At 66.7% G+C, this 162,043-nt stretch carries 151 protein-coding genes and 4 tRNA genes; 65 read left to right on the top strand and 90 right to left on the bottom strand.

Annotated elements, in window-relative coordinates; translation table 11 throughout:
- Positions 1 to 274: 274 nt before the first annotated feature.
- Positions 275 to 1,054, bottom strand: a complete 780-nt coding sequence (locus FGS76_RS05370) for a DUF481 domain-containing protein (RefSeq protein ID WP_138771592.1) — start codon at positions 1,052 to 1,054, stop codon at positions 275 to 277.
- Between the two features lie 212 nt (positions 1,055 to 1,266).
- Between FGS76_RS05370 and metH the strand changes: the two genes are divergently transcribed.
- Positions 1,267 to 4,968 carry a methionine synthase gene (gene metH, locus FGS76_RS05365; RefSeq protein ID WP_138771591.1) on the top strand — a complete coding sequence of 1,234 codons (3,702 nt, stop codon included), beginning with the start codon at positions 1,267 to 1,269 and terminating at the stop codon, positions 4,966 to 4,968.
- A 291-nt stretch (positions 4,969 to 5,259) separates the two neighbouring features.
- Here the strand turns inward: metH and FGS76_RS05360 are convergent, their stop codons facing one another.
- From FGS76_RS05360 to FGS76_RS05270, 19 genes are all read right to left on the bottom strand, one after another.
- Positions 5,260 to 7,254 (bottom strand): PEP-utilizing enzyme, encoded by a 1,995-nt coding sequence (locus FGS76_RS05360; protein ID WP_138771590.1) that lies wholly within the window; start codon positions 7,252 to 7,254, stop codon positions 5,260 to 5,262.
- A gap of 12 nt (positions 7,255 to 7,266) precedes the next feature.
- Positions 7,267 to 8,028, bottom strand: a complete 762-nt coding sequence (locus tag FGS76_RS05355) for a lipoprotein intramolecular transacylase Lit (protein ID WP_240692427.1) — start codon at positions 8,026 to 8,028, stop codon at positions 7,267 to 7,269.
- 5 nt (positions 8,029 to 8,033) lie between these two features.
- A complete protein-coding gene (gspM, locus tag FGS76_RS05350) occupies positions 8,034 to 8,558 on the bottom strand; it encodes a type II secretion system protein GspM (protein WP_138771589.1) in 525 nt (174 codons plus the stop codon).
- The gene (gene gspL / locus FGS76_RS05345; protein ID WP_138771588.1) at positions 8,555 to 9,715 is read right to left on the bottom strand and encodes a type II secretion system protein GspL; all 1,161 of its coding nucleotides are present in this window, start codon (positions 9,713 to 9,715) and stop codon (positions 8,555 to 8,557) included. Before gspL ends, gspM begins: the two co-directional genes overlap by 4 nt.
- 12 nt (positions 9,716 to 9,727) lie before the next feature.
- Positions 9,728 to 10,816 (bottom strand): type II secretion system minor pseudopilin GspK, encoded by a 1,089-nt coding sequence (gene gspK, locus FGS76_RS05340; RefSeq protein WP_170214402.1) that lies wholly within the window; start codon positions 10,814 to 10,816, stop codon positions 9,728 to 9,730.
- Positions 10,804 to 11,439 carry a type II secretion system minor pseudopilin GspJ gene (gspJ, locus tag FGS76_RS05335; RefSeq protein ID WP_138771587.1) on the bottom strand — a complete coding sequence of 212 codons (636 nt, stop codon included), beginning with the start codon at positions 11,437 to 11,439 and terminating at the stop codon, positions 10,804 to 10,806. Before gspJ ends, gspK begins: the two co-directional genes overlap by 13 nt.
- Positions 11,439 to 11,912 (bottom strand): type II secretion system minor pseudopilin GspI, encoded by a 474-nt coding sequence (gene gspI, locus FGS76_RS05330; RefSeq protein ID WP_138771586.1) that lies wholly within the window; start codon positions 11,910 to 11,912, stop codon positions 11,439 to 11,441. Before gspI ends, gspJ begins: the two co-directional genes overlap by 1 nt.
- Positions 11,909 to 12,634 carry a prepilin-type N-terminal cleavage/methylation domain-containing protein gene (locus FGS76_RS05325; RefSeq protein ID WP_138771585.1) on the bottom strand — a complete coding sequence of 242 codons (726 nt, stop codon included), beginning with the start codon at positions 12,632 to 12,634 and terminating at the stop codon, positions 11,909 to 11,911. The genes gspI and FGS76_RS05325 overlap by 4 nt, the downstream gene beginning before the upstream one ends.
- Before the next feature lie 8 nt (positions 12,635 to 12,642).
- Positions 12,643 to 13,074 (bottom strand): type II secretion system major pseudopilin GspG, encoded by a 432-nt coding sequence (gspG, locus tag FGS76_RS05320; RefSeq protein ID WP_138771584.1) that lies wholly within the window; start codon positions 13,072 to 13,074, stop codon positions 12,643 to 12,645.
- Between the two features lie 50 nt (positions 13,075 to 13,124).
- Entirely contained in the window at positions 13,125 to 14,348 is a 1,224-nt protein-coding gene (gspF, locus tag FGS76_RS05315; RefSeq protein WP_138771583.1) for a type II secretion system inner membrane protein GspF, read from the bottom strand.
- Positions 14,348 to 15,859: a type II secretion system ATPase GspE gene (gene gspE, locus FGS76_RS05310; RefSeq protein ID WP_138771582.1), complete on the bottom strand. Its 1,512-nt coding sequence runs from the start codon at positions 15,857 to 15,859 to the stop codon at positions 14,348 to 14,350. Before gspE ends, gspF begins: the two co-directional genes overlap by 1 nt.
- Positions 15,860 to 15,875: 16 nt before the next feature.
- Positions 15,876 to 16,997: a response regulator gene (locus tag FGS76_RS05305; RefSeq protein WP_138771581.1), complete on the bottom strand. Its 1,122-nt coding sequence runs from the start codon at positions 16,995 to 16,997 to the stop codon at positions 15,876 to 15,878.
- Entirely contained in the window at positions 16,990 to 17,622 is a 633-nt protein-coding gene (locus FGS76_RS05300) for a chemotaxis protein CheB (protein ID WP_138771580.1), read from the bottom strand. Before FGS76_RS05300 ends, FGS76_RS05305 begins: the two co-directional genes overlap by 8 nt.
- Positions 17,623 to 17,654: 32 nt before the next feature.
- The gene (locus FGS76_RS05295; RefSeq protein ID WP_138771579.1) at positions 17,655 to 18,125 is read right to left on the bottom strand and encodes a response regulator; all 471 of its coding nucleotides are present in this window, start codon (positions 18,123 to 18,125) and stop codon (positions 17,655 to 17,657) included.
- 14 nt (positions 18,126 to 18,139) lie between these two features.
- A complete protein-coding gene (locus FGS76_RS05290; protein WP_240692426.1) occupies positions 18,140 to 19,003 on the bottom strand; it encodes a CheR family methyltransferase in 864 nt (287 codons plus the stop codon).
- A 14-nt stretch (positions 19,004 to 19,017) separates the two neighbouring features.
- Positions 19,018 to 22,689 carry a response regulator gene (locus FGS76_RS05285; protein ID WP_138771577.1) on the bottom strand — a complete coding sequence of 1,224 codons (3,672 nt, stop codon included), beginning with the start codon at positions 22,687 to 22,689 and terminating at the stop codon, positions 19,018 to 19,020.
- Between the two features lie 260 nt (positions 22,690 to 22,949).
- Entirely contained in the window at positions 22,950 to 23,738 is a 789-nt protein-coding gene (locus FGS76_RS05280) for an SDR family NAD(P)-dependent oxidoreductase (RefSeq protein WP_138771576.1), read from the bottom strand.
- 19 nt (positions 23,739 to 23,757) lie between these two features.
- On the bottom strand, positions 23,758 to 25,017 hold the full coding sequence (locus FGS76_RS05275; protein WP_240692425.1) for an acyl-CoA dehydrogenase family protein: 1,260 nt from the start codon (positions 25,015 to 25,017) through the stop codon (positions 23,758 to 23,760).
- Between the two features lie 4 nt (positions 25,018 to 25,021).
- The gene (locus tag FGS76_RS05270) at positions 25,022 to 26,779 is read right to left on the bottom strand and encodes a class I adenylate-forming enzyme family protein (protein ID WP_205717186.1); all 1,758 of its coding nucleotides are present in this window, start codon (positions 26,777 to 26,779) and stop codon (positions 25,022 to 25,024) included.
- 301 nt (positions 26,780 to 27,080) lie between these two features.
- Here FGS76_RS05270 and FGS76_RS05265 point away from each other — a divergent pair, with 301 nt between their 5' ends.
- Both FGS76_RS05265 and FGS76_RS05260 read left to right on the top strand, forming a co-directional pair.
- Positions 27,081 to 28,274: a TAXI family TRAP transporter solute-binding subunit gene (locus tag FGS76_RS05265; RefSeq protein WP_138771575.1), complete on the top strand. Its 1,194-nt coding sequence runs from the start codon at positions 27,081 to 27,083 to the stop codon at positions 28,272 to 28,274.
- A gap of 22 nt (positions 28,275 to 28,296) precedes the next feature.
- A complete protein-coding gene (locus FGS76_RS05260; protein ID WP_138771574.1) occupies positions 28,297 to 30,228 on the top strand; it encodes a TRAP transporter permease in 1,932 nt (643 codons plus the stop codon).
- 15 nt (positions 30,229 to 30,243) lie between these two features.
- Here the strand turns inward: FGS76_RS05260 and FGS76_RS05255 are convergent, their stop codons facing one another.
- The 7 genes from FGS76_RS05255 to uvrY form a co-directional block, all read right to left on the bottom strand.
- Positions 30,244 to 30,876: a TetR/AcrR family transcriptional regulator gene (locus tag FGS76_RS05255; RefSeq protein WP_138771573.1), complete on the bottom strand. Its 633-nt coding sequence runs from the start codon at positions 30,874 to 30,876 to the stop codon at positions 30,244 to 30,246.
- Positions 30,877 to 30,947: 71 nt separating this feature from the next.
- A tRNA-Leu gene (locus FGS76_RS05250) sits at positions 30,948 to 31,034 on the bottom strand.
- A 46-nt stretch (positions 31,035 to 31,080) separates the two neighbouring features.
- Positions 31,081 to 31,154, bottom strand: a tRNA-Cys gene (locus FGS76_RS05245).
- A gap of 70 nt (positions 31,155 to 31,224) precedes the next feature.
- A tRNA-Gly gene (locus FGS76_RS05240) sits at positions 31,225 to 31,300 on the bottom strand.
- Between the two features lie 103 nt (positions 31,301 to 31,403).
- On the bottom strand, positions 31,404 to 32,009 hold the full coding sequence (gene pgsA, locus FGS76_RS05235) for a CDP-diacylglycerol--glycerol-3-phosphate 3-phosphatidyltransferase (protein WP_138771572.1): 606 nt from the start codon (positions 32,007 to 32,009) through the stop codon (positions 31,404 to 31,406).
- Positions 32,010 to 32,131: 122 nt separating this feature from the next.
- On the bottom strand, positions 32,132 to 33,955 hold the full coding sequence (gene uvrC, locus FGS76_RS05230; protein WP_138771571.1) for an excinuclease ABC subunit UvrC: 1,824 nt from the start codon (positions 33,953 to 33,955) through the stop codon (positions 32,132 to 32,134).
- 103 nt (positions 33,956 to 34,058) lie between these two features.
- Entirely contained in the window at positions 34,059 to 34,712 is a 654-nt protein-coding gene (gene uvrY / locus FGS76_RS05225) for a UvrY/SirA/GacA family response regulator transcription factor (RefSeq protein ID WP_138771570.1), read from the bottom strand.
- Positions 34,713 to 34,928: 216 nt separating this feature from the next.
- On the opposite strand from uvrY, the gene FGS76_RS05220 reads away from it, so the two are divergent.
- The 3 genes from FGS76_RS05220 to FGS76_RS05210 are packed head-to-tail and all read left to right on the top strand — an operon-like array spanning position 34,929 to position 37,915.
- Entirely contained in the window at positions 34,929 to 36,608 is a 1,680-nt protein-coding gene (locus tag FGS76_RS05220; RefSeq protein ID WP_138771569.1) for a carbon starvation CstA family protein, read from the top strand.
- A gap of 11 nt (positions 36,609 to 36,619) precedes the next feature.
- Positions 36,620 to 36,889, top strand: a complete 270-nt coding sequence (locus tag FGS76_RS05215; protein WP_138771602.1) for a cory-CC-star protein — start codon at positions 36,620 to 36,622, stop codon at positions 36,887 to 36,889.
- Between the two features lie 3 nt (positions 36,890 to 36,892).
- Positions 36,893 to 37,915, top strand: a complete 1,023-nt coding sequence (locus FGS76_RS05210; protein WP_138771568.1) for an ArsA family ATPase — start codon at positions 36,893 to 36,895, stop codon at positions 37,913 to 37,915.
- Here the strand turns inward: FGS76_RS05210 and FGS76_RS05205 are convergent.
- Positions 37,912 to 38,340 carry a PaaI family thioesterase gene (locus tag FGS76_RS05205; protein ID WP_138771567.1) on the bottom strand — a complete coding sequence of 143 codons (429 nt, stop codon included), beginning with the start codon at positions 38,338 to 38,340 and terminating at the stop codon, positions 37,912 to 37,914. The two genes, FGS76_RS05210 and FGS76_RS05205, sit on opposite strands and share 4 nt — an antisense overlap.
- A 74-nt stretch (positions 38,341 to 38,414) precedes the next feature.
- Between FGS76_RS05205 and FGS76_RS05200 the strand changes: the two genes are divergently transcribed.
- The gene (locus FGS76_RS05200; protein WP_170214401.1) at positions 38,415 to 39,101 is read left to right on the top strand and encodes a GntR family transcriptional regulator; all 687 of its coding nucleotides are present in this window, start codon (positions 38,415 to 38,417) and stop codon (positions 39,099 to 39,101) included.
- 6 nt (positions 39,102 to 39,107) lie between these two features.
- On the opposite strand, the gene FGS76_RS05195 is transcribed toward FGS76_RS05200, so the two are convergent.
- The 17 genes from FGS76_RS05195 to FGS76_RS05115 form a co-directional block, all read right to left on the bottom strand.
- Positions 39,108 to 40,664, bottom strand: a complete 1,557-nt coding sequence (locus tag FGS76_RS05195; RefSeq protein ID WP_138771566.1) for a class I adenylate-forming enzyme family protein — start codon at positions 40,662 to 40,664, stop codon at positions 39,108 to 39,110.
- Between the two features lie 104 nt (positions 40,665 to 40,768).
- On the bottom strand, positions 40,769 to 41,920 hold the full coding sequence (locus tag FGS76_RS05190) for an acyl-CoA dehydrogenase family protein (RefSeq protein ID WP_138771565.1): 1,152 nt from the start codon (positions 41,918 to 41,920) through the stop codon (positions 40,769 to 40,771).
- Positions 41,910 to 42,719: an enoyl-CoA hydratase/isomerase family protein gene (locus FGS76_RS05185; RefSeq protein WP_138771564.1), complete on the bottom strand. Its 810-nt coding sequence runs from the start codon at positions 42,717 to 42,719 to the stop codon at positions 41,910 to 41,912. The genes FGS76_RS05190 and FGS76_RS05185 overlap by 11 nt, the downstream gene beginning before the upstream one ends.
- 3 nt (positions 42,720 to 42,722) lie before the next feature.
- The gene (locus FGS76_RS05180) at positions 42,723 to 43,505 is read right to left on the bottom strand and encodes an SDR family oxidoreductase (RefSeq protein WP_138771563.1); all 783 of its coding nucleotides are present in this window, start codon (positions 43,503 to 43,505) and stop codon (positions 42,723 to 42,725) included.
- A 5-nt stretch (positions 43,506 to 43,510) separates the two neighbouring features.
- The gene (locus FGS76_RS05175; RefSeq protein WP_138771562.1) at positions 43,511 to 44,500 is read right to left on the bottom strand and encodes a Bug family tripartite tricarboxylate transporter substrate binding protein; all 990 of its coding nucleotides are present in this window, start codon (positions 44,498 to 44,500) and stop codon (positions 43,511 to 43,513) included.
- A gap of 42 nt (positions 44,501 to 44,542) precedes the next feature.
- Positions 44,543 to 46,219 carry a long-chain-fatty-acid--CoA ligase gene (locus FGS76_RS05170; RefSeq protein WP_138771561.1) on the bottom strand — a complete coding sequence of 559 codons (1,677 nt, stop codon included), beginning with the start codon at positions 46,217 to 46,219 and terminating at the stop codon, positions 44,543 to 44,545.
- A gap of 17 nt (positions 46,220 to 46,236) precedes the next feature.
- Positions 46,237 to 47,403: an acyl-CoA dehydrogenase family protein gene (locus FGS76_RS05165; RefSeq protein WP_138771560.1), complete on the bottom strand. Its 1,167-nt coding sequence runs from the start codon at positions 47,401 to 47,403 to the stop codon at positions 46,237 to 46,239.
- 9 nt (positions 47,404 to 47,412) lie between these two features.
- The gene (locus FGS76_RS05160; RefSeq protein ID WP_138771559.1) at positions 47,413 to 48,234 is read right to left on the bottom strand and encodes an SDR family NAD(P)-dependent oxidoreductase; all 822 of its coding nucleotides are present in this window, start codon (positions 48,232 to 48,234) and stop codon (positions 47,413 to 47,415) included.
- Positions 48,221 to 48,685 carry a MaoC/PaaZ C-terminal domain-containing protein gene (locus FGS76_RS05155; RefSeq protein WP_138771558.1) on the bottom strand — a complete coding sequence of 155 codons (465 nt, stop codon included), beginning with the start codon at positions 48,683 to 48,685 and terminating at the stop codon, positions 48,221 to 48,223. Before FGS76_RS05155 ends, FGS76_RS05160 begins: the two co-directional genes overlap by 14 nt.
- A complete protein-coding gene (locus FGS76_RS05150) occupies positions 48,682 to 49,140 on the bottom strand; it encodes a MaoC family dehydratase N-terminal domain-containing protein (RefSeq protein ID WP_138771557.1) in 459 nt (152 codons plus the stop codon). Before FGS76_RS05150 ends, FGS76_RS05155 begins: the two co-directional genes overlap by 4 nt.
- Positions 49,141 to 49,149: 9 nt before the next feature.
- Positions 49,150 to 50,334 (bottom strand): lipid-transfer protein, encoded by a 1,185-nt coding sequence (locus FGS76_RS05145; protein ID WP_138771556.1) that lies wholly within the window; start codon positions 50,332 to 50,334, stop codon positions 49,150 to 49,152.
- A 66-nt stretch (positions 50,335 to 50,400) separates the two neighbouring features.
- Positions 50,401 to 51,486: an AraC family transcriptional regulator gene (locus FGS76_RS05140; protein ID WP_138771555.1), complete on the bottom strand. Its 1,086-nt coding sequence runs from the start codon at positions 51,484 to 51,486 to the stop codon at positions 50,401 to 50,403.
- Entirely contained in the window at positions 51,483 to 52,994 is a 1,512-nt protein-coding gene (locus FGS76_RS05135; protein ID WP_138771554.1) for a tripartite tricarboxylate transporter permease, read from the bottom strand. The genes FGS76_RS05140 and FGS76_RS05135 overlap by 4 nt, the downstream gene beginning before the upstream one ends.
- A gap of 5 nt (positions 52,995 to 52,999) precedes the next feature.
- A complete protein-coding gene (locus tag FGS76_RS05130) occupies positions 53,000 to 53,494 on the bottom strand; it encodes a tripartite tricarboxylate transporter TctB family protein (RefSeq protein WP_170214400.1) in 495 nt (164 codons plus the stop codon).
- Positions 53,495 to 53,694: 200 nt separating this feature from the next.
- Positions 53,695 to 54,876 (bottom strand): thiolase, encoded by a 1,182-nt coding sequence (locus FGS76_RS05125; protein ID WP_138771552.1) that lies wholly within the window; start codon positions 54,874 to 54,876, stop codon positions 53,695 to 53,697.
- Positions 54,869 to 55,288 carry a Zn-ribbon domain-containing OB-fold protein gene (locus FGS76_RS05120; RefSeq protein WP_138771551.1) on the bottom strand — a complete coding sequence of 140 codons (420 nt, stop codon included), beginning with the start codon at positions 55,286 to 55,288 and terminating at the stop codon, positions 54,869 to 54,871. The genes FGS76_RS05125 and FGS76_RS05120 overlap by 8 nt, the downstream gene beginning before the upstream one ends.
- Positions 55,289 to 55,313: 25 nt before the next feature.
- The gene (locus FGS76_RS05115; RefSeq protein WP_138771550.1) at positions 55,314 to 56,234 is read right to left on the bottom strand and encodes an SDR family NAD(P)-dependent oxidoreductase; all 921 of its coding nucleotides are present in this window, start codon (positions 56,232 to 56,234) and stop codon (positions 55,314 to 55,316) included.
- A 114-nt stretch (positions 56,235 to 56,348) separates the two neighbouring features.
- Between FGS76_RS05115 and FGS76_RS05110 the strand changes: the two genes are divergently transcribed.
- Genes FGS76_RS05110 through FGS76_RS05090 form a run of 5 tightly spaced genes read left to right on the top strand, consistent with a single transcriptional unit; the run spans position 56,349 to position 61,763 of the window.
- Positions 56,349 to 57,188 (top strand): HTD2 family dehydratase, encoded by an 840-nt coding sequence (locus FGS76_RS05110; RefSeq protein WP_138771549.1) that lies wholly within the window; start codon positions 56,349 to 56,351, stop codon positions 57,186 to 57,188.
- Entirely contained in the window at positions 57,188 to 58,540 is a 1,353-nt protein-coding gene (locus FGS76_RS05105; protein ID WP_138771548.1) for an MmgE/PrpD family protein, read from the top strand. Before FGS76_RS05110 ends, FGS76_RS05105 begins: the two co-directional genes overlap by 1 nt.
- 21 nt (positions 58,541 to 58,561) lie before the next feature.
- Positions 58,562 to 59,725, top strand: a complete 1,164-nt coding sequence (locus tag FGS76_RS05100; protein ID WP_205717184.1) for an acyl-CoA dehydrogenase family protein — start codon at positions 58,562 to 58,564, stop codon at positions 59,723 to 59,725.
- A 23-nt stretch (positions 59,726 to 59,748) separates the two neighbouring features.
- Positions 59,749 to 60,945: a CaiB/BaiF CoA transferase family protein gene (locus FGS76_RS05095; protein WP_138771547.1), complete on the top strand. Its 1,197-nt coding sequence runs from the start codon at positions 59,749 to 59,751 to the stop codon at positions 60,943 to 60,945.
- Positions 60,942 to 61,763, top strand: a complete 822-nt coding sequence (locus tag FGS76_RS05090) for an HpcH/HpaI aldolase/citrate lyase family protein (RefSeq protein ID WP_138771546.1) — start codon at positions 60,942 to 60,944, stop codon at positions 61,761 to 61,763. The genes FGS76_RS05095 and FGS76_RS05090 overlap by 4 nt, the downstream gene beginning before the upstream one ends.
- Here FGS76_RS05090 and FGS76_RS05085 read toward each other — a convergent pair whose 3' ends face one another.
- From FGS76_RS05085 to FGS76_RS05070, 4 genes are all read right to left on the bottom strand, one after another.
- Positions 61,764 to 62,048, bottom strand: coding sequence for a putative quinol monooxygenase (locus tag FGS76_RS05085; RefSeq protein WP_240692424.1), 285 nt, complete (start codon positions 62,046 to 62,048; stop codon positions 61,764 to 61,766).
- Positions 62,049 to 62,654: 606 nt separating this feature from the next.
- Positions 62,655 to 63,686, bottom strand: coding sequence for a 2,5-dihydroxypyridine 5,6-dioxygenase NicX family protein (locus tag FGS76_RS05080; protein ID WP_138771544.1), 1,032 nt, complete (start codon positions 63,684 to 63,686; stop codon positions 62,655 to 62,657).
- 235 nt (positions 63,687 to 63,921) lie between these two features.
- Complete coding sequence (locus FGS76_RS05075) at positions 63,922 to 64,608, bottom strand: TetR/AcrR family transcriptional regulator (protein WP_205717183.1); 687 nt, start codon at positions 64,606 to 64,608, stop codon at positions 63,922 to 63,924.
- Positions 64,609 to 64,673: 65 nt separating this feature from the next.
- Positions 64,674 to 64,763, bottom strand: a tRNA-Ser gene (locus tag FGS76_RS05070).
- Positions 64,764 to 64,902: 139 nt separating this feature from the next.
- On the opposite strand from FGS76_RS05070, the gene FGS76_RS05065 reads away from it, so the two are divergent.
- From FGS76_RS05065 to FGS76_RS05045, 5 genes are read left to right on the top strand one after another with little or no spacing between them, the layout of a single operon-like run.
- Positions 64,903 to 65,601: a Bax inhibitor-1/YccA family protein gene (locus tag FGS76_RS05065; RefSeq protein ID WP_205717182.1), complete on the top strand. Its 699-nt coding sequence runs from the start codon at positions 64,903 to 64,905 to the stop codon at positions 65,599 to 65,601.
- The gene (locus tag FGS76_RS05060; RefSeq protein ID WP_138771543.1) at positions 65,594 to 65,950 is read left to right on the top strand and encodes a DsrE/DsrF/TusD sulfur relay family protein; all 357 of its coding nucleotides are present in this window, start codon (positions 65,594 to 65,596) and stop codon (positions 65,948 to 65,950) included. The genes FGS76_RS05065 and FGS76_RS05060 overlap by 8 nt, the downstream gene beginning before the upstream one ends.
- The gene (locus FGS76_RS05055; RefSeq protein ID WP_138771542.1) at positions 65,943 to 66,257 is read left to right on the top strand and encodes a hypothetical protein; all 315 of its coding nucleotides are present in this window, start codon (positions 65,943 to 65,945) and stop codon (positions 66,255 to 66,257) included. Before FGS76_RS05060 ends, FGS76_RS05055 begins: the two co-directional genes overlap by 8 nt.
- A 24-nt stretch (positions 66,258 to 66,281) precedes the next feature.
- Positions 66,282 to 66,539 (top strand): hypothetical protein, encoded by a 258-nt coding sequence (locus tag FGS76_RS05050; protein WP_138771541.1) that lies wholly within the window; start codon positions 66,282 to 66,284, stop codon positions 66,537 to 66,539.
- 3 nt (positions 66,540 to 66,542) lie between these two features.
- Positions 66,543 to 67,529 (top strand): glycosyl transferase family protein, encoded by a 987-nt coding sequence (locus FGS76_RS05045; RefSeq protein WP_138771540.1) that lies wholly within the window; start codon positions 66,543 to 66,545, stop codon positions 67,527 to 67,529.
- Between the two features lie 190 nt (positions 67,530 to 67,719).
- Here FGS76_RS05045 and cysG read toward each other — a convergent pair whose 3' ends face one another.
- The 5 genes from cysG to FGS76_RS05020 form a co-directional block, all read right to left on the bottom strand.
- Entirely contained in the window at positions 67,720 to 69,111 is a 1,392-nt protein-coding gene (gene cysG, locus FGS76_RS05040) for a siroheme synthase CysG (RefSeq protein WP_138771539.1), read from the bottom strand.
- A 21-nt stretch (positions 69,112 to 69,132) separates the two neighbouring features.
- Entirely contained in the window at positions 69,133 to 70,425 is a 1,293-nt protein-coding gene (serS, locus tag FGS76_RS05035; RefSeq protein ID WP_138771538.1) for a serine--tRNA ligase, read from the bottom strand.
- Between the two features lie 347 nt (positions 70,426 to 70,772).
- Positions 70,773 to 72,104, bottom strand: a complete 1,332-nt coding sequence (locus FGS76_RS05030; RefSeq protein ID WP_138771537.1) for a replication-associated recombination protein A — start codon at positions 72,102 to 72,104, stop codon at positions 70,773 to 70,775.
- Entirely contained in the window at positions 72,101 to 72,712 is a 612-nt protein-coding gene (lolA, locus tag FGS76_RS05025) for an outer membrane lipoprotein periplasmic chaperone LolA (RefSeq protein WP_138771536.1), read from the bottom strand. The genes FGS76_RS05030 and lolA overlap by 4 nt, the downstream gene beginning before the upstream one ends.
- Positions 72,713 to 72,736: 24 nt before the next feature.
- Positions 72,737 to 74,980 carry a DNA translocase FtsK gene (locus FGS76_RS05020; RefSeq protein ID WP_138771597.1) on the bottom strand — a complete coding sequence of 748 codons (2,244 nt, stop codon included), beginning with the start codon at positions 74,978 to 74,980 and terminating at the stop codon, positions 72,737 to 72,739.
- 306 nt (positions 74,981 to 75,286) lie between these two features.
- Here FGS76_RS05020 and trxB point away from each other — a divergent pair, with 306 nt between their 5' ends.
- Together trxB and aat are read left to right on the top strand one after the other, a co-directional pair.
- Positions 75,287 to 76,234, top strand: coding sequence for a thioredoxin-disulfide reductase (trxB, locus tag FGS76_RS05015; RefSeq protein ID WP_138771535.1), 948 nt, complete (start codon positions 75,287 to 75,289; stop codon positions 76,232 to 76,234).
- Positions 76,231 to 76,932 (top strand): leucyl/phenylalanyl-tRNA--protein transferase, encoded by a 702-nt coding sequence (aat, locus tag FGS76_RS05010; protein ID WP_138771534.1) that lies wholly within the window; start codon positions 76,231 to 76,233, stop codon positions 76,930 to 76,932. Before trxB ends, aat begins: the two co-directional genes overlap by 4 nt.
- Before the next feature lie 70 nt (positions 76,933 to 77,002).
- Here aat and FGS76_RS05005 read toward each other — a convergent pair whose 3' ends face one another.
- A complete protein-coding gene (locus FGS76_RS05005) occupies positions 77,003 to 78,979 on the bottom strand; it encodes an acetoacetate--CoA ligase (protein ID WP_138771533.1) in 1,977 nt (658 codons plus the stop codon).
- Between the two features lie 195 nt (positions 78,980 to 79,174).
- Here FGS76_RS05005 and FGS76_RS05000 point away from each other — a divergent pair, with 195 nt between their 5' ends.
- Positions 79,175 to 79,909, top strand: a complete 735-nt coding sequence (locus tag FGS76_RS05000) for an arginyltransferase (protein ID WP_138771532.1) — start codon at positions 79,175 to 79,177, stop codon at positions 79,907 to 79,909.
- Positions 79,910 to 79,984: 75 nt separating this feature from the next.
- Positions 79,985 to 80,203 (top strand): translation initiation factor IF-1, encoded by a 219-nt coding sequence (infA, locus tag FGS76_RS04995; RefSeq protein ID WP_014994331.1) that lies wholly within the window; start codon positions 79,985 to 79,987, stop codon positions 80,201 to 80,203.
- Between the two features lie 323 nt (positions 80,204 to 80,526).
- On the opposite strand, the gene clpA is transcribed toward infA, so the two are convergent.
- Together clpA and clpS are read right to left on the bottom strand one after the other, a co-directional pair.
- Positions 80,527 to 82,791, bottom strand: coding sequence for an ATP-dependent Clp protease ATP-binding subunit ClpA (gene clpA, locus FGS76_RS04990; protein ID WP_138771531.1), 2,265 nt, complete (start codon positions 82,789 to 82,791; stop codon positions 80,527 to 80,529).
- Positions 82,792 to 82,835: 44 nt separating this feature from the next.
- A complete protein-coding gene (gene clpS / locus FGS76_RS04985) occupies positions 82,836 to 83,198 on the bottom strand; it encodes an ATP-dependent Clp protease adapter ClpS (RefSeq protein ID WP_138771596.1) in 363 nt (120 codons plus the stop codon).
- Positions 83,199 to 83,440: 242 nt separating this feature from the next.
- Here clpS and FGS76_RS04980 point away from each other — a divergent pair, with 242 nt between their 5' ends.
- The gene (locus FGS76_RS04980) at positions 83,441 to 83,731 is read left to right on the top strand and encodes a cold-shock protein (protein ID WP_138771530.1); all 291 of its coding nucleotides are present in this window, start codon (positions 83,441 to 83,443) and stop codon (positions 83,729 to 83,731) included.
- A 24-nt stretch (positions 83,732 to 83,755) separates the two neighbouring features.
- Here FGS76_RS04980 and icd read toward each other — a convergent pair whose 3' ends face one another.
- Entirely contained in the window at positions 83,756 to 85,018 is a 1,263-nt protein-coding gene (icd, locus tag FGS76_RS04975; protein WP_138771529.1) for an NADP-dependent isocitrate dehydrogenase, read from the bottom strand.
- 108 nt (positions 85,019 to 85,126) lie between these two features.
- Between icd and FGS76_RS04970 the strand changes: the two genes are divergently transcribed.
- The gene (locus FGS76_RS04970; protein WP_138771528.1) at positions 85,127 to 85,750 is read left to right on the top strand and encodes a pseudouridine synthase; all 624 of its coding nucleotides are present in this window, start codon (positions 85,127 to 85,129) and stop codon (positions 85,748 to 85,750) included.
- Here FGS76_RS04970 and FGS76_RS04965 read toward each other — a convergent pair.
- The 3 genes from FGS76_RS04965 to moaC are packed head-to-tail and all read right to left on the bottom strand — an operon-like array spanning position 85,656 to position 86,896.
- The gene (locus tag FGS76_RS04965) at positions 85,656 to 86,123 is read right to left on the bottom strand and encodes a molybdenum cofactor biosynthesis protein MoaE (RefSeq protein ID WP_138771527.1); all 468 of its coding nucleotides are present in this window, start codon (positions 86,121 to 86,123) and stop codon (positions 85,656 to 85,658) included. The genes FGS76_RS04970 and FGS76_RS04965 overlap by 95 nt on opposite strands.
- A gap of 1 nt (position 86,124) precedes the next feature.
- Positions 86,125 to 86,379 (bottom strand): molybdopterin converting factor subunit 1, encoded by a 255-nt coding sequence (moaD, locus tag FGS76_RS04960; RefSeq protein ID WP_138771526.1) that lies wholly within the window; start codon positions 86,377 to 86,379, stop codon positions 86,125 to 86,127.
- Between the two features lie 4 nt (positions 86,380 to 86,383).
- The gene (gene moaC, locus FGS76_RS04955; RefSeq protein WP_138771525.1) at positions 86,384 to 86,896 is read right to left on the bottom strand and encodes a cyclic pyranopterin monophosphate synthase MoaC; all 513 of its coding nucleotides are present in this window, start codon (positions 86,894 to 86,896) and stop codon (positions 86,384 to 86,386) included.
- 117 nt (positions 86,897 to 87,013) lie between these two features.
- Here moaC and FGS76_RS04950 point away from each other — a divergent pair, with 117 nt between their 5' ends.
- From FGS76_RS04950 to FGS76_RS04925, 6 genes are all read left to right on the top strand, one after another.
- Positions 87,014 to 87,481, top strand: a complete 468-nt coding sequence (locus tag FGS76_RS04950) for an NUDIX hydrolase (protein ID WP_138771524.1) — start codon at positions 87,014 to 87,016, stop codon at positions 87,479 to 87,481.
- 7 nt (positions 87,482 to 87,488) lie between these two features.
- Positions 87,489 to 88,601: a tRNA 2-thiouridine(34) synthase MnmA gene (gene mnmA, locus FGS76_RS04945; RefSeq protein WP_138771523.1), complete on the top strand. Its 1,113-nt coding sequence runs from the start codon at positions 87,489 to 87,491 to the stop codon at positions 88,599 to 88,601.
- On the top strand, positions 88,598 to 89,224 hold the full coding sequence (hflD, locus tag FGS76_RS04940; protein ID WP_138771522.1) for a high frequency lysogenization protein HflD: 627 nt from the start codon (positions 88,598 to 88,600) through the stop codon (positions 89,222 to 89,224). The genes mnmA and hflD overlap by 4 nt, the downstream gene beginning before the upstream one ends.
- A gap of 110 nt (positions 89,225 to 89,334) precedes the next feature.
- The gene (gene purB, locus FGS76_RS04935; RefSeq protein WP_138771521.1) at positions 89,335 to 90,705 is read left to right on the top strand and encodes an adenylosuccinate lyase; all 1,371 of its coding nucleotides are present in this window, start codon (positions 89,335 to 89,337) and stop codon (positions 90,703 to 90,705) included.
- Positions 90,706 to 90,736: 31 nt separating this feature from the next.
- Positions 90,737 to 91,885, top strand: a complete 1,149-nt coding sequence (locus FGS76_RS04930; RefSeq protein ID WP_138771520.1) for a JmjC domain-containing protein — start codon at positions 90,737 to 90,739, stop codon at positions 91,883 to 91,885.
- 10 nt (positions 91,886 to 91,895) lie between these two features.
- Positions 91,896 to 92,327, top strand: coding sequence for a GNAT family N-acetyltransferase (locus FGS76_RS04925; RefSeq protein WP_138771519.1), 432 nt, complete (start codon positions 91,896 to 91,898; stop codon positions 92,325 to 92,327).
- Positions 92,328 to 92,397: 70 nt separating this feature from the next.
- Here FGS76_RS04925 and FGS76_RS04920 read toward each other — a convergent pair whose 3' ends face one another.
- From FGS76_RS04920 to FGS76_RS04910, 3 genes are all read right to left on the bottom strand, one after another.
- On the bottom strand, positions 92,398 to 93,111 hold the full coding sequence (locus tag FGS76_RS04920) for a lipase secretion chaperone (RefSeq protein WP_138771518.1): 714 nt from the start codon (positions 93,109 to 93,111) through the stop codon (positions 92,398 to 92,400).
- Positions 93,108 to 94,160 (bottom strand): AraC family transcriptional regulator, encoded by a 1,053-nt coding sequence (locus tag FGS76_RS04915; protein WP_138771517.1) that lies wholly within the window; start codon positions 94,158 to 94,160, stop codon positions 93,108 to 93,110. The genes FGS76_RS04920 and FGS76_RS04915 overlap by 4 nt, the downstream gene beginning before the upstream one ends.
- A 96-nt stretch (positions 94,161 to 94,256) precedes the next feature.
- Positions 94,257 to 95,069 carry a poly(ethylene terephthalate) hydrolase family protein gene (locus FGS76_RS04910; protein ID WP_205717181.1) on the bottom strand — a complete coding sequence of 271 codons (813 nt, stop codon included), beginning with the start codon at positions 95,067 to 95,069 and terminating at the stop codon, positions 94,257 to 94,259.
- Positions 95,070 to 95,388: 319 nt separating this feature from the next.
- Between FGS76_RS04910 and FGS76_RS04905 the strand changes: the two genes are divergently transcribed.
- Positions 95,389 to 96,750 carry a TrpB-like pyridoxal phosphate-dependent enzyme gene (locus tag FGS76_RS04905; protein WP_138771516.1) on the top strand — a complete coding sequence of 454 codons (1,362 nt, stop codon included), beginning with the start codon at positions 95,389 to 95,391 and terminating at the stop codon, positions 96,748 to 96,750.
- Positions 96,751 to 96,794: 44 nt separating this feature from the next.
- Positions 96,795 to 96,959 (top strand): hypothetical protein, encoded by a 165-nt coding sequence (locus FGS76_RS19425; RefSeq protein ID WP_170214399.1) that lies wholly within the window; start codon positions 96,795 to 96,797, stop codon positions 96,957 to 96,959.
- On the opposite strand, the gene trmB is transcribed toward FGS76_RS19425, so the two are convergent.
- Complete coding sequence (trmB, locus tag FGS76_RS04900) at positions 96,953 to 97,618, bottom strand: tRNA (guanine(46)-N(7))-methyltransferase TrmB (protein ID WP_138771515.1); 666 nt, start codon at positions 97,616 to 97,618, stop codon at positions 96,953 to 96,955. The two genes, FGS76_RS19425 and trmB, sit on opposite strands and share 7 nt — an antisense overlap.
- A 122-nt stretch (positions 97,619 to 97,740) precedes the next feature.
- Here trmB and FGS76_RS04895 point away from each other — a divergent pair, with 122 nt between their 5' ends.
- The 15 genes from FGS76_RS04895 to FGS76_RS04825 all read left to right on the top strand — a co-directional run bounded on the left by FGS76_RS04895 (position 97,741) and on the right by FGS76_RS04825 (position 113,716).
- Positions 97,741 to 99,861 carry a hypothetical protein gene (locus FGS76_RS04895; RefSeq protein WP_138771514.1) on the top strand — a complete coding sequence of 707 codons (2,121 nt, stop codon included), beginning with the start codon at positions 97,741 to 97,743 and terminating at the stop codon, positions 99,859 to 99,861.
- On the top strand, positions 99,858 to 101,582 hold the full coding sequence (locus FGS76_RS04890; protein ID WP_138771513.1) for a toxin-antitoxin system YwqK family antitoxin: 1,725 nt from the start codon (positions 99,858 to 99,860) through the stop codon (positions 101,580 to 101,582). Before FGS76_RS04895 ends, FGS76_RS04890 begins: the two co-directional genes overlap by 4 nt.
- 104 nt (positions 101,583 to 101,686) lie before the next feature.
- Positions 101,687 to 102,451, top strand: coding sequence for a type II and III secretion system protein (locus FGS76_RS04885; RefSeq protein WP_138771512.1), 765 nt, complete (start codon positions 101,687 to 101,689; stop codon positions 102,449 to 102,451).
- 49 nt (positions 102,452 to 102,500) lie between these two features.
- On the top strand, positions 102,501 to 103,496 hold the full coding sequence (locus tag FGS76_RS04880; protein WP_138771511.1) for an aldo/keto reductase: 996 nt from the start codon (positions 102,501 to 102,503) through the stop codon (positions 103,494 to 103,496).
- Positions 103,497 to 103,732: 236 nt separating this feature from the next.
- Complete coding sequence (locus FGS76_RS04875) at positions 103,733 to 104,896, top strand: ABC transporter substrate-binding protein (RefSeq protein ID WP_138771510.1); 1,164 nt, start codon at positions 103,733 to 103,735, stop codon at positions 104,894 to 104,896.
- 3 nt (positions 104,897 to 104,899) lie between these two features.
- Positions 104,900 to 105,772: a branched-chain amino acid ABC transporter permease gene (locus FGS76_RS04870; RefSeq protein WP_138771509.1), complete on the top strand. Its 873-nt coding sequence runs from the start codon at positions 104,900 to 104,902 to the stop codon at positions 105,770 to 105,772.
- A gap of 2 nt (positions 105,773 to 105,774) precedes the next feature.
- Positions 105,775 to 106,761 carry a branched-chain amino acid ABC transporter permease gene (locus tag FGS76_RS04865; RefSeq protein WP_138771508.1) on the top strand — a complete coding sequence of 329 codons (987 nt, stop codon included), beginning with the start codon at positions 105,775 to 105,777 and terminating at the stop codon, positions 106,759 to 106,761.
- Positions 106,758 to 107,546 carry an ABC transporter ATP-binding protein gene (locus tag FGS76_RS04860; protein ID WP_138771507.1) on the top strand — a complete coding sequence of 263 codons (789 nt, stop codon included), beginning with the start codon at positions 106,758 to 106,760 and terminating at the stop codon, positions 107,544 to 107,546. The genes FGS76_RS04865 and FGS76_RS04860 overlap by 4 nt, the downstream gene beginning before the upstream one ends.
- A complete protein-coding gene (locus FGS76_RS04855; protein WP_138771506.1) occupies positions 107,543 to 108,271 on the top strand; it encodes an ABC transporter ATP-binding protein in 729 nt (242 codons plus the stop codon). Before FGS76_RS04860 ends, FGS76_RS04855 begins: the two co-directional genes overlap by 4 nt.
- Positions 108,272 to 108,378: 107 nt before the next feature.
- Positions 108,379 to 109,605, top strand: a complete 1,227-nt coding sequence (locus FGS76_RS04850) for an FAD-dependent monooxygenase (protein WP_138771505.1) — start codon at positions 108,379 to 108,381, stop codon at positions 109,603 to 109,605.
- A gap of 13 nt (positions 109,606 to 109,618) precedes the next feature.
- Positions 109,619 to 110,386 carry a maleate cis-trans isomerase family protein gene (locus tag FGS76_RS04845; RefSeq protein ID WP_276607925.1) on the top strand — a complete coding sequence of 256 codons (768 nt, stop codon included), beginning with the start codon at positions 109,619 to 109,621 and terminating at the stop codon, positions 110,384 to 110,386.
- Positions 110,387 to 110,395: 9 nt separating this feature from the next.
- Positions 110,396 to 111,202, top strand: a complete 807-nt coding sequence (locus tag FGS76_RS04840; protein ID WP_138771504.1) for an alpha/beta fold hydrolase — start codon at positions 110,396 to 110,398, stop codon at positions 111,200 to 111,202.
- 21 nt (positions 111,203 to 111,223) lie between these two features.
- On the top strand, positions 111,224 to 112,270 hold the full coding sequence (locus FGS76_RS04835) for a 2,5-dihydroxypyridine 5,6-dioxygenase NicX family protein (protein ID WP_138771503.1): 1,047 nt from the start codon (positions 111,224 to 111,226) through the stop codon (positions 112,268 to 112,270).
- Positions 112,267 to 112,887 (top strand): isochorismatase family protein, encoded by a 621-nt coding sequence (locus FGS76_RS04830; RefSeq protein WP_138771502.1) that lies wholly within the window; start codon positions 112,267 to 112,269, stop codon positions 112,885 to 112,887. The genes FGS76_RS04835 and FGS76_RS04830 overlap by 4 nt, the downstream gene beginning before the upstream one ends.
- Positions 112,888 to 112,984: 97 nt before the next feature.
- The gene (locus FGS76_RS04825; protein WP_138771501.1) at positions 112,985 to 113,716 is read left to right on the top strand and encodes a TetR/AcrR family transcriptional regulator; all 732 of its coding nucleotides are present in this window, start codon (positions 112,985 to 112,987) and stop codon (positions 113,714 to 113,716) included.
- Positions 113,717 to 114,047: 331 nt separating this feature from the next.
- Here the strand turns inward: FGS76_RS04825 and FGS76_RS04820 are convergent, their stop codons facing one another.
- The 5 genes from FGS76_RS04820 to FGS76_RS04800 form a co-directional block, all read right to left on the bottom strand.
- The gene (locus FGS76_RS04820; protein WP_138771500.1) at positions 114,048 to 114,461 is read right to left on the bottom strand and encodes a hypothetical protein; all 414 of its coding nucleotides are present in this window, start codon (positions 114,459 to 114,461) and stop codon (positions 114,048 to 114,050) included.
- Positions 114,458 to 114,709, bottom strand: a complete 252-nt coding sequence (locus FGS76_RS04815) for a DUF2789 domain-containing protein (protein ID WP_138771499.1) — start codon at positions 114,707 to 114,709, stop codon at positions 114,458 to 114,460. Before FGS76_RS04815 ends, FGS76_RS04820 begins: the two co-directional genes overlap by 4 nt.
- A gap of 176 nt (positions 114,710 to 114,885) precedes the next feature.
- On the bottom strand, positions 114,886 to 117,045 hold the full coding sequence (locus tag FGS76_RS04810) for a malate synthase G (RefSeq protein ID WP_138771498.1): 2,160 nt from the start codon (positions 117,043 to 117,045) through the stop codon (positions 114,886 to 114,888).
- A gap of 160 nt (positions 117,046 to 117,205) precedes the next feature.
- A complete protein-coding gene (ttcA, locus tag FGS76_RS04805; protein WP_138771497.1) occupies positions 117,206 to 118,063 on the bottom strand; it encodes a tRNA 2-thiocytidine(32) synthetase TtcA in 858 nt (285 codons plus the stop codon).
- A gap of 34 nt (positions 118,064 to 118,097) precedes the next feature.
- Positions 118,098 to 118,898, bottom strand: a complete 801-nt coding sequence (locus FGS76_RS04800) for an SDR family oxidoreductase (protein ID WP_138771496.1) — start codon at positions 118,896 to 118,898, stop codon at positions 118,098 to 118,100.
- A gap of 105 nt (positions 118,899 to 119,003) precedes the next feature.
- Between FGS76_RS04800 and FGS76_RS04795 the strand changes: the two genes are divergently transcribed.
- A complete protein-coding gene (locus tag FGS76_RS04795; protein WP_240692423.1) occupies positions 119,004 to 119,564 on the top strand; it encodes a YecA/YgfB family protein in 561 nt (186 codons plus the stop codon).
- A 113-nt stretch (positions 119,565 to 119,677) separates the two neighbouring features.
- On the opposite strand, the gene FGS76_RS04790 is transcribed toward FGS76_RS04795, so the two are convergent.
- The 8 genes from FGS76_RS04790 to FGS76_RS04755 form a co-directional block, all read right to left on the bottom strand.
- Entirely contained in the window at positions 119,678 to 120,343 is a 666-nt protein-coding gene (locus FGS76_RS04790) for a hypothetical protein (protein WP_138771495.1), read from the bottom strand.
- Between the two features lie 37 nt (positions 120,344 to 120,380).
- Positions 120,381 to 121,949 carry a GMC family oxidoreductase N-terminal domain-containing protein gene (locus FGS76_RS04785; protein ID WP_138771494.1) on the bottom strand — a complete coding sequence of 523 codons (1,569 nt, stop codon included), beginning with the start codon at positions 121,947 to 121,949 and terminating at the stop codon, positions 120,381 to 120,383.
- Between the two features lie 171 nt (positions 121,950 to 122,120).
- A complete protein-coding gene (gene modC, locus FGS76_RS04780; RefSeq protein ID WP_138771493.1) occupies positions 122,121 to 123,167 on the bottom strand; it encodes a molybdenum ABC transporter ATP-binding protein in 1,047 nt (348 codons plus the stop codon).
- A 12-nt stretch (positions 123,168 to 123,179) separates the two neighbouring features.
- Entirely contained in the window at positions 123,180 to 123,860 is a 681-nt protein-coding gene (modB, locus tag FGS76_RS04775; protein ID WP_138771492.1) for a molybdate ABC transporter permease subunit, read from the bottom strand.
- On the bottom strand, positions 123,857 to 124,582 hold the full coding sequence (gene modA, locus FGS76_RS04770) for a molybdate ABC transporter substrate-binding protein (RefSeq protein ID WP_138771491.1): 726 nt from the start codon (positions 124,580 to 124,582) through the stop codon (positions 123,857 to 123,859). Before modA ends, modB begins: the two co-directional genes overlap by 4 nt.
- Positions 124,583 to 124,589: 7 nt before the next feature.
- Positions 124,590 to 125,528, bottom strand: a complete 939-nt coding sequence (trhO, locus tag FGS76_RS04765; RefSeq protein ID WP_138771490.1) for an oxygen-dependent tRNA uridine(34) hydroxylase TrhO — start codon at positions 125,526 to 125,528, stop codon at positions 124,590 to 124,592.
- Entirely contained in the window at positions 125,525 to 125,857 is a 333-nt protein-coding gene (locus tag FGS76_RS04760) for a BolA family protein (RefSeq protein ID WP_138771489.1), read from the bottom strand. Before FGS76_RS04760 ends, trhO begins: the two co-directional genes overlap by 4 nt.
- Positions 125,858 to 125,917: 60 nt before the next feature.
- Complete coding sequence (locus FGS76_RS04755; protein WP_138771488.1) at positions 125,918 to 127,444, bottom strand: carboxylesterase/lipase family protein; 1,527 nt, start codon at positions 127,442 to 127,444, stop codon at positions 125,918 to 125,920.
- 125 nt (positions 127,445 to 127,569) lie between these two features.
- Here FGS76_RS04755 and FGS76_RS04750 point away from each other — a divergent pair, with 125 nt between their 5' ends.
- The 3 genes from FGS76_RS04750 (at position 127,570) to FGS76_RS04740 (ending at position 130,201) form a co-directional block, all read left to right on the top strand.
- Positions 127,570 to 127,890, top strand: coding sequence for a poly(hydroxyalkanoate) granule-associated protein (locus FGS76_RS04750; RefSeq protein ID WP_138771487.1), 321 nt, complete (start codon positions 127,570 to 127,572; stop codon positions 127,888 to 127,890).
- Positions 127,891 to 128,018: 128 nt separating this feature from the next.
- A complete protein-coding gene (locus FGS76_RS04745) occupies positions 128,019 to 129,062 on the top strand; it encodes an AraC family transcriptional regulator (RefSeq protein WP_138771486.1) in 1,044 nt (347 codons plus the stop codon).
- 158 nt (positions 129,063 to 129,220) lie between these two features.
- Positions 129,221 to 130,201 (top strand): malate dehydrogenase, encoded by a 981-nt coding sequence (locus FGS76_RS04740; protein WP_138771485.1) that lies wholly within the window; start codon positions 129,221 to 129,223, stop codon positions 130,199 to 130,201.
- Between the two features lie 135 nt (positions 130,202 to 130,336).
- On the opposite strand, the gene FGS76_RS04735 is transcribed toward FGS76_RS04740, so the two are convergent.
- From FGS76_RS04735 to FGS76_RS04700, 8 genes are all read right to left on the bottom strand, one after another.
- Entirely contained in the window at positions 130,337 to 130,882 is a 546-nt protein-coding gene (locus FGS76_RS04735; RefSeq protein ID WP_138771484.1) for a DUF805 domain-containing protein, read from the bottom strand.
- Between the two features lie 38 nt (positions 130,883 to 130,920).
- Positions 130,921 to 131,298, bottom strand: coding sequence for a CBS domain-containing protein (locus FGS76_RS04730; RefSeq protein ID WP_170214398.1), 378 nt, complete (start codon positions 131,296 to 131,298; stop codon positions 130,921 to 130,923).
- An 86-nt stretch (positions 131,299 to 131,384) separates the two neighbouring features.
- Complete coding sequence (gene mdoH / locus FGS76_RS04725; RefSeq protein ID WP_138771482.1) at positions 131,385 to 133,484, bottom strand: glucans biosynthesis glucosyltransferase MdoH; 2,100 nt, start codon at positions 133,482 to 133,484, stop codon at positions 131,385 to 131,387.
- The gene (locus FGS76_RS04720) at positions 133,481 to 133,735 is read right to left on the bottom strand and encodes a hypothetical protein (protein WP_138771481.1); all 255 of its coding nucleotides are present in this window, start codon (positions 133,733 to 133,735) and stop codon (positions 133,481 to 133,483) included. Before FGS76_RS04720 ends, mdoH begins: the two co-directional genes overlap by 4 nt.
- Positions 133,732 to 135,291: an OpgD/OpgG family glucan biosynthesis protein gene (locus tag FGS76_RS04715; RefSeq protein WP_138771480.1), complete on the bottom strand. Its 1,560-nt coding sequence runs from the start codon at positions 135,289 to 135,291 to the stop codon at positions 133,732 to 133,734. Before FGS76_RS04715 ends, FGS76_RS04720 begins: the two co-directional genes overlap by 4 nt.
- Before the next feature lie 263 nt (positions 135,292 to 135,554).
- Entirely contained in the window at positions 135,555 to 136,037 is a 483-nt protein-coding gene (rraA, locus tag FGS76_RS04710; RefSeq protein ID WP_138771479.1) for a ribonuclease E activity regulator RraA, read from the bottom strand.
- A gap of 39 nt (positions 136,038 to 136,076) precedes the next feature.
- Positions 136,077 to 136,772 carry an NAD(P)H-binding protein gene (locus FGS76_RS04705; protein WP_138771478.1) on the bottom strand — a complete coding sequence of 232 codons (696 nt, stop codon included), beginning with the start codon at positions 136,770 to 136,772 and terminating at the stop codon, positions 136,077 to 136,079.
- A 29-nt stretch (positions 136,773 to 136,801) separates the two neighbouring features.
- Positions 136,802 to 138,955 (bottom strand): response regulator, encoded by a 2,154-nt coding sequence (locus tag FGS76_RS04700; protein WP_138771477.1) that lies wholly within the window; start codon positions 138,953 to 138,955, stop codon positions 136,802 to 136,804.
- A 250-nt stretch (positions 138,956 to 139,205) separates the two neighbouring features.
- On the opposite strand from FGS76_RS04700, the gene FGS76_RS04695 reads away from it, so the two are divergent.
- From FGS76_RS04695 to FGS76_RS19535, 8 genes are all read left to right on the top strand, one after another.
- Entirely contained in the window at positions 139,206 to 139,580 is a 375-nt protein-coding gene (locus FGS76_RS04695) for a MerR family transcriptional regulator (protein ID WP_138771476.1), read from the top strand.
- Between the two features lie 75 nt (positions 139,581 to 139,655).
- Complete coding sequence (locus FGS76_RS04690; RefSeq protein ID WP_138771475.1) at positions 139,656 to 140,819, top strand: isovaleryl-CoA dehydrogenase; 1,164 nt, start codon at positions 139,656 to 139,658, stop codon at positions 140,817 to 140,819.
- Between the two features lie 81 nt (positions 140,820 to 140,900).
- Positions 140,901 to 141,062 (top strand): hypothetical protein, encoded by a 162-nt coding sequence (locus tag FGS76_RS19420; RefSeq protein WP_170214397.1) that lies wholly within the window; start codon positions 140,901 to 140,903, stop codon positions 141,060 to 141,062.
- 84 nt (positions 141,063 to 141,146) lie between these two features.
- Positions 141,147 to 142,757, top strand: coding sequence for a carboxyl transferase domain-containing protein (locus tag FGS76_RS04685; protein WP_138771474.1), 1,611 nt, complete (start codon positions 141,147 to 141,149; stop codon positions 142,755 to 142,757).
- A gap of 77 nt (positions 142,758 to 142,834) precedes the next feature.
- Positions 142,835 to 143,614, top strand: coding sequence for an enoyl-CoA hydratase-related protein (locus tag FGS76_RS04680; RefSeq protein WP_138771473.1), 780 nt, complete (start codon positions 142,835 to 142,837; stop codon positions 143,612 to 143,614).
- A gap of 61 nt (positions 143,615 to 143,675) precedes the next feature.
- Complete coding sequence (locus tag FGS76_RS04675) at positions 143,676 to 145,628, top strand: acetyl/propionyl/methylcrotonyl-CoA carboxylase subunit alpha (protein ID WP_138771472.1); 1,953 nt, start codon at positions 143,676 to 143,678, stop codon at positions 145,626 to 145,628.
- Positions 145,625 to 147,577: an acetoacetate--CoA ligase gene (locus tag FGS76_RS04670; RefSeq protein ID WP_138771471.1), complete on the top strand. Its 1,953-nt coding sequence runs from the start codon at positions 145,625 to 145,627 to the stop codon at positions 147,575 to 147,577. The genes FGS76_RS04675 and FGS76_RS04670 overlap by 4 nt, the downstream gene beginning before the upstream one ends.
- A gap of 682 nt (positions 147,578 to 148,259) precedes the next feature.
- The gene (locus FGS76_RS19535) at positions 148,260 to 149,516 is read left to right on the top strand and encodes a hypothetical protein (protein ID WP_205717180.1); all 1,257 of its coding nucleotides are present in this window, start codon (positions 148,260 to 148,262) and stop codon (positions 149,514 to 149,516) included.
- 13 nt (positions 149,517 to 149,529) lie between these two features.
- Here FGS76_RS19535 and FGS76_RS19530 read toward each other — a convergent pair whose 3' ends face one another.
- Positions 149,530 to 149,721 (bottom strand): hypothetical protein, encoded by a 192-nt coding sequence (locus FGS76_RS19530; RefSeq protein ID WP_205717179.1) that lies wholly within the window; start codon positions 149,719 to 149,721, stop codon positions 149,530 to 149,532.
- Here FGS76_RS19530 and FGS76_RS19860 point away from each other — a divergent pair.
- Positions 149,683 to 149,844 carry an AraC family transcriptional regulator gene (locus FGS76_RS19860; protein ID WP_377900342.1) on the top strand — a complete coding sequence of 54 codons (162 nt, stop codon included), beginning with the start codon at positions 149,683 to 149,685 and terminating at the stop codon, positions 149,842 to 149,844. The genes FGS76_RS19530 and FGS76_RS19860 overlap by 39 nt on opposite strands.
- On the opposite strand, the gene FGS76_RS04660 is transcribed toward FGS76_RS19860, so the two are convergent.
- Entirely contained in the window at positions 149,841 to 150,287 is a 447-nt protein-coding gene (locus FGS76_RS04660) for an acyl-CoA thioesterase (RefSeq protein ID WP_138771469.1), read from the bottom strand. The genes FGS76_RS19860 and FGS76_RS04660 overlap by 4 nt on opposite strands.
- 148 nt (positions 150,288 to 150,435) lie before the next feature.
- Here FGS76_RS04660 and FGS76_RS04655 point away from each other — a divergent pair, with 148 nt between their 5' ends.
- Positions 150,436 to 151,506 (top strand): DUF748 domain-containing protein, encoded by a 1,071-nt coding sequence (locus FGS76_RS04655; RefSeq protein ID WP_138771468.1) that lies wholly within the window; start codon positions 150,436 to 150,438, stop codon positions 151,504 to 151,506.
- A 19-nt stretch (positions 151,507 to 151,525) separates the two neighbouring features.
- Positions 151,526 to 152,035, top strand: a complete 510-nt coding sequence (locus tag FGS76_RS04650) for a hypothetical protein (RefSeq protein ID WP_138771467.1) — start codon at positions 151,526 to 151,528, stop codon at positions 152,033 to 152,035.
- Between the two features lie 243 nt (positions 152,036 to 152,278).
- On the opposite strand, the gene FGS76_RS04645 is transcribed toward FGS76_RS04650, so the two are convergent.
- The gene (locus FGS76_RS04645; RefSeq protein ID WP_138771466.1) at positions 152,279 to 153,841 is read right to left on the bottom strand and encodes an FAD-dependent oxidoreductase; all 1,563 of its coding nucleotides are present in this window, start codon (positions 153,839 to 153,841) and stop codon (positions 152,279 to 152,281) included.
- Positions 153,838 to 154,494 (bottom strand): gluconate 2-dehydrogenase subunit 3 family protein, encoded by a 657-nt coding sequence (locus FGS76_RS04640; RefSeq protein ID WP_138771465.1) that lies wholly within the window; start codon positions 154,492 to 154,494, stop codon positions 153,838 to 153,840. Before FGS76_RS04640 ends, FGS76_RS04645 begins: the two co-directional genes overlap by 4 nt.
- Positions 154,495 to 154,918: 424 nt before the next feature.
- Between FGS76_RS04640 and FGS76_RS04635 the strand changes: the two genes are divergently transcribed.
- The 4 genes from FGS76_RS04635 (at position 154,919) to FGS76_RS04620 (ending at position 161,991) form a co-directional block, all read left to right on the top strand.
- Positions 154,919 to 155,665: an SOS cell division inhibitor gene (locus tag FGS76_RS04635; RefSeq protein ID WP_138771464.1), complete on the top strand. Its 747-nt coding sequence runs from the start codon at positions 154,919 to 154,921 to the stop codon at positions 155,663 to 155,665.
- Positions 155,662 to 157,092, top strand: coding sequence for a Y-family DNA polymerase (locus FGS76_RS04630; RefSeq protein ID WP_138771463.1), 1,431 nt, complete (start codon positions 155,662 to 155,664; stop codon positions 157,090 to 157,092). The genes FGS76_RS04635 and FGS76_RS04630 overlap by 4 nt, the downstream gene beginning before the upstream one ends.
- A gap of 296 nt (positions 157,093 to 157,388) precedes the next feature.
- Positions 157,389 to 160,526 carry an error-prone DNA polymerase gene (locus FGS76_RS04625; RefSeq protein ID WP_138771462.1) on the top strand — a complete coding sequence of 1,046 codons (3,138 nt, stop codon included), beginning with the start codon at positions 157,389 to 157,391 and terminating at the stop codon, positions 160,524 to 160,526.
- A 298-nt stretch (positions 160,527 to 160,824) separates the two neighbouring features.
- Complete coding sequence (locus FGS76_RS04620) at positions 160,825 to 161,991, top strand: saccharopine dehydrogenase family protein (protein ID WP_138771461.1); 1,167 nt, start codon at positions 160,825 to 160,827, stop codon at positions 161,989 to 161,991.
- The last annotated feature ends 52 nt before the right edge of the window (positions 161,992 to 162,043 follow it).

The raw sequence follows: 162,043 nt of genomic DNA, 5'->3' as shown, positions 1-162,043 counted from the left end.
TTCAGTCGCGATCAACGGCGGTAGGACACTACCCGATCGCGACTGAAGTCGCTCCTACAAAAGACGCCCCGCCTGTATGTCCCTGGGGGCTACCTTTCGAACGTCCTGTTCTCAACTTGAGCCGCTTAGCGGTGATCCTCTACGCCACGTATTCATCCAACCCTGGATGGAGGCGGTAGGAGCGACTTCAGTCGCGATCAACGGCGGTGGGACACTACCCGATCGCGACTGAAGTCGCTCCTACAGTCGCTTCTACAGAAGACGTCCCGCGTGCTTAGAAGGTGTAGACCACGGAGGCGGTGGTTTCCTGGTCGGTTTTGTGGGTGCCGGCCGGGACTTCCGAGTCGCGGGTCACCAGGTGGCTGAGACGCAGGGCGAAATGGTCGTTGATGCGCGAGGTCAGCGAGGTCTCGGAACGCAGGGTGGTGTTGTCGTCGGCCACCTCGGTGCTCAGGTCCTGGCGGAACGAAGCGGTGGAGCTGATCTTCCATTTGTAGCTGCCCGCGAAACGGCCGATCAGGCTTTCTTCCTTATCGTCGCAGCTGGAGTAGCCGCTTTCCGGCTCCAGACACTCCAGGCGGTAACCGGGACCGGCTTCCAGATCCAGGGTGTGGGCCGGGGTGTCGATAAAACGGCGACCAAGACCGAGGGCGTAGCTGGCCTGGTATTGGTAGCCGGAGAAGGTGTCCTTGTCGTAGGTCAGGACGTTGAAGATGTAATTGTTGTCCGTCAGCTTGCGGTCCAGTTTGTAGGAGCCGTAGTAACGCTCGGCGGTACGCTCCTCCTCGCCGTCATCGTCCTCGCCCACGGTGTTGACGCTTTCCAGCTTGGCGGTCTGGCGCCAGTTCAGGCCCTCATGGGTGGCATTGGCCTTGCCAACGATAGACTCGGAGCTGCTGTTGCCGCTCTTGAGCAGGTAGGAGGCTTCCACCTCGATGTCCCAGGCGCGCTCTTCCGCGCTCTCCTGATCCGCGTTCTCCGCCTCCTGGGCGAGGGACAGCACCGGCACCATGGCCACGCCGCAGGCCGCCAGGGCCAACCAATTTTTGCGCATTACTCCTCCAATTCTCAGTACCCGCGAAATCGCCATAGGGTGATGGCACGCGGGGCAATTATGCGTAAAGGCGCCGGAGGCCTGTACCCGCGGCGCACTTTTTTACAATTCAACACCGAAGCGATGCAATCCCCCGCCGATGCCGTCACGCTTTGGGGAACCGGGCCCGCTGCGGGTATACTGCGCGCCTTACGAATCCTCAGGAGCCTTTCATGACCGCCCCTCGACGCCGCGACGCCCTTAATGCCCTGCTCCGTGATCGCATCGTGATCCTGGACGGCGGCATGGGCACCATGATCCAGCGACTCAAGCTCAGCGAGGAGCAATACCGGGGCAGCGAATACGCGGACTGGCACTGCGACCTGAAAGGCAACAACGATCTGCTCAGCGTCACCCAGCCGGAGATGATCGAGCAACTGCACCGGGATTATCTGAACGCCGGGGCCGACATCGTCGAGACCAACTCCTTCAACAGTACGTCCATCGCCATGGCGGACTACGATATGCAGGATCTGGTCCATGATATCAACCTGGCCGCCGCCCGGGTGGCCCGGCGCGCCGCCGACGCGGTGGCCACCGCCGAGCGGCCCCGCTTCGTGGCCGGGGTGCTGGGCCCCACCAACCGCACCGCCAGTATCAGCCCGGACGTGAACGACCCCGGTTTCCGCGCGGTGAGCTTCGACCAGCTGGTGGCGGCCTACCGGGAGGCCACCCATGCCCTGGTGGAAGGCGGCGTGGATCTGATCCTGATCGAAACCATCTTCGACACCCTGAACGCCAAGGCGGCGGTGTTCGCGGTGGACCAATACGCCTACGAAAACGATCTGGATCTGCCGGTGATGATCTCCGGCACCATCACCGACGCCTCCGGCCGTACCCTCACCGGCCAGACCACCGAGGCGTTCTACAACTCCCTGCGCCACGCCCGGCCGCTGTCCATCGGCCTCAACTGCGCGCTGGGGCCCATGGAACTGCGGCCCTATGTGGAGGAACTGTCGCGGATCAGCGAGTTCCCGGTGTCCGCCCACCCCAACGCCGGCCTGCCCAATGAGATGGGCGAGTACGATCTGGACGCGGCCACCATGGCCAAGGAGATTCGCGGCTGGGCGCAGAAAGGCTTTCTCAACATCATCGGCGGCTGCTGCGGCACCACCCCGGAGCACATCCAGGCCATGGCCGAAGCGGTGGCGGATTGCGCCCCCCGTGCCCTGCCGGACATCGAGGTGCAGTGCCGGCTGTCCGGCCTGGAGCCGTGCAACATCGCCCCGGAGTCGCTGTTCGTCAACGTGGGTGAGCGTACCAACGTCACCGGTTCCAAGCGCTTTCTGCGGCTGATCAAGGAAGAGGATTACGACACCGCCCTGGACGTGGCCCGGGACCAGGTGGAAAACGGCGCCCAGATCATCGACATCAACATGGACGAAGGCATGTTGGAGTCCAAGGAGTGCATGGTGCGCTTCCTGAATCTGGTGGCGTCCGAGCCGGAAATCTCCAAGGTGCCGATCATGATCGACTCCTCCAAGTGGGAGGTGATCGAGGCCGGCCTGAAGTGCATCCAGGGCAAGGGCGTGGTGAATTCCATCTCGCTCAAGGAAGGCGAAAAGCAGTTTCTCGACCAGGCCCGCCTGATCCGCCGTTACGGCGCCGCCACCGTGGTGATGGCCTTCGATGAGAACGGCCAGGCGGAAAGCCGCTCCGAGAAGGTGCGCATCTGTACCCGCGCCTACAAGCTGCTTACCGAGGAAGTGGGCTTCCCGCCGGAAGACATTATCTTCGACCCCAACATCTTCGCCATCGCCACCGGCATCGAGGAACACAACAACTACGCGGTGGACTTTATCGAGGCGGTGGCGGAGATCAAACGCACCCTGCCCCACGCGCTGATCTCCGGCGGCGTGTCCAACGTGAGCTTCTCGTTCCGGGGCAACAACCCGGTGCGCGAGGCGATCCACGCCGTGTTCCTGTACCACGCCATCAAGGCCGGCATGGACATGGGCATCGTCAATCCTTCGCAGCTGGCGATCTATGCGGACATCCCCGAGGAACTGCGTAACGCGGTGGAGGACGTGGTGCTCAACCGCCGCGAGGACGGCACCGAGCGGCTGCTGGATCTGGCCGAGCAGTACCGGGGCTCCGGCGACAAGGAGGTCAAGAAGGAAGACCAGGAATGGCGCTCCTGGCCGGTGGAGAAGCGGCTGGAGCACGCCCTGGTCAAGGGCATCACCGAACACGTGGAAGACGACACCGAGCTGGCCCGGCAAAACGCGGAGCGCCCGCTGCACGTGATCGAAGGCCCGCTGATGGACGGCATGAACGTGGTCGGCGACCTGTTCGGCGAGGGCAAGATGTTCCTGCCCCAGGTGGTGAAATCCGCCCGGGTGATGAAGAAGGCGGTGGCCTATCTGCTGCCGTTCATGGAGAAAGAAAAGGAAGAACTGGGCACCCAGGACGAATCCAATGGCCGCATCCTGATGGCCACGGTAAAAGGCGACGTGCACGACATCGGCAAGAACATCGTCGGCGTGGTGCTGCAGTGCAACGGCTACGAGGTCATCGACCTGGGCGTGATGGTGCCCTGCGACAAGATCCTGGACACCGCCAAAAAGGAAAACGTGGACATCATCGGCCTGTCCGGCCTGATCACCCCGTCCCTGGACGAGATGGTCCATGTGGCCAGTGAGATGGCCCGGCTGGGCATGGATTTGCCGCTGATGATCGGCGGCGCCACCACCAGCCGCATCCATACCGCCGTGAAGATCGATCCCCAGTACCAGCAGCCGGTGGTGCACGTGGCCGACGCCTCCCGGGCGGTGGGCGTGGTGTCTCGGCTGCTGTCGCAGACCCAGCGCGACGATTACGCCGCCGAGATCAAAAGCACCTACGAGGGGCTGCGCGAGCGCCGCAAGCAGCAGCAGGTGGACCGGACCCTGGTGTCCATCGACGACGCCCGCGCCAACCGCTTCCAGCCGGACTGGAGCGACTACACGCCGCCGGAGCCGCGGGTTCAGGGCCTTAAGGTGTTTGATGACTACCCGCTGGAAGACCTGGTGGAGCGCATCGACTGGACGCCGTTCTTCCGCTCCTGGGAACTGGCCGGCAAGTTCCCGCGCATCCTGGACGACGAAGTGGTCGGCGAGGAAGCCACCAAGCTGTACCACGACGCCCGCGCCATGCTGGAGAAAATCGTCGCCGAAAAATGGCTCACCGCCCGGGGCGTGATCGGCTTCTGGCCGGCGCAGTCGGACATGGACGATATTCTGCTGTATCGCCAGCCCGGCGACGCGGAGCCGTTCATGACCCTGCACCACCTGCGCCAGCAACTGGACCGCAAGAAAAACGACAAGCCCAACTACGCCCTCAGCGATTTCATCGCCCCGAAGGACAGCGGCAAGCAGGACTGGCTGGGCGGCTTCGCGGTGACCGCCGGCATCGGCATCGACGAGCACGTGCAACGCTTCGAAGCGGACCACGACGACTACAGCTCGATCATGCTCAAGGCCCTGGCCGACCGCCTGGCGGAAGCCTTCGCCGAGCGCATGCACGAGCGGGTGCGCAAGGAATACTGGGGCTACGACGCGGACGAAACCCTCAGCAACGACGAGATGATCTCGGAAAAATACCGGGGCATCCGCCCGGCCCCCGGCTACCCGGCCTGCCCGGACCACACCGAGAAAGCGCTGCTCTGGGAACTGCTGGAACCGGAGAAAAACGCCGGCATGACGCTCACCGAATCCTACGCCATGCTCCCGGCGGCGGCGGTCTCCGGCTGGTACTTCGCCCACCCGGAAGCCCGCTACTTCGGCACCGGCAAACTGGCCCGCGACCAGATGGACGACTACGCCAACCGCAAAGGCATGACCCGCAAGAACATCGAAAGGATGGTGCCGCATTTGCTGGGGTATATTGAGGATTGAGGTCGCGGCGGGTCGCGGCGGATCGCGGCTGAAGCCGCTCCTACAAGGCCCACCGGCGTGCTTTTGTAGGAGCGGCTTCAGCCGCGATCAGGCCCAGTTGAAAGTTCAAAGTTGAAAGTTGAAACGCGGGCTGGGCCGTGGGGGATTGGAAGGCCGTGCCCGCGCTTGCTACAAGCTTCAAGCTTCAACGGGGCCTGAGGTACCGGCACGGTCCTGCTTGTAGCTTGAAGCTTGTAACTTGCAGCCCGGCGCGGGCACGGCGCATCAGCCCGCAAAACGCTCAACCGCGTTTCAACTTTCAACTTTCAACTCCCCCACCCCCAACGTCCCAACCTCCCCGTCCAACACCCCCGTCTGCCCATCCACAACGCTATGAACGACGTCGCTGACGGCCCAGACCGCCGGGATCGCGCAGGCGGTGGCGAGGCTGGCGGCGGCGTTGGCGGGGTCGCGGCCGGCGATGACCAGGGCGCCGGCCTGGGCCAGCCAGGGCACCCAGCTCGGGTCCACCTGATCCACCACCACGATGTCACCGGGCTGCAGGCGGTTCAGACCCCAGGCGCTGCACAGCCGGCGCAGGGGGCCGGTGACCTGGCCGGGCACCAGGCCGGCGCCGCGCAGTACCGGGCTGGGCCGCCCGCCTCCGCCAAAGCCGAAGCCGATGCGGTCCATCTTCCAGTCAGGGGCACCGGCGTGGGCGTCTTCCAGATAGCGGACCTTGCGCTGGCCGAGCACTTCGCCGGCGGCGGAGGCCGGCGTGCGCCGCTCCATCCATAGCTGCCAAAGCTCGTCGAAATAGAGAAAGAAGACGTCATCCGGGTGCGCCAGCAGCCCTTCGCTGACCAGCACCGAGGCCAGGTCCCGCAGCAGGCGGCGCAGCCGTTCGCCCAGGTCGAAGCGCAGCCGCCGGGCCCGCCGCCAGGCCGGCAGCACCGCCGCCAGGGCCGGTTCCGGCGGCGGCGCCCGGTCGTCCAGGGTGCGGGCGGCGGGCCGCAGGCTCTGCCATTGAGCCGGTTTTTCCCGCAGCGGGGCGTGCACCGGGTCGGCGCCGGGACGCAGCTCGCTTTGCTCCAGGCGCTCTTTGTCGCCCGCCAGCACCGCCTCCAGCACCTCGTATTCCTGGCTGTCCAGCAGCGCCGTCAGCGGCAGCGGCGGGCGCCGCCCCACCAGGGCATCGGGCAGCATCAGATAGGCCAGTTCACCGTCCAACCGCGCCAACCGCTCACCCAGCCGGTCCAAGGCCATCAGGCCCCGCCACAGCCGTTCCCGGTCCGCCGGCGGCGGCCGCCAGCGGCGCAGGCGTCGCTGGATGGCCGCCAGCTCCAGACCCAGGCGCCAGCGGCGCGCCGGGCCCGGCGGCGGGGGCCGGGCGGTTTCCGGGCGCGGCGGCAGCCAGGCCGGCGGCACCTTGTCGGCGGCCCCGGGATGGCGGGCCAGCAGCCGGCGGAAGAATTCAGCGTTGCAGTAGAGATGGCTCTGCTGGCGCCGGTAGGGCTCCACCCGGGCCAGGTCGGTCCAGCCCCGGCGGGCCGCCAGCGGCGCCCAAAAGTGGGTTTTCAGCCAGCGCCCCGCCAGGGTGTACCACAGCGGCGTCACCGCCTGGTTGAACAGGGCCGGCGCGGCGCGCCGCACCCACACTTCCTCGGGCACCGGCAGCGAGCCCACCGGCAGGGTCTGCAGCAGCCACAGGGTGTCGCCGTCGAACACCCATTCGCCGGCCTGGGGCCGGTCGAACAGCTGTTTCAGTTGCTCACCCAGGGCCAGCAACCGCTGGCCGCCGACCACTTCATCCAGGGGCTCGCTCTGCGCCTCGCCCCGGTAGACCAGCCGGCCTTCGTCATCGAAGATCAGGCGCTGGCGCTCGGCGCCACCGTCCACCACCCCTTCCACCACCATGTGGGAAAGGTCCTGGCGCAACGGATGGCGGGTGAACAGCACCCCGGCGGCGCGCTGGCGCGGCAGCGCCTGCACCACCACCTGCGCGGGCGCGGACGGGCGCCGGAACACGGTGATCAGCGCCGCCGCCAGGGCTTCGTCGGAATCCAGGTTAAGCAGGCTTTCCCGCTGGGAGTGTTCGTTCATGGCGCCCTGGTGCAACACCCAGTAGCGCTCGCCACTGAACAGCTCCGGCAAGGCGGCCAGGTAGTCGATCAGGCCGTGGCGGTCCAGGTCGATCACGTCGCCACGGTCGATCCGCCAGCTGGGCGGCACCGGCAGCCCCCGGGCGGCCCAGCGCTGCACGTTCTCACCACCGTCCGGGTCGGCGGGCAGTACTTGCATGCTCATGGAATGGAATACTTATCGGTGTGGTTCTCGAAGCCGCCGGGCCAACCAGAGCCCGCCCCCATACAGCATTGGCGTGAGTACCAGGGTGCCCCCCACCAGCACCACGGCAATGCCGCCAAACAGCGCCGGCGCCTTCATCAGGGTGCTCATCAGCGAATCCTGCCAATAGAAGAACCATTCATGGTCGGCGGGAAACAACCAGATGTGAAACTGGTAGAACACCTTGGTGGGGCCGGACACCAGCAGCCAACCTAACATAGCCAGCAACGGGCTCACAGCGACCAGTGCCCGTCCCCGCCATCCCGGCCGGGGGGCGCCGGCGGACAGCCAGGCCAGCGGCAGCCACAGCACCAGCGCCAACCAGAACGCCACCCGCCCCCGGTCGATCAGGTGGGCCACATCGCGCAGATGCAGCACTTCCGCGTGGCGTAACAGGGGAATACGGCGGCCGTCCCGGTCCTGGTAGGCCAGCGCTTCCAGGCCCCGGCCACCGTCGTGCACCGCCACCCGGATATCATGGAACAACGCCTGATGCTGGTGGGCATCCAGGCGTTCGAAATCGCGGCGGTGGTAACGGTTGAGCGGCCCGTAGTGATCGATGTGGGCACCGATCTCCAGTTGCTGGTACCAGAACGGGTAGCCGTAGTCGGCCTGGGCGTACAGGCCCCAGGTGAGGCCCAGGGCCAGCACCAGGCTGGCCAGGCCATAGCCGAACCAGAGCGCCAGGGCCAGGGCCGGCTTCATTGAGCGGGTCGGCTCATGCAACGGGCTCACTCAATTCAACGGGTAAGCGTGGCCCGCAGGGAGGCGGTGCCGGATTTGTCGCCGGCGCTCATTTCCAGGGTGGCCAGGGTGAGCCCCTGCTCTTCCAGGGATTGCAGCCATAACAACAGGGCGCTGGCTTCCTGGTTTTCCAGTTGCACCCGCACCGAGTCGTTGCCGCTGGGGGTGAAACCGCGCAGGGTCAGCCCGTAGTTCTGCGCCGAGCGGCTCACTTCGCTGACCCAGTTGCTGCCCAGCTGGGTGGTGCCGGGCTTGCCACCGCCCCGGGCGGCGCGCACCGCGTCCGCGTTGGCCTCGATCCAGGCCAGGGTCTGCTGATTGGAGAGATAACGCTGGCGGGCGTCCTGGCGGGCGTTCCAGCTGGGCTGCCAGATCAGCCAGTAGACCACCGCCACCGCCAGCAGCACCGCCAGCAGTTGCAGAATGCGCTGCTCGCGGGGTTCCCGGTCCTGGAACCAGGTGACCGCCGGAGCCAGCCGTTTGTTCAGTTGCGAGCGACCTTCTCTGAGTCGTTGTTTCATCCCGCCTGCTCCACCTTGACCCGCGCGGTGACGCCGCTGGCGCCGTTGCGGTAGTTGGCGATGGTGGCGCGCACGCCCTTCTGCTGAAGGGCGGTTTGCAGTTTTTCCACCTGGTCGTATTCCTTGGCGCCCAGATCCAGCACCAGGCTGCCGTCGCGCTGGTCGAACTGGATGCGCTTGGGTTCCACCTCACTGCCGGACAGGGTGGTGGCCACCGCCGGCAGCACCGCGAACAGGGTACTGCCGCCGGCCTCACCGGCGCCCAGGCGCGCCAGCCGCGCCTCGAACTGGCGCCGCAGGCCGGAGGTGGCCCGGTCGCCGGGGAACAGGGACTGGTACAGTTGGGCGGCGTCGGCGAAGGCCTGGTCGGCGGCCTGCTGATAGCGCCACTGCTGGGCCCAGATGGCCGCCAGGGCGATCAGGAACACCGCCGCCGCCAGCCCCATCACCGGTTTCCAGGGGTCCCAGGGGGACGGCCCGGCACGGCGGGTCTGGCGCGGCGCGTAGGCGCCCTGCAGCACTTCCACGCCGCGCTCGGCGGCCAGGCCGGCGCGCAGCCGGTCGCACAGGGTCTGGTCGTCCTCGATGCGGGTGAACGGCCGCTCCTCGTCTTCGTGCAGGGCCATCAGGGCGTCGCGCTGCTCACCGTCGGCCACCAGGGCCTGGTCGCGCTCCAGAATCAGGGCGCCGCGCTCCGGCACGTTGATCAGTACCGGGGTTTCCGGCGCCAGCAGGTCCGCGTCCACCTTCAGCGCGGTGGGCCGCACGCCGGCCTCGTGGCACAGCGCCAGCAAGGCGTCCAGATCCACGCGGTTGATCACCACCACCGGGTAGTTCCCCTGTTCCGGCTTGCCGGTGGCGAACCACAGCTGCTCCGGAGCGTCCAGCAGCTGCTCCTCCAGCAAATACGGCAGCACCCGCTGCAGATGGCGGGCCTGTTTGCGGCTCAGGGCCACCTGGGTAAGCAGTGCCTCGGCGCTGGTGATCACCAGATTCGCGCCGGCGCCGTCCTGGTGGCGCAGCGCCTCGCCCAGCGTGGTCCGCTGCGGCGGCTCGCCGGCCACGGTCTGGTACAGCACGGCGGCGGTGTCGAGTCCTTCCGCCTGGTGCTGGCTGAATGCCCCCGGGGCCAGATAGATCAAAGCTGATTCGGCCAAAATAGGTGTCCTTTACGTCCCTGGAATACTGTCTATCACATTGTTGTTGTCATCGCCCGCATTGTAGAAGGGATTGCAGGCGGGTTCGAGCGGCGCCAACAGCGGTTTGATCTGCCGGCTGTAGACCCGGGTGCCGTTGGCGCCGCCACCGGAGGCCCGCCGCACCCGGCTGACCAGACGGCTGAGATCGCCGGCCACTTCCACATCCACCATCACCTGGAAATACTCGCTGGATACCCCCAGGCGCTCGCTGAGCTGCTGCTTCTGGGCTTCGTCCAGGTCGGCGAACGGCGCCTGCTGCATCAGGGTGGCCACGTCGGCGATCGGCTCTTCCCGGCGCATTTTCTCCACCAGCTTGGCACCCTCGCCGCCGGTGTACAGCCCCAGCACCGCGTCCAGCACCGGCACCGGCGCGGTGTTCACGTTCAGTTTGGTGTCCACCGGCAGCGCCGTGAACAGGCCCCACATGGCCGCGTCCGGGAACAGGTCGGCGACCCGGAAGTCGCGCAGGGCACGCAGTTCCGATTCGTGGGCGGCGGGCATATTGGGCGTGCGGCTGAGCCGGTATTCCGCGTCCTCGGCGCCTTCCACCGCGTCCACCAGGTTGTTGCTGTCGAGCCAGTCGGCCATCTGGTTGGCCAGCAGGCTGGCCCGGCTCGGGTCCGGCAGGGTCTGCTCCAGCAGCCGTTGCAGCATGTCGCGGGCCACATCGTCGCGCTCGAAGCCGGTGCCCTGGGCGTTGACCAGCCAGTTCAGATTGAAGCGGCCCTGCAGGTCCTGAACGCTGGCGCTGAGCACGGCGTCCTCGTAGGGCGTGGGCGGCAGCTCCACCGCCCATTGCTCGTCCAGGCAGTCGTCGATCTGCTCGCCCTCTTCCCGATCCGCTTCCAGGTCGTCGTTCAATCCCTGCAGTGCCACCACTTCGGCGGCCATGGCGATTTGATAGCGTTTGTCCCACTCCAGCAGGTTCTCGGTGCGGGTGCGGAAACGGTCCTGGCGGAACATCACTTCCGTGGTAATTGCCGCGATGATGGCGAACAGCATCAGCACGATAATCAGTGCCATGCCCCGCTGGCGGTGGCGCGCGCTCAGGTGGCCCATGGGTTCACCACGGTGCGGAAGAAGCGGTGCAGCCGCTCCCCGCTTTCCAGTTCGATTTCTACTTCCACGCTCTTCGGCAACCGCTGGGTCCACACCGGCGTGTTCATCATCGCCGGCTCCGGCCAGAATTCCAGCCAGTCCCAGCGGCCGTCCTGGGCCTGGTCCAGATAGCGCACCCGGAACCGCTCCACCTTGTCGAGCAGCACGTCCTGCTGGTATTCGGTGGCCACGTTGGTGTCCAGCACCGGCCAGTAGCGGCGGTACAGTTTGTCGCCCTCCAGGGCGTAGATGACCCGCTGCATTTCGCTGCGACGGCGCAGTTGGAAGGGGTTGGCCCAGCCCAGGCGGGTGAATTCCACATAGTCATCGCGGCCGAAGATGGCCGGCTGGGGGTCGCCGTAGGGGTCGCGCACCGGCCGCGCGATCATCTGCTCGAAATCCAGGGTCAGATAGGTGACCGCCCGTTGCATGTCCTCCAGCTCCGAGGCGCCTTCGCTGAGCATGTCCCGGTTGGCCAGCGCCCGGTTCAGGAACTCCACCGCCAGCACGTAGATCATGGCGAAGATGGCGATGGTCACCAGTACTTCCAGCAGGGTAAAGCCCCGCGCCTTGGAGCGCCTCATCATCCCTCCGTCAGATCCCGGCTGCCGCCGCCGTCACCGCCGCCGGAACCGGAACCGCCGCCGGGGAACGCTTGCCCGTCCTCGGCGGGTTTGCCGATCAGGCTGGCCAGCGTGTACATCATTTCCCGGTGGTCGTCGCCGACGATCTCGCCCACTTCGATATCCACCCGGCGGGTATCCGGGTAGGGCCCGGCGCTGACCGTGGTGCGCACCCACCATTCCCGTTCGCCGACGGTCACGGTGCTGTCGCTGGTGCCGGTGTTGGGCCACTCCTGATAGACCTGCAGCTCCACCAGCTTGTCCGCCGCCACCATGTAGGCGCGGCGGGTGTCGTCGATGGACCGGTAAGCGATGGCGCTGGCCCCCAGGGTCTGGCTCAGGGCGACCATGGCCATGGCCAGGATCGCCACCGCCAGCATCACTTCCACCAGGGTGAAGCCGCGCTGCGCGCCGGCCGGGTGTCGCCCGCTCATCGGTCGCCTCCCAGGAAATCCTCGTCGATCAGTGAATCGTCCGGTTTGTCCTTGGGCGCGGTGAGTTTCTCGTCCGGTTCCTGTTCCGGGTCCCGCACCCGGCCCAGGGCGGTAAGCGCCCGGTCCACTTCCAGATCAATGTCGTTGCGGGAACGGATGGTGAAGGTCACCGGCGTGGTCTCGCCACTGGGGAAGAAGAACACCTGCGGCAGGCTGTCCTCCTGGTCGTCCTGGTCATCCTTGCCCTCCCCGTCCCGGTCGGCCCGCTCCCGTTCCTCGGACAGCAGCCCCCGGTCGTCGCCGAACGGGCTGTCGGTGACCAGCCGTTCCGCCACCTGGTCCAGGCCGAGCTGTTCCTCGTCATCGGTAGGCAGTTCATCGAATTGCCAGGTCAGTTCCAGGGCTTCGGGTAGGCGCCGGGCCTGCAGGCCATTGCCCTGGGCCGGCACGAACCGGCGCTCGCCCACGTCATAGACCAGCGGCGTCCAGCCCTGGTCGGTCAGACGCAGGGCCATCAGCCGGCCGCCGAACAGGCTCTGTTCGTTGAGCAGGGTGAGAGTATCGGACAGCCGCGCCACCTCGCCGTCGAGCTGGCGTTCATCGTCCATCCATACCGGCACCACCAGCACCGCCAGGGAGAGCATGGCGATCAGCCCCACCACCACCAGGATTTCCAGCAGGGTGAAGCCCTGTTGGCGCCGTCCGCCGCGCCGCGTTTCCATGATGGCGATCAGTTGCCCTTGTCGCGCCAGCTGATGTCCGCGTCGGTGCCGTCGCCGCCTTCGGCGCCGTCCGCGCCCAGGGAGTAAAGGTCGAAGGGACCGTCCACGCCGGGGCTGATGTAGACGTATTCATTGCCCCAGGGATCTTCCGGCATGCTCGGCAGGTAGCCGCCTTCCGGCCATTTCTTGGCGGAGGCCGGCCGTTCCACCAGGGCCTTGATGCCCTCCTCGGTGGTCGGGTAGGTGCCGTTGTTGAACTTGTACATATCCAACTGCTGGACGATCCGCGACATATTGGTCTTGGCGATGTCCACCTTGGCCTGTTCCCCCTGGCCGATCACGTTGGGCACGATCATCGCCGCCAACAGCCCGATGATCGCCACCACCACCATGATTTCCAGCAGGGTGAAGCCACCCTGAGCCCGTTGCATCGTTTTCATGATTCACCTTTTGTTGTGTCTGGAGAGACGTCCTTGTGGGCGTGCTCCGCCTAGCCCGCCATGAAGTTGTTCATCTGCATGATCGGCAGCATTACCGCCAGTACGATCAGGATCACGAACCCCGCCATCATCAGCAGCATCATGGGCCCCAGCAGCCCGACCATGGTTTGGACCGTGCTGGTGAGTTCCCGTTCCTGATAATCCGCCGCACGAGAGAGCATGTTGTCCAGCTCGCCGCTGGCTTCGCCACTGGCGATCATCTGCACCAGCATGGGCGGAAAATAGCCGCTGTTTTCCAGTGCCCGGCTGAGGCTGCCGCCTTCGCGCACCCGGGCGGCGGCGTTGACCACCGCCTGGCGGATGGCCAGGTTACCGACCACCTGGGCGGCGATGAACAAGGCATCCACCAACGGCACCCCGGAGCGGCCAAGGATGCCCAGGGTGCTGGCCAGCCGGGCGCTGTCCGAGGCGCGCATCATGGTGCCGATCAGGGGCATGGCGGCCAATCGCCGGTGCACGCGCATGCGGAACGCGGGCTGGCGCATGGCCCGGGTGAAGGCCACCACCGCGCCGATCACCGCCAGCGCCAGCAACCAGCCCCAGGCGCGCACGAAGTCGCTGAGGGCGATCACCGCCACGGTGATGAACGGCAGGGCCTGGTCCCGGTTGGCGAACACCGCCACCATCTTGGGCACCACGAAGGCCATCAGGAAGCCGATCACCAGCGCCGAGAAGATCATGATGAACGCCGGGTAAATCATCGCCTGGCTCACCGAGCGGCCGGTGTCGTCACGGGTTTCCAGATAGTCGGCCAGCTGCTCCAGCACCTGCTCCAGGTGGCCGCTCTGTTCGCCGGCCGCCACCGTGGCCCGGTACATCTCCGGGAAGGCGCGCGGGTACTCGGCCAGCGCCCGGGCCAGGCTGTAGCCCTCCAGCACCTTGCCGCGCACCGCCAGAATGATCTTTTCCACCCGCACATGGCCGGACTGCCGGGCCACCGCCGACAGGGCCTGCTCCACCGGCAGGCCGGACTTGAGCAGGGTGGCCAGCTGGCGGGTAATCAGCGCCTGTTCGCCGCCCTTGAGCTTGCCTGTGGCGGACAGCCGCGCGGATAGCCCGCCGCCACTCTGCCGGTCGCGGGCTTCGGTGACTTCCAGCGGCACCCAGCCCTTGTCGCGCAGTTGCTGGCGAATCTGCCGGGCGCTGTCCGCCTCCAGGGTGCCCCGTTTGACTTTGCCCCGGTGATCCAGGGAGCGGTATTCGAACGCGGGCATCAGTCTTCCTTGGTGACGCGAAGAACTTCTTCGATGCTGGTGTCGCCGGCCAGCACCTTGCGCCAGCCGTCCTCGCGGATGCTCGGCGTCAGGGTGCGGGCGTGCCGGCCCAGGCGCAGTTCGCCGGCCCGTTCGTGGATCAGCTCGCGCATCACATCGTCGATCACCACCAGCTCATAGATACCGGTACGGCCCCGGTAGCCCTGCTGGTTGCAGTGTTCGCAGCCCACCGGGTGGTAGAGGGTGACCTGCTGGTCCGGCGCCAGGCCGAGCAGGGTGCGCTCGCTGTCGCTGGGGGAATAGGCTTGCTTGCAGTCGTCACAGAGCACCCGCACCAGCCGTTGGGCCAGGGAACCGAGCAGCGAACTGGACAGCAGGAACGGCTCGATGCCCATGTCCTGCAACCGGGTCACCGCGCCCACCGCGGTGTTGGTGTGCAGTGTGGACAGCACCAGGTGACCGGTGAGTGATGCCTGCACCGCGATTTCGGCGGTTTCCAGGTCGCGGATCTCGCCCACCATCACCACGTCCGGGTCCTGACGCAGGATCGCCCGCAGCCCGCGGGCGAAGGTCATGTCCACCTTGGTGTTGACCTGGGTCTGGCCGATGCCCTCGAGCTGGTACTCGATGGGGTCCTCGACGGTGAGGATATTGCGGGTGGCGTCGTTCAGTTCGGTGAGCGAGGCGTACAGGGTGGTGGTCTTACCGGAACCGGTGGGGCCGGTGACCAGAATGATGCCGTGGGGTTTGTGGATCAGCTCGCGCATCAGGTTGTCGCACACTTCGCCCATGCCCAGGTGAGACACCTGCAGGCGGCCGGCCTGCTTGTCGAGCAGACGCAGCACCACCCGCTCGCCGTTGCTGGACGGCATGGTGGACACCCGCACGTCCACGTCGCGGCCACCCAGGCGCAGGGAAATACGGCCATCCTGGGGAATCCGTTTTTCGGCGATGTCGAGCCGCGCCATTACCTTGATGCGCGATACCAGCAGCGGCGCCAGCTCCCGTTTCGGGGTCAGCACCTCGCGCAGCACGCCGTCCACGCGCATGCGCACCACCAGACGTTTTTCGAAGGTCTCGATGTGGATATCGGAGGCGTTCTCGCGGATCGCTTCCTGGAACAGGGCGTTGATCAGGCGGATGATCGGGGCATCGTCTTCCTGCTCCAGCAGGTCCGAGGTCTCCGGCAGCGAATCCGCCAGGCTGGCCAGGTCCAGGCCCTCCAGGTTGTCGGCGGCCTCGGCGGCGGCGCCGCGCTGTTGTTCATAGGTCAGCGCCATGGCGGCGGAGAAGGCGCCCTCGTCCATGCGCTGGATCGGCGGCAGCCTGCCCAGCCAGCGCTGTACCTCGGCCAGGGCCTGCAGGGACACATCCTGCCGGCAGCACAGCTCCTTGCGGCCGTCCTTTTCCCTCAGCAGCACCCCGAAGCGGCGCGCGAACCCATACGGCAACAGTTGCGGCCCGCCGTTGTCCTCCGCCAGTTCGGTATGCTCAACCACTGCTTCGCTCATAACCCCTCAATATCCTTCAATACCGTTCCATAAGTATTTCTATTATCTCGCCATTGGCGTCGGAGAGCTCCAGAAACTGGAAGCCGGCGTGGTATTCGCCCGGTTCGTCCAGGCCCTCGCTCCATACCACCCGGGCGTTGAAGCTCATGGTATTGACGCCACCGATCTGGTCCGGCAACACCATGCCCAGCTCCAGCTGCTCCCCCGGCGCCACGTCGCGGCGCAGCAATAATTTGAAGCCGCCAACGCTCAGGTTGATCAGCCTGCCCACATTACCACCGGTGCCGCGATCGAACACCACCAGTTCATGGAACATGCGCTTGCGCGGCTGGCCACGGCGCTCCCGGCGGCCGTCGCCGGCGCCCTCCTCGTCCCGGCGTCGCAACATGAATACCACGCCGGTGAAGGCGCCGCACTCACGTCGTACCGGGTTGGCATGGACGAGCAAGGGTAACGGCTGTTCATGACCATCCGGATACAGGTCCAGGCTGCCCTCCCAGTGCCGGCCTTCGGCGCACGGCGGCGGCAACGGTCCGCACCAGGCCGGGCTGTCCCCTTGCGCCAGCAGGGCGCTCACCGGCTGGCCCAGCAGCGCGTCCCGGTCGCTATTGAGCAGCGCCGCCGCCGAGGCATTGCTGAAGCTCACCAGGCCGTCCGCGTCGGTGCCGATCACCGCCTCGCCCAGGGCGTGCAGCAGGCGCTCGTTCTCGTCCTTGAGACGCTTCATCTGTACCACCGCCTGCTGCAATTTGCGACGTTGCCGGTCCAGTTGCAGGAATACATTGACCTTGGCGTCGAGGATCTGTTCATCCACGGGCTTGAACAAATAGTCCACCGCGCCGGCTTGATACCCCTGGAACACGAAGGTCCGTTCCTTGGAAATGGCGGTGACGAAAATGATCGGGATATGGCGGGTCTTGCGGTTCTGGCGCATCAGCCGCGCCACCTCGAAGCCATCCATCTCGGGCATCTGCACGTCCAGCAAAACCAGCGCGAAATCGTGCTTCAGGGCCAGGGCCAGGGCTTCGTTGCCGGATTGCGCCATGATCAGCTGGCGGCCCTCCCCCTCCAGCAACGCTTCCATGGCGATCAGGTTTTCCCGGTGGTCATCGACGACCAGGATATTCTGCTTAATCATTGCGCAAGCCAACCCCGCTGTTCACTTGTCTTGCCACCTGATCTTCTGACTGATTTTTTGTCAGACTTTCCACCAGCCAGGGCCCGATCCGCTCCAGATCCAGCACCTCAGCGGCGGCGCCCAGGGCGATGGCCGCCTCCGGCATGGCCGGCGCTTCGCTGCTTTGCGGTGACTGCACCAGGGTGCGGCCGCCGCGCCGGCGGATGTAATCCAGCCCGGCGGAGCCGTCCTCATTGGCGCCGGTCAGCACCACGCCCAGGGTCTGGTCGCCATATACATGGCCCGCGGAGAAGAACAGTTCATCAATCGACGGCCTGGAAAAATGCACCGGCCGATAAACGGTCAAGGCGACGGTATGGTCCCCGTTGACCAGCATGTGATAACCCGGTGGCGCCACGTAGATATGGCCGGCCCGGATCGTTTCCTTATCGTTCGGCGCCACCACCGGCGGGCGGCAGTAGCGCGACAGCAACCAGGCCAGCCGGTTGTCGGCGCTGGCGTTCTGATGCTGGACCAACATGATGGCGGCGGGCAGCCCCTCCGGCAAGCTGGAAAGAATACGCGAGTAGGCGTTCAGTCCGCCCCAGGAGGCGCCCATCACCACCATCTTGATCGGCCTGGCCATGGCCGTTCACCGCCGCCACGGGGACCGCGGATTCATTCCTGCCCTCCCCGGTTGCGTTTTTCCGCCTCGTAGGCGGCGCGGTGGGCCTGGGCTTCCTTGAGCTTGGCCTGCAGTTCCCGGCGCTGGCGGTCCAGCTGCAGGAAGAAGTTCACCTTGCTCTTGAGGATCAGCGGGTCCAGCGGCTTGAACAGATAATCCACCGCCCCCGCCTGGTAGCCCTTGAAGACGTACTTCTTTTCCTTGCTGATGGCGGTGACGAAGATAATCGGTATGGTCTGGGTGTCCTTGCGCTGGCGCATCAGTTCGGCCACCTCGAAACCGTCCATGCCCGGCATCTGCACATCCAGCAGCACCAGGGAAATGTCCTCCTTCAGCAGAATTTTCAGCGCGTCCTGGCCGGACTCGGCCTTCAACAGGGTTCGCCCTTGGTCTTCCAGAATGGCCTCCAGGGAGACCAGATTGGCGGGCTGGTCATCGACCAGCAACAGTTTCTGCTCGATCATGATTTTTCTCGAACTCAGGCGTTATGACGCAGTTGACGCTTGCGGAAAATCCGCATCGCTTTGTTGACCACCTCGAAGGCATCCTCGTCACCGCAGAAACGCAGGCTCTCCTTGGTACCGAGACACAGGAAACCGCCCAGGTCCAGGCTCTCGCCAAACAGGCGAAATACCCGCTGTTGCAGCGTGCGGTCGAAATAGATGAGAACGTTGCGGCAGAGTATCACATGCATTTCTCCGAACACCTGGTCGGTGGCCAGGTCGTGGTCGGCGAACACGATATTGCGCTTCAGGCACTGCTCCATGATCACGCTGTCGTAGCGGGCGGTGGCGTAGTCGCTGAGCGAGCGGCGGCCGCCGGCGCGCCGGTAGTTGTCCGCGTATTGTTTGAAGGCGTGGATCGGATAGATGCCCTTGCGGGCCGCCGCCAGCACGTTCTTGTCGATGTCGGTGGCATAGAGCATGGCCCGGTCGTACAGGCCCTCCTCTTCCAGCAGGATGGCCATGGAGTAGATTTCCTCGCCGGTGGCGCAGCCCGCGTGCCAGATCTTGATAAACGGAAAGGTCTTCAGCACCGGCACCACCTCTTCGCGGAACGCCTTGTAGAACTCCGGGTCCCGGTACATCTCGGTGACGTTGACGGTGAGGTCGTTGAGCAGGGTGACGAAGAACTGCCGGTCGCGCAGCACCCGGTCGGTCATCTGCATCACCGTGGCGAAGCCGGACATGGTCAGCCGGTGCATCACCCGGCGGCGGATCGAGGCCTGGCTGTAGGAACGGAAATCGTAGCCGTAGAGCTGGTAGATGGCCTCCAGCAGCAGGCGGATTTCAATGTCTTCCAGGTGCACCTGATCATCGCTGATCGACGGGTCCGTAGCCACGGCCGGGTCTCCGTTCATTTGTGCAGCCACACCCGCAACAGCGAGGTCAGCTTGCTCATGTCGATGGGTTTGGAGCAGTAGTCGTTGGCGCCGGCGTCCAGGCATTTGGCGCGGTCGTCCTTCATCGCCTTGGCGGTGAGCGCCAGGATCGGCAGCGCCGCGAATCGCGGCTGCTGGCGGATATGGCCCATGGCTTCATAGCCGTCCATTTCCGGCATCATGATGTCCATCAGCACGATGTCGTAGTCCGGGCTTTCGTTGAGTGCATCCAGGGCCTCCCGGCCGTTGTTGGCGATGCTGATCTCGAAACCCAGCTCCTCCAACTGGGCGGAAAGCGCATAGATGTTGCGCATATCGTCGTCCACCAGCAGCAGCTTCTTGCCCTCGAAGATGTCGTCGCGGTGCTCGATCATCTCCGGGTTGCCGCGCCGGTGGGACGGCAGCGTGGATTCCAGCCAGTGCAGGAACAGGGACGCCTCGTTGAGCAGCCGTTCATGGGAGCGCTCGGTCTTGAGGATGATGCGGTCGGCGTATTTGCGCAGCCGCGCTTCCTCGTCCCGGGTCAGGTCCTTGCCGGTGTAGATCACCACCGGCACCGCCTCGTACTGATCATTGGCGTGCAGTCGCTCCAGCAGCTCGAAACCGCTCATGTCCGGCAGCGTCAGGTCCAGGATCATGCAATCGAAGACGGTCTCGCCCAGGGCCGCCAGGGCCTCGGCGCCGCTGGTCACGGCGGTGATCCGCACCCCTTTCTGGTCGAACAACTCGCGGATGCTCTGGTGCTGGATCTCGCTGTCCTCCACCACCAGCAGCCGGCGCACATTGGTTTCAATGGCGGTTTCGATCTTGGCGAACGCCTTGAGTATCTGTTCCTGGTTCACCGGCTTGGCCAGGAAATCGATGGCGCCCAGTTCCAGCGCTTTGTTGCGTTCGTCCTTGCCGGACAGAAAGTGCACCGGAATGTCCTGGGTGCGCGGGTCCGCTTTGAGTTTCTCCATCACTTCCCAGCCGTCCATGCCGGGCAGGCCGATGTCGAGAATAATGGCGCTGGGCCGGTGGCGGCGGGCGTATTCCAGACCGCTTTCGCCGTCGTTGCAGATGCGGCTTTCCAGACCATAGTCGGCGGCCAGGTCCACCAGCACATTGGCGAATTCCCGGTCGTCCTCCACCACCAGCACGGTTTTCTCGCGGACCACATAGTCATCGTCGGTTGTCTGGAACGGCAGGTTGGGCGCGGTGTGGGCCTCGGCGTTGGCGCCCACGTCCATGTCCACGCCCAGGTCCGCCTCGCCATCGGCGCGCGCCTGCTCCGCCGACCCTTCCGGCAGATACAGGGTAAAGGTGGCGCCCTGCCCCGGGCCGTCGCTGTGCAGGCCGATTTCGCCGCCCAGCAGCCGCGCCAGTTCCCGGGAGATGGTCAGGCCCAGCCCGGTGCCGCCGTACTTGCGGCTGGTGGTGCCGTCGGCCTGCTGGAACGCCTCGAAGATCAGTTTCTGTTTGTCCTCGGGGATGCCCACGCCGGTGTCGGTGACCGAGAATTTCAGGGTGCTGGCCCGGTCCAGCCGCCCCGGTACCCGCTCGTCCGCCAGGGGACGGTGGATGCCCAGGGTCACCGAGCCGTCGTCGGTGAACTTGAGGGCGTTGGACAGCAGGTTCTTGATGATCTGTTCCAGCCGCTGGCGGTCGGTGTAGAAGTTGGCCGGCAGGTCGCCGCCCAGGGCCACCCGAAATTCCACGCCCCGGTTTTCCGCCACATGGGAGAAATGCCGGCGGAAGTGGTCGCCCAGTTCCGACGGGGCGATGGGGTCCACCACCACGTCCATCTTGCCCTCCTCGATCTTGGAGATATCGAGGATGTCGTTGATCAGCGACAGCAGGTCGGCGCCGGCGGAATGGATCACCTGGGCGTGCTCCACCTGCTTCTCGTCCAGATTGCCTTTTTTGTTCTGGCCCAGGGCGTTGGACAGAATCAGAATCGAGTTGAGCGGCGTGCGCAGCTCATGGGACATGGTGGACAGGAACTGGGATTTGTAGCGGGACGACAATTCCAGTTCCTTGAGCTTGTCTTCCAGTTCCCGGTGCAGCAGCTCCAGCTCCTGGTTCTTGTCGGCCATTTCGGTTTTCTGCTCACCGAGCAGTTTGGCCTGGGCCTCCAGTTCCTCGTTGGTGACGCGCAGTTCCTCCTGCTGGGCCTGCAGGGATTCCTCCGAGGCGCGCAGGGCCTGGGTCTGCGATTCCAGTTCCTCGTTGATGGCGCGCAATTCTTCCTGTTGCTGTTGCAGGCGGGACTCCGAGGCGGACAGCTCCATGGCCTGTTCTTCCAGGTCCTGGTTGACCCGGGCCATCTCCTCCTTCTGCTCCTGCAACGCGGTGGCCTGCTCGCGGGTGCGCTCCAGCATGGCCGCCAGCCGCACCCGGCTCTGGGCACTGTGCAGCGCCACCCCGATCACCGCGGCGCCCTGCTCCAGGAACGCCAGCGCCTGGTCGCCAAAGCGTTCGAAGGCGCCCACCTCCAGCACGCCCTTCAGTTCGCCGTCGTGCAATACCGGCAGCACCACCACATTACGCGGCACCGCCTGGCCGGTGCCGGAACCCACGATCATGTAGTCCTCCGGCACTTCCTCCAGCACGATGCTCTGCTTTTCCAGGGCGCACTGGCCGACCAGGGATTCGCCCAGGGCGAACTCGTTGGCCATGTGTTTGCGGCGTTGCATGGCATAGGCGCTGCTCAGCCTGACCCGGGCGCTGTCCTCGTCCCAGGTATAGAAAGCGCCCACCTGGGCCTCCAGGGCCGGCACCAGATAGCCAAGCAGGTTGCGGCCCAGCTGCTCCAGGGTCATCTCGCCGCGCATCAGCGCGTTCAGTTCCGCCAGCTGGTTCTTGATCCGCTCCTGGCGCTGCTGTTCCTCGGTGCGCGCCTTCAGGGCGTCGCGCATCTTGCGGATGGCGCGGATCAGATGGCCGGTTTCGTCGCGGCTGTCGCTGCGGATCTCGGTGTCCCAGTTGCCGCCGGCGATGCTGTCGGCGGCGCTCACCGCGTCCTCCAGGGGCCGGGTGATGGCGCGGGTCACGCGCAGCGCGATGAACCCCAGCAGGGTGAAAGCGATGGCGCCCAGCACCAGGCCGATCATCTGGGTGCTCTTGTTGTCCTCGCGGCTGGCATTGAGGGTGGCGCGGAAACTGCTGTAGCGGTCCGCCTCGAAGGTGTCGTGGGCCTGCTCGTAGTCGTCGCGCAGCGCGTTCATGGCCTGGATGCGGTCGAAGCCGTCCAGCATCGCCACCGGGTCCTCGATCAGGTCGTGGGCCAGTGCGTCGGCGCTGCTGAAATAGTCCAGGAAGGTGGCGCGCAGGTTGTCCACCTGGGCGCCCAGGGCCGGGTCCAGCCGCTCGATGTCGCCGAGCCGCTCCAGGAACAGGTCGGAGCGCTGGCGGGCCTTGGCCAGGGCCTCCCCGTCCACCCGGTTGATGGCGCCGTCGAAGGCGGCGCTGATGCTGCGGAACTCCACGTTGTTGGCGTTGACCAGCTCCAGCACCGGAAAATCGTGCTGCTCCACCCGCTGCAGGTGGTGGATATTGGTTTCCGCGATGTAATAGCTGTAAAGAAAATAAGCCAGGAAGAGGAACACCCCCAGCGCCGCCACGGACAGAATCTTCAGCCGCACGGACAGATTGTTCAACCCGCTCATCAAAGCATCCCCATGATCGCGCCCCCGGCGCTTTTATTATGGTTGTCGCCCGCCACCGGTGCCGGTTTCGGCATCGGACAAAAGTATCACGACAGGCGCAACTTTCGGATTATAAAGGGGAAGTGCCATTCGGGAAGGCGGTCACGACGAGACTGTGAAGCGGGTCACTGCGAATGTTTGGGGAGGGATCGCGGCTGAAGCCGCTCCTACCGAGACCGGATGCCCCCGTAGGAGCGGCTTTAGCCGCGATAAACGGTGAATCAATCCGCCTTGGGATTGAAACGCCGGTTGAGCTTGCGCATGCCGCCGATCCAGCGGTCGTAATTTTCGGTTTTGTTGCGCATGTATTGCAGTACCTGGGCATGGGGCAGCACCAGGAAGGTTTCCTCGGCGATCGCCTCCAGGCAGGCGCGGGCCACCGGTTCCGGCTCCATCATGCCGTCCACGCTGGCCACGTGGTCTTCCTTGCCCTTGGTCATGTTGGTGCGCACCGCCTGGGGACACAGCACCGACACCTTGATGCCGTCGTCGCCGTAGGTCAGCGCCAGCCATTCGGCCAGGCCCACGGCGGCGTGCTTGGTCACCGCATAGGGGGCGGAGCCCACCTGGGACAGCAGGCCCGCCGCCGAGGCGGTGTTGAGGAAGTAACCGCCGCCACGGGCGATCATGCGCGGCGCCAGATGGCGGGCGGCGAACACATGGGCCATCACGTTGATGTCCCAGATGCGCTGCCAGCCGTCGTTGTCCACCTCCGGGCCGCCGGGGATGGAGATGCCGGCGTTGGAGCAGAACAGATCGATGGGGCCGACCTGGTCCTCGGTGTCGTCGATCAACGCTTGCAGCTCTTCCTCCCGGGCCACGTTGACCGCGCGGCCCACGCCCCGCGCGCCGGCCGCCGTGACCTGGTCGGCGGTGGCGCTGGCGCCCTCCCCGTCCAGGTCCGCGCACACCACCGCGCGGGCGCCGGCTTCGGCGCAGGCCACCGCCAGCGCCCGGCCGATGCCGCCGGCGGCGCCGGTGATCACGACGATGCGATCCTTGATATCCATGAGCGACTCCCTGGCGTGATCAGCCGGCGGTTTGCCGGTAGCGATTCACTTCGTTGCGGGCCACCACGTTGTGGTGCACTTCGTCCGGGCCATCGGCGAGACGCAGGGTGCGTTGCTGCATGTACATCTCGGACAGCGGCGACCATTGGCTGACACCGGTGGCGCCGTGGATCTGGATCGCCTGGTCGATGATCTGGCAGACCTTCTCCGGCACCATGGCCTTGGCCATGGAAACCCAGATGCGCGCTTCCTTGTTGCCCAGCACGTCCATGGCGCGAGCGGCCTTCAGCACCATCATGCGCATCGCTTCGATCTCGATGCGGGCGCGGCCCACCAGTTCCATGTTCTTGCCCAGGTCGATGATACGCTTGCCGAACGCTTCCCGTTCCATGCCGCGCTCAAGCACCAGATCCAGCGCTTTTTCGGCGGCGCCGATGGAGCGCATGCAGTGGTGAATGCGGCCCGGGCCCAGGCGCACCTGGGAGATCTCGAAGCCGCGGCCTTCGCCCCACAGGATGTTGTCCTTCGGCACCCGCACATTGTCGAGCTTGATGTGCATGTGGCCGTGGGGGGCGTGGTCATGGCCGAACACCCGCATCGGGCCGAGCACCTGGACCCCGGGGGTATCCATGGGCACCAGAATCTGCGACTGCTGGCGGAACGGTTCCGCGTCCGGGCTGGTCTTGACCATGCAGATCATGATCTTGCAGCGCGGGTCGCCGGCGCCGCTGATGTAGTATTTCTCGCCGTTGATCACCCAGTCGTCGCCGTCCAGCACCGCGCTGGTTTCAATGTTGCGCGCGTCGGAGGAAGCCACCTTGGGTTCGGTCATGCCGAAGCAGGAACGGATCTCGCCATTGAGCAGCGGCTTGAGCCATTTTTCTTTCTGCTCCGGGGTGCCGACACGCTCCAGCACTTCCATGTTGCCGGTGTCCGGCGCCGAGCAGTTCAGGGTCTGGGAGGCCAGCGGATTCTTGCCCAGCTCGAAGGCGATGTAGGCGTAGTCCAGGTTGGAGAGGCCTTCGCCGGTTTCCGCGTTGGGCAGGAAGAAGTTCCACAGACCATTGGCCTTGGCTTTGTCCTTCGCTTCTTCCAGCAGCTCCAGCTGCCCGGGCGCGTAGCTGAAACGCTCCGCCCTGCCCTCGCCCAGACGGTGGAATTCCTCGGTGATCGGGTCCACGTTGTCGCGGATATGCTTGATCACCGCGTCGAGCAGCGGCCGCGCGTCCTCGGACATGGCCAGGTTGTTCATCGCGGTATCGTTGTCCAGTGCTTTCAACGTTCTACTCCTTTGCGTGCAATACGGCCGACCGGCCGTCCTCAAGACAGGCGGCGCGCAGGGCCCGCCGGTCGATTTTGTCGGTGGCGCCGCGCGGCAAAGGCCCCGTCAGCACCCAGATATGATCGGGAATCTTGAACCGGGCCAGCCGTTCGCCCAGAAACGCGGTCAGTTCCGCCACGTCCACGGTGGCGCCGGCATGGGGGTAAATGGCGGCGCCCACCGCCTCCCCCAGCCGCTCATCGGGCACCGGGAAGACGCCGGCCTCGGCCACCGCCGGATGGTGGTGCAGCGCGCCTTCCACCTCCAGGCAGGAGACGTTCTCGCCACCGCGCAGAATAATGCTCTTGCGACGGTCGACGATGTACACCAGGCCGTCTTCCTCCACCCGCACCAGGTCGCCGGTGAGCAGCCAGCCGTCGCGCAGGGTCTCGGCGGTGGCGTCCGGCTGGTTCAGGTAGCCGCGCATATTGGCCGCGCTGCGCACCGCCAGTTCGCCCACCTGTCCCGGCGGCAGCGGCTCGCCGTGCTCGTCCACCACGCGCATCTCCTGCAGCGGCGGATTGAGGCGGCCGGCGGCATCCGGGTGGGCCAGGTAGTCCGGGCCGGACAGCACGATGCCCAGGGCATTGGTTTCGGTCATCCCCCAGCCGGTGCCCACATTGGCGTCGGGAAAGGCCCGCGCCAGCTCGCCCACCTGGGCCGCCGGGCGCTTGGCGCCGCCGGCGCCGATATAGGCCAGGCTGGACAGGGAGGCGCCCTGGCGGCGGGCGGCGGCCAGCAGTTCCGCCGACTGGGTGGGCACGCCCACGAAGCGGGTTACCTGCTCGCGCTCGATCAGGCGCACCGCCTGGTCCGGGTCCCACTTGTACATCAGCGTCATGGTGGCGCCGGCCACCAGCCCCTGGAGAAAGCTGGCGTTGAGGGCGGTCACGTGAAACAGGGGCGTAACGATCAACGCCGACGGCCGCCGGGTCACCGGCGCCGCCGGCGGATTCATCAGCCCGGCCATGGCATGCACCATGGCCTGGGAATACACCGCCGAGATCATGCCGCGATGGGTCAGCTGCACGCCCTTGGGGTGGCCGGTGGAGCCGGAGGAATACAGCACCACCGCGTCGTCATCGGTATCGATGGCGATGTCCGGCCAGCCGGCGCCGTCACCGGACTGGCGCAGCGCGGTGTAATGCTGGTCACCGGGCTCCGCCACCGCGTCCCGCACCGCCACCACCGTGACCCCGAGCCGCCCGGCGAAGCCCCGTGCCAGCTCGCGGCGGGCGCGGTCGGCGAACAACAGCCGGGCACCGCAATCCTCCACCGCGAACGCCAGCTCCTGCTCGCCCCACCAGGCATTCATGGGCACCGCCACCGCGCCCACGGCGGCCACCGCCAGGATCAGAATCGGCAGCTCCGGGTAGTTGCGCATGGCCAGGGCCACCCGCTCGCCGGGGCGCACCCCCAGCTCCCTTTGCAGGGCATCGGCCAGGGCGCACACCTCGGCGCTGAAGGCCCGGTGGTCCCAGCGTTCCTGCTCGTAGACCAGCAGATCGTGGCCGTCGAAGGCGGCGGCGCTATCGCGGAGCAGATCACGTAAATGGAATGGTGTGTTACGAAATACCTTATAGCGCTGGCCACGCACGGTGGCCTCGCCCAAGGCGAAACGGGGTTCGGTGGCGAGCAGATGTTCCGCGGCCGCCTCGAAGCTCATTGGTGAGCCGGTGCCTGACGGCGCCGTGGCACGGTCATCCTGGCCTGGGCCCATATTGTTATTCTCCCGGTGGTTATCCGCCCGGCTAGGCGGTGTCGCTGGCGCTGGCGACGACTGACAGTTGTCAGGAAGTTAAGCTAAGCGGCCCGCGACAGGGTGTCAAGTTCGCCGCCGCCGCCCCCTTCGCCGGACCTTCCACCCTTAAAATAACAACCAAGTTGTTTGATTTAAGAAAACGATTTTAGTGGTTGCGAGGATTGAAACCCGGCTTTAGCCTGACAAATGTCAGTATCGAAAGACTGTTTCGTTTTTCTGGAAAAACATCCGACAGAATCACAAAAACAAGGAGCATTCGATGAACAAAATTACCTTGAAGCGGACCCTGGCCGGCGCCTTCGGCGGTGCCCTGCTGATGTCGGCCTCGGCCATGGCCGCCGAATCGTCGTTTGAGTGGCCCCGGCTGCTGGTGATCGGCACCCCGGGCACCTCCTCCGGGAGTTTTATCTCCACCAATGCCTGGGCACCGCTTTTGCAGAAGGACCGGGGAACGGTGGTGCGCATCGTCCCCGAGGACAGTGAAACCATGCGCTACCGGCGCCTCACCCAGCGCAAGGACATCGCCATCAGTTCGGTGACCGCCGCCGAGATGCGCTTCCAGGTGGAAGGGGTGGGCGGCTATATCAATACCGTGCCGGCGCCCCAGCGGATTGTCTGGCACCACAACGATTCGCCCTGGGGTTATGTGGTGGCCGGCGATTCCGACCTGCAATCCCTGGACGATCTGAAAGAGGGCAAGCACCGGGTGGCCCAGGGCATGTTCTCACCGCCGATGACGGTGGCGGTGCGCGAGGCCCTGCCCGCTTTCCTGGGCCTGTCCGAGGCGCAAACCGAACAGCACTTCCAGTTCGTGCCGGCCAGCAGCTACGCGGAAAACTGCCGCTCGGTGGTGGAAGGCAAGGCCGACGTGGCCTACTGCGCCACCATCAGCGCGGTGGTATCGGAAATGGAAGGCGCCCCCGGCGGTATTCGCTGGCTGCCCATGGAACAGAGCAACACCGAGGGCTGGCAGCGCTACCTGCAACACCGGCCGATGCTGGTGCCCACCACCATCGACCAGGGCGTGGACTCCGCCCGGGGCGTGCAGGGCGCCACCTCCAACTTCCTCTATACCGTGCCCGCCGACGCCGACCCGGCGCTGATCTACAACCTGTCGAAATGGATGCACCAGGCCTACGACCAGTACCAGGGCAAGCACCCGCTGGCGGCGCGCATGTCCCTGACCCAGTTCCGCTCCTACCTGGACCGCACTCCCCTGCCGGTGCACGAAGGCACGGTGAAATACCTGCGTGAAATCGGCGAATGGAGCGAACAGGACGAGCAAAACAACCAGCAGGCCATGGAAAAGATGGATCGCTGGATCGCCGCCCGCCGCGCCGCCGTGGAAGAAGCCCGCGAAGCCGGGGTCAAGGTGGACTTCCAGAACCCGGCGTTCCTGGAGATCCAGGACAAGCACACCGACGGGCTGGACGGCTTCCGCTCCAGGATCTGACACCGCAGCGGAGCCCTCCGTTATGAACACTTCCGTTTCCACCGTCGAGGAGGCGGCACCGCAGCCGGCGATCAGTCGCCTGGGCGAGCTGTTCTCCTGGCAGAGCATCCTGTTCGTGGTGCTCTGTAGCGCCGGCCTGATCACCGGCCTGGCCTATGTGTTCGGTTTCACCTGGGACGGCCAGAGGCTGCTGGAGGGCCAGTATTACTGGATCTTCATCGGCTTGTTCGTGGCCGCCGCCTTTATCGCCCTGCCCGCCTACAAGGGCCAACAGCATATTCCGGTCTATGACCTGGCGGCGGCGGCGGTGGCCATTGGCATCAGCTTCTACTACTCCCTGCACGCCTGGGACATGGTGCAGAGCGGCTGGGCCCATGTGCCCAGCGCGGTGGTGATCTGGTTGCTGATGATGGAGCTGGCGCGGCGCAGCGGCGGCCTGCCGTTCCTGCTGGTGGTGGCCCTGCTGGGCAGCTACCCGCTGGTGGCGGACCGCTTCCCGGGCCTGCTGATGGGCATTCCCTACGACTTCAACCGGATGATCGACGCCCATATCTTCCGCGCCGAGGGGATGATGGGGATCACCACCAAGATCGTGGCGGAGATCATTCTCGGCTTCCTGGTGTTCGCCGGGGTGCTGATCGCCACCGGCGCCGGCCAGTTCTTTATCGATCTGGCCAATGCCGGGTTCGGCCGCCACCGGGGCGGCCCCGCCAAGGTGGCGATCGTCGCCAGCGGCTTCTTCGGCAGCCTGTCCGGTTCGATCTTCTCCAACATCGCCGGCACCGGCTCGATCACCATTCCGGCCATGAAAAAGTCCGGTTACCCGCCCCACTACGCCGGCGCCATCGAAGCCTGTGCCTCCACCGGCGGCGTGGTGATGCCACCGGTGATGGGCGCCATCGCCTTCGTCATGGCGATCACCATCGGCGTGGGCTATGCCACCGTGCTGCTGGCGGCGGTGATCCCTTCATTGCTGTTCTATTTCGGCCTGCTGCTGCAGGTGGACGCCTACGCGGCCAAGACCGGCATCAAGGGGCTCAGGAAAGAAGAGCTGCCGTCCATGAAGGGCGTGTTGAAGCGCGGCTGGCCATTCCTGCTGGTGCTGTCCTTCCTGGTTTGGGGGCTGCTGTACATGCGCTGGGAATACTACGCGCCCTGGTACGCGGCGGCGCTGATCGTGGCGCTCTCCTATCTGCAGAAGGACACCCGCCTGACTCCGGTGAAGCTGTTCGAGGCGCTGCGCCAGATCGGCTTCCTGGTGACCCAGACCGCCGCCATTATCCTGCCGGTGGCGTTCGTGGTCAGCGCCCTGACCATCACCGGGGTGACCGGTTCGGTGACCTCCGGCCTGATCGCCCTGGGCGGTGACAACCTCTACCTGATTCTGTTCTTCGGCGTGCTGGCCTGCTTCATCATGGGCATGGCCGGGTTGGCCATCGTCGCCTATATCTTCCTGGCGGTGACCCTGGCCCCGGCGATCATCGAGGTGGGCGGTCTCAACACCGTGGCGGTGCACTTCTTTATCGTCTACTACGCCATGCTGTCGGTGATCACGCCACCGGTGGGCACCGCCGCCTTCCTGGCCGGCACCATCGCCGGCAGCAGCCCCATGCGCACCTGCTTCACCGCCATGCGGCTGGGCGTGGTGATCTACTTCGTGCCGCTGTTCTTCCTGTTCCAGCCGGCGCTGGTGCTGCAGGGGGATCTGACGCCGCTGGTGTACATCCTGCCGTCCATCGTCGCCGGCATCGTGCTGATCTCCGGTGGTCTGGAAGGCTGGCTGCTGGGGGCGGGCCGGGTGCGCCGCTGGTGGCGGCCGGGGCTGGTGGTGGCGGGCTTTATCTTCAGCTTCCCGTCGTTGCTGAGCACGGTGATCGGCGGCGTGCTGTCGCTGCTGCTGGCCGCCCTGGTGTGGTGGGACAACCGCCGGCAACCGATGGTGCAAACCGGCTGAGCGGGGCGCGGCGCTTCAGCCGCGCGCCAGTTCCTCGATCATGGCGGCCACCCCGGCCGCCACGGTCCTCAGCATCAGCTCATCGTCGATATCACGGCCCAGCCAGTCGCGCATCGGCGCGAAGGCGGAAATAAAGATAATCAGGTTGGCCATCACTTCCGGGCGGCGGTCCTGCTCCGGCAGCCCCGCCCGTTCCCGCAACCGCTCGGCCAGGGTGGCGATCACCGCCTCGTCCCGGGCGCGCATGGCGCGGCGGTCGTCGGCCTGCAGGTACGGCACCGAGCGGTACACCAGCAGCGTGCCCTGGCGTTTGTGGCTCCAGGTTTCCTTCAGATAGTCGGCGATGATGTCGGTGAGAGCCCGCTCGCCCTGCCGGTTCAGACGTTCCGCCAGGGACGGCACATCGTGTTCGAACCAGAGACGATTGAGCAAACGACGGAGGATGTCGTTCTTGTTGGCGATGTAGTCGTAGATGCTGGCCTGATTGACCCCGGAACGGGCACAGATATCGCGGATGGTGGTGGACGCGAAGCCCTTTTCCAGAAACAGCTCCAGCGCCGCGTCGCAGATTTGTTCCAGGCGCGCCTCGGTGAGCGCCGCGTCCTGGACCTTGCCGACCACCGCTTCGGTCAGTTTTTCTTCTTTCATGCCGCCCCGCCTGATCGCCGCCACGGGTCACTTTCCCCGGGAAGGGAACGTCTCGCTGGCGGCTTGGAAGATGGTGCGGGTAGCCGGAATCGAACCGGCACGGCCGTAAGGCCGAGAGATTTTAAGTCTCTTGTGTCTACCAGTTTCACCATACCCGCGTAACAGGAAAGGCTACCTGTGTAACGCGGCCCGGTGAAGCGGAAATGGAGGCGCGGGTCGGAATCGAACCGGCGTACACGGAGTTGCAGTCCGCTGCATAACCACTCTGCCACCGCGCCGTTAACCTGGGGAATAAAAAACCCCGGTATGAACCGAGGTTCTTTTGAATCCTGGAGCTGATTCTAAAACTGGAGCGGGAAACGAGATTCGAACTCGCGACCCCAACCTTGGCAAGGTTGTGCTCTACCAACTGAGCTATTCCCGCTTTGTCCACGCTTGAAGGTCTCCCCTCAACGCGAAGCCGCATTCTACCCGAGCGGCCTTCTCTGTCAAGCCTGTTTCTTCTGTGCTTTCAGTGCCTTGGCCAATTATTCGCCACGGCCGGCACCGCGAAACTGCGGCGCCGCGGCGCGCAGATAGCGGTACATGGACCACAGGGTCAGGGCGGTGGCCAGGTACAACGCGGCGTAGCCGATCCACAGACCCGGCGTCATCACGATATCGCCACTGGCGGTGTGCGCGGGCTTGAGTCCCAGCAGCACGGTGATCGACCCCATCTGCGCCACGGTCTTGATCTTGCCCACGGAACTCACCGCCACCCGGGAGCGCTGGCCCAGTTCCGCCATCCATTCGCGCAGGGCCGACACGGTGATTTCCCGGCACACGATCACCATGGCCGGCACCGACAACCACAGGGTGGCGTGCACCTGCACCAGCATTACCAGGGCCACCGCCACGATTAGCTTGTCCGCCACCGGGTCCAGAAAGGCGCCGAACGGGCTGGTCTGACCGAGCCGGCGGGCCAGATAACCGTCCAGCCAGTCGGTGAGACCGGCGGCCAGGAACAGGGCCGCCGCCATCACGTCGCTCCCCTTGGTGGGGACATAGAACACCAGCACCAGCACCGGGATCGCGGCCACGCGGATCAGGGTGAGGATGTTTGGCAGATTCAGAATGGGAGCGTGCTTGGACATGGGTACCGTCTTTGCCGTGGGGCGAAAAACGGGAGTATATCGGAAAGCGCCGTCGCTCTCATTGAAAACCCGGAAACCGGACCGCCTTGCCGCCGTGAAACCGCTCTACTCCCGACACCTTTTTACTCATGGAACCAGTTGTACAGGGTCTCGGCGGTCTGGGCGTTGATGCCCTCCACCCGGGCCAGTTCCTCCCGGGAGGCATTGCGCAATTGCTTGAGTCCGCCGAAGTGGTTGAGCAGCGCCTTGCGACGTTTGGGGCCGACGCCGGGAATCTCTTCCAGGCCGGAGCGGCGCGCCTTGCCGCGCCGGGCCCGGTGGCCGGTGATGGCGAACCGGTGCGCTTCGTCACGGACCTGTTGCAGCAGGTGCAGCGCCGGGCTGGCGCCGCCGGGCACCAGCTCGCGGCCGTCGGGCAGGTACAGCACTTCCAGGCCCGGCCGCCGGGTGGGGCCCTTGCCGATGCCCATCACCAGCACCCGGTTGTCCAGTTGCAGGCTCTGGATCACCTGGAAGCAGCGCTGCATCTGCCCCTTGCCGCCGTCGATCAGCAGCAGGTCGGGCAGCTTGCCCTCCTCCTTGACCACCCGCTGGTAGCGGCGGGTCACCGCCTCTTCCAGGGCCTGGTAGTCGTCGCCGCCCTGGTCCGGGGTGACATTGAAGCGCCGGTAGTCGCTCTTGCGGGCGCCCTGCTGATCGAACACCACGCAGGAGGCCACGGCCTTTTCACCCCGGGTGTGGCTGATGTCGAAGCATTCGATGCGGCGGATCGGCGCGTCCGCCTCCAGCAGGGTTTCCATGGCGTGGAAGCGCTGCTCCAGGTGCTCCCGGGCGGCCAGGTCGGCCTGCAGGGATTGTTCGGCGTTGGTGCGCGCCATGTTCAGCCAGGCGGCGCGCTGGCCGCGCACCCGGTGGGCCAGGCGGATACGCCGGCCCAGGCGGGTGGCCAGAGCCTCCTGCAGCGCTTCGCCGCCGGGCAGTTCATGGGGCACCACGATTTCCTGGGGAATCGATTGCTCGTCCCGTTCGCCCAGGTAGTACTGCGCCAGAAACGCCTCCAGAATCTCGGTGATGTCCTCCTCGCCCCGGGTATCCGGGTGGAAGCTGCGATGGCCGAGCACCCTCCCCTGGCGGACCATCAGCACCTCCACCACCGCCAGGCCATGGCGGGTCTCCACCGCCACCGCGTCCACGTTGCCGCCCCGGTCGGTTTCCACGTGCTGCTTCTGCTGCACCGACTGGATCGCCGCCAACTGGTCACGGAGCTCGGCGGCCCGTTCAAACTCCAGGTCGGCGGCGGCGCGCTCCATTTCGGCGGTGAGCTGGTCGGTGACCTGGCGGCTGCGGCCGGACAGAAAGTCCATCGCCATACTCACCTGCTCCTGGTAGGCCTCGCGGGTCACATAGTCCACGCAGGGCGCGGTGCAGCGGCGGATCTGGTATTGCAGGCAGGGGCGCGTGCGGTTGCGGAAAAAGCTGTCCCGGCAGTTGCGCACGCGAAACACCTTCTCCACCAGGGCCAGGGTCTCACGGACGCTGCCGGCGCTGGGGTAAGGGCCGAAATAGCGGCTGCCCGGGCGCCGCTTGCCCCGGTGGAAGGTGATGCGCGGGTAGTCGTCAAGGGTGGTGACCTTGATATAGGGGTAGGATTTGTCGTCGCGCAGCAGGATGTTGTACGGCGGCCGCAGTTCCTTGATCAGCGATTGCTCAAGCAGCAGCGCTTCCGCCTCGCTGCCGGTGACGGTGGTCTCCACCCCGGCGATCCGCGACACCAGCGCCCGGGTCTTGGCGCCGGTCAGGTTTTTCTGGAAATAGCTGCCCAGCCGGGCCTTCAGGTCGCGGGCCTTGCCCACGTACAGTACCTCGCCGGCGGCGCCCATCATGCGGTAAACACCGGGCTTGCGGGCGCAATGGGCGAGAAACTGCTTGGCGTCGAATTCGGGCAAGGACGGCTCCGGACGAAACGATGGGGCACCGGGGGATAATACCGGCCGCCGATTGTAACAGAGCCTTGGGCGGATGTTGCGGGGTGGCGGATGTCGCGGGGGGCTAGGCGGTGCCGAAGCCGTGGGCGTCGACCATGCCGTGGCGCACCGCCATCAGGGCCAGTTCCACGTCGCTGTCGATGCCAAGCTTGTCGAAAATCCGGTAGCGGTAGGTATTGACGGTCTTCGGCGACAGGCACAGCTGGTCGGCCACGTCCTGCACCTTATGGCAGTTCACGATCAACATCATGATCTGCAGTTCCCGCTCGGAGAGCAGGTCCAGCGGCGCCACATCCGGCGGCGAGAACGAGCGCAGCGCCATGGCCTGGGCGATGTCCGGGCTGATATAACGCTGCCCGGAAAACACCACCTTGATGGCCCGGGTCATCTCCTCCAGGTCGGTGCCCTTGCTGATGTAGCCGGCGGCGCCGGCCTGCAGCAGGCGGGACGGGAACGGCTCCGCCTCGCAGACGGTGACCGCGATCACCCGCAGGCCGTCGTCCTCGCGCAGCATGCGGCGGGTGGCCTCCAGGCCGCCCATGCCGGGCATCTTGATGTCCATCAACACCACGTCCGGGCTCAGGTCGCGCACCATGCTGATGGCGTCCTCGCCGGAACGGGCCTCGCCGACCACCCGGATTCCTTCCTGGTCGCCGAGCATGCGGCTGATACCGGTTCTCACCAAATCGTGGTCGTCGACCACCAATACCTTAATCATCGGGTTTTCCCCCACTTGACGTCCCTGATAGTGGAAATCCAAGCAATCCAAGAGACTAGCGCGAAGGCCGCGCGCTGCCTAGTGGCCCACGGGCGGGCCCGGGACCTAGACCATGGTCGCATTGACGGCCTCTCGCGGGCCAATCCGATTGACCCTCCCAAAACCGGCGATCATCCTTGGCCTCACACGGCCGAACCGACTACAAGGATAACGCCCATGAGTGCCATTCTGCTCCTGGTATTGGGCCTTGGTGGCATGGCGGCGGGTTATTTCGTCTATTCCCGCTTCATCGCCGACAAGGTCTATAAACTCGATCCCGATTTCAAAACCCCCGCCCACGAGTTCGAGGATGGCGTGGACTTCGTGCCCACCAACCGGTTCGTGTTATGGGGGCACCACTTCACCTCCGTGGCCGGCGCCGCGCCCATCGTCGGGCCGGCCATCGCGGTGATCTGGGGCTGGCTGCCGGCCTTTCTGTGGGTGGTGCTGGGCACCATCTTCTTCGCCGGCGTGCACGACGCCGGCGCGATCTGGGCCAGTATCCGCAACCGCGCCAAATCCGTGGGCGCGCTCACCGGTGAAGTGGTGGGCGGCCGCGCCCGCATCGTCTTCATGATCGTGATCTTCCTGGTGCTGCTGATGGTCAACGCGGTGTTCGGCGTGGTCATCGCCAAGCTGCTGATCAACACCCCCGGGGCGGTGGTGCCGGTGTGGGGCGCCATCGCCGTGGCCCTGGTGATCGGCCAGTTGATCTACCGCCGCGTCATCGGCCTGGGGCTGGTGTCGGTGATCGGCGTGGCCTGCCTGTACGGTCTGATCTTCCTGGGTCCGCAGGTGCCGATCTCGCTGCCGGAGACCACCGCCGGCCTGTCCGCCAACGCGGTCTGGATTCTGATTCTGTTCGGCTACGCGGCGGTGGCCTCGCTGCTGCCGGTATGGATGCTGCTGCAGCCCCGGGACTACATCAACGGCCTGCAACTGTTCGTTGGCCTGATTCTGCTCTATGCCGCGGTACTGATCGCCAACCCCACGGTGGTGGCGCCGATGATCAATACCGACCTGCCCATGGACACGCCGTCGATGATCCCGCTGCTGTTCGTGACCATCGCCTGCGGCGCCATTTCCGGCTTCCACGGCCTGGTGGCCTCCGGCACCACCTCCAAGCAGTTGGATAAGGAAACCGACGTGCGCTTCGTCGGCTACTTCGGCGCGGTGGGCGAAGGGGCCCTGGCGCTGGCCGCGATCATCGCCGCCACCGCCGGCTTCGCGTCCCTGGCGGACTGGCAGGCGGTGTACTCCGCCTTTGGCCAGGGCAGCCTGACCGCCTTCGTGGACGGCGGCGCCCGCATTCTGTCCGCCGGCACCGGCCTCAACAACGAGGTGGCCGCCACCCTGCTCACCGTGATGGCGGCGCTGTTCGCCGGCACCACCATGGACACCGGCCTGCGCCTGCAGCGCTACATCTTCCAGGAGTGGGGCGAGATCTATAACCAGGAATGGATGCGCAAGCCGTTCCCGGCCACCGCCCTGGCGGTGATCAGCTGCCTGGTGCTGGCGTTCGGCGCCGGCGGCGCGGACGGTTCCGGCGGCCTGCTGATCTGGCCGCTGTTCGGCACCACCAACCAGCTGCTGGCCGGCCTCACCCTGCTGGTGGTGACGGTGATGCTGGTGCGCCGTGGGCGCCCCACCCTGTTCACCCTGCTGCCGCTGATCTTCCTGCTGGTGATGACCCTGCTGGCGCTGCTGATCCAGCTGAAGGGCTTCTACATGAAGGAGAACTGGTTCCTGCTGGGGCTGGATCTGGTGGTGCTGGTGGCGGCGGTTCTGGTGACCCTGGAGTGCACCGCCGCCCTGCGCCGGCACAAGAAACTGCGCGAGGAGGAGGTCCGCTCTTGAGCGGGCCCCGCATCCTCGGCCGGCTGAAGCACTGGAGCCGGCAGGCCAGCCGTTTGGGGGCGGAGTACTACAACGCCCCCTACCGGGCCGCCATCGCCCGCGCCCGCCGCGACGAGGAAGACCTGTTCATGCTGCTGGTGTTCGCCGAGACCCTGGGCATTCCCAACCCGGCGGGCTGGTACACTCTGGAACTGCAGCCCCTGCTGCTGGACCGTTTCCACGACTGGCACCGGCGCATGGGCCTGCCCCATTCGCCGCTGGACCAGTTCCGCTGCTGTTGAGCCATGCCTGAAGCCAACCCCACCGAACTGAACATCACCGCCCTGCTGGACAGCCGCCGCCTGCTGATGGTCGGCGGCAAGGGCGGGGTCGGCAAGACCACCACCGCCTCCGCCCTGGCGCTGGCCGCCGCCGGCCGAGGCCGCCGGGTGCTGCTGGTGTCCACCGATCCGGCGCACAGCCTGGCCGACGCCTTCGGCCGCCCCATCGGCGACCGGGAAACCGCCCTGGCGGAAAACCTGTTTGGCCTGGAGATCGACCCGGACCGGGAGGTGGACGCCCACCTGGAGACGGTACGCGCGCGCATGGCGCGGTTCGCCGCCGCCGACCAGCGCCCGGAACTGGAGCGCCAGCTGCGGCTCAGCCGGCAGTCGCCGGGGGCCCAGGAAGCGGCTCTGCTGGAACGCCTGACCACCCTGATGGACGAGGACCAGCGCTACGATCTGATCGTGTTCGACACCGCCCCCACCGGCCACACCCTGCGGCTGCTCAGCCTGCCGGAAGTGATGGCCGCCTGGACCGAGGGCCTGCTGCGCCAGAACCGGCGCAGCGAACAGCTCGGCAAGGTGCTCGGCCACCTGAGCCCGGGCCGCGACGTGGAAAGCCTCACCGCCGAACCGGAAGAACGGGAACTGGAGGGCCTGGACGAGCGCGCCCGGGGTCTGGCGGCACCGTTGCTGGAACGGCAACGGCGCTTCCACCGGGCCCGCCGGCGGCTGCAGGACCCGGCGCACAGCGCCTTTCTGTTCGTGCTGACGCCGGAAAAACTGCCGATCCTGGAAACCGAGCGGGCGGTGCACAGCCTCACCGACGCGGGCATCCCGGTGGCCGGCGCCATCGTCAACCGGGTGCTGCCGGACGACGCCGAGGGCGCCTTTTTCCGCGCCCGCCGGGAGCGGGAACAGCGTCATCTGGCGGACATCGAAACCCGCCTGGGCGCCCTGCCCCGCCACCATCTGCCGCTGCTGGCCGACGATATCGAGGGTGTCGCCGCTCTGGAGGCGTTCGCCGCCCGCTTGCTTGGTTAGCCGGTGCCCCGATAGGCATCCTGTTCGCGCAGCAGAAAGGAGCCGCGCCCGGTGGCCAGCTTGCGCCCCTCCGCATCCAGCACATCGGCCACGCCCACCACCACCGAGCGACCGGCCTTGACGGTTTCGCCCCGGCAGATCAGCCGCCCCAGCCCGCTGGGCCGCAGGAAGCTCACATTGAGATCAATGGTCATCGGGCCGCAGTCCCGGCGCAGGGCGGAACGGGCGCAGGTGCCCAGCACCGTGTCGATCAGCACGCAGTAAATACCGCCGTGCACCATGCCGTAGGCCTGCAGCAGGGTCTCGGTGACCGGCAGCGCGATTTCCGCGCCACCGTCGCCCACCCGGTTCACTTCGATGCCCAGATAGGTTCGGAAAGGGTTACGCCGGTTCCAGGCGCGTTCGTCGTCGAGGGTCCAGCCCATGGGGTTCTCCACCGTTCATTACTTCACGGCCGGAGCGCGTATACTGTCGCCCAAGCCACGTTTTCGAGGTAGTTATGCCCGCGTCCAAAAGCAGCCCCTTCACCCCGGTCCGCCGCCGCTCCATGGAGGAAGAGGTGTACCTGCGGATGCGCGAGGCGATCCTGCAGGGGGACCTGCCCGGCGGCGAACGTCTGGTCCAGGAGGACATCGCCCAGCGTTTCGGCACCAGCCGCATCCCGGTGCGTGATGCCCTGCGCCGCCTGGAGGCGGATGGCCTGGTGGAGGCCGGAGCCCGGGGCGTGTACAGCGTCACCCGCTTCGGCCCGGACGACCTCAAGGAGGTCTACGCCCTGCGAGAACTGCTGGAGGGCCATCTGGTCGAGCACGCCTGCGAACACCTGACCGGCGAGGTGCTGGAGGAGCTTGAGCAGCTTCACCAGGACATGGAGCAGGCCCGCGCCGACCAGGACCCGGAGGCCTATGTGGCGCTTAACCAGCGCTTTCACCGGGCGCTCTACGACGCCGCCGACCAGCCGCGCACGGAGAAAATCATTCTGTCTCTCTGGCAGGGCATTCCGCCGCTGACGCCGCTGACCATCGAGCACCGCATGGACGAGTCCAGCCGCGAGCACCTGGCCATTATCGAAGCCCTGCGCGACCGGGACGCGCCCCGCGCCGCCACCGCCATGCGCGCCCATGTGGCCACCGCCGGCCGCGCCCTGCTGGAACACGTGGCCCGCGGCGACGTGAACCTGCGCTGAAGGCGCTCAGGACACGCGCCGGTCGCGGCCCCGCCAATGGGGCTCGCGCAGCACGTTCTTGAGCACCTTGCCGGCTCCGGACAGGGGCAGCGAGTCCCGGTATTCCACCGAACGCGGGCACTTGTAGCCGGCCAACTCCTCACGGCAAAAATCACACAGCGCCGCTTCGCTGACCTCACTGTCCGGCCGCAGCACCACCACCGCGTGGACGCTCTCCCCCCACTGGTCGTGGGGCACGCCGATCACCGCGCAGCTGGCCACCGCCGGATGGCGGGCCAGGCGGTTTTCCACCTCCGCGCAGAACACGTTCTCGCCGCCGCTGACGATCATGTCCTTGAGACGGTCGACGATGTAGAGGTAGCCCTCCTCGTCCATATAGCCGCCGTCGCCGGTGTGCAGCCAGCCGTCACGCAGCACCTCGGCGGTCTGCTCCGGCTGGTTCCAGTAACCTAGCATGACGTTGTCGCCCCGGGCGATCACCTCACCCACCGTGCCCGGCGGCAGCTCCTTGCCTTGCGGATCGACGACCCGCACCTCCAGCCCCCAGCCGGCGCGCCCGGCGGATCTCACCCGGCCATTGCGCAGCGCCTCGCCCCGGTGATTCCACCAGGGGTTCACGGTGATCACCGGCGACGCCTCGGTCATGCCGTAGGACTGCATGAAGCGGGCCCCGGGCAACGCCGCCATGGCCCGTTCCAGCAGTGCCTGGGAGATCGGCGAGGCGCCATAGGTGAGCGCTTCCAGGGCGCTCAGATCGTGGTCGGCGAAGGTCGGGTGGTCGATCAGCATCTGGATCATGCTGGGCACCAGAATCACATCGGTGACGCGCTCCGCCGCCATGTCGGCGAGCACCGTGTCCACCCGGAAGCCCGCTTCCACCACCGCGGTGCCGCCGACGATCAACTGGGTGACCAGCTTGGCCAGACCGGCGGTGTGAAACAGGGGCACCGCCATCAGGGTGACGAACGGCGACGGCACCTCGGTTTCCGCCAGCCGTCCCACCGCCGAACTCCACAGATTGGAATGGGACAGCATCACCCCCTTGGGAAAACCGGTGGTGCCGCCGGTGTAGAGAATCACCGCCAGCTGGTCGCCGCCGACCCGGCGGTCGGGCACCGCCTCGGCGGCGGCCAGCCAGGGTTCATAGGCGGTCAGCTCCGCCGGTGTCGGCGCCGCGCCCACATGAATCACCTGCTGCAGGCCGGGACACAGCCGGCGCAGTTCCGGAATCCGTTCCAGGAAGGCATCGTCCACCAACAACACCCGGGCGCCGCTGTCGGACAGGGAATAGGCCATCTCCTTCAGGCTCCAGCGGGTATTCACCGGGTTGGCCACCAAGCCGCCCCACCACAGCCCCGGAAAGTAATCCCAATGGACCGCGCCGTTGAGGGCCAGAATCGCCACCCGGTCGCCGGGCACCAGACCGGCGCCGGCGAGCGCGCCGGCCAGCCGCGCGCAGCGGTCCATCTGGGTGCGGTAATCCCGGCGGCGACCGTCTTCCACGGTCACCGCCCGTTGCGGAAACTGCTGCACCGCCCGGTGCAGACCCTGGGTCAGATACATGGCGTGCTCCTTAATCCAGCGTCAGACCGGCACCGATCAGGGCCGCCAGGGTACGAGCCATCATTGTCCTTCTCCTTATCATGGCGATGAGCGCAACGGGCCGGTCAGCCGGCCTCGCGCATCATGTTCCGGGCAATCACCAGCTGCTGGATCTGGCTGGTGCCCTCGTAGATCCGGAACAGCCGCACGTCCCGGTAGAAACGTTCGATGCCGTACTCGGCCATGTAGCCGGCGCCGCCGTGAATCTGCACCGCCCGGTCCGCCACCCGGCCGCACATTTCCGAGGCGTAGTACTTGCAGCAGGACGCCTCGGTGGCCACGTTCTCGCCCAGGTCCCGGCGCCGGGCCGCGTCCATTACCATGCTTTGGGCGGCGTACAGTTCGGTGCGGCAATCGGCGAGCAACGCCTGCACCAGTTGGAATTCCGCCACCGGCTGGCCGAACTGCTTGCGTTCCATGGCATAGCGCAGGGCATCGTCGAGCATGCGCTGGGCCACGCCCACGCAGATCGCGGCGATGTGGATACGGCCCTTCTCCAGCACCTTCATGGCGGTGGTGAAGCCGCGTCCGGGCACGCCGCCGATAATGTTGGCCGCCGGCACCCGGCAGCCGTCGAACACCACGTCGCAGGTGTGCGCGCCGCGCTGGCCCATCTTGCGGTCCGGCTTGCCCAGGGTGATGCCAGGGCTGCGCGCGTCGACGATAAAGGCGGACACGCCCTTGTGGCCGGGCTGGTCCGGTTCGCTGCGCGCCATCAGGGTGAACAGGCCGGCGTGGGGCGCGTTGGTGATGTAGCGTTTGGTGCCGTGAATCACATAGTCGTCGCCGTCACGGACCGCCCGGGTGGTCAGGGACGCCGCGTCGGAACCGGCCTCCGGTTCGGTGAGCGCGAACGAGGCGATCAGCTCACCGCTGGCCAGTCGCGGCAGCCACTCCTTTTTCTGCTGCTCGGTGCCGTCCATCAGGATGCCCTGGGAACCGATGCCCACGGTTGTGCCGAACAGGGAACGGAACGCCGGCGAGGTCTTGCCCATCTCGATCATCACCAGCGCTTCCTCTTCCATGGTCACGCCCAGGCCGCCGTACTCCTCCGGCACGGTGAGGCCGAACAGCCCGATCTCCTTCATCTGCCGGACCACGTCCTCGGGAATGCGGTCGTGCTCCGCCACCCATTCCTCCCTGGGCACCAGGGTGTCGCGCACAAAGCGGCGCACCGTATCCAGCAGCGCCGTCATGGTTTCCTGATCACGAATCATGTTGTTCTCCCGAGCGATCCCGCGGCCACTGAAAAGCGGCGGGCTTTTTATTGAGGAACCGGTCCACCGCGTCGCGGTGCGCCGAGGTGTCGAACAGCACCGCCTGACCCACCGCCTCACGGTGCAGCAGATCATCGCTGTCGCCGGCGGTCAGATGCCGGATTTCGTTCTTGATCATGGCCACCGCCGCCGGTGAGGCGCCTTCGAACGCCTTGGCGATCTCCAGTGCGCGCCCGGGCAGGCGGTCGCTGTCCAGGGCTTCACTGGCCAGCCCCAGGCGCAGGGCCTCGTCGGCGGACACTTCCCGGGCGCTGAGCACCAGTTCCCGGGCACGGCGCGGCCCGAGGGCGGCGCACAGCGCCGGCAGACCGCCCAGGTCCGGCATCAGCCCGACGCGCAGAAACGACATGCAGAAGCGGGCTCGGGGCCCCACCAGCAGAAAGTCGCCGCACAGGGCCAGGCTGAAACCGGCGCCATAGGCGGCGCCGTCCACCGCCGTGATGATCGGGCAATCCAGGGCCAGCAGCGGCTTGAGCCATTGGTGGCCCCGGGCCATGCGGCGGCGCCAGCCGTCCGCGTCCAGGCGCGCGCCGCCGATACCTTTCAGATCGCCTCCCGCGCAGAAGGCGCCGCCTTCCCCCTGGATCACCAGGGCGCGCAGGCTGTCGTCCTCGGACAGTCGCGGCAGCACCGCCAACAGTTCCTCCCGCAACACCTCGTCCAGGGCATTACGGCTGGCCGGGCGGGCCAGGGTCAGCACCGCCACGCCGCCGTCCCGCTGTAAACGCAACGCTTCCATGGGCTACTCCGGTTTCAGATCACGGCCGCCCTGTAGCGAGCTGCCGCCGTCCACGGTGAGCACCGCGCCGGTGACGAACCCGGCCCCGGGCGAACACAGGGTCATGGCCATGTTGGCCACATCGGCCAGCGCCCCCAGCCGGCGCAGCGGCACCGTGGCGCGCATCCGCTCCAGCGCCTGCTCGTTGGGCGCCAGCCGGCGGATGCCCTCGGTGTCACCGATCGGCCCGGGTACCAGGGAATTGACGCGGATACCCTGGTCGCCCCACTCCATCGCCAACACCTTGGTGATCATGTCCACGCCGGCCTTGGCGGCGCAGGCATGGACCTGATTGCGGGTCGGGTTGAACGCCTGGGGCGCGGAGATATTGAGCACCGCCGCGCCGGGTTTGCGCAGCCAGGCGTGGCCACAACGCAGCACGTTGAAGGTGCCCAGCAGGTCGATGTCCACCACCGTCTTGAAGGCGTTGCAGGACATATCCAGGGCGCTGGCCAGGAAGTTGCCCGCCGCCCCGGAGATCAGCACGTCGATCTCGCCGAACCAGTCCGTGGCCTGCCGGTAGGCGGCGTCCAGCGCCGCCGGATCGCGCACGTCGGCGGCGCAGCCCCGGGCCTCGCCGCCGCTCTCGCGGAGCCCGGCCACCGCCGCCGCCACCCGCTCCGGGTCGCGGCTGATCAGGAATACGCGGGCGCCGCGCTCGGCGAACGCCCGGGCGATGCCCAGGTTAATGCCGCTGCTGCCACCGGCCACGAACACCGAGCTGTTCTCGAAGGTCAATTCACTCATGCCAGTCACCGAATGCTGATGCCGGTCTCGTCGACCAGGTTTTGCCAGGTTTGCAGGTCATCCTCGATGACCTCGGCGAACGCCTCGCTGCGGTTGCCCACCGGGATCAGCCCCAGCCGGATCAGCAGTGAAGAGACTTCCTCGGATTGCACGATCTCGGAAATCGCCTCGGACAATTTGTCACGCACGTCGTCGGGAATGCCCGCCGGCGCCAGCACCCCGAACCAGCCGTAGGCGTCCATGCCCTCGAAGCCCAGTTCCTTGAAGGTGGGCACGTCCGGCTGGGTGGGCAGGCGCTCGGAACCGGTCACCGCCAGCACCTTGAAGGCGCCGGTATCGAGATGGGAACGGGAACTGGCGGCGTCGATGATCGCCAGGCGCACCTGCTCGCCGAGAATGGCGTTAAGCAACGGCGCCGAACCCGGGTACGGCACGTGCAGCAGATCCATGCCGGTCTGCAGGTTCAGGGACTGGCCCTGAATATGGGCGGAGGTGCCCATGCCGTAGTTGCCCAGCTCGTACTCCCCCGGGTGGTCGAGTACTTGCTGCACCAGCGCTTCGAAGCTGTCCGCCGGCACGCCCGGGGTGGCCACGAACAGGCTCTGGGAGCGCGCCACCAGCGACAGCGGTGTCAGGTCGGTGCGCACGTCGTAGCCCAGGTTGTCGAACAGCGCCGGGGCCTGCACCAGCAGGTTGATGCCGAACAGCAGCTTATAGGGGTTGCCCTGGTCCCGGGCCACGTAGGAGGCGCCGATATTGCCGCTGGCGCCGGGGCGGTTGTCCACCACCACCGCCTGATTCCAGCGCTCGGACAGCTTCTGGGACACGGCGCGGGCCAGGGTGTCGGTGGCCCCGCCGGGGGGATACGGCACCACGATCTCGATCTCGCGCTGGGGATACTGCTCGGCGCTGACCGTCTCGCCGAGGGCGGCGCCGCTCAGCAGCAGACCGCACAGCAAAGTGGGAATGGCGGTTTTCAGTGTTGTTATTGGCATGGTCGTCACCTTTTTGAATTGAATGGAACCTGGGTGGCGGAGTCACTGGGCGGCACGGGCCGCGTACTCCTCCTGTACATGCCGCCAGAGAATCTTGCCGGCGGCGGATTTGGGCAGTTCGTCCACAAAGCTGACCGCCCGGGGGGCCTTGTAAACGGCCATCTCCGAGCGCGCCCATTCGATCATGGCGGCCTCGTCCAGGCGCTCCCGGTAGGCCGGATCGATCACCAGCACCGCTTCCACCCGCTCGCCTTTTTCCCGGTCCGGCACGCCCACCACGCAGGCTTCGCGCACCGCCGGGTGGCGGTACATCAGGTTTTCCACCTCGGCGGGCCAGACCTTGTAGCCGGACACGCTGATCATTCGTTTGAGGCGGTCGGTGAGGAAGAAGTAGCCGTCCTCGTCCCGGTAGGCCAGATCGCCGGTGCGGAAGTAACGGCGGCCGTCGATCTCGATAAAGGCTTCCCGGTTGGCCTGGTCATTGTTCCAGTAGCCGTCCATCACCTGGCCGCCGCTGGTGACCAGTTCACCGCGCTCGTTGTCCGCCAGCGGTTCGCCGCTGTCCGGGTCGATGATCAGCGAGTGCACGTCGAAGGTGGGCACGCCGAGACACTGGCGCTTGTTGCGATGCACCGGGTTGGCGTGCAGGAAGGCGGCGGTCTCGGTGAGACCGTAGGACTCGTTGAAGACGATGCCGTGTTCGTCATTGAGCTTGCGCGACACCGCCTCGGGCATGGCGGCACCGCCGCCGAAAATCAGCGACAGGCTGGAGAGGTCGTGGTTTTCCACGTCCGGGTCGCCAAAGAAGCCCATCACCATGGACGGTGGCGCGCCCCATACCGTTACCCGCCAGCGCTCGATCAGACGGGCGGCGGTGTGGCGGTCCCAGCGGGGCAGGATCACCAGGGTGCCGCCCAGGAACAGCGGCAGGTTCATGGAATTCTGCAGGCCCAGCATATGGAACATGGGCGCCACCGACAGAAACACCGCCTCCGGATTAAAGGCACGCCACAGGCTGGACGCGTACAGGGCGGTGATCAGGGTACGGTGACTGTGCCGGCAGCCCTTGGGCTTGCCGGTGGTACCGGAGGTGTACGGCAGCACGCACAGCTGGTCCGGGCCGAACGGTTGAGCCGCCAGCCGGCCGCCCTCCGCCAGGGCATCGTTCCAGAACGTCACCGCCGGGTCCCGGGGCGGGCGCGGCGGGCCGGTGACCCAGGTGGGCGGGCTCAGGTCGCCGTGGTCGAGACCGTCCAGGCCATCGCTGTAATGGAACACCAGGGTGCGCGCCAGGCTGCCGTTGTCCACGCAGCCGCGCAGGGCCGGGTACAACTCCTCGGCACAGATCGCCACCCGGGCGCCGCTGTCGTCCACATAGTGCCGCAGTTCGTCGGTGGTGCTCATGGCGTTCACCGGCACCACCGCCGCGCCGATGGCGGTCACCGCATAGAAGGCGATCACGAACTGCGGGCAATTCTGACTCAGCAACAGCACCCGGTCGCCGCGCACCACGCCCCAGCGCTGGCGCAGATAGCCGGCCAGCCGCTCCACCCGGTCCTGGACCTGGGCATAGCTGAGCACCGCGTCGTAAAAAACCAGCGCCGGCTTGTCCGGAAAACGGCTGGCCATTTGCGCCAGGCTGTCCGCCAGCGTCAGCGACGGCACCGTCATGGGGTGGCCCAGGCCACGGGGATAAAAGCGGAGATGATTGTTATTCATGGTGTCTCCAAGGGCGCTCAGTTGAAGCGACGTTCCAGGTCCCGGGCGATCACTTCCTTCATGATTTCGTTGGCGCCGCCATAGACCTTGCCCACCCGGGCATCCGTGTACATGCGTGAGATCGGATACTCTTCCATGTAGCCGTAGCCGCCGTGCAGCTGCAGACATTCGTCCACCACCTGGCAATGCAGCTGGGTGGTCCACCACTTCGCCATGGCGGCGGTGGGCACATCCAGCGTGCCGTCGATAACGCCCTGGATGCAGCGGTCGATAAAGCAGTCGGCCACGGTGGCCTGGGTGTGCGCCTCGGCGAGTTTGAAGCGGGTGTTCTGCATCTCCAGAAGCCGCTGGCCGAACACCTGGCGCTGGTTGACGTACTCCAGGGTCTCGTCGATGGCCCGGCGCATGGCCGCCGCCGCGCCAATGGCGATCAGCAGGCGTTCCCGGGGCAGCTGCTCCATCAGCTGGGCGAAACCGCGCCCTTCCTCTCCGCCCAGCAACTGCCGGCGTGGCACCCGCACGTTGTCGAAAAACAATTCGGCGGTGTCCTGGCCGCGTTGGCCGATTTTCTTGAGCAGCCGGCCGCGCCGGAAACCTTCCACTTCCCGGGTGTCCACCAGGATCAGGGAGATGCCACGGCTGCCCTTGGCCTGCCGGTCGGTCTTGGCCACCACACAGATCAACTCGGCGTGGTAGCCGTTGGTGATGAAGGTCTTGGCGCCGTTGATCACATAGTCGTCGCCGTCCGCCACCGCCGTGGTGCGCACCGCCTGCAGGTCGGAGCCGGCGCCGGGCTCGCTCATGGCGATGGCCGCCACGGTGTCGCCGCTGGCCATGGACGGCAGCCAGTGCTGACGTTGCTCCTCGCTGCCGTAGTTGAGCAGGTAGTGGCCGACGATATTGCTGTGCACGTTGAGGCTGAAGCTGTTCAACTGGGCGCGGAACTGCTCCTGGCAGATCACCGCCTCGTGGCCGAAGCCGCCGCCGGCGCCGCCGTACTGTTCCGGAATACCGGCGCACAGCAGGCCCAGCCGGCCCAGTTCCCGCCATACCTCCCGGTCCGGGTAGCCCTGGGCCAGCCAGCGCGATTCACGGGGCACGAACTCGTTCTCGAAGATGCGGCGCACGGAACTCTGGAAAATGCGCAGGTCCTCGTTCATCCATGCGGGTGCTGGAGTGCTCATCCTCGCTCCTTACGGGCGGCCGCCGCCGCAAATGACGGTCTGGCCGCTGATGTAGTTGGATTCCGGGGTGCAGAACAGATAGACCGCGTCCGCCGCTTCCCGGGGCGTGCCGGCCCGGCCCAGGGGAATGCCGGCCTCGGCGGCGCGCAGGTTTTTGCCGGACACGCCCACCTTGATATCGCGGCCTTCGATGTTGACGGTCTTCTGTTCCTCGGTGGCCTGGGTGAGCCGGGTGCTGATCAGCGCGAAGGCCACGCAGTTCACGTTCACCTTGTAGCGTCCCCACTCCTTGGCCATCGCCTTGGTGAAGCCCATCACCCCGGCCTTGGCGGCGGAATAGTTGGCCTGGCCGGCGTTGCCCATGACCCCGGAGGTGGAGGAGATATTGACCACCTTGCGGAACACCTCGCGGCCCTGCTCCGCTTCCCGCTTGGCGCTTTCGCGCAGGTAGGGGGCGGCGGCGCGCAGAATCCGGAACGGCGCGGTCAGGTGCACGTCGAGCATCGCCGACCACTGTTCGTCATCCATCTTCTGGATCACGTTGTCCCAGGTGTAACCAGCGTTGTTGACGATAATGTCCAGGCCGCCCAGGGATTCCACGGCGGTGGCCACGAACCCCTCGGCGAACGCCGGGTCGGTGACGCTGCCGGGGAAACTCACCGCCCGGCCGCCGGCGGCCTCGATGGCGGCCACCGTGTCTTGGGCCGGCGCCGGGTCCAGATCGTTGACCACCACCGCGGCGCCCTCCTCCGCCAGTTTCAGGGCGATTTCCCGGCCGATACCCCGGCCGGAACCGGTGACCAGCGCCACCTTGCCGTCAAGCTTCCCCATGGTCGTTCTCCACTGTGTTGATCGCCTCGGCGGGCACCCGCACGGTGGCCTCGCCCTTGATCTTCAATTCGTCGTTCTGGTCCAGCACCGCCAGCACCAGGCGCAGCCGCCAGCCGTGGTCCAGCGCGCTGACCCCGGACACCCGTGCGCTGCATCTGAGCCGCGCGCCCACCGGCGTGATGGCGGAGAAACGCACCGCGTAGTCCTCGATCCAGGATTGCGGCACCCAGTCGGTGAGCACCCGGCCCAGATAGGCCATCGACAACATGCCGTGGGCGAACACATCGTCCATGCCCGCCCGGCGGGCGAAGTCGATGTCCACATGGATCGGGTTGTGATCGCCGGAGGCACCGCAATACAGCGCCAGATCGAGCCGCGACACCGGCCCCACGGCCAGTTCCGGCAGCGCCTGATCGGCGGCGGGCAGCTTGAAGGTGGCGGTGGCGCTCATGACTCGGCTCCTTGCGGGTTTCTCACCACGGTGACGCAGCGCAGGTCCGCCACCGCCTCACCGTGCTGGTTACTGACCCGGGTATCGCGCACCACGAATTCCAGGGCGCCGCCTTTCTTGGCATAGATGTCCGCGATCACCGGCTCGAAGCGCAGCCGGTCGCCGGCATGGGCCGGGCGGTGATAGCGGAAGCGCTGCTCGCCGTGCAGTACCCGGGCGATGTCGATATCCAGACGTTTGCGCAGCGCCGCCGGGTCCGGGGCGTCCATTTCCAGGCAAAACAGGAAGGTGGGCGGCACCGGCAGATCCGGATGACCGGCGGCGCGGGCCGCCTCCAGGTCGCTATAGAGCGGGTCGGTCTGGCCGATGGCCTTGGCGAACAGGGCCAGCCGGCCACGCTCCACCTCCACCTCGAACGCCGGCAAGGCGGCGCCGATATGAGACGTATCGATCATGGCCGTTCCTCAGTCCTTGCCGTACAGGGTCACCACGCAGGCGCCACCCAGGCCCAGGTTGTGCTGCAACGCCACCCGGGCACCGTCCACCTGCCGGGGGCCGGCGTCGCCGCGCAACTGCCAGACCAGTTCGGTGCATTGCGCCAGCCCGGTGGCGCCCAGGGGGTGGCCCTTGGAAAGCAGGCCACCGGAGGGGTTGGTGACCACCCGGCCGCCGTAGGTGTTGTCGCCATCGAGAATGAAGCGCTCGGCGGTGCCCGGCGCGGTCAGGCCCAGGCCCTCGTAGGTGATCAGTTCGTTGGCGGTGAAACAGTCGTGCAGTTCCACCACGTCCACCTCCCCGGGCCCGATACCCGCCTCTTCGTAGACCTGGCCGGCGGCCACCTCGGTCATCTCATAGCCGACCACCTTGCGCATGTCCTTGCTCTCGAAGGTGCCGGGCATATCGGTGGTCATCGACTGGGCGACGATATGTACCGCGCCCCGCAGGCCATGGCGGGCGGCGAAGGCCGGCGAGCACACCACCGCCGCGGCGGCGCCGCAGGTGGGCGGGCAACATTGCAGCCGGGTCAGAGGCTCGAAAATCATCGGCGCGTCCAGCACCTGCTCCAGGGTCACGGCGTCGCGGAACACCGCGTAGGGATTGTTGGCGGCGTGGCGGCGGGCCTTCACCGAAATCCGCGCGAAGGTCTCCGGCGAGGCACCGTACTCGCGCATGTAATCGCGGCCGGCGCCGCCAAAAAACTGCGCCGCCCGGGGCGCCTGGTCGTCGTAGTCCTGCACCTCGACCATGGCGTCCACCAGCCCGGCCACCGCCGAACGGCGGTCGCTGAACGGGCTGCTCAGGGCGCCCGGGGTCATCTGCTCAAAGCCCACCGCCAGGGCACATTCCACGGCACCGGCGGCCACCGCCTGGCGGGCCAGAAACAGGGCGGTGGAACCGCTGGCGCAGTTATTGTTGACGTTGACGATGGGAATGCCGGTGAGGCCAACCTGGTAAAGACCGGCCTGGCCGCTGGTGGAATCCCCGTACACATAGCTGGCGTAGGCCTGCTGCACCTGGTGGTATTCGATGCCGGCGTCCTTCAGGGCGGCGCTGGCGGCCTGGGCCGCCATCAGGTGATAGGACTCACTTTTTCCCGGCTTGCTGAACGGGATCATGCCGACCCCGGCCACGTACACGCGTTCTTTCATTGTTGTCTCCCATCTCATTGGGGTCATGTTGCCGTGGGGCCTTAACCGGGGGCATGGCGCGACCCCTCAAATTGATTGGCCGAACTCAACAATCTGGCCGCGATGGGCACGGGTTTTGAGATGGGTGTAGCTGAGATGGGTGTAGCGGTATTCACCGGGGGGCAGCCCGGTCCATTTCTTGAACGCACGATGGAAGGTGCTGAGCTCGGAAAAGCCCAGCCGGAACGCCACGTCCTGCAATTGCAGTTCCGGATTGGAAAGGTATTCAATGGCCGCGTCGCGGCGCAGGCGATCCTTCAGTCCCTGATAGGTCTGACCCTCCGCGCGCAGCCGCCGACGCAGGGTCTGCGGCGTCATACCAAGGGTGTCGCCGACCTGCTCCAGGGTCGGCAGGCCGCTGTCCAGGTGCTTGCGCAGCAGGCGGCGAATGCGCTCGGTGACCGAAGTTTCGTCCCGATAACGCACCAGCAGATTGGCCGGCGCCTGCTGGAAAAATTCCTCCACGCTGAGCCGGTTCTGCACCACCGGCAGGTCCAGCCAGCGGGCATCGAATTCGTAACCGAAGCGCGGCTGGTCATAAAACACCGGCGCCTGGAACATCACATAGGGGTCGGTGCCGCTGCCCGGCCCCGGCTGCTGATAGTGCACCGCCCGCAGCGGCAGACGCCGAGCCACCAGCCAGGAGGCCAGCCCCCAGGAAAAAAACATAAAGGTGCGGCGGGCGTAATGGGCCGCCAGGGGGTCCGGGCCGTCCTGATGAATCATCACCCTGGCCACCCCCCGTTGCACGGTGAGCCGCGCCACGAAATCATCGAGCATCAGATGATAGAACGAGAAGCCCTTGCGCATGGCTTCGCCCAGGGTGCCGCAATCGATCAGTTCCCGGCATATATGGGCGAACGCGCCCAGCCGCACCGGCTGACTGCACAAGCCGAAATATTCATCCCGCAGGGTGCGCCCGAGCAGTGACAACAGACGGGCGTACTGCTCCTGGGACACCCGCGACAGGGGCGTTTCCAGCAGCGACGGCGAGATACCGGCACGCCGCAGTAGCCGGCGCACGTCCACGCCCTGGTCGCGGGCGCCCTCGGTGATCTCGATCACATGGGAAATGGCGATGGTGTGAGTGGGTGGCGCGCAGCTCGGGGTCATCCGTCCGCCCCCCTGGCCACCCGGATACCGCGCCCGACCAGATGGCGCAGGGAAAACAGGAAAATCAGAATGCTGACGACGATCAGGGTGGCACTCAGCGGCCGTTCCATGAACACCATGAAATCCCCCCTCGACAATAACAGCGCGCGGCGCAGGTGTTCCTCCAGCGCCGGCCCCAGCACGAAGCCCAGCAACAGCGGCGCCGCCGGATAACGAAAGGCGTTGAGCACATAGCCCACCAACCCGAAAAACAGCGCCACATAAAGATCGAACACATTGTTGCGCGCGCTGTACACGCCCACGCACACGAACACCAGAATAATCGGATAGAGAATCTGGTAGGGAATGGACACCATCCGTACCCATAAACCGATCAACGGAATGTTAAGCACCAACAATAAGAGATTGCCCACCCAAAAGCTCATGATCAGTCCCCAGAACATTTCCGGGTTCTCGGTGATAAAGCGCGGGCCCGGCACGATACCGTGCAGCATCATGGCGCCAAGCAGCAGCGCCATCACCGCGTCGCCGGGAATGCCCAGGGTCAGGGTGGGAATAAAACCACTCTGGGTGGCCGCGTTATTGGCGGCCTCCGGCGCCACCACCCCTTCGATGGCGCCCTTGCCGAAACGCTCCGGCTGACGGGAAATCTTTTTCTCGCCAATGTAGGCAAGAAAAGACGACAGCACCGCGCCAACGCCGGGCAGCACGCCGATCACCGTGCCCAGCAGGGAACCCCGGCCGGCGGGCATCCAGAATCGCCGCCAATCGTCCCGGTCCGGCATCATCGAACGCAGGGTTACCTTCTCCGGGCGCCGCCGTTCGCCGGGGTCTCGCCCAACGTTGGCGAGAATCTCGCCGATGCCGAACAGACCCATGGCGATGGCGATCAGATTGACGCCGTCGGCGAGGCCTTCCAAACCGAAGGTGAAGCGGTACTGGCCGGAGGTCACGTCGGTGCCGATCAGCCCCAACACCACGCCCACGATCACCATGGCCACGCCCTTGAGCGGCGAGCCACTGGCCAGGGACGACGCCGCCATCAACCCCAGCAGCATGATCGCGAAGTATTCATAGGCGCTGAACTTCACCGCGAACGCCGCCACCACCGGGGCGAACCCCATCACCACCACGATGGCGAAGGAACTGCCCACGAAGGAAGCGATGGCGGTGACGAACAGGGCAATGCCGGCGCGGCCGTTACGGGCCATGGGAAAACCGTCGATGCAGGTCACCGCCGATGTGATGCTGCCCGGCAGGTTCAGCAGAATGGCGGCGGTGGAGCCGCCGTACATGGTGCCGTAGAAAATACCCGCCAGCATCACCAGGGCGGCGGTGGGATCAAAATGGTGGGTGATCGGCAACGCCAGGGAAATCGCCGCCAGGGCACCGATGCCCGGCAACACGCCGACAAAGGTGCCGATGGTCACGCCGATAAAACAGAACAGGAAGGTTTCCAGGGTCAGGGCTTCGTTGAGCCCGAGCACAATATTGTTCCACAGATCCATGGCCGCTACTCCGGAAACACCGGCACCGGAATGCCGAGCGCCTCAATGAACAACAGCACGCTCACCGCCGACATCAGCACCGCGATCACCAGGATCGACAGGGGCCGCAGGGTGCGTTCACCCAGGGCACTGAGCACCACCAGACTGAACACCGCCGGCACCATCCCGGCCCGCTCCACCAGCTGGGCAAAACTGATGATGCCCAGGGACAGCATCACGAAGGGACGCATCAACAGCGGCGGCGGCGGATTGTCCGAGCGCACCACCTCGATGATCAGCGCCACGCCGATGGCGGCCAGCAGCAGCCCGAGAATCATCGGGAAATAACCCGGCCCCATGCGACGCAGATCGCCCAGATCATAGCCGCCGGCGATGCCCGCCACCGCCAGGCCCACCAGGGTGAACGCGACCGCCACCAGGATCTCGCCGCGATTGAAACGCCGGCCGGGGGACGGCGACCGGAGCGGCGCCGTTTGCGACGCGCGGGTATCGGTGCTCAAGATGCACCTCCTCATTGTTATTCGATCGTTATGGTTGGTTTGGCGCACCGCTAAGCATGGTCCGGGGCCCACGAATACGCCTATGGCGATAGCCGCCAAAGCGCTTGGCGGAACCGTTCATCGACCGGTGTGTTGCCGGCGCCGGCATGAAGGGTTCCGCCAACCGGATTCCGCCAAAAGTACTCAGCCCAAAAGCGCGATCAGAGCGTGTCGCCGGTGCCCAGGATCGCGGTGGACTGGCTCGACAGGGTGCCGCCATTGCCTTGCACGATGGCGGTGGCCGGTGCGGCCACCTGGCGGTCGCCGGCCTCGCCACGCAACTGACGCACCGCTTCGATGGTGGCGAAGATGCCGTACATGCCCGGGTGGCCCCAGGACAGGCCGCCCCCGTTGGTGTTCACCGGCAAGCTGCCGCCGGGACGGATATGGCCATCGGCGACGAAGGCACCGCCCTCCCCTTTGGCGCAGAACCCCAGGTCCTCCAGGAACAGCAGCGTGTTGATGGTGAAGGCGTCATAGAGTTGCGCCATGTCCATGTCGGCGGCGGCCAGCCCGGCCATGGCATAGGCCTGCTCGCCGGATTGCCGGGCGGCGGTGACGGTCAGGTCCGGCATTGAGGAAATCTGCCGGTGCCACACCGCCGTGCCGCTACCCAGCACGTACACCGGCGGCCTGGGCAGGTCCCGGGCGCGCTCGGCGCGCACCAGCACATAGGCGCCGCCACCGTCGGTGACCAGGCAGGAATCCCGCACCGTGAGCGGGTCGGACACCATCCGCGAGGCGAGCACCTGGTCCACGGTGAGCGGGTCGCGCATGAAGGCGTCCGGATTGAGCCGCGCCCATTCCCGGGCGGACACCGCCACCTCCGCCAGTTGCGCCCGGGTGGTGCCGAATTCGTGCATGTGCCGGGACGCCGCCAGGGCATAGGCGGACAACGGCAGAATCGGCTCATAGGGATGCTCGTAGGGTTGCGGGTCCATGCGGCGGCGGGCCTTGGCCACTTCCTTGCGGTTCAGCGTGGAGGTGCGCTGGGCGCTGCCGTAGCACACCAGCACGGCGTCACACTGGCCGGCTTCCAGCGCCAGCATGGCCGGCATCAGATGGGCCACGAAGCTGGAACCGCCGATCATGGTGCCGTCGATAAAACGGGCGTTGATGCCCAGGTGCTCCACCACTTCCATGGGCCACATGGTGGCCAGCACGCTGGCGGTACAGAGGCCGTCGATGTCGTTCATGGTCAGGCCGGCGTCGGCCACCGCCCGGCGGGCAGCGTTGGCCAGCAGGTCCATATCGCTGTAGCCGGGGGCTTCACCGCAACCGAAGGTGGCGACGCCGGCGATGGCGGTCTTGCCGCGCAGCTGGCTCAGGCTGGCATTATTCATGGTCGCTCTCCCCGGCGTTGTTGGATGCCACCGCGTCGAACAGCAGCAGCCCCTCACCTTCCGTTACCGCCACCCGGGCCTGTACCGGCAGGCCGATGCGCACCGCCTCGGCGGCGATCCCTTCCACCCTGCTCATCAGTCTGGGGCCCTCTTCCAGGTCGATCAGCGCCACGTTGTAGTCGCCGCCGGCCTCCGGCTTGCGGCGCACGGTGGTGGTGGCATGGACCGTGCCCCGGCCGCTGGGGGCGAACCAGTCCAGCTCGCCGGCGCCGCACTCCGGGCACAGTTCGCGGGGATAGAAAATGGCGCTGCCACAGGCGCGGCAACGTTGAATCCGGAATTGGCCCTCCGCCAGGGCGTCGGCGTAAACACGGGCCGCCGGCGCGGGCCGGCTCACTGCGTGGTCGTTCATGGTCGGTTGTCTCCGAAAAGCGGGGTCAGATCGGGTCCCAGCAGAACACGTCCGCGGACTTGTCCAGGTGGTGGAAGCTGGCGCGCAGCGCGGGCAGCGCCTGGGACAACACGGTCTCCGGCGTCCAGCCATCGCTGTTGTGCACCGAGCGCACCGGCCGGGGCTGGCTGATCAGGAAAATCTCGTTGTTGCGCACCGCGAAAATCTGACCGCTCACATCGGCGGTGGCGTCGCCCACCAGGGCCACCGCCAACGGCGCGATCTTGGCCGGGGTCATCTGTTTGAAGCGCTCCACGCGCTGTTTTTCTTCCTCGCTGTCCGCCGGTACCGAGCCGGTCATGCGACTCCAGGCGAATGGGGCAATGCAGTTGGAGCGCACATTGAAGCGCTGCATATCCAGGGCGATGGACTTGGACAGCGCCGCCACGCCCAGCTTGGCGGCGGAATAGTTGGCTTGCCCCAGGTTGCCGATCAGCCCGGAGGTGGAGGTCATGTGCACGAAGGCGCCGCCGTCCTGGGCCTTGAAATGGGGCGCCGCCGCCCGGCTCATGTAGAAGGCACCGTAGAGATGCACCCTGAGCACCGCATCCCATTCGTCCACGCTCATCTTGTGAAAGAAACGGTCCCGGAGAATGCCGGCGTTGTTGACCACGCCGTCGATGCGGCCGAAATGATCCAGGGCGGTCTGGATCACCGCGTTGGCGCTGGCCGCCTCGGACACGCTGTCGGTGCTGGCCACCGCTTCGCCGCCGGCGGCGCGGATCGCTTCCACCACCTGTTGCGCCGGGCCGGCGTCGTTGCCCTCGCCGCTCAACGATGCGCCGATGTCGTTGACCACCACCCGGGCGCCCCGGGCCGCCATGGCCAGGGCGATATCCCGGCCGATGCCACCGCCGGCGCCGGTGACCACCACCGCCTTGCCGTCGAGCAGATTGCTGTTCGACATAACTCCTCCCGTTCGTTTGTGCCGTTCATTTCTGTTGAAGCTATTCTTGTTGAAGCGCTCAATGTATACCGTATACAGTATACGAAAGAAAGCGAGACGGAAAAGGATTCGTGCATGGGTTCTGATCAACCGGAGGCCTGGCTGGGGGCCGAACAGCATCAGGTAGATGCCCTCGATCCCGGCGCCGTGGCCCGGGTGGCCGCCACCCTGGGACGGCCCGCGCCGGGCCAGGGGGAGGCGCTGCCCTGGCTGTGGCATTGGGCCTTTTTTCAGCCGGCGGCGCCGGCGGAGCGTCTGTCCCCGGACGGTCACACCCTGGGCGGCGACTTCCTGCCGCCGATGCCCGGTCTGCAGCGGATGTGGGCCGGTGGCCGGCTGAGCTTCCGGCGACCGTTGCGGGTCGGCCAGCCGGCCCTGCGTCACAGCCGGGTGACCCGGATTGAGCGCAAGGAGGGCCGTGACGCCGGCGCCATGATCTTCGTGACCGTGGAGCACCGTTACGAGCAGGACGGCGAGGAAGCGATCCATGAACAGCAGGATCTGGTCTACCGGGAGCCCCGTGCCCTGCCGGCCCGGCCCGGCGAGCCCCTGCCCGCCCTGCAATGGCGGCGCACCGTCGAACCGGACCCGACCCTGCTGTTCCGCTACTCCGCGGTGACCTTCAACAGCCACCGGATTCACTACGACTGGCCCTACGCCACCGCCACCGAGGGTTACGCCGGCCTGGTGGTGCACGGCCCGCTGATCGCCACCCTGGTGCTGGAGGCCTTCCTTCAAGCCCACCCAGGGGCACGGCCCACCGACTTCCGCTTTCGCGGCCTGCGGCCCTTGTTGTGCCCGGGCGCCTTGGTGGTGGGCGGCCTGGATGAAGAGCCGGGCCGGGCCCGGTTGTTCGCCGCCGATCAGGGCGGCCAGTCGCAGACCGCCCAGGTGCAATTCGAGGAACAGACTTAATGAGCCAACACACGGAAAACCTCACCGCCTTCCTGGCCGCCCTGCGTTTTGAAGATCTGCCCGACGCGGTGGTGGCACGGGCGGAGGATTTGTTTCTCGACTGGCTGGGCTCGCTGCTGGCCGGTGCGGGGCAACCGCCGGTGCCCCTGTTCGCGGGCTACGCCCGGCGCATGGGGCCGGCCAAAGGGCCTTGCGAAAACCTGGTGGACGGCACCACCACCTCGCCCTACTTCGCCGCCCTGGTGAACGGCGCCGCCTCCCATGTGGTGGAGCAGGACGACCTGCACAACAGCTCGGTGCTGCACCCGGCCACCGTGGTGTTCCCCGCCGCCCTGGCCCTGGCCCAGGACCGAGGCCGCGATGGCCGCGACCTGATCACGGCGGCGGTGGCCGGCTACGAGGCGGGCATTCGCATCGGTGAGTTTCTGGGGCGCTCCCATTACCGGGTGTTCCACACCACCGGCACCGTGGGCACCCTGGCGGCGGCGGTGGCCGCCGGCAAGCTGCTGGACTTCGACCAGGAGCGCTTCACCCATCTGCTCGGCACCGCCGGCACCCAGGCCGCCGGGCTGTGGGAATTTCTGCGCGACGCGGCCGACTCCAAACAGCTGCACACCGCCAAGGCGGCGGCGGACGGCGTGCTCGCCGCCAGTCTCACCGCCGACGGTCTGACCGGCGCCCGCGACATTCTGGAAGGGGACCAGGGCCTGGCCGCCGGCCTCTCCGACCAGGCCGAGCCCGCTTTTCTCGACGATCGCCTGGGCCAGCGCTGGGCACTGGCGGAGACCTCCTTCAAGTTCCACGCCTCCTGCCGCCACACCCATCCGGCGGCGGATGCCCTGCTCGACCTGATGGCCCGGGAACACCTGGTGGCCGACCAGATCCATGGCGTCACCGCCCGGGTGCACCAGGGCGCCCTGGACGTGCTGGGCCGGGTGGACACCCCGCGCACCGTCCATCAGGCCAAGTTTTCCATGGGCACGGTGCTGGCGCTGATCGCCCTGCACGGCCGCGCCGGGCTCGGGGAATTCCACGGCATTCCCCTGGACGACCCGGCGGTGGCGGCGTTCCGTGACCGGGTGCGCATGACCCTGGACGCGGAGGTGGACCAGGCCTACCCGGCCCGCTGGCTGGGCCGGATCACCGTGGAAACCGTGGACGGACGCACCCTGCACGGCGCCATCGACGAGCCCAAGGGCGACCCGGGCAACACCCTTTCGCGCCCGGAACTGGAAGACAAGTTCCGGCGCCTGGCCGCCTTCGGCGGCAACACCAACGCGGCGCGCGCCGACCAGCTGATCGCCCGGGTCTGGAGCCTGGGCGCCGGTGGTCCGGTGCGTTTTCAGAGCTAACAACAAGATCGGGAGAGACACATGATTGAGCACGATGCCCAGGCCCTGGCACAGATTCGGGAAGGGGTGCGCGGCCTGTGCGAGCGCTTCGGCGACGACTACTGGCGCCGCATCGACCAGGCCAAGGGGTTCCCGGAGGAATTCGTCGCCGCCCTCACCCAGGCCGGCTGGCTGGCGGCGATGATCCCCGAGGAATATGGCGGCTCCGGCCTGGGCCTGGCGGAGGCCTCGGTGATCCTTGAGGAGGTCAACCGCTGCGGCGGCAACTCCGGCACCGTGCACGGCCAGATGTACAACATGTTCACCTTGCTGCGGAACGGCTCCGAGGCGCAGAAACGCGAGTACCTGCCGCGCCTGGCCAGCGGAGAGCTGCGGCTGCAATCCATGGCGGTCACCGAACCCACCACCGGCACCGACACCACCAAGATCAAAACCACCGCCGTTCGCCAGGGCGACCACTACCGGATCAACGGCCAGAAGGTGTGGATCTCCCGGGTTCAGTATTCCGACCTGATGATCCTGCTGGCGCGCACCACGCCACTGGATCAGGTGAAGAAAAAAACCGACGGTATGTCGATCTTTCTGGTGAATCTGCACCAGGCCATCGGCAATGGCCTCACCGTGCGGCCCATCGAGAACATGGTGCACCACATCACCAACGAGCTGTTCTTCGACGACCTGAAAATTCCGGCGGAAAATCTGATCGGCGAGGAAGGCAAGGGCTTCCGCTATATCCTCGACGGCCTCAACGCGGAGCGCACCCTGATCGCCGCCGAGTGCATCGGCGATGGCCGCTGGTTCATCGAAAAGGCCAGTGACTATGCCCGCCAGCGGGAAGTGTTCGGCCGCCCCATCGGTCAGAACCAGGGCATTCAATTCCCCATCGCCGAAGCGCACATCGAGGTGGAGGCCGCCGACCTGATGCGCTGGCGCGCCTGCCGGGAATACGACGCCGGCCAGCCCGCCGGCGCCAGCGCCAACATGGCCAAATACCTGGCCGCCAAGGCCTCCTGGGAAGCGGCCAACGCCTGCCTGCAAACCCACGGCGGTTTCGGCTTCGCCTGCGAGTACGACGTGGAGCGCAAGTTCCGCGAGACCCGGCTCTACCAGGTGGCGCCGATCTCCACCAATCTGATTCTGTCCTACGTGGCCGAGCATCTGCTCGAACTGCCACGCTCGTTCTGAACGCCCGCCGAGGAGATTCCACCATGACCGACTCCCCTTCGCGCCCCCTGGAGGGCGTCACCGTGGTCAGCCTGGAGCATGCCATCGCCGCGCCCTTCTGCACCCGGCAACTGGCGGACCTGGGCGCCCGGGTGATCAAGATCGAGCGGCCCGGCGTGGGCGATTTCGCCCGTGGCTACGACGAGCGGGTGCGCGGCCTGGCGTCCCACTTCGTGTGGACCAACCGCTCCAAGGAGAGCCTCACCCTGGACCTCAAACACGGCGATGCCGGGCCGGTGCTGGAGCGGCTGCTGGAGCAGGCCGACGTGCTGGTGCAGAACCTGGCCCCCGGCGCCGCCGCCCGCCTGGGGCTGGATTTCGACACCCTGCACGCCCGCCATCCGGCACTGATCGTGTGCGATATTTCCGGCTACGGTGAAGGCGGCCCCTACCAGGACAAAAAAGCCTACGACCTGCTGATCCAGAGCGAAGGCGGCTTTCTTTCGGTGACCGGCAACGACGAGCAGATGGCCAAGGCCGGCTGTTCCATCGCCGATATCGCCGCCGGCATGTACGCCTACAGCCACATTCTGTCCGCCCTGTTGATGCGCCAGCACACCGGCCAGGGCAGCCGCATCGACGTGTCCATGCTGGAAAGCCTGGTGGAATGGATGGGCTACCCGCTCTACTACGCCTTCGAGGGCGCCGCGCCACCGCCGCGCAGCGGCGCCGCCCACGCCACCATCTACCCCTACGGCCCGTTCGACACCGGGGACGGCGGCACCGTGATGCTGGGCCTGCAGAACGAGCGGGAATGGAACCTGTTCTGCGACCAGGTACTGGGCCAGCCGGAGCTGGCCGGGGACCCGCGCTTCGCCTCCAACTCCCTGCGGGTACGCCACCGGGCCGCGCTCAAGGCGCTGATCCTCACCGAGTTCGCCGGGCTGGACGCGGAGGAGGTGCTGGGGCGGCTGGACCGGGCCGGCATCGCCAATGCCCACGTCAACGACATGGACGGCGTGTGGCGGCATCCGCAGCTGGCGGCACGGTGCCGCTGGACCGAAATCGGCAGCCCCAAGGGCCCGCTGCCGGCGTTGCTGCCCCCCGGCGTCAGCAACGCCTGGGCGCCGCGCATGGGCGCGGTGCCGGATCTGGGCGAGCACACCGACGCCATCCTCGGTGGCCTGGGCTTCGACCCCGACCACCGGGACCGGCTGCGCCGGCAGGGGGTGATCGGATGACCGCCCCGGTGGTGCGCTCCGCCCTGTTCGTGCCCGCCAGCCGCCCGGACCGGATCGCCCGGGCCCGCGCCAGCGGCGCCGACGCCATCATCCTGGACCTGGAGGACGCGCTGGCCCCGGAGCACAAGGACGCCGCCCGGGCGGACCTGGCCCGGGCGCTGGCCGACGACCCCGGCGGCGCGCCCCTGTGGGTGCGCGTCAACGCCGCCGACAGCCCCTGGTTCGAGGACGACCTGGCGCTGTGCGCGGCCTGGCCGGCGGTGCACGGCGTGATGCTGCCCAAGGCGGAACGGAGCACCGACCTGGCCACCGTGGCCGCCCTTGGCAAGCCGCTCTGGGCGCTGGTGGAAAGCGCCGCCGGCGTGCTCGCCCTGGCGGCGCTGACCGCCACGCCGGGGCTGGAACGGCTCGCCTTCGGCGCCCTGGACAGCGCCCTGGACCTGGGCCTGGAAGACCAAAGCGAAGGCGCCGACACGGTGCTCGACCAGCTGCGTGTGCAAGTGCTGCTGCACAGCCGCGCCCGGGGTCTGGCCCCGCCCCTGGAAAGTGTGGTGCCCGGGTTCCGGGACCCGCAACCGGTCCGTGATCGGGCGCGCCGGGCGGCGCAGATGGGGTTCGGTGGCATGCTCTGCATTCACCCGGCACAGATCGAGCCGGTGCACCAGGCCTTTACCCTGAGCGAGGCACAACGGGACTGGGCCCGGCGGGTGCTGGAAGCCGCCGGGCACCGGGCCCTGCCGTTCCAGCTGGACGGTGAGATGATCGACGAGCCGGTGCTACGCCGGGCCCGTCGATGGTGGGGTCCGCAGGACCCGTGATCAGTCCTTCAGCGCGAACAGCTTCACGTCCGGGCGGCCGGCCAGCAGGCCCTTGAGGCCGCCGCCCAGTTCCTTCATGTGCTCCCGATGGGCCTGCAGAGCCGCTTCGTCACTGTATTGCTCGTAGATCAGCAGGGTGTCGGCGTCGTCCAGGGACTGGTGCACCAGGTAGCAATGGTTGCCCTCTTCCTTGACCACTTCGGCGGCGATCTTTTGCATGGCGGCCACCAGCTGGTCACCCTGGCCCGGCGTGGCGGTCATTACGGCGGTAATTCCGATCATCATGCTCTCCCGTTTTCGCAACAGTTTTATTGAAATGATGTTCCGCATACTGGCAGCACCCGTCGCCGCCGGCCATGGCCTGTTGCGTCGTTGATCGGGGCAAATACGATCCCGAGGGTGTGTGTAAAAGGGTTCATCGTGCTTTGGCGGGAAATTTCGCTCCAGCCGGGGCGCGGCTCAGGGCGCGACGCCCTTCCGGGACCCTTGAGAACAGGACGTTCGAAAGGGAGCCCCCATGGACGGGTTCACGGCGTTCCCGGAAGGGCGTCGCGCCCTGAGCCGCTTAGCAGTGATCTTCCGCGCCACGGGCTCTACAGAGCCACCACCCCCACCCTGGTACATCGTTGTTGGTAACCCGGAACGGTTCCGCTACCTCGAAGCGGCTCTGTGTGGGTGGTGGATTACTGTAGGAGCGACTGGGCGGCACTCCGCTTCAGTCGCGATCCGCTCCGGCGCTATCGTCATCGCCATCGCGACTGAAGTCGCTCCTACATAATAAGGGTCTTACGCGGCTCAGGGCGCGCGCCGGTGGAGCGCATTTCCCGCCAAACCGCGATGGATAAAAAAGCGGCCACCAGGGCCGCTTTTTTCGGGAGCCGGACGGCGCGCCTAGCGGCGTTCCATCTGGATTTCCTTGACCACGATATCGCCGTCGATAACCACCGGCTCGTCGTCCAGGAACAGGGAGCAATCCCGCATCGGGATGTCCAGGTGGCAGGCGGTGTCGTTGGTGCCGCCCAGTTCGTTGTTGGGGCCGGTGGAGAACATCACGTTGCCGTAGAAGCTGCGCGGTTCCATGCCCATGCCGCCGGGGAACTCGCCCGGGGTCATGCGGTGCCATTTGGCGTCCGGGTTCATGCCCCAGCCCACGTGGCTCATGCCCTTGCCGCGCTCGTCGTTGAAGCTGTCCATGTAGGACTTCACCAGGTCCGCGTCGAGGCCGCCACGGATATCGGTGATCCAGCCCTTCTCGATGGTGTAGGTGATCGGGTCGCGCACGTACATGTTCTGCGGCAGCAGCACGTCGCCCGGGGCCACCACGATCTGCCCGTCCACGCCATCGTCATCGCCGCCGGTGAACACGAAACCGGAGGGCCAGTGGTCCCAGCGGCCGGGCTCGTCGGTGCAGGCGTATTCCATGATGGTCGGGTAGGTATTGAGCTTGTAGGTCACGTCGGTGCCGTGGGGCGAGGTGATGCGCATCACCTTGGCCTTGGCCAGCAGTTCACCGGCGATTTCCACCTTCTCGCGCAGTTCCTTGGAGGGCAGCATGCGCGCCAGCAGCTCCGGCGGTTCCACGGCGGTGAGCACGCGGGTGCCGGCGGCCTGGATCGCCATCTGCTCCGGCGAGAACAGCAGGAACATGCAGTCGATCAGCATATCCGCCTGCTTGAGCGCTTCCACCGCGTCCGGCAACGCCGCCAGACCGGTCTGGCCCACCACCCAGCCGCCCATCGGCGGCGGCGCCGGCAGGCGCATGTGGTACATGCGCGCGCCCAGCTTTTGCCCGGCGGCCATGAAGGCGTCGGCATAGTCCAGTCGTTCGTTGCCCTGGGTCAGGACAACCACTTTCTCGCCCTCATGGACGCCGGACATCTTGAGCTGGTGCAGGCAGATATCCGCGAAGCTGATGGGATCCATGATATTTCTCCCGGAGTCGTCGTTATGGGGATAACCATTGCCTCCGAGCATAAATTATAATTTCGTATAATTACAAGCCTGAAGCCACGATGTGGTTCCCGCCAGCCCCCGTAGGAGCGGCTTCAGCCGCGATTCAGCCACGAAGTTTCCTGAAAGGCTGATCGCGGCTGAAGCCGCTCCTACGGGGTATCGGCGTGCCGGGGTAGCGGGTGTATCGAGGGCGCCGGGGGGAGCGCTATTCCAGCGGCGCGGTCAGCCCGGCGGTGAGGAACAGCACCAGCTGGCGCAGCATTTCGTCCCGGCCCGGTTCGCCGATCTGCCCTTCGGTGAGGTCGTTGAGGCGGCCCAGATCATTGAGCATGAACATATAGGTGCCCACCAGGAACGCCATGCGCACGCTGATCACCTGCCGGGGAATGCCGGGCAGCGCCTCGGACAGGGCCTGGATATAGCGGCGCAGGGAGTCGTCGTACACTTCCCGGCGCAGGCGCAGGGCGTACTCGGCGGGCTCCGCGTGCAGGCGCGCCTGCAGCCGCACGAAGGCGGCGCCGCCGGGGCCGCTGTACTTCATGTCCCACTGGGGCTTGAGGTAGGCGTGGATCAATTGCGGCACGGTGGGCCGGCCGTCGTCGGCCAGCAGCGCATCCAGCCGTTCATGGCGGCCCCGGGAGATGACGCCGCCGTGGCGCCGGTAAACCGCGTCGAACAGCTCGTCCTTGGTGCCGAAGTAATAGCGGATCATGTTCTGGTTCACGTCCGCCGCCCGGGCGATGTCGCGCACCTTGGTGCCGGCGAAACCATGCTCGGCGAAGGCCAGCTCCGCCTGATCCAGAATCACCTCGCGCACCGCCTGGTCGTCCTTGGGACGTCCCGGCCCGCGTCGCTTGCCCGATGCCTTCGCTTCCACCATGGCGGTGGTCACCTCCGCTGTCCGCCCTCGCCCGGGGCGCAAATAAAAAAAGGCGCCGCGAGGGCGCCTTTCCTGTTTGGCGGAGAGGGTGGGATTTGAACCCACGGAGGACGCAAATCCTCGGCGGTTTTCAAGACCGCTGCATTCGACCACTCTGCCACCTCTCCGGTCGGCGCACATGATACCTGAGACGCTCCGGCAGTCAACGCCCGCACGTCAAGAAACCTGCCCTAACTGTGTGATTCAACGGGAAAATCTTGATTTTGGCGCGGGTGTCCCTATTATCCAGGGGAGTCCCCCGAAGCAATGAGCCCGATTATGAGCAACCAGCAGAATCCCTACGCCTCCCCGCTGCGCGGCAGCGGCCTCCAGGTCACCGGCGAGCGTGCCGCTCAGGTCCTGAAGAACACCTACATGTTGCTCGGCCTGTCCCTGATGGCCGCCACCGGCGCGGCCATGTTCGCCATGTCGGCGGGCATCGGCTATGTGAGCCCGCTGATCACCATCGCGGTCTACTTCGGTCTGCTGTTCGCCACCAACAAACTGCGCAACAGCGGCTGGGGCATCGTTGCCGTGTTCGCCCTGACCAGCTGGCTGGGCTTCACCACCGGGCCGCTGATCAACATGTACGCCCAGATCCAGGGCGGCATGGAAATCGTGTCCCTGGCCCTGGGCGGCACCGCCACCATCTTCGTGGCCATGTCCGCCATCGCCCTGGTGAGCCGCAAGGACTTCAGCTTCATGACCAACTTCATCATGGTTGGCGTGCTGGTGGCGTTCCTGGCCGGTCTGGCGGCCATGTTCTTCAATATCCCGGCCCTGGCCCTGGCGGTGTCCGCCGCTTTCGTGCTGCTGTCTTCCCTGCTGATCCTGTGGCAGACCAGCGCCATCATCCACGGCGGCGAAACCAACTACATCATGGCCACGGTCACTCTGTTCGTGTCCATCTATAACCTGTTCCTGTCCCTGCTGAATATTCTCACCGCACTCAGCGGGAATGACTGAGTTCAGTCTTCTCGTGACCGCCGGGCCCCAGCGGCCCGGCGCCCTCACCGCCCTGCGCACCGCCCGCGCCCTCCAGGCTTCCCCCTACCCGATCTACCGTTTGTTCTTCTACGGCGAAGGTGTGCTGCTGGCCCACCGGCTGTTGGACGCCGGCGATCCCGCCAGCGAAACCGCCCGTGCCTGGCAGCACTGGGTGCGGGACACCTCGGCACCGGCGACGGTGTGCGTGGGCGCCGCCCATAAGCGTGGCGTCACCGCCGAGACCCTGGCCGGGGGCTTTCAACTGGTGGGCCTGGGCGACTGGGTGGACGCCCTCAATCACGGCGGCCGGGTGGTGCATTTTGGCTGACGGCGTGCTCTATCTGATCCAGGGCGTACCCGGCCGCGACGGCCGTTGGCGGGAAAGCGTGGAGATGGCGCTGACCGGCGCCGCCTTCGCCCTGCCCACGCGGGTGTGGCTGGCCCCGGAGGTGGTGGCGGTGCTGGCCCGGCGCGCCGACGGCGGGGAATTGCTGGCGGAATTGACCGGCTTTGGCGTGACCTGCGTGGCCGACCGGGCCCACCAACAGGACGGCGCGCCGGCCGCCATCCAATGGCTGGACCGGACCGCCCTGGCCGCCCTCCGCGATGACGCCGAGCGCGTTATCGTGCTGTGACCCTTGATCCGTGACGGAGCCGGCATGCTGCATGTGATTGCCTTCGAGACCCTGGACTCGCCCCTGGCGGAAGCCTGCCTGGGCCTGTACCGGGACGGCGATGTCTGCGTGTTCGCCGACGGCGGCGCTCTGGTGGCGGCGGCGTTTCCGCTGCGCGGGCCGGGCTACCTGCTGGAGGACGCCGCCCCCGCCGCCCGCCCCGGGAACCTGGAGACCATCGATCATGCCCGCTTCGTCGAGCTGATGGCGGCCCATGGCCCGGTCACCAGCTGGTATCCTTGAACCATGACTGAACATGCTTTTGCCCCCTATGTACGTACCCTGGGTCGCGGCAAGCGCGCCCGCCGGGACCTGACCCGGCACGAGGCCGCCGAGGCCATGGGCCTGATCCTGGACGGCCAGGCCACCGACGCCCAGATGGGCGCCTTTTTGATGCTGCTGCGCGTCAAGGAAGAAACCCCGGAGGAGCTGGCCGGCTTTCTGGACGCCTGCCGGCCGCGCTGCGCCGAGCAGCTGGCGGATCTGCCGCCGGTGGACGTGGACTGGCCCAGCTACGCCGGCAAGAAGAAACACCATCCCTGGTACCTGGCCGCCGCCCGGCTGCTGGCCGGCCACGGCGTGCGCATCCTGATGCACGGCGGCCCCGCCCATACCCCGAACCGCCGTTACAGCGACGACATGCTGGCGGAGCTGGGCGTCGCCCTGCCCGGCTCGGTGGCCGAGGCCGGCGACCAGCTCCGCGAAGACGGCTTCACCTTCCTGGATCTGAAGCACTTCTGCGCGCCCCTCGCACCCTTGCTGATGATGCGCTTCGAGCTGGGCCTGCGCTCACCGATCAATACCCTGGCGCGCAGCCTTAACCCGGCGGGGGCGCCGCTGAGCATGCAGAGCGTGTTCCATCCCGCCTATCTGGCGCTGCACCTGGGCGCGTCCCAGCTGTGCGGTGACCGGGATCTGCTGCTGTTCAAGGGCGAAGGCGGCGAGCCGGAGATACGCCCTGATGCGCGCACCGCCCTCACCGGCCTGCGCCATGGGGACCCGGCGGAAGCGGTGCTGGACGCCGCCCTGCCCCGCCAGACCCCGCCCGGTGAGGTGTCACCCTTGCACGTGCGTGCGGTGTGGCGCGGCGAGGCGCAGGACGATTACGGCGTGGCGGCGATTCGCGGCACCGTGGCCACGGTGCTGTGGGGGCTGGAGAAGGTGGAATCCCTGGAACAGGGCCTGAAGGCCGCCGAAGCCCTCTGGGAAGCCCGCGACCGCGCGGCGCTCTAAAACCCGGGTCGTGTTGTCGTAGGAGCGGCTTCAGCCGCGATGAAGCTGGCACCGCCGTTGATCGCGATTGAAATCGCTCCTACAACAGGGGCAGGGAATTTCGGGTAGGAGCGGCTTTAGCCGCGATGACGCTGGCACCGCCGTTGATCGCGATTGAAATCGCTCCTACCGCTTCCTTTCCGGCCGGTTTTCAGCTTTGCCCGAACCAGCGATAGCGCGGGTGCAGGCTGACCACGCTGCCGACGATGATCAGGGTGGGGGCGTGGATTTCCCGGCCTTCCACGGTGTCCGGCAGGTCGGCCAGGGTGCCGGTGATTACTTCCTGGAGGTCGGTGGTGCCCCGGGATACCAGGGCAATGGGGGTGGCCGGGTCGCGGCCGTGCTCGATCAGCCGGGCGCAGATCTGCCGCAGCCCCACCAGCCCCATATAGAACACCAGGGTTTCGCTGGGGGCCATCAGCCCGGCCCAGTCCAGGTCCACGCTGCCGTCCTTGCGGTGGCCGGTGACGAAGCGCACCGACTGGGCGTGGTCCCGGTGGGTCAGCGGAATGCCGGCGTAGGCGGCGCAGCCGCTGGCGGCGGTGATGCCGGGCACCACCTGAAAGTCGATGCCGGCGGCCACCACCTTTTCCAGTTCCTCGCCGCCCCGGCCGAAGATAAAGGGGTCGCCGCCCTTCAAACGGCACACTTTCTTGCCCTGGCGGGCGTAGTGCACCAGCAGGTCGTTGATATTGTCCTGGGGCAAGGTGTGCTGATCCCGGGCCTTGCCCACATAGACCTTCTCCGCGTCGGCGCGGGCCAGGGCAACGATTTCCGGCGCCACCAGCCGGTCGTAGAGCACCACCTCCGCCTTGTCGATCAGGTGCAGGGCGCGGAAGGTGAGCAGGTCCGGATCACCGGGGCCGGCGCCCACCAGATAGACTTCCCCGGCGTTGCCGTCCGCCGGCGCGGTGGCCTGTTCGATGGCCCGGCGCAGCCCTTCCTCGGCCTCGGATTCATGACCGGACAGCACCCGCTCCTCCAGCGGCCCATCCAGCTGGGCTTCCCAGAACGCCTGCCGGTCCCGGCGCGCCGGCAGCCGTTGCCGCAGCGGCCCCCGGAAGCGCCCCAGCAGCGCCGCCAGCCGGCCCCAGCGGGCCGGCAGCCAGGCTTCCAGGCGGGCGCGCAGGCGCCGCACCAGCACCGGCGATACCCCGGAGGAACTGATGGCGATAAACAGGGGGTCGCGGTCGATCAGGGCCGGGAACACAAAGCTGCTCAGCGCAGGTTCGCCGACCACGTTCACCGGCAGGCCACGGGCCTCGGCGGCCCGGGCCAGGTGCTCGTTGACGGTGGCGTCGTCGGTGGCGGCCACCGCCAGGCGCACGCCGTCCAGGTCCCGGTCCTGCACCGCCCGGCGCAGCCACTGGCCGCCGCCCTGCTCCACCAGCCGCGCCAGATCGTCACGGCAGCGCGGCGCCACCAGCCGCAGGCGGGCGCCGGCATTGTCCAGCAGCCGCGCCTTGCGCAGCGCCGTGTCGCCGCCGCCGGCCACTAGCACGGTGGCGCCTTTCAGTTTCAGCCCCAGGGGCAGAAAGTCCATGGCTGCTCCGTTAGCGCCGGCTCAGGCCAACCGGTCCAGGCCGCGCATATAGGGGCGCAGGGCCTCGGGCACGGTCACCGAGCCGTCCTGGTTCTGGTAGTTCTCCAGGATCGCCACCAGGGTGCGCCCCACCGCCAGGCCGGAGCCGTTCAAGGTGTGCAGCAGTTCCGGTTTGCCGGTCTCCGGATTGCGCCAGCGGGCCTGCATGCGGCGCGCCTGGTAATCGCGGAAGCTGGAGCAGGAAGAAATCTCCCGGTAGCGCTGCTGGCTGGGCAGCCATACCTCGATGTCGTAGGTCTTGGCGGCGGAAAAGCCCAGGTCGCCGCCGCACAGCACCACCACCCGGTAGGGAAGATCCAGCTTTTGCAGAATCGCTTCGGCGTGGCCGGTGAGCGCTTCCAGGGCCGCCTCGGAATCCTCCGGACGCACCAGCTGCACCAGCTCCACCTTCTCGAACTGGTGCTGGCGAATCATGCCCCGGGTGTCCTTGCCGTGGCTGCCGGCCTCGGAGCGGAAGCACGGGGTATGGCAGGTGTAGCGGCGCGGCAGGCTGTCCGCGTCGAGAATCTCGTCGGCGGCCAGATTGGTCACCGGCACCTCGGCGGTGGGGATCAGGTACAGCTCCCGCTCGCCCTGCATCTTGAACAGGTCGTCCTCGAACTTGGGCAACTGGCCGGTGCCGCGCAGCGCCTCCGGGCCCACCAGATAAGGCACATAGACTTCCTGGTAACCGTGCTCGCCGGTATGGGTGTCGAGCATGAAGTCGATCAGCGCCCGGTGCAGCCGCGCCAGCTGGCCGGTCATCACCGCGAAGCGGGCGCCGGACAGCTTGCTGGCGCGCTCGAAATCCAGGCCGCCGGCGGCCAGGTGCTCGCCCACGTCCACGTGATCCTTGGGCTCGAAGTCGAAGGCGCGGGGCGTGCCCCACTGGCGCACTTCCACGTTGTCGTCCTCGTCGGCGCCGGCGGGCACCTCCTCCACCGGCACATTGGGCACGCCCATCAGGAAATCGCGGATTTGGTCCTGGATCGCCTTGGCGCGCTCCACCTCGCCGTCCAGCTGGTCGTCGATTTCCTTCAGGGTTTCCGCCACCTTGGCCTTGGCCGCGTCCACGTCCATGCCGGACTTGATCAGCTCACCGACTTCCTTGGAGGCTTTCTTGCGCTGGGCCTGCAGGTCCTGGGAGCGCACATCGGCGTCCTTGCGGCGGGCATCAAGAGCGCGGAACGTCTCCAGATCCAGTTCATAGCCTCGCTTCTTCAGCGCCTCGGCGATGGCCTCGCCGTCCTGGCGCAGCGCGCGGATATCAAGCATGTTCGATCCCCTCGGGAAACAGTCGGTGATTCATGGGTCGGGCGCCTGGGCGCCGGGGTGCAAAGCTTAGCAAAAAGCGAAGCTTCAAGCTGCAAGCCGCAAGCTACAAGCTACAAGCCGTGGACAGGCGTGGCGGGAGTAGCGGGCGGTTGAAAGTTGAAAGTTAAAAGTTGAAAGGTCGTGGCTGAAACGCCTTCCCGCGGCTGACGCCGCCCAGCGCCTGAAGCGCGGGCACGGCCCCCTAGACCTCCTGGCGCCCACCCGCGTTTTAACTTTTAACTTTCAACTTTCAACTCAGCAACCCCTACCCAGCCCCCCAAAACCGCCACCGCCCCCATCGTCCCGCATCAGTCGTCATACCGCCGCCAATCCGCGTCGGCGTTTTGCTGGCGGAGGCGGCGGAGTTTTTCGGCGATGCGGATTTCCAGGCCGCGCTCCACCGGCTCGTAGAGGCGGGTGTCCCGAAGTTCGGCGGGGAAGTAGTTCTCGCCGGCCACGAAGGCGTCGGGGAAGTCGTGGGCGTAGTGGTATTCGGCGCCGTAGCCTTCGTTTTTCATCAGTTTGGTGGGGGCGTTGCGCAGGTGCAGGGGCACCTCGTTGCTGGGGTTGCGGGCCACCAGGTCCCGGGCCCGGTTGTAGGCGTTGTAGACCGCGTTGCTCTTGGGCGCCACCGCCAGGTAGGCGATTGCCTGGGCCACCGCCAGTTCCCCTTCCGGGCTGCCCAGGCGCTCCTGCACGTCCCAGGCGTTGAGGCACAGGGTGAGCGCGCGGGGGTCGGCGTTGCCGATGTCCTCGCTGGCCATGCGCACCACCCGGCGGGCGATGTAGAGCGGGTCGCAGCCGCCGTCCAGCATGCGCGCGAACCAGTACAGGGCGGCGTCCGGGTCGGAGCCGCGCACCGCCTTGTGCAGGGCGCTGATCTGGTCGTAGAACACGTCGCCGCCCTTGTCGAAGCGGCGCACCGCGTCGCGCAGCACCTCTTCCATCAGCGGCCGGTCGATGACGGCGGCATCGCCGCTGCCCTCGGCCAGGTCCACGGCGATTTCCAGCATATTGAGCAGGCGCCGGGCGTCGCCGTCGGCGTAGCCCAGCAGCAGGTCGCGGGCGTCGTCGGCCAGCTCGATATCGGCCAGTTCCGGCTCGCGCAGGGCCCGCTCCAGCAGCCCGGCCAGATCCTCGCGCTCCAGCGAGCGCAGGCGATAGACCCGGGCCCGGGACAGCAGCGCGTTGTTCAGTTCAAAGGACGGGTTCTCGGTGGTGGCACCGATAAAGATCACCGTGCCCTCTTCCACGTGGGGCAGAAAGGCGTCCTGCTGGGCCTTGTTGAAGCGGTGCACCTCGTCCACGAACAGCACCGTGCGGCGGCCCTGGCCGAGCCGCGCCTTGGCCTGATCGACGGCGGCGCGGATGTCCTTGACCCCGGACAGCACCGCCGAAAGAGTGATGAACTCGGCGTCCACCACGCTGGCCAGAATCAATGCCAGGGTGGTCTTGCCGGTGCCCGGCGGGCCCCACAGGATCATGGAATGGAGCTGGCCCCGTTCGGCGGCCTGGCGCAGCGGCTTGCCGGGGCCCACCAGATGGCGCTGGCCCACGTACTGGTCCAGATTGGCCGGGCGCAGGCGCGCCGCCAGAGGCTGGGCCTCGGCGCGGTGCTGGTTCTCGAACAGGTCGCTCATTGCTGCCGGATAACGTCGGTCCCTTCCGGCGGCTCGAAGTGAAAACGGCCCGGCGTGGGCTCGCCATTCAGCGTCAGATCGCGGAAGTCGATGATGGTTTTCTGGCCGAGCGCATCCTCCAGCCGCATGGAACGGGGCGTTTCACCCTCGAAGGTCACGTCCAGAATATCGAACAGCGGGTCGCCGCCCTTGGGCTTGAGGCGATAGGTCACGCGCTGGCCGCTGCGGCTTTGCTCACTGATGGAGAACGCCTTGGACACCGCCTGGGGGTCGCCGCCGAACAGCAGCGCCGGGGTCTGGCTCAGGTCCTGGGTGAGCGGGCGCACCACCACCTGTTCCAGGTCCGGGTCATAGACCCACACGGACTGGCCGTCGGACACCGCCAGTTGCTCGTAGGGGCTCTCGGTGTGCCAGTAGAAGCGGTTGCCACGGGCCACTTCCAGGGTGCCGGCGCTGTCGCGGGTGCGTTCGCCGCTCTCGCCCACCACGGTCTGCTGGAAGCCCCCGCTCAGGGTGCGCAGCCCGTTCAGCTTGCCCAGCAGGTCCTCGGTGGGGCCGGCCAGGGCCAGGGCGGGCAACAGCAGCGCGATGATACAAAAAAGTCGCATATCAGGTCCTTGCAGTGGGCGGCGTCAGGAAGGCGGTGGTGCCAGCACTTCACGCTGACCGTTGTGCCCGGCCTCGGACACAACGCCGGCCATTTCCATGGCCTCCACCAGGCGCGCCGCCCGGTTGTAACCAATCTTCAGTTTACGTTGCACCGAGGAAATCGAGGCCCGGCGGGACTCGGTCACATAGGCCACCGCCTCGTCGTAGAGCGGGTCGTCCTCCTCGCCACCGCCTTCCGGGCTCTCCATGCCGGGCAGCGGCGCGTTCAGGTCGCCGCCGCCTTCCAGGATTTCCTCCAGGTAATTGGGCTCGCCCCGTTTGCGCCAGTCGTCGCACACCCGGTGCACCTCTTCATCTGAGACAAAGGCGCCGTGCACCCGTTCCGGCATGCTGGTGCCGGCGGGCAAATAAAGCATGTCACCGTGGCCGAGCAGCTGCTCCGCCCCACCCTGGTCGAGCACCGTGCGCGAGTCGATCTTGGACGACACCTGGAAGCCGATCCGCGACGGCACGTTGGCCTTGATCAGGCCGGTGATCACGTCCACCGACGGGCGCTGGGTGGCGAGAATCAGGTGGATGCCGGCGGCGCGGGCCTTCTGGGCGATGCGCGCGATCAGCTCTTCCACCTTCTTGCCGACGATCATCATCATGTCGGCGAACTCGTCGATGACGATGACGATATAGGGCAGCTTCACCGCCAGCGGCGCTTCCTCGCTCAGGTCCATGGGGTCGTTCGGCTTCCACAGCGGGTCCTTGAGCGGCTCGCCCTTCTTCTCGGCGTCGCTGATTTTGCGGTTGTAGCCGGCCAGGTTCCTCACCCCCATGGCCGCCATCAACTTGTAGCGGCGCTCCATCTCACCGACACCCCAGCGCAGCGCGCTGGCCGCTTCCTTCATGTCGGTGACCACCGGGGTGAGCAGATGGGGGATGCCGTCGTAGACCGCCAGTTCAAGCATTTTGGGGTCGATCATGATCAGCCGCACCTCTTCCGGGCTGGCCTTGAACATGATCGACAGCAGCATGGCGTTCAGGCCCACGGACTTACCGGAGCCGGTGGTGCCGGCCACCAGCAAGTGCGGCATCTTGCCCAGATCGGCCATCACCGGATTACCGGAAATGTCCTTGCCCAGGGCCAGGGTAAGCGGCGAGGCGGCGTCGTCGAACATGCGCGAGCCCACCACCTCGGTAAGGCGGATCATCTCGCGCTGCTCGTTGGGAATCTCGATGCCCACGGTGGTCTTGCCGGGAATCACCTCCACCACCCGCACGCTGATCACCGCCAGGGAGCGGGCCAGGTCCTTGGCCAGGTTGGAGATTTTCGAGACCTTGATGCCCGCCGCCGGCTGAATCTCGAAGCGAGTGATCACCGGGCCGGGCTGCACCGCCACCACTTCGGCGTCGATGTTGAAGTCCTTGAGCTTGATCTCCAGCAGCCGGGACATGCCGTCCAGGGCTTCCTCGGAGTAGCCGCCCTTGCTCTCGTCCACCGCGTCGAGCAGGGCCAGCGGCGGCAGATCGCCGGTGACCTGGGCGGTGAACAGGGGCTGCTGCTTCTCTTTTTGCACCCGCTCGCTTTTTTCCACCGGCCGGGCCGGCTGGGCGATCTTGGGCGGGGTGCGGTTTTCCTGCTTCTTCCTCGCCTCGGTGACCACCTGGGCCCGCTTCTGGCGGGCTTCCCGGGCGGCTTTCTGCTCCGCCTTGCGCTCGCGGCGGGCGGCGAACCAGGCCGGCCCCTTCTCGCCCACCGCCAGTACCGCCGCGCCCAGGCGCTCGGTGAGGGCGATCCAGGACAGGTCGGTGAACACGGTGACGCCGATCAGGAACAGGGCCACCATGATCAGGGTGCCGCCGAGCGCGTTGAAGGCGTCCAGGGAGGCATCGCCGACCACCTGGCCGAGAATGCCGCCGGCGTCCTCCGGCAGCGGCAGATCGACGCCGGCGAAATGCATATAGGCCAGCGCCGTGCCGCTCATCATGGTCAGCACGAAGCCCACCAGCCGCAGGCTGAACAGCGGCCAGTTGCCGGCCAGGCCGGCGTGGCGCTCGCGCAGCACCTTGAAGGCCCAGAACGCCACCAGCACCGGGAACACATAGGCCATGAAGCCGAACAGGCTGAGCAGCAGGTCGGCGCAGAAGGCCCCTGCCCGGCCGCCGGCGTTGCTGACGTCGCCGGGGCGGGACACGAAGGTGTAGCCCGGGTCGCCGCTGTCATAGGTGACCAGTGCCAATACCAGGTACAGGGACAGGGCGATCAGCGCGATCACCATGCCTTCCACCAGGCCTTTTTTGAGATGGCGGGAAAACCCGGAGGGGTTGCCGCCGGTTGCTGCCTTTGCCTTGGACACTGCGGGCCTCTGGGGTTGAGGAGCCGCCGGACACGCCCTATCGGCGCCGGCTCCTTATTCTAAAGACTTGAAAACCTTGGGATTGTAGTCAATCCGAAGGCCATGAACCAGCGCTCGATGGCGGCCTGGCGATGGCTATCGCGGCCATAGAGTGTACGCCCTTCACGGGCCGGGGGTTTTGTTGTAGTTTGCATTCGCCCTGAAACCCGATTCCCGGCGGAGAAAGCCATGAGCGACGCGCAGCACCATCGACTGATTATCCTGGGTTCCGGCCCGGCCGGTTATACCGCTGCGGTGTACGCCGCCCGCGCCAACCTGAAGCCGGTGGTGATCACCGGCATCGAGCCCGGCGGCCAGCTCACCACCACCACGGAGGTGGACAACTGGCCCGGCGACGTGGAAGGCCTGCAGGGTCCGGACCTGATGGTGCGCATGCAGAAGCACGCCGAGCGGTTCGAGACCGAGATCCTGTTCGACCACATCAACACGGTGAACCTGGACCAGCGGCCGTTCGTGCTGCGCGGCGACAACGGCACCTATACCTGCGACGCCCTGATCGTCGCCACCGGCGCCTCCGCCATGTATCTGGGCCTGGAGTCCGAGCAGGCGTTCATGGGCAAGGGCGTGTCCGCCTGCGCCACCTGCGACGGCTTTTTCTATCGCGGCCAGAAGGTGGCGGTGATCGGCGGCGGCAACACCGCCGTGGAAGAGGCCCTGTACCTGTCCAATATTGCCGAGGAAGTGGTGCTGGTGCACCGCCGCGACAAGCTGCGCGCGGAGAAAATCCTGCAGGACAAGCTGCTCGCCAAGGACAACATCACGGTGATGTGGGACCACACCCTGGATGAGGTGCTGGGCGACGACTCCGGCGTCACCGGCATGCGCGTCAAGGCCACCGGCGACGGCGCCACCACCGACGTGGAGCTGCAGGGCGTGTTCATCGCCATCGGCCACAAGCCCAACACCGGCATCTTCGAGGGCCAGCTGGCCATGAACAACGGCTATATCCGCATCAACAGCGGCCTGGAAGGCAATGCCACCGCCACCAGCGTGGAAGGGGTATTCGCCGCCGGGGACGTGGCCGACCACGTCTACCGCCAGGCGGTGACCTCGGCGGGCGCCGGCTGCATGGCCGCCCTGGACGCCGAGCGCTATCTGGAAAGCCTGGAAGCGTGATCCCCTGGCTGCCGGCGGGAAGCGATTTCCCGGCGCCGGAGCACGCGCTGGATGACCCCAACGGTCTGCTGGCCGCCGGCAACGACCTGAGCGCCACCACCCTGGTGCGCGCTTACCGGCTGGGGATCTTTCCCTGGTACGAGGACGGCCAGCCGATTCTCTGGTGGTCCCCCAATCCCCGGTGCGTGTTTCGCCCCGGGGATTTTCATATCAGCCGCCGCCTGCTCCGCCACCTGCGCGGCGCCGATCTGAGTTTTCATCTGGACGCGGATTTCGAGGCCGCCATCGACGCCTGCGCCGCCCCCCGGGAACCCGGCGGCGGCACCTGGATCACCACGCAGATGCGCACCGCCTACCTGCGCCTGCACAGCCTCGGCTACGCCCACTGTTTGACGGTGGACCAGGACGGGGAACTGGCCGGTGGCATTTACGGTGTGCAACTGGGTGGGGTGTTTTACGGCGAGTCCATGTTTTCCCGACGCACCGACGGCTCCAAGAGCGTGCTGGCCATGCTCTGGGCACTGGCGCCCCGGCTCGGCATCCGTCTGCTCGACGCCCAGGTGGAGAACCCCCACCTGATGCGGCTGGGGGCCCGCCTGATGCCGCGCGCCGATTTTCAGCGCGAGCTGGACCGGCTGGTTACCGACACCACGCCCCGGCCCTGGCCCAAGGGGCCGTTTCGCTGGCAGGAAGGCTGAGACCCCATCGCGACTAAAGTCGCTCCTACAGGGGCGCTGTAGGAGCGGCTTCAGCCGCGATAACCCCCGGTCAACGCCCGGCGGTACCCTTCCGCTCCGCGAAATCACTGTAGAAAGCGATGCTGTCCGGGTTGGCCATGGCATCCGGGTTGGCCACCTTGTCGATGGTCTGACCCAGCAGCAGCTTCTTGATCGGCAGTTCCATCTTCTTGCCGGTAAGGGTGCGCGGCACGTCCGGCGCGGCGATGATGTCATTGGGCACATGACGGGCGGACAGGTGGTCGCGGATCGCCGCCTTGATGCGTCCGCTGAGCCCATCGTCCAGGGTCGCGCCTTCGCGCAGCACCACGAACAGGGGCATATAGGATTCCCGGCCCAGGTACTCCAGGTCCACCACCAGGCTGTCCAGCACCTCGTCGAATTCCTCCACCACCCGGTAGATCTCGGCGGTGCCCATGCGGATGCCGTGGCGGTTGATGGTGGTGTCGGAGCGGCCGTAGATGATCGCCCCGCCCCGCGGCGTGATGCGAATCCAGTCGCCGTGGCGCCAGATGCCCGGGAACACGTCGAAATAGCTGTCCCGGTAGCGTTCGCCGCCTTCGTCGTTCCAGAAGTACAACGGCATGGACGGCATCGGCTTGGTGACCACCAGCTCGCCCACCTCATCGTCCAGCAGCTCGCCGTTGTCGCCCATGGCGTACACCGCCGTGCCCAGGTAGCGGCACTGCATCTCGCCGGGATAGACCGGCACCGTCGGGCAGCCGCCCACGTAGGCGCTGGCCACATCGGTGCCGCCGCTGATGGCGGCCACCATCACATCGTCGAACTGCTCCATCAGCCAGCGGTAGCCCTCCTCCGGCAACGGTGAACCGGTGGAACCGATGGAACGGATACGGCCGGTGTCCACCCACTCGCCGGGGCGGATGTCGGCCTTCTTGCAGTTGAGGAAATAGGCGGCGCCGGCACCGAAGAAGGTCATCTCGGTCTCTTCCGCGAAACGCCACAGGGTGCCCAGGTCCGGGTAGCCCGGGTTGCCGTCGTAGAGGCAGATGGTGGCGCCGGTGAGCAGGCCGGACATCTGCGAGTTCCACATGATCCAGCCGGTGGTGGTGAACCACATGTAGCGGTCCTTGGGCCCCAGATCCAGCTGCAGGGCGTGGTCCTGCAGCCCCTCCAGCAGCGCGCCGCCATGGCCGTGGACGATGGGCTTGGGCATGCCGGTGGTGCCGGAGGAATACACCACCCACAGGGGATGATCGAACGGCACCTGTTCAAAGCGCATGGGCGCCGGCTCGCGCACCAGGTCGTCCCAGCGGCGGCTGTCCGGCAGTTCCGCGTCGGCGTTCAGATACGGCAGCAGCACCAGCTGTTCCAGGGTGGGCAGTTGCTCGCGCAGGCCCGCCACCACCGACAGCCGGTCGAAGTCCTTGCCGCCGTAGCGGTAGCCGTCCACGGCGATCATCACCTTGGGGTCGATCTGGCGGAAGCGGTCGAGCACGCTGCGCGTGCCCATGTCCGGGGAACAGCTGGACCAGATCGCGCCCAGGCTGCTAACCGCGAAGAACGCCACCATGGTTTCCGGCAGATTCGGCAGATAGGCCACCACCCGGTCACCGGGGCCCACGCCCATCTCACGGAGGCTGTGCGCCAGGGCGGCGATCTGTTCGCGCAGTTCGCCCCAGGTCAGGGTGCGCAGCTCGCGCAACTCCGAGCGCGACAGAATCGCCGGCCGCTCCGGCTCGTTGTCGTGATGGCGGAACACCTGCTCGGCCAGATTCAGGCGGGCGCCTTCGAACCATTTGGCGCCGGGCATGGCGTGGCCATCCAGCACCCGTTCATAGGGGGCGGAATGGCGGATATCGAAGTAGTCCCACAGCGAGGCGTAGAAATCCTCGATATGCTCCACCGACCATTCCCAAAGCTGCTGATAATCCTCGAACACCAGACCTTTGCCGTGTTCCAGCCAGCGCTGGTAGTCGGTGATGCGGGCATTGGCGACGCGCTCGGCGTCCGGGCGCCACAGTGGCGCCGGCGTGGTAGTTGTCATTATTGCTCTCCCGGTACCGGGCGGCGGCCGCCAAAGGGGCGGCCGATCCGCTTCCGGCCTTGTCGTTGTCATTACGCCGGCCACACTATAACCGTGGAAATGAACACAAGTCACCGCTGAAGCCGCCGGTCCCCGCCCCGGCTTCAGCCGGCTTGCCGGTATTCCCGTTATCCGCGTATCCGCTACACTAAGTCCATGAGTGATCTTTCCGAATTGCGCTTCTTCCGTACCCCGGCTCACCCTTGCAGCTATCTGGAGGGGCAGCAGGCCGCCACCCTGTTCGTCGATCCGCAGACGCGGCTGGACGCGGCCCTGTACAGCGAGCTGTCACGGCTGGGCTTCCGGCGCAGCGGCGATTACCTCTATCGCCCCCACTGCGAAGGCTGCCAGGCGTGCATTCCCGCCCGGGTGCGGGTGGCGGATTTTCAGCCCCGCCGCCGCCACAAGCGGCTGATGCAGCGCAACGCCGACCTGCGCGTCAGCGAGGAACCGGCCCGCTATACCCGCGAGATTTACCGGCTCTACGCCCGCTATATCGACCAGCGCCACGGCGACGGCGACATGTACCCGCCCTCCGAGGAACAGTTCACCAGCTTTCTCACCTGCGATTGGGCGGACACCCGCTTCCACTGTTTCCGCGACGGTGACGATCAACTGCTGGCGGTGGCGGTCACCGACCATCTGGACGACGGGCTGTCGGCGGTCTACACCTTCTTCGATCCGGACCGGGGCGAGCGCGGTCTTGGCGTCAACGCCCTGCTCTGGCAGATTCAGGCCAGCCATCGCCGGGGCCTGCCCTACCTCTATCTGGGTTACTGGATTCGCCAGTGTCAGAAAATGCGCTACAAGAGCCAGTATCGTCCGCTGGAAGTGCTGATTCAGGGTCAATGGCGGGAGCTTGAGGAGCCCGACCGGGACACCGGTGCATAAGCCTTTGCAGCCCGGCGGCATTTCCGGCACAATTGCGCTCCCTCTCAAGCCGACACGTATCAGGACAGTCACTGAATGGCGAAAGAAGAGCAGATCGAGCTGGAAGGGGTCGTCCTCGAAACCCTTCCCAACACCATGTTCCGCGTTAAGCTGGACAATGGTCATGTGATTACCGCCCACATCTCCGGCAAGATGCGCAAGTTCTACATCCGCATCCTCACCGGTGATCGGGTGAAAGTGGAAATGTCGCCCTATGATCTGAGCAAGGGCCGCATCACCTTCCGCATGAAATAATCCCTTCACACCCCGCGCGGTGTGAAGCGCCCCCACGAACCCGGCCCCGCCGGGTTTTTTGCTTTGTGTTCAGCGATAAGCTTCATCGTTCCAGGACGCCCCGGGACGCGAATCCGCGTGGGTGTTCCTTGTGTAGTAGGAGCGACTGGGCGGCACTCCGCTTCAGTCGCGATGAAAATGGTGCCGGAGGGGATCGCGACTGAAGTCGCTCCTACAGCAATCCCCGGCCCAGGCAAATCCAGGGATCGCGGCCAACCAACGCTCCACCATAAAAAAGCCCGGCGCGAGGCCGGGCTTGATGGTGGGCGGATGGGTTCGCCGGGTCAGCAGGTGGCTTCCTCTTCCGAGGCGTCCACGGTGAGCACCAGGCCGTCGTCGCCAACGGCGATGTGCACCTGGCCACCCTTGCCGGCCAGTTCGCCGAACAGCAGCTTCTCGGCCAGCGGCTTCTTGATCTGTTCCTGGATCAAGCGCGCCATCGGGCGGGCACCCATGTCCTTGTCGTAGCCCTTCTCGGCCAGCCAGCGGCGGGCCTGATCGTCCACGTCCAGAACCACCGCTTTCTCATCCAGCTGGGCCTGCAGTTCCACCAGGAACTTGTCGACCACGCCCAGGATCACCTCGGTGGTGAGCGGGTTGAACTGGATGATGCCGTCCAGCCGGTTGCGGAACTCCGGCGTGAACACCTTCTTGAGCATTTCCATGCCATCCGAGGACGGGTCCTGCTCGGTGAAGCCGATGCTGCGCTTGTTGAGCACCTCGGCGCCGGCGTTGGTGGTCATGATCAGGATCACGTTGCGGAAGTCCGCCTTGCGACCGTTGTTGTCGGTGAGCGTGGCGTTGTCCATCACCTGCAGCAGGATATTGAACACTTCCGGGTGCGCCTTCTCGATCTCGTCCAGCAACAGCACGCAGTGCGGCGTCTTGGTGACCGCCTCGGTGAGCAGGCCGCCCTGGTCGTAACCGACGTAGCCCGGAGGCGCGCCGATCAGCCGGCTGACGGTGTGCCGTTCCATGTACTCGGACATGTCGAAGCGCACCAGCTCCACGCCCAGGGCCCGCGCCAGCTGACGGCTGACCTCGGTTTTGCCCACCCCGGTGGGGCCGGCGAACATAAAGGAACCGATCGGCTTGTTGTCCGCCTTGAGGCCGGCCCGGGACAGTTTGATCGCCGCGGAGATGGTCTCGATGGCGTCTTCCTGGCCGAACACCGTCATCTTCAGGTCGCGCTCCAGGTTCTGCAGCACTTCCTTGTCGGAGGACGATACCTGCTTGGGCGGAATCCGCGCGATCTTGGCGACGATGGCTTCCACGTCGTCCTGGTCGATGGTTTCCTTGCGCTCGCCCTCCGGCCGCAGCCGCTGCCAGGCGCCCACCTCGTCGATCACGTCGATGGCCTTGTCCGGCAGGAAGCGGTCATTGATATAGCGGGCGCTGAGTTCCGCGGCGCTCTTCAGGGCGGCGTCCGTGTAGCTCACATTGTGGTGCTTCTCGAAGCGGCTCTTGAGCCCCTTGAGAATGCCCACGGTGTCTTCCACGGTCGGTTCCACCACGTCGATCTTCTGGAAGCGGCGGGACAGGGCCCGGTCCTTCTCGAAGATGGTGCGGTATTCGGTGAAGGTGGTGGAGCCCATGCACTTGAGGTCACCGGAGGCGAGCAGCGGCTTGAGCAGGTTGGAGGCGTCCATCACGCCGCCGGACGCGGCGCCGGCACCGATGATGGTGTGAATCTCATCGATGAACAGGATGGCGTTGTCCTTCTTGCGCAATTCCGCCAGCAGCGTTTTCAGGCGCTTCTCGAAATCACCCCGGTATTTGGTGCCGGCCAGCAGCGCGCCCAGGTCCAGGGAGTAGACCACGGCGTCGAGCAGCGGCTCGGGCACCTGCTCTTCCACGATCATCCGCGCCAGCCCTTCGGCGATGGCGGTCTTGCCGACCCCCGGCTCGCCCACCAGCAGCGGATTGTTCTTGCGGCGACGGCACAGGATCTGCGCGGCGCGCTCGATTTCAAAGGCACGACCGACCAGCGGGTCGATGCGATCCGCGCGGGCCAGTTCGTTCAGGTTGGAGGCATAGCTTTCCAGGGCGCTGGCCGGGGCGCTTTCACCGGTCACCTCGGCTTCGTCACGCTGTTCGTCGGCGGCTTCGCCGTCTTCCACCTGGGAAATGCCGTGGGCGATGAAATTGACCACGTCGAGACGGTGAACGTCCTGGCTGTTGAGCAGGTAAACCGCCTGACTCTCCTGCTCGTTGAAGATCGCCACCAGCACATTGGCGCCGGTGACTTCCTTGTTGCCGGACGACTGCACGCTGAACACCGCGCGCTGGAGTACCCGCTGGAAGCCCAGGGTCGGCTGGGTATCCCGGTCGCCCTCCTCCGACAGCAAGGGGGTGGAATCGTCAATGAACTGAGTCAGGGCCTCGCGCAGCTCTTCCAGATCGGCGCCGCAGGCGCGCAACACTTCCACCGCCGCCTCATTGTCGAGCAGCGCCAGCAGCAGATGTTCCACGGTCATGAACTCATGCCGATGGCTACGGGCGTGGTGGAAAGCCTCGTTGAGAGTCAGTTCCAGTTCTTTGCTGAGCATAGGCTACCTCACTGCTTGGTTGCCCTGTCCGTCACCGGACGGCGTCAGGCCCGTTCGACCTGACACATCAGCGGATGCTGATGTTCTCGGGCATAATCGACCACTAGCGCGGCCTTGGTTTCAGCGATGTCCTGGGGGTACACCCCGCACACCGCCTTACCTCTCGTGTGCACCGTCAACATGACCCGGGTGGCCTGCTCACGGTCCATCCGAAAGAAGGTCTCCAGCACCTCGACGACGAAATCCATGGGCGTGTAGTCGTCGTTCAACATCATCACCTTGAACATCGGCGGCCGTTTCAGCCGGGGTTTGGCCTCCTCGACCGCGGCATCGCCGTGACGATCCGGGCCCTCGGGTTTTTCCGGACCCTGGTGGGGGCCGTGTGCCGATGGCGCGGTAGCGTCCATGTATCGGGATCTGGAGTCTTGCTGCCTTTTCATAACCTTCTCTAACGGTTGTATACCCGCTGGCGTCAGCAGGCAATCAACAAATGAGGGGTATCACGACGTTTTTCAATCCCGACCGCCCGGGGGTTGACACCCCGAGGACCTTAGGGAACAGTTGTTCAAAAACCAACCTATTCTAACCGAGCCGGGGGTGGTTGTGGCCGATAACAACAACTTCACAACCAGCGGCCAGAGGAAGCACCATGGCAACGGGTACCGTGAAGTGGTTTAACAACACCAAGGGTTACGGATTCGTGCGGCCCGACGAGGGCGGCGACGATCTGTTCGTCCATTATTCCTACATTCAGGAAGAAGGATACAAAACCCTGTACGCCGGACAAAGCGTCGAATATGAACTGCGCGAAGCCTCCAAAGGCTACCACGCGGTCAATCTTAAACCCGGTGACGTGAAGAAAGGGGAAGCTCCGTCTTCCCGCCGGCCGGCACGAACCCGGCGGCGGGATCAGGAAAGCAACGCCGTCTCCTCGCAATAAGGAGCGCGGCGCGGGGGCGTGGTGTTATACGCCCATGTGCTCGATTACGGCATCGCCGAACTGAGAGCACTTGAGCAGGGTGGCGTCGGGCATCAGTCGCTCGAAGTCGTAGGTCACGGTCTTCGCGGCGATGGCACCTTCCATGCCGTTGATCACCAGATCGGCGGCGTCTTCCCAGCCCATGTGGCGCAGCATCATTTCCGCGGACAGAATCAGTGAACCCGGGTTCACCTTGTCCTGGCCGGCGTACTTCGGCGCGGTGCCATGGGTGGCCTCGAACAGGGCCACGGAACCACCGATGTTGGCGCCCGGCGCGATACCGATGCCGCCCACTTCCGCCGCCAGGGCGTCGGAAATGTAGTCACCGTTCAGGTTCAGCGTGGCGATCACGCTGTACTCGGCGGGGCGCATCAGGATCTGCTGCAGGAAGGCGTCGGCGATCACGTCCTTGATGACGATGTCCTTGCCGGTACGCGGGTTCTTCATGACCATCCACGGGCCGCCGTCCAGCAGCTCCGCGTTGAAGCGGTCACGGGCCAGCTCGTAGCCCCAGTTCTTGAACGAACCCTCGGTGAACTTCATGATGTTGCCTTTGTGCACCAGGGTGACGGAATCCTTGTCATTGTCGATGGCGTACTGGATCGCCTTGCGCACCAGGCGCTGGGTGCCCTCCCGGGAAACCGGCTTGATGCCGATGCCACAGCTCTCCGGGAAACGGATCTGGGTAACGCCCATTTCCTCGCGCAGGAACTTGATCAGCTTGGTGGCCTCCGGGCTGTCTGCGGGCCATTCGATGCCGGCGTAGATGTCCTCGGAGTTCTCCCGGAAAATCACCATGTCGGTGAGCTCGGGATGCCGTACCGGACTGGGTACGCCCTCGAACCAGCGTACAGGACGCATGCAGGTGTACAGATCAAGTTCCTGACGCAGCGATACGTTCAGGGACCGGATGCCGCCGCTCACCGGAGTGGTCAGCGGGCCCTTGATGCCCACGGTGAATTCCCGCAAGGCTTCCAGGGTTTCTTCCGGCATCCAGGTGTCCGGGCCGTAGACCTTGGTGGCCTTTTCGCCCGCGAACACTTCCATCCACGTGATCGCTCGTTTCGCCCCGTAGGCTTTTTCCACGGCGGCGTTCACCACTTTTATCATCACCGGCGAGATATCAACGCCGATGCCGTCCCCTTCGATATACGGAATGATCGGGTGGTTGGGGACATTCAGGGATAGGTCCGCGTTAACGGTGATTTTGTCACCATCCGCCGGAACCGTGATCTTTTGGTATCCCATCTACACTACTCCCTCTGAGAAAAACCGTAGTATTCGGTCGCCGCGCGAGTATAGCACCCAGGTGCTATCCTTGCTCGGCTTCGAGACCGCCGGAGAACGATTTCGACCATGGCAAGGCTGATTTTGTTTAACAAACCCTTTCAGGTCCTCTCGCAGTTCAGCGACGACCGGGGGCGTCCCACTCTGAAGGACTACATTCCGGTGCCCGGTGTGTACCCGGCGGGCCGGCTGGACTGGGATTCCGAGGGGCTGCTGCTGCTCACCGACGACGGCGGCCTGCAGGCGCGCATCGCCAGCCCCCGCTTCCATCTGCCCAAGACCTACTGGGCCCAGGTGGAAGGCGACCCGGCGGACCAGGACCTGGCGCCCCTGCGTCAGGGGGTCACCCTGAAGGACGGCCCCTGCCGCCCGGCGCCGGCCCGGCTGATCCCGGAACCGGCCCTGTGGCCACGGAATCCGCCGGTGCGCCAGCGACTCACGGTGGCCGACCGCTGGCTGGAAATCATCCTGGACGAAGGTCGCAACCGGCAGGTGCGGCGTATGACCGCGGCCATCGGCCACCCCACCCTGCGGCTGGTGCGCTGGCGCATCGGCGACTGGACCCTGGAGGGCCTGGCGCCGGGTCAGTGGCGGGAGCTTACCGTGCACGCTCCGAAGCCGGCGCCATCCAGCGGGCGGCCGCCTCGGCGTCGCGCTCGCGGGCCTCGACCCAGTGCCAGCCGTCGTCGCTGAGTTCCTTCTTCCACAGCGGCACCTGGCTTTTCAGCACGTCCATCAGGAAGGCGCAGGCCTCGAAGGCGGCATGGCGGTGACCGGCCCAGACCACCACCCGCACGATCTCCTCACCCACCTGGATTTCACCCACCCGATGAATCATTTCAATGGCATTGAGAGCCCAGCGCTGTTGCGCGTGCTCGCCGATGCGGCGCAGGGCGCGCTCGGTCATGCCCGGGTAATGCTCCAGAAACAGCGCCCGCACCCGGCCGGACTCGTCACGGACCCGGCCGGAGAAGCGCACTTCGGCGCCGCTGCGGCCGTCCTGGCCCTCGCTGGACAGGTGGGATTCCAGGGGTTCGGCGGTAATCGCCACATGGATGCGGGTCATCTCAGCCCCCGGTCACCGGCGGAAACAGCGCCACGGTGTCGCCGTCGGCCACCGCACTGTCCGGCTCCGCCAGTGCTTCATTTATAGCCACCATGCGCCGGGGCGTGGCCTCCAGGGCCCGCCCCACCGCCGGATACTGGTCGGCCAGCCAGTCGCACAGGGCGGCCACCGTGGTCACCGTCTCCGGCGGCGTCACGCGCAGGGAATCCTCGCCCACCCGCTCGCGCAGGGCCGCGAAAAACACCACTTCGATCATGTCTTCAGGCCTCCTCCCGCCGGAAGTCGCCGCTGCGGCCTCCGGTCTTTTCCACCAGGCAGACCTGCTCGATGACCATGGCCCGGTCCACCGCCTTGCACATGTCGTAGACCGTCAGCGCCGCCACCGAGGCGGCGGTGAGCGCCTCCATCTCCACCCCGGTGAGCCCTTTCAGCTTGCAGTGGGCATCGATGCGCAGGGCGTCGTCGCCCTCCGGTTCCAGAATCACGCGCACGCCGCTGAGCATCAGCGGGTGGCAAAGCGGAATCAGATCCCAGGTTTTCTTGGCCGCCTGGATGCCGGCCACCCGGGCCACCGCCAGCACGTCGCCCTTGGGGTGTTGCTGGTCGAGAATCATGGCCAGGGTACGCGGCGCCATGCGGACCCGGGCCCGGGCATGGGCGGTACGGGCGGTTTCCGCCTTGTCGCTGACGTCGACCATGCGGGCACGGCCCTGGTCATCCAGATGGCTGAAAGTATCATTCACGGTATTGCATTCTCCCGGAGGCGGCCCCATCCCGGTGGGATCGTGCCCGGGCCGGGCATTGTGCCGGCGAATGGCTGTCACGGCGGCCGGCGGTGCGCTACCATCTGCGCCCGCTGACCGATCATGGACACCCGGCTGGAGCCTTCGATGAACAGCTTCGAACCGCACATTACTGTGGCCACCGTCGTGGAACAAGAGGGCCGCCTGCTGTTCGTGCGCGAAATGCAGGCCGGCCAGGCGGTGCTCAATCAGCCCGCCGGCCACGCCGAATTCGGTGAGGATCTGATGCAGGCCGCCTACCGGGAAACCCTGGAGGAGACCGCCTGGCGGGTGGAGATCACCGACCTGCTGGGCTGGTACATCTTTCAACCGCAGCCCGGTGGTGGCGTCTATTACCGCACCTGCTTCCTGGCCCGGCCGCTGGGTCACGACCCGCACCAGAAGCTGGACACCGGCATTCTGGAGGCGGTGTGGCTGACCCCGGAGGAGTTGGCGGCCCGCGCCGACGAACACCGCAGCCCGCTGGTACAGCGCTGCGTGGATGACTACCGTGGCGGCCGCCGGCTGCCGCTGGACGCCATCTATCAACACCCCTGGCCACTGCAACGAGGCTGAGAGCGCCATGAAGTCCGATACCCCGTCCCGGGCCCCCGGAGACACCCGCGTGATCGTCGGCATGTCCGGCGGCGTCGATTCGTCGGTGGCCGCCGCCCGTCTGCTCGACGCCGGCTACCAGGTCGAGGGGCTGTTCATGAAGAACTGGAACGAGGACGACGGCACCGACTACTGCACCGCCCGGGAGGACCTGCTGGACGCCATGCAGGTGGCCGGCGTGCTCGGCATCGAGCTGCACACCGCCAATTTCGCCGGCGAATACTGGGACCGGGTGTTCGAGCATTTTCTGGCCGAATACCGGGCCGGCCGCACCCCCAATCCGGACATCCTTTGTAACAAGGAAATCAAGTTCGCCGCCTTTCTCGACCGGGCCCTGACCCTGGGCGCGGACTACATCGCCACCGGTCACTATGCGCAAGTCAGCCACCACGGCGAGCGCGGCCGGCTGCTGCGCGCCGTGGACCACAATAAGGACCAGACCTACTTCCTGCACGCGGTGGGCGGCGACAAATTCGCCCGCACCCTGTTTCCCCTGGGCGACCTGGAGAAACCGGAGGTGCGCCGGCTGGCCGCCGAGCGCGGCTTCGACAACCATAAAAAGAAGGACTCCACCGGCATCTGCTTTATCGGCGAGCGCCGCTTCAAGGACTTCCTGGAGACCTACCTGCCGGCCCAGCCCGGTGACATCGAGGACGACCATGGCCACCGGATCGGCCGCCACGATGGCCTGATGTACTACACCCTGGGCCAGCGCCAGGGCCTGGGCATCGGCGGCCGCGCCGACGCCGGCGACGCGCCCTGGTACGTGGCCGGCAAGGACCTGGACCGCAATGTGCTGGTGGCGGTACAGGGCCAGGACCACCCGCTGCTGTTCAGCAACGAGCTGACCAGCGCCGAGGTGGACTGGGTGGCCGGCCAGCCGCCGGCCCTGCCCGCCCGCCTCACCGCCAAGACCCGCTACCGGCAGGCCGACCAGGCCTGCCGGGTGGAAGACGCCGGCGGCGGCCGGGTGCGGGTGGTGTTCGAGCAACCGCAACGGGCGGTGACACCGGGGCAATCGGTGGTGTTCTACGATGGCGACACCTGCCTGGGCGGCGCCGTAATCGAGGCAACCGCATGACCTTTAACCACGAGCAACAACAAATGCTGTCCCTGGCGGCGGTGTTCCAGGCCGCCGTGCTGGCCGACCGCATCGCCACCCGGGGCGACGCCGACAGCGGCGCGGTGGAGCACCTGCTGGGCGGGGTGATGGCCATGGACGCCAGCGACTTCGACCAGATCTACCCGAACCCGGCCGCCCTGGGCGATGGCCTGCGCCTGCTGCGCCAGAGCCTGGGCCGCGAGCAGACCCGCGACTCGGCGCGGCCGCTCAGCTATGCCCTGGCGCTGCTGCACCTGTCCTCGAAGCTGCGCAAGAACGAAGAGGTGATCAGCCTGCTGCGCCACCGGTTGATCGCCCTGCAGGGCCAGCGCGAGCATTTCGACAGCCTCGCCAACCCGACCTTCTGCCACCGGCTGGCGGGCATCTACCTGGATACCCTGGGCACCTTCCGGTTCCGCATCCGGGTGCAGGGTGATCCGGCCAAGCTGCAGGACGAGGACAACGCGGCGCGCATCCGCGCCCTGTTCCTGGCCGGCGTGCGCGCCGCCTTCCTGTGGCACCAGCTGGACGGCCGCCGCTGGCGCCTTCTGTTCCAGCGCAAGCAGCGCCTGGAAATTCTGAACAGTATAGAAATCAGATAATTAAGCCACTTTCTTAATGTCATTTAGAGGTTACCAAGGCGACGGGCGATTCGCCGCCAATTACGGTATCATTGCGCCCGCCCTACGGTTTCCCATTTCAGGAGTGCCCCATGTCCAGCCTTAATCCCCTCACCGCCATTTCCCCGGTGGACGGTCGCTACGCCGGCAAGTGCGAGGCGCTGCGCCCGATCACCAGTGAGTACGGCCTGATCCGCTACCGGGTGCACGTGGAAGTGAGCTGGCTGGAACAGTTGTCCCACGACAAGAACATCCCCGAGGTGCCGTTGATGAGCGGCCAGGCCGCCTGGCACCTGCGCGGCGTGACCCGGGATTTCGAGGAACAGCACGCCGAGCGCATCAAGGAAATCGAGCGCACCACCAACCATGACGTGAAAGCGGTGGAGTACTTCATCAAGGAACGCATGGCCGAGCACGACGAACTCAACAAGATGACCGAGTTCGTCCACTTCGCCTGCACCAGCGAGGACATCAACAACCTGTCCTACGCGATGATGCTGCGCGAGGCCCGCGACGCCCTGCTGCCCAAGCTGGACCAGATCATCCGCAGCATCCGCCAGCTGGCCCATGGCCTGGCCGATGTGCCGATGCTGTCGCGCACCCATGGCCAGTCCGCCTCCCCCACCACCGTGGGCAAGGAAATGGCCAACGTGGTGGAGCGTCTGAAGCGCCAGCGCGACCAGTTCGTGGCGGTGCGCATCCTGGGCAAGATCAATGGCGCGGTGGGCAACTACAACGCCCACTACGCGGCCTACCCGGACGTGGACTGGCCGGCCTTCGCCCGCCGCTTCGTGGAAAGCCTGGGGCTGGCCTTCAACCCGTTCACCACCCAGATCGAACCCCATGACTGGGTGGCCGAGTATTTCCATGCCCTGATGCGCTTCAACACCATCCTGCTGGACTTCGACCGGGACGTGTGGGGCTACATCTCCCTGGGCTACTTCAAGCAGCGCGCGGTGGAGGGCGAAGTGGGCTCCTCCACCATGCCGCACAAGGTCAACCCCATCGACTTCGAGAACTCCGAAGGCAACCTGGGCATCGCCAACGCGGTGATGGACCACCTGGCCGCCAAGCTGCCGGTGTCGCGCTGGCAGCGCGACCTCACCGACTCCACCGTGCTGCGCAACGTGGGCGTGGGCCTGGCGCACAGCCTGATCGCCTACGAAGCCTCCCTGAAGGGCATCGGCAAGCTGGAAGTGAACCCGGAACGGCTGGCCGACGATCTGGACCACGCCTGGGAAGTGCTGGCCGAGCCGATCCAGACGGTGATGCGCCGCTACGGCATCGAGAAGCCCTACGAGAAGCTCAAGGAGCTGACCCGGGGCAAGGCGATCACCCAGGAAAACCTGGCCGCCTTCATCGATGGCCTGGCGATCCCCGAGGACGCCAAGGAACGCCTCAAGGCGATGACCCCGGGCAGCTACGTCGGCAACGCCAGCCAGCAGGCCCGCGACGTCCAATAACTGCGCCGGCGATGGCCGGCCCGGAGTGGTCATGACCCAGGACACCTCATTGGAGGCGCCGGCCCTGCCGCGCTTCGCGCTACCGCTGGCGCCGGAGGATTTTCTTGCCCGGCACTGGCAGCGGGCGCCCCTGTTCATGCCCGGCGCCGCCAGCGGCCTGGCGCACCCGGACGCGGACACCCTGGCCGGCCTGGCGCTGGAGCCGGAGGTGGAATCGCGGCTGATCCTGGGCGCCGGAGACGGCCCCTGGAGCCTGGAACAGGGCCCGCTGGAAGCGGAGCGCTTCGCGGAACTGGGTGAACGGGACTGGACCCTGCTGGTGCAATCGGTGGACCACTACCTCACCGAGGTGTCGCTGCTGCTGGACGACTTCCGGTTTCTGCCGGGCTGGCGCCTGGAAGACATCATGATCAGCTACGCCGCCGAGGGCGGCGGCGTGGGCCCGCACTACGACCAGTACGATGTGTTCCTGGTGCAGGCCGCCGGCCGGCGCCACTGGCAGCTGGGTCCGGTGTGCGACGACAGCAGCCGGTTGCGCGGCGACGTGCCGCTGAAGATGCTGGCCGACATGCCGGTTACCGAGGAGCACATCGCCGGGCCCGGGGACGTGCTCTATCTGCCCCCCGGGGTGGCCCACCACGGCGTCGCCCTGGACAGCGACTGCATTACCTGGTCGGTGGGCTTCCGGGCGCCGGACTACCGGGATCTGCTGGCGGAAATGGTGGCCGAAACCCTGGCCGACGCCGCCCCGACCCTGTACCAGGACGCCGGCCGCGCCCTGCCCGGCGACCCGGGCCGGCTCGATGCCGGCGAGCGCGACGCCATGCTGGAGCAGGCGCTGGCCCTGTTCGACCGGGGCGCGGCACGCAATGCTCTGGCCCGCTGGCTGAGCACTCCCCGTCAATCGGGACTTGATTTTCTGGTCGACCCGGCGCACATTCGCGCCGCCGATTCCGACGCCGTCCTGGTTCGCCATGGCGGCGTGCGTCTTCTGCTGGTGGACGACACCGCCTGGCTCAACGGCGAGCCCTGGCCCCTGCAAGGCGGCCAACTCGCCCTCGCCGGGCTGCTCGCCCGCCAACGCCGCTACACCGACAAGGAATTGGCCGCGGTGCTCGACGCCGACGGCCGCGCCCTGCTGGACCATTGGATGGACCAGGGCTACTTTGCCGAGCTTTGACGAGAACGCCATGGGCTTTAGTTTTACCATCATCGAAACCTCCTGGGACGAACACCGCGACGAACTGAGCGCGCTCCGCCAGCGTGTCTTCATCGGCGAGCAAGGCGTCCCCGAGGAACTGGAATGGGACGGCGCCGACCACGCCGCCCGGCACTTCCTGGCACTGGACCAGGAACAACGGCCGATTGGCTGCCTGCGCCTGCTGGGCAGCGGTCAGATCAGCCGCCTGTGCGTGCTGGAAACCCACCGCAACAGCGGCGTTGGACGCGCCCTGCTGGTGGCCGCCGAGGAAGCCGCCCGCGCCGCCCGCATGGGCGAAATCTTCCTGTACGCCCAGACCCACGCCACCAGCTTCTATGAAACCGCCGGCTTCAGCGTCTCCGGCGGCATCTTCATGGACGCCCACATCCCCCACCGGCAGATGTTCAAGCTGCTGGACTGATCGAGCGGGACTGGGAACGGGGCCACGGCAGCGCGGAGCCCCGTGAACCGCACCTGTGAGACCGGCGCTGCTATTCGGCGCCGGGCGCCTTGATGGGACGGGTTAACTCGCGCTTGCGCGCGTCGGACAGGGTCGGGTCGCTCTGTATCCGCATGTTTTCCAGGGTGGCATTCACCATCCGTTCTTCTTCGCCAAACAACCCCCGCGCCAACTCCGCGCCCAGGTAATCGCGCCGCAACTGGTGCAGCTGGCGCTGGGCGCCGGCCATGGCCTCCGGGTTATCCAGATAATCGAAGGTGTCCGCCACCGCCTGGCGCATGTCCAGGTATTGCCGGTAGCGCTCCAGCAGATCCACCACCTGGCGGCCGCGCGGGTCCGGCAAGCGCGTCAGTATCCGTTCCCCAAGGGCGGGCGACGATCCCGCCAGCAAGGCGTTCAGGGTGCGCCGGGTGCCATGGTCGACCCGCAACCGGTCGCCCTCCCAGGCGAACGCCGTCAACAACTGGTCGAGCCGCTCCGGGGCCAACGGCTCGGCGCTCTCCGTGCTGTCGGTGCTTGCCGGTGGGCGCCGTGGCGGTGGGGATGGCACCACGGGTTCAGCGGCAACAGCTTCAACCGGCTCCGGGCCAGGCCGGTTTATCGCCGGTTCCACGGGCGATTCCGGCGGCGCGGTGACCACCAGCCAGACTACGCCGGCCACCAGAACCGCACTGGCCAATGCCAGCACCACGGCGGCCACCACAGAGCCAGCGGCCAGGCCTGCCCGGTCCCGTGCCTCGCTCATTGCGGCAGCTCGCGAAGCTCGCCCACGGTGGTGCCGGACCAGCGCTTAACCGCCCGGCGCAGACTGGAGGCGCAGGAAAAGCCCGCCATCGCCGCCACCTCCTCCACCCGCAGCCGCGAATGGCGCAGTTGGTGGCGCACGATCTCCATGCGCACCGAGTGCATCAGCCGCCGGAACGAGGTGCCGTCCGTGGCCAGGCGCCGACTCAGGCCCCGGGGGGTCACGCGCAACTGACGGGCGACCACTTCCAGCTTCAGCCCGGGACGAAAGTGGGCGCGCAGGTGCCAGCGCACCCGCTCGGTGAATGAAACGCCTTCCGGTGACCGGGCCAATTGCCGCTCACAGTCCTGCAGCAGCTGCTCGAAGGCACGCCTGCGCAGCAACCGGAAACGGCGGAACACAAAGTCCCGATGGGCGGAAATGGAAGAATCGTCGCAGCCGAAACGCAGGCTCTGGCAAGGCAGCGCCTCGTAGGGCTCGGTGGACGCAGGGCGGGGAATATCAAGGCGTACATGGACGCCGGGATCTTGCACCGCTTTGTTGCCGCAGCTATCCCATACCCGCAGGGTAATGGCCAGCCGCCAGTCACGGATAAAGGTCCGCAGCACACGTTCGGTGTCGCTGCCGGTCATGTAATCAATGGGTTCCACTACCCGGTTATCGGCGTCCAGGTAGGCATTGGAGTTGGCGGTCTGCAGGGCAAAACCGGGTTGAGAGAGCACCAGGTAGCGGCGGAACGCCTCACCGGCATGCTTGAGGCTCGGGCTGCAGTGCACCACGTAGCCCACCGTACCCCAATAGGACCAGTCGAAACGCAGCCCTGCCCAGATGCCCAGCGCCGGGCGGTCACACAGCTCAATGCCGTTTAACAGCAGCCGCTCGAATTGCCCGTGGCTGATGCGAACATCCCGCATGTCGAACAGCACCGGCGAAATGCCGGTGTCCCGCAGCAGCGCCGTCTGATCGGCGCCCAGGTCGCAAAACGCCTCGATAAATCCCATCGGATGCAGGTGCAGCGGCACCTGCGGTTGGTCCCATCCCGTCTCCATGGATTGCTCCCGGGTTTTATTATTTCCATCAAGGTTAGCATGCCATAGACGGCCTGACGCCGGGCCCACACCGCCGTGAGGACCCGGCTCCGCCGATCAGAAGTTCTTGCGTTCGATATCCCAACCGAACAGGTTACAGGCGGTGCAGGGGCCGGTGAAAAGGTCGGCGGCGCTGGAGTCCCCGGACAACTGATACAGCCACCAGGCGGTGGTGATGCCCTTGAAGTCGCCAAAGTCGCCCACCGGCTCGAAATGGGTGGCGGCGGTACGCTCCGCCCAGAACACCGGCACATCCACGCGCTGATAAACCGGGCGCTGATTCAGCAGCGGACCGGCCAACACATCAAAGGAGCCGGACAGCAGCAGCATCGGCGCGGTTTGCTGATACTGCGACGTGGTGTCATGGCCGAGGCCGAGAATGTAGGGCTGCACCGGCGCGGTGGCGGTGATCCGGCTGTCCCGCCCGGCCATGATGGTGCCACCACCGCCCTGGGAATGGCCGGAGGCGCCAATGGCGCTGAAATCAAGCTGGCTGGCATAGCCACGGGACTGCAAATGACCGATGCAGTCGAGCATGTCCTGTCCGGTGCCGGCGTTACTGGTGTTGGCGGCGGCCACCACGAACCCCCAGGATGCCCAGTGTTCCAGGCCGCGGCGATAGGCGGTCGGCGTGGTGCCGGTACCGTTGCCCCATACCACGATGGGGTGATCGCCGGTCAGGTTGGACGGCCGGAACACGGTGCAGCTCAGGCCCAGTTCACGGGTGGTGCTGTAGGGGCCTTCGTCCTCGTAAGGATCGAGCGGCGCGGCGTTGGCGACGCCGCAGCTCAACACCGTGCCAACCATCAACGTCGCCAGTTTAGTGGTCCAGTGCGAACCGCCACGGGCGGAGAGTTTTATATTTCTCATGTCTTCGTCCCTTTTATTTTCCCTATTGAATTGATCCCACCCCAACGATCCAGTGCTGAATCGTGGGAGTATCAGGGAGTCTAGAAGCGACGTTTCCCGTGCGGCGATCACAGCAGAGGCGGGATTCGCCCCGGGTTGGTAACTCAGGTAACGCACCCGGGGACGAGTACCGTGAAAGTGGGAGCCTGATCACACAGCAACGCCCACCGCCGGAGCCGGCGACGGCACGGTGCCGCGGCAATTGCCACCTTGGCCTTATCCGGGGCGGCAAAAAGCGGCATCATTGGGCATGAACAAAAACGACCAATAAGAGAGCACCATGGCCGAGAGCACCAAATACCTGTTGTCCGAAGAACACCTGCCCCGCGACTGGTACAACATCATGGCGGACCTGCCGACCCCGATGGCGCCGGTGCTGCACCCCGCCACCCATCAGCCGGTGGCGCCGGAAGATCTGGCGCCGCTGTTCCCGGACACCCTGATCGCCCAGGAGATGACCAGCGAGCGCCATGTGGAGATTCCCAAGGCGGTGCGCGAGATCTACCGCCTGTGGCGGCCCAGCCCGCTGATCCGCGCGCGCCGGCTGGAGAAAGCCCTGGATACCCCGGCGAAAATCTACTTCAAGTACGAGGGCGTCAGCCCGGCCGGCTCGCACAAGCCCAACACCGCCGTGGCCCAGGCCTATTACAACGCCGAGGCCGGCATCAAACGGCTCACCACCGAAACCGGCGCCGGCCAGTGGGGCTCGTCGCTGGCGTTCGCCGGCAGCCTGTTTGATCTGCAAGTGAAGGTGTTCCAGGTCAAGGTGTCGTTCCAGCAGAAGCCCTACCGGCAGGCGCTGATGCGCACCTACGGGGCCGAGTGCGTGGCGTCACCGTCCAATCTCACCGAGTCCGGCCGCGCGATCCTGGCGGAAAACCCGGACCACCCGGGCAGCCTGGGCATCGCCATCAGCGAGGCGGTGGAACTGGCGGCCCAGGACGAGGGCACCAAGTACGCCCTGGGTTCGGTGCTTAACCATGTGATGCTGCACCAGAGCGTGATCGGCCTGGAGGCCATGGAGCAGTTCGAAATGGCCGGCGACGACCCGGACATCATCATCGGCTGCACCGGCGGCGGCTCCAACTTCGCCGGCATCGCCTTCCCGTTCCTGGGCGCCCAGCTGCGCGGCGGCAAGCGCCGGCGCATCATCGCCGTGGAACCGGCGGCCTGCCCCACCCTCACCCAGGGCCGCTTCGCCTACGATTTCGGCGACACCGCCCATCTGACGCCGCTCACCAAGATGCACACCCTGGGCTCCAGCTTTACGCCGCCGGGTTTCCACGCCGGTGGTCTGCGCTATCACGGCATGGGCGCCCAGGTGTCCCATGTGCTGGAGCTGGGCCTGATCGAGGCGCGCGCCTATCAGCAGCTGGGCTGCTTCGAGGCGGCGGTGCAATTCGCCCGCCACGAGGGCATCGTGCCGGCGCCGGAGTGTACCCACGCGGTCAAGGGCGCCATCGACGAGGCGCTGCGCTGCAAGCAGGAAGGCAAGTCGGAAACCATTCTCTTCAATCTGTCCGGCCACGGACATTTCGACATGCAGGCCTATATCGATTACTTCGACGGCAAGCTGGAGGATGGCGACTACGATGCCGAGGGGGCCGAGGCCGCCCTGGCGCGCCTGCCGCAGCTGGGCTGACCGCCCTGCCAAGCAACACCACGCCTTAACGGCAAGGAGGAAACATGGCGCCCTTCGATGGTCTTATCGCCTTGATGGTCGTGGGACTGATGCTCATGGGGGTGGGCTTCGCCGCCCGCCAATCAAACTGGGGCCTGGCCCTGCTGGCGGTCGGCACGCTCTGCATGCTGGCCACCATCGGCTACAAGATCTACCTCACCGTTCAGTGATCCAGGTCGGCCACCAGCTCCCAGAGCCGGTGGCCGCTGTGGCGGTATTTTTCCTCGAAATCGGTGACCGGCGGCTGGCCCCCGGCCAGCGCCGACACGCTCGCCTGCCGGCCCGCCAGGGCCAGAGCCCCGGCCATTTCCCGGGCATACAGTTCCCAGTTGGTGCGCAACACCAGCGTGCCCCCCAACCCGAGTAAATGGGGAAACACCGGATGGCCGTGCCAGCGGCGTTTCAGGTGGGCGCTCTTCGGCCACGGGTTCGGGTACAGCACATAGTGGCGCCAGGGCCGCCAGCCGGCGGCCTCCGCCAAACGCCAAAAACCGGCGCAGTCGGTGCGCAGCAGCAGCACGTTATCCGGTATCGGAAAACGGCGCGGCGCCCGCGCCAGGCGATGGGCGGACTGGTCCAGCCCCAGCACCCGCGCTTGCGGGTAGCGCTGCCCCAGCAGCACCGAGGAACGGCCGGTGCCGCAACCGGAATCCAGAATCAACGGCGCGTCGGAGTCGCCCAGCCAGTCCCGGGCCCGTTGGAACGCCTCCCGGTCGTGGTCCGCCAACGGCGCCCGCCAGGGGTGAGCAAGATGACGCCCCACGGTATCCGCCAGGGCCGGGTGCGGCTCCGCCTGGTTGCTGGTCACCGGCCGGCTGTTACCGCTCATGGTCTGTCTCGAAAAGAAATATCACGGCGTTTATGCTGCGCTTTTTCACAATTTTCGTTTACGGCACCCCGGGAGACACCGCCTTTCGATACACTCCGATGCGTTACGGAGAGTTTGCCATTATGCGTTTTCTACTGCCTTTTTTCTGCCTTTTCCTGCTCGCCGCCTGTCAGGACAACCGTGCCCCCGAGGCCGATTACGAAGACGACTTCCTGCTGGTGGCCCACCAAACCCTGACGCCCAACGACAGCGACTACGACCAGGACATGAGCCTGCAGGCAATCGTGCGCAACCGGGTGGACCAGGGCGCCGGTAGCGGCCTGTGGATCCGCACCACCCTGCCCTGGCTGCGTATCGGTTCCGGCCAGCTGGACACCCGTCATCTGGAGAGGCTGGGCGAGCGCGCCAAACCGCTGCGCCGCTTCCTCGACACCGGCACGCTGAGCCGGGTGGAAGACGGCGAAATCGCCGAAACCCGCATCGCCGATCCGGCCCTGCACGAGGAAATGGTGGAACGCTTCGGCGACAAGGTGGAGCAGCTGCTCGACCAGGCCACCGCCACCTCGGTGCCGTTGCCCAATGACCCACGGCCCGGCGACACCTGGCAAGCCAGCGCCTCCCTGTGGGGGCTGCCCAAGGTCACCGCCGACTACCGGGTGCTGGACCGGGACGGCGACCGGGTGCTGATCGCCCTGACCCTGGCCGGCGAGGGCGTCGACGGCGAGGCACGCATGATCGCGCGCTGGCCGTCCGGCATGCCGGAAGCACTGCGCCTGCACAGCACCGCCAGCGTGCCGGACCAGGACGCCACCCTGGAGCAACGTCTGTTGCTGATCAGCCAGCGCCACTACCCCTATCCGGTGCAGGACTGGGACGTGGACCCGCTGCGGGTGGAGATGTACGCGGAAACCACCGAACGGCAACTGAACGACCCGCGCATCGTCGACCCGGACCAGCGCCTGTCGATGCGCGACCAGGACTATGTGAACACCCTGCTCGACAGCGCCGAGCAAAGTCTGTTCTACCAACCGGACCAGTTGGAAGAAGCCCGGCTGCTCACCGAAGGCGACTGGTCCCTGGCCCATCCGTTGCAGCAACAGGCCAGCTTTCACTTTACCGGCTTCGACGGGCCGGCGCCGGATGGCCTGCTGCTCAACCGCCTGGGGGAAACCGGCGGCTTCTATGGCCTGGCCACGCCGATGCCCTCTGACGTGGGACGCGATCCGCTGGTGCTCACCGGCGACGGCAAATTCGACGCCGACGGGCCGATCAAACTCACCGGCGCGGCACGCATCTGGACCGACGGCGAGCCGGTCACCCTGAAGCGCGGCGACGGCGCGCCGGAGTCACTGAAGATCCTCGACTGGCAGGACCAGCGCGTGGACCTGCAGCTGGGCGGCGACCTGGGCCAATGGCGGGCCCAGCCCCTGGACGGCGACGGCGAGCCGCTGCCCTACGCGGTGATCTACCGGCCCTTCCAGCAGGCGGACCCGTCCGCCCGGGTGTTCGTGGAGCGGCTGACCCTGGACCCGCCCCTGGACCAGCTGACCCTGATCACCGAGCACCCCATCGCCACCCTGCGCCTCACGCCGCTGCGGGAGAGCGAACGCCCCCTGACCTTCACCGTGCGGCCGCTGCCGGACGACCGTAAGCCCGGCACCGACCCGGGCGGCGTGCGCCATCAGGCCTCGCCGCTGCCGGAGGTTCCGGACGACACCGGTGCCCTGCTGGACGGCCTGACCCTGCAAGGCCTCGACGACAACCGCCTGCGGGTCACCGGCCCGCCGGGTCTGCGGCTGTGCACCCTGACCCCGGAGGACGGCGCCGACTACCACGGCACGCCGCTGCACTTCGTGTGGGACAAGGGCGACGCCAAGGAGCACCTGGACCCGGGCTTCGAACTGCGCACCGAGGACGACCAGGTTCGCTATTTTTATGGCCGTGAACTGAACTTCCAGGCCCGCTGCCCCACCGCCGTGGAAACCGTCACCCTGACCCGCGAACAACCCGGCTGCGCCCGCTTCGACGGCGACAACGGCGTGCGGCTGGGCGACGATTGCGGCGGCATCGAAGGCCTGGATTACGCCGCCCTGGACGACACCGGCCTGGCCCTGCAACCGCTCGGCGAGGACGACGACGGCGTGCGCCGCTTCTGGGGCAAGGTCAAGAAAGTGCGGTTGCTGCGCGCCGACGGCGACCAGCAGCGCGACCTGCAAGCCCGCTTCGAGGAGGTGCCGCAATGACCGCGACCCGGATGTCACCTCGCCGCCGGGCCCTGGCCCGGCCATGGGCCGCGCTGCTCACCCTGGGCCTGCTGCTGCTCAGCGCCGGCGCCCGGGCGGAGCGGCTCTACTTCAGCGAATACGACTACCCCAGCGACAAGCCGGACAGCGCCTTCTACTATGTGGAGGTGCCGTTGCCGGAGAACCCGGACGGCCCCGGTTATCTCTACAAGGCCCACTATCGGGAAAACGACGCGCTCTACGCCGAAGGGGTGCGCTCCGGCCCCGGCAAGGACGACAAATGGCTGGGCGACTGGCGCTATCTGTACCCGGACGGTCAGGTCAAGGAGAAGGGGCACAACGATGCCCAGGGCCGCCCGGACGGTGAACTGATCTCCTACCATGAAAACGGCCAGGTGGAGAAATACAAACCCTACCGCGACGGCAGCATCAACGGCGTCGAAAAAGAGTACGACGAGGACGGTAACCTGTTGCTGAAAAGGCAGGTCAAGGACGGCCGGCCGGACGGCATGCAGATCTACTATTACGGCGACGGCGGTGGCCCGGATGGCGGCCAGATCCACGAAGAGCGCCGCTACCGCGACGGCAACTACGACAACTTCTATAACCGCTACGACCGGGACGGCAACCACATCGGCCACGCCGATTACATCGCCCCCGGCGTATTGATGGCCTGGACCCGCGACCGGGACGGCAACTACACCGGCCGCGAAGCCTTCTTCCAGCGCGACGACCAGGGCCGCTTCCGCAACGACGCCCCGCTGTGGCTGCGGGTCAACGCCAGCTATGACGACCACGGCAAACCGCGCCGGGTCAATCTGCACTACCCGCGCCAGCACAGCGAATGGATCACCGGCTTCCTGGACGGCACCGTGGTGCGGCTGGAACACAAGGTGAACGACATCCGCCAGGGGCACACCATCCTGCCCCGGGACGACGGCGGCCGCGAACAGGGCGAGATGCGCGACGGCCTGCGCACCGGCACCTGGCGCGGCTACGACGCCCGGGACCAGCTGATCCGGGTGCGCGTTTTCGAGAAAGGACGGTTGCAAGGGGAAAGCCGCCAACGCAGTGGCCCGGACGGCCAGCGCTGGACCTACACCCATTACCAGCAGGACCAGAAGGACGGCCCCTGGCGCACCGAGAACGCCGCCGGCGAGGTGGTGGAATCCGGCCAATACCGCAACGGCGTGCCGGTGGGCGACTGGCGCACCCTGGACCAGAACGACGCGGTGGAAAAGGGCACCTACGTGGACGGCAAGCTGGACGGCGACTGGAGCCTGCACGCCACCTCCGGGGCACTGCTGGCCGAGCGCCATTACCGGCGTGGCCAGGCGGTGGGTGAATGGAAAAGCTTCCGGGAGGACGGCACCCTGCTGACCAGTAAGACGTTCCGCGACGGCAAGCTCAATGGCCCGGTCTACGAACGCCACGACAACGGCCACCAGATCCACGCCCACTTCCAGGCCGACAGCCTGCACGGCGATTATCTGGAAACCACCGAGCAGGGTTACCCGCTGCTGGAGGGCCATTATCGGCAAGGCAAACGTGACGGCCGTTTCGTGGAGTACGGCGAAGACGGCCGGGTGGAGACCATCACCCCCTACCGGGACGGCAAGGCGGACGGCAAGGGCTGGATTCGTGACCGCGACCAGGCACTGGTGCCGGCGCGCTGGCAGCAGGGCCGGCGGGTGGAACCGGCGCCGCCCTCGAACCGGTGAGCGGGCCCGCCGCTGCCCCCTGATACCGGCACCGGCCGGCGCGGTTTCCCGAACAGGGGAGTTGTGGCTATGATGCGGTTTCCTGCTGAACCGGGATGTTCATCATGTCACGAGTTTTCCAGGGGCGGAGCCGACGGACGCTGGCCACATTGCTGCCCGCCCTGCTGTTGCTGGTCCTGCTGCCCCTGATCGGGCGCGCCGACGCCCTGTCGCTGCACATCATCCAGCGGGCCGATGCCCAGGCCCTGGTGCCGGTGATCCGTCCGCTGCTGCCCGAGGGCGGCTACGTCAACGCCTACCAGGGCAAGCTGATCATCCGCACCACCAGCGCCAATTTCGACGAGATCCTCGGCGCCCTGGGCGATATGCCGGAAGCCCCGCGCACGGTGTCCGTGCACCTGCGCCGCCGGGCCGACGGTGACGCCGAGGGCGGCGGTGTGCGCATCGGCACCGGCGGGGTGGGCCTCGGCGCCGGCAGCATCAGCACCCGGCGCCAGGACGATTACCGCATCAATACCCTGTCCGGCCATGCGGCGACCATCGGCCAGGGCACCCTGGTGGCGATCACCGGCACCCAGTACCCGGCCCTGATGAGCCTGAAACAGGGCATCCAGGTGCTGCCCATGCTCACCGGCGATGGCCGCGTGCGCCTGGATATCAGCCAGCGTTTCGACCGGCCCACCGGCGGCGGCACCGCCACCATCCAGGAAGCCGCCACCACCCTGATGATGGTCCCCGGACAATGGCAGCCCCTGGGCGCCATCACCGTCACCGAGAACAGCGCCGCCCGCGGCCTGGGCGGCGGCGCCAGGCACAGCGAGCGTCTGGCCCTGCCGCTGGAAGTAAAAGTGGAGGTGGAGGGCCGTTAGCCCTCCCCCACCCGCGCCCCGATTGCCTTCAGACCACCGGAGCAATGCCATGGACACCGTCACTCTCCACAACAGCGACATCACCTGCAGCCGCATCGCCCTGGGCACCTGGGCGATTGGCGGCTGGATGTGGGGCGGCAATGATGAACAGGACTCGATCCGCACCATTCAGGAAGCGGTGGACCGGGGCATCACCCTGATCGACACCGCGCCGGTATATGGTTTCGGCGAGTCCGAGGAACGGGTGGGCCTGGCCCTGCAACAGGGCCGGCTGCGCCAGCGCGTGGCCATCGCCACCAAGTGCGGACTGAACTGGGACCACCAGGGCCCCTACCGGGACGCCGGCCGGGAGCGGATTGTCCAGGAAGTGAACGACAGCCTGCGGCGGCTGCGCAGCGACGTGATCGACCTGTACCAGCTGCACTGGCCGGACCCCACCCGGCCGGTGGAGGAAGCCGCCGAAGCCATGGCGGACCTGAAGCGCGCCGGCAAGATCCGCGCCGTGGGCGTCAGCAATTTCGACGCCGATCAGATTCGCGCCTTCCACGCGGTGTGCCCGCTGTCCACGGTGCAGCCGCCCTATAACCTGTTCGAACGGGACATGGAGAAGGACCTGCTGCCGGTGCTCGGCGAACTGGGGCTGGACACCCTCACCTACGGCGCTCTGTGCCGGGGGCTGCTGTCCGGCAAGATGCGCGAGCATACCCGCTTCGACGGCGACGACCTGCGCAACAACGATCCCAAATTCCAACCGCCCCGCTACCGGCAATACCTGGAAGCGGTGACCCGGCTCGATGCCCTGGCCCGGCGGCGCTATGGCAAGCGGGTGCTGGCCCTGGCGCTGCGCTGGCTGCTCGACCAGCCCGGGGTGTCGGTGGCGCTGTGGGGGGCCCGCCGCCCGGAGCAGATCGAGGCGGTCACCGATATCCAGGGCTGGCACCTGGACGACGATGCCCGGGCGGAGATCGATCTCATCCTGGCGGACACCCTCACCGACCCGGTGGGCCCGGAGTTCATGGCGCCGCCGGACCGCCACCACCGCTGAAGCCGCCACCGCCTGCCGACCGCCCCAGCCTGGGGCGGTTTTCGTTTGCGCGCACCAAAAAACGCCCACTGCCGGGGCGTTCCAGCCCGTTTCAGCCGGAAAGCCCGGCTTCTTACCGTCCCGTATTGTGGTCCGCAAATTGCTATGAAGCCGACGGCGCTTGTAAATTTACTAATCGATTAATTAATATGTCGATCAGTCGCGCTAACAACAAAGCTCAACAGGAGATAACGACGATGAGAAAACAGATTCTGGCTCCGATAATGGCGACTGCCTTGCTGGCCTGTGCCCCGGCCCTGCAGGCCCAAGACACTGTCAAAATCGGTCTGATCCAGCCGCTCACCGGTTCGGTGGCCTACAACGGCACCGCCGACGCCAACGGCGCGCGGCTGGCCGTGAAGCAACGCAACGCAGCCGGCGGCATCCTCGGCAAACAGGTGGAACTGATCATCGAGGACGGCCAGTGCAGCCCGGCCAACTCGGTGAACGCCGCCGAAAAACTGATCCAGCGCGACCAGGTGGTGGCGCTGGTGGGCGCCTTCTGCAGCTCCGCCACCTCCGCGGTGATGCCGGTGGCGGGCAAGTACAAAACGCCGTTCCTCACCGGGGTGTCCTCCGAGGCCAGCCTTACCGAAAAAGGTAACCCCTACTTCTTCCGCTCCGCCGAGACCGACGCCCTGCTCGGCCAGGCATTCTCACGCCTGATCGTCGACAACCTGGGCCTCAAGAAAGTGGCCTATATCGGCGTCAACGACGACTGGGGCCGGGGCAGCGCCAAGGCCTTCGAGCAGGAGCTTTCCAGCCACGGCGTGGAGACCACCCTGGTCGAGTACTTCAACCATGGCGCCACCGATTTCTACACCCTGCTCACCAAGCTGCGCGGCTCCGGCGCCGACGGCGTGTTCGTGGCCGCCGAAACCCAGGACGGCTCCACCCTGGTCAAGCAGATCAAGCAGTTCGGCATTGATATGGACGTGTTCGGCGTGGGCTCCTGGGCCACCAGCGATTTCATCAAGATCACCGGCGAGGCGGCGGAAGGCATCTATGCCGCCGTGCCCTATGTGTCCAACCTGCCCGGCGAGCGCAACCAGCGCTTCGTGGAGGACTACAGCGCCGCCTATGACCACGCCCCCGGCAAGTACGCCGCCGCCGGCTACAACTCCCTGAACATCATGATGGACGCCATCCAGCGGGCCGGCGGCACCGACGCCGACGCCATCGTCGACGGGCTCCACGCCACCGACTACCAGGCCCCCAACGGCCGCTACCGGTTCACCGCCAAGGGCCAGGGCTATGGCTTCGAGGCGGCGCTGGTGCAGATCCGCGATGGCCACACCGAGGTGGTCGCCACCACCCGCATCGCCGACCCCGAGGCAAACCACGCCAAGGACGGGCAGTAACCCATGGATATGCTGTTGCAGTTTATCGCCAACGGTCTGGTGTCGGGGGCGTTCTACGCGCTCTCGGCCCTGGGCCTGACCCTGATCTTCGGGCTGATGCGGGTGGTCAACTTCGCCCACGGTGAGCTGTACATGCTGGGCGGCGTGATGGGCTGGCTGGCCACCACGGTGCTGGGCCTGAACTTCTTCGCCGGCCTGGCGCTGACCCTGGCGGTGATGGGCGCCTGCGGCTGGCTGGTGGACCGCTTCCTGATCGAGCGGGTGCGCGACCAGGGCGAGGAGCCCAGCATTCTGCTCACCATCGGGCTGTCGATCTTCCTGACCAACACCGCCCTGCTGCTGGTGGGCACCGCGCCGCTGACCATCGAAGGCCCGCTGCCCAACAAGCCGGTGTTCCTGGGTCCGGTGGTGCTCACCGAACTGCGGGTGTTCGCGGTGGCCGCCTGCGCGGTGCTGATTCTCGCCGCCCACCTGGTGATCCGTCATACCCGGCTGGGCCGCGCCATGCGCGCCACCTTCCAGGACCCGATGGCGGCCCGGCTGGCCGGCATCAACACCGCCCGGGTGTACGCCAGCACCTTCGCCCTGGGCACCATGCTGGCCGCGTCCGCCGGCATGCTGCTCGGTTCCATCTATTCCACCCATGTCAGCGCCGGCGGGCTGGTCAGCCTGAAGGCCTTCGTGGTGGTGATCCTGGGTGGCATGGGCAGCTTCGCCGGCGCCATTGTCGGCGGCCTGTTGCTGGGCCTGGCGGAAGCCCTGTGGGGCGGCTACATCTCCACGGGAACGGTGGACATCATCGGCTTCATCATTGTCATCCTGACTCTGATCTTCAAACCCTACGGGCTGTTTTCAACCCAGGTGGAGAGGGCCTGAGCATGAAATTTGAACGCAATACCCTGCTGGCCCTGGGCCTGATCGCCCTCGCCTTTCCGTTGCTGGTGGGCAACCAGTACCTGCTGCACATCGGCATCATGGTGCTGCTCTACGCCATGCTCGCCACCAGCCTGAACCTGATCGTCGGTTACGTGGGCGAGTTTTCCCTGGGCCACACCGCCTTTCTCGGCCTGGGCGCCTACAGCGCCGCGCTGCTGTCCCTGCGGCTGGGGCTGCCGGCCTGGGCCACCATTCCCCTGGCCGGCGTGATATCGGCGCTGTTCGGTGTGCTGATCGGCGCCATCACCCTGCGCCTGCGCGGCCCCTACTTCGTGATCATCACCCTGGCCTTCGCCGAGGTGCTGCGGTTGATCGCCAACAACTGGGTGGACTTCACCAATGGGCCCATGGGTCTGTCCGGGGTGGCGCAGCCGGCGCTGTTGGCGGACGCCTCGCCGCTGATGGCCAAGCGCTTCTATTTCTATCTGGCCCTGGCGCTCACCGCGGTCTCGCTGTACCTGGCCTACCGCTTCGTCTACTCCAACAACGGCCGCGCCGCGGTGACCGTGCGCGAAAACCGTTTCGTGGCCCAGTCCGTGGGTATCCGCCCGTTCGTCTACGCCATGCGCGCCTTCGTGCTGGGTGCCTTTCTGGCCGGCCTGGCCGGCGGCTTCTACGCCCACTACATCACCTTCGTGGGCGCCAATGTGTTCGGCTTCGCCTTTATGGTGAGCATGATCATCATGGTGCTAATCGGCGGCAAGGGCACCCTGATCGGGCCGCTGCTGGGCGCTCTGCTGGTGACCCTGCTCACCGAGTACCTGCGTGAGCTGCAGGAGCTGCGGCTGTCCCTGTTCGGCCTGATCGTGATGGCCGTGGTGCTGTTCCTGCCCAACGGTCTGATGGGCTTTCTAAACCAGCGGCGCGAGCGCAATCACAGCGACCAGGCCGACAACGGCGCCACCGGCGTGCAGGGAGGCCCGGCATGAACCCGACGCAAAGCGACGCGCCGCTGCTCACCGTGGAAGGCCTGAGCAAGACCTTCGGCGGCATCAAGGCGGTGCAGGACATCGACTTCCAGGTGAACCGGGGCGAGGTGTTCGGCCTGATCGGTCCCAACGGCGCCGGCAAGACCACCTGCTTCAATCTGATCACCGGTTTCTACACGCCCACCACCGGGCGGGTGACCTTCCAGGGCCAGGACATCACCGGCCAGAGCCCCTACCGGATCGCCCGCCGGGGCCTGGTGCGCAGCTTCCAGAAGACCAATGTGCTGAAACCCCTGACCGTGTTCGAAAACGTGCTGGCCGGTCATTACCTGAGCGCGCGGCAAAGCCTGCTGGCCACCTTCTTCCCCACCGCGCCGGTACGGCGGGCGGAACAGGAGGTCCGTGACAACGCCGCCCGGCTGGTGAAGCTGCTGGACCTGGGGGCGCGCATGGACACCCCGGCCTACCGGCTTTCCTGCGGTGAGCTGCGGCTGCTGGAAGTGGCGGTGGCGCTGGCCGCCCGCCCCACCCTGCTGATGCTCGACGAGCCGGCGGCGGGGCTCAACAGCCAGGAGGCCATGCGCTTTGGCGGCATCCTCAAGCGGCTGCGCCGCGAACAGGTGCCCTCCATCGTCATCGTCGAACACAACATGAGCCTGGTGATGGACGTCAGCGACCGGGTCATGGTGATGGACTTTGGCCGCAAGCTGGCGGAAGGCACGCCGGCCCAGGTGAAGAACGATCCGGATGTGGTGGAAGCTTATCTGGGGAGGGCACGGGCATGACCGCAAGCAACCCGAAAATCCTGCTGCGGGTCAGCGACCTGCATGTGGCCTACGGCAAGATCGCCGCCCTGCACGGCATTGATCTGGCGGTGGGCGAAGGCGAAACCGTGGCGCTGATCGGCGCCAACGGCGCCGGCAAGAGCACCATCCTGCGGGCCATCTCCGGCCTGCTCAAACCGAGCCGGGGCAGCATTGTCTGGAACGGCGACGACATCACCGGCCGGTCCGCCGAGAAGGTGGTGGCCGCCGGCATCGCCCACTGCCCGGAGGAACGGCACGTGTGGCCGGCCATGACGGTGCGCGAGAACCTGATCCTGGGCGCCTTTCTGGTCAGCTCCCGGCAACAGGTGGAAGAACGGGTGGGCATGGCCTTTCACCGCTTCCCACGGCTGCGCGAACGCTACAAGCAGATGGCCGGCACCCTCAGCGGCGGCGAACAGCAAATGCTGGCCATCGCCCGGGCGCTGATGTCGGAGCCGCGCATGCTGCTGCTCGACGAACCGAGCCTGGGGCTGTCGCCGAAAATGGCCGACGAGGTGTTCGAGGTGGTCCGTGAGATCAACGGCCACGGCGTCACCGTGCTGGTGGTGGAGCAGAACGTGCACAACGCCCTGGCGGTGGCCTCCCGGGCCTATGTGGTGGAGACCGGCACCATCAGCACCGAGGCGGACAGCGCCACCCTGCTGGAGGACCCGGAGGTGTTGAGCGCTTATCTGGGCGCCTGAGGGGCGCCGGCAGGCGCCTTTCCATCGACACCGACAATACCGGCGGCGCCCCGGAAACGGCGCGCCCGCAATAATTAATTAGTTGAATATTTAATAAGGAGTTTTGCATGTCTGAGCAACTTCGTGTGGCCATCATCGGCGGCGGCATCGGCGGCGTGGCCCTGGCCCGGGCCCTGAGTCGGCGCGGCATCGATTTTCATCTGTTCGAGCAGGCACCGGCGTTCGGCGAAGTGGGCGCCGGGGTGCAGATGACCCCCAACGCGGTAAAAGTGCTCAAGGCCCTGGGGCTCACCGAGTCGCTGGACGATATCGGTTTTCTGCCCGAGTCCATGCGCGGCATCAACTGGCAAACCGGCGAGACCCTGTTCCGCACGCCGCTCAAGGACGCCTTTCCCCAGGTTTACGGCGCCGAGTTCTACCATGTGCACCGGGCCGATCTGCACGGCATTCTTTGCGCCGACCTGCCGGCGGACAAGATCACCTTCAACGCCCGCTGCACCGGCATCGAGGAGCACAGCGACGGGGTGCTCGCCCGGTTCGCCGATGGCACTGAATTCAAGGCCGACCTGGTGGTGGGCGCCGACGGCATCCACTCGCCGGTGCGCGCCTCCCTGTGGGGCCAGGACCAGCCCCGGTTCACCGGCCATATGTGCTGGCGGGCGCTGGTACCGGTGGATCAGCACCCGCTGCCGTTCGTGGGCCCGGACGCGGCCTTCTGGATGGGCCCCAAGGCCCATGTGGTCACCTACTACGTGAAAGGCGGCAAGGCGGTGAACATCGTCGCCGTCACCGAAACCGCCGACTGGGTGGAGGAATCCTGGACCGAACCGAGCAGCACCGAGGAGCTGCTGGCCGCCTATGAAGGCTGGCATGAGGACCTGGTCCGGCTGTTCAAGATGACCGACCCCAGCCAGACCTTCAAATGGGGCCTGTTCGACCACGACCCCATGGCGCGCTGGTCCACCGACCGGGCCACCCTGCTCGGCGACGCCGCCCACCCGATGCTGCCGTTCCTGTCCCAGGGCGCGGCCATGGCCATCGAGGACGCCTATGTGCTGGCCGAGGCGCTCACCCACTACCAGGGCGACAGCGCCGCCGCGCTGCGCGCCTACGAACAGGAGCGCCGGCCGCGCACCGCCGAGGTGCAGCTGCAAGCCCGCGAGCGCGGCCGCAGCTATCACCTGTCCACTCCGGAAGAACTGCGCAAGCGCGACGAAGCGTTCCGCGAAGCACAGAAGAAGGACCCCAACGCCGTGGGTATCCGTGCCGAGTGGATCTACGAATACGACGCCACCACCTGCGGCGAGCGGTTCGACGCCACCGCCACCGCCTGACCGGAGCGACGCCATGCAAAGCGCGAATAACAAGAACCTGTATCGAATCGGCCAGATCGTACCGAGCTCCAACATCACCATGGAGACCGAGATTCCGGCCATGCTCAACGCCCGGCAACTGATCCGCCCGGAGCGCTTCACCTTCCATTCCAGCCGCATGCGCATGAAAACCGTGAGCAAGGAAGAGCTGGCCGCCATGGACGGCGAGTCCGACCGCTGCGCCCTGGAACTCAGCGACGCCGCCGTGGATGTGATGGGCTACGCCTGCCTGGTGGCGATCATGTCCATGGGCCCCGGCTACCACCGGGAATCGCAAAAACGCCTGCGTGAGCGCACCAAGGAAAACGGCCAGGAAACCGAAGTGGTGACCAGCGCCGGTGCCCTGGTGGACGCGCTCAAGGTGCTTAACGCCAAGAAAGTTGTGGTGGTGGCGCCTTACATGAAGCCGCTCACCGAGATGGTGGTGGATTACATCCAGCGCGAAGGCACCGAGGTGCTGGAATACCGCGCCCTGGAAATCCCCAACAACCTGGACGTGGCCCGCCACGACACCGCCAAGCTGCCGGACATCGTCGCCAGCATGGACGTCTCCGATGCCGACGCCATCGTGCTGTCCGCCTGTGTGCAGATGCCGTCCCTGGCGGCGGTGGCCAAGGTCGAGGCGCTCACCGGCAAGCCGGTGGTCACCGCCGCCATCGCCACCACTTACCAGATGCTCAAGGCACTGGACCTGGAACCGGTGGTTCCCGGCGCCGGCGCCCTGCTGTCCGGCGCTTACTGAGGAGGCCCCATGAGCGAATACCTGTACGGCGCCAATGTGCGCGCCAATGGCATCCGCCAGCACTACCTGCGCTATGGCGGTAACGGCCCGGCGGTGGTGATCGTGCCGGGCATCACCAGCCCGGCGGTGACCTGGGGCTTCGTGGCCGAGCGCTTCGGCCGCCACTTCGACACCTATGTGCTGGACGTGCGCGGCCGGGGCCTCAGCGAAGCCTCGGACACTCTGGACTACGGGCTGGACGCCCAGGCCGACGACGTGGCCGCCTTCGCCGAAGCGCTGGGTCTGCAGCGCTATATGGTGGTGGGCCATTCCATGGGCGCGCGCATCGCCGTGCGCCTGGCCCGCCGTCACCCGCACGCCGGCTTTGACCGGCTGGCGCTGATCGACCCGCCGGTGTCCGGCCCCGGCCGGCGCCCCTACCCGTCCGCCCTGCCCTGGTACGTGGATTCCATCCGCGCCGCCCTGGAGGGCATGGACGCGGACGCCATGCGCCAATTCTGCCCCACCTGGAGCGACCAGCAGCTGCGCCTGCGGGCGGAATGGCTGCACACCTGCGACGAGCGGGCGGTGGTGAAAAGCTACGACGATATGCACCAGGAAGACATTCACCAGGACATGCCGCATATCCAGGTGCCGGTGCTGTTGATGGCGGCGGGCCGGGGCGACGTGATCAGCGACGCGGACGTGGCGGAAATCGAAACCCTGATTCCCGAACTGCGCGTGACCCGCGTGACCAGCGCCGGCCACATGATTCCCTGGGACGACGAGGACGCCTTCTACCGCGCCTTCGGCGATTTCCTCGGCACCCCGCTTTGACTGTTATAAAGGAGCCCCGCCATGGCGGTCAGCGATACCCAGATGATCGAGGCCTGGAAACAGGTTCTGACCCTCAGCAAATTGAAAGCCGGTGATATCGTCACCCTTTTGACCAGCGACACCAGCCACCCGCAGACCCTGCGCACCGCCCTGGTGGCGCTGGGTCAGCTGGGCGCCCGCGCCAACCAGCTGCAACTGCCGCCGGTGAACGGCGACAAGTCCCTCAGCCGGGACCCGCTGGCCTACCTGGGCACCACCCCGCTGAGCGGCAACCGGGCGGCCATCGCCGCGCTCAAGGAAAGCGATCTGGTGCTGGATCTGATGACCCTGCTGTTCTCGCCGGAACAGCTCGACATCCTCAAGTCCGGCACCCGCATTCTGCTGGCGGTGGAGCCGCCGGAAATTCTCACCCGGCTGGTGCCCACGGAAGCGGACCGGGAGCGGGTCAACCGGGCCGCCGCGCGGCTGGAGCGGGCCGCCGAGATGCACGTCACCTCCGCCGCCGGCACTGACCTGCGCTGCCCGCTGGGGGATTACCCGGTGATCCAGGAATACGGTTTCGTGGACCAGCCCGGCCGCTGGGACCACTGGCCCAGCGGCTTCGTGGTGACCTGGGCCAACGAAGGCCAGGCCAACGGCACCGTGGTGCTGGACCGGGGCGACATTCTGCTGCCCGAGAAAAGCTATGTGCGGGACCCGGTGCGCATGACCGTGCGCGACGGCTACGTCACCGCCATCGAGGGCGGGCTGGAAGCGGACCTGCTGCGCGACTATATGGACGCCTTCGACGACCCGGAATCCTATGCCCTCTCCCATGTGGGCTGGGGCCTGCAAAAGCGGGCCCGCTGGTCGACCCTGGCGCAGTACGACCGGGAGGCCACCATCGCCCAGGACGCCCGCGCCTTCGAAGGCAACTTCCTGTGGTCCACCGGCCCCAACAACGAAGCCGGCGGCCAGCGCACCGCCGCCTGCCACATCGACATTCCCATGCGCGGCTGCACCGTGACCCTGGACGGCCAGGCGGTGGTGCGGGACGGCCGGGTGCTGGACCAGGAGCCCGACGCATGAGCGACGATCAACAGGTGTACCGGCAGCAGGGCTTCGGTGGTCGGCTGGGTCTGCAGGGCCAACCCGCCCTGCTGCTGGTGGATTTCGTCAACGGCTTCGCCGACCCGCAACGTTTCGGTGGCGGCAATATCGCCGAGGCCATCGAGGCCACCGTGCCGGTATTGGCCGAGGCGCGCCGCCGGGGCTGGCCGGTGGTGCACACCCGCATCGTGTTCGCCGACGATGACGCCGACGCCAATGTGTTCACCCTCAAGGTGCCAAGTCTGCTGGCGCTCAAGGAAGCGGATCCGGCCAGCGCCATCGTCCAGCGGCTGGCGCCGGTGGACGGCGAATGGGTGCTGCGCAAGACCGTGCCCTCGGCGTTCTTCGGCACCGGCCTGGCCGCCTGGCTCACCCATCGCGGCGTCAGCACCCTGGTGGTCGCCGGCTGCACCACCAGCGGCTGCGTGCGCGCCAGCGTGGTGGATGCCATGAGCCATGGTTTCCGGCCGGTGGTGCTGGAAGACTGCGTCGGCGACCGGGCGCTGGCGCCGCACCGGGCCAATCTGTTCGACATGGCCCAGAAGAACGCGGACGTGATGCCCTGGGCGGCGCTGCGCCGCCAACTAACCACCTGAGTGGCGCCGCCGCGACCTGATGCAAATGGGGGAAACAGGCCCTAGAATACGCGGCGGCGCTGTATTTATTCACCTCTTTAATTCTTGCCGGAGTCCCATGCCCAGCCCCAAAGTCCAGGGCCGACGCGGTGTCGCCCCGAACAAAAAAACCAAGGCCGCGGCCCGTAACCGCCCCGGCCGCCCGGAAGGCTCCAACGGCCAGGTCCGCGACCGCATTCTGGACGCCTCCGAGCTGCTGTTCGCGGAACGCGGCTACGCCGGCACCACCCTGCGCGAAGTGGCGGACGCCGCCGAGGTCACCCAGGCGCTGATCAACTACTACTTCGGCTCCAAATACGGCCTGTTCCAGGAAGTCTTTCTGCGCCGCGGCAAGCACATCTCCGACCAGCGTCTGGAACGTCTGAATGAACTGGAAAAACAGGGACCGCTGCAGGTCGTCGACATCGTGCGCGCCTTCCTGATCCCCACCCTGGAGCTGCGCGCCACCGTATCCGGCCGCGCCTTTATCCGCCTGCAAGCGCGCCTGCACACGGAACCGCCGGAGATCTCCTACGAACTCCGCGACGAGGCCTACAACGAATCCACCAAAGCGTTCGTGGAAGCCTTCCGCAAGGCCCTCCCGGAAATCAGCGAACGGGACGCCCACTGGCGCGTCATCCTGATGATCGGCGCCTACATGTACGCCTTCTCCGACACCCACCGCCTGGAACAACTGGCCCCCGGCATCTGCCACCCGGAAGACTCCGAAGAAGTCCTCCAACAAATGACCGCCTTCGTCACCGCCGGCATGCAAGCAACCCCCACGGGTCGGACCACCATAACCCCTTGATATGGGGGCCGGGGGGGGGCCGGGGTCGGACCACCCCAACCCCTTGTTTTTATGAGGATTCCTGCCTTCCAGAGGGGCTAAAAAGAGGCTTAAAAGGCGGTTTTTAGCGCACTTGATGGCCTTTAAGGGGCGAGCTTCTCTCAGCCGACCAGACCACACCGTGCCCTCTATTACCGCCTTTTCAGGCCCGAAAGCCCGCCGCTAAGGAAAACCCGCCGCCAAGCACGTAAAAGGCTTCCTTTTTGAGCCTAAAATCCAGCTAAATCAAGTAGTTGCGGTGGTCCGACCCCATGGGTTAAATCAAGTAGTTATCGTGGTCCGACCCCATGGTTCAGGGTTTGTGGCGGGCGAGGATGAGCATGCCTTCGGTGTAGCTGTAGCCATAGCCGTAGCCGTAACTGCCGCCGCCGGTCACACGCTCGGTGTCGCCGAACACGCGGCGGCTGCTGGAAATGTCTTCGTCGCTGTACTGGAAGCGATAGGCGCCGGAGGTTACCGGGGTCACGCTGATTACCTCGTAGTCTTCCCGGTTCAGTTCCTGAATCGCTTCATCCAAGTCACGGGCCAGGCGCGGGCCGTCGATCTCCCGGTCGGACCAGCCCACTTGCTGCAGACGTTTTTCCTCGCGGGTCACCGCTTTTTCACCGCCGAACAGGCCGCGTTTGGTTTCCCCGGTGGCGACCTCCACGGTCACTTTCTTGTAGGTCGGTTTGAAATGAGCGCCGACAAAGACAGTACGGTTCACGAACGGCCTCCCCCCTGTTGTTCATGGAGCGACTCGTTCAGCTGGTCCACCACCAACGCCCATTCCGCGTCGCTGTTCAGCAGTTCACGCAGCAGTTGCCGTTGCCCCTCGTTCCAGAACGGCGCGTCGACGATATTCACTTCCGGTGGCAGGTCATGCCCGGCGATAAAATCCTCGATGCCCCGCGGGCTGGCATCAAGGCCGAGCTGGAGAAACAGATTGGTCATGCGTGCATGTACCGTATCCATGGTCAAACTCCCCTTTTTATTTAGCCCTCTATTAGAACCTCGGGGTGGGGGCTTCTCAAGGGATGATCGGGGACCGGCGCATCGCTGTGTGATTTTGGCGGGCAAAAAGGTTCACCGCCCCCCGGCTGGACGTGATGAACAAAAAAAAGCCCGGCGGAGCCGGGCTTTTGCGAGGGTCAGGCTTCGCCTTTGAGTTCCAGGCGACGGCGGTGCAGGACCGGTTCGGTGTAGCCGCTGGGCTGTTCGCAGCCCTTGAACACCAGGTCGCAGGAGGCCTGGAAGGCCTTGCCGTTGAAACCGGGGGCCATGTTCACATAGGTCGGGTCACCGGCGTTCTGCTGGTCCACCACTTCGGCCATGCGCTTCATGGACGCCATCACCTGTTCCTCGGTGACGATGCCATGGTGCAGCCAGTTGGCGATGTGCTGGCTGGAGATCCGGCAGGTGGCCCGGTCTTCCATCAGACCCACGTTGTTGATGTCCGGTACCTTGGAGCAGCCCACGCCCTGGTCGATCCAGCGCACCACATAGCCAAGGATGCCCTGGGCGTTGTTGTCCAGTTCCTGCTGGATGTCCTCGTCGCTGAGCTCACGGTCGAGCAGCGGGATGGTGAGGATGTCGTCCAGGGAAGCGCGCTGACGGCTGGCCAGCTGGTCCTGGACCTCCTGCACGTTCACTTCGTGGTAGTGCATGGCGTGCAGGGTGGCGGCGGTGGGCGACGGCACCCAGGCGCAGTTGGCGCCGGCTTTCGGGTGGCCGGCCTTGGTGGCCATCATTTCCGCCATCTCGTCCGGCTTCGCCCACATGCCCTTGCCGATCTGGGCCACGCCTTTCAGGCCGCATTCCAGACCGATGTCCACGTTCCAGGCCTCGTAGGCGTTGATCCACGGCATGCCTTTCATGTCGCCCTTGCGGGCCATGGGGCCGGCTTCCATGGAGGTGTGGATTTCGTCGCCGGTGCGGTCCAGGAAGCCGGTGTTGATGAAGATCACCCGGTCCTTGGCGGCGCGGATGCACTCCTTCAGGTTCACGGTGGTGCGGCGTTCTTCGTCCATGATGCCGATCTTGAGCGTGTTGCGTTCCAGACCCAGGGCGTCTTCCACGCGCTCGAACAGCTCCACGGCGAAGGCCACTTCCTCGGGGCCGTGCATCTTCGGCTTAACGATGTACACGGAGCCGGTGCGGCTGTTGCGCGCGCCGTCGGTTTTCTTCAGATCGTGCATGGCCGCCAGTACGGTGAACATGGCGTCCATGATGCCTTCCGGAATTTCTTCGCCCTTGAAGAGAATGGCCGGGTTGGTCATCAGGTGGCCCACGTTACGCACCAGCATCAGGGAGCGGCCCGGCAGTACCAGGGTGCCGCCGTCCAGAGCGGTGTATTCCCGGTCCGGGTTCAGTTCGCGGGTCAGGGTGCGGCCGGCTTTCTCGAAGGATTCCTTCAGGTCGCCCTTCATCAGGCCCAGCCAGTTGCGGTACACCTCGACCTTCTCTTCCGCGTCCACCGCGGCCACCGAGTCCTCGCAGTCCTGGATGGTGGTGACGGCGGATTCCATCAGCACGTCCTTGACGTGGGCCGGGTCCTCGGCGCCGATCGGGTGCTGATCGTCCACCTGGATTTCCGCGTGCAGGTTATTGTGCTTGAGCAGCACGCCGTCCGGTCGGGCGGCGTCGCCCCGGTAGCCCTGCAGCTGACTTTCGTCTTTCAGGCCGGATTCGCCGTCCTTGAGGCGCACCACCAGTTTGCCGCCGTCGATGGCGTAGCCGGTGCTGTCCTTGTGGGAGCCGCTGGCCAGCGGGAAATACTTGTCCAGGAAGTCCCGGGCGTAGGCAATCACCTTGGCGCCGCGCTTGGGATTGTAGGCGCCGCCTTTCTCGGCGCCGCCCTCGTCGGAAATCATGTCGGTGCCGTACAGGGCATCGTAGAGGCTGCCCCAGCGGGCGTTGGCGGCGTTCAGGGCGAAGCGGGCGTTGCGCACCGGCACCACCAGCTGCGGGCCGGCGATGTGGGCGAATTCCTCGTCCACGTTCTTGGTGCTGATCTTGAAGTCACCGCCTTCGGGGAGCAGGTAGTCCAGTTCCTGGAGGAACGACTTGTACTCCGCCGGATCGATCTTCTGACCCTTGCGATCCAGGTGCCAGGCGTCGATTTTCTTCTGGATGTCCTCACGCTTGGCGAGCAGCGCCTTGTTGCGCGGCGCCAGGTCGGCAAGGATTTTTTCCAGCTCGGCCCAGACGTGCTCCGGATCCACGCCGGTGCCCGGGGCGATCTCGTTGGCCACCAGATCATGGAGTTCTTTAGCGACTTCCAGGCCGCCTTTTTGGATGCGATCGGTCATGTGCTCCTACCTTTCAGGTCGAGAGTCGATACGAGGCCAGGGCAACGCGTGCTGGCCGGAAAGCGGCGGCATTTTACCGGAAAGACCGCCGTGAATCATGCGGTGGGGCCGTGCCGTCGTGACGCATCGGTCACGGAAAATGAACGATCACCGCCGATCGTTATTGGAACAGGTTGACCACGTCCAGCCGATGGGCGGCGGCACCGCCGCGCTGCTGGCCGTTTTCCAGGTTCTCGAAATCAAACAGGCGCGTGTCGGCCAGCTGGGAGGGCGCCACGTTGCCGATCGCCGAGAAGATGTTCTCGATGCGCCCGGGAAACTGCTTGTCCCAGCGATTGAGCATTTCCTTCACCGCCTGGCGCTGCAGGTTCTCCTGGGAGCCACAGAGGTTGCAGGGAATGATCGGAAATTCCTTGAAGGCGGCGAATTCAACGATGTCCTTTTCGCGGCAGTAGGCCAGCGGCCGGATCACGATGTGCTTGTTGTCGTCACTGCGCAGCTTGGGCGGCATGGCCTTCATCTTGCCGCCGAAGAACATGTTGAGAAACAGGGTTTCCACGATGTCGTCCCGGTGGTGGCCCAGGGCGATCTTGTTGGCGCCGATTTCCTCGGCGAAGCCATACAGGCTGCCCCGGCGCAGACGGGAACACAGCGCGCAGGTGGTTTTACCCTCCGGCACCTTCTCCTTGACGATGGAATAGGTGTCCTTTTCCAGGATGTGGTAGGCCACCCCTTCCCGTTCCAGGTACTCGGGCAGCACATGCTCCGGAAAGCCGGGCTGTTTCTGGTCCAGGTTCACCGCCACCAGTTCGAAGTGCACCGGCGCCGAGTGCTGCAGATTGCGCAGAATCTCCAGCATGGTGTACGAGTCCTTGCCACCGGACAGGCACACCATGATGCGGTCGCCTTCCTCGATCATATTGAAATCGGCGATGGCACGGCCGGTTTCCCGCCGCAGCTTCTTCTGCAGCTTGTTGAGGCGGGTGCGTTTTTTGGCGTCCAGGGTATCTGCGTTCATGGCACTCGCGGCCGGGGCCGCTCCTACGGAAAGATCAGGTCACCTTGATTTTGCGGATGACGCGACGGTACAGCGGCGGCGCCCAACGCTTCAGGTAGACGCCCGCGCCCTCGCGGCCGGCGATGATAACCTGATCGCGGCCACGCTGCACGGCCTCCACCAGCCGGCGCCCGCACTCCGCCGCGTCCATGCCGTTGGCCTGGGCGTCGTCCAGGGTACCCTGGGCGCTGCCGTCGCCGACCAGCGCGTTGTAGGACAACCGGGTATGAATAAAGCCGGGCAGCACCATGGTCACGCGCACGCCGTTCTCATACTCCTCGGCGCGCAGCGCCTCGAAAAAGCCGTGCAGGGCATGTTTGCTGGCGCTGTAGGCGGAGCGCTTCGGGGTCGGCAGCTCGCCCACCAACGAGGTGACCACCACGAACCGGCCGCCGCCCTGGCGCAGGAAGGCGGGCAGCACCGCCTTGGTCAGCGCCACGGTGCCGAAGTAATTCACCTCCATCATGCGCCGGTCCACCGCCAGGCTGGTGTCGCGGGCCAGGGCGCGCTGGGAAATGCCGCCGTTGTGCACCACCTGGTCGATGCGGCCGAAGTGGTTGAGCACCTGCTCGGTGGCCGGCTCCATGGCGGCTTCGTCGGCCAGGTCCAGCGGCACCACCAGATGCTCCTCGGCGTTGACCAGGCCGGCGCGCACCCGCTCCAACTCCTCCCGGCGGCGGGCGGACAGCACCAGACGCGCGCCGTAACGGGCGTATTCCGCCGCCGCCGCCTCGCCGATGCCGGAGGACGCGCCGGTGATCCAGACCACCTGATCCGCTAACGACGATGAAGGCATATCCGATTCTCCTTGTTTTCGGGGTCACTGAGAGTAGAAGCCCCGGGCGCTTCCGGCAAGGCCCCGGCTGGGCGCGGCGCCGGCGAACGGGTATCCTGAGGGCCCGTGCCCGCAACCCGCCAGGACCCCATGACCAGCATCGCCAATCCTCAGCTCAAGGACACCGTCACCCACTATTTCGCCGACCAGGGCGAAGAGGCCCCTACCTGGGTGGAGACCCACGGCCTGCTGTGCGCTTTCGCCGTGGGCCCCTACCAGGGGCCGGAGGATTTCAGCACCGCCCTGGAAATGCCGCTGCCGGAGGCGGTGGCCGCCGCCCTGGACGAACTGCGCGCGCGCCTGCTCACCGACACCCTGGCCGGCGAGCGGATCACCCTGCCCTGCCTGCTGGACCCCTACCAGGAGGACGACGGTAATGACCTGGCGTCCTGGTGCGCGGGCTTTCTCAGCGGCGTGTTCCTGCACGAGCAGCAGTGGTTCACCGAGGACGACGAAGACGACACCATGGCCAACTGGCTGCTGCCCATGATCCTGATTTCCGGCGTCGACGAGGACCCGGAGCTGGACGAGGTGTGGCGTGACGAGAAGCTGGTGCGCCAGATGGGCCGGGGGATTCCGGATGTGCTTGAGGAGATTTTGCTGCACTCTCAGGGGCCGGAAGGCTGATCGCGGGGGCCAAAGGTTGATCGCGAGGGCCAAAGGCTGATCGCGGCTGAAGCCGCTCCTACAGGACCCGGTGATATGGAACCGGTGTAGGGGCGGCCGGGCGGCGTGGCGCTTTAGCGGCGATCCTCCCCGACCAGCGACAGATGGCCGGTGTCCGGCACACTTACCGCCTCCTCCCGCTTCAGCGTTTCGATTACCGCGCCGGGCTCGGCCATGGACAGGTGGCTGGTGTCCGGCGCCGGCGCCGGGGCCGACCTTTCCTTGGTATCCAGATCCGCCCCCACCGGGGCCACTTGAAAGGGTCCGGTAAAACCGGTGCCGCCGGTACGCAGGGTGCCCACGGTTTCCAGTTCACCGCCGGTGACCGGGCCGGGAGCCCCGGCTGCCGGCTGCGCCGTCGGGGCAGCGGGAGCGGCCTGGGCAGGCGGTGCGGTCTGGTCGGCGAGCGCGTTCCGCGCGGCGGCTGCGGTCGAGGCGGCCGGCACGCTCTGGGCTGCTGGAGCGCTCTGGGCAGGGGGCGCGGTGGTGGCAGCGGGCACCGGGCCGGCCGGCTTCAGTTCGCAGCGGGCACCGGCCTGACGCAGGGCCACCTGGAATTTCCGGGCGGTGGCTTCGTCCGCGTCCTTCTTGACCGCCCGGGGTCCGCCGCCGATCAATTGCCGGGCCTTGCTCTCCGGCATCTTGAACAGCTTAGCCAGCCGTGCCGCCACCTGATCCGGGTCGGCGCCGCCCAGCGTTTCGCCGGTGATCACCACATGGAATCGGGCGTCGTCGTTCATGGTGCTTCCCCCACTCGGTTCATCCAGGGACAGGCAGTCAGCGCCAGCAGGCGGCGGCGTGCTCCGCCAGGGCGGCGATGGTGCGTGACGGATTGAGCCCCAGGGCCCGCGGCACCGTGGCGCCGTCCACCACATACAGTCCCGGATAATTGAACACTTCTCCGGCGTGGTTCACCACGCCCTGTTTCACGGTATCGGCCATATTGCAGCCGCCCAGCGGGTGTGGCGTGACCAGGTTCCGGAACCAACGCCAGGTGGCCGGGGTCATGGCGCGGCCGCCGGTGGCCTCGGTCAGGCGCAGGTGGCGGTTGGCCAGGCCCTGCACCGCTTTTTCGGCGAACCGGTAATCCCATTTCAGCCGCAGGCGGTCCTTTTTCCAGGGTGCGTACCAGCGCCGCGCCAGGGAAAATTCGCCGCCGGGGCCGTCGATGGCCTGCCCGAACCACAGCATCATGCCGGCGAAGGGATTGCTGTCGCGGCCATACTCCAGCAGCGCCGCGCCCAGGCGGGTGCGGGCCAGGCGCGGATGCCGGCCGGCCCGGTCCAGCCAGTTGCCGAGCAGGTCCGGAATGCCGCCGTCTTCCACGAAATAGCGGGCACCGCCGTCGCTGCCGTCCAGGTAATCGATGGCCGAGGTGATGGTCGGCCCCCGGGTGGGGGCGATGTCCCGGTCCGGGTAAAACGCCGGGGTCATGAAGTCACCGTTGCTGGTCCAGCCCCGGCCCAGGGCGCGGCTCAGGCGCGGCAGGGTTTTGTACTGGTCCCGGCAGCGCAGCAGCAGTTCCGTGGAGCCGACACTGCCGGCGGCGACGATCACCCGGCGGGCGCGCAGCCGGCGCCAGGCGCCGGCGTCCAGGTCCCGGACGCCCACTTCGTAGTCGCCCCCTTCCAGCGGCCGAATCCAGCGCACCTGCTGCAGCGGGCGCACGTCGGCGCCCTTCTCCTCGGCCCGCGCCAGGTAGTTCAGGTCCAGGGTGTTCTTGGCCTGCACCGGGCAGCCCAGGTCGCAGTTGCCGCAGTGCACGCAGGTGCCCTGGCGCTGGCCCTGATCGTTGGTCCAGGGCTTGCTGTGGCGGTAGTCGAAGGCGTCGTCCAGGCCGGCGTGCCAGTCCGGGTCGAAGGTCACCGCCTGGGGCACCACCCGGAAGCGGTGGCCGTGGCCGAGCTTGTCGGCGGACTCGTGCATCAGGCGGGTGCGCGGGGTCCATTGGCGGTCGGGCAGGCTCTGCACGTTGAGCATGCGGCCCACCGTGCGGTAATGGGGTTTCAGGGCGGCGTGGCTGATCGCCTCCGGCCAGCCCCGTTCGAATACCTGGGCCGGCGGTTCGATGCTGACATTGGCGTAGATCAGCGAGCCGCCACCGACGCCGGCGCCCAGGGCGATGCTCATGTCGCCGAAGTAGCGGAAATCCAGCCAGCCGTTCTGGCGCTCCGGCTCGTCCTCGTCCCAGAACCAGTGATCCTGGCTGACGCTGGGATAGTCCTCCGGCCGCCAGCGCCGGCCGCGCTCCAGCACCACCACCGGCTCGCCCCGTTCCGCCAGCCGGCAGGCCATCACCGAGCCGCCGAAGCCACTGCCTATAATCAGCGTATTGATGCTTTCCATGTCTGTTCCCCCCTGTCCATGGTGTTCCCCGGCGGTCTGGGTTGATCGCGGCTGAAGCTGCTCCTACCAACCATTGCTCGCCGTAGGAGCGGCTTCAGCCGCGATCTCCCCCAAGCCGCGACGCCCCCGGCAGATTAGCAGATCGCCGCCGGGCCGCGCAGCCCTTGCCCCTCACACCAGGGCGGCGGCCTTGATCTGCGCGTACACCGGGGTGCCCGGCCGCAGCGCCAGGCTGTCCCGGGACAGGGTGGACAGCCGCGCCAGCAGCCACTGCCCTTCGCATTCCAGGCGCACCAGGCACTGTCCGTGGCCCAGGTCGCGCAGGCTGTCCACCCGGGCCGGCAAAATGTTGAGCACGCTGGAGTCGCGGGCGGCGGTGAGCGCCAGGCTCACGTCCCGGGCCGCCACCTTGAGACGGGGCGTATCGCCACGGGGGCCGTCGGCGGGCAGGCGCAGCAGCCGCTCGCCCAGGGCCAGTTCCAGCAGATGGTGTTGCGGGTCGTAATGGCGATGCCGGGTGTGCAGCACCACCGCCGCCTGGCCACCGGCGGCCAGGGGACCGTGCAGGCCGGCCAGCCGCTCGGTGAGTTCGCCCTGCTCCCGCAGCCCGCCCTGATCCAGCCACCACAGGTGATCCCCCAGGGTCATCACCTCCTCCAGCTGGTGGGTCACATACAGCACCGGCAGCCGTTCCGCCACCCGGGCGATCACCGCCATCAGCGCCTGGCGGCGGTCGCTATCCAGCGCCGACAGGGGCTCGTCCAGCAGCAGCAGATCCGGCTCCGTGAGCAGTGCCCGGGCCAGGGCCACGCGCTGGGCCTCGCCGCCGGACAGGCCGGCCACGCCGCGCTCCAGCAGCGGCTGCAGCTCGGTGAGCGCCACCACCTGCCGCCAGCGGCCGGCATCGGCGCCGGAGCGGCGGGCGGCGAAGGTCAGATTGCCGGCCACGCTCAGATGGGGAAACAGGGTGGGTTTCTGCAGCATCAGCCCCACCGGCCGACGGTGGGCCGGCAGGCTGTCGCGCTCATCCTGCCAGACCCGGTCCGCGAAGCGGATCAGCCCCTGGCACGGCTGCAGCCCGGCGATGGCCTTGAGCAGGCTGCTCTTGCCGGCGCCGGAGGGCCCGAACAGGATGGTCACCCCGCGCTCGGGGAGCCGGCCGTTCACCGCCAGCCGGAAGTCACCCCGTTGCAGTTTGATATCCACCTGCAGACTCATATCAGGCACTCATCAGGTCAGGGTTCCCGGCCGCCGCTGCCAGCGGAACAGGCCCCACAGCAGCACCAGCGACATCAACACCAGCACCAGCGCCAGCCGGTGCGCCTGGCCGTAGTCACCCACTTCCACGTGTTCGTAGAGCGCCACCGACGCCACCCGGGTCTCGCCGGCCAGGCTGCCGCCGATCATCAGCACCACGCCGAACTCACCCAGGGTATGGGCGAACCCCAGCACCGCCGCGGACAGATAGCCGGGGCGCGCCAGCGGCAGCACCACGTTGCGGAACCGGTCCCAGGGCGCGGCGCCCAGGCTGGCGGCCATGTCCAGGGTGTCCTGGTCCACCGTCACGAAGGCGTTTTTCAGGGGTTGCAGCACGAACGGCAGCGAATAGAGCACCGAGCCCAGCACCAGGCCGGTGAAGGTAAAGGCCAGGCTGTGGGCGCCCCACAGGCCGGCCAACTGACCGCCGGGGCCGTTCGGCCCCAGCCACAGCAGCAGATAGAAACCCAGCACCGTGGGCGGCAGCACCAGCGGCAGCGCCAGCAGCGCTTCCAGCAGCGCCTGGCCGCGCCGGCGGCGGCGCGCCAGCCACCAGGCCAGCGGCGTGCACAGCACCAGCAGCAGCGCGGTGCTGATCAGCGCCAGCTTGACGCTGACCCAGAGCGCCTGCCAATCCGCCGGAGACACGCTCACCGGGGGGCGACACCATAGCCCGCTTCCTCGATGCGGGCGCGGGCCGCGTCACTGTCCAGAAACTCATAGAACGCCCGGGTCTCGGCCCGGTCCTGGAGCAGCAGGCTCTGCTGTTCGATGGTCGGGTAAAGCCCGCTGTCCGGCAGCCACAGGCTGCCGCCGGCGCCGCGCACCTGGCTGAACGCCACGAAGCCCGCCGGGGCGGCGCCGCTGCTGACGAAATGATAGGCCTGGCCCACGTTTTCCCCCTGCACCACCTTCACCGAGGCGGGCAGCCTCAGGGTGTCCAGCACCGCCTGCCCGGCGGCGCCGTAGGGCGCCAGCCGGGGGTTGGCCAGGGCAATCGGGCTGAGGTCGCCGCTCTCCAGCAACGCCGGCCCCAGGTCCAGCCCGGCCCGGGGGCTCCACAGCGCCAGCCGGCCCAGGGCGTAGACCCGCCGGGTGCCCTCCACGCCGCGCCCTTCCTGGTCCAGTTCCGTGGGCCGGCGGTCGTCGGCGGCCAGGAAAATATCGAACGGCGCGCCCTGGCGAATCTGTGCCGCCAGCTTGCCGGTGGACGCCACCGTGATCTCGATGGTCGCGTCCGGGTGACTCCTGCCGTACAACGCCACCAGGGTTTCCAGGGGTTTGGCGAAATTGGCGGCCACCGCCACGCGCACCGGTTCGGCGGCGGAAACCGCCATCGACAGGGTCAGACCAGCCAGCAACAACAAAAAACGCATTGGCGGATTACTCCTTGTTCCCGTGCTCGCGCGGATCATGGCCCAGATGGGGCTCGCCCCGCTGCCGGGCCAGTTCAATTTGCTTCTGCCGCTCGGCGAAGCGGGCTTTCTGCTCCGCCGAGGATTCGTCGTGACAGTGCGGACAGGACACCCCTTTCCGATACAGGGGCGAGGCCTTGTCCGCCTCCGAGATCGGCCGGCGGCAGGCGTGGCACTGGTCGTAGGCGCCCGGCTTCAGGTCGTGGTCCACGGTCACCCGCTCGTCGAACACGAAGCACTCGCCGCGCCACAGGGACTGTTCCTTGGGCACGGTTTCCAGGTATTTGAGAATGCCGCCCTTAAGGTGATAGACCTCGTCGAAGCCCTGTTCCTTGAGGTAGGCGGTGGACTTCTCGCAGCGGATGCCGCCGGTGCAGAACATGGCCACCCGCTTGTGCCGGCCGGGGTCCAGATGTTCGCGCACATAGTCCGGAAATTCCCGGAAGCTCTTGGTGTTCGGGTTCAGCGCGCCCTCGAAGGTGCCCACCTCGTACTCGTAGTCGTTACGGGTGTCGATCACCAGGGTTTCCGGATCGGCGATGACCCGGTTCCAGTCCTCGCCTTCCAGGTAGGTGCCGCGGCTGCGGTTGGGGTCCACGTCCTCCACGCCCATGGTGACGATCTCACGCTTGAGTTTGACCTTGCTGCGCAGGAACGGGTGGGCGTCGGTGAACGATTCCTTGTACTCCAGATCGCTGAGGCGCGGGTCCGCGCGCAGCCAGGCCACCAGCGCGTCGATGCCGGCGCGGTGGCCGGAGACGGTGCCGTTGATGCCCTCGTGGGCGAGCAGCAGGGTGCCCTTCACATCGTGGCGCTCCATCAGCGCCAGCAAGGGTTCGCGCAGGGCCTCGAAGTTTTCCAGGCGGGTGAAGCGGTACAGCGCCGCCACCACGATGGTACCGCTCATTGGCCGAACTCCGGGTCGTTCTTGCTGCCGCCCAGGCAATCCGGCGAGGCGCTCACCTCGCCGCCCTGGGCCTGCCATTCCGCCGGCGTGAACAGGTGCAGGGCCAGGGCGTGCACCGGCCCGGCCACTTCCTCGGCGAGCACGCCGTAGACGGTCTGATGGCGGCGCACCGGCATCTGCCCCTGGAACGCCTCGGACACCAGCACCAGCTTGAAGTGGGTCTCCGAGTTGGGCGGCACGCCGTGCTTGTGGCTTTCGTTGTCGAGTTGCAGGTGAGCGACGGGCAAGGCATCGCGCACCTTGCTTTCAATGGCCTGGGCCACGGTCATGGGGGTGCTCCTTCATTACGGGCTATATTCTATGGTACATAACGGGTTTTGGGTACCGCGCTAATCGCGCGGTGCCGGGATCAGGTCCGCCCACAGGGCCTCATCGTCGGCGTCGAACAGCGCCGCCTCGGCATCCCCGGGACCGTACTGCCGCACCGTGCGGCGTTCCCGCCAGGCCGGGCCGTCCAGGGTCTCGCCCCGGGCGAAGGCGCCCCAATCGGCGCGCACCCGGGCGGACAGCGCCGCCGCCTGCTCGCCGCCACCGGTGAGAAACTGCCCCGGCACGGTGTCGGTGACACCGAACACGAACGGCACATCGATCACATGGCAGGCGCCCATGGGCACGCCGAACTGGTTGCTGGTCCAGGTGAACTGATAGCCCCGGGTGTCGGCCCGATGGGCGGCCTGGGCATCCAGCAGACGCAGGGTGGGAACGCGGAACAGGCGGTCGCTCTCCATGGCGGAGAACCAGTCCATGTTGCTGCGCGCCGGGTCCGGGGTCACGGTGCGCCGGTAGTGGGCCAGCGCGCGCTCACCGTTACCGGGCAGCGCCCGCTCAAAGCGGCGCAGGATTTCCTCGTCGTCGTAGCCACGCAGCTCCTCCACGCTGGGGAAGCCGGCCAGCGGCCCGGCGTACTGGAAGAAATGATACTCGTCGCGGCAAACGCCGGCCATCAGCGCGATGTCCGCCGCCTCACCGGCGGCGATGGCGTCCACCGGCAGCCCCGGCAGCAGATCGCCGTCCACCATCGGCAGGAAGTTCATGGCGAACTGCGGCGTGGTGTCGCGCAGGCCGCGCCGCACCAGGGTGCGCAGGGCCTGGCCCTGGGCCTTGACCCAGGTTTTGGCGTCCGCCGCGCGCAGCCGCTCGGCGGCGCCGCCCTCGCCGGGCAGGGCCTCGACAAAGGCGCGGGTGACCTTGGCCACCTCCTCCTGGGCGAGCACGAAGTCGCCGCCGCCGGACTGCACGATGGCGCGCTGGAACAGGGGCCGCGCCCGGGGCGTGGCCATCAGGGTGGCGACACTGAAGCCGCCGGCGGATTCGCCGAAGATGGTCACCTGGTCCGGGCGGCCGCCGAACGCCTCGATATGGTGGTGCACCCACTCCAGCGCTGCCACCTGATCACGCAGCCCCAGGTTGGTGTCCGCCTCCAGCTCCGGCGCCAGGGCGCTGAAGTCGCCGAAACCGTGGGCACCCAGCCGGTAGGCGGCGTTCACCACGATCACCTTCTGGTCGGCGGCCAGGCGGGCGCCGCTGTACAGCAACTGGGAGGCGGAACCGGCGGTGTAACCGCCGCCGTGATACCACAGCATCACCGGGAACGGCCCCTCCCCTTCCGGCACCCACAGATTCAGATAAAGGCAGTCCTCACCGCTTTCATCAATGCCCATGGCCGGATTACGCATTTGCAGGGACGGGGTCGGATAACGGTCCGCGTTGTGCTCGTCGTCGCTGTCCGGCAGCGGCTGGGGCGCCTTGAACCGGTACTCACCCAGCGGCGGCCGGGCGAACGGCACGCCACGGAATTCCCGGACACCGTCACCGGCCACCGATTGATAACTGCCCTGGGGCAAAACGACTCGCATAACTGATCTCCCAAAGGTCCGGCCGGGCCGGAACAGGTTGTGTAATTGTCGAACAATACCAACGAATAGCCGGTGGCGCGCCGGTACCCTCGTTGTTACTTCATTTGGAAAAGGAGGCCCTTCCCATGAACGAGACCCTGAATGATCTGAACACCGCCGCCGACAAGCTTAACAAAGCCGCGCTGGGCGCGATCAATCGACTGACGGAATCCGGTCGCGCCTGGTTCCGCGATCTGGTGGAAACCGGCGAGAGCAAACGCGCCGAGCAGGCCAAGGGCACCGGCAAGAACGCCGCCGCCCGCCAGGACAGCCCGCTGGACGAATGGCGCGTGCGCTTGGCCCACGGCCTGGGCCTGCCCACCCGCGAGGAAATGGAGAGCCTGGACAAGAAACTCAACCGCATCAGCCGCAAGGTCAACAAACTGGCCCGCGAACAAAAAACCTGAAACACCGGCCGGGCCGGCCTTGGCCCGGCCGATGATGGCGCTGTCGATGATTGCTGTCATTGACTTAAACAGGCGGTTTGTCGTTTGCTGACAGCCTCCGCTGGCTGGCACCAATAAGAAAAGCGCCCATGGCCCCTGCAGCGCCGCTCCATTCCGGCTCCCTCACCGTCGCCTCCTTCTGGGTCGAGCACCTGCTTGATGCCGCCCTGCACGCCGGCGTCGACCTGAGCGATGCCCTGGTGCGGCTGGGCGTCAGCGAAGCGGACCTGGAATCGCCCCACGCCCGCCTGCCGCTCAAAGTCGAACAACGGCTGCTGGAGCACGCCGTGACCCGCAGCGGCGACCCGCTGTTCGGCCTGCATATGGGCGAAGGCATCCGCCCACGCTTCATGGGCGAACTGGGCTACGCCAGCATGTCCAGCGCCACCCTGCGCGACGCCATCGAACTGATGATCCCCTTCACCCGGGTCACCTCGGAATTCTTTGAACTGCGCTTCGAATGGCGCGACGACGATCTATGGCTGATCTGGGACACCCTGGACAACTCCCCGCTCAGCGGTCACCGGGTGGACGCCACCCTGGCCGGCGCGGTGGTGTTCGGCCGCTGGATTCTCGGCGAGGACCACGACCCGCTGGCGGTGCACCTGGTGCACCCCGCCCCCGACCAGGACGACGAATACCGCCGCGTGTTCCGCTGCCCCATCCACTTCGGCCAAACACTCAACGCGGTGGTGCTGGACGCCGGGGTGCTGGACCGGCCACTGCGCGACGCGGACCCGGAGGTCCACCGCCTGGCCCGCTCCCGGGTGCAACGCGCGGTGACCCAGTACCGCGCCCGCGACAACCTGCTTGAGCAGGTACGCCTGGAAATCCAGCAACGGCTGATCAAGGGCATCCCGCAACTGGAACCCATCGCCGAACGGCTGGGCGTCAAACCCTGGACCCTGCGCCGGCGCCTGCGCGCCGAACAGACCGACTTCTCCACCCTGCTGGAAGACGAACGCCGCCGGCTCGCCTGCGACTGGCTGCGCCACAGCGACCGCTCAGTGAACCAGATCGCCCTGGACCTGGGCTATTCGGAACAGAGCGCCTTCAACCGGGCCTTCAAGCGCTGGTTCGGAGTCACGCCGGTGCATTATCGGGAGCATCACCGGGACGCTCCGTCGCCCTGAATCGTGCCGGCGGGCGACGATCCGTGCGCTCGCCCCGCCGCTACTCTATAATACGCGCCGTCCGGGACCCTGCCCCCTCATCGGGCATCGCCATTGCTCAGAGGCTCCCCAGGTTTCAGTCACTTTAGTTCTCCCGAATTCCAGTTAGGAGATTGTTCATGAAAGCACCCGTACGCGTAGCCGTGACCGGCGCCGCTGGCCAAATCAGCTACTCCCTGCTGTTCCGTATTGCCTCCGGCGACATGCTCGGCAAGGACCAGCCGGTTATCCTGCAGCTGCTCGAAATCACCCCCGCCCTGGAAGCGCTGAAAGGCGTGGCCATGGAGCTGGACGACTGCGCCTTCCCGCTGCTGGCCGGCATCGTGCAGAGCGATGACGCCAAGGTGGCCTTCAAGGACGCCGATTACGCCCTGCTGGTCGGCGCCCGTCCGCGCGGTCCGGGCATGGAGCGCAAGGATCTGCTGGAAGCCAACGCGGCGATCTTCTCCGCCCAGGGCAAGGCCATCAACGACGTGGCCAGCCGCGACATCAAGGTGCTGGTGGTGGGCAACCCGGCCAACACCAACGCACTGATCGCCCAGCGCAACGCGCCGGACATCGATCCCCGTCAGTTCACCGCCATGACCCGCCTGGACCACAACCGCGCCATGGCGCAGCTGGCCGAGAAGCTGGGCAAGACCGTCAACGACGTGAAGAAGATGACCATCTGGGGCAACCACTCCTCCACCCAGTACCCGGATCTGCACCACTGCGAAGTGGACGGCAAGAATGCCGCCGAGCAAGTGGATCAGAGCTGGTACGCGGATGAGTACATCCCCACCGTGCAACAGCGCGGCGCCGCCATCATCAAGGCACGCGGTGCGTCTTCCGCCGCTTCCGCCGCCAACGCCGCCATCGACCACATGCGCTCCTGGGCGCTGGGCACCGACGAAGGCGACTGGGTGTCCATGGGCATCTACAGCGACGGCTCCTATGGCATTCAGGAAGGCCTGATCTACTCCTTCCCCTGCGTGTGCAAGAACGGCGACTGGGAAATCGTTCAGGGTCTGGAAGTCAACGACTTCTCCCGTGAGCGCATGACCGCCACCGAGACCGAGCTGGCCGAGGAACGGGACGCGGTGCAACACCTGCTGCCGTAACTCCGCTGGCCGCCTCGGCGGCAACCAGCGATAAAAAAAGGCTCCCTTCGCGGGAGCCTTTTTTTGTTTCACGCCTTGCGGGGAACCGACAGCTTTATCGCGGCTGAAGCCGCTCCTACGTGCGGTTCGCGGCGATCAGTAATTCTGGTACATGGACGGGTCCATGCCACCGCTCATGGAGCCCATCATGGCGCCCATGCCGATAAAGCCGCCGACAAACAGCACCAGCAATACCACCAGGGCGATGATCACCCCCGAGCCATTGGGAGCCGGTTTGGGGCCGTAATTGTTGGCGCCCTTGGAGCCGGGCACGAACAGCAGCATGATGGCGATCACGAAGTTGGCGATCGGCACGAAGATCAACAGAATCAGCCAGCCGCTCATGTTCATGTCATTGAGACGGCGGATGCCGTAGATGATGCTCATCACGGCCAGGAAAATCGACAGCACCGCCACCACCAGGATCATCGGAATCATCATCGTGCCGCCGGACGGATCGACGCTGAATCCGGCCGCCATGGCCAGGCCCATGATCGCGTACAGGATCATGGTGAACACCATCACGTAGACGAAGTAGCGTGCCCGTCCCAGCCGGCCGGTGGTTTGGAACATGCGTGGCTGGTAGGTCTCCACGGCGGCCGTCCCCAGATCGGCCTCGGGGGATTGATAAGGTTGGTTCATGATCTTCCCTTGGTTTTACTGAATCATAGAACACCACGTCAGGGTGGCGCCGCCCTCGTCGGCACCACCCTGCGCAGCACATCCCCGCGGCTAAGTTGCCCCACCAGCCGCGGACCTTGCACCACCGGCAGAATCCGCCGGTGATGGCGCAAGAGCATTTCCGCTGCTTCCTGAACCGTGGCGGACACCGCCACGCCCAGGATTTCACGGCTCATATAGTCCGCCACGCAGCCGGCACCGGCGCCATGATAGTCGGCATCCAAAGTGCTTTTCAGCGCGTCGGCCTCGGAAAACATCCCCACCAGCACGCCCCGCTCGTCCACCACCGGCGCACCGCACAGGTCACGGGCCAGCAGCGCCCGGGCGGCGTCATGGACGGACATAACGGGGGAAAGAGAAAAGGGATCCGGCTTCATGCAATCCCTGACCGGTTCAGCCAAACCGGGTCGCATATCGTTCATGGCTTCATCCTTTGAAGCGTTTTTATGGGAATGTCGAAAGCCTACCCATAATCCCGCCGCTTCACCAGTCCGATACGCGTGCCCCAATAGCTGTCCGGCGGCGCCACCCAGGCGGCCCGGTGCAGGCGCGCCAGGGCCTCGCCGTCCCGGGCCAGCGCATTGAGCTGGCGCCGGTTGAGACCTTCGGGCCCGTGCTGGATGCAGCGTTGCAGCCATTCCTCCCGGGCCTCCGGTTCCAGGCAGCGGCGGCGGCGCGCCAGGGCCCGGTGCAGGTGGTTCAGGTCCGGGTCAACCACCGCCGCGTCGAAGGCGCTCAGGGCGCCCGGGTTGAGCGGCCGGGGATCGGCGATGGCGTCCACCTGGGGAGACAGCCGCTGCTCCTCCGGGGTAAGCAGCAAACGCCGGCGCCGTAACGCCTCGCCCAGGGCCACCCGGCTGAGCACCACCGAGGTGGGCGCCGCCAGAATCAGCGGCAGGGCCACCGGCAACGACCAGAAGAAAAAGAACGGGTCCAGCCACAGGGCCAGGCCGGCCCAGCCCGCCGCCAGCAGCGTGCCCGGCGCGTGGCTGACGAAGGCCTCGCGCCAGCCGGTCTCGTCGGTGCGGTTCTGGCCGCCCCAGTGCAGCGACAGATTGAACAGCGCCCCGAGCACATAGCGGCTGTGGGTGAGCATGCGGATCGGCGCCAGCAGCATGGACACCAGCAGTTCCAGGCACACCGAGGCGAACAACCGCCAGGCGCCGCCATGCTGGCGCCGCCGGCCACTGAGCAGCACGTCGGCAATGGCCAGGAACTTGGGCAGAAACAGCAAAAAGAAAGTGCTCAGTATCAGGCCCACCGCCCAGTGCGGGTGCCATTCCGGCCAGGCCGGAAACATGCTGTTTTGCTGCTCGGGAAAATAGTCGATGGGCCACAGCGTCAGGCGCGTGGCCTCGATGCTGGTGAGAATCAGAAAGGCCAGCCAGATCGGCGAAGACAGATAGGACAGGATGCCGTTGAGAAACGCCATGCGGTGGGCGAAACGCAGCTTAGGCGCGAACAGAAACAGCCACGCGTGTTGCAGGTTGCCCTTGGCCCAGCGCCGGTCGCGGGTCAGTTCGTCCACCAGGGTCGGCGGCGATTCCTCGTAGCTTTCGTCCAGCTCCGGCTCCATCCATACCTCATAGCCGGCGCGGCCCATGTAGGCGGCCTCCACGAAGTCGTGGCTCATGATCGGGCCCCGGAACAGGCCGAAACCGGACAGGTGTTGCAGGCCGCAGTGCTCCATGAACGGCTTGCAGCGAATAATGGCGTTATGGCCCCAGTAGGCCGCCTCGCCCAACTGAATACCGGCCAGCCCGGCGGTGAACAGCGGCCCGTAGACCCGGTTGGCGAACTGCTGAAAACGGGCGAAGGCGGAGTGGGCGTTGATCAGCGACGGGCTGGTTTGCAGGATGCCCACCTTGGGCGCCAGCTCCATATGGCGCACCATGCGCGTCAGGGTGGCGCCGCCCATGACGCTGTCCGCGTCCAGCACCACCATGTACTCGTAGTCCTTGCCCCAGCGGCGCAGGAAGTCCGCCACGTTGCCGCTTTTGAAGTTGAGGTTGACCGGCCGGTGGCGGTAGAACAGGCGGCCCTGCAGGCCCTGCTCCTGGCACAGCCGGTACCAGCCGGTGCGCTCCTCCAGCCATTGTTGCGCGTCGCGGCTGTCGGACAGCAGATAGAAGTCGAAATGTTCCAGCTCGCCGGTGTCGCGCAGGGACTGGATGGTGGCGCGCAGGCCGGCCAGGGTGCGGTCCACCGGCTCGTTGTAGATCGGCATCACCACGGCGGTGCGGGCCAGCGGCGTGGCGGCCACGGTGGCGGCGTCGTAGCGGCGCACCAGGGACCAGGGGTCGCCGCCCCGACGGCGCAGCCAGAAGCCCAGCAAGGCGGTCCAGAAGCCCACCGAAATCCAGGCGAACAGCACCGCGAACAGAAACAGGATGCCCTTTTCCAGCAGATTGCCGCCGTGGTACGGCAGCACCGACTGCATGCCATAGAGGCCCGCCAGGGTTTGCGCCAGCACCAGCAAAATCAGGGTGGCGCGGCGCAGCACCGCCACCGCCTTCCAGCGGCGGCGGCGTGGGCCGGCGGTGTCCGTCGTCGCTGTGCTCACGGGCGCCGCGGGTAGTGAATGGAGCCGTGGTGCACCGGCGGCGCCAGCATCGGCGGCGCCGGCTGATCCAGGCCGAAGCGCTCCGGCACGGCGGCCATCAGCCGTTCCAGCAGCCCCTCCTCGCCGGCTTCAAGGGTGTCATCCACCAGCCGCAGGGCGGCCCGGGTGGTGTCGGTGTCCACGCTCACACCGGACAGCCGCAGATAGGCCAGCACCCGGCCCAGGGCGTCCTCTACGATGTTGTCGGTCATCGGGAATCTCCGCCCAGGATGTCGTTGTTCACCGGGATCTCATAGGACCAGGTTTCCGACACCGTGTCCTCGCCCTTCTTCAGGAAAGCACGCAGGGCCAGGGGCTTGTCGGCGGCCGGGCGCGCCAGGATGGACACCCGCCAGCGATCCACCGGCGCCAGATATTCCACGAAATGCTCGATCACTTCGCCATCGCCCTCGGCGATCACCTCGCTGGTCACCGGCGCGCCTTCGGTGACGCCCTGGAGCGGTCCGCCGGCGAAATCCACCACGATGCGGTAGGCGCCTTCCACATTGCCGCCGCCGGCACGGTTGCCGTCACCAACGAAGGTCTTCACCGCGCTGGCCCGATCGCTGCCGCTGATCGACGGCGCGCCCACCTTGAGCTGGTAGTCATAGGCCAGCGTCTGCCCCTGGCGCACCGGCTCGTCCGGGCTCCAGAACGCGACGATGTTGTTGTTCATTTCGTTGTTGGAGGGCAGTTGCACCAGGGATACCCGGCCCTTGCCCCACTCGCCCTTGGGCTGGACCCAGGCGCTGGGTCGCTCATGGTAATGGGCGGCGAAGTCCTGGAAATCGTCGAAGCGGGTTTGCCGTTGCATCAGGCCGAAACCCTGCACCTGGCCGGCGCTGAAATAATCGATCTTCAGGTTCTTGGGATTGAGCAGCGGCCGCCACAGCCATTCGCCGCTGGTGCCGTCGTGCATCAGCAGGCCGTCGGAATCGTGCACCCGGGGCCGCCATTCGCCCACCGGGCGGGCGGTGTTGCCGCCGTAGAAAAACATGGAGGTGAGCGGCGCGACGCCCAGTTTCTCGATGTCGTTGCGGATAAACAGGCGCGATTTCACGTCCATCACCGCCGCGTCGCCGAGGCGGATATCGAACTGGTAGGCGCCGGTCAGGCTGCGGCCGTCCAGCAGCGCGTACAGGGTCAGGGTGTCGGCCTTGGCATCGGGCCGGACCAGCCAGAATTCCGTGAAGGAGGGAAACTGCTCACCGGAGGGCAGCCCGGTGTTCACCGCGATGCCCCGGGCGGAAAGCCCGAAATGGTTGTTCTTGCCAATGGCGCGGAAGTAGCTGGCGCCGGCGAACACCATGAACGCCCGGCGGCCGTTTTCCGCCTGCGAGTCCGGATAGGTGATACGGAAACCGCCATAGCCCAGGTCGGCGGGCACCCGGCGCGCCAGTTCCTCGCTGGTGTAGGTGAAACTGTTCTTGTCGTAGGCCAGATCATGGACGCCCTGGGCGTCCACCACGTTCAGCTTCACCGCGTGTTTGAAATACAGCCCCGGTGACATCATCGACACCTGGAAACGGGAGCCGCTCTCCCGCCACAGGCTGTCCTCGGATTTGAAACGGATGCCCTGATACTGCTCCTGGGACAGATCCTGGAGAAACTGCGGCACCGGCGTGGGCGCCTGGTAGGACTCGCCCGCCCGTTCCCTGGCCTTGTCGATCACGGTTTGAAAGCCGAAACCCTGGGCCGAGACCCGGGCCGAGAATGACCAGCACATCAATGCCAGCAACAGCACCAGCCAGCCACGACAACGCTCCATGTATTCCACCCCTTGAGCACACAAGATGCAGGCATCACCATCGCGGCGACCGTCCCGCAAGATAATCCGACACATCCTATACGGCGGACAACCAACTGGCTCGCGGTGAGCCCCGGGAAACTATAAATTTTCGCAAAACGTTCACGTGGGGGGACCGCGGCTGAAGCCGCTCCTACGGGGCTATGCGGTAGGAGCGGCTTCAGCCGCGAAATTGCCGTGACAGTAGCAGCGGCTTCAGCCGCGAACAGAAAACGCGAGCGCGCTCAGAGCAGCGCGCGGGGGGCGGTGATCACACCGTTATTGTCGGCGTACACATACTCGCCGGGGCGGAAGGTGACACCACCGAAGGTGATATCGATATTGAGCTGGCCTTCATCGCGGCGCACCGACTTGATCGGCACGCAGCCCAGGGTCATAACGCCGATATCCAGCTTGGCCAGTTCGTCCACGTCGCGGCAGGCGCCGTGGATGATCACCCCTTCCCAGCCGTTTTTCACCGCGTTCTCGGCGATCATGTCGCCGATCAGGGCATTGCGCAGGCTGCCGCCGCCGTCCACCACCAGTACCTTGCCCTTGCCGTCGGTGCCCAGATGCTCCTTGACCCGGGAATTGTCCTCGAAGCACTTCACGGTGACGATTTCACCGCCGAACGCGGATCGGCCGCCGTAGCTGTACCAGTGCAAACCGGTAACCACGGATACGATATCGGCGTTGTCGTCGCACAGGTCGCAGGTGACGAAGCTCATTGTTTCTCCTCGGTGGGGGATGGAATCCGGCGTCCCGCTTCAGGACGCCGAGCGCAGATATTTGTCCCGGTACTTGCCGGCATAGACCACGAAGTCCCGGAAACGCACCCGATAGGTGCCGTTGTCCGGCCCCATCAGCGCCATGCCCAGCAGGGCATCGGCGACCCGCTCGCCGCTCACCGGCAGCCAGTGGGCATCGGTCCAGCGGGTGATCGGGTCGATGATCTTGGAAAAGCGGATGCCGAAGGCCTCCACCGGGCGCGGCGTTTCCCGTTCGCCGAGCAGCAGGGACGGCTGAAACAGCGCCAGCAATGGCAGTTTGAGGGCTTTCAGTTCCCGTTCCAGCTGGCCCTTGATGCGGGCGTAGAAGAACGGCGAATGGGCGTTGGCGTTGACCGCCGAGACCAGCAGAAAGCGCTGTACCCCGGCGTCCCGGGCCAGGCGCCCGATGTGCACCACCAGGTCCAGATCGACACGCCGGAACGCTTCCTTGGAGCCCGCCTGCTTGAGGGTGGTGCCCAATGCGCAGAACACGTCGTCCACGGCGAAGAAATCCTGGTGCTGATCGATGTCCCCCGGGTCGATCACCCGTTCCACCAATTTTTCGTGCTCGATGCCCACCGGTCGGCGGGTCAGCACTCTTACTTCCTGGTAATCGTCGCACTCCAGCAGTTTGCGCAGGCAATGTCCGCCCACCAACCCGGTGGCGCCCAACAGCAAGGCCCGTCTGCTCATGGCGCGTCCCTCTTGTTATCGGTTGTCTTTCATTCGCTGTCCGGTTCTCCGCTGGCGGGGTCATCCTCACGGGACAACCAGCGCCGCAGCACCGTTTCCAGTTCCTGAAGATGCACGGGTTTGGCGAGAAAGTCATCCATGCCGGCGGCCAGGCAGCGGGCCTGGGCCCCTTCGGCGGTGTTGGCGGTGACCGCGATCACCGGGGTGCGCGGGCGCTGCTCCTGCTGCTCCCGCTCGCGCAGGTCGCGGGTGGCGGTGAAGCCGTCCAGGTCCGGCATCATGCAGTCCATCAGCACCAGGTCGAAGTGTTCCTGTTCCAGCAACGCCAGAGCGGTTTCCGCGTTATTGACGGTTTTCACTTGATAGCCCAGTTTGCCGAGCATGCCCCGGGTGACCAGCTGGTTGACCTCGTTGTCCTCCACCAGCAGCAGCCGGAAAAGCTTGCGGCGCTGGCGTTCTTCCGGGGTTTCCGTGGGCAGGTCCTGCACCGGTTGCGAGCGCGGCACGCCCAGCAGCCGGCCCAGGGCGATGCGCAGGCCGGTGCGGTGCACCGGGCGCACCAGGGTCACCAGGCCGTGCTTGTCCACCAGCCGTTGCACGGTGGGCTCGCCGCGCTGCTCGATGGTGCACATCAGCATCAGCTTCACCGGCCGCAGGCTGGGGTCCTCCAGCACATTACGGCACAGATTCAGTGCCAGCTCCCGACGGCCGTGGGTGTCCACCAGCAACAGATCGAACTCCGCCTGCTCCCGGTGACCGGCGCGCAGCGCCTGCAGCGCATGGTCGTAGTCGCGGGCGCCCTGGCACTGGCTGCCCAGGGCCTCGAACTCCTCCTGCAGGCAGGCCAGGGAGCCGGCGCTGGCGCCCACCACCACGCCCTGCAGCTCGGCCATGACGCCACTGAGCCGGGAGGTTTCGCTCATGTCCGCCTGCATCCCCAGGCGCACCGTGAACCAGAAGGTGGAGCCCTCGCCTTCCACGCTCTCGGCGCCGATGGCCCCGCCCATGGCCTCGATCAGCCCCTTGCAGACCAGCAGCCCGAAACCGGCATGGCGCACCGCGAAGGCATCCACGGCGCCATCCAGAAACTGGTCCTCGAACAGATGCTTGAGGGTGTCGGTGTCCATGCCGGCGCCCTGGTCGCTGACCCGCACCCGCAGCACGCCGTCGTTTTCGCCCTCGGCGGTGAAATCCACGTCCACGCGGATCTCGCCGTTATCGCTGAATTTGATGGCGTTGCTGAGCAAATTGGTGAGCACCTGCATCAGCCGGTCCCGATCACCGCGCACCCGCTTCGGCAACAGCCGGTCCACCACCGCCGACAGTTCCAGCCCCTTGGCCTGGGCCATCGGCCCGAACGCCTCCAGAATCTGCTCCATGGCGCCGCGCAGGTCGAAATAGTCCGGGCTCAGGGTAATGCGGCCGGTGAGAATGCGGGAATAATCGAGCACGTCGTCGATCAGGGTGATCATCAGCTTGCCGCTCTGCCCCGCCACCTGCAGATATTCCTTCTGCTCGTCGTCCAGGCGGGTGTCTTCCAGCAGCGACATCATGCCCATCACCGAATTCATCGGCGTGCGCAGCTCGTGGGCCAGCCGGTACACCAGGCTCAACTGAATGTCGGTGCTGGCCGGCAATTCCCGGCGCCGCTCGGTGGCGCCACCACGACGCTCCCGGGTCACCGCGTGCCAGAACAGCTCGTACTGGCCCCGGTACAGGCGGAACAGATAGAAGGTATAGGCGGTGACCAGCAAGGCCAGCAGCCATTCACGCAGGCCGCCGCCCAGGAACAGGGCGCCGATCACCGGCAGGAACATGAGCAGAATATAGACCTGCCGCACCCTCAGCCCGGCCATCCAGGAACTGCCCAGGGCGGTGGTCACGCCCACGTTGTAGAGGATCACCACGAAGAAGTTGAAGCCGGTGCCGACCCGCCACACCAGCCAGGCCGGCAACAGGCCCCACACCAGGGCGTGCAGGATCAGGCCGAAAGCGAACAGCTTGCGCCAGCGCGCCGGCCCGGCGCCGTACAGGGCGTCGAAGCGCGCCACCAACCATAGCCGGAAGGCGGTGACCACCATCACCGCGCCGCCGACCAGCAACGTTTCCAGCTGAAACGCCTGATACACCCGACCCCAGGCGATCACCAGCGCGTAAACCACAAGAGCCGCCAATATCCCCATCAGGGAATTCTTGGCGGCCCCGAAATCCACTCTTTTGAGGACCTTGCGATCTTTACGGTAAATCACCGTTCCATACCCTCGGAACCAGCGGGCGCTAAAGGTAACACCCCCCAACCGGCCAGGCTACCGTATCGCGGCTGAAGCCGCTCCTACGGGTGGGTACGCGTGTAGGAGCGGCTTCAGCCGCGATCCCCCCAAAACGCCACCTCAATACTTTACGTTAACGTAAACTTCCCCTACTCTCCGAACCATGACCAAGACCTATTCAATCGGTGAGCTGGCCCGGGAATTCGACGTCACCACGCGCACCATCCGTTTCTACGAGGACCAGGGCCTGCTGAGCCCCCGGCGGCGCGGCCAGACCCGCGTCTACTCACCGGCGGACCGCACCACCCTGAAGCTGATTCTGCGCGGCAAGCGGCTGGGCTTTTCCCTGGCGGAATCCCGCGACCTGATCCGCATGTACCGGCCCGCCAGCGACAACCGGCAGCAGCTGGAAGCCCTGCTGCAACGGATCGCCGACAAACGAGCGCAGCTGGAACGGCAACTGGCGGATATCCAGGTGCTGCAAACCGAGCTGGACGACGCCGAGGCCCGCACCCGGCAAGCCCTGACCGGGCTCTGACGAGACCGACTTTACCGACACGCCGAGCCCGCATACCCACAACAACCCGCGCGGCTCCCCCGACAGGAGAGACAGATGTTCAACGGCGGCCTGGACTTTCAACTGGACGACACCCTGGAGGCCCTGCGTGACAGCGCCCGCGCCTTCGCCCGCAACGAGATCGCGCCCCTGGCCGAACAGCTGGACCGCGACAACCAGTTTCCCAATCAGCTGTGGAAGAAGCTCGGCGACCTGGGCGTGCTCGGCATCACCGTGGGCGAGGAATACGGCGGCGCCGGCCTGGGCTATCTGGCCCATACCCTGGTGATGGAAGAGATTTCCCGGGCCTCCGCCTCGGTGGGCCTGTCCTACGGCGCCCACTCCAATTTGTGCGTGAACCAGATCTGGCTCAACGGTAACGACGCCCAGCGCGCCCGCTACCTGCCCGGCCTGGTCAGCGGCGAGCACATCGGCGCCCTGGCCATGAGCGAACCCGGCGCCGGCTCCGACGTGGTCAGCATGCGCCTGCGCGCCGACAAGAAAGGCGACCGCTATGTGCTCAACGGCAACAAGATGTGGATCACCAACGGCCCGGACGCCCACACCTATGTGATCTACGCCAAGACCGACGCGGACGCCGGCCCCCGTGGCATCACCGCCTTCCTGGTGGAGCGCGACTTCCCCGGTTTCTCCCGGGCCCAGAAGCTGGACAAGCTGGGCATGCGCGGCTCCAACACCTGTGAGCTGGTGTTCGAGGACTGCGAAGTGCCGGAAGAAAACGTACTCGGCCGGGTCGGCGAAGGGGTCAAGGTATTGATGAGCGGCCTGGACTACGAACGCACCGTGCTGGCCGGCGGCTGCACCGGCATCATGCAGGCCTGCCTGGACGTGGTGCTGCCCTACGTGCACGAGCGCAAGCAGTTCGGCAAGGCGATCGGCGAATTCCAGCTTATGCAGGGCAAGATCGCCGACATGTACGTAACCCTCAACGCCAGCCGCAGCTACCTCTACCAGGTGGCGCGCAACTGCGACACCGGCCGCACCTCCCGCATGGACGCCGCCGGCGCCATCCTCTACTGCGCCGAGAACGCCACGCAAATGGCCCTGGACGCGATCCAGTGCCTGGGCGGCAACGGCTACATCAACGACTACCCCACCGGCCGCCTGCTCCGCGACGCCAAGCTCTATGAAATCGGAGCCGGGACCAGTGAGATCCGTCGCATGTTGATTGGCCGTGAGTTGTTCAACGAGACCGCCTGAAAACCATCGCGGCTAAAGCCGCTCCTACAGAACCGCGTAGGAGCGGCTTCAGCCGCGATTGAGCCGCGAAGAGACCACCAAATGCCCAAGATCATCAGTTACCAAAGCGACGATTCGGCGAAGGCTAACCTCGGCGACACCGAGGTTAAGCCGCTGTGCGGCGGCCGTAGCCAAATCGGAGCCGGGACGAGCGAAATCCGCCGTATGTTGATTGGCCGCGAGTTGTTCAACGAGACCGCCTGAAAACCATCGCGACTGAAGCCGCTCCTACAGGAGCTACCGTAGGAGCGGCTTTAGCCGCGATTGAGCCGCGAAGAGACCACCCAAATGCCCAAGATCATCAGCCAACTCAACAAAAGCACCCCGGAATACGCCGACTACCGGGAGCATAATCTGGCCCTGCGCGAGCAACTCCGGGAAAAACTGGACCGGGTCGCCGCCGGTGGCGGTGAAGCCGCCGAGCAGCGCCTGCGCGAGCGCGGCAAGCTGCCGGTGCGCGAGCGCATCCAGCACCTGCTGGACCCGGGCTCGCCGTTCCTGGAACTGTCGGCGCTGGCCGCCGATGGCGTTTACCCCGGCGAGGACGTGCCCGCCGCCGGCTGCGTGGGCGGCATCGGCCGGGTGGCCGGCGTGGAATGCATGATCGTGGCCAACGATCCCACCGTGAAAGGCGGCAGCTATTACCCGCTGACGGTGAAAAAACACCTGCGCTGCCAAGCGGTGGCGGCGGAAAACCGCCTGCCCTGCATCTATCTGGTGGACTCCGGCGGCGCCAACCTGCCCCGCCAGGACGAGGTGTTTCCGGACCGGGAACACTTCGGCCGCATCTTCTTCAACATGGCCAACCTGTCCGCCGCCGGCATTCCCCAGATCAGCGTGGTGCTGGGCTCCTGCACCGCCGGCGGCGCCTATGTGCCGGCCATGGCCGACGAAGTGATCATGGTGCGCGAGCATTCCACCGTGTTCCTGGCCGGCCCGCCGCTGGTGAAAGCCGCCACCGGCGAGGATGTCACCGCCGAGGAACTGGGCGGCGCCGCCCTGCACGGCGAGCAGTCCGGGGTGGCCGACCACCTGGCCGACGACGAGCCCCATGCCCTGGACCTGGCGCGGCGCTGCATCGACCGGCTCAACTGGCACAAGCCCCAGCAGTTGGACGTGCGCCCGGCGCGGCCACCGGCCTACCAGGGCGACGAGCTGTACGGCCTGATCCCGCCCACCACCCGCTCACCGATGCCGGCCCGGGAGTTGATCGCGCGCATCGTCGACGACTCCGACCTGGACGAGTTCAAGGCCAACTACGGCACCACCCTGGTCACCGGCTTCGCCCGCATCCACGGCTTTCCGGTGGGCATTCTCGCCAACGACGGGGTGCTCTACTCCGAGTCTTCCCTGAAAGGCGCCCACTTCGTGGAACTGTGCAACCAGCGCAAGATTCCGCTGCTGTTTCTGCAGAACATCACCGGCTTCATGGTGGGCAAGAAATACGAAGCGGAGGGCATCGCCAAGCACGGCGCCAAACTGGTCAACGCGGTGGCCTGCGCCGCCGTGCCCAAGTTCACGGTGATCACCGGCGGCAGTTTTGGCGCCGGCAACTACGGCATGTGCGGGCGCGCCTACGACCCGCGCTTTCTGTTTATGTGGCCCAACGCGCGCATCTCGGTGATGGGCGGCGAGCAGGCCGCCAGCGTGCTCACCCAGGTGAAAGCCGCCGCCCTGAAAAAGAAAGGCGAACACTGGGACGAAGAGGAAGCGCGCCGCTTCCAGGCGGACATGACCGAGCAATACGAAACCATGGCGCAGCCCTGGTACGCCAGCGCCCGGCTGTGGGACGACGGCGTGATCGACCCGGCGGACACCCGCGACGTGCTCGGCCTGGCGATCTCCGCCAGCCTCAATGCCCCGATCGACGACACCCGCTACGGCATTTTCCGGATGTAACAGTGATCGCGGCTGAAGCCGCTCCTACATTGGCGGGTAGGAGCGGCTTCAGCCGCGATCCGCCCCAGGAGCAAACAATGACCATAACAAGCACAAACCAAGGCCCGGTGACTCGCATCACCCTGAACCGGCCGGACAAACGCAATGCCTTCGACAACACCGTTATCGAAGCGCTGATTCAGGCCTTCGAGCAGGCCAGCGCCGACCCGGACACCCGGGTGATCCTGCTGGACGCCGCCGGCAAGCATTTTTCCGCCGGCGCCGACCTGAACTGGATGCGCGCCATGGGCGAGCTGGACGCGGACCAGAACCGCGCCGACGCCCGCCGCCTGGCGGCGCTGATGAGCACCATCGATGGCGCCGCCAAGCCGGTGATCGCCCGGGTCCAGGGGGCCGCTTTCGGCGGCGCCCTGGGGCTGATCTGCGCCGCCGACATGGCGGTGGCCGCCGACGACGCCCGCTTCTGCCTCAGCGAAGTGAAGCTGGGCATTCTGCCGGCGGTGATCGCCCCCTATGTGGTACGCGCCATGGGCGCCCGCCAGGCGCGCCGCTATTTCATGACGGCCGAGGTGATCGACGCGCCCCGCGCCGGCCAACTGGGGCTGGTCCATGAGGTGGTGCCCGCCGTGGATCTGGACACCACCGTGGAACGCCTGACCGCCGCCCTGCTGGCCGGCGCCCCCGGTGCCCAGCGTCGCGCCCGGGAATTGGTGCACCGGGCCGACGGGAGCGCCGTGGACCCGGCGGTGGTGGATTACACCGCCGACCTGATCGCCGAGCTGCGCACCGGCGCCGAGGGTCAGGAGGGCTTGAGCGCCTTTCTGGAAAAACGCGCACCGAACTGGACCGGCGAATAAGCGGATCGTGTTTCGCGGCTTCAGCCGCGAACCGCCCACGCCCATACGCTAAGGAAGAAAAATGGCCCGCATCGACACCCTCCTGATCGCCAACCGGGGCGAGATCGCCCGGCGCATCATCCGCACCGGCCGCCAGCTGGGCCTGACCACCGTGGCGGTGTACTCGGACATCGACGCCGACGCCCCCCATGTGCGCGAGGCCGACCTGGCCATGCGCCTGGGGCCGGCGCCGGCCCGGGACAGCTACCTGAACATGGAGGCGGTGCTGGCCGCCGCCCGGGACAGCGGCGCCGACGCCATCCACCCCGGCTACGGCTTTCTGTCCGAGAACGCCGCCTTCGCCGAGGCCTGCGCCGACGCCGGCCTGATCTTCGTGGGCCCGGCGCCGGACTCGATCCGCCTGATGGGCGACAAGGCCGCCGCCCGCCAGCGCATGGCCGACAGCGGCGTGCCGGTGCTGCCGGGCTTCGACCAGGAAGACGCCGACGACGCCACCCTGAAGGCGGAGGCGGAACGGGTCGGCTTACCGCTGCTGATCAAGGCGGTGGCCGGCGGCGGCGGCAAGGGCATGCGGGCGGTGCAGCACGCCGCCGAGTTCGACGAGGCCCTGGCCGCCGCCCGCCGGGAGGCGCGCAACGCCTTCGGCGACGACCGGGTGCTGCTGGAGCGCTATCTGCCCAGCGCCCGCCACGTGGAGGTGCAGGTGTTCGCCGACCAGCACGGCAACACCGTGCATCTGTTCGAGCGCGACTGTTCGGTGCAACGGCGCCACCAGAAAATCATCGAGGAAGCCCCGGCGCCGGGGCTCAGCGAACAGCAACGCCATGACCTGGGCCAGGCGGCGGTGCGCGCCGCCCGCGCCATCGATTACCGGGGCGCCGGCACCGTGGAATTCCTGTTTTCGCCGGAGGGCGAGTTCTTCTTCATGGAGATGAACACCCGCCTGCAGGTGGAACACCCGGTCACCGAATTGATCACCGGCGAGGACCTGGTGGCCTGGCAGCTGGCGGTGGCCGAGGGCCGGCCGCTGCCCAAGGCCCAGCAGGAACTGCAAGTGCACGGCGCCGCCATGGAAGTGCGCCTGTACGCGGAGAACCCCTACCAGCAGTTTCTGCCCTCTTCCGGGCCGCTGACCCATTTGCGCTGGCCGTCGGAGGTGCGCGTGGACGCCGGCGTGGAGGCCGGCGATATTGTTTCGGATTATTACGACCCGATGCTGGCCAAACTGATCGCCCACGGCGACGACCGGGACCAGGCCCGCCGCCGGCTGGTGCGCGCCCTGGACCAGCTGGCGCTGAGCGGGCCCCATCACAACGGCGCCTTTCTGCGCCGGGTACTTTGTGATCCGGCCTTCGCCGACGCCGACCTGGACACCCGCCTGCTGGAGCACCGCCCGCACCTGTTGCAAGCGGAGCCGGAGGACCCGGCCCTGCTCGCGGTGGCCGCCGCCGCCCTGCTCGCCGGCACGCCGCCGGACAGCGGCGACGACCCCTGGACCGCGCTGAACGCCTGGCGTCCCTTGGGCCGCCGGCGTACCCTGGTGCCGCTGCGCGTGGATGAACACCCCCTCACCGTGGTGCTCGACGACGATCGGGCCAGCGTGGCGGATCACACCGCCCCCTGGACGCTGCATCGGCACGATGATCGCTTCGACCTGCACTGGGGTGAGCACAGGCTTTCCGGTCATGCCCTCTTTTCCTTTGACGACCGGCGCCTGACGGTGTTTGTCCACGGACAGAACTATCAGATCGAGACGCACCCGGCTCGGGAGAGCGAGCGAGCCGGCGGCGCGGGTGATTTCCGCGCGCCCATGAGCGGCACCATCGTGACCTGCCATGTGGCGGCGGGCGATCCCGTGGACGCCGGCGCGGCCGTGATCACGCTGGAAGCCATGAAAATGGAACACACCCTGCGCGCCAGTGCCCCCGGCACCGTGCGGGACTTCCTCGTGAAAGCCGGAGACAGCGTTTCTGAAGGCACCTTGTTGGTGGACTTTGAAACGGAGGAAGAATGACAACAGCCCCATCCCCGCTTTGGCAGCCCGACGCTCAGCGGCTGCAACACAGCCAGCTCAGCGCATTCCGCGAACAGGCGGCAACCCTGGCCGGCCAGCCTCTGGACGACTACCGCGCCCTGCACCAATGGTCGGTGCGCGAACCGGAAGCGTTCTGGAATCTGGTCTGGGATTTCTGTGAGCTGCAAGGGCACAAGGGCGAGCGAGTGCTGGAACCCAGCCCGGTGTTTCGCCACAACCGCTGGTTCCCGGACGCCCGCATCAATATGGCCGAGAACCTGCTGGCCCGCGACGACACCCACACCGCCCTGATCAGCGTGGACGAAGCCGGCCGGCGCGATGAGATCAGCTACAACGATCTGCGCGTGGCCGCCGGCCAGGTGGCCGCCCAGTTGCGTGCCGCCGGCATCCAGCCCGGCGACCGGGTGGCTGGCTTCATGCCCAACCGCATCGAAACCGTGATCGCCGCCCTGGGCTGCGCCTGGATCGGCGCCATCTGGTCGTCCTGTTCGCCGGACTTCGGCGTCCAGGGGGTGCTCGACCGCTTCGGCCAGATCGAGCCCAAGGTGCTGTTCGCCTGCGACGGTTATCAGTACAACGGCAAATGGATCGATCTGGACCAGCGCATCCACGACCTGCACGATCACCTCAAACCGGAACTGCTGGTGGTGATCCCCGGCCGTGGCCACACCACCCGGGTACGCCAGGCGCTCAACTGGAAAGACTGGCTGGCCGCCGCCGGCCCGATGCCGGAGTTCGAGCCGCTGGCGTTCAACCACCCGCTCTACATTCTCTATTCCTCCGGCACCACCGGCGCCCCCAAATGCATCGTGCACGGCACCGGCGGCGCCCTGATCCAGCACGCCAAGGAACACCGCCTGCACGGCGACCTGGGCGCCGACGACGTGCTGTTCTACTTCACCACCTGCGGCTGGATGATGTGGAACTGGCTGGTGAGCGGTTTGCAGACCGGCGCCACCCTGGTGCTGTTCGATGGCAACCCGGCCTACCCGGACGCCGCCCGCCTGTTCGATCTGATCGACGCGGAGAACATCACCCACTTTGGCACCAGCGCCAAGTTCGTGCAGGCGGTGGAGAAAGCCGGCGTGGTGCCCCGGGACAGCCACCACCTGTCCAGCCTGCGCACGCTGATGTCCACCGGCTCGCCGCTGCTCCACGAGAGCTACGACTTCCTCTACGAAAAGGTGAAACCGGACCTGCTGGTCAGCTCCATTTCCGGCGGCACCGACATCCTCTCCTGCTTCGCCCTGGGCAGCCCGCTGGTGCCGGTGTACCGGGGCGAGCTGCAATGCCTGGGACTGGGCCTGGACGTGGCGGTGTTCAACGACGACGGCGAGTCGGTGGTCGGCGAAAAAGGCGAGCTGGTGTGCCGGGCGCCCTTCCCGGCCTGCCCGGTGGCGTTCTGGAACGACCCGGACGAACAGCGCTTCCACGATGCCTACTTCGACACCTTCGAGAACATCTGGGCCCACGGTGACTACGCCGAGATCGTTGCCCATGAAGGCCACGACGGACTGATTATCCACGGCCGCTCCGATGCGGTGCTTAATCCGGGCGGCGTGCGCATCGGCACCGCCGAGATCTACCGCCAGGTGGAAACCCTGGAGGAAATCCGCGAAGCCATCGTTATCGGCCAGCAGTTCCAGGGCGATGTGCGGGTGGTGCTGTTCGTGGTACCCGCCAACGGCGTGGAACTCAGTGACGAGCTGCAAAAGAAAATCCGTACCACCATCCGCGCCGGCGCCAGCCCGCGCCATGTGCCGGCGGTGATTCTTACGGTGCCGGAGATCCCGCGCACGGTGAGCGGCAAGATCGTGGAGCTGGCGGTGCGCGACGTGGTGCACGGCCGGGAGGTGCGCAACCGCAACGCCCTGGCCAATCCGGAGGCGTTGGCGCATTTCGCTGATCGACCTGAACTGGCGGGCTGAGCTCGCCCCTGATCGCGACTGAAGTCGCTCCTACAATACCCTTACCCCGTAGGAGCGGCTTCAGCCGCGATCCCTCCTCGCCAACCTCACCCAACGACTGCCATCATCCACATCACCGCTGAGCGGGCCCGTTGGAGACTGATCGGGCCGAGCAGGAAGGCTGAGCAAGCCTGCTTATCGCGACTGAAGTCGCTCCTACAATACCCTTACCCCGTAGGAGCGGCTTCAGCCGCGATCCCTCCTCGCCAACCTCGCCCAACGACTGTGATCGTCCACATCACCTCTGAGCGGGCCCGTTGGAGACTGATCAGGCCGAACTGGAGGGCTGAGCAAGCCTGCTGATCGCGACTGAAGTCGCTCCTACAATACCCTTACCCCGTAGGAGCGGCTTCAGCCGCGATCCCTCCCGCCAACCTCGCCCAACGACTGCGATCATCCACATCACCGCTGAGCGGGCCCGTTGGAAACTGATCGGGTCGAGCTGGAGGGCTGAGCAAGCCTGCTTATCGCGACTGAAGTCGCTCCTACAACACCCTTACCCCGTAGGAGCGACTTCAGCCGCGATCCCTCCCTCCTCGCCAACGGCTCCGCAGCCACGGATCCCCCGCCGCCGGGCCTCGACCGGGCCGGCGCTTTGCCTCAGCCTGTCCGGTAACGGAACAACCGGTGCCAGGGAGGCCCCATGCTCACCCCCCTTCGTATTGTCACACTGCTTGCGGTGGCGCTGCTCGGCGCCCCGGCCACGGCGGCCATCGTGGAGTTACAGGGCCCGGCCATCGCCGGGCTGGCCGGGCATCACCCGGCGGAGGTGGATCTGGCCGTGTACCAGGGCGGCGACTTTGTCAGCCTGACCCACCAGTGGCTGCCCTGGAGCCAGGGCCGGGCGCCCTGGTTCGAGAAGGACGGCGACGCCGAGCGCTCCCAGCCCGCCGACCGCATCGCCGCCGAGGACCATCTGCTGGTGGACCTGCCGGACACCGCCCGGGCCGCGCCGGCGCCATTGCCCGAGGAAGTGCTCGGGGTGCTCACCGTGGGCACCCGCGAAGACGCCCGCAGCCTCTACGCCCTGGCCCGGCGGCCACCGGAGCGCCCCGCCCCGGCACGTCTGCAGCGGGACCCGCTGGCCCTGCGCACACCAGCATTCCAACTCGCCTTCGAGGACGACAACCTGTTCCGCTGGGGGGATTTCTTCTATACCGGCCGCACCGGCCCGGATGGCCAGCCGCTCAACCTGCTGGACAGCCTCAAGCTGCGGCTCAGCGCCGGGGTGTTCAGCGCCGGCGCCCGGCTTACCCTGACCAATGAAAACCTGGACCCGGAAATCCGCCAGCTGGAAGACGGCCCCCTGGCCACCCGCGCCTACGTCACCACCCGGGTACGGGTGGCCGGCCTGCCGGTGCTCAAGCTGCACAACTACTTTCTGATCCGCGATCGGGCGGTGGCGGTGCACAGCCGCTTCACCCTGCCCGGCTTCGCCGCCGCGGTGCTGCGCGAACCCGGCGCCCGGGTCACCGTGGACGGCAACAACCTGACCGGCGCGCGCCTGCGCACCAGCTGGACCGGTGAACGGGAAGCCCGCGTGGACGGCCATCTGGACGACAGCGAGCGGGCCATGGTGGATACCCCGGTGCCCACCGATAACTGGCTGTGGTTCGGCACCGGGGACGGCTTTGATCTGCTGGCGCGGCTGTATTTCGCCGACGGCTTCGACACCGGCGCCCGCTTTATCTATCAGGACGACCCGGAGCTGGACGATGAACCGGAGCGGTTCCCCGGCCAGCGGCCCAATGTGGGCTTCGCCCTGGACCGCATTCCGTTCGGCCAGTCGTTCTATTTCGTCGCCGAGCTGTACTTCTCCGACGGCCAGGGCGAGGACGACCCGGCGGCCTACGCGGCACGCCGGCTGGCCAGCCCGGCCAGCCACTGGCAGCCGCGCTGACCCGGGGCGGCGCTCAGGGCGCCGCCCGCAGCTCCCGTTGCAGGTCACCGCTGCGCTTGATCAGGTACTGGTGGATCGCCTGCACCTGATCCAGGCTCAGTTCCCCGGCCAAGGACGGCATGCCCTTGTCCGCGTAGAGCCCGGCGACGATGGCGGGAAACGCCTGGTGGCCCTGTTGGTCCAGATAACGCAGGTCCGGAAGCACCCCGCCGCCCACCGCGGTATTCTGGACATCGCCCTGGATTACGGTTTCACCGACAGCGCCACCTTCAGCCGCGCCTTCAAAGCGGCCTTCGGCGTCAGCCCCAGCGAGTGGCGGCAACGCTAGTCACTGCTCTCCCGGCCCAGCGCCGCCAGCGCCTCACGCAGCCGCTCCGGAATCGGCACCGGCCGGCCACTGGCCCGGTCCACGAACACATGCACCACGAAGCCCAGAGCCTTGGCGGCCCCCTCCGCGCCGAACAACGCCAGCCCGTAGCGCACCGAACTGTTGCCCAGCTTGTCCACCCGCATGCCCACCGCCAGCGCGTCCGGATAGGCGGCGGCCTCGAAGTAATCGCAGCCGGAACTGACCACATAGGCGATCACGTCACCGTCGTGGATATCCAGGCCGCCCTGCTCGATCAGGTAACGGTTGATGGTGGAGTCGAAATAGCTGTAATACACCACGTTGTTGATGTGGCCGTAGACATCGTTGTCCGCCCAGCGGCTGTCCACCGGGCACAGATATCCGAATTCGTCGCGCAGCGGGCGCGTTTTGTTTTCACTCATGCACAGTCCTCGCGAAAATCGTGCGGGTGCGCGATGATAACCCGGGATCGCGGCTAAAGCCGCTCCTACGCGAACCCTTGTCTTTGTAGGAGCGGCTTCAGCCGCGATCAGAAATAGCCCGATAGTGCCGCAAGGACAGGCATTGCCCATGACACGACGTCGCCGTATCGCCCTCGCCGTTCCACTGACCCTGATCGCCCTGCTGCTGGTGCTGCACCTGGCGCTGCCCTGGCTGGTGCGCGATTACCTCAACAAGCAGATGGCCGACATGGGCGATTACCGGGGCCATATCGAGGACGTGGACCTGGCCTGGTGGCGCGGCGCCTACCGGCTGGAGGGATTCACCATCGCGCGGGTGGACGGCGCCGTGCCGCAGCCGTTGCTGGACGCCCCGGCCATCGATCTGGCGGTGAGCTGGCGGGCCCTGTGGCAGGACCATGCCCTGGTGGCGCGGGTGCTGTTCGAGCGGCCCACGGTGACCTTCGTGGACGGCGGCGCCGACGGCGCCGATCAGACCGGTGCCGGCACCGACTGGCAGGCCCGACTGCAACAGCTGGTGCCGATCACCCTTAACGAAGTGCGGGTGCAAAACGGCCGCCTGGTGTTCCGCAACGATCACTCGGAACCTCCGGTGAATATCGAGGCCACCGACGTCAACGGCCGGGTCACCAATCTCACCAACACCCGCGACACCAAGGGCACCCGGGTGGCCACGCTGGAGGCCCGCGCCCGGGTGCTCGGCGAAGCGCCCCTGGAAACCTCCGCCGCCTTCGACCCGCTCAGTGACCTGCGCGACTTCGACTTTCAACTGCGCGTCACCGACGTGGACCTGACCCGCCTCAACGACTTCAGCCGCGCCTACGCCAATCTGGATGTGCAGTCCGGCCGGGGCGACCTGGTGATGGAACTGAGCGCCCGGGACGGCCAGCTGGACGGCTATGTGAAACCGCTGCTCAAGGATCTGGACGTGTTCGACTGGCAACAGGACGTGGCCGGCCCGGACGGCTCGGTGCTGGGCGGCCTCTGGGAAGCCCTGGCCGGCGCCGTGCAGACCCTGTTCAAGAACCAGAGCCAGGACCAGTTCGCCACCCGGGTGCCGATCAGCGGCCAGGTGGAAGACAAGGAAACCGGTACCTGGGCGGCGCTTTTCGGTATTCTGCGCAATGCCTTCGTGGAAGCCTTCTCGGCGCGCTTCGAGAACGGCGGCAACGACGACTGACAGCTCACAGGAGAAGCCCATGGCTCCACGCGCCGCCATCACCGCCGGCGTTCTGGCCGCCGCCCTCGCCCTGGGCGGCTGCGTGACCGCCCCGGCCAGCGACTACCAGCCCCACGCCAACCCGGCGCCCCGGGACCTGCGCAGCTATCAACTGCGCATCGACCCGCCCCTGCCGCCGGAGCAGGTGCGCGTGGAAGTGGTCTACCGGGCCAGCCGCCCGGAATGCCCGGTGACCCAGGCCGGCACCCGCGTCGCGCCCCGCCGGCAAGGCCAGAGCCTGGTGTTCGACGTGGCCCTGGACCTGTTCACCGACCCCCGCTGCGGCTGGCAGGCCAACCAACTGTTCATCGCCCTGCGCAGCGGCGACAACTACCTGACCCGCTTCAGCGTCCCCCCCAGCGTCGACCAACAAATACGCTGGTGCCGCCTCAACCCCCAACACGGCACCTGCCTGGCCCGGGAAAGCGACATCCTCCGCTACCAGGTACCCGGCGAAGTGCATCGGGTTGTCATCACACGCGGGCAATAAACCCACCGCCCTTGGTATGTTTCGTAGCAGCGGCTTCAGCCGCGATCAGCATGTTTTGTAGGAGCGGCTTTAGCCGCGATCAATGGGGGGAGGAGTTGAAAGTTTAAAGTTAAAAGTTGAAACGCGGGACAGGGTTGCGAAGCGCGGCGCGGCCTTGCCCGCGTTTCCGGTGTGGATCGCGGCTGAAGCCGCTCCTACGCCCTTGTAGGAGCGGCTTCAGCCGCGACCTTTTAGCTTTCCGCCTCAAACCATCCTGTGCGCGATACGTGTAGCGAGCGCATAAACCGTCACCTGTGGGTTGACGATGATCGAGGTGGGCAGGAGGCCGGCGTCGGCGATGTAGAGTCCTTTTACGTCGTGGCATTGGCCGTTGGCGTTGACCACGCTGTTGGCCGGGTCGGCGCCCATGCGGGTGCTGCCCTGGGGGTGGTAGCTGACCATGCGCAGGTGTTGGGGGGCGTTTTCCAGGCCGTCCACGGCGGCGTCGATGTCCGCTTCGGAGCGGATCACGCGGCGGTCGCTGGAGGGCACATAGACCTCCTCGGCGCCGGACGCCAGGTGCAGCCGGGCGGCGGCCTTGAGGGCCCGTTTCATGGATGGGAAATCGGCGTTGTCGAGCTGGTAGTCGATCACCTTGCGGCCGTCTTCCCAGCGGATGGTGCCCACATTGTGGTCGTGGATCAGGGTCACCAGCCCGGCCAGGTACTTGCTGTCGCGCATGAAATCCATGAACGGTTCGCCGCTGCCGGGCTCGGCGGTCATGCTCAGTTCCACCGGGCCGGCGCCGCCGTCCTCCAGCACGAAGCCGCCCTTGTCCGGGTGCAGGAACTCGTCCACATAGACCCCCAGCATGGCGCCCCGCCAGGGGTGCACCGGTTCCGGGTAGCGGGCGGACACATACAGGGACGGGTGGCAGGCGAAGTTGCGGCCCACCTGCCCGGAGCTGTTGGCCAGGCCGCTTTTCAGCAGCAGCAGCGGCGTCTGCACGGCGCCGGCGGCCAGGATCACCCGCTCCGCGTTGACCGTCATATCCGCCACCTTGGCGCCGTCGTGGCCGGTGACCTGGGCGCGCACGCCCCGGGCCCGGCCATTTTCCGCCAGCACCTCGGTGACCCGGGTGTCGGCGAAGATGCGCGCCCCGTGGGCGCTGGCCCAGGGCAGATAGCTGACCAGCATGGACTGCTTGCGCTCGGTCTTGCAGCCAGACAGGCAGTGGCCGGTGAGCGCGCAGTCGCGGATATTGCGTTTGAACGGCTTCACCGACCAGCCCAGCTTCTGCGCGCCGGCGCGGATCAGCCGGCCGTGGCGGGCGATTTCATGCTCGGCGTTCTCGTGGATCGCCAGGTTGCGCTCCACCCGCTCGAAGTACGGCGTCATTTCCTCACTGGTGAGCGCCGACAGCCCGAAGTCCCGTTGCCAGTCTTCGAGAATAAAATCCGGCGTGCGGAAACACACACAGCCGTTGATCACCGTGGAGCCGCCCACGCAGGCGCCCTGCAACACCAGCAGATCGCCGCTCTTGTTGGTCTGGCCGCCATGGTCCTGATAGAGGGTTTGCAGGCTGTCGGTGAAGCGCTCGGTGAACGCCTGGGAAGGGATGTAGGGCCCGGCCTCCAGGATCACCACCTTCTTGCCGCGCCGCGCCAGCTCGTAGCCGGTTACCGCGCCGCCGGCGCCGGAACCGACGATCACCACGTCCGCGTCCAGGGTCAGCCGGGATTCGCGGATGTCCTCGGCCCGGGTCACCGCCAGCCCGGATTGCCGAACCTGTTGGCCTTGGATCGGTTCCTGTCGCGCCGCCGTCATGCCTGTTGCTCCATGGTGTCTTCCTCCCCATGATCTTCCGCCGCGCGGTCTTCCTCCGGCAGCGGCGCGTTACCCAGATAGGCCAGCCCCCACTGTTCGGACACCGGCCCGTCGAACTCGATGGGCGGCCAGGTGGCCGGGTCGCTCCAGTAGGCGCTGTACACCAGTTGCTTGATCACCGTGGCCAGGGTGCGCTGGATGGCGTTGCCCCGGCTCCAGGCATCGAAATAGTCCCGGGCGGTGGCCGGGTCCAGGTCCACGAAACGGCGCCCGTGAAACACCACCGCCGCGTTATCGAACAGGCCCAGGCCGGTGCCCAGTTGCTCGCGCAGCGGTGGCGCCATATAGCCCAGGGTTTTCCGCACATTGGCCACCACCGGCACCTGATCGGTGGCGGGCAGCGCCGTGCCCTCCGTGGGCAGCAACGCCACCCGGGCCCGGTCGAACAGATGGTATTCCTGACGGCTCAGGCCCTCGGCCCAAGCCGGCTTGGGCTGTTGGTCCAAAGGCGAACGGCGCAGCAACGCGAAACCACCGGCGGCCACCGCCGCCACCCCGGCGGTACCCGCCAGCGTCCAAACAAGAAAACGACGCCGGCTCACGCCACGCTGCCAAACAGCCGACACCCGGCCGGCGCTATGTTGTTGTGCCATCGATCTCTCGCCGCTCGGAAACAGGCCTCCGAAGCTACTCAACCACCCCCGGGAATACAATATGTTTACCCGCACAGCCGGCCTTGACCGTTGGGGACAGCGCCGCGCCTGCGCCGCTGGCGCGGCGAGCTGCAAGCAAGGCTAAGTTGAAAGTTGAAAGTTAAAAGTTAAAAGGGCGTTTGCTGAGGGGGTTGGGGGGTGGCCTGCGGCCAGTTGGGGCAAGTGCGCGGGCAGGGCTTGGTCGGTGCGGGGCGGCTGCTCGCGTTTCAACTTTTAACTTTCAACTTTCAACTCCCCCACCCAAACACCCCACCGCTAGCAGCCTGCAGCTTGAAGCTTGCCGCTCCCAACCCGAAGCTTTCACCTTGCACCCCGCCCCCATCTCAGATACTGTCCTTATGTACAGTATTCCGAGTGTCTTCCCATGTCGTCCGCGTTTCTGCAACAGCTGCTCTCCCGTCGGGATACCTGGCGGGGGCGCGATCTCGACGGCGCCGTCCGGGGCGGTCGGCCCACCGGTTTTGCCGGTCTGGACCGGTTGCTGAGCCAGGGGGGCTGGCCGGTGCATGGGCTGGTGGAGCTGCTGTGTCCGCTGCCCTGCCCGCCGCTGCTGCATCTGATGCTGCCGGTGCTGGCCGGCGACGATCCCGGGGCACGGGTGATCGCCAACCCGCCGGAGCGGCCCTGTGCCGATACCCTGGCCCGCGCCGGGGTGCCGCTGGCGCGGCTGCTGGTGCTGCACGGGGAGCGGGACGGTCTGCTGCGCGCCTGCCATGAGGCCGCCGCCAGTGACGCGCTCAGCGTGCTGCTGCTGTGGGCGCCGGCCGGGGCGCTGCCGGCGGGCACCCTGCGGCGGCTGCATCTGGGCGCCCAGCAGGGCCGTTGCCTGCTGGTGCTGGCCCGCCCCCGGCGGGTGGCCCGGCAACCCAGCCCGGCGCCGCTGCGGCTGGGCCTGGAGTGCCCGGCCCCCGGCGAACTGGCGGTGACGGTGCACAAACAGCCCGGCGGACGCCCCGGCGACCGCTGTCACCTGACGCTGTTGCCGGAGCATCTGCGCCGGGCGCCGCCGGCCACCGCCAGCCTGGCGGCCCTGACCCGGCGGCCGCGCCCGGCCCTGGAAGCGCCGCCGCCGCGCCCGCTGGCGCCCCCGCCGCCGGAGCTGCGGCCATGACCGCGCTGTGGCTGGCCCTGCATTTTCCGCTGCTGGCCCTGGAGGCGGCGGACGGCCCGGTGGAGCAGCCCCGGGTGCTGGTGCACCAGCACCGGGTGCGGCTGGCCAACGCGGCGGCCCGCGCCGCCGGCGTGGAGAGCGGCCTGCGGCTGGCCACCGCCCGCGCCCTGTGCGAGGACCTGGAAGTCCGCGAGGCGGACGAGCCGGCCCGGGAAGCGGCCCTGCGCCGCCAGGGCCAACACCTGCTGGCACTTACCCCCCAGGTGTGCACGGCGCCGCCGTCCACTCTGCTGCTGGAAGTGGGCGGCTGCCTGAAGCTGTACGGCGGCTTCCAGGGCCTGATGGCGCGGGTGGACCGCTACCGCCTGCATTGCCCGCTGACCACCCGCCTGGGGCTGGGGCCCACGCCGCTGGCCGCCTGGCACCTTACCGACCCGCCCCCGCTGGAGCAGGTACCGGAGCCGGCCCGTTTCCAGGCCTGGCTGGCGGAGCTGGAGCTGGACCGGCTGGACCTGGAGCCGCGCCTGCGCGAACGGCTGCGGGCGCCGGGTTTCCGCACCCTGGGAGAACTGTATCCCCTGCCCCGGCCGGCCCTGGGCAAGCGCTTCGGCGCCGGCTTCCTGGACTGGCTGCAACGCCTGCTGGGGGAGAAGCCGGACCCGCGCCGGCCATTGCCGCCGCCCCGGCCGTTCCGCGAGCGGCTGGATTTCGACGACCCGCTGGACAATCTGGACTATCTGCACGGGCCGATGACCCGGCTGCTGGCGCGGCTGAGCAGCGACCTGGAGCGGCACCAGGAGAGCCTCACCGCGATCCGCTGGCATCTGTATCTGAACAACGGCCACCGGGACACCCTGGTGGTGCGCCGGGCCCAGGCCGGCCACGACGCCGCCACCTGGCTGGACCTGACCCGCCGGCGCCTGGAGCACCAGGTGCTGGAAGCGCCGGTGCTGGGACTGGGCCTGGACGGCGGACGCCCGCGACCGCGTAATCCGGCCCTGGCCGACCTGTTCCCGGACCCGGGGGCACGGGCGCCGCTGGCCAGCCTGCTGGAGAAGCTGGCCGCCGAGCCGGCCCTGAGCCTGTACCGGCCGGACCGGGCACCGGGCCATCTGCCCGAGGAAAGCGAGCGTGGCCGCCCGCCCCTGGACCGCCCCGCCCCGCCGGCGCTGCCGACGGTGACGGCGGCCACCCCGGAAGACCGCCCCCTGTGGCTGCTGGACCCGCCGCGCCCGCTCACCGTGCGCGACACCGTGCCCCACTGGCGCAACCGCCCCCTCACCCTGTTTGCCCAGGAGGAACGCTTCAGCCAACCCTGGCAAACCCAGGCCGCCCGCCGCTACCACGTGGCCCACCACCCGGACGGCCTGTGTTGTTGGGTTTTCCAGGACGACCAGGAAGGGTGGTGGTTGCAGGGTTTTTTTTAGCTGCAGGCGGCAAGCTGGTGGGCCGGGGGGCTGGGAGGCCGTGCCGGTAGGGGTCAGTTGAAAGTTTAAAGTTAAAAGTTGAAAGGTCGCGGCTGAAGCCGCTCCTACAAGGGCGTAGGAGCGGCTTCAGCCGCGATCCACACCGGAAACGCGGGCAAGGCCGCGCCGCGTTCCGCAACCCTATCCCGCGTTTCAACTTTTAACTTTTAACTTTTAACTTTCAACTCAGCCCCAGCCCCAGCCCCGCCCCTGGCTTGAAGCTTGCCGCTTGCAGCCGCCTTTTTCCGGAGCCCCCAATGTCTTTCGCCGAACTCCATTGCACCTCCGCCTTCACCTTCCTGACCGGTGCCAGTCATCCGGAGGAGTTGGTGGTGCGGGCCCATGAGTTGGGGTACCGGGCGTTGGCGATCACCGATGACGGTTCCCTGGCCGGGGTGGCGCGGGCCTGGCAGGCTTGGAAAAACCTCGATTCCGCCTGCAAAGACGCCGGCAAGCCGTTGAATTTCAAGCTGATCGTCGGCAGCCATTTTCGTCTCGGCCAGGAACAGGGGGAACTGCGGCTGGTGCTGCTGGCCCGGGACCGGCGGGCCTACGGGGAGATCGCCACCCTGATCACCCAGGGCCGGCGGCGGGCGCCCAAGGGGCACTATGAGTTGCATTGGCGGGACCTGGCGCGCATTGAGCGCCATGCCCTGTGCCTGTGGCTGCCCGCCGGCGACGCCCGCGACGAGGCCCATGGGCCGTTGCTGCGCGAGCACTTCGGCGAGCGGCTGTGGCTGGCCTGCGAACTGCTCCAGGAGGGCAACGACGCCCTGCGCTACCGTTACCTGTACGACCTGGCCCGGCGCCATGGTCTGGCCATGACCGCCAGCAACGATGTGCATTACCACCTGCCGGAACGGCAGCGCCTGCAGGAGGTGTTCACCGCCCTGCGGCTGAACACCTCCGTGCAGCAGCTCGGCGACCGCCGCTTCCGTAACGACCAGCGTCACCTGCGGCCGCCGGAGCGGCTGGCGGCGGTGTACCCGCCGGCGTTGCTGCGGGAGGCGGAGTGGATCGCCGACCAGTGCGACTTCCGCATGGACGAGATCAGCTATCAGTACCCGGAGGAGGTGGTGCCACCGGGCCAGGACGCGGACCAGTACCTGGCCGCCCTCGCCCACCAGGGCGCCGAGGTCCGCTACCCGGAGGGCGTACCGGATACCGTGCGCACCCTGATCGACAAGGAACTGGCGCTGATCCGCCAGCTCCGCTATGCCCATTACTTTCTCACCGTGCACGACATCGTCGCCTTCGCCCGAAGCCAGGGCATTCTCTGCCAGGGGCGCGGCTCCGCCGCCAACTCGGCGGTGTGTTACTGCCTGGGGGTCACCGAGGTGGACCCGGGGCGCAGCCAGTTGCTGTTCGAGCGTTTTATTTCCCAGGAGCGGGACGAGCCGCCGGACATCGACGTGGACTTCGAGCACGAGCGCCGCGAGGAGGTGATGCAGTACCTGTACCGCAAGTACGGCCGCGAGCGGGCCGCCCTGGCGGCCACCGTGATCCGCTACCGCACCCGCTCGGCGGTGCGCGACGTGGGCCGGGCCCTGGGCGTGGACCAGGACGTGATCGAGCGGCTCAGCGGCAACCTGGCCTGGTGGGACAAGCCGGACTCCCTGGTGGAGCGTTTCCGGGAGCTGGGCCTGGGCGGCTCCACCCTGGGCCGCCACTACCGGGAGCTGGTTCAGGAGATGATCGGCTTTCCCCGCCACCTGTCCCAGCACGTGGGCGGGTTCGTGATCACCCGCGACCCGGTGCACACCCTGGTGCCGGTGGAAAACGCCGCCATGCCCGACCGCACCCTGATCCAGTGGGACAAGGACGACCTGGAGTCCCTGGGGCTGATGAAGGTGGACGTGCTGGCCCTGGGCATGCTCACGGCGATCCGCAAAACCCTGGATCTGGTGGGCGGTTATCGGGGTCGGCCGCTGACCATGCAGGACATTCCCGCCGGTGACGGAGCCACCTACGAGATGCTCTGCCAGGGCGACAGCGTGGGCGTGTTCCAGGTGGAGTCCCGGGCGCAGATGAACATGCTGCCGCGCCTGCGCCCGCGCCGCTTCTACGACCTGGTGGTGGAGGTGGCGATCGTGCGGCCGGGGCCGATCCAGGGCGACATGGTGCACCCCTACCTGCGCCGCCGGGACGGCCTGGAGGAAGAGGACTACCCGGACGACAAGGTCAAAAGCGTGCTGGAGCGCACCTACGGCGTGCCCATCTTCCAGGAACAGGTGATCCAGCTGGTGATGGTGGCCGCCGGTTTCTCCGGCGGCGAGGCGGACCAGCTGCGCCGGGCCATGGCCCGCTGGGGCAAGAGCGGCGAGCTGTTGCAGTTCGAGCACAAGGTGATCGAGGGCATGCGCGCCAATGGCTACAGCGGCGACTACGCGCGCCGGCTGTTCGAGCAGATGAAAGGCTTCGGCGGCTACGGCTTTCCGGAATCCCACGCCGCCAGCTTCGCGCTGCTGGTGTACGTGTCCGCCTGGCTCAAGCGCCACCACACCAGCGCCTTCTTCTGCGGGCTGCTCAACAGCCTGCCCATGGGCTTCTATTCCCCTTCTCAGTTGCTGCAAGACGCCCGCCGCCACGGCATCGAAACCCGGCCGCCGGACGTGCGCCACAGCCACTGGGACCACACCCTGGAGGACGCCCACCGCGAAAGGCTGGGGGTGCAGCCGGCTCTGCGCCTGGGGCTGCGCCAGATCAAGGGCTTCAACGCCGACGCCGCCGACCGGCTGGTGGCGGCCCGCCACCAGCGCCCCTTCCAGAGCGTGCACGACCTGTGCGAGCGGGCCGCCCTGGGCAGCCGGGAGCGCGAGGCACTGGTGGCCGGCAACGCCCTGCGCGGCCTCAGCGGCCACCGCCATCAGGCCCACTGGGACGTGCAGGGCCTGGAAGCACAGCGACCGCTGCTCGGCGGCCAGGGCGGCGAACTCCGCGACGCCCACGACGGCGTCTACCTGGACGCCCCCTCGGAGCACACCTCGCTGATCGAGGACTACCGTCACCTGGGGCTGACCCTGGGTCGCCACCCCATGGCCCTGGTACGCCACCTGCCCCGTTTCCACCGTTGCTACCGGGCCCGGGACCTGAAGCGCGCCCGCCCCAACCAGCTGGTACGGGTGGCCGGCCTGGTCACCAACCGCCAGCGCCCGGGCTCCGCCAAGGGCACCCTGTTCATGACCCTGGAAGATGAAACCGGCAACACCAACGTGGTGATCTGGACCTCGATCCAGGAGCGCTACCGGCAGATCCTGCTGAAAAGCCCGCTGGTGATCGTCACCGGCACCGTGGAGATCAGCCCGGAAGGCATCGTCCACCTGATGGCCGGCCGCCTCCAAGACGCCCGCGACGCCCTGGACCAACTGCAGGTGCGCTCGCGGGACTTCAAATAAAGGTTCACGGGGGAGACTGTAGGAGCGGCTTCAGCCGCGATGAAGACGGCACCGCCGGGGATCGCGACTGAAGTCGCTCCTACAGGGGGCTTCGTCCGGAGGTGGCGCCAAAAGCGGCTCCATGGGTCAGAATTGCCGTAGGAGCGACTTCAGTCGCGATAGGTCGCGGCACCGTGGTTGACCACGAACCAGACCCACGGCCACCTTCACCATCAAAAGGCCGTTCGCGACCCTGCACGGGGGGCGGGTCAGGGGTCTATAGTGAGCCCATCATTCGCAACGGAACGGACAACCGATCATGAGCAACGGAAGAGAGTTCGATCTGATCGTGTACGGCGCCAGCGGCTTCACCGGCCGGTTGGTGGCGGAATACCTGGATCAGACCTACGGCGGCGACCTGAACTGGGCGCTGGCCGGCCGCAACGCCGAGAAACTGGCGGCGGTACGGGCGGAAATGGGCATCAGCGACAACGTGCCGGTGCTGACCGCCGACGCCGACCAGCCGGACACCCTCAAGGCGCTGGCCGAGCGCACCCGCCTGGTGCTGACCACGGTGGGCCCGTACCAGCTGTACGGCGAGCCGCTGGTGAAGGCCTGCGCGGAAGCCGGCACCGATTACGTGGATCTGTGCGGCGAGCCGGCCTGGATGCGGCAGATGATCGACCGCTACGGCGACACCGCCAAGCAGAGCGGCGCGCGCATCGTGTTCTCCTGCGGGTTCGACTCCATTCCCTTCGATCTGGGCGTGTTGTTCCTGGAACAACAGGCCAAGGAGAAAGGCCTGGCGCCGATGACCCGGGTCAAGGGCCGGGTGCGCAAGATGAAGGGCACCTTCTCCGGCGGCACCGCCGCCAGCCTCAAGGCCACCCTGGCGGCGGCCAAGGACCCTGAAATCCGCGCCCTGCTCACCGACCCGTTCGCGCTCACCCCCGGGTTCAGCGGCCCGGCGCAGCCGCCGGCGGCCAAGCCGGAGTACGACGACGCCCTGGGCACCTGGGCGGCGCCGTTCGTTATGGCCGCCATCAATACCCGCAACGTGCACCGCTCCAACTTCCTGCTCGGCCACGCCTACGGCGACAACTTCGTCTATGACGAAATGCTGCTCACCGGCGACGGCGACAAGGGCAAGGCCACCGCCGAGGCGGTGGCCCAGGACCGTTCCCTGGCCGGCGAGGATGCCCCCAAGCCCGGCGAAGGCCCCAGCAAGGAAGAGCGCGAGAACGGGTTCTACGACGTGCTGTTCCTGGGCAGCAACGACCAGGGCGAGCAACTGGCGGTGAGCGTGTCCGGCGACAAGGACCCGGGCTACGGTTCCACCTCGCGGATGATCAGCGAAAGCGCCCTGTGCCTGCTGCGCGACGCCACCGACACCGCCGGCGGCATCTGGACCACCGCCCCGGCGATGGGCGACAAGCTGATCAAGCGGCTCATCGAGCACGCCGGTTTGAAGTTCACGGTGGAATAGGGGTATCGCGGCTAAAGCGGTACGCCGCCCGGCCGCTCCTTGTGTCTTTCCA

Source organism: Alloalcanivorax gelatiniphagus, from assembly GCF_005938655.1.
GTDB classification, from domain to species: domain Bacteria; phylum Pseudomonadota; class Gammaproteobacteria; order Pseudomonadales; family Alcanivoracaceae; genus Alloalcanivorax; species Alloalcanivorax gelatiniphagus.
The sequence above is the reverse complement of the archived record's forward strand: the minus strand, read 5'-3'. Positions and strand labels throughout refer to the sequence as shown.

What these genes read in the sequence shown, in the direction of transcription:
- FGS76_RS05280 (WP_138771576.1), bottom strand. Translation starts at nt 23,738, where the DNA reads ATGGATATCAAGGATCGCATCGTCGTGATCACCGGCGCCGCCGGCGGC.
- FGS76_RS04695 (WP_138771476.1), top strand. Translation starts at nt 139,206, where the DNA reads ATGACCAAGACCTATTCAATCGGTGAGCTGGCCCGGGAATTCGACGTC.
- FGS76_RS05255 (WP_138771573.1), bottom strand. Translation starts at nt 30,876, where the DNA reads ATGAAAGAAGAAAAACTGACCGAAGCGGTGGTCGGCAAGGTCCAGGAC.
- clpS (WP_138771596.1), bottom strand. Translation starts at nt 83,198, where the DNA reads ATGGACGCTACCGCGCCATCGGCACACGGCCCCCACCAGGGTCCGGAA.
- FGS76_RS05195 (WP_138771566.1), bottom strand. Translation starts at nt 40,664, where the DNA reads ATGTATCTGACCCAGGGTCTGCACCGGGCGGTGCAGCAGTTTCCGCAA.
- FGS76_RS04855 (WP_138771506.1), top strand. Translation starts at nt 107,543, where the DNA reads ATGACCGCAAGCAACCCGAAAATCCTGCTGCGGGTCAGCGACCTGCAT.
- FGS76_RS05260 (WP_138771574.1), top strand. Translation starts at nt 28,297, where the DNA reads ATGAACACTTCCGTTTCCACCGTCGAGGAGGCGGCACCGCAGCCGGCG.
- FGS76_RS04815 (WP_138771499.1), bottom strand. Translation starts at nt 114,709, where the DNA reads ATGGATACGGTACATGCACGCATGACCAATCTGTTTCTCCAGCTCGGC.
- FGS76_RS04930 (WP_138771520.1), top strand. Translation starts at nt 90,737, where the DNA reads ATGACCCAGGACACCTCATTGGAGGCGCCGGCCCTGCCGCGCTTCGCG.
- trhO (WP_138771490.1), bottom strand. Translation starts at nt 125,528, where the DNA reads ATGAGCGGTACCATCGTGGTGGCGGCGCTGTACCGCTTCACCCGCCTG.
- FGS76_RS19425 (WP_170214399.1), top strand. Translation starts at nt 96,795, where the DNA reads ATGGCGCCCTTCGATGGTCTTATCGCCTTGATGGTCGTGGGACTGATG.
- mnmA (WP_138771523.1), top strand. Translation starts at nt 87,489, where the DNA reads ATGAAGTCCGATACCCCGTCCCGGGCCCCCGGAGACACCCGCGTGATC.
- FGS76_RS05360 (WP_138771590.1), bottom strand. Translation starts at nt 7,254, where the DNA reads ATGAGCATGCAAGTACTGCCCGCCGACCCGGACGGTGGTGAGAACGTG.
- FGS76_RS05100 (WP_205717184.1), top strand. Translation starts at nt 58,562, where the DNA reads ATGATTGAGCACGATGCCCAGGCCCTGGCACAGATTCGGGAAGGGGTG.
- FGS76_RS05200 (WP_170214401.1), top strand. Translation starts at nt 38,415, where the DNA reads ATGCCCGCGTCCAAAAGCAGCCCCTTCACCCCGGTCCGCCGCCGCTCC.
- FGS76_RS04755 (WP_138771488.1), bottom strand. Translation starts at nt 127,444, where the DNA reads ATGCGAGTCGTTTTGCCCCAGGGCAGTTATCAATCGGTGGCCGGTGAC.
- FGS76_RS04825 (WP_138771501.1), top strand. Translation starts at nt 112,985, where the DNA reads ATGCCCAGCCCCAAAGTCCAGGGCCGACGCGGTGTCGCCCCGAACAAA.
- FGS76_RS04630 (WP_138771463.1), top strand. Translation starts at nt 155,662, where the DNA reads ATGACCGCGCTGTGGCTGGCCCTGCATTTTCCGCTGCTGGCCCTGGAG.
- FGS76_RS04635 (WP_138771464.1), top strand. Translation starts at nt 154,919, where the DNA reads ATGTCGTCCGCGTTTCTGCAACAGCTGCTCTCCCGTCGGGATACCTGG.
- FGS76_RS05020 (WP_138771597.1), bottom strand. Translation starts at nt 74,980, where the DNA reads ATGGTGATCGCGCTGATCGCCCTGTCCCTGTACCTGGTATTGGCACTG.
- FGS76_RS04920 (WP_138771518.1), bottom strand. Translation starts at nt 93,111, where the DNA reads ATGAGCGAGGCACGGGACCGGGCAGGCCTGGCCGCTGGCTCTGTGGTG.
- FGS76_RS05325 (WP_138771585.1), bottom strand. Translation starts at nt 12,634, where the DNA reads ATGGAAACGCGGCGCGGCGGACGGCGCCAACAGGGCTTCACCCTGCTG.
- FGS76_RS05205 (WP_138771567.1), bottom strand. Translation starts at nt 38,340, where the DNA reads ATGGGCTGGACCCTCGACGACGAACGCGCCTGGAACCGGCGTAACCCT.
- FGS76_RS04785 (WP_138771494.1), bottom strand. Translation starts at nt 121,949, where the DNA reads ATGGAAAGCATCAATACGCTGATTATAGGCAGTGGCTTCGGCGGCTCG.
- FGS76_RS05105 (WP_138771548.1), top strand. Translation starts at nt 57,188, where the DNA reads ATGAGCCAACACACGGAAAACCTCACCGCCTTCCTGGCCGCCCTGCGT.
- FGS76_RS04640 (WP_138771465.1), bottom strand. Translation starts at nt 154,494, where the DNA reads ATGGCACAACAACATAGCGCCGGCCGGGTGTCGGCTGTTTGGCAGCGT.
- FGS76_RS05085 (WP_240692424.1), bottom strand. Translation starts at nt 62,048, where the DNA reads ATGATGATCGGAATTACCGCCGTAATGACCGCCACGCCGGGCCAGGGT.
- infA (WP_014994331.1), top strand. Translation starts at nt 79,985, where the DNA reads ATGGCGAAAGAAGAGCAGATCGAGCTGGAAGGGGTCGTCCTCGAAACC.
- FGS76_RS04625 (WP_138771462.1), top strand. Translation starts at nt 157,389, where the DNA reads ATGTCTTTCGCCGAACTCCATTGCACCTCCGCCTTCACCTTCCTGACC.
- FGS76_RS05165 (WP_138771560.1), bottom strand. Translation starts at nt 47,403, where the DNA reads ATGAGCACTCCAGCACCCGCATGGATGAACGAGGACCTGCGCATTTTC.
- gspE (WP_138771582.1), bottom strand. Translation starts at nt 15,859, where the DNA reads ATGAGCGAAGCAGTGGTTGAGCATACCGAACTGGCGGAGGACAACGGC.
- FGS76_RS05185 (WP_138771564.1), bottom strand. Translation starts at nt 42,719, where the DNA reads ATGGAAGCGTTGCGTTTACAGCGGGACGGCGGCGTGGCGGTGCTGACC.
- FGS76_RS05095 (WP_138771547.1), top strand. Translation starts at nt 59,749, where the DNA reads ATGACCGACTCCCCTTCGCGCCCCCTGGAGGGCGTCACCGTGGTCAGC.
- FGS76_RS04740 (WP_138771485.1), top strand. Translation starts at nt 129,221, where the DNA reads ATGAAAGCACCCGTACGCGTAGCCGTGACCGGCGCCGCTGGCCAAATC.
- FGS76_RS05300 (WP_138771580.1), bottom strand. Translation starts at nt 17,622, where the DNA reads ATGGCCAGGCCGATCAAGATGGTGGTGATGGGCGCCTCCTGGGGCGGA.
- FGS76_RS04730 (WP_170214398.1), bottom strand. Translation starts at nt 131,298, where the DNA reads ATGAAGCCGGATCCCTTTTCTCTTTCCCCCGTTATGTCCGTCCATGAC.
- FGS76_RS05135 (WP_138771554.1), bottom strand. Translation starts at nt 52,994, where the DNA reads ATGGATCTGTGGAACAATATTGTGCTCGGGCTCAACGAAGCCCTGACC.
- FGS76_RS05180 (WP_138771563.1), bottom strand. Translation starts at nt 43,505, where the DNA reads ATGAGTGAATTGACCTTCGAGAACAGCTCGGTGTTCGTGGCCGGTGGC.
- FGS76_RS04700 (WP_138771477.1), bottom strand. Translation starts at nt 138,955, where the DNA reads ATGGGGATATTGGCGGCTCTTGTGGTTTACGCGCTGGTGATCGCCTGG.
- FGS76_RS05090 (WP_138771546.1), top strand. Translation starts at nt 60,942, where the DNA reads ATGACCGCCCCGGTGGTGCGCTCCGCCCTGTTCGTGCCCGCCAGCCGC.
- FGS76_RS04715 (WP_138771480.1), bottom strand. Translation starts at nt 135,291, where the DNA reads ATGGAGCGTTGTCGTGGCTGGCTGGTGCTGTTGCTGGCATTGATGTGC.
- icd (WP_138771529.1), bottom strand. Translation starts at nt 85,018, where the DNA reads ATGGGATACCAAAAGATCACGGTTCCGGCGGATGGTGACAAAATCACC.
- moaC (WP_138771525.1), bottom strand. Translation starts at nt 86,896, where the DNA reads ATGGGGCCGCCTCCGGGAGAATGCAATACCGTGAATGATACTTTCAGC.
- modC (WP_138771493.1), bottom strand. Translation starts at nt 123,167, where the DNA reads ATGAGTCTGCAGGTGGATATCAAACTGCAACGGGGTGACTTCCGGCTG.
- metH (WP_138771591.1), top strand. Translation starts at nt 1,267, where the DNA reads ATGACCGCCCCTCGACGCCGCGACGCCCTTAATGCCCTGCTCCGTGAT.
- FGS76_RS05125 (WP_138771552.1), bottom strand. Translation starts at nt 54,876, where the DNA reads ATGAATAATGCCAGCCTGAGCCAGCTGCGCGGCAAGACCGCCATCGCC.
- ttcA (WP_138771497.1), bottom strand. Translation starts at nt 118,063, where the DNA reads ATGAACGCAGATACCCTGGACGCCAAAAAACGCACCCGCCTCAACAAG.
- FGS76_RS19420 (WP_170214397.1), top strand. Translation starts at nt 140,901, where the DNA reads ATGCCCAAGATCATCAGTTACCAAAGCGACGATTCGGCGAAGGCTAAC.
- FGS76_RS04835 (WP_138771503.1), top strand. Translation starts at nt 111,224, where the DNA reads ATGGCGGTCAGCGATACCCAGATGATCGAGGCCTGGAAACAGGTTCTG.
- FGS76_RS04840 (WP_138771504.1), top strand. Translation starts at nt 110,396, where the DNA reads ATGAGCGAATACCTGTACGGCGCCAATGTGCGCGCCAATGGCATCCGC.
- FGS76_RS05030 (WP_138771537.1), bottom strand. Translation starts at nt 72,104, where the DNA reads ATGAGCGACCTGTTCGAGAACCAGCACCGCGCCGAGGCCCAGCCTCTG.
- FGS76_RS04645 (WP_138771466.1), bottom strand. Translation starts at nt 153,841, where the DNA reads ATGACGGCGGCGCGACAGGAACCGATCCAAGGCCAACAGGTTCGGCAA.
- FGS76_RS05210 (WP_138771568.1), top strand. Translation starts at nt 36,893, where the DNA reads ATGCCTGAAGCCAACCCCACCGAACTGAACATCACCGCCCTGCTGGAC.
- FGS76_RS04800 (WP_138771496.1), bottom strand. Translation starts at nt 118,898, where the DNA reads ATGCCTTCATCGTCGTTAGCGGATCAGGTGGTCTGGATCACCGGCGCG.
- serS (WP_138771538.1), bottom strand. Translation starts at nt 70,425, where the DNA reads ATGCTTGATATCCGCGCGCTGCGCCAGGACGGCGAGGCCATCGCCGAG.
- moaD (WP_138771526.1), bottom strand. Translation starts at nt 86,379, where the DNA reads ATGATCGAAGTGGTGTTTTTCGCGGCCCTGCGCGAGCGGGTGGGCGAG.
- FGS76_RS05080 (WP_138771544.1), bottom strand. Translation starts at nt 63,686, where the DNA reads ATGGATCCCATCAGCTTCGCGGATATCTGCCTGCACCAGCTCAAGATG.
- FGS76_RS05160 (WP_138771559.1), bottom strand. Translation starts at nt 48,234, where the DNA reads ATGGGGAAGCTTGACGGCAAGGTGGCGCTGGTCACCGGTTCCGGCCGG.
- lolA (WP_138771536.1), bottom strand. Translation starts at nt 72,712, where the DNA reads ATGCGACTTTTTTGTATCATCGCGCTGCTGTTGCCCGCCCTGGCCCTG.
- FGS76_RS05305 (WP_138771581.1), bottom strand. Translation starts at nt 16,997, where the DNA reads ATGATTAAGCAGAATATCCTGGTCGTCGATGACCACCGGGAAAACCTG.
- FGS76_RS04705 (WP_138771478.1), bottom strand. Translation starts at nt 136,772, where the DNA reads ATGAGCAGACGGGCCTTGCTGTTGGGCGCCACCGGGTTGGTGGGCGGA.
- FGS76_RS04925 (WP_138771519.1), top strand. Translation starts at nt 91,896, where the DNA reads ATGGGCTTTAGTTTTACCATCATCGAAACCTCCTGGGACGAACACCGC.
- gspI (WP_138771586.1), bottom strand. Translation starts at nt 11,912, where the DNA reads ATGAGCGGGCGACACCCGGCCGGCGCGCAGCGCGGCTTCACCCTGGTG.
- gspG (WP_138771584.1), bottom strand. Translation starts at nt 13,074, where the DNA reads ATGAAAACGATGCAACGGGCTCAGGGTGGCTTCACCCTGCTGGAAATC.
- FGS76_RS05060 (WP_138771543.1), top strand. Translation starts at nt 65,594, where the DNA reads ATGACTGAGTTCAGTCTTCTCGTGACCGCCGGGCCCCAGCGGCCCGGC.
- FGS76_RS04970 (WP_138771528.1), top strand. Translation starts at nt 85,127, where the DNA reads ATGGCAAGGCTGATTTTGTTTAACAAACCCTTTCAGGTCCTCTCGCAG.
- cysG (WP_138771539.1), bottom strand. Translation starts at nt 69,111, where the DNA reads ATGGACTTTCTGCCCCTGGGGCTGAAACTGAAAGGCGCCACCGTGCTA.
- FGS76_RS04745 (WP_138771486.1), top strand. Translation starts at nt 128,019, where the DNA reads ATGGCCCCTGCAGCGCCGCTCCATTCCGGCTCCCTCACCGTCGCCTCC.
- FGS76_RS05050 (WP_138771541.1), top strand. Translation starts at nt 66,282, where the DNA reads ATGCTGCATGTGATTGCCTTCGAGACCCTGGACTCGCCCCTGGCGGAA.
- FGS76_RS04750 (WP_138771487.1), top strand. Translation starts at nt 127,570, where the DNA reads ATGAACGAGACCCTGAATGATCTGAACACCGCCGCCGACAAGCTTAAC.
- FGS76_RS04670 (WP_138771471.1), top strand. Translation starts at nt 145,625, where the DNA reads ATGACAACAGCCCCATCCCCGCTTTGGCAGCCCGACGCTCAGCGGCTG.
- gspK (WP_170214402.1), bottom strand. Translation starts at nt 10,816, where the DNA reads ATGGGCCACCTGAGCGCGCGCCACCGCCAGCGGGGCATGGCACTGATT.
- FGS76_RS04680 (WP_138771473.1), top strand. Translation starts at nt 142,835, where the DNA reads ATGACCATAACAAGCACAAACCAAGGCCCGGTGACTCGCATCACCCTG.
- FGS76_RS04650 (WP_138771467.1), top strand. Translation starts at nt 151,526, where the DNA reads ATGGCTCCACGCGCCGCCATCACCGCCGGCGTTCTGGCCGCCGCCCTC.
- pgsA (WP_138771572.1), bottom strand. Translation starts at nt 32,009, where the DNA reads ATGTCCAAGCACGCTCCCATTCTGAATCTGCCAAACATCCTCACCCTG.
- rraA (WP_138771479.1), bottom strand. Translation starts at nt 136,037, where the DNA reads ATGAGCTTCGTCACCTGCGACCTGTGCGACGACAACGCCGATATCGTA.
- FGS76_RS05220 (WP_138771569.1), top strand. Translation starts at nt 34,929, where the DNA reads ATGAGTGCCATTCTGCTCCTGGTATTGGGCCTTGGTGGCATGGCGGCG.
- FGS76_RS04655 (WP_138771468.1), top strand. Translation starts at nt 150,436, where the DNA reads ATGACACGACGTCGCCGTATCGCCCTCGCCGTTCCACTGACCCTGATC.
- FGS76_RS05175 (WP_138771562.1), bottom strand. Translation starts at nt 44,500, where the DNA reads ATGCCAATAACAACACTGAAAACCGCCATTCCCACTTTGCTGTGCGGT.
- gspM (WP_138771589.1), bottom strand. Translation starts at nt 8,558, where the DNA reads ATGAAACAACGACTCAGAGAAGGTCGCTCGCAACTGAACAAACGGCTG.
- FGS76_RS04845 (WP_276607925.1), top strand. Translation starts at nt 109,619, where the DNA reads ATGCAAAGCGCGAATAACAAGAACCTGTATCGAATCGGCCAGATCGTA.
- gspJ (WP_138771587.1), bottom strand. Translation starts at nt 11,439, where the DNA reads ATGAGGCGCTCCAAGGCGCGGGGCTTTACCCTGCTGGAAGTACTGGTG.
- FGS76_RS04950 (WP_138771524.1), top strand. Translation starts at nt 87,014, where the DNA reads ATGAACAGCTTCGAACCGCACATTACTGTGGCCACCGTCGTGGAACAA.
- FGS76_RS04870 (WP_138771509.1), top strand. Translation starts at nt 104,900, where the DNA reads ATGGATATGCTGTTGCAGTTTATCGCCAACGGTCTGGTGTCGGGGGCG.
- FGS76_RS05115 (WP_138771550.1), bottom strand. Translation starts at nt 56,234, where the DNA reads ATGTCGAACAGCAATCTGCTCGACGGCAAGGCGGTGGTGGTCACCGGC.
- FGS76_RS04690 (WP_138771475.1), top strand. Translation starts at nt 139,656, where the DNA reads ATGTTCAACGGCGGCCTGGACTTTCAACTGGACGACACCCTGGAGGCC.
- trmB (WP_138771515.1), bottom strand. Translation starts at nt 97,618, where the DNA reads ATGAGCGGTAACAGCCGGCCGGTGACCAGCAACCAGGCGGAGCCGCAC.
- FGS76_RS05370 (WP_138771592.1), bottom strand. Translation starts at nt 1,054, where the DNA reads ATGCGCAAAAATTGGTTGGCCCTGGCGGCCTGCGGCGTGGCCATGGTG.
- FGS76_RS04980 (WP_138771530.1), top strand. Translation starts at nt 83,441, where the DNA reads ATGGCAACGGGTACCGTGAAGTGGTTTAACAACACCAAGGGTTACGGA.
- FGS76_RS05005 (WP_138771533.1), bottom strand. Translation starts at nt 78,979, where the DNA reads ATGACAACTACCACGCCGGCGCCACTGTGGCGCCCGGACGCCGAGCGC.
- FGS76_RS05110 (WP_138771549.1), top strand. Translation starts at nt 56,349, where the DNA reads ATGGGTTCTGATCAACCGGAGGCCTGGCTGGGGGCCGAACAGCATCAG.
- FGS76_RS05065 (WP_205717182.1), top strand. Translation starts at nt 64,903, where the DNA reads ATGAGCCCGATTATGAGCAACCAGCAGAATCCCTACGCCTCCCCGCTG.
- FGS76_RS04760 (WP_138771489.1), bottom strand. Translation starts at nt 125,857, where the DNA reads ATGACCGTGGCCCAGGCCATTGAAAGCAAGGTGCGCGATGCCTTGCCC.
- FGS76_RS04915 (WP_138771517.1), bottom strand. Translation starts at nt 94,160, where the DNA reads ATGGAGACGGGATGGGACCAACCGCAGGTGCCGCTGCACCTGCATCCG.
- modA (WP_138771491.1), bottom strand. Translation starts at nt 124,582, where the DNA reads ATGCGTTTTTTGTTGTTGCTGGCTGGTCTGACCCTGTCGATGGCGGTT.
- FGS76_RS04895 (WP_138771514.1), top strand. Translation starts at nt 97,741, where the DNA reads ATGCGTTTTCTACTGCCTTTTTTCTGCCTTTTCCTGCTCGCCGCCTGT.
- FGS76_RS04620 (WP_138771461.1), top strand. Translation starts at nt 160,825, where the DNA reads ATGAGCAACGGAAGAGAGTTCGATCTGATCGTGTACGGCGCCAGCGGC.
- FGS76_RS05270 (WP_205717186.1), bottom strand. Translation starts at nt 26,779, where the DNA reads ATGGGCCCAGGCCAGGATGACCGTGCCACGGCGCCGTCAGGCACCGGC.
- FGS76_RS05285 (WP_138771577.1), bottom strand. Translation starts at nt 22,689, where the DNA reads ATGAGCGGGTTGAACAATCTGTCCGTGCGGCTGAAGATTCTGTCCGTG.
- trxB (WP_138771535.1), top strand. Translation starts at nt 75,287, where the DNA reads ATGAGCGACGCGCAGCACCATCGACTGATTATCCTGGGTTCCGGCCCG.
- FGS76_RS04810 (WP_138771498.1), bottom strand. Translation starts at nt 117,045, where the DNA reads ATGACCGATCGCATCCAAAAAGGCGGCCTGGAAGTCGCTAAAGAACTC.
- FGS76_RS04880 (WP_138771511.1), top strand. Translation starts at nt 102,501, where the DNA reads ATGGACACCGTCACTCTCCACAACAGCGACATCACCTGCAGCCGCATC.
- FGS76_RS04660 (WP_138771469.1), bottom strand. Translation starts at nt 150,287, where the DNA reads ATGAGTGAAAACAAAACGCGCCCGCTGCGCGACGAATTCGGATATCTG.
- FGS76_RS05155 (WP_138771558.1), bottom strand. Translation starts at nt 48,685, where the DNA reads ATGAGCGCCACCGCCACCTTCAAGCTGCCCGCCGCCGATCAGGCGCTG.
- FGS76_RS05145 (WP_138771556.1), bottom strand. Translation starts at nt 50,334, where the DNA reads ATGAAAGAACGCGTGTACGTGGCCGGGGTCGGCATGATCCCGTTCAGC.
- FGS76_RS04865 (WP_138771508.1), top strand. Translation starts at nt 105,775, where the DNA reads ATGAAATTTGAACGCAATACCCTGCTGGCCCTGGGCCTGATCGCCCTC.
- FGS76_RS05045 (WP_138771540.1), top strand. Translation starts at nt 66,543, where the DNA reads ATGACTGAACATGCTTTTGCCCCCTATGTACGTACCCTGGGTCGCGGC.
- FGS76_RS05000 (WP_138771532.1), top strand. Translation starts at nt 79,175, where the DNA reads ATGAGTGATCTTTCCGAATTGCGCTTCTTCCGTACCCCGGCTCACCCT.
- hflD (WP_138771522.1), top strand. Translation starts at nt 88,598, where the DNA reads ATGACCTTTAACCACGAGCAACAACAAATGCTGTCCCTGGCGGCGGTG.
- FGS76_RS04790 (WP_138771495.1), bottom strand. Translation starts at nt 120,343, where the DNA reads ATGAACGACGACGCCCGATTCCATGTGGTGATCACCGGCGAAACGCTG.
- FGS76_RS04875 (WP_138771510.1), top strand. Translation starts at nt 103,733, where the DNA reads ATGAGAAAACAGATTCTGGCTCCGATAATGGCGACTGCCTTGCTGGCC.
- FGS76_RS04890 (WP_138771513.1), top strand. Translation starts at nt 99,858, where the DNA reads ATGACCGCGACCCGGATGTCACCTCGCCGCCGGGCCCTGGCCCGGCCA.
- FGS76_RS05295 (WP_138771579.1), bottom strand. Translation starts at nt 18,125, where the DNA reads ATGATCGAGCAGAAACTGTTGCTGGTCGATGACCAGCCCGCCAATCTG.
- FGS76_RS04885 (WP_138771512.1), top strand. Translation starts at nt 101,687, where the DNA reads ATGTCACGAGTTTTCCAGGGGCGGAGCCGACGGACGCTGGCCACATTG.
- FGS76_RS05150 (WP_138771557.1), bottom strand. Translation starts at nt 49,140, where the DNA reads ATGATCGATACGTCTCATATCGGCGCCGCCTTGCCGGCGTTCGAGGTG.
- FGS76_RS04675 (WP_138771472.1), top strand. Translation starts at nt 143,676, where the DNA reads ATGGCCCGCATCGACACCCTCCTGATCGCCAACCGGGGCGAGATCGCC.
- FGS76_RS04860 (WP_138771507.1), top strand. Translation starts at nt 106,758, where the DNA reads ATGAACCCGACGCAAAGCGACGCGCCGCTGCTCACCGTGGAAGGCCTG.
- FGS76_RS04910 (WP_205717181.1), bottom strand. Translation starts at nt 95,069, where the DNA reads ATGAGAAATATAAAACTCTCCGCCCGTGGCGGTTCGCACTGGACCACT.
- FGS76_RS05140 (WP_138771555.1), bottom strand. Translation starts at nt 51,486, where the DNA reads ATGACCCCGAGCTGCGCGCCACCCACTCACACCATCGCCATTTCCCAT.
- purB (WP_138771521.1), top strand. Translation starts at nt 89,335, where the DNA reads ATGTCCAGCCTTAATCCCCTCACCGCCATTTCCCCGGTGGACGGTCGC.
- FGS76_RS05190 (WP_138771565.1), bottom strand. Translation starts at nt 41,920, where the DNA reads ATGATTCGTGATCAGGAAACCATGACGGCGCTGCTGGATACGGTGCGC.
- FGS76_RS04905 (WP_138771516.1), top strand. Translation starts at nt 95,389, where the DNA reads ATGGCCGAGAGCACCAAATACCTGTTGTCCGAAGAACACCTGCCCCGC.
- FGS76_RS04965 (WP_138771527.1), bottom strand. Translation starts at nt 86,123, where the DNA reads ATGACCCGCATCCATGTGGCGATTACCGCCGAACCCCTGGAATCCCAC.
- FGS76_RS05170 (WP_138771561.1), bottom strand. Translation starts at nt 46,219, where the DNA reads ATGAATAACAATCATCTCCGCTTTTATCCCCGTGGCCTGGGCCACCCC.
- FGS76_RS19535 (WP_205717180.1), top strand. Translation starts at nt 148,260, where the DNA reads ATGCTCACCCCCCTTCGTATTGTCACACTGCTTGCGGTGGCGCTGCTC.
- FGS76_RS05120 (WP_138771551.1), bottom strand. Translation starts at nt 55,288, where the DNA reads ATGAACGACCACGCAGTGAGCCGGCCCGCGCCGGCGGCCCGTGTTTAC.
- uvrY (WP_138771570.1), bottom strand. Translation starts at nt 34,712, where the DNA reads ATGATTAAGGTATTGGTGGTCGACGACCACGATTTGGTGAGAACCGGT.
- FGS76_RS04850 (WP_138771505.1), top strand. Translation starts at nt 108,379, where the DNA reads ATGTCTGAGCAACTTCGTGTGGCCATCATCGGCGGCGGCATCGGCGGC.
- FGS76_RS05265 (WP_138771575.1), top strand. Translation starts at nt 27,081, where the DNA reads ATGAACAAAATTACCTTGAAGCGGACCCTGGCCGGCGCCTTCGGCGGT.
- FGS76_RS04735 (WP_138771484.1), bottom strand. Translation starts at nt 130,882, where the DNA reads ATGAACCAACCTTATCAATCCCCCGAGGCCGATCTGGGGACGGCCGCC.
- gspF (WP_138771583.1), bottom strand. Translation starts at nt 14,348, where the DNA reads ATGCCCGCGTTCGAATACCGCTCCCTGGATCACCGGGGCAAAGTCAAA.
- clpA (WP_138771531.1), bottom strand. Translation starts at nt 82,791, where the DNA reads ATGCTCAGCAAAGAACTGGAACTGACTCTCAACGAGGCTTTCCACCAC.
- FGS76_RS04720 (WP_138771481.1), bottom strand. Translation starts at nt 133,735, where the DNA reads ATGACCGACAACATCGTAGAGGACGCCCTGGGCCGGGTGCTGGCCTAT.
- FGS76_RS04685 (WP_138771474.1), top strand. Translation starts at nt 141,147, where the DNA reads ATGCCCAAGATCATCAGCCAACTCAACAAAAGCACCCCGGAATACGCC.
- FGS76_RS04830 (WP_138771502.1), top strand. Translation starts at nt 112,267, where the DNA reads ATGAGCGACGATCAACAGGTGTACCGGCAGCAGGGCTTCGGTGGTCGG.